Source organism: Halovulum marinum, assembly GCF_009697225.1.
Lineage (GTDB): Bacteria > Pseudomonadota > Alphaproteobacteria > Rhodobacterales > Rhodobacteraceae > Halovulum > Halovulum marinum.
In genome coordinates, this window is the sequence record NZ_WIND01000004.1 from 79,065 (window position 1) to 261,434 (window position 182,370).

At 70.6% G+C, this 182,370-nt stretch carries 177 protein-coding genes, 1 tRNA gene and 2 pseudogenes; 96 read left to right on the forward strand and 84 right to left on the reverse strand.

Annotated elements, in window-relative coordinates; all coding sequences use genetic code 11:
• The coding region (locus GE300_RS22905) for an ABC transporter ATP-binding protein (RefSeq protein WP_233416862.1) at window positions 1-862 on the forward strand (862 nt) is incomplete at its 5' end.
• A 163-nt stretch (window positions 863-1,025) separates the two neighbouring features.
• Here the strand turns inward: GE300_RS22905 and GE300_RS07600 are convergent.
• Window positions 1,026-1,940: a LysR family transcriptional regulator gene (locus GE300_RS07600; protein ID WP_154445953.1), complete on the reverse strand. Its 915-nt coding sequence runs from the start codon at window positions 1,938-1,940 to the stop codon at window positions 1,026-1,028.
• A 160-nt stretch (window positions 1,941-2,100) separates the two neighbouring features.
• Here GE300_RS07600 and GE300_RS07605 point away from each other — a divergent pair, with 160 nt between their 5' ends.
• The gene (locus tag GE300_RS07605) at window positions 2,101-2,757 is read left to right on the forward strand and encodes an isocitrate/isopropylmalate family dehydrogenase (RefSeq protein WP_154445954.1); all 657 of its coding nucleotides are present in this window, start codon (window positions 2,101-2,103) and stop codon (window positions 2,755-2,757) included.
• Between the two features lie 45 nt (window positions 2,758-2,802).
• Here the strand turns inward: GE300_RS07605 and GE300_RS07610 are convergent, their stop codons facing one another.
• Window positions 2,803-4,386 (reverse strand): gamma-glutamyltransferase family protein, encoded by a 1,584-nt coding sequence (locus GE300_RS07610; RefSeq protein WP_154445955.1) that lies wholly within the window; start codon window positions 4,384-4,386, stop codon window positions 2,803-2,805.
• 263 nt (window positions 4,387-4,649) lie between these two features.
• Between GE300_RS07610 and GE300_RS07615 the strand changes: the two genes are divergently transcribed.
• On the forward strand, window positions 4,650-5,000 hold the full coding sequence (locus tag GE300_RS07615; RefSeq protein ID WP_233416863.1) for a DUF2794 domain-containing protein: 351 nt from the start codon (window positions 4,650-4,652) through the stop codon (window positions 4,998-5,000).
• A 54-nt stretch (window positions 5,001-5,054) separates the two neighbouring features.
• Here GE300_RS07615 and GE300_RS07620 read toward each other — a convergent pair whose 3' ends face one another.
• Together GE300_RS07620 and GE300_RS07625 are read right to left on the reverse strand one after the other, a co-directional pair.
• On the reverse strand, window positions 5,055-5,909 hold the full coding sequence (locus GE300_RS07620; RefSeq protein ID WP_325063149.1) for a C40 family peptidase: 855 nt from the start codon (window positions 5,907-5,909) through the stop codon (window positions 5,055-5,057).
• Window positions 5,906-7,306 carry a leucyl aminopeptidase family protein gene (locus GE300_RS07625; RefSeq protein WP_154445957.1) on the reverse strand — a complete coding sequence of 467 codons (1,401 nt, stop codon included), beginning with the start codon at window positions 7,304-7,306 and terminating at the stop codon, window positions 5,906-5,908. The genes GE300_RS07620 and GE300_RS07625 overlap by 4 nt, the downstream gene beginning before the upstream one ends.
• 58 nt (window positions 7,307-7,364) lie before the next feature.
• Between GE300_RS07625 and GE300_RS07630 the strand changes: the two are divergent.
• Window positions 7,365-7,481: pseudogene (locus tag GE300_RS07630) on the forward strand (SDR family NAD(P)-dependent oxidoreductase); the annotation flags it as partial.
• A gap of 107 nt (window positions 7,482-7,588) precedes the next feature.
• Here the strand turns inward: GE300_RS07630 and GE300_RS07635 are convergent.
• Together GE300_RS07635 and GE300_RS07640 are read right to left on the reverse strand one after the other, a co-directional pair.
• Entirely contained in the window at window positions 7,589-8,455 is an 867-nt protein-coding gene (locus GE300_RS07635; protein ID WP_325063150.1) for an isochorismatase family protein, read from the reverse strand.
• A gap of 52 nt (window positions 8,456-8,507) precedes the next feature.
• Complete coding sequence (locus tag GE300_RS07640; protein ID WP_154445958.1) at window positions 8,508-8,891, reverse strand: hypothetical protein; 384 nt, start codon at window positions 8,889-8,891, stop codon at window positions 8,508-8,510.
• Between the two features lie 165 nt (window positions 8,892-9,056).
• Between GE300_RS07640 and GE300_RS07645 the strand changes: the two genes are divergently transcribed.
• Window positions 9,057-9,710 (forward strand): carbonic anhydrase, encoded by a 654-nt coding sequence (locus GE300_RS07645; RefSeq protein ID WP_154445959.1) that lies wholly within the window; start codon window positions 9,057-9,059, stop codon window positions 9,708-9,710.
• A gap of 22 nt (window positions 9,711-9,732) precedes the next feature.
• Here GE300_RS07645 and GE300_RS07650 read toward each other — a convergent pair whose 3' ends face one another.
• The gene (locus GE300_RS07650; RefSeq protein WP_233416864.1) at window positions 9,733-10,932 is read right to left on the reverse strand and encodes a cytochrome P450; all 1,200 of its coding nucleotides are present in this window, start codon (window positions 10,930-10,932) and stop codon (window positions 9,733-9,735) included.
• Window positions 10,933-11,036: 104 nt separating this feature from the next.
• Complete coding sequence (locus GE300_RS23685) at window positions 11,037-12,092, reverse strand: FAD-dependent oxidoreductase (protein ID WP_154445961.1); 1,056 nt, start codon at window positions 12,090-12,092, stop codon at window positions 11,037-11,039.
• Between the two features lie 78 nt (window positions 12,093-12,170).
• On the opposite strand from GE300_RS23685, the gene GE300_RS07660 reads away from it, so the two are divergent.
• Window positions 12,171-14,684: a cation:proton antiporter domain-containing protein gene (locus tag GE300_RS07660; RefSeq protein ID WP_154446130.1), complete on the forward strand. Its 2,514-nt coding sequence runs from the start codon at window positions 12,171-12,173 to the stop codon at window positions 14,682-14,684.
• Between the two features lie 236 nt (window positions 14,685-14,920).
• Here the strand turns inward: GE300_RS07660 and GE300_RS07665 are convergent, their stop codons facing one another.
• Window positions 14,921-15,943 carry an aspartate-semialdehyde dehydrogenase gene (locus GE300_RS07665; RefSeq protein WP_325063151.1) on the reverse strand — a complete coding sequence of 341 codons (1,023 nt, stop codon included), beginning with the start codon at window positions 15,941-15,943 and terminating at the stop codon, window positions 14,921-14,923.
• 163 nt (window positions 15,944-16,106) lie between these two features.
• Here GE300_RS07665 and GE300_RS07670 point away from each other — a divergent pair, with 163 nt between their 5' ends.
• From GE300_RS07670 to GE300_RS07685, 3 genes are all read left to right on the forward strand, one after another.
• Window positions 16,107-16,463, forward strand: a complete 357-nt coding sequence (locus GE300_RS07670) for a hypothetical protein (RefSeq protein WP_154445962.1) — start codon at window positions 16,107-16,109, stop codon at window positions 16,461-16,463.
• A gap of 339 nt (window positions 16,464-16,802) precedes the next feature.
• Window positions 16,803-17,372 (forward strand): hemerythrin domain-containing protein, encoded by a 570-nt coding sequence (locus GE300_RS07680; protein ID WP_154445963.1) that lies wholly within the window; start codon window positions 16,803-16,805, stop codon window positions 17,370-17,372.
• 151 nt (window positions 17,373-17,523) lie between these two features.
• Window positions 17,524-18,759 carry a cytochrome-c peroxidase gene (locus GE300_RS07685; RefSeq protein ID WP_233416887.1) on the forward strand — a complete coding sequence of 412 codons (1,236 nt, stop codon included), beginning with the start codon at window positions 17,524-17,526 and terminating at the stop codon, window positions 18,757-18,759.
• On the opposite strand, the gene GE300_RS07690 is transcribed toward GE300_RS07685, so the two are convergent.
• On the reverse strand, window positions 18,756-20,024 hold the full coding sequence (locus GE300_RS07690; protein ID WP_233416865.1) for an ROK family transcriptional regulator: 1,269 nt from the start codon (window positions 20,022-20,024) through the stop codon (window positions 18,756-18,758). The genes GE300_RS07685 and GE300_RS07690 overlap by 4 nt on opposite strands.
• A gap of 189 nt (window positions 20,025-20,213) precedes the next feature.
• Between GE300_RS07690 and xylF the strand changes: the two genes are divergently transcribed.
• The 4 genes from xylF (at window position 20,214) to xylB (ending at window position 24,819) form a co-directional block, all read left to right on the forward strand.
• A complete protein-coding gene (xylF, locus tag GE300_RS07695) occupies window positions 20,214-21,239 on the forward strand; it encodes a D-xylose ABC transporter substrate-binding protein (RefSeq protein WP_154445966.1) in 1,026 nt (341 codons plus the stop codon).
• Window positions 21,240-21,320: 81 nt separating this feature from the next.
• Entirely contained in the window at window positions 21,321-22,622 is a 1,302-nt protein-coding gene (locus GE300_RS07700; protein WP_154445967.1) for a sugar ABC transporter permease, read from the forward strand.
• The gene (locus tag GE300_RS07705) at window positions 22,619-23,380 is read left to right on the forward strand and encodes an ATP-binding cassette domain-containing protein (protein ID WP_154445968.1); all 762 of its coding nucleotides are present in this window, start codon (window positions 22,619-22,621) and stop codon (window positions 23,378-23,380) included. Before GE300_RS07700 ends, GE300_RS07705 begins: the two co-directional genes overlap by 4 nt.
• Window positions 23,380-24,819 (forward strand): xylulokinase, encoded by a 1,440-nt coding sequence (xylB, locus tag GE300_RS07710; RefSeq protein WP_154445969.1) that lies wholly within the window; start codon window positions 23,380-23,382, stop codon window positions 24,817-24,819. Before GE300_RS07705 ends, xylB begins: the two co-directional genes overlap by 1 nt.
• Before the next feature lie 7 nt (window positions 24,820-24,826).
• Here the strand turns inward: xylB and gndA are convergent, their stop codons facing one another.
• Window positions 24,827-26,221 (reverse strand): NADP-dependent phosphogluconate dehydrogenase, encoded by a 1,395-nt coding sequence (gndA, locus tag GE300_RS07715; protein WP_154445970.1) that lies wholly within the window; start codon window positions 26,219-26,221, stop codon window positions 24,827-24,829.
• A gap of 26 nt (window positions 26,222-26,247) precedes the next feature.
• Entirely contained in the window at window positions 26,248-27,279 is a 1,032-nt protein-coding gene (locus tag GE300_RS07720) for an L-idonate 5-dehydrogenase (protein WP_154445971.1), read from the reverse strand.
• Window positions 27,280-27,387: 108 nt separating this feature from the next.
• Here GE300_RS07720 and GE300_RS07725 point away from each other — a divergent pair, with 108 nt between their 5' ends.
• The 3 genes from GE300_RS07725 (at window position 27,388) to yghU (ending at window position 30,520) form a co-directional block, all read left to right on the forward strand.
• Window positions 27,388-28,353, forward strand: a complete 966-nt coding sequence (locus tag GE300_RS07725; RefSeq protein WP_154445972.1) for a ribonuclease T2 family protein — start codon at window positions 27,388-27,390, stop codon at window positions 28,351-28,353.
• The gene (locus tag GE300_RS07730; protein WP_154445973.1) at window positions 28,350-29,471 is read left to right on the forward strand and encodes a THUMP domain-containing class I SAM-dependent RNA methyltransferase; all 1,122 of its coding nucleotides are present in this window, start codon (window positions 28,350-28,352) and stop codon (window positions 29,469-29,471) included. The genes GE300_RS07725 and GE300_RS07730 overlap by 4 nt, the downstream gene beginning before the upstream one ends.
• A gap of 185 nt (window positions 29,472-29,656) precedes the next feature.
• Complete coding sequence (yghU, locus tag GE300_RS07735; RefSeq protein ID WP_154445974.1) at window positions 29,657-30,520, forward strand: glutathione-dependent disulfide-bond oxidoreductase; 864 nt, start codon at window positions 29,657-29,659, stop codon at window positions 30,518-30,520.
• A gap of 67 nt (window positions 30,521-30,587) precedes the next feature.
• Here the strand turns inward: yghU and GE300_RS07740 are convergent, their stop codons facing one another.
• The 4 genes from GE300_RS07740 to GE300_RS07755 form a co-directional block, all read right to left on the reverse strand.
• Window positions 30,588-32,330, reverse strand: coding sequence for a SulP family inorganic anion transporter (locus GE300_RS07740; protein WP_154445975.1), 1,743 nt, complete (start codon window positions 32,328-32,330; stop codon window positions 30,588-30,590).
• Window positions 32,327-32,692, reverse strand: a complete 366-nt coding sequence (locus GE300_RS07745) for a cyclic nucleotide-binding domain-containing protein (protein WP_154445976.1) — start codon at window positions 32,690-32,692, stop codon at window positions 32,327-32,329. Before GE300_RS07745 ends, GE300_RS07740 begins: the two co-directional genes overlap by 4 nt.
• 108 nt (window positions 32,693-32,800) lie before the next feature.
• Complete coding sequence (locus tag GE300_RS07750) at window positions 32,801-33,703, reverse strand: 5-dehydro-4-deoxyglucarate dehydratase (protein WP_325063158.1); 903 nt, start codon at window positions 33,701-33,703, stop codon at window positions 32,801-32,803.
• Window positions 33,704-33,750: 47 nt separating this feature from the next.
• Entirely contained in the window at window positions 33,751-34,545 is a 795-nt protein-coding gene (locus GE300_RS07755) for an NAD-dependent epimerase/dehydratase family protein (RefSeq protein WP_154445978.1), read from the reverse strand.
• A 343-nt stretch (window positions 34,546-34,888) separates the two neighbouring features.
• On the opposite strand from GE300_RS07755, the gene GE300_RS07760 reads away from it, so the two are divergent.
• The 4 genes from GE300_RS07760 (at window position 34,889) to GE300_RS07775 (ending at window position 38,419) form a co-directional block, all read left to right on the forward strand.
• On the forward strand, window positions 34,889-35,164 hold the full coding sequence (locus tag GE300_RS07760) for a hypothetical protein (RefSeq protein WP_154445979.1): 276 nt from the start codon (window positions 34,889-34,891) through the stop codon (window positions 35,162-35,164).
• Between the two features lie 13 nt (window positions 35,165-35,177).
• Complete coding sequence (gene garD / locus GE300_RS07765; RefSeq protein ID WP_233416866.1) at window positions 35,178-36,707, forward strand: galactarate dehydratase; 1,530 nt, start codon at window positions 35,178-35,180, stop codon at window positions 36,705-36,707.
• A 94-nt stretch (window positions 36,708-36,801) separates the two neighbouring features.
• Complete coding sequence (locus tag GE300_RS07770) at window positions 36,802-37,536, forward strand: FadR/GntR family transcriptional regulator (protein WP_154445980.1); 735 nt, start codon at window positions 36,802-36,804, stop codon at window positions 37,534-37,536.
• A gap of 142 nt (window positions 37,537-37,678) precedes the next feature.
• Entirely contained in the window at window positions 37,679-38,419 is a 741-nt protein-coding gene (locus tag GE300_RS07775; RefSeq protein WP_154445981.1) for a GntR family transcriptional regulator, read from the forward strand.
• Between the two features lie 22 nt (window positions 38,420-38,441).
• On the opposite strand, the gene GE300_RS07780 is transcribed toward GE300_RS07775, so the two are convergent.
• Entirely contained in the window at window positions 38,442-38,918 is a 477-nt protein-coding gene (locus GE300_RS07780; RefSeq protein WP_154445982.1) for a DUF411 domain-containing protein, read from the reverse strand.
• A gap of 491 nt (window positions 38,919-39,409) precedes the next feature.
• On the opposite strand from GE300_RS07780, the gene GE300_RS07785 reads away from it, so the two are divergent.
• From GE300_RS07785 to GE300_RS07830, 10 genes are all read left to right on the forward strand, one after another.
• On the forward strand, window positions 39,410-40,870 hold the full coding sequence (locus tag GE300_RS07785) for an aminotransferase class V-fold PLP-dependent enzyme (protein WP_154445983.1): 1,461 nt from the start codon (window positions 39,410-39,412) through the stop codon (window positions 40,868-40,870).
• Entirely contained in the window at window positions 40,867-42,207 is a 1,341-nt protein-coding gene (locus tag GE300_RS07790; protein ID WP_154445984.1) for an MFS transporter, read from the forward strand. Before GE300_RS07785 ends, GE300_RS07790 begins: the two co-directional genes overlap by 4 nt.
• 19 nt (window positions 42,208-42,226) lie before the next feature.
• On the forward strand, window positions 42,227-43,708 hold the full coding sequence (locus GE300_RS07795) for an NAD(P)-binding domain-containing protein (RefSeq protein WP_154445985.1): 1,482 nt from the start codon (window positions 42,227-42,229) through the stop codon (window positions 43,706-43,708).
• Window positions 43,705-44,193 carry a hypothetical protein gene (locus tag GE300_RS07800; protein ID WP_325063152.1) on the forward strand — a complete coding sequence of 163 codons (489 nt, stop codon included), beginning with the start codon at window positions 43,705-43,707 and terminating at the stop codon, window positions 44,191-44,193. The genes GE300_RS07795 and GE300_RS07800 overlap by 4 nt, the downstream gene beginning before the upstream one ends.
• A complete protein-coding gene (locus GE300_RS07805) occupies window positions 44,193-44,780 on the forward strand; it encodes a peroxidase-related enzyme (RefSeq protein WP_154445987.1) in 588 nt (195 codons plus the stop codon). Before GE300_RS07800 ends, GE300_RS07805 begins: the two co-directional genes overlap by 1 nt.
• On the forward strand, window positions 44,777-45,895 hold the full coding sequence (locus GE300_RS07810; RefSeq protein WP_154445988.1) for an NAD/NADP octopine/nopaline dehydrogenase family protein: 1,119 nt from the start codon (window positions 44,777-44,779) through the stop codon (window positions 45,893-45,895). The genes GE300_RS07805 and GE300_RS07810 overlap by 4 nt, the downstream gene beginning before the upstream one ends.
• Before the next feature lie 70 nt (window positions 45,896-45,965).
• Window positions 45,966-47,072 carry an ABC transporter substrate-binding protein gene (locus GE300_RS07815; protein ID WP_154445989.1) on the forward strand — a complete coding sequence of 369 codons (1,107 nt, stop codon included), beginning with the start codon at window positions 45,966-45,968 and terminating at the stop codon, window positions 47,070-47,072.
• A gap of 91 nt (window positions 47,073-47,163) precedes the next feature.
• Window positions 47,164-48,162, forward strand: coding sequence for an ABC transporter permease (locus GE300_RS07820; protein ID WP_154445990.1), 999 nt, complete (start codon window positions 47,164-47,166; stop codon window positions 48,160-48,162).
• The gene (locus tag GE300_RS07825) at window positions 48,159-48,944 is read left to right on the forward strand and encodes an ABC transporter permease (protein WP_154445991.1); all 786 of its coding nucleotides are present in this window, start codon (window positions 48,159-48,161) and stop codon (window positions 48,942-48,944) included. Before GE300_RS07820 ends, GE300_RS07825 begins: the two co-directional genes overlap by 4 nt.
• Before the next feature lies 1 nt (window position 48,945).
• A complete protein-coding gene (locus tag GE300_RS07830) occupies window positions 48,946-50,040 on the forward strand; it encodes an ABC transporter ATP-binding protein (RefSeq protein WP_154445992.1) in 1,095 nt (364 codons plus the stop codon).
• An 18-nt stretch (window positions 50,041-50,058) separates the two neighbouring features.
• Here the strand turns inward: GE300_RS07830 and ligD are convergent, their stop codons facing one another.
• The 4 genes from ligD to ychF form a co-directional block, all read right to left on the reverse strand.
• On the reverse strand, window positions 50,059-52,428 hold the full coding sequence (ligD, locus tag GE300_RS07835; protein ID WP_154445993.1) for a DNA ligase D: 2,370 nt from the start codon (window positions 52,426-52,428) through the stop codon (window positions 50,059-50,061).
• A 3-nt stretch (window positions 52,429-52,431) separates the two neighbouring features.
• Complete coding sequence (gene ku / locus GE300_RS07840) at window positions 52,432-53,307, reverse strand: non-homologous end joining protein Ku (protein ID WP_154445994.1); 876 nt, start codon at window positions 53,305-53,307, stop codon at window positions 52,432-52,434.
• Between the two features lie 45 nt (window positions 53,308-53,352).
• Entirely contained in the window at window positions 53,353-54,855 is a 1,503-nt protein-coding gene (locus tag GE300_RS07845; protein ID WP_154445995.1) for a calcium-binding protein, read from the reverse strand.
• 155 nt (window positions 54,856-55,010) lie between these two features.
• Entirely contained in the window at window positions 55,011-56,108 is a 1,098-nt protein-coding gene (gene ychF / locus GE300_RS07850; RefSeq protein ID WP_154445996.1) for a redox-regulated ATPase YchF, read from the reverse strand.
• Window positions 56,109-56,252: 144 nt separating this feature from the next.
• Here ychF and trpA point away from each other — a divergent pair, with 144 nt between their 5' ends.
• Both trpA and GE300_RS07860 read left to right on the forward strand, forming a co-directional pair.
• A complete protein-coding gene (gene trpA, locus GE300_RS07855; RefSeq protein ID WP_154445997.1) occupies window positions 56,253-57,044 on the forward strand; it encodes a tryptophan synthase subunit alpha in 792 nt (263 codons plus the stop codon).
• Between the two features lie 134 nt (window positions 57,045-57,178).
• Window positions 57,179-57,742 (forward strand): flavodoxin domain-containing protein, encoded by a 564-nt coding sequence (locus tag GE300_RS07860; protein ID WP_154445998.1) that lies wholly within the window; start codon window positions 57,179-57,181, stop codon window positions 57,740-57,742.
• 324 nt (window positions 57,743-58,066) lie between these two features.
• Here GE300_RS07860 and GE300_RS07865 read toward each other — a convergent pair whose 3' ends face one another.
• A complete protein-coding gene (locus GE300_RS07865) occupies window positions 58,067-59,269 on the reverse strand; it encodes an alpha-hydroxy acid oxidase (protein ID WP_154445999.1) in 1,203 nt (400 codons plus the stop codon).
• Window positions 59,270-59,476: 207 nt separating this feature from the next.
• Here GE300_RS07865 and GE300_RS07870 point away from each other — a divergent pair, with 207 nt between their 5' ends.
• The 4 genes from GE300_RS07870 (at window position 59,477) to arfB (ending at window position 62,403) form a co-directional block, all read left to right on the forward strand.
• Window positions 59,477-60,115, forward strand: a complete 639-nt coding sequence (locus GE300_RS07870; RefSeq protein ID WP_154446000.1) for a 50S ribosomal protein L25/general stress protein Ctc — start codon at window positions 59,477-59,479, stop codon at window positions 60,113-60,115.
• A 156-nt stretch (window positions 60,116-60,271) separates the two neighbouring features.
• Window positions 60,272-61,006 carry an aminoacyl-tRNA hydrolase gene (gene pth / locus GE300_RS07875; protein ID WP_154446001.1) on the forward strand — a complete coding sequence of 245 codons (735 nt, stop codon included), beginning with the start codon at window positions 60,272-60,274 and terminating at the stop codon, window positions 61,004-61,006.
• 78 nt (window positions 61,007-61,084) lie between these two features.
• Window positions 61,085-61,711, forward strand: coding sequence for a queuosine precursor transporter (locus GE300_RS07880; RefSeq protein ID WP_154446002.1), 627 nt, complete (start codon window positions 61,085-61,087; stop codon window positions 61,709-61,711).
• A gap of 272 nt (window positions 61,712-61,983) precedes the next feature.
• Window positions 61,984-62,403 (forward strand): alternative ribosome rescue aminoacyl-tRNA hydrolase ArfB, encoded by a 420-nt coding sequence (arfB, locus tag GE300_RS07885; RefSeq protein ID WP_154446003.1) that lies wholly within the window; start codon window positions 61,984-61,986, stop codon window positions 62,401-62,403.
• 49 nt (window positions 62,404-62,452) lie between these two features.
• On the opposite strand, the gene GE300_RS07890 is transcribed toward arfB, so the two are convergent.
• A complete protein-coding gene (locus GE300_RS07890) occupies window positions 62,453-63,016 on the reverse strand; it encodes an EF-hand domain-containing protein (RefSeq protein ID WP_154446004.1) in 564 nt (187 codons plus the stop codon).
• 146 nt (window positions 63,017-63,162) lie between these two features.
• On the opposite strand from GE300_RS07890, the gene GE300_RS07895 reads away from it, so the two are divergent.
• The 6 genes from GE300_RS07895 to GE300_RS07920 all read left to right on the forward strand — a co-directional run bounded on the left by GE300_RS07895 (window position 63,163) and on the right by GE300_RS07920 (window position 67,831).
• On the forward strand, window positions 63,163-64,275 hold the full coding sequence (locus tag GE300_RS07895; RefSeq protein WP_154446005.1) for an S-(hydroxymethyl)glutathione dehydrogenase/class III alcohol dehydrogenase: 1,113 nt from the start codon (window positions 63,163-63,165) through the stop codon (window positions 64,273-64,275).
• On the forward strand, window positions 64,272-64,562 hold the full coding sequence (locus tag GE300_RS07900; RefSeq protein WP_154446006.1) for a hypothetical protein: 291 nt from the start codon (window positions 64,272-64,274) through the stop codon (window positions 64,560-64,562). Before GE300_RS07895 ends, GE300_RS07900 begins: the two co-directional genes overlap by 4 nt.
• A 326-nt stretch (window positions 64,563-64,888) precedes the next feature.
• The gene (locus GE300_RS07905) at window positions 64,889-65,608 is read left to right on the forward strand and encodes an NYN domain-containing protein (protein ID WP_154446007.1); all 720 of its coding nucleotides are present in this window, start codon (window positions 64,889-64,891) and stop codon (window positions 65,606-65,608) included.
• A 6-nt stretch (window positions 65,609-65,614) separates the two neighbouring features.
• Window positions 65,615-66,535, forward strand: a complete 921-nt coding sequence (locus GE300_RS07910) for an AEC family transporter (RefSeq protein ID WP_154446008.1) — start codon at window positions 65,615-65,617, stop codon at window positions 66,533-66,535.
• A gap of 13 nt (window positions 66,536-66,548) precedes the next feature.
• Entirely contained in the window at window positions 66,549-67,379 is an 831-nt protein-coding gene (gene fghA / locus GE300_RS07915; protein WP_154446009.1) for an S-formylglutathione hydrolase, read from the forward strand.
• The gene (locus tag GE300_RS07920) at window positions 67,376-67,831 is read left to right on the forward strand and encodes a YaiI/YqxD family protein (RefSeq protein WP_325063153.1); all 456 of its coding nucleotides are present in this window, start codon (window positions 67,376-67,378) and stop codon (window positions 67,829-67,831) included. Before fghA ends, GE300_RS07920 begins: the two co-directional genes overlap by 4 nt.
• On the opposite strand, the gene GE300_RS07925 is transcribed toward GE300_RS07920, so the two are convergent.
• Entirely contained in the window at window positions 67,813-68,253 is a 441-nt protein-coding gene (locus tag GE300_RS07925) for an NUDIX domain-containing protein (RefSeq protein WP_154446010.1), read from the reverse strand. The two genes, GE300_RS07920 and GE300_RS07925, sit on opposite strands and share 19 nt — an antisense overlap.
• A 111-nt stretch (window positions 68,254-68,364) precedes the next feature.
• Here GE300_RS07925 and hslO point away from each other — a divergent pair, with 111 nt between their 5' ends.
• The 4 genes from hslO to GE300_RS07945 all read left to right on the forward strand — a co-directional run bounded on the left by hslO (window position 68,365) and on the right by GE300_RS07945 (window position 71,735).
• Window positions 68,365-69,351 (forward strand): Hsp33 family molecular chaperone HslO, encoded by a 987-nt coding sequence (hslO, locus tag GE300_RS07930; protein WP_154446011.1) that lies wholly within the window; start codon window positions 68,365-68,367, stop codon window positions 69,349-69,351.
• 70 nt (window positions 69,352-69,421) lie between these two features.
• Window positions 69,422-70,009, forward strand: coding sequence for a CoA pyrophosphatase (locus GE300_RS07935; protein WP_154446132.1), 588 nt, complete (start codon window positions 69,422-69,424; stop codon window positions 70,007-70,009).
• Complete coding sequence (locus GE300_RS07940; protein ID WP_407647698.1) at window positions 70,006-71,184, forward strand: CCA tRNA nucleotidyltransferase; 1,179 nt, start codon at window positions 70,006-70,008, stop codon at window positions 71,182-71,184. The genes GE300_RS07935 and GE300_RS07940 overlap by 4 nt, the downstream gene beginning before the upstream one ends.
• A 170-nt stretch (window positions 71,185-71,354) precedes the next feature.
• A complete protein-coding gene (locus GE300_RS07945) occupies window positions 71,355-71,735 on the forward strand; it encodes a SnoaL-like domain-containing protein (protein WP_154446012.1) in 381 nt (126 codons plus the stop codon).
• A gap of 343 nt (window positions 71,736-72,078) precedes the next feature.
• On the opposite strand, the gene hemF is transcribed toward GE300_RS07945, so the two are convergent.
• Entirely contained in the window at window positions 72,079-72,978 is a 900-nt protein-coding gene (gene hemF, locus GE300_RS07950; RefSeq protein WP_154446013.1) for an oxygen-dependent coproporphyrinogen oxidase, read from the reverse strand.
• 263 nt (window positions 72,979-73,241) lie between these two features.
• Between hemF and GE300_RS07955 the strand changes: the two genes are divergently transcribed.
• The 3 genes from GE300_RS07955 to GE300_RS07965 all read left to right on the forward strand — a co-directional run bounded on the left by GE300_RS07955 (window position 73,242) and on the right by GE300_RS07965 (window position 77,830).
• Window positions 73,242-75,080: an ABC transporter ATP-binding protein gene (locus tag GE300_RS07955; protein WP_154446014.1), complete on the forward strand. Its 1,839-nt coding sequence runs from the start codon at window positions 73,242-73,244 to the stop codon at window positions 75,078-75,080.
• Between the two features lie 168 nt (window positions 75,081-75,248).
• Window positions 75,249-77,090 carry an ABC transporter ATP-binding protein gene (locus GE300_RS07960; RefSeq protein ID WP_154446015.1) on the forward strand — a complete coding sequence of 614 codons (1,842 nt, stop codon included), beginning with the start codon at window positions 75,249-75,251 and terminating at the stop codon, window positions 77,088-77,090.
• Entirely contained in the window at window positions 77,087-77,830 is a 744-nt protein-coding gene (locus GE300_RS07965; protein WP_154446016.1) for a TlyA family RNA methyltransferase, read from the forward strand. The genes GE300_RS07960 and GE300_RS07965 overlap by 4 nt, the downstream gene beginning before the upstream one ends.
• On the opposite strand, the gene GE300_RS07970 is transcribed toward GE300_RS07965, so the two are convergent.
• The 11 genes from GE300_RS07970 to trpS form a co-directional block, all read right to left on the reverse strand.
• Entirely contained in the window at window positions 77,827-78,618 is a 792-nt protein-coding gene (locus GE300_RS07970; protein WP_154446017.1) for a purine-nucleoside phosphorylase, read from the reverse strand. The genes GE300_RS07965 and GE300_RS07970 overlap by 4 nt on opposite strands.
• Window positions 78,619-79,647, reverse strand: a complete 1,029-nt coding sequence (locus GE300_RS07975) for an ABC transporter permease (protein ID WP_154446018.1) — start codon at window positions 79,645-79,647, stop codon at window positions 78,619-78,621.
• Complete coding sequence (locus tag GE300_RS07980; RefSeq protein ID WP_154446019.1) at window positions 79,647-80,747, reverse strand: ABC transporter permease; 1,101 nt, start codon at window positions 80,745-80,747, stop codon at window positions 79,647-79,649. Before GE300_RS07980 ends, GE300_RS07975 begins: the two co-directional genes overlap by 1 nt.
• Window positions 80,744-82,327: an ABC transporter ATP-binding protein gene (locus GE300_RS07985; RefSeq protein ID WP_154446020.1), complete on the reverse strand. Its 1,584-nt coding sequence runs from the start codon at window positions 82,325-82,327 to the stop codon at window positions 80,744-80,746. Before GE300_RS07985 ends, GE300_RS07980 begins: the two co-directional genes overlap by 4 nt.
• 5 nt (window positions 82,328-82,332) lie before the next feature.
• Window positions 82,333-83,334 (reverse strand): BMP family lipoprotein, encoded by a 1,002-nt coding sequence (locus tag GE300_RS07990; RefSeq protein ID WP_154446021.1) that lies wholly within the window; start codon window positions 83,332-83,334, stop codon window positions 82,333-82,335.
• Between the two features lie 144 nt (window positions 83,335-83,478).
• On the reverse strand, window positions 83,479-83,916 hold the full coding sequence (locus tag GE300_RS07995) for a GNAT family N-acetyltransferase (RefSeq protein ID WP_154446022.1): 438 nt from the start codon (window positions 83,914-83,916) through the stop codon (window positions 83,479-83,481).
• Window positions 83,906-84,550, reverse strand: a complete 645-nt coding sequence (tsaB, locus tag GE300_RS08000; protein ID WP_154446023.1) for a tRNA (adenosine(37)-N6)-threonylcarbamoyltransferase complex dimerization subunit type 1 TsaB — start codon at window positions 84,548-84,550, stop codon at window positions 83,906-83,908. The genes GE300_RS07995 and tsaB overlap by 11 nt, the downstream gene beginning before the upstream one ends.
• Before the next feature lie 7 nt (window positions 84,551-84,557).
• On the reverse strand, window positions 84,558-85,118 hold the full coding sequence (locus tag GE300_RS08005) for a NifU family protein (RefSeq protein WP_154446024.1): 561 nt from the start codon (window positions 85,116-85,118) through the stop codon (window positions 84,558-84,560).
• A 95-nt stretch (window positions 85,119-85,213) separates the two neighbouring features.
• Window positions 85,214-85,672, reverse strand: a complete 459-nt coding sequence (locus GE300_RS08010) for a universal stress protein (RefSeq protein WP_154446025.1) — start codon at window positions 85,670-85,672, stop codon at window positions 85,214-85,216.
• 57 nt (window positions 85,673-85,729) lie between these two features.
• On the reverse strand, window positions 85,730-86,830 hold the full coding sequence (locus GE300_RS08015) for a hypothetical protein (protein WP_154446026.1): 1,101 nt from the start codon (window positions 86,828-86,830) through the stop codon (window positions 85,730-85,732).
• A gap of 4 nt (window positions 86,831-86,834) precedes the next feature.
• Window positions 86,835-87,887, reverse strand: coding sequence for a tryptophan--tRNA ligase (gene trpS / locus GE300_RS08020; RefSeq protein WP_154446027.1), 1,053 nt, complete (start codon window positions 87,885-87,887; stop codon window positions 86,835-86,837).
• Between the two features lie 90 nt (window positions 87,888-87,977).
• Here trpS and GE300_RS08025 point away from each other — a divergent pair, with 90 nt between their 5' ends.
• On the forward strand, window positions 87,978-88,667 hold the full coding sequence (locus tag GE300_RS08025) for a rhomboid family intramembrane serine protease (RefSeq protein ID WP_154446028.1): 690 nt from the start codon (window positions 87,978-87,980) through the stop codon (window positions 88,665-88,667).
• Between the two features lie 28 nt (window positions 88,668-88,695).
• On the opposite strand, the gene murJ is transcribed toward GE300_RS08025, so the two are convergent.
• The 3 genes from murJ to GE300_RS08040 are packed head-to-tail and all read right to left on the reverse strand — an operon-like array spanning window position 88,696 to window position 94,176.
• Window positions 88,696-90,222: a murein biosynthesis integral membrane protein MurJ gene (murJ, locus tag GE300_RS08030; protein ID WP_154446134.1), complete on the reverse strand. Its 1,527-nt coding sequence runs from the start codon at window positions 90,220-90,222 to the stop codon at window positions 88,696-88,698.
• A gap of 14 nt (window positions 90,223-90,236) precedes the next feature.
• Window positions 90,237-93,101, reverse strand: coding sequence for a [protein-PII] uridylyltransferase (locus GE300_RS08035; protein ID WP_154446029.1), 2,865 nt, complete (start codon window positions 93,099-93,101; stop codon window positions 90,237-90,239).
• Window positions 93,001-94,176 carry a penicillin-binding protein activator gene (locus GE300_RS08040; RefSeq protein WP_233416867.1) on the reverse strand — a complete coding sequence of 392 codons (1,176 nt, stop codon included), beginning with the start codon at window positions 94,174-94,176 and terminating at the stop codon, window positions 93,001-93,003. The genes GE300_RS08035 and GE300_RS08040 overlap by 101 nt, the downstream gene beginning before the upstream one ends.
• A gap of 105 nt (window positions 94,177-94,281) precedes the next feature.
• On the opposite strand from GE300_RS08040, the gene rsmI reads away from it, so the two are divergent.
• From rsmI to GE300_RS08060, 4 genes are all read left to right on the forward strand, one after another.
• Window positions 94,282-95,127: a 16S rRNA (cytidine(1402)-2'-O)-methyltransferase gene (gene rsmI / locus GE300_RS08045; protein ID WP_233416868.1), complete on the forward strand. Its 846-nt coding sequence runs from the start codon at window positions 94,282-94,284 to the stop codon at window positions 95,125-95,127.
• Window positions 95,124-95,480: a YraN family protein gene (locus tag GE300_RS08050; protein ID WP_154446032.1), complete on the forward strand. Its 357-nt coding sequence runs from the start codon at window positions 95,124-95,126 to the stop codon at window positions 95,478-95,480. The genes rsmI and GE300_RS08050 overlap by 4 nt, the downstream gene beginning before the upstream one ends.
• A 76-nt stretch (window positions 95,481-95,556) precedes the next feature.
• The gene (gene gshB, locus GE300_RS08055; RefSeq protein ID WP_154446033.1) at window positions 95,557-96,498 is read left to right on the forward strand and encodes a glutathione synthase; all 942 of its coding nucleotides are present in this window, start codon (window positions 95,557-95,559) and stop codon (window positions 96,496-96,498) included.
• Entirely contained in the window at window positions 96,498-97,403 is a 906-nt protein-coding gene (locus GE300_RS08060; protein WP_154446034.1) for an alpha/beta hydrolase, read from the forward strand. Before gshB ends, GE300_RS08060 begins: the two co-directional genes overlap by 1 nt.
• Here the strand turns inward: GE300_RS08060 and GE300_RS08065 are convergent.
• From GE300_RS08065 to ccrA, 7 genes are all read right to left on the reverse strand, one after another.
• On the reverse strand, window positions 97,393-98,172 hold the full coding sequence (locus GE300_RS08065; RefSeq protein WP_154446035.1) for a DUF1194 domain-containing protein: 780 nt from the start codon (window positions 98,170-98,172) through the stop codon (window positions 97,393-97,395). The genes GE300_RS08060 and GE300_RS08065 overlap by 11 nt on opposite strands.
• 110 nt (window positions 98,173-98,282) lie before the next feature.
• Window positions 98,283-98,780: a DUF992 domain-containing protein gene (locus GE300_RS08070; protein WP_233416869.1), complete on the reverse strand. Its 498-nt coding sequence runs from the start codon at window positions 98,778-98,780 to the stop codon at window positions 98,283-98,285.
• Between the two features lie 89 nt (window positions 98,781-98,869).
• Window positions 98,870-100,393 (reverse strand): ATP-dependent DNA helicase, encoded by a 1,524-nt coding sequence (locus GE300_RS08075; protein WP_154446037.1) that lies wholly within the window; start codon window positions 100,391-100,393, stop codon window positions 98,870-98,872.
• A gap of 48 nt (window positions 100,394-100,441) precedes the next feature.
• Complete coding sequence (locus GE300_RS08080; protein ID WP_154446038.1) at window positions 100,442-101,080, reverse strand: acyl-homoserine-lactone synthase; 639 nt, start codon at window positions 101,078-101,080, stop codon at window positions 100,442-100,444.
• A gap of 91 nt (window positions 101,081-101,171) precedes the next feature.
• On the reverse strand, window positions 101,172-101,882 hold the full coding sequence (locus GE300_RS08085) for a helix-turn-helix transcriptional regulator (protein WP_233416870.1): 711 nt from the start codon (window positions 101,880-101,882) through the stop codon (window positions 101,172-101,174).
• A complete protein-coding gene (locus tag GE300_RS22920) occupies window positions 101,830-102,027 on the reverse strand; it encodes a hypothetical protein (protein ID WP_233416871.1) in 198 nt (65 codons plus the stop codon). Before GE300_RS22920 ends, GE300_RS08085 begins: the two co-directional genes overlap by 53 nt.
• A 200-nt stretch (window positions 102,028-102,227) precedes the next feature.
• Window positions 102,228-103,511: a crotonyl-CoA carboxylase/reductase gene (ccrA, locus tag GE300_RS08090; RefSeq protein WP_154446040.1), complete on the reverse strand. Its 1,284-nt coding sequence runs from the start codon at window positions 103,509-103,511 to the stop codon at window positions 102,228-102,230.
• A 138-nt stretch (window positions 103,512-103,649) separates the two neighbouring features.
• Here ccrA and GE300_RS08095 point away from each other — a divergent pair, with 138 nt between their 5' ends.
• Complete coding sequence (locus GE300_RS08095; RefSeq protein WP_154446041.1) at window positions 103,650-105,638, forward strand: protein meaA; 1,989 nt, start codon at window positions 103,650-103,652, stop codon at window positions 105,636-105,638.
• A gap of 83 nt (window positions 105,639-105,721) precedes the next feature.
• Window positions 105,722-106,420, forward strand: a complete 699-nt coding sequence (locus tag GE300_RS08100) for a sulfotransferase family 2 domain-containing protein (RefSeq protein WP_154446042.1) — start codon at window positions 105,722-105,724, stop codon at window positions 106,418-106,420.
• Here GE300_RS08100 and GE300_RS08105 read toward each other — a convergent pair.
• The 12 genes from GE300_RS08105 to GE300_RS08160 all read right to left on the reverse strand — a co-directional run bounded on the left by GE300_RS08105 (window position 106,405) and on the right by GE300_RS08160 (window position 115,085).
• Window positions 106,405-107,136, reverse strand: a complete 732-nt coding sequence (locus GE300_RS08105; protein ID WP_154446043.1) for a sulfotransferase family protein — start codon at window positions 107,134-107,136, stop codon at window positions 106,405-106,407. The two genes, GE300_RS08100 and GE300_RS08105, sit on opposite strands and share 16 nt — an antisense overlap.
• Window positions 107,137-107,160: 24 nt before the next feature.
• Window positions 107,161-107,940, reverse strand: coding sequence for a succinate dehydrogenase iron-sulfur subunit (locus GE300_RS08110; protein WP_154446044.1), 780 nt, complete (start codon window positions 107,938-107,940; stop codon window positions 107,161-107,163).
• 34 nt (window positions 107,941-107,974) lie between these two features.
• Entirely contained in the window at window positions 107,975-108,877 is a 903-nt protein-coding gene (locus GE300_RS08115; RefSeq protein ID WP_154446045.1) for a hypothetical protein, read from the reverse strand.
• 13 nt (window positions 108,878-108,890) lie between these two features.
• Complete coding sequence (locus GE300_RS08120; RefSeq protein WP_154446046.1) at window positions 108,891-109,292, reverse strand: hypothetical protein; 402 nt, start codon at window positions 109,290-109,292, stop codon at window positions 108,891-108,893.
• A 32-nt stretch (window positions 109,293-109,324) separates the two neighbouring features.
• Window positions 109,325-109,615 carry a hypothetical protein gene (locus GE300_RS08125; RefSeq protein WP_154446047.1) on the reverse strand — a complete coding sequence of 97 codons (291 nt, stop codon included), beginning with the start codon at window positions 109,613-109,615 and terminating at the stop codon, window positions 109,325-109,327.
• 75 nt (window positions 109,616-109,690) lie between these two features.
• Entirely contained in the window at window positions 109,691-111,499 is a 1,809-nt protein-coding gene (gene sdhA, locus GE300_RS08130; RefSeq protein ID WP_154446048.1) for a succinate dehydrogenase flavoprotein subunit, read from the reverse strand.
• 21 nt (window positions 111,500-111,520) lie between these two features.
• Window positions 111,521-111,892, reverse strand: coding sequence for a succinate dehydrogenase, hydrophobic membrane anchor protein (locus tag GE300_RS08135; protein ID WP_154446049.1), 372 nt, complete (start codon window positions 111,890-111,892; stop codon window positions 111,521-111,523).
• A 13-nt stretch (window positions 111,893-111,905) separates the two neighbouring features.
• Entirely contained in the window at window positions 111,906-112,289 is a 384-nt protein-coding gene (sdhC, locus tag GE300_RS08140) for a succinate dehydrogenase, cytochrome b556 subunit (RefSeq protein WP_154446050.1), read from the reverse strand.
• Between the two features lie 109 nt (window positions 112,290-112,398).
• Window positions 112,399-113,433, reverse strand: coding sequence for a MaoC family dehydratase (locus tag GE300_RS08145; RefSeq protein ID WP_154446051.1), 1,035 nt, complete (start codon window positions 113,431-113,433; stop codon window positions 112,399-112,401).
• Window positions 113,434-113,437: 4 nt separating this feature from the next.
• Window positions 113,438-113,641 carry a DUF1737 domain-containing protein gene (locus tag GE300_RS08150; RefSeq protein ID WP_154446052.1) on the reverse strand — a complete coding sequence of 68 codons (204 nt, stop codon included), beginning with the start codon at window positions 113,639-113,641 and terminating at the stop codon, window positions 113,438-113,440.
• Window positions 113,641-114,204 carry an NnrU family protein gene (locus GE300_RS08155; RefSeq protein ID WP_154446053.1) on the reverse strand — a complete coding sequence of 188 codons (564 nt, stop codon included), beginning with the start codon at window positions 114,202-114,204 and terminating at the stop codon, window positions 113,641-113,643. Before GE300_RS08155 ends, GE300_RS08150 begins: the two co-directional genes overlap by 1 nt.
• Before the next feature lie 23 nt (window positions 114,205-114,227).
• On the reverse strand, window positions 114,228-115,085 hold the full coding sequence (locus GE300_RS08160; RefSeq protein WP_267905427.1) for an HpcH/HpaI aldolase/citrate lyase family protein: 858 nt from the start codon (window positions 115,083-115,085) through the stop codon (window positions 114,228-114,230).
• Between the two features lie 284 nt (window positions 115,086-115,369).
• Between GE300_RS08160 and GE300_RS08165 the strand changes: the two genes are divergently transcribed.
• Window positions 115,370-115,678, forward strand: a complete 309-nt coding sequence (locus GE300_RS08165; protein ID WP_154446054.1) for a hypothetical protein — start codon at window positions 115,370-115,372, stop codon at window positions 115,676-115,678.
• 3 nt (window positions 115,679-115,681) lie between these two features.
• On the opposite strand, the gene GE300_RS08170 is transcribed toward GE300_RS08165, so the two are convergent.
• The gene (locus tag GE300_RS08170; protein ID WP_154446055.1) at window positions 115,682-116,434 is read right to left on the reverse strand and encodes a sulfite exporter TauE/SafE family protein; all 753 of its coding nucleotides are present in this window, start codon (window positions 116,432-116,434) and stop codon (window positions 115,682-115,684) included.
• Window positions 116,435-116,557: 123 nt separating this feature from the next.
• Between GE300_RS08170 and mdh the strand changes: the two genes are divergently transcribed.
• The 8 genes from mdh (at window position 116,558) to GE300_RS08210 (ending at window position 125,851) form a co-directional block, all read left to right on the forward strand.
• Entirely contained in the window at window positions 116,558-117,520 is a 963-nt protein-coding gene (gene mdh / locus GE300_RS08175) for a malate dehydrogenase (protein ID WP_154446056.1), read from the forward strand.
• 303 nt (window positions 117,521-117,823) lie between these two features.
• Window positions 117,824-119,017 carry an ADP-forming succinate--CoA ligase subunit beta gene (sucC, locus tag GE300_RS08180; protein WP_154446057.1) on the forward strand — a complete coding sequence of 398 codons (1,194 nt, stop codon included), beginning with the start codon at window positions 117,824-117,826 and terminating at the stop codon, window positions 119,015-119,017.
• A 157-nt stretch (window positions 119,018-119,174) separates the two neighbouring features.
• A complete protein-coding gene (locus GE300_RS08185; RefSeq protein ID WP_154446058.1) occupies window positions 119,175-119,366 on the forward strand; it encodes a hypothetical protein in 192 nt (63 codons plus the stop codon).
• Between the two features lies 1 nt (window position 119,367).
• A complete protein-coding gene (gene sucD / locus GE300_RS08190) occupies window positions 119,368-120,249 on the forward strand; it encodes a succinate--CoA ligase subunit alpha (RefSeq protein WP_154446059.1) in 882 nt (293 codons plus the stop codon).
• 396 nt (window positions 120,250-120,645) lie between these two features.
• Window positions 120,646-123,603, forward strand: coding sequence for a 2-oxoglutarate dehydrogenase E1 component (locus GE300_RS08195; RefSeq protein WP_154446060.1), 2,958 nt, complete (start codon window positions 120,646-120,648; stop codon window positions 123,601-123,603).
• A 1-nt stretch (window position 123,604) separates the two neighbouring features.
• On the forward strand, window positions 123,605-125,179 hold the full coding sequence (gene odhB, locus GE300_RS08200) for a 2-oxoglutarate dehydrogenase complex dihydrolipoyllysine-residue succinyltransferase (protein ID WP_154446061.1): 1,575 nt from the start codon (window positions 123,605-123,607) through the stop codon (window positions 125,177-125,179).
• 28 nt (window positions 125,180-125,207) lie between these two features.
• Window positions 125,208-125,459 (forward strand): hypothetical protein, encoded by a 252-nt coding sequence (locus tag GE300_RS08205; RefSeq protein ID WP_154446062.1) that lies wholly within the window; start codon window positions 125,208-125,210, stop codon window positions 125,457-125,459.
• On the forward strand, window positions 125,456-125,851 hold the full coding sequence (locus GE300_RS08210; RefSeq protein WP_154446063.1) for an MAPEG family protein: 396 nt from the start codon (window positions 125,456-125,458) through the stop codon (window positions 125,849-125,851). The genes GE300_RS08205 and GE300_RS08210 overlap by 4 nt, the downstream gene beginning before the upstream one ends.
• An 11-nt stretch (window positions 125,852-125,862) precedes the next feature.
• Here the strand turns inward: GE300_RS08210 and GE300_RS08215 are convergent, their stop codons facing one another.
• Window positions 125,863-126,045 carry a hypothetical protein gene (locus GE300_RS08215; RefSeq protein WP_154446064.1) on the reverse strand — a complete coding sequence of 61 codons (183 nt, stop codon included), beginning with the start codon at window positions 126,043-126,045 and terminating at the stop codon, window positions 125,863-125,865.
• 143 nt (window positions 126,046-126,188) lie between these two features.
• Here GE300_RS08215 and lpdA point away from each other — a divergent pair, with 143 nt between their 5' ends.
• On the forward strand, window positions 126,189-127,577 hold the full coding sequence (gene lpdA / locus GE300_RS08220) for a dihydrolipoyl dehydrogenase (RefSeq protein WP_154446065.1): 1,389 nt from the start codon (window positions 126,189-126,191) through the stop codon (window positions 127,575-127,577).
• A gap of 44 nt (window positions 127,578-127,621) precedes the next feature.
• Here the strand turns inward: lpdA and GE300_RS08225 are convergent, their stop codons facing one another.
• Entirely contained in the window at window positions 127,622-128,290 is a 669-nt protein-coding gene (locus GE300_RS08225) for a GntR family transcriptional regulator (RefSeq protein WP_154446066.1), read from the reverse strand.
• A 93-nt stretch (window positions 128,291-128,383) separates the two neighbouring features.
• Here GE300_RS08225 and GE300_RS08230 point away from each other — a divergent pair, with 93 nt between their 5' ends.
• Window positions 128,384-128,953, forward strand: coding sequence for an SH3 domain-containing protein (locus GE300_RS08230; RefSeq protein ID WP_233416872.1), 570 nt, complete (start codon window positions 128,384-128,386; stop codon window positions 128,951-128,953).
• 30 nt (window positions 128,954-128,983) lie between these two features.
• On the opposite strand, the gene GE300_RS08235 is transcribed toward GE300_RS08230, so the two are convergent.
• Both GE300_RS08235 and GE300_RS08240 read right to left on the reverse strand, forming a co-directional pair.
• Window positions 128,984-129,703, reverse strand: a complete 720-nt coding sequence (locus tag GE300_RS08235; RefSeq protein ID WP_325063155.1) for a M48 family metallopeptidase — start codon at window positions 129,701-129,703, stop codon at window positions 128,984-128,986.
• Entirely contained in the window at window positions 129,700-131,001 is a 1,302-nt protein-coding gene (locus GE300_RS08240) for a polyhydroxyalkanoate depolymerase (protein WP_154446068.1), read from the reverse strand. The genes GE300_RS08235 and GE300_RS08240 overlap by 4 nt, the downstream gene beginning before the upstream one ends.
• Window positions 131,002-131,173: 172 nt before the next feature.
• Here GE300_RS08240 and GE300_RS08245 point away from each other — a divergent pair, with 172 nt between their 5' ends.
• The 7 genes and pseudogenes from GE300_RS08245 to GE300_RS08275 all read left to right on the forward strand — a co-directional run bounded on the left by GE300_RS08245 (window position 131,174) and on the right by GE300_RS08275 (window position 137,308).
• The gene (locus GE300_RS08245; protein WP_154446069.1) at window positions 131,174-131,512 is read left to right on the forward strand and encodes a TIGR02300 family protein; all 339 of its coding nucleotides are present in this window, start codon (window positions 131,174-131,176) and stop codon (window positions 131,510-131,512) included.
• Between the two features lie 95 nt (window positions 131,513-131,607).
• Window positions 131,608-131,683, forward strand: a tRNA-Ala gene (locus GE300_RS08250).
• Window positions 131,684-131,792: 109 nt separating this feature from the next.
• A pseudogene (locus GE300_RS08255) lies at window positions 131,793-132,053 on the forward strand (integrase core domain-containing protein); the annotation flags it as partial.
• 1,181 nt (window positions 132,054-133,234) lie between these two features.
• Window positions 133,235-134,323 (forward strand): DUF475 domain-containing protein, encoded by a 1,089-nt coding sequence (locus tag GE300_RS08260; RefSeq protein WP_154446071.1) that lies wholly within the window; start codon window positions 133,235-133,237, stop codon window positions 134,321-134,323.
• Between the two features lie 104 nt (window positions 134,324-134,427).
• Entirely contained in the window at window positions 134,428-135,648 is a 1,221-nt protein-coding gene (locus GE300_RS08265) for an NAD-dependent epimerase/dehydratase family protein (protein ID WP_154446072.1), read from the forward strand.
• The gene (locus tag GE300_RS08270; RefSeq protein WP_154446073.1) at window positions 135,648-136,493 is read left to right on the forward strand and encodes a glycosyltransferase; all 846 of its coding nucleotides are present in this window, start codon (window positions 135,648-135,650) and stop codon (window positions 136,491-136,493) included. The genes GE300_RS08265 and GE300_RS08270 overlap by 1 nt, the downstream gene beginning before the upstream one ends.
• The gene (locus tag GE300_RS08275; protein WP_154446074.1) at window positions 136,478-137,308 is read left to right on the forward strand and encodes an NAD-dependent epimerase/dehydratase family protein; all 831 of its coding nucleotides are present in this window, start codon (window positions 136,478-136,480) and stop codon (window positions 137,306-137,308) included. The genes GE300_RS08270 and GE300_RS08275 overlap by 16 nt, the downstream gene beginning before the upstream one ends.
• On the opposite strand, the gene ccoS is transcribed toward GE300_RS08275, so the two are convergent.
• The 4 genes from ccoS to ccoG are packed head-to-tail and all read right to left on the reverse strand — an operon-like array spanning window position 137,305 to window position 141,524.
• Window positions 137,305-137,451 carry a cbb3-type cytochrome oxidase assembly protein CcoS gene (gene ccoS / locus GE300_RS08280; protein WP_154446075.1) on the reverse strand — a complete coding sequence of 49 codons (147 nt, stop codon included), beginning with the start codon at window positions 137,449-137,451 and terminating at the stop codon, window positions 137,305-137,307. The two genes, GE300_RS08275 and ccoS, sit on opposite strands and share 4 nt — an antisense overlap.
• Window position 137,452: 1 nt before the next feature.
• A complete protein-coding gene (locus GE300_RS08285) occupies window positions 137,453-139,630 on the reverse strand; it encodes a heavy metal translocating P-type ATPase (RefSeq protein ID WP_154446076.1) in 2,178 nt (725 codons plus the stop codon).
• Complete coding sequence (locus GE300_RS08290; protein ID WP_154446077.1) at window positions 139,627-140,097, reverse strand: FixH family protein; 471 nt, start codon at window positions 140,095-140,097, stop codon at window positions 139,627-139,629. The genes GE300_RS08285 and GE300_RS08290 overlap by 4 nt, the downstream gene beginning before the upstream one ends.
• Window positions 140,097-141,524 carry a cytochrome c oxidase accessory protein CcoG gene (gene ccoG, locus GE300_RS08295; protein ID WP_325063156.1) on the reverse strand — a complete coding sequence of 476 codons (1,428 nt, stop codon included), beginning with the start codon at window positions 141,522-141,524 and terminating at the stop codon, window positions 140,097-140,099. Before ccoG ends, GE300_RS08290 begins: the two co-directional genes overlap by 1 nt.
• Before the next feature lie 186 nt (window positions 141,525-141,710).
• On the opposite strand from ccoG, the gene GE300_RS08300 reads away from it, so the two are divergent.
• Complete coding sequence (locus GE300_RS08300) at window positions 141,711-142,391, forward strand: DUF2270 domain-containing protein (RefSeq protein WP_154446079.1); 681 nt, start codon at window positions 141,711-141,713, stop codon at window positions 142,389-142,391.
• 140 nt (window positions 142,392-142,531) lie between these two features.
• Here the strand turns inward: GE300_RS08300 and GE300_RS08305 are convergent, their stop codons facing one another.
• Window positions 142,532-143,023: an asparaginase domain-containing protein gene (locus GE300_RS08305; protein ID WP_154446080.1), complete on the reverse strand. Its 492-nt coding sequence runs from the start codon at window positions 143,021-143,023 to the stop codon at window positions 142,532-142,534.
• A gap of 166 nt (window positions 143,024-143,189) precedes the next feature.
• Between GE300_RS08305 and GE300_RS08310 the strand changes: the two genes are divergently transcribed.
• Window positions 143,190-144,677, forward strand: a complete 1,488-nt coding sequence (locus GE300_RS08310) for an alanine/glycine:cation symporter family protein (protein WP_154446081.1) — start codon at window positions 143,190-143,192, stop codon at window positions 144,675-144,677.
• A 26-nt stretch (window positions 144,678-144,703) separates the two neighbouring features.
• Here the strand turns inward: GE300_RS08310 and ccoP are convergent, their stop codons facing one another.
• From ccoP to fnrL, 6 genes are all read right to left on the reverse strand, one after another.
• Complete coding sequence (ccoP, locus tag GE300_RS08315) at window positions 144,704-145,576, reverse strand: cytochrome-c oxidase, cbb3-type subunit III (protein WP_154446082.1); 873 nt, start codon at window positions 145,574-145,576, stop codon at window positions 144,704-144,706.
• Window positions 145,577-145,578: 2 nt separating this feature from the next.
• A complete protein-coding gene (locus GE300_RS08320; protein ID WP_154446083.1) occupies window positions 145,579-145,764 on the reverse strand; it encodes a cbb3-type cytochrome c oxidase subunit 3 in 186 nt (61 codons plus the stop codon).
• 10 nt (window positions 145,765-145,774) lie between these two features.
• Entirely contained in the window at window positions 145,775-146,500 is a 726-nt protein-coding gene (ccoO, locus tag GE300_RS08325) for a cytochrome-c oxidase, cbb3-type subunit II (RefSeq protein WP_154446084.1), read from the reverse strand.
• Window positions 146,501-146,520: 20 nt separating this feature from the next.
• Window positions 146,521-148,128, reverse strand: a complete 1,608-nt coding sequence (gene ccoN / locus GE300_RS08330; RefSeq protein WP_154446085.1) for a cytochrome-c oxidase, cbb3-type subunit I — start codon at window positions 148,126-148,128, stop codon at window positions 146,521-146,523.
• Between the two features lie 391 nt (window positions 148,129-148,519).
• A complete protein-coding gene (locus GE300_RS08335) occupies window positions 148,520-149,551 on the reverse strand; it encodes a M42 family metallopeptidase (RefSeq protein ID WP_233416890.1) in 1,032 nt (343 codons plus the stop codon).
• 79 nt (window positions 149,552-149,630) lie between these two features.
• A complete protein-coding gene (gene fnrL / locus GE300_RS08340) occupies window positions 149,631-150,374 on the reverse strand; it encodes a transcriptional regulator FnrL (protein WP_154446087.1) in 744 nt (247 codons plus the stop codon).
• A gap of 69 nt (window positions 150,375-150,443) precedes the next feature.
• On the opposite strand from fnrL, the gene hemN reads away from it, so the two are divergent.
• From hemN to GE300_RS08360, 4 genes are all read left to right on the forward strand, one after another.
• Complete coding sequence (gene hemN, locus GE300_RS08345) at window positions 150,444-151,799, forward strand: oxygen-independent coproporphyrinogen III oxidase (protein ID WP_154446088.1); 1,356 nt, start codon at window positions 150,444-150,446, stop codon at window positions 151,797-151,799.
• 267 nt (window positions 151,800-152,066) lie between these two features.
• Entirely contained in the window at window positions 152,067-153,260 is a 1,194-nt protein-coding gene (locus GE300_RS08350; protein ID WP_154446089.1) for a glycine C-acetyltransferase, read from the forward strand.
• Between the two features lie 11 nt (window positions 153,261-153,271).
• Entirely contained in the window at window positions 153,272-154,297 is a 1,026-nt protein-coding gene (tdh, locus tag GE300_RS08355; protein WP_154446137.1) for an L-threonine 3-dehydrogenase, read from the forward strand.
• A gap of 155 nt (window positions 154,298-154,452) precedes the next feature.
• Window positions 154,453-155,799, forward strand: a complete 1,347-nt coding sequence (locus GE300_RS08360; RefSeq protein ID WP_154446090.1) for an aspartate aminotransferase family protein — start codon at window positions 154,453-154,455, stop codon at window positions 155,797-155,799.
• A 95-nt stretch (window positions 155,800-155,894) separates the two neighbouring features.
• On the opposite strand, the gene GE300_RS08365 is transcribed toward GE300_RS08360, so the two are convergent.
• The 3 genes from GE300_RS08365 to GE300_RS08375 all read right to left on the reverse strand — a co-directional run bounded on the left by GE300_RS08365 (window position 155,895) and on the right by GE300_RS08375 (window position 158,890).
• Window positions 155,895-157,163 carry a DEAD/DEAH box helicase gene (locus tag GE300_RS08365; RefSeq protein ID WP_233416874.1) on the reverse strand — a complete coding sequence of 423 codons (1,269 nt, stop codon included), beginning with the start codon at window positions 157,161-157,163 and terminating at the stop codon, window positions 155,895-155,897.
• Between the two features lie 381 nt (window positions 157,164-157,544).
• The gene (gene rimK, locus GE300_RS08370) at window positions 157,545-158,450 is read right to left on the reverse strand and encodes a 30S ribosomal protein S6--L-glutamate ligase (protein ID WP_154446092.1); all 906 of its coding nucleotides are present in this window, start codon (window positions 158,448-158,450) and stop codon (window positions 157,545-157,547) included.
• Complete coding sequence (locus GE300_RS08375; protein WP_233416875.1) at window positions 158,447-158,890, reverse strand: ATP-dependent zinc protease family protein; 444 nt, start codon at window positions 158,888-158,890, stop codon at window positions 158,447-158,449. The genes rimK and GE300_RS08375 overlap by 4 nt, the downstream gene beginning before the upstream one ends.
• Window positions 158,891-158,960: 70 nt before the next feature.
• Between GE300_RS08375 and GE300_RS08380 the strand changes: the two genes are divergently transcribed.
• Window positions 158,961-159,395, forward strand: a complete 435-nt coding sequence (locus GE300_RS08380) for a DUF1801 domain-containing protein (RefSeq protein WP_154446094.1) — start codon at window positions 158,961-158,963, stop codon at window positions 159,393-159,395.
• Here GE300_RS08380 and GE300_RS08385 read toward each other — a convergent pair.
• Window positions 159,392-160,138 (reverse strand): methyltransferase family protein, encoded by a 747-nt coding sequence (locus tag GE300_RS08385; protein WP_154446095.1) that lies wholly within the window; start codon window positions 160,136-160,138, stop codon window positions 159,392-159,394. The genes GE300_RS08380 and GE300_RS08385 overlap by 4 nt on opposite strands.
• Before the next feature lie 192 nt (window positions 160,139-160,330).
• Here GE300_RS08385 and GE300_RS08390 point away from each other — a divergent pair, with 192 nt between their 5' ends.
• The 6 genes from GE300_RS08390 to GE300_RS08415 all read left to right on the forward strand — a co-directional run bounded on the left by GE300_RS08390 (window position 160,331) and on the right by GE300_RS08415 (window position 167,740).
• Window positions 160,331-160,939, forward strand: coding sequence for a glutathione S-transferase family protein (locus GE300_RS08390; RefSeq protein WP_154446096.1), 609 nt, complete (start codon window positions 160,331-160,333; stop codon window positions 160,937-160,939).
• 165 nt (window positions 160,940-161,104) lie between these two features.
• Window positions 161,105-161,668, forward strand: coding sequence for a ribosome maturation factor RimP (gene rimP, locus GE300_RS08395; protein ID WP_154446097.1), 564 nt, complete (start codon window positions 161,105-161,107; stop codon window positions 161,666-161,668).
• A complete protein-coding gene (gene nusA, locus GE300_RS08400) occupies window positions 161,665-163,359 on the forward strand; it encodes a transcription termination factor NusA (RefSeq protein WP_154446098.1) in 1,695 nt (564 codons plus the stop codon). Before rimP ends, nusA begins: the two co-directional genes overlap by 4 nt.
• A 25-nt stretch (window positions 163,360-163,384) precedes the next feature.
• Window positions 163,385-163,984: an RNA-binding protein gene (locus GE300_RS08405; RefSeq protein WP_154446099.1), complete on the forward strand. Its 600-nt coding sequence runs from the start codon at window positions 163,385-163,387 to the stop codon at window positions 163,982-163,984.
• Window positions 163,985-164,054: 70 nt separating this feature from the next.
• Window positions 164,055-166,580: a translation initiation factor IF-2 gene (gene infB / locus GE300_RS08410; RefSeq protein WP_154446100.1), complete on the forward strand. Its 2,526-nt coding sequence runs from the start codon at window positions 164,055-164,057 to the stop codon at window positions 166,578-166,580.
• 53 nt (window positions 166,581-166,633) lie between these two features.
• On the forward strand, window positions 166,634-167,740 hold the full coding sequence (locus GE300_RS08415) for an ATP-binding protein (RefSeq protein ID WP_154446101.1): 1,107 nt from the start codon (window positions 166,634-166,636) through the stop codon (window positions 167,738-167,740).
• Window positions 167,741-167,855: 115 nt separating this feature from the next.
• Here the strand turns inward: GE300_RS08415 and GE300_RS08420 are convergent, their stop codons facing one another.
• A complete protein-coding gene (locus GE300_RS08420) occupies window positions 167,856-168,422 on the reverse strand; it encodes a carboxymuconolactone decarboxylase family protein (protein ID WP_154446102.1) in 567 nt (188 codons plus the stop codon).
• Between the two features lie 223 nt (window positions 168,423-168,645).
• On the opposite strand from GE300_RS08420, the gene hslV reads away from it, so the two are divergent.
• A complete protein-coding gene (gene hslV, locus GE300_RS08425) occupies window positions 168,646-169,203 on the forward strand; it encodes an ATP-dependent protease subunit HslV (RefSeq protein WP_154446103.1) in 558 nt (185 codons plus the stop codon).
• On the opposite strand, the gene GE300_RS08430 is transcribed toward hslV, so the two are convergent.
• Window positions 169,193-169,582: a DM13 domain-containing protein gene (locus GE300_RS08430; protein WP_233416876.1), complete on the reverse strand. Its 390-nt coding sequence runs from the start codon at window positions 169,580-169,582 to the stop codon at window positions 169,193-169,195. The two genes, hslV and GE300_RS08430, sit on opposite strands and share 11 nt — an antisense overlap.
• A gap of 170 nt (window positions 169,583-169,752) precedes the next feature.
• On the opposite strand from GE300_RS08430, the gene hslU reads away from it, so the two are divergent.
• The 3 genes from hslU to GE300_RS08445 all read left to right on the forward strand — a co-directional run bounded on the left by hslU (window position 169,753) and on the right by GE300_RS08445 (window position 173,916).
• Window positions 169,753-171,054 (forward strand): ATP-dependent protease ATPase subunit HslU, encoded by a 1,302-nt coding sequence (gene hslU, locus GE300_RS08435; RefSeq protein WP_154446105.1) that lies wholly within the window; start codon window positions 169,753-169,755, stop codon window positions 171,052-171,054.
• A 110-nt stretch (window positions 171,055-171,164) separates the two neighbouring features.
• A complete protein-coding gene (locus tag GE300_RS08440) occupies window positions 171,165-172,634 on the forward strand; it encodes a DUF2125 domain-containing protein (protein WP_154446106.1) in 1,470 nt (489 codons plus the stop codon).
• A gap of 43 nt (window positions 172,635-172,677) precedes the next feature.
• Window positions 172,678-173,916, forward strand: a complete 1,239-nt coding sequence (locus GE300_RS08445) for an MFS transporter (protein WP_154446107.1) — start codon at window positions 172,678-172,680, stop codon at window positions 173,914-173,916.
• 90 nt (window positions 173,917-174,006) lie between these two features.
• On the opposite strand, the gene GE300_RS08450 is transcribed toward GE300_RS08445, so the two are convergent.
• Both GE300_RS08450 and GE300_RS08455 read right to left on the reverse strand, forming a co-directional pair.
• On the reverse strand, window positions 174,007-174,729 hold the full coding sequence (locus GE300_RS08450) for a winged helix-turn-helix domain-containing protein (protein ID WP_154446108.1): 723 nt from the start codon (window positions 174,727-174,729) through the stop codon (window positions 174,007-174,009).
• The gene (locus GE300_RS08455) at window positions 174,701-174,997 is read right to left on the reverse strand and encodes a hypothetical protein (protein ID WP_154446109.1); all 297 of its coding nucleotides are present in this window, start codon (window positions 174,995-174,997) and stop codon (window positions 174,701-174,703) included. The genes GE300_RS08450 and GE300_RS08455 overlap by 29 nt, the downstream gene beginning before the upstream one ends.
• A gap of 175 nt (window positions 174,998-175,172) precedes the next feature.
• On the opposite strand from GE300_RS08455, the gene GE300_RS08460 reads away from it, so the two are divergent.
• The 3 genes from GE300_RS08460 (at window position 175,173) to GE300_RS08470 (ending at window position 177,790) form a co-directional block, all read left to right on the forward strand.
• Window positions 175,173-175,697, forward strand: a complete 525-nt coding sequence (locus tag GE300_RS08460) for a hypothetical protein (RefSeq protein WP_154446110.1) — start codon at window positions 175,173-175,175, stop codon at window positions 175,695-175,697.
• Between the two features lie 66 nt (window positions 175,698-175,763).
• Window positions 175,764-176,462 (forward strand): hypothetical protein, encoded by a 699-nt coding sequence (locus GE300_RS08465; protein WP_154446111.1) that lies wholly within the window; start codon window positions 175,764-175,766, stop codon window positions 176,460-176,462.
• Between the two features lie 104 nt (window positions 176,463-176,566).
• Window positions 176,567-177,790, forward strand: a complete 1,224-nt coding sequence (locus tag GE300_RS08470) for a PQQ-dependent sugar dehydrogenase (protein ID WP_154446112.1) — start codon at window positions 176,567-176,569, stop codon at window positions 177,788-177,790.
• A 24-nt stretch (window positions 177,791-177,814) separates the two neighbouring features.
• Here the strand turns inward: GE300_RS08470 and GE300_RS08475 are convergent, their stop codons facing one another.
• Window positions 177,815-178,801, reverse strand: coding sequence for a serine hydrolase domain-containing protein (locus tag GE300_RS08475; RefSeq protein WP_154446113.1), 987 nt, complete (start codon window positions 178,799-178,801; stop codon window positions 177,815-177,817).
• A 227-nt stretch (window positions 178,802-179,028) separates the two neighbouring features.
• Here GE300_RS08475 and rpsO point away from each other — a divergent pair, with 227 nt between their 5' ends.
• Both rpsO and pnp read left to right on the forward strand, forming a co-directional pair.
• Complete coding sequence (gene rpsO, locus GE300_RS08480) at window positions 179,029-179,298, forward strand: 30S ribosomal protein S15 (RefSeq protein WP_154446114.1); 270 nt, start codon at window positions 179,029-179,031, stop codon at window positions 179,296-179,298.
• A gap of 192 nt (window positions 179,299-179,490) precedes the next feature.
• Window positions 179,491-181,617: a polyribonucleotide nucleotidyltransferase gene (pnp, locus tag GE300_RS08485; RefSeq protein ID WP_154446115.1), complete on the forward strand. Its 2,127-nt coding sequence runs from the start codon at window positions 179,491-179,493 to the stop codon at window positions 181,615-181,617.
• Window positions 181,618-181,736: 119 nt separating this feature from the next.
• Here pnp and GE300_RS08490 read toward each other — a convergent pair whose 3' ends face one another.
• Window positions 181,737-182,261: a TetR/AcrR family transcriptional regulator gene (locus tag GE300_RS08490; RefSeq protein WP_154446116.1), complete on the reverse strand. Its 525-nt coding sequence runs from the start codon at window positions 182,259-182,261 to the stop codon at window positions 181,737-181,739.
• Window positions 182,262-182,370: the final 109 nt, after the last annotated feature.

Genomic DNA, 182,370 nt, shown 5'->3' on the forward strand with positions numbered 1-182,370 from the left:
GAACGTCTCGGGCCAGCTCAACGCCGCGCTCGCCAGCCTCGAGCGGCTGTACCAGCTGTTCGACGCCCGCCCGCGGGTGCCGCCGCGCCCGGCGGCGGCACCCGCGGCGGCGCCGGTGCCCGCGGGCGACATCGCGTTCCGCGACGTGCGGCTGTCCTACGACGGCCAGCCGGTGCTGCGCGGCCTCGACTTCACCGCGCGGCGCGGCCGGACCACGGCGCTGGTCGGCGCCAGCGGCGCCGGCAAGAGCACGGTGTTCAACCTGCTGACCCGGCTGATCGAGCCCGACGCCGGCAGCATCACCATCGGCGGCGCGGACATCGCGGCGCTCGACCTCGCGGCGCTGCGCGGGCATTTCGCGCTGGTGGCGCAGGACGCGGCGCTGTTCGACGAGACCATCCGCCAGAACATCGCGCTGGGCCGGCTGGACGCGACCGACGCGCAGATCGAGGCCGCCGCCGACCGCGCCACCGTGGCCGAGTTCGCCGACCGCCTGCCGCAGGGGCTCGACAGCCCGGCCGGCCCGCGCGGCGCCAACCTGTCGGGCGGGCAGCGCCAGCGCGTGGCGATCGCGCGGGCGATGCTGCGCGACGCGCCGGTGCTGCTGCTCGACGAGCCGACCTCGGCGCTCGACGCCCGCGCCGAAGCGAAGATCCAGCAGGCGCTGGAACGGCTGGCCGAGGGCCGGACGACGCTGGTGATCGCGCACCGGCTGGCGACGATCCGCGGCGCCGACCACATCGTGGTGCTCGACCAGGGCCGCGTCGCCGAGCAGGGCCGCCATGACGAATTGCTGGACCGCGGCGGGCTCTACACCCAGCTGCACCGGCTGCAGATCGGCACCGCCGCCGCCAGCGGCTGACCGCCGACCGCTGCAAGCGCCCGGACCCGCGCGCCAGCGCGGGCCGGGCCCGACCGCGCGAAGCGATCCGACAGGATCGCGCCCGCCCGGGCGGGCGCACCCCCGGCACCGGATCCTCGCGGACCGCGACACCAGCGCGTCGATCACCTTGCCCCCCGAGCCGTCAGGCGCTCCGCTCCAGCGCCGGCAGGTGCGCCTCCAGCACCGCCAGGAACGCGTCGCGCATCGGGTCGCGCGCGCCCCGCGCCCAGGCGGCGGCCAGCGCCAGCGTCACGCGCGGCGCGCCGCCGCGGACCGACAGCGGCACGAATCGCACCCCCGGCACGCCCGGCCGCGCGGTCCAGCGCGGCACGATCGCCAGCCCGGTGCCGGTCGCCACCAGCCCGACGATGGTGTGCTTCTCCTCGGCCACCTGGGCGATGCGCGCGGTCAGCCCGGCGTCGAGGAGCAGCCGGATCGTCAGATCGTGCGAATGCGGCCGCGAGCGCCGGTCGGGCACGATCAGCGGCGCGTCGGCCAGTTCGGCGACATCGAGCGCGGGCCGGTCCGCCAGCGGGTGCCGCTCGGGCAGCGCCACCACCGCGGTCTCGCAGAACAGCGTGCGGAAGCTCAACCGCGGGTCGCGCACCTCCGGCGGCCGGCAGATGGCGATGTCCAGGCTGCCGCTCAGCAGCTTCGGCAGCAGGTGGATGGTCTTGCGCTCGACCAGCCGGATCTCCAGTCCGGGATGCGCGGCGCGCACCAGCTGCAGCAGCTGCGGCATCAGCCCGGCGGCGTCGCTGTCGATCGCGCCGACCCTCAGCGCCGCGGGCTCCGGCCGGCGCAGGCCGCGCCCCCGGCGCTCGAACCGCTCGGCCTGCGCGATCAGCGCCCGCGCGTCCGCCAGAAGCGTCGCGCCCGCCTCGGTCAGCGCCACGCTGCGCGTCGTGCGCAGGAACAGCCGGGTCTGCAGCCGCTCCTCCAGCAGCCGGATCTGCCGGCCCAGCGACGCCGGCAGCATGTCCGGCGCCTGCGCCGCGCGGCCGAAGTGCAGCCGGTCCGCCACCGCCACGAAACACCTGATCTGGTCGATGTCCATGCGCCGCCTCCGGCGGCCCGGCCCCGCGCCGGATTGGACGATTTCTTTATATAATCCTGCGCCGGGTGAGATACCCCCGATCACGGCGCTAGCGTGCCGCACGACCGCCGGCCCCCGGCATCACATCAGGCCCGGCATCACATCAGGACGGACCCCAGCCATGAACCGCTACCGCATCGCCGCCATCCCCGCCGACGGCATCGGCCCCGAGGTGATCGCCGCCGGGCTCCAGGCGCTCGCGGCGCTGGAAAGGCGCGACGGCGGCTTCGCGCTCGAGGCGACCGAATTCGACTGGGGCTCGGACCGCTACCGGCGCACCGGCGCGCTGATGCCCGAGGACGGGCCGCAGCAGCTGAAGGCGTTCGACGCGATCTTCTTCGGCGCGGTCGGCGCGCCCGACGTGCCCGACCACCTGACGCTGTGGGGGCTGCGGCTGCCGATCTGCCAGGGCCTGGACCAGTACGCCAACGTGCACGCCGACATCCTGTCGGACCTGGCCGGCGCGCTCGCCGGCAGCCTCGGCGTCGCGCCGACCGGCAACATCGACCCCGAGCGGCGCTTCCCGTCGATGTTCGAGCCGATCCACGGCTCGGCCTTCGACATCACCGGCAAGGGCATCGCCAATCCGGTGGCGACGTTCTGGACCGCGGCGCAGATGCTCGACCACCTCGGCGAGCCGCAGGCCGCCGCGCGGCTGATGCGGGCAGTCGAGGCGATCTGCGCCGCCGGCATCGCCACTCCCGACATCGGCGGCACCGCCACCACCGGCGAGGTCACCGAGGCGGTGTGCGACGCGATCCGCGGCGCCAACGTCTGACGTTGCGGGAACGGCGCGGGCGCGGACCCTCCCGCGCCGCCGTGGCTAAAGCCCCAGCGCGCAGCCGTCCTTGCGCGGGTCCGAGGCGCCGATCAGCACCCCGCGCGCATGGTCGATGCGGATTGCCTGCGCGCCGCCGATCGGCGCCCGCGGCACCACCACCCGGTGCCCCTTGTCGGCCAGCAACGGGTGCAGCGCGGCGGCATGGCCCGCCTCCAGCCGCAGCTCGCCCGCCTCGGGAAACGCGCGCGGCGCGTCGATCGCCTGCTGCGGGTCCATACCGAAATCCAGCATGTTCGACAGGAACCTCACATGCCCGGCGGCCTGGTACTGGCCGCCCATCACCCCGAACGGCATGGTGACGCGGCCGTCCTCGACCAGCATCGCCGGGATGATCGTGTGCAGCGGCCGCTTGCCCGGCCCGGCCTCGTTCGGGTGCCCCGGCTCCAGGCAGAACCCCGAGCCGCGGTTCTGGAACAGGATGCCGGTGTCCGGGTCGACGATCCCCGAGCCGAAGCTGTTGAAGATCGAGTAGATCAGCGACACCGCCATGCCGTCGCCGTCGACCACGCACAGATAGACCGTGTCGCGGTGCGCCGCGCCGGCCGCCGCCGCCGGGTCGGGCAGCGCCCGGTCCGGGTCGATCAGCGCCGCCAGCCGCTCGGCCAGCGCCGGATCGGTCAGCCGCGCCACCGCCTCGTCCGCGGTCGCCGGATCGGCCACGAACCGGTTGCGCGCGTCATAGGCCAGCTTCGCCGCCTCGGCCTCGAGGTGCACCCTCGCCGCGCCGAACGGGTCCAGCCGGCCGATGTCGTGCCGCTCCAGGATCGCCGCCAGCAGCAGCGCGGTGACGCCCTGCCCGTTCGGCGGCAGCTCGACCAGCTCGGCGCCGCGGTAGCGGCCGCGGATCGGCGCGACGTAGTCGCAGGCCTGCGCGGCGAAATCCGCCTCGGCGTGATCGCCGCCGGCGGCGCGCAGCGCGGCCACCATGCCGGCGGCGGCCGCGCCCTCGTAGAACGCCGCCCGGCCCTCGGCCGCGATCCGGCGCAGCAGCGCCGCCTGCCGCGGCGCGCGGAAGATGTCGCCAACCGCAGGCGGCCGTCCGCCGATCAGGTACTGCGCCCGCGCCGCGCCCTGCAGCCGGTCCTCTGCCAGCCGCCAGTCCAGCGCCACCCGCGGCGCCACCGGCACGCCGCGCTCGGCATGGTCGATCGCCGGCGCCAGCACCCGCTCCAGCCCCAGCACGCCATAGTCCTCGGACAGCCGCACGAAACCGTCGACCGCGCCGGGCACGGTCACCGCGCGGGCGTCGGTCGGCGGGATCGCGGCCAGCCCCTCGGCGCGCAGCCGCGCGGCATCGAGCCCCGCCGGCGCCCGCCCCGAGGCGTTCAGCCCGACGATCTCCTCGCGGCCGGCGGGCTTGACCAGGGCGAACAGATCGCCGCCCAGCCCGGTGGACTGCGGCTCGCAGATGTTCAGCAGCACTGCGGCGCCGATGGCGGCGTCGACCGCGTTGCCGCCCGCCGCCAGCAGGCGCACCGCCTCCTGCGTCGCCAGCGGGTGCGAGGTCGCGGCCATGCCGCCCACGGCGTAGACGGGGGAACGGTCCGGGTGGTGAAAGTCGCGCATGTCTCGAATGTCCGGCTGGCTGTGCTTCGCCCACCACCTAGCGCATCGGCGCGGGCGTGTCAGCGGGCGAACGGCAACCGGCGCCGCCAGGACATGGGGGGCCAAACCCGACGGCGCCGGAGGAAGCTCGCTGGAGCAACGAGAGGACTATGCGCAGGCCACTGCGGCAAGCGGTGGGAGAAACTGTGGTCCGAAAAAGGCCTTTCTGGCGCATCCGCCTAGAAAGGCTTGCCAAAATGGCGGGGTTCGGGAATGCTTCGGGCATGGTCCACCCCACCGGCGCCTCCGTCACCCGCCTGAACGCCGCGCCGCGGCAGGTCAGCTTCCACCGAAGCGAGCTGTCGGTGATCCTGCAGCTCTACGGCCGCATGGTCGCGCTGGGCGAATGGCGCGACTACGGCATCTCGATGCTGCGCGACGTGGCGGTGTTCGCGATCTTCCGCCGCGCCGCCGAGCACCCGCTCTACCGGATCGAGAAGCGCCCGGCGCTGGCCGGCCGCCAGGGGCAGTACGCGGTGATCGGCATGGATGGCCGGATCCTCAAGCGCGGCCACGACCTGCGCACCGTGCTGCGGGTGCTGGAAAAGAAACTCATCCGCGCCGTCGAGGACTGACGCCGCAGCCTCCGGCGGGGCTATTTGCAGCAAAGTGGAAGCCGGGGCGTGCCCCTAGGCCAGCCGCCGCGCGGCGGTGACCGGGCCGGTGTCGGTCGCGGCGATCCGCGCCAGCGCCGGCCGCAGCGGCTCGATCGCCACCGCCATGTGGTGCGCGTTGGCGTGCAGCAGCGTGTCCGGCGCCGCCACGATGGCGACGTGGCCGCGCCAGAACAGCAGGTCGCCGCGCCGGCAGGCGCCGTCCGCCGGTGCGCCCAGCGCCTGCTGCTGGTCCGAATCCCGCGGCGCCGCGACGCCGGTGGCGGCCAGCGCCAGCTGCACCAGCGCCGAGCAGTCCAGCCCGGCCTGGCTGCGCCCGCCCCAAAGATACGGCACCCCGACCAGCCGCTCGGCGACAGCGACGAAATCGCCGGGTGCGGCGCGGCCCAGCAGCGGCCGCGGGCACCAGCGGCCGCAGCCCAGCCGGGCATAGCCGTCGCGCTCTTCGGCCACGCGCACCCGCGCCAGCCAGGGCAGCGCGCCGCAGGGCACCTGCTTCAGCCCCGGTGCGGCATAAAGCTGGGTGCCGCGGCCGGTCACCAGGAACTCGGGGGCAGGGTCATCGTCCGGGCCGGCCTCGTCCGGGGCCAGCCCGGCGCCGGCGACGTAGCCGACATAGCCGTCGGCGGCGTTCTGCACCCAGGCCATGCCGCTGCCGGGGTCGGCCGCGTACAGGTCGACCGCCTCGCCGTGCAGCAGCTGCGTGGTCAGCGCGCCGGACCCGTCCGGGCCGGCGAACATGTCCAGCAGCGGCGCCGCCACCCGCATCCGCGTCGGCGCGGCATAGCGGTCGGCCGCGATCCGGCCGCGCAGGTGCGCCGCCGCCAGGTCGGGCCGCGCCGGGGTGATGCGCGGATCGAACCCGGTCACCGCGCGGCCCCGCCGCCGTGGCGCGCCGCCAGCACCTCCAGCAGCGCCCGCGCGCCCTGGCAGGCGCCGCCCCGCGGCCGCGCCGGCTTGGCCGCCGGGGTCCAGCCGTAGACGTCGAAATGCGCGTAGGCCCCGGCGCCGTCGACGAAACGGCGCAGGAACAGAGCGGCGGTGATCGAGCCGGCAAAGCCGCCCCTGGGGGCGTTGTCCAGATCGGCGATCTCGGGCTCGATCATCTCCTCGTAGGGGTCGAAGAACGGCATCCGCCACAGCGGATCGGCGCGCGTGGCGGCGGCGGCGGCCAGCTCCGCCGCCAGCGCCTCGTCGTCGGTGTAGAGCGGCGGCACGTCCGGGCCCAGCGCCACCCGCGCGGCGCCGGTCAGCGTGGCCATCGACACCAGCAGCGCCGGCGCCTCCTCGGCCGCCAGCGCCAGCGCGTCGGCCAGCACCAGCCGCCCCTCGGCGTCGGTGTTGTTGATCTCGACGGTCAACCCGTTGCGCGCGGTCAGCACGTCGCCGGGCCGGAACGCCCCGGCCGAGATGCTGTTCTCGACCGCCGGGATCAGCACCCGCAGCCGCAGCCGCAGCTTCAGCCGCATGATCATCTGCGCCAGCCCCAGCACCGTGGCGGCACCGCCCATGTCCTTCTTCATCAGCCCCATCGAGGCGCCCGGCTTGATGTTCAGCCCGCCGGTGTCGAAGCACACGCCCTTGCCGACCAGCGTCACCGCCGGCGCGTCCGCCGCGCCCCAGGCGATGTCGATCAGCCGCGGCGCCTTGTCCGAGGCGCGGCCGACGGCGTGGATCATCGGGAAGTTCCGCTCCAGCAGCGCGTCGCCGCGGATCACCGAGACCGCGGCGCCCTCGGCCTCGGCCAGCGCCCGGGCCGCCGCCTCCAGCTCGTCCGGGCCCATGTCGTTGGCCGGGGTGTTGATCAGATCGCAGGCCAGCGCGACGCCGGCGGCCTCCTGCTCCAGCCGGGCGGCGTCGACGCCGGCGGGGGCGACCAGCGCCGCCTCCTGCGCGGGCCTGTCGGCGTAGCGGTCGAAGCGGTAGGCCGACAGCAGCCAGGCCAGCGCCAGCCGGGTGCGGTCGGGTCCGTCCGGCGCATCGTCCAGCGCATAGGTGCCGGCGGGCAGCGCGCCGGCCAGGTTGCCCAGCGGGAACTGCTGGCGCGCGCGCTCGGCCGCGGTGCCCCAGCCAGCCAGCACCATCTCCAGCCCGCCCCCGGGCGAGAACAGCAGCCGCACCTCGCCCAGCTTGCCGGCGAACGGCTGCACCTGCAGCTGGGCGCGGGCCGGCGCCGGCAGCGCGGCGGCGAACGCCTCGGCCGTCTCGGCCGGCAGCACGTGGATCGGGGTGGCGTCGGGGGTGGGCGCGGCGAACCGTGCGGTCATCGGGCGAAACTCCTTCGGATCTGCGCCCGACCCTAGTGATTCCGCCGGATTTGCCAAGCAGGGCGGGCGGATCATCAACAACGGCTCGATCTCGGCGCATGTGCCGCGCCCCGGCTCGGAGCCCTACACCGCCAGCAAGCACGCGATCAGCGGCCTGACCAAGACGTTGTGGCTGACGCGAACGGCTGATTGACCGTTCCAATACGAATGATCGCGCCGTCGCTGCGGCGCGATCATGTACTCGACGGACTACCGCGAGCCCAACAAGACTGTCGCCAAACGTCAGAAAAGCGTTTGAACCTCCGTTGATCTGATCAGGTTGGCGTATTTCTGCTCCATGTCGAAAAGGTTCGCTTCATGTGGACCTCGGGCCCGGTCGCCCACGCAATCCGAAATGACCGTCGGGCGGAAATTGCTGCTGATGGCATCCACGACCGTGGCTCTGACACATCCGCTTGTCGTCGCGCCGACCACGGCGACCGCGTCGACAGACTTCCCGCGCAAGACCGATCCAAGATTCGTGTCGAAGAATGCGGACGGCTGGGTCTTGCAGAGCACGTACTCGCCCCGCCTGGGCCGCAAGATATCGATGACATGGCTGACCGGATTGCTGTCCGTCAGTTCACGCAGACGGGGGGCTTTCTCACACCAGGCACCCGCGTCGTACCCGTCCTCGGCGTAGACGATGCGGGTGAAGACGATCGGGAGACCCTGGCTCCTGAATGCCGCCAGAACTCCCACGCTGGCCTTTGCCGCATCAAGGCAATTGCCGCCGCCGAAAATCTCCGGGTCGATGAAGCCGTTCACGAAATCGACCACGATCAACGCCGTCCGTTTGCCCCTTTCGAGAGCACCGCCGAGTCCTTGTTTTCTGTAAATGTCCGCCTGGGCCATGGGACGTGTCCGGTGAGGTGTCGCCTGGACAATAGCACGTTCCAGCCTGGGAGGGCAGTTCGGTCCGCATGACTGATTGTCATTGCCGACTATGGGGAGTTCAATTTCGGTGCACGATACCTGTCCTCGAACCAGTCCGCCGAACGACGCCCCCTGGCGCGGCCCGCCCGCGGTGCCGCCGGGGGTCGTCACCGGCTTCTTCGGCGGGCGCTTGCGCTCGCGCAGCCAGATGTAGAGGCCGGCGCCGACGATCACCGCGGTGCCGGCGATGGTGTCGGCTGCCAGCGCCGCCGCCGCGGCGCGATCGTCAGGGATCGGCGGCCAGCGCCGCGCCCAGCAGATCGTCCATCATCGCATCGCCGCAGCGCGACAGCCGCTGCGCGGTGGCGGCGCGCGCCACGGCGCAGCCGCGCCGGTGGCTGTCGGCGGCGGCGCGCGCGGCGGCCGCCAGCTCGACCGCGCCGATGCCGTCGGCCATCGCGGCAACGCCGCGCGCCAGCCGCGCCGCCGCGGTGGCATCGCCGGTCGCGGCGGCGCGGTCGAAGCGGATCAGCCGGTCGGTGATCTCGAAGGCGGCATCGGCCAGCACCTGCCGGCAGCGGTCGGCGCCCATGCTGGCGCGCAGGCGGTTCAGCACCCGCGGGTCCAGCCGACCGGTCTCCGCCGTCGGCAATGCCAGTACCTGGGCCATGCGCGCCTCCTTCGCTCGTCGTGGTGCGGCCGAACATGCGGACAAAAACTGAACAAGCGGTATAGGCGCGGTGACGGGGCGCAGTGAAAGGCCGCAGTGAAAGGCCGCAGTGAAAGGCCGCGGTGACGGCTTGCCTCGACGCGCGGCGCATGCAATTTATCCCGCATGACCTTACCCGCACGTCCCCTGCCGAAGTACCTGGTCCAGCGCTACAAGGGCTGGAAGGCCACCGACTACGCCGACAGCGCCGCCTGGTACCAGCGGCTGGCGACCGAGGGCCAGCGCCCGCGGGCGATGGTGATCTCGTGCTGCGACAGCCGGGTGCACGTAACCTCGATCTTCGGCGCCGAGATGGGCGAGTTCTTCATCCACCGCAACATCGCCAACCTGGTGCCGCCGTACAGCCCCGACGGCAACCTGCACGGCACCTCGGCGGCGATCGAATACGCGGTCGGCGCGCTGCAGGTATCGAACCTGCTGGTGCTGGGGCACTCGCAGTGCGGCGGCGTGCAGGGCTGCCTCGACATGTGCGAGGGCAACGCGCCGGAGCTGGAAAGCGACTCCAGCTTCGTCGGCCGCTGGATGGACCTGCTGCGCGGCGGCTACGAGAAGGTCAAGGGCCAGGGCGACCGGCAGAGCCAGCTGCGCGCGCTGGAGCGGCAGGCGGTGCTGACCAGCCTGACCAACCTGATGACCTTTCCGCAGGTCGCCGACCGAGTCGCCGAGGGCACGCTGGCGCTGCACGGGCTGTGGCACGACATCGGCAACGGCGCGCTGGAATGGTACGACCCCGAGGCCGGCGCCTTCCACGGCGTCTGACCCGCGCCGGCAGCACCGGACCTCAGACCCGGATCGTAAGCCCGTCGATCTCGCGGATCGCGCCGGTGCCCCAGATCGTCGCCGGCGGGCCGGCCAGTTCCGCGTGCGGCAGATGCCGCGCCAGCACCGACAGCGTCTCTTCCATCTCGATCCGCGCCAGCGCCTCGCCCAGGCAGCGGTGCGCCCCGGCGCCGAACGCCAGGTGCAGCTTCGGGTGGTCGTCGCGGCGGATGTCGAACCGGTCCGGCTCGGCGTAGACCGCCGGATCGCGCAGCGCCGTGACCAGCGTCGGCGCGATGATCGTGCCCGCGGGCACCGGATAGCCGTCCATCTCGAAGTCGCGCTCGGCCACCTGCGCGATCGAGCCGGTCACCGGATCATAGCGCAGACCTTCGCGCACCGCGCCGGGCACCAGCGCGGCCGGCGCGGCACACAGCGCCTGCCATTGCCCGGGGCGCTCCAGCAGGCGGCTCAGCAGCGCCGTCAGCGCCAGGCGTGTGGTATCGCTGCCGCCGACGATCAGCGTGACGATCTGCATCCGGGCCTCGGCCGGATCCAACCCGGTGGCGGCGGCCCGATCCAGGTACTCGGAAAGGAAATCGCCGCCCGCGCAATTACGGCGCGCCTGCAGCAGCGCCTCCACATACTCCGTCAGCGCACCCATGTCGCGCATCGCGCGCATCATCACCTGCGGCGAGCGCACGGTCATGCCCCGCACCGCGGAATAGACCATCTGGCCGAACCGCGCGAAATCCGCCTCCGGCACGCAGGCGATGCGCGCTATCATCCGCGCCGGCAACTCCGCCGCCACGCGGTTCAGGAAATCGACTTCGCCTTGCCCGGCCAACGGCAGGACCAGAGCCTCGGCCATGGCACGCATCTCGGGGCGCAGCGCGTCCATCAGCTTGTAGGCGAAGCTGCGCGCCAGCGGCGTGCGCCGGGCGCGATGCCGCGCGCCATGCGAGAACAGCAGGGAATACTTGAAGAAGTCATACAGCGGCCCCGAGGTGACGCCCTGCATCTCCATCGTCTCGACGCCGGCCTGGCGGACCTCGCCGCCGGTCAGCAGGCGCATGGCATTGGCGTGCGAGAAGGTGAATACCACGCCGTAGCGGTCGCGCACCAGCGGCGCCGGCTGCGCGCGCAGGAAGCCCAGATCGTCCCTGCCGTCGCTTCGCCGCCGCGCCATCGGCGGGATCTCCCGCCGGGGCTGCATCGCCATGTCCATCGCCGTCCCCCGCGCCGCTGCCTGCGGCGCAGGCTAGCAGCGCGCCCGCCCGGCGGCCAAGGGACAATCTGCCGCCGCCGGCGCGACCGCGCCGGCGGTCAGCTCGCCAGGATGCGCCCGGCGATCCGCCGGCCCAGCGCCGGCACAAGGTCCGCCAGCGCCAGCACCGCCAGCGCCGCGCGCCGGCGCGGCCCGTCGGTCAGCAGCGTGCGGCGGCCGAACTCGCTCAGCCGGATCGTCGCCCGCCCGGCGGCATGGCGCGCGGCGGAATAGCCCTCCAGCCGCCCCTCGTCCAGCCGCGCCGCCCAGTCGGCGGCGTCGGCGATCCCGAGGTTCATCCCGCGCCCGCCCACCGGCGAGTGCACATGCGCCGCATCGCCCGCCAGCTGCACCGCGCCGCGGCCGTACTCCGGCACCTGCCGCACCATGATCCGGAACGCCCCGGCCCGGCGCAGCCGCGCCACGGTCATCGGCACCGGCAGCATCGGCAAGGCCTCGGGGCCGGTGGCGATCACCCGGTAGCGCCCCGCCGCCAGCGGCACCACGATGCAGGCGTCGCCGCCGGGCAGCAGGTAGATCGCGAAATCCTCGGGCAGCGGCCAGTCCGGGCTGTCGACGTCGGCGATCGACCAGTCGCCGTCCAGAGTCAGCCCGTCGAACGGCAGCCCCAGCGCCGCACGCACGGTGGAATGCGCGCCGTCCGCGCCCAGCACCCGCGCCACGCGGCCCTGGCGGCCGCCGATCACCACCCGCACGCCGTCCGCGTCCTGCTCCAGCGCCTCCAGCGCGCGGCCGAACTCGACCCGGCCGCCGCGGCGCTCGAAGGCGGCCAGCAGATGCGCCTCGGTGCGGTCCTGCGGCAGCGCCAGCAGCCGCCGCCCGTCGCCGGGCCGCAGCGGCAGCGTGGCCACCGGCCGCGCGCCGCGGTGGAACACCGCCCGCCGCAGCGCCACCGCCTCGGCCCGGATCGCCGCCGCGGCGCCGCCGGCCTCGAGGATCTCCATGCTCGCCGGCAGCAGGCCGACGGCGCGCGACAGCGGCGACAGCGCGTCGCGCCGCTCGATCACCCGCGGCAGCACGCCGCGCCGCGCCAGTTCCACCGCCGCGGTCAGCCCGGTCGGCCCCGCGCCCACGATCAGCACCTCGTCCGGCATCGCGTCTCCTTTCCCGGTAGCCCGCCCGCGGCGCTTTCGACGATGGCGCGCCCCGGAGCCATGAGTATAACCGCGACCATGGACATCGTCGTCATCACCGCCTTGATCGCCAGCCTGTTCCTGGTCATCGGCATGGCCGAGCCGCTTGCCGGCCGGCTGCGGCTGCCCTACAGCGTGATCCTGGCGCTGCTCGGCATCGCCATCGGCCTGAGCGCGTCGTTCTTCCTGCGCACCGAACTGACCGACGCGCTTAATCCGGTGGCCGAGGCGATCCTGAACCTGCCGATCCGCGCCAACGTGTTCCTCTACGTGTTCCTGCCGACGCTGCTGTTCCAGGTGACGCTGGGCATGGACCTGCGGCGGATGCTGGACGACTGGGTGCCGATCCTGGTGCTGGCGGTGGTGGCGGTGGCGATGGCGACGCTGGCGATCGGCTACGCGCTGTACTGGGCCAGCCCGCTGCCGCTGATGGCCTGCCTGCTGATCGGCTCGATCGTCTCGACCACGGATCCGTCGGCGGTGGTGGGGATCTTCCGCTCGATCGCCGCGCCGCGCCGGCTGGCGCGCATCGTCGAGGGCGAAAGCCTGCTCAACGACGCCGCGGCGATCGCGCTGTTCGGCCTGTTCATGGGCTTCGTGATGGCCGGCGTGCCCGACCCCGACATCGGCACCGCGCTGGCCCGGTTCCCGCGGCTGATCCTCGGCGGCGCCGCGGTCGGCTGGCTGGCGGCGCGGCTGGCGGTCGGGGCGATGGCGCCGATGCGCCGCCACCCGCTGGCGCAGATCTCGGTCTCGGTGGCGCTGCCCTACCTCGCCTACATCGGCGCCGAGCAACTGGTCGGCGCCTCGGGGGTGATCGCGGTGGTGGCAGCCGGGATGACGCTGAACCTGATGGGCCCGGGCCGGCTCGAGCCCGCCGCCTGGACCGGCCTGCGCGAGGTCTGGGACCTGCTGGCGCACTGGGCCGGGGCGCTGATCTTCCTGCTCGCCGCGCTGCTGATCCCGCGGCTGCTCGGGCAGGTGCGGCCGACCGACCTGGCGCTGATCGCGGTGGCGACGGCGGCGGCGCTGGCGGCGCGCGCGGCGATCCTGTTCGGCCTGCTGCCGCTGCTGTCGGCGGTGCGGCTGTCGCCGCCGGTGGAACGCCCCTACCGCACTGCGATCCTGTGGGGCGGGCTGCGCGGCGCGGTGACGCTGGCGCTGGCGCTGGCGGTGACCGAGAGCGTGCTGGTGCCCGACACGGTGAAACGGCTGACCGGCATCGTCGCCACCGGCTTCACCCTGTTCACCCTGCTGGCGCAGGGCACCACGCTGCGCTGGGTGACCGGCCGGCTCGGGCTCGACCGGCTGTCGCCGATCGACGCGGCGCTGTCGAACCAGGTGGTCGCCGTGGCGCTGCAGCAGGTGCGCGAGGACGTCGCCGCCGCGACCGAAAGCTACGAGCTCCCGCGCGAGACCGTCCGCGCCGAGGCCAAGCGCTTCGCCGAACGGCTCGACATCGCCGTCGCCGAGGCCGAGGCCAGCGCAGAGATCCTCGCCCGCGACCGCGTCACCCTGGGGCTGATCGCGCTGGCCGGGGCGGAACGCGACATGATCCTCGACCGGTTCCGCGAGCGGGTGATCTCGCCGCGGCTGGCCGACGCCATCCTCGCCGACGCCGACCGGCTGATCGAGGCGGCGCGCAACGGCGGGCGCACCGGCTACATGCGCGCCGCGCGCAGCGATCCGTTCGCCGGCCGCGGCATCCGCCTGGCCTGGGCGCTGCGCAACCGGCTGCGCTATTCCCGGCCGCTGGCGCGGCTGACCGCCGACCGGTTCGAGATCCTGCTCGCCCAGCGGCTGATCCTGCGCGACCTGCACGGCTTCATCGACCGCCGCATCCGCCGGATCCACGGCCGCCGCGTCGCCGACGTGCTGCACGAGCTGCTGGACCGCCGGCAGGAGGCGGTGGCGCAGTGGCTCGACGGGCTGCACCTGCAGTACCCGGGCTACGCCGACCAGCTCGAACGCCGGTTCATCCGCCGCACCGCGCTGCGCCTCGAGGAACGCGAATACGACACCATGCGCGCCGACGGGCTGATCGGCGCCGAGCTGCACCTGACGCTGCTGCAGGGCGTGGCGATGCGGCGGGCGCTGACCGAACGCCCGATCGGCCTCGACATCGCGGTGCGCAAGCCCGACCTTGTGCGCCAGGTGCCGCTGTTCGCCGGCATGGAGGCGGCGGCACTGGCCCGGCTGCAGCGCGCGCTGGTCACCCGCCGGGTGCGCGCCGGCGAGGTGATCATGCGCCGCGACGATCCGGCCAGCAGCGTGTTCTTCATCGCCTCGGGCGCGGTCGAGCTGCGCGTCGCCGGCCAGACCTGGCGGCTGGGCCGGGGCGAGATGTTCGGCCAGATCGCCATGCTGCAGCAGAAGCCGCGCCGCGCCGAGGCGCAGGCGATCGCGCCGTGCACGCTGCTGGTGCTGTCCGAGGCGCGCTTCCGCCGGCTGCTCGCCCGCAACGCCCGGGTCCGCGATGCGGTGCGCGCCAGCGCCGAGGCCCGCGGCCTCGACCCGGACGAGATCCTCGGCGCCGCCGACCCCGCCGCCTGAGCCCGCCGCGGCGCCCACGGGACGGCGGGCGGGGCGTCGCTCCGCAGGAGCGCGCGCCGACCCGTCCGTCCAGCAGCCCTGTCCAGCCGGCCCCGAAACCGCAGCGGCGGCCCCTGCCGGAGCCGCCGCCACCCGCCGGTTTGCGGCGTTAACAGTCTGTCAGTAACTGCTTTCCCTGCAAATTCAGATGCTTGAGGGGGTTTTCACGGTGAATTCCCCTTGCACGGTGCAAGCCGTCAGCCCTTCTGCAGCACCCGGCGGCCCAGCAGCTCGGCGATCTGCACCGCGTTCAGCGCCGCGCCCTTGCGCAGGTTGTCGCTGACGCACCAGAAGTTCAGGCCGTTGTCGATGGTGCCGTCCTGCCGGATCCGGCTGATGTAGGTGGCGAAATCGCCGACGCACTCGACCGGGGTGACGTAGCCGCCGTCCTCGCGCTTGTCGATGACCATGATCCCCGGCGCCTCGCGCAGGATCTCGCGGGCCTCCTCCTCGTCGAGGAAGTCCTCGGTCTCGATGTTGATCGACTCGGCATGGCCGACGAACACCGGCACCCGCACGCAGGTCGCGGTGACCTTGATCGACGCATCGACGATCTTCTTGGTCTCGGCGACCATCTTCCACTCTTCCTTGGTCGAGCCGTCTTCCATGAACACGTCGATGTGCGGGATCACGTTGAAGGCGATCTGCTTGGGATAGACCTTCGGCGCGACCTCCTGCCCGGGCACGAAGATGCCCTTGGTCTGGTTCCACAGCTCGTCCATCGCCTCCTTGCCCGAGCCGGACACCGACTGGTAGGTCGACACCACCACCCGCTTGATCCGGGCGCGGTCGTGCAGCGGCTTCAGCGCCACCACCATCTGCGCGGTCGAGCAGTTCGGATTGGCGATGATGTTCTTCCTGGCATAGCCCTCGATCGCGTCCGGGTTCACCTCCGGCACGATCAGCGGCACGTCCGGGTCGTAGCGGTACAGCGACGAGTTGTCGATCACCACGCAACCGGCCCTGGCGGCGACCGGCGCGTATTTCTTCGTCGCGTCCGAGCCGATCGCGAACAGCGCCATGTCCCAGCCGGCGAAGTCGAAGGTGTCCAGATCCTCGGTGGTCAGGGTCTTGTCGCCGAAGCTGCACTCGGTGCCCAGCGAACGACGGCTGGCCAGGGCCACGATCGCGTCCACGGGGAACTGGCGCTCGGCCAGGATGTTCAGCATTTCGCGGCCCACGTTGCCCGTGGCGCCGACGACGGCGATGCGATAGCCCACTTTGGTCTCCTGTAGGTGGGGATGAGTGCGGCGCTACCTAGCCTTTCCGTGCCGGGATGAAAAGGGGGCGGGCCGCGGATCACGATCCGGTCAGGGCGCTGGCGCACGCCGCGCCGCGCGCTAGGCTGGCCCGGACCGACCGGACGCACCACAGGAGGCACCGATGTTCCGACCCGCGCTCGCCATCCTCGCCTTCGCCGCGCTGCCGGCGCTGGCCGGCCCGGCCGAGATCACCGGGGTGCGCGCCGGCAAGGCCGCCGACGGCTGGCGCTTCGACGTCACCGTGCGCCACGCCGACACCGGCTGGGACCACTACGCCGACGGCTGGCGGGTGCTCGGCCCGGACGGCGCCGAACTGGGCTATCGCGAGCTGCTGCACCCGCACGAACAAGAGCAGCCGTTCACCCGCAGCCTGTCGGGCGTCGCCATCCCCGAGGGCGTGACCGAGGTGATCCTGCGCGCCGAGGACAACGTGCACGGCCCCGGCCCGGACTTTCCCTACACCCTGCCCGCCGACTGAGCCGCACCGCGCGGCTGGCGCGGTGCGCGCCCTGACCGGACGATGCCGCGCGCGAACCGTCGGCACAGGCCCAACCGGCAAGAACAGATCGCCGTGTCATGCTGGAATCGCCGGCGCGGTGCCGTCCGCCGGCTGTATCGCCGCGTTCGACGATGGCCACTCCGCCGACGCGGGGCCTGACCCGGGGCGCCGGACCCGACGCGGCCGTGGTGCCGGTGATCGCCGACGTTCGCGGTGCCGATCGCCTTGGCGTTCCCGGGCATGGTGCTCTACTACATCGTCGTGGCGCCGGATCGGATCTTCGCCGGCCGGGCGGGGCGCGCGGAAAGCTGAGGCTGCATGGACGATCTGAGACTGGACCGGCGCGGCGGTCTGCCGCCGCATCTGCGCGTGCTGGCCGCGCGCTACCCGCGCGGCATGTGGACCGGGCATCCGAACTTCTCGGGGCTGACCAGCTTCTGGCTCGACCGGCACCTGATGTTCCGCGGGCTGCAGGCGCGGCTGGAGCGGGAGGCGGCGTCGTTCCTGGACGGCGATAACGACGGCCGGGCCTTCGGCCGCGCGGTGCAGCGGCTGGGCGGGACGTTCGTCAGCCAGTTGCACGGGCATCACCAGATCGAGGATCTGCACTACTTCCCGATGCTGGCGGCGAAGGAGCCGCGCCTGCAGGCCGCCTTCGACCTGCTGGACGCGGATCACCATGCCATCGACCCGATGCTGCACGCGCTGGCCGGCGACGCCGACGCGCTGCTGGCCGCCCTGGCCGCGGGTCAGCCTGCGGGGCTGGCGGCGGGCGCGTTCCACGACCGGCTGCGCGGCTTCGCCCGGCTGCTGGACCGGCACCTGGCCGACGAGGAAGAGATCGTCGTGCCGGTGATCCTGGAACATGGCGACCGCGGCCTTGGCTGAGGCTTCCGCACCGGCGCGGGCGCGGCTAGTCTGCGCCGCGAAGGAGATGCCGATGCGATTTCTGCTCCTGGTTCTGGGGTTGTGGTTGGGGTTGGGGCTGGGCCTGGCCGGCCCGGCGCCGGCCGGCCCGCCCGGGCCGGTTACCGACGGGATGTACGTCGCCACGCCCGAGCCCGAGGTGGCGCTGGGGCGGCTGCTGTTCTGGGACCCGGTCCTGTCGGGCAACCGCAACATCAGCTGCGGCACCTGCCACAATCCGCGCTTCGGCACCGGCGACGGCGTCTCTCTGGGGCTGGGCGAGGGCGGCGTCGGGCTGGGGCCGGAGCGCAGGCCGGACCCGCGGAACCTGCCCGAGCAGCGCATCCCCCGCAACGCGCCGGCGCTGTTCAACCTGGGCGCGCGGGAGTTCACGGTGCTGTTCCACGACGGCCGCATCGAGGCCGACCCGGCGCGCGCCAGCGGCCTGCGCACACCGCTGGAGGACGACATGACGCTGGGCTTTTCCGGGGTGCTGTCGGCGCAGACCATGTTCCCGGTGCTCAGCGGCGACGAGATGGCCGGGCACTACAGCGAGAACGAGGTCAGCCGCGCGGTGCGGCTGGGCCGGATCACCGGCGAGGGCGGCGCCTGGGACCTGATCTCGGACCGGGTCGCGGCGATCCCGGACTATGCCGCGCGCTTCGCGCAGGTCTATCCCGACATCGCCGCCGGGCGGGACATCGCCTTCACCGACATCTCGAACGCGATCGCCGCCTTCGTCGCCTTCGAATGGCGCTCGGACGGCAGCGCGTTCGACGCGCACCTGCGCGGCACCGCGCCGCTGCAGGGCGCGGCGGCCGCGGGCATGGACCTGTTCTACGGCAAGGCCGGCTGCAGCGACTGCCATTCCGGCCCGTTCCTGACCGACCACGACTTCCACGCCATGGGCGCGCCGCAGCTGGGGCCGGGCAAGGCGGCGCGGTTCGAGGATCACGCCCGCGACCTCGGCCGGATGCGGGTCACCGGCGATCCGGCCGACGCCTATGCCTTCCGCACGCCGTCGCTGCGCAACGTTGCCGCGACCGGCCCGTGGGGGCACGGCGGCGGGCATGCCGACCTGCGCGCCTTCGTGGTCGACCACCTGGATCCGGTTCCGGCGCTGGAACGCTGGAACCGGCAGGCGGCGGTGCTGCCGCCGCTGGACGGGGCGCGGGACTGGCGGGTGATGGACGACGCCGCCGAGCGCGCGGCGATTGCCGCGGCGGCGGCGCGCCCGGCGGTGGCACTAAGCGGGGAAGAGATCGATGCGCTGATCGCGTTTCTCGACAGCCTGACCGACCGCGCCGCGCTGGACGGGCGGCTGGGCATCCCGGAAACGGTGCCCAGCGGCCTGCCGGTCGACCGCTAGGCCGCCTCGCCCGACAGCAGCGCGTCGGTCAGGTGCGACAGCGCCAGCGTCGCCGCGCCCCGCGCCCAGACCCAGTCGCCCCAGGCATGGACCTCGACCCGTATCGGGCGGTGCGCATTGTTGATGATCATCGCCTTCATCCGCCCCAGCGTGTCGCCGGCATAAAGATAGTCATAGCGCATCCGGTCGCCGGACAGGATGATCAGCGACGGGTCGAACAGCGTCATCACGTTCGCCAGCCCCAGCGACAGATAGCGCCCGGCGCGGCGGAAGATGGTGCGCGCCGCCTCGTTGCCGGCCTTGGCCTGGTCGTAGAGGCTTTCCATCAGCATGTGCGTCGAGCCCAGCTCCGAGCCGTGCAGCCCCAGCGCGGTGGTCGCCTCGCGGACGATCGCGTAGTCGGCGACATAGGCCTCCAGGCAGCCGCGCTGGCCGCAGCGGCACAGCGCGCCGTCCAGCTGCACCTTGGTGTGGCCCAGCTCCATCCCGAAGCCGTTCGCGCCGCGGTACAGCCGCTCGCCGATCACCAGCCCCATGCCGACGCCGTGTTCGATGGTGACCACGGCGAAATCCTGCTGCGCGCGCCCCGCGCCGTACCACAGCTCGGCCAGGGTCAGCACGTTGACGTCGTTGTCGATCTGCACCGGGCAGCCGAAGCGCTGCGCGGCCATGTCGCGCAGCGGCATGTCGCGGTCGGGCAGCAGCGGCGACCAGACCCAGGTGCCGGCGTCGTGATCGACGATGCCGGGCAGGCCGATTCCCACCGCGGCGACGCTGCCGGGCGCCACGCCCGCCTCGGCGGCGACGGCGGAGAACAGCGCCTGCGCCGCGTCCAGCATCGCCGACAGGCTACGCGCCGAGGGATCGGTGGTCAGCCGCGCCTCGCTGAGCGGGGTGCCGGCGAAGTCGGCCAGCACCGCGGTATGCACCGATTCGGCCAGCTTGATGCCGACGACATGGCCGCGGCCGGGCCGCACGCTCAGCGCCACCGGCGGCCGCCCGCGGGACGGCGCGGCGCTGGCCAGCGGCCCCTCCTGCACGAAACCCTCGCGGATCAGCTCCGAAGACAGCGTGGTGACCGAGCCGGCGCTGATGCCCAGCGCTTTGGCGACCTCGACCCGCGGGATCTGGCCGGCGGAGCGGATGCACTCGAACACCTGCTGGCGCAGCGGCGCCGACGAGGCCGACCGGATCGGGCCGCAACCGGCGGTCGGATCGACGATCTCGGGCTTGCGCGTCTGCAGGTGCTTTAATTCGGCGCTCAAATTAAAATTCCGCTCATTCGGCAGGCTTTTCACCAGTTCGCCGGCATCCTCGGCCATTCTACCGCTTCAGCCAAGGGATTTCCCGCCGCTCCGCGATATTTTATTTTGACGACTGAAGTTAATCGGCTATGAGTCGCGCTGCGGATCAACCGCCGCCTCGCACACGAGGCACCATTGGGAGGAACAGAAATGCGCACCACCTTCATCGCCGCGGCCCTTGCCACGGCCGCCTTCACCAGCTCCGCCCTGGCCCAGGACCTGACCGTCGGCGTCAGCTGGTCGAACTTCCAGGAGGAACGCTGGAAGACCGACGAGGCCGCGATCAAGTCGGCCCTGGAGGCCGCCGGCGCCACCTATGTCAGCACCGACGCGCAGTCGTCCTCGTCCAAGCAGCTGTCGGACGTGGAAAGCCTGATCGCGCAGGGCGCCGACGCGCTGATCGTCCTGGCGCAGGACGCCGACGCGATTCGCCCGGCGGTGCAGGCCGCCGCCGACGAGGGCATTCCGGTCGTCGGCTATGACCGGCTGATCGACGACGAGCGCGCCTTCTACCTGACCTTCGACAACGTCGAGGTCGGACGGATGCAGGCCCGCGCCGTGCTCGAGGCCGCGCCCGAGGGCAACTATGTCATGATCAAGGGCTCGCCCACCGATCCGAACGCCGACTTCCTGCGCGGCGGCCAGCAGGAGGTGCTGCAGGAGGCGATCGACAGCGGCGCCATCACCATCGTCGGCGAGGCCTACACCGACGGCTGGCTGCCCGCCAACGCGCAGCGCAACATGGAGCAGATCCTGACCGCGCAGGACAACGACGTCGACGCGGTCGTCGCCTCGAACGACGGCACCGCCGGCGGCGTCGTCGCCGCGCTGACCGCGCAGGGCATGGAGGGCATCCCGGTGTCCGGCCAGGACGGCGACCACGCAGCGCTGAACCGCGTCGCCAGGGGCACGCAGACGGTCAGCGTCTGGAAGGACGCGCGCGAGCTGGGCAAGGCCGCGGGCGAGATCGCCGTGGCGATGGCGAACGGCACCGAGATGTCCGACATCGAGGGCGCCGAGCAGTGGACCTCTCCCGGCGGCACCACGCTGTGGGCGAAGTTCCTCAAGCCGGTGCCGGTGACGGCCGAGAACCTCGACGTGGTCGTGGACGCGGGCTGGATCGAGAAGGACGCGCTGTGCCAGGGCGTCGAGAACGGCCCCTCGCCCTGCAACTGACGCCGGGCGGCTGAGCCACCGACCCTGTGACCGGCGGCCGTCCCGCGCGGGCGGCCGCCCCGAACCCTTCGGGACATCGTCATGAGCGACACGCAAATTGCCGACGCGCCGGCGCCCCGGCGCCGCAACATCTTCGAAACGCTGGAACTGGACACCCGCCTGCTGGGCATGATCGGCGCCTTCGTGGTGCTGGCGGTGGGCTTCCACCTGATCACCGACGGCCGCTTCCTGACGCCGCGCAACATCTTCAACCTGACGATCCAGACGGTCAGCGTCGCGATCATGGCCACCGGCATGGTGTTCGTCATCGTCACCCGGCACATCGACCTTTCGGTCGGCTCGCTGCTGGCGACCGCCTCGGCGGTGATGGCGATGACGCAGACGCTGGTGCTGCCCGAATGGCTGGGCCTGGGGCTGGGCCACCCGGCGACCGCCTGGATCGCCATCGCCGTCGGCCTTGCGACCGGCGTCGCGATCGGCGCCTTCCACGGCTGGCTGGTCGGCTATCTGGCGATCCCCGCCTTCATCGTGACGCTGGGCGGGCTGCTGGTCTGGCGCAACGTCGCCTGGTATCTGACCAGCGGCCAGACCATCGGCCCGCTGGACGAGACCTTCCGCAAGTTCGGCGGCATCAACGGCACCCTGGGCACCACCGGCAGCTGGATCGTCGGCCTGGTCGGCTGCGCCGCCGCCGTCTGGCTGCTGTTCTCGGCGCGGCGCAACAAGGTCGCGCACGACTTCCCGGTCAAGCCGATGTGGGCCGAGATCACCCTTGCCGGCATCGTCTCGGCGGTGATCCTGGGCTTCATCTGGATCCTGAACTCGTACCAGGTGCCCGCCGCCCGGCTGCGCCGCAACTTCGAGGCCCGCGGCGAGACCCTGCCGGAAGGCTATACCGAGGCGTACGGGCTGCCCTATTCGGTGCTGCTGCTGATCGTGATCGCGATCGTGATGACCGTGGTCGCCAGGCGCACCCGTCTGGGCCGCTACATCTTCGCCACCGGCGGCAACCCCGACGCGGCCGAGCTGTCGGGGATCAACACCCGGCTGCTGACGGTCAAGATCTTCGCCATCATGGGCGCGCTCTGCGCGCTGTCGGCGGTGGTCGCCTCGGCCCGACTGACCAATCACTCGAACGACATCGGCATTCTGGACGAGCTGCGCGTGATCGCCGCCGCGGTGATCGGCGGCACCGCGCTGGCGGGCGGCATCGGCACGATCTACGGCGCCATCCTGGGCGCGCTGATCATGCAGTCGCTGCAGTCGGGCATGGCCATGGTCGGGGTCGATGCGCCGCTGCAGAACATCGTCGTCGGCGCGGTGCTGGTCCTCGCCGTCCTGGTGGACATCATCTATCGCAAGCGCACCGGAGCACGCTCATGACCCCGGATCAGACCACCCCGCTTGTCGAGATGCGCGACATCTCGATCGCCTTCGGCGGCGTGCGCGCCGTCGACCACGTGTCGATCGACCTCTACCCCGGCGAGGTCGTCGGCCTGCTGGGCCACAACGGCGCCGGCAAGTCGACGCTGATCAAGATCCTGTCCGGCGCCTACCGCGCGGATTCGGGCGAGATCCTGATCGAGGGCAAAAAGGTGACGATCAACAGCCCGCGCGACGCGCGCCACCACAACATCGAGACGATCTACCAGACGCTGGCGCTGGCCGACAATCTCGACGCGCCCTCGAACCTGTTCCTGGGACGCGAGATCGTCACCCCGCTGGGCCTGGTGAACGACGCCAAGATGGAGGCCGAGACGCGCAGGATCATGGCGCGGCTCAACCCCAACTTCCGCAAGATCAAGGAGCCGGTCAGCGCCCTGTCGGGCGGCCAGCGGCAATCGGTCGCAATCGCCCGCGCGGTGTACTTCAACGCCCGCATCCTGATCATGGACGAGCCCACCGCGGCGCTGGGCGTGCACGAGACAAAGATGGTCGCAGACCTGATCCAGGAGCTGAAAAGGCAGGGGCTGGGCATCTTCCTGATCAGCCACGACACCCGCGAGATGATGGAGCTGTGCGACCGCGTCTCGGTGATGAAGAACGGCCGGCTGATCGGCACCGAGCGCGTCGAGGACGTGACAGAGGACGACATCCTGAGCATGATCATCATGGGCAAGAAACCGGAAAGGGCCGCGTGATGTATATCGGGATCGATCTTGGGACCTCGGGGGTCAAGGTGCTGCTGATCGGTCCCGACCAGGCCCCGCTGGCCGAGGCCAGCGCGCCGCTGACCGTCGCGCGCCCGCATCCCGGCTGGTCGGAGCAGTCCCCGGCGGACTGGGTCGCCGCCGCCTCGCAGGCGCTGGACAAGGTGGCCGCCGCCCATTCGTTGAAGGACGTGCGCGGCATCGGCCTGTCGGGGCAGATGCACGGGGCAACGCTGGTCGATGCCTCGGGCGACGTGCTGCGGCCGTGCATCCTGTGGAACGACACGCGCAGCCATGTCGAGGCGGCCGAAATGGACGCCGACGCGGACTGGCGCCGGGTCTCGGGCAACATCGTCTTTCCGGGCTTCACCGCGCCCAAGCTGGAATGGGTCAGGCGCAACGAGCCCGGGATCTTCGCGCGCACCGCCAAGGTGCTGCTGCCCAAGGATTACCTGCGGCTGTGGCTGACCGGCGAGGCGGCGGGCGAGATGTCCGACGCCGCCGGCACCAGCTGGCTGGACACCGGCGCGCGGGACTGGTCCGACGCGCTGCTGGCGAAATCCGGGCTGTCGCGCGATCACATGCCCCGGCTGGTCGAAGGCTCCGAGGTTTCCGGTGCGCTGCGCCCGGCCCTGGCCGAGCGCTGGGGCATGACCGGCGAGGTCGTGATCGCCGGCGGCGGCGGCGACAACGCCGCTTCGGCCATCGGCGTGGGCGTGGTGCATGCCGGGCAGGCGTTCGTCAGCCTCGGCACCTCGGGGGTGCTGTTCGCCGCCTCGGACGCCTACAGCCCCGATCCGGCGACCGCCGTGCATACCTTCTGCCATGCGGTGCCGGGCACCTGGCACCAGATGGGCGTGATCCTTGCCGCGACCGACGCGCTGGAATGGTATGCGAAGATTACCGGCGCGACGGCCGCCGAGCTGACCGGCAATCTGGGCGAGTTGCAGGCCCCCGGCCGGACGCTGTTCCTGCCCTATCTCGGCGGCGAACGGACGCCGCATAACGACGCGCAGGTGCGCGGCGCGATGATCGGGCTGGAGCACGCCGCCGACCGGCAGGCGCTGACCCGCGCGGTGCTGGAGGGCGTGACCTTCGCGCTGAGCGACTGCCACAAGGCGCTGGCCGCCACCGGCACCCGGATCGACCGGCTGATCGCCGTCGGCGGCGGCAGCCGCTCGGACTACTGGCTGACGGCGATCGCGACGGCGATGGGCGTGCCGGTCGAGGTGCCTGCGGCCGGCGATTTCGGCGCCGCCTTCGGCGCGGCGCGGCTGGGCCTGATGGCGGCGACCGGGGCGGGGGCGGACATCGCCACCCCGCCGCAAATCGCCCGCACCATCGAGCCGGTGCAGGCGCTTGCCCCGGCCTTCGCCGAGGCGCACGAACGCTACCGCGCGGCCTACACCGCGCTCAGGCACCTGTCGTAAGGCGCGCTTACCCGGCCCAGGGGCCGTGGTGCGCGCCTGTCGCGTCCAGCCGCTGGAAACCGTGCAGCCCGAAGAAGTCGCGCTGCCCCTGGATCATGTTCGCGGTGCCCCGCGCGGTGCGCATGGTGTCGAAATAGGCCAGCGCCGCGCCCAGCGCCGGCGCCGGATTTCCCGTCAGCGCGGCGGTCGAGACCACCTTGCGCAGCGCGCCGTGGCTGTCCTTCAGCCGCTGCGCGAAGAACGGCGCGAACATCAGGTTCTCGTCCGGGGTCTCGGTCAGCGCAGTGGCCATGTCGTCCAGCATCGCCGAGCGGATGATGCAGCCGGCGCGCCAGACCCGCGCGATGCCGGGCAGCGGCAGGTCCCAGCCGAACTGCCCGGAGGCCGCCGCCAGCAGGCCGAAGCCCTGCGCATAGCAGGCGATCTTGCCCGCCAGCAGCGCCTGCTCCAGATCGTCGACGATGTCGCCGTCCACCTTCTGCGGCGCGGCGCCGAAGATCGCCTCGCCCGTCTTGCGTTCCTCCAGCCGCGAGGACAGGTTGCGCGCGGCGACGGCGGCCTCGATCGCGGTGGCGGGCGCGGCCAGGTGCAGCGCCTCGATCGCGGTCCAGCGGCCGGTGCCCTTCTGGCCGGCGCTGTCCAGGATCACGTCCAGCAGCGGCTTGCCCGACTTCGCGTCGGTGGTGGCCGCGACCTTGCCGGAAATCTCGATCAGGTAGGACGCCAGCGGCCCCGCGTTCCAGCGCCGGAACACCCCGGCGATCGCGCCGGCGTCCATGCCCAGGCCGTCGCGCATGATGCCGTAGACCTCGGCGATCATCTGCATGTCGGCGTATTCGATGCCGTTGTGCACGGTCTTGACGAAATGACCCGCGCCATCCTCGCCCATCCAGGTGGCGCAGGGCGTGTCGCCGAACCTGGCGGCGATCGCGGTCAGGATGTGCGCGACCCGGTCCCAGCCGGATTTCGCGCCGCCGCCCATGATCGAGGGCCCGTGCCGCGCGCCCTCCTCGCCGCCCGAGACGCCGATGCCCAGGAACGGCACGCCCTGCGCCTTGGCCTCGGCGGCGCGGCGGCGGGTGTCGTGGAAATTGGCGTTGCCGGCGTCGATCAGCAGGTCGTCGTCATCCAGCAGCGGGCGCAGTTGCGCGATCATCGCGTCGACAGCCTCGCCCGCCGGCACCATCAGGATGATCGCGCGGGGCCTGTCGATGGCGGCGACGAACTCTTCCAGCGTCCCGGTGCCCGTCAGCTTGGGCGCCAGGTCGCCCGCACCCGCCACGAACTCCTCCGTGACCGAGGTGGTGCGGTTGTAGACGGCGATGTCGAACCCCTTGTCGGCAATGTTCGACGCCAGCGCGGCCCCCATGGTGCCCAGCCCTACCAGTCCGATCTCGGCCATGTCTTTCCTCTTGAAGTTGTCGCCGGTCAGGCGAAATCGATCTGTACCTTCATCGCCCGCGCCCGGTCCGAGGCCAGCGCGAACGCCTCGCCCGCCCGGTCCAGCGGCAGGGTATGCGAAATCAGCGGCGCGGTGTCGAGCAGCCCGGCGCGCATCATCGAAACGGCGGTGGCGAATTCCGCGTGAAAGCGGAACGAGCCCTTCAGCGTCAGCTCCTTCGCGGTGATCTGCTGCATCGGCAGCGCCATGTCGCCGCCCATGCCAAGCTGCACGACCACGCCGCGGGGCCGCACAGCCGCGATTCCGGAGGCCAGAGCGGGCGCGGCGCCGGAGCATTCGAACAGCAGGTCGAAATCGCCCTTGTCGGCGGTGAACGGCTCCAGCGCATCTGGCTGGGACCCGGTGTTCAGGGCAAGGTCCGCCCCGGCCTTGCGGCCGTAGTCCAGCGCGTTGTCCGACAGGTCGGTCACGACGATCTGCCGCGCCCCGGCGCGGCGCGCGACCAGGATCATCAGCGCCCCGATCGGCCCGCAGCCGGTGACCAGCACCCGCTTGCCCAGCATGTCGCCCGCCTGCTTCGCGGCGTGCAGGCAGACCGACAGCGGCTCGGCGGTGGCGGCCTGCCCCGCCGTCAGCCCGCCGGCATGCACGCATTGCCCGGCGTCCGCGATCAGATGCTGGCGGAACGCGCCCTGGACGTGCGGGAACGGCATCGCCGAGCCGTAGAAGCGCATGTTCAGGCAGTGGTTCGGCAGCCCCTCGGCGCAGAACCTGCACGACCCGCAGGGCCGCGAGGGCGAGACCGCGACCAGATCGCCCGGCACCAGCCCGTCGACGCCCGCGCCCAGCGCGGCGACGTGGCCGGCGACCTCGTGACCCAGGATCATCGGCTGCTTCAGCCGCACGGTCCCGAACCCGCCGTGGTTGTAGTAGTGCAGGTCCGAGCCGCAGATGCCGCCCGTGGCCAGCCGGATCGCGACCTCGCCCGGGCCCGGCGCGGGCGCGTCCCGGTCCTCGATCCTCAGGTCCCCGGCGGCGTGGATGACGATGGCGCGCATGAACTCTCCTGCGAAGTGCGCGCGATCCTAGGGCGGCGCGGGCGGACAGGCAATGGCGCGCGCCGCCCTGCTGCGCTATGGCTGACGCGAACCGCCAAGGACCCGCCGATGCGCCTGCTCGCCCTGCTGATCGCCCTGCTGCCGCTGCCCGCCGCCGCCTTCGAGGCGCTGGACGGCCGGCTGACCGCCGTCGACGCCTGCGCGGCGTATCTGTCGAAGAACAAGGGCACCAACCCCGGCGACGTGCGGCTGGAGCCGGGGCGGGACTATGCCCTGCTGGGGCTGAACGCCAGGGGCGGCGACCACTATCAGGTGCTGGTGCCCGGCGCGCCGGTGTCCGAGAGGCGCTGGGTGCCCGTCGACTGCGGCAGCCGCGCGGCCGCCGCCGCACCGGCCGTGCCGCAGGCGCCGGACGAGGCGCGCGCGCATGTCCTGGCGCTGTCCTGGCAGCCGACGTTCTGCGAATACCGCAGCCGCGTGCCGGAATGCGAACGGCTGAACGCGGGCCGGCTGCCCGACGCCTCGGCCCGGCTGTCGGTGCACGGGCTGTGGCCCGAGGGAACATATTGCGGCGTCGCGCCCCGCGACCGGGCCACGGACGAGGCCGGCCGCTGGCGCGACCTGCCGCGGCTGGCGCTTACCCGCGGCACCGCCGAACGGCTGGTGCGCGCCATGCCGGGCGCGGAAAGCCAGCTGCACCGGCACCAGTGGATCAAGCATGGCACCTGCCACCGCGGCGCCGGCGGGGCCGAGGAATATTTCACCGACACGCTGCTGCTGTGGGACCAGCTGCAGGCGTCGCAGGTGGCGGCGTTCCTGCACGGCCGCTCGGGCGAATACATTGAGACGGGCGCGCTGCGCGCCGCCTTCGACAGCGCCTTCGGGCGCGGCGCGGGCGACCGGGTGCAGGTGGATTGCGACCGCGACGGCGGCCGCACGCTGATCGCCGAGGTCAAGCTGTACACCCGCGGGCGCATCGACGCCGGCGCGGATCTGGGCGATCTGCTGCGCGCGGCGCGCCCGGTCCGCCGCGGCTGCGGCGGCGGCATTCTGGACCGTGCCGGGCTGCAATGAGCGATCGGTTCGAGATCTTCCTGGCGGTCCCGCCGGGGCTGGAGGACGCCGCGCGCGACGAGGCCGCTGCCGCCGGCTTTCCGGACCCGCAAACCGTGCCGGGCGGCGTGACCTTCCTGGGCGGCTGGCCCGACGTCTGGCGCGCCAACCTGGAGCTGCGCGGGCCGGGCCGGGTGCTGGCCCGCTTTGCCGAGTTCATGGCCTTCCACCCGGCGCAGCTGGACAAGCGGGCGCGCAAGCTGGCCTGGCATCAGGTGCTGCGCCCGGACGTGCCGGTGCGGGTCGAGGTCACGACCCGGAAGTCCAGGATCTACCACGCCGGCGCGGCGCAAAGCCGGATCGAGACGGCGATCAGCGATAGCCTGGGCACAATCATCGCCGCCGACGCGCCGGTGACCGTGCGCGCACGGATCGACGACAACCGGGTGACGCTGAGCGTCGACACCTCGGGCGAGCCGCTGCACAAGCGCGGCCACAAGCAGGCGGTGGTGAAGGCGCCGATGCGCGAGACGCTGGCCGCGCTGTTCCTGCGCCAGTGCGGCCATGACGGCACCGCGCCGGTGCTGGACCCGATGTGCGGCTCGGGCACGTTCGTGATCGAGGCCGCCGAGATCGCGCTGGGACTGCACCCCGGCCGCGACCGCGACTTCGCCTTCCAGCAGCTTGCAAGCTTCGACCCGGATGCCTGGGCGGCGATGCGGAAGCAGGCCCCCCCGCGCCAGACCGAGCTGCGCTTTCACGGCTCGGACCGGGACGACGGCGCGATCCGCGCGGCCACGCAGAACGCCGCGCGGGCGGGCGTCGCCGATGTCACCGACTTCCAGCGCCGCGCGCTGGGCGATCTGGTGCGCCCCGAGGGTCCGCCGGGGCTGGTGATCGTCAACCCGCCCTACGGCGCGCGGATCGGCAACCGCAAGCAGCTGTTCGGTCTTTACGGCGCGCTGGGGCAGGTGCTGATGGCGCGTTTCTCGGGCTGGCGCGTCGGCATCGTCACCAGCGACGGCGGACTGGCGAAGGCGACCGGGCTGCCGCTGCTGCCGCCGGGGGCGCCGGTCGCGCATGGCGGGCTGACGGTATCGCTGCACCGCACCGGGCCGCTGCCGCGGCCCGGCGGATGACCCGATCGTGAAGTCGTTTGATCGGCCGTGCCCGCGGGCCGGTTGAAACACGCCGGAACGCCACCATCTGACCGGGTGATCGGGGGCGCGCATCTTGCAGCGCCCTTTTTCGCCCGCCGACCGCCGACCGCCGACCGCCGACCGCCGACCGCCGACGAAAGATGACCGAGGGAAGTGAGGTCCCGATGACCGATTCGACCGAGTACACGCCGCCGGATATCTGGACCTGGGACGCCGCCAATGGCGGCGAGTTCGCCAGCACCAACCGTCCCGTGGCCGGATCGACGCACGACCGCGAACTGCCGGTCGGGGTACACCCGCTGCAGCTGTACTCGCAGGGCACGCCGAACGGGCAGAAGGTCACGATCATGCTCGAAGAGCTGCTGGCCCTCGGCCACGCCGGCGCCGAGTACGACGCCTGGCTGATCCGGATCGGCAAGGGCGAGCAGTTCGGCAGCGGCTTCGTCGACATCAACCCGAACTCGAAGATCCCGGCGCTGGTCGACCGCAGCGGCGACGCGCCGCTGCGGGTGTTCGAATCGGGCGCGATCCTGCTCTACCTCGCCGAGAAGTTCGGCGCGCTGCTGCCGCAGGAGCCTGCCGCGCGCACCGAGGCGCTGAACTGGCTGTTCTGGCTGCAGGGATCGGCCCCGTACCTGGGCGGCGGCTTCGGGCATTTCTATGTCTACGCGCCCGAGCGGCTCGAATACCCGATCAACCGCTTCGCGATGGAGGCGAAGCGCCAGCTGGACGTGCTGGACCGCAATCTCGCCGAACGCCGGTTCCTGGCCGGCGACGACTACAGCATCGCCGACATCGCCACCTTCCCCTGGTACGGCAATCTGGTGCGCGGGCAGCTCTACGGCGCCGCCGAGTTCCTGTCGGTGCACGAGTACCAGCATGTGCAGCGCTGGGCCGCCGAAATCGCGGGCCGCCCGGCGGTGCAGCGCGGCCGCAAGGTCAACACGTTCTCCGGCGACCCGTCCGGGCAGGTGCCCGAGCGGCACAGCGCGGCGGACATAGACGCCAAGATGCGGAAAGCCGCCTGACCGCCGGTCCAGGCACCGTCGCCCGGCCCGGCGCCCCTTACAGTCGCCCGGTGCGGCGGCCGTCCGATCAGCCCCCGCCGGCGGCCGCCCCGTCGCGCGCCGCCCCCGGCGCGGTCGCCAGCGCCGCCCAGGCATCGTATTGCGACAGGAAAACCCGCCCGTTCAGGCCGTCCAGGAAGTGCGTCGCCCGCAGCCGGTCCATCACCGGCCCCTTCACCTCAGACAGGTGCAGGCCGATGCCCTGCTCGGTCAGGCGCGCGTTGATTGCTTCGAGGCTTTCCAGCGCCGAGTAATCGATCTCGTTGATCGCCGAGCACATCAGCACGACGTTGCGGATCTCGGGGTGATCTGCCACGCGCCGCACCAGCAGATCCTCGAGGAACCGGGCGTTGACGAAGTACAGGCTCTCGTCCACCCGCAGGGTCACCAGGGCCGGGTCGGTTTCGACCTTGTGCCGGTTGATGTTCCGGAAATGCTGGCTGCCCGGGACCAGCCCGACCTCGGCCACATGCGGCTTCGAGGTCTTCAGCAGGTGCAGGACGATCGAAGCCAGCACGCCCGCGGACACTCCGATCTCCACCCCAAACGCCAGCGTCAGTGCGATCGTCGACGCGACGGCGGTGAAATCGGCCCGGGAATAGCGCCAGGTCTTGCTCAGGATCGACAGATCGACCAGGCCGAGAACGGCGACGATGATCGTGGCCGCCAGCGTGGCGTTGGGCAGATAGTAGACCAGCGGCGTCAGCGCGACGGCGGCGACCGCCAGCCCGAGGGCGGTGAACGCGCCCGCCGCCGGCGTTTCGGCGCCCGCGTCGAAGTTCACCACCGAACGCGCGAAGCCGCCGGTGACCGGGTAGCCGCCGCTGAAGGCCGCGCCGATGTTCGCCGCGCCCAGGCCGATCAGCTCCTGGTCCGGGTCGATCCGCTGGCGGCGCCTGGCGGCCAGCGTCTGCGCGACCGAGATCGATTCGACGAAGCCGATGATCGAGATCAGCAGCGCCGGCAGCAGCAGCTGCCGCACCAGTTCCGGCGCAAAGCCGGGCAGGGTGAAGGGCGGCAGGCTCTGCGGCACCGGGCCGACGATCCGGACGCCCTGCCCGTCCAGCCCGAACGCCCAGACCGCGGCGGTGCTGGCGGCGACGGCGGCGACCGGCCCGGCCTTGGCGATCACGTCCGCCAGCCGCGGCGGCAGGCCGGCCCGCCGCAGCGTCGGCTTGAGATGCGCACGCACCCAGAACAGGAATCCGGTCGCCAGCACGCCGATCGCCAGCGTGATCGGGTTGAACTGTCCCAAATTTGCCAGCAGCGCGCCGGCCAGCTCGATCAGCGTGTGCCCCTCGGCCGATATGCCCAGGATATGCTTGAGCTGGCTGGCGGCGATCAGGATCCCCGAGGCCGAGATGAAGCCCGCGATCACCGGATGGCTGAGAAAGTTCGCCAGGAACCCCAGCCGGAGCAGGCCCATCGCCAGCAGCATCGCGCCCGACAGGCCCGCCAGCGTCAGCGCCGCGACCGCGTAGCCGGCGGTACCCTGCTGCGCCACCTGGCCGATCGCGGCGGCGGTCATCAGCGAGACCACCGCCACCGGCCCGACCGCAAGCACCCGGCTGGTGCCGAACACCGCGTAAAGCAGGATCGGCACGATCGAGGCATAGATCCCCGCCTCGGGCGGCAGTCCGGCCAGCAGCGCGTATGCCAGCGACTGCGGGATCAGCATGATCGTGACGATCACCGCCGCCAGCAGGTCGCGCGACAGCGCCGCGCGGGTATAGTCGCGGCCCCATTCCAGAATCGGCAGATAGCGGGTCATGCGTCCGCCAGACTGTCGCAGGTCGCGCGCGGGATCGCCACGGCGCGCACGTCGGTCTCGGCCACGCCGTTGGCCGAGCAGTCCTCGAACGCCAGCATGCAGGCGGTGGTCCGCACGCAGCTTTCGCCGGCGCGCACGCGATAGCGGAACACGGCGGGCCCGGTGTCGGACCGCTGCTGCACGCGCACCGTGCCGTCGAGCAGCAGCAGCAGGTTGTCGGCGGACCGGCCCGGCGCGAACACCTTGCTGCCGCCGGGCACCTCGACGATCCGGCTGCCCGCCACCAGACCGGCGCGCAGCGCGGGCGGCAACTGGCCGAGGCCCCGGAAACGTTCGATCCGGTTCTCGGTGGTCGTGGTCATCGCGCCGCCCCTCTTTGATCCGGGGGGATCATAGATCGCCGGCGGGGTGCGGCAAATGGTGCGGCATGGGGCGCGGCCGCACCGGGGGGCGCGGCGCGCCGGCACGGGTCAGGCGCGGCCGTCGATCAGCTCGGCCATCATCGCGCGCTCTTCTTCGGTCAGGTCCGTCAGCGGCGGGCGCACCGGGCCGGTGTCGAAGCCGCGCAGCGCGACGCCGGCCTTGATCGCCGAAACGGCGTAGCCGGTCTTGCGGTCGCGGATCCGGGCGAAGGGATAGTAGAACTCGGTCAGCATCCGCGCGCAGGTGGCGTCGTCGCCGGCGCTGAAGGCGGCGTGGAACCTCAGCGCGGTTTCCGGCACGAAGTTGAACACCGCCGAGGAATAGGTGTCCACGCCGGCGCCGCGGAACGCCTGGGCGAACAGCTCGTGCGTCGGCATGCCGCCGATATAGGCCAGCCGGTCGCCGTTCTGGATCGTGATCCGGCGCACGGTGTCGATGTCGCCGGTGCCGTCCTTGAAGCCGATCAGGTTCGGACAATCGTCGGCCAGCCGCGCCAGCGTCTCGGCCGAGACCACCGACTGGCCGCGGTTGTAGACGATCACCCCCATTTTCGTCGCCGCGCAGACCGCACGGATGTGGTTGGCGATGCCGTCCTGCGGCGCGCCGATCAGATAGTGCGGCAACAGCAGGATGCCGTCGCCGCCGGCGGCCTCGATGCCCTCGGCCATCTCGCAGGCCAGACGGGTGCCGTAGCCGCAGCCGGCGATGACCGGCTTGCCCTTCTGCGCCGCCTTGGCGGTGCGGACCACCGCGACCACCTCGGCCGGGGTCAGCGAGAACAGCTCGCCGGTGCCGCCGGCGACGATCAGCCCGGCCACGGGGTGCGGCGCCAGCCATTCCAGATGCGCTGAGAAGGCGTGCGGATTGAACGCGTCCTGCCCGTCGAACGGAGTGACGGGGAAGGACAGCAGACCCGAGCGGACGATGTCCCGCAGGTCGAGAGGATCGATCATGAAGGTGCCTTTCTGATGATGCCTGGGACGGGCCGCGCGCGGCCTCAGTCCTCGTGGATGCCGTCGGCGGTGAAGCTGCCACCCTGGAACACGGCGTCGGGGTCGTCGGCGGCGGGCCGGCCGCCCTGCGCCTCGACCCCCTCGCGGAAGGTTTCGGCGTTGTCCTGCGGCACCCAGCCCAGATAGGAGGCGTGGGCGTTGTCCCACCAGCCGGCGCTGTTGGCCGAGGCGCCGTAGATCACCGGGCAGCCCAGCCGCGGCACCATGAACACCCGCTCGATCAGGCGCACGAAATCGGCGTAGCTGAGCCAGGAGGATAGCATCCGCACGTTCTTCGGCTCGGGGAAGGACGAGCCGATGCGCACGATCGCCGTCTCCTGCCCGAACTTGTCATGGTACATGCTGGCCAGCGCCTCGCCGAACACCTTCGAGACGCCGTACAGCCCGTCGGGCCGGGTCGGCGCCCGCGCGTCGATGCGCTCGGTCTGCCTGTAGAAGCCGATGGCGTGGTTCGAGCTGGCGAAGACGATCCGCGGCTGACCGTGCTTGCGCGCCGCCTCGTACAGGTTGTACAGGCCGTCGATGTTGGCCGGGCGGATCATCGACCAGGGTTTCTCGACCGAGACGCCGCCGAAATGCACGATCCCGTCGCAGCCCTCGACCAGCGCGTCGACGGCGGCGGCGTCGCTCAGATCGCAACGCACCAGTTCCTCGTTCGACCCTGCCGCACCCATGTCGGCGATGTCCGACAGCCGCAGCGTGTCGGCCATGTGCGCAAGGCGCGTGCGCATCGCCGTGCCCAGCCCGCCCGCGGCGCCGGTGATCAGAAGTCGCTTCATGCCGTTGTCCTTTCCCTCGCAGTCGTCTCGTCCCGGTGCCGGCCCGGTCCGGCAGGACGGCCGGCGCCGCCTGCCGCATCCGCGGCATGTCCAGGCGCCCCGTTTTCCGGGGCCGGATGGGTCCGCGGCCGCCCGGCGCGCCGGGCAGGGTCGCGGTCAGCCCCGCCGGCGTCACATCGCGCGCGCCGCCGGCGTCGACGGTCCCAGGACGTTCGGCCTCTCGCACAGCGGGGCCGGCACGTCATCCTTCATTTCGATCGCGGCGGCGCCCGGCCGGGCACGCCCGCTTGTCATACTTATTTCCGCAATCCTCCTATTGTCTGTTTGACAGATTGGCAAGCCGGTGGCAGCACTGTCGAACAATGCGGCGACGCTTTTTTCGAAAGGGGCGCATGACATGATATCGCTCCGGCGCACTTTGCGCCCGGTCACCGTTCCGGTGGTGACGCCGGGCGAAGTCATCATACAAATTTATCGCCAACGACCTGGTACTGCCGCTGCCGACATGCACCCTGCCGGCCAGAATGCCGTTCACCTGCCGCCGGCTGCGACGCCCGCGACGACGGCCGAAGCGCGCAGGCACCGGCCCGACCGGTGCTGCGCGCGGCCGAAATCCTGAGAGGATCCCGGACATGACGGTTCAGCACCCCCCCGACGCCCCGCGCGTCATCCGCATGCACCCCGCCGACAACGTGGCGATCGTCGCCAACGACTTCGGGCTCGAGGCCGGCACCCGGATCCCCTCGGGCCCGCGGCTGCGCGAGCGTGTGCCGCAGGGTCACAAGGTGGCGCTGCAGGATCTGGCGCAGGGCGATCCGGTGCGCCGCTACGACGTGGTGATCGGCCACGCCGCCGAGGACCTGCCGGCCGGCAGCTGGGTGAACGAGCGGCGGCTGCACCTGCCGCAGGCACCGGGGCTGGACGCGCTTCCGGTCTGCACCCGCAACGCCCCCGCCGGGCCGCCGGTCGAGGGCCGCACCTTCGACGGCTACCGCAACGCCGACGGCAGCGTCGGCACCCGCAACCTGCTGGCGGTGACGACGACGGTGCAATGCGTCTCGGGCGTGGTCGAGCACGCGGTGCGGCGGATCCGCGACGAGCTGCTGCCGCGCTTTCCCAATGTCGACGGCGTGGTGGCGCTGGAACACATCTTCGGCTGCGGCGTGGCGATCGAGGCGGTGGACGCGGCGATCCCGATCCGCACGCTGGCCAACATCGCGCGCAACCCGAACTTCGGCGGCCGCGCGCTGATCGTCAGCCTCGGCTGCGAAAAGCTGCAGCCCGAGCGGCTGAACCTGCCCGATGCCGGCCTCGTCACCCTGCAGGACCCGGCGCACATCGGCTTCGAGGCGATGATCACCGCGATCATGGCCGAGGCCGAGACCCATCTGGCGGCGCTGGACCGGCGCCGGCGCACGCCCTGCCCTGTCTCGGACCTGGTGCTGGGCGTGCAGTGCGGCGGCAGCGACGCGTTCTCGGGCGTCACCGCCAACCCGGCGCTGGGCCATGCCAGCGATCTGATCGTGCGCGCCGGCGGCACGGTGATGTTCTCGGAGGTCACCGAGGTGCGCGACGGCATCGCCCAGCTGACCGCGCGCGCCGCCACCCCCGAGGTGGCGCAGGCGCTGATCGACCAGATGGCGTGGTACGACGCCTACCTGGCCCGCGGCGCGGTCGACCGCTCGGCCAACACCACCCCCGGCAACAAGGCCGGCGGGCTGTCGAACATCGTCGAAAAGGCGATGGGCTCGATCGTCAAGTCCGGCCGCTCGCCGATCTCGGGCGTGCTCGCGCCGGGCGAGCGGGCGGCGGGCAAGGGGCTGCTCTATGCCGCGACGCCGGCCAGCGACTTCGTCTGCGGAACGCTGCAGCTGGCGGCGGGAGCGACGATCCACGCCTTCACCACCGGACGCGGCACGCCCTACAGCCTCGAGGCGATGCCGGTGATCAAGATCGCCACCCGCACCGAGCTGGCGCGCCGTTGGCACGACCTGATGGACATCGACGCCGGCCCGATTGCCAGCGGCGCGCGCAGCATCGAGCAGATGGGCGAGGAGATGTTCGAGCACATCCTCGCCGTCGCCAGCGGCGCCCCGACCTGGGCCGAGCGGCACCGCATCGGCAACGCGCTGGCGCTGTTCAACCCGGCCCCGGTGACGTGACCCGCGCGCGCGCCGCGACCCCGGGCGCGCGTCTCCCGGCAGCACGGGAGCCGGATCGGCCCGGCACGCCCATGGCGTCTGACCGGGCGGGACCATGACCGGAACCGCATCCAGATCCGGGGGCAGGACGCTGGTGGCGTCGACCACCGAGGCGCTGCGCCGGCAGATCGACAGCGGCCGCTACCGCCCCGGCGACCGGCTGCCCAGCGAGGCACGGCTGACCGCGGAGTTCAACGTCAGCCGCACCGTGGTCCGCGAGGCGATCGCGACGCTGCGCGCCGACCGCCTGGTCGAGCCGCGGCAGGGCGCCGGCGTCTTCGTGCTGCCGCCGCCGGAACCGGTCGCGCTGCCGTTCCGGACCGTCGATCCGGCGCGGGTGTCGTCGATGATCGAGATGCTGGAGCTGCGCACCGCCGTCGAGTGCGAGGCCGCCGCGCTGGCGGCGCAGCGCCGCTCGCCCTCGCAGGAGGTGGCGATCCTCGAGGCGCTGCAGGCGGTGCGCGCCCGCGCCGCCGCCGGCCAGCCCACCGCCGAGGCGGATTTCGAGCTGCACCTGGCGATCGCGGACGCCACCAACAACCCGCGCTTCCGCGAGTTCCTGACCCTGATCGGCCCCGGCATGATCCCGCGCCGGGCGCTGGACGCCAGCTCGCCCGGGCCCGATCCGGCGGCATACCAGCGCGTGCTGGACGAGGAACACGAACGGATCGTCGCCGCCATCCTCGAAGGCGCGGAAGAGGCCGCGCGCCTGGCCATGCGCGATCATCTGCGCGGCAGTCAGGCACGGTACCGAAGGCTGCTGCGCCAGACCGCGCCGCCGGGCCCCTAGGCGCGGATCGGCCACCGGGCACGCCGCACCGGGCCCCATGGTGCCGCCGTTGCCGCCGTTGCCCCGCGCGGCCAAATGATCTAGGCGACCGGACGACAGCACCCGGCGCACCGGCGCCGGCCCCGCATTCCGCAGGTCAGCAATGGCATCGCCGCCGAAACCACCGCTGGACGACATCGCGCAGGCGCTTGGCGCCCGCGGCCCGGCCGTGGCCGGTGGCCCGGCCGCCAGCCGCATCTACGCCGACCTGCGGCAGCGCATCATCGATCTGGAACTGAAGCCCGACACCACCATCGCGCGGCAGGAGCTGGCGCGCGGCTACGGCGCCAGCCAGACGCCGGTGCGCGAGGCGCTGCAGCTGCTGGAGCAGGACGGGCTGGTGCGGGTCCACCCGCAGTCGCGCACCGTGGTCGCGCGGATCAGCGCGCACCAGCTGCACGAGACGCATTTCCTGCGCGTCGCGCTGGAGACCGAGGTGGTGCGGCAACTGGCCGGCGCGCGCGACACGGCCGCCAGCGACCGCGCCCGCAGCCTGGTGCGGATGCAGCAGACGCTGCTCGGCGATCCGGCGCAAATGGGGCTGTTCCTCGATCTCGACCGCGCCTTCCACGCCGGGCTGTTCGAGGCCGTCGGCATGCAGGGCCTGCACGCGCTGATGCTGCGCCGGCAGGGCCACCTGGCCCGCTGCCAGCGGCTGGAACTGCCGCGCGCCGGCAAGATGGTCGAGATCGTCACCGCCCACGCCGCCATCGTCGAGGCCATCGCCGCCGGCGATCCGGACGCCGCCGCGCGCGCGATGCGCGCGCATGTCACCGGCACGATCAACCGCGTCGCCGCGCTGCAGGCCGAGTTCCCGGATTATTTCGAACCCGCGCCGGCCTAGACCCGCCCGCCTGCCGCCACGGCTAGGCGGCGTCGTAGCGCGTGAACACTTCGCTCTCGCCGCCCGCGCGGACCAGCAGCACGTCGAACGCCTCGCGCTGGTCCTCGGGGCCCATCCCGGGCGAGCCGTAGGGCATTCCGGGCACCGCCAGGCCGACCGCCTCGGGGCGCTCCGAAAGCAGCCGCCGGATGTCGGCCACCGGCACATGGCCCTCGATGACATAGCCCTCGACCTTGCCGGTGTGGCACGATGCCAGCTCGGCCGGAATGCCGTTCTCCAGCTTGTAGCGCGCCAGCTGCGCGCCGACCGCCGCCTCGGTCGTCACGTCGAAACCCTCGGCCTCGAGGATCTCGATCCAGCCCGCGCAGCAGCCGCAGTTCGGGTCCTTCATGACATGGATCGCAGGCACCGCCGCGCGGCCGGGGCGGGGCAGGACAAGCGCCAGCGCCAGGGCCCCGGCAGAGGTCAGGACGGCGCGGCGGGTCAGGATGTTCGGCATTCTCGGCACTCCATGGTTCGGCGACTTCCGGCGCCGCGGCGATCCGCGGGCGGGCCTCAGGCCGGCTCACCGGACCGGCGGCACGGGTGAAGCCGGCGCGCGCGCGGTCTCGCGGCCCCGGACGCAGCAATATGGGCGGGTCGCGCGACAAGTCACGTCGTTTCCGCGCTCCCCGGGCCGTGGCGGGAAACCGCACAGCTGCCGACCGAACGTCGTGCTGCGCCCTCAAGCCGGCGGACGGTCAGGCGCGGATCCGCGCCGGCCGCGGCGAACCGAAGTCCGCCGCCGCTGCGGGAACTGTCGACCGAAGTGTCGTCATGGGTCGCAGGATAGCTATCTTTCGACAAGATCGGGATCATGATCCGGTTCTTGATCGTTAGGGCGTTCAAATCCTCGCCTTCAGGCCGGATGAACGCAAACTTCGGGGATGATTTCTCTCTCCGGCGCGGCGACGATTGCCGCAGAAAGCCAGCTCAGCACCCGGAGGATCCATGTCCCTGTTCGCCGAATTCACCCGCGATCTTGCCAGCCGCGATCCGGTCGCGGCGCTGCGCGACGGGCTGATCGGCGAAGACGCGGTCGTGGACGGCCCGTTCGGCGCCCGGCCGCTGGTCTACGCCGACCATGTCGCCTCGGGGCGGGCGCTGGCCCAGGTCGAGGATTTCATCCGCGACCGCGTGCTGCCCTACTACGCCAACAGCCACACCGAGGCATCCCATTGCGGCGCGTTTTGCACCCGCCTGCGCGAGGAGGGCCGCGCCCGAATCGCCCGACTGGTCGGCGCGGACGAGGGTCGCAGCGTGGTGTTCGCGGGCGCCGGCGCGACCCACGGGCTGAACCGGATCGCGGGCCTGCTGGACATCCCCGGGGTCCGCGCGGCGGGCGGCCGCGCCGTGGTGCTGGTCGGCCCGTACGAGCACCATTCCAACCTGCTGCCCTGGCGCGAAAGCGGCGCCGAGGTGGTCGAGATCCCCGAGGCCGCGGCCGGCGGGCCGGACCTGGACGCGCTGCGGGCGGAACTGCGCGCCGCGCAGGGCGCCGCGCTGATCGTCGGCGCGTTCTCGGCGGCGTCGAACGTCACCGGCATCCTGACCGACACCGACGCGGTCACCCGCCTGCTGAAGGCGCACGGCGCGCTGGCGGTCTGGGACTACGCCTGCGGCGCGCCCTACATCGCCATGGACATGGGCGGCGCGCCGGACTGCCGGAAGGACGCGATCGTGTTCTCGGCGCACAAGTTCGCCGGCGGGCCCGGCGCCTCGGGCGTGGCGGTGATCCGCGACGCGATCGCCCGCCGCGCCACGCCGACCCTGCCCGGCGGCGGCACCGTCAGCTTCGTCTCGCCCTGGGCGCACGTCTATTCCGGCGACCTGGCCCACCGCGAGGAGGGCGGCACCCCGAATGTCGTCGGCGACATCCGCGCCGCGCTGGTGATGCTGGCCAAGGCGGCCATCGGCCAGGACCGGCTGGACGCGCGGCTGCGGGCGCTGCGCGCGCGGGCGCTGTCGGTCTGGTCGCGCAACCCGGCGATCGAGCTGCTGGGCAATCCCGCCGCGCCCGCCCTGCCGGTGTTCTCGTTCCGTGTCCGCGACCGGCGCGGCGGCCATGTCCACCACCAGTTCTTCACCCGGCTGCTGTCCGACCTGCACGGCATCCAGGCGCGCGGCGGCTGCGCCTGCGCCGGCAGCTATGCGCACCGGCTGCTGGGGCTGGACCGGGCGGCGTCGGACCGGATGCTGGCGGCCATAGCCGCCGGGCGCGAGACCGAGAAGCCGGGCTGGGTGCGGCTGAACCTGTCGCCGCTGATGACCGACGCGAAGGCGGATTTCGTCATTTCGCGGGTGGACGATCTTGCGCGCGATGCCGCAGACTACCGCCCGCATTACACAGTCGACGAACGCACCGCGCGCTTCACGCCGCGCACCGCCAGACCGGAGACGATCGCAAGATGAGCTCGCCTTTCCGCCACGCCGGATTCCGTACCTTCTACGCCGCGCAGATCCTGTCGCTGGTCGGCATCGGGCTGATGACCGTGTCGCTGTCGCTGAGCGCGTTCTCGTTCGGCGGCGTCGCCGCGGGCGGCTGGATCTTCGGCGGCCTGCTGGCGATCAAGATGGTGGCCTATGTGCTGATCGCGCCGGTGGCCGAGACGCTGCTGGCGCCGCTGCCGCGGCGCGCGACGCTGGTCGGCATCGACCTGATCCGGCTGGCGATGGTCGGCGCGATGGGGCTGGCCGGCGCACCGTGGCAGATCGCGCTGCTGGTGTTCCTGTTCTTCGCCGCCTCGTCGGGGTTCACGCCGCTGTTCCAGGCCACCCTGCCCGAGATGCTGCCCGAGGAGGAAACCTATACCCGCGCGCTGGGCCTGTCGCGGCTGGCCTACACGCTCGAGGCGATCCTCAGCCCCGCCATCGCCGCGCTGGCGCTGACGCTGGTGCCGGCGAACGCGCTGTTCTTTCTTGCGGCGCTGGCGTTCCTGGGCTCGATGCTGGCGCTGGCCGTGACCGCGCTGCCGGCCGCCGCGCCGGCGATCAAGGCGCCGTTCCTGCGCCGGGTCTCGAAGGGGATGACGATCTACTTCCGCACGCCCCGGTTGCGCGGGCTGTTCCTGCTGAACCTCGCGCTGTCGCTGGCGATGGCCTGGGTGATCGTCAACACCGTGGTCTATGCCGGCAAGCACCTGGGCGCGCCCGAGCGCTACTACACCCTGCTGATGGGCTGCTACGGCGTCGGCGCGGCGGCGGCGGCGCTGATCGTGCCCCGGCTGCTCGACCGCGCCACCGCGCGCGGGGTGATGGCGGGCGGCGCCTTCCTGTTCGCGGCGCTGGGGCTGCTGGTGCTGGCGCCGCTGCCGCTGCCGGCGCTGATGCTGCTCTGGGCGGGCTTCGGCGCCGCCTCGTCGATGGTGCTGACGCCCGGCGGGCTGGTGCTGGTGCGCTCGGCGGCGTCGGCGGACCGCCCGGCGATCTTCGCGGCGCAGTTCTCGCTGTCGCACGCCGGCTGGCTGCTGGCCTATCCGCTGGCGGGCTGGCTGGGATCCGTGACAAGCCCGGGGGCGGCGATGGCGGTGCTCAGCCTGGCCTGTGCCGCGGTGGCGCTGGCCGGGCTCCGGGCCTGGCCCGCCGACGATCCGGCGGAACGGGCGCACAGCCACCCGGACCTGCCGCCGGAGCATCCGCACCTGCGCGCGCACCCGGCCGACGGCGGCAGACGCCGGCATGTGCATGCCTTCGTGATCGACGATCTGCACCGGGTCTGGCCGGGCCGCGCCGCGGCGCAGGACGCATGAGAAAGGACCACCGCCGGACATGACGAACAGCAGCTCTTCCCCGACCGACGGCCAGGGCCTCGCGGCGCTGACGGCCCGCCTGCACGAGGATCTCGGCTTCCTGTGCTATCCCGGCAAGGCGTGGGTGCCGCCGCGCGCGGTGGACGGCCGGCAGGTCGAGGACGTGGTGATCATCGGCGGCGGCATGTGCGGCCTGGTGGCGTGGCTGGCGCTGCGCACCGGCGGGCTGCACCGGGTGCGGATGCTGGACCGCGCCCCCGCCGGGCTGGAAGGGCCGTGGCTGAACTATGCCCGGATGGAGACGCTGCGCTCGCCCAAGCAGCTGACCGGCCCCGCCTTCGGCCTCGGTGCGCTGACCTTCCAGGCGTGGTACCGCGCCCAGTTCGGCGCGAAGTCGTGGGAACTGCTGCACCGGATCCCGCGCCCGATGTGGATGGACTACCTGCGCTGGTACCGCGACGCGCTGGCGGTGCCGATCGAGAACGGCGTCTCGGTCGACCGGGTGGAACCGCAGGGCGACCTGCTGCGGCTGACGGTCTCGGGCGCGGCAGAGGGCACGATCCTGACCCGCAAGCTGGTGATGGCGACGGGGCGCGACGGCACCGGGCGGCCGAACATCCCCGGCTTCATGCAGGGCCTGCCCCGGCACCTGTGGGCGCACAGCTCGGACGATATCGACTTTGCCGCGCTGAAGGGCCGCAAGGTCGCGGTGATCGGCGTCGGCGCCTCTGCCGTGGACAACGCCGCCGAGGCGCTGGAGCATGGCGCGGCCGAGGTGCGCCACCTGATCCGCCGCCCGGAAATGCCGACGATCAACAAGATGATGGGCATCGGCAGCTTCGGCTTCACCAGCGGCTACGCGGGCCTTCCCGACGAATGGCGCTGGCGCTTCATGCACTACAGCTTCGCCACCCAGACCCCGCCGCCGCACGGCTCGACCCTGCGGGTCAGCCGGCACCCGAACGCGCGTTTCCACTTCGGCAAGGCCACCACCCGCGTGACCGAGGAAGGCAGCGGCGTGCGCATCCACTTCGCCGACGGCACCAGTTACCTTGCGGATTTCCTGATCCTCGGCACCGGCTTCGTCACCGACCCCAAGCAGCGCGTCGAATTCGGCGCGGCGGCCGAGATGATCCAGCTGTGGCAGGACGTCTACACGCCCCCCGCGGACGAGGCCGACGCCGATCTGGGCCGGTTCCCCTACCTCAACCCCGACTTCACCTTCCGCGAGAAGGTGCCGGGCCAGGCCCCGTGGCTGGGCAATGTCTACTGCTTCAACTACGGCGCGACGGCGAGCCTCGGCAAGGTCAGCGGCGACATTCCCGGTGTTTCGGACGGGGCGGCGTGGCTGGCGCGCGAGATCGCGGCCAGGCTCTATGCCGAGGACGTCGAACAGCACTGGCAGGGGATGCAGGATTATGCGACCCCCGAACTGACCGGCGAAGAATGGACGCCGACGGAGCTGCCGTCGGAAGACGACAAGAAAGGCAAGGTGGCGTGAGCGACATCTGGACGACAACCGCCGTCGCCGCGGGCGGCGCGACCGAAGGCGGCCCCGCCTCGGGCGCGGTAGGCCTGCGGGCGAAGGTGATGGAAATGACCCGGACCGCCGAGGACGCGGTGCTGGCCCCGGCCGATCCCGGCGCCTGGCCGCACGACCTGCGCGCCGCGCTGGCCGTCCGCATCGCCCGGCTGAACGCCGCCGGGGACGTCGCCGTCCGCTATGCCGCCCGGATGCAGGGCGACGAATTCGCCGCCCTCGCGGACCCGGCCGAAACCGGCGCGGCGCTTGGCCTGTCACATGTCGTCACCTTCATGGACAAGGTCGCCGCCAGGCCGCGCGACATCGCGGCCGGGGATATCTCGGCCCTGCAAGCGGCGGGCGTGGCCGACGCCGACATCGTGCGCCTGTGCGAGCTGAACGCCTTCCTCGCCTACCAGCTTCGGCTGATCGCCGGGCTGAAACTGATGACGGGAGCGGCGTGATGGCCAAGATCGTGCACAAGTTCACCCGCGACGTGCCGCACTGGCAACCGCGCGTGACCCCGGTGAACCTGGAGGAGGCGACCGAGGCGCAGCTCGAGGCGCTTCAGGTCACGCCGTCGAACACGAAGGTTTCCGATTACGTCCTGACGCTGGCCCATGACGTCGAGTCGCTGAAGGTGCGCTCGCCGCTGTTCAACGCGATCATGTACGACAAGGGCGGGCTGGGCCGCGCCGGGCGCGAGATCGGCGCGCTGGCCGCCTCGATGGTCAACCGCTGCGTCTATTGCGCCGCCGTCCACGCCGCCCGCCACGCGCAGCTGGAAAAAAGCACCGAGCTGACCGACAAGCTGTTCGAAAAGGGCGCGGACGCCGACCTGGACCCGCGCGACCGGGCGATCTTCGACTTCGCCCGCAAGCTGTCCGACTGCCCCTCGCAGGCCGATGCGGACGACATGCAGGCGCTGCGCGACGCCGGGCTGGACGAGGACGAGATCCTCGACCTGATCCTGTCGGCTTCGCTGTTCGGCTGGGCCAACCGGCTGATGCACGTCCTCGGCGATCCCGTCAGAACCGAGGTGGACGCATGAGCACCGATCCGATCCGCGTCGGCATCGCCGGCGCAGGCTCCATCGCCATGGCCAGCGCCGTGCTGGTCGAGCGCAACGGCCACCGCGCAACGCTCTGGTCGCCCTCGGGCAAGGGCACCACCGAGCTTGGCGGCGAGGGCGCGCTGGAGGCCACCGGCGCGGTCGAAGGCCGCTTCTCTCCGGCCGTCGCGGGCAGCGCGCAGGCGCTGGCCGAGGGTGCGGACGTGATCCTGATCGCCCTGCCGGGCTATGGCCACAAGACGGTGATGGAGGCGCTTGCCCCGCACCTGCGCGAGGGCCAGCAGGTGATCGTCTCGTCCCACTGCTCGTTCGGCGCCCTCTACCTGGGCAGGCTGCTGGCGGAGCGCGGCCTGACCCTGCCGATCACCGCCTGGGGCACCACCGCCGCCACCGGTCGGCGCCAGTCGGGCACCCACGTCAAGGTCAACACCGTGCGCGCCCGCATCGACATGTGCACCGTGCCGGTGGAGCGGCAGGACCAGGCGCTGGCCACCTGCACCGCACTGTTCGGCGAGGTGTTCGTGCCCCGCGACGGGTTGCTGGCGATCACGCTGTCGAACCTCAATCCGCAGAACCACATGGGCATCGCCCTGGGCAACATGACCCGGATGGAGCGCGGCGAGGACTGGAGCCAGGGCCAGAACGTCACCCCCAACGTCGGCCGCCTGCTGGAACGGCTCGACGAGGAACGGCTGGCGATCGCAAAGGCGCTGGGGCTGGAGGTCAAGACCATCTTCGAGCACTTCCACCAGTCGTTCCACGTCCCCGTCGGCTCGATCGCGGACATGAACCGGCAGATGCACGCCGAGGGCAACGGCGGCACCGGCCCCGCCACCGCCGACAGCCGCTATGTGACCGAGGACGTGCCCTACGGGCTGTGCCAGACCGTCGTGCTGGGCGAGCTCGCGGGCCGTCCGGCGGTGCTGCACCAGGCCGGGGTCGAGATCTTCTCGGCGATGTACGGGCGCGACTTCGCCGCCGAAAACGCGCTTCTCGAAGCGCTGCGCCTGCGCGAGTATGCGCTCGGGGACCTTGCGCTGGCGGCGCGCACCGGGCAGCTTCCGCGGCGCGCGCCGCACCAGGCCTCCGCATGACCGGGCAGCAGAGGGCCGTCAGAGCCCGCGACCAACACAGAAGACCGCATACCAACAAGGAGAAAAACGTATGACCAAGCTGATCATCGACCGCCGCCGCTTCATCGGCACCGCGGCCGCCACCGCCGGCGCGCTTGCCTCGCCGGCCTACATTGGCCGCGCCCGCGCGCAGGGCGGCGAGGTCAACGTCTGGACCTATGCCGACTTCGTGCCCGAGTCGTTCAAGGAGCAGTTCGAGGCCGACACCGGCATCAAGGTGAACATCCGCCTGGTCGATGACCAGGGCAAGCAGTTCAACCTGCTGGCCGCCGAGCAGCCGAACCCGACCGCCGACATCGTCACCGTCGCCGGCCACCGCTTCCTGCAGTTCATCGACAGCGAACTGCTGGCGCCGCTGGACACCGGCCGGCTGTCGAACTGGGGCACGATCAACCCGGTCTATTCGGAAAGCGACTGGTCGACCATCAACGGCAACAAGTGGGGCGCGCCGATCCTGTCCGGCATGGAAGTGCTGGCCTACAACTCCGAGATGGTGCCGGACGAGGACACCAGAAGCTGGGAGCCGTTCTTCTCGGACAAATACGCCAAGCAGACCGCCTATGTCATCCAGGACATGCTGTCGATCGTCATGCTGATGCAGGGCAACGACGGCAACATGGTCGAGTACATGGGCGATCCCGACCGCGCCGCCGAGGTGGTGGCCCAGGCCCGCGACTTCCTGATCGAGAAGAAGCCGCTGGTGCGCAAGTACTACGACGGCGGCGCCGAGGTGCAGCAGATGTTCGTCAACCAGGACATCACCATGGCCTGCGCCTGGAACGGCCCGATCGCGGCGCTGATGGCCGACGGCTTCCCGGTGTCGATGACGATCCCGAAAGAAGGCAGCTACGGCTTCGTCTACACCTACAACGTGGCCAACAACGCGCCCAACGCCGACAACGCCTACACCTTCCTCGACGCGATCCTGGCCTCGCCCGAGATCGGCGCGGCGATGACCTCGGCCTCGGGCTTCATCTCGACCTTCAAGGGCGCCGAGCAGCATCTGACCGAGGCCGAGAAGGCCGCGACCTCGTTCACCGACGAGGAACTGGCCGGCATGCGCTTCTTCCGCGCCGAGGCGAACGATCTGAAGTACAGCCTGGTCGATCCGGCGGTCGAGGCGATCAAGGCCGCCTGATCCCGCCTTTCGGCACGTCACCCGGCGGCCCGGCGCGACATCGGGCCGCCGCCCCCGGCGCGGATACCGCAGTCCGGCAGAGGACGAATACATGATTGACCACGCCGCACAGGCGAAGACGGGATCGGATGTCGCCGCCGCCGACGATCCGCAGGGCAGACCGACCTTCTGGGGCCGCGTCACCGGCAACCGCGCCTACCGGGCGCTGGTCGCGGTCCTCTTCGCCAGCCCGCGCCGGCAGTTCCTGATCCTGGCGGCGTTCCCGCTGGTCTGGGTGGTGACGCAGCACCTGGGCCCGATGCTGCAGATGCTGAACGTCAGCCTGCTCGAATCCTATCCGCTGTCGGCGGGCGAGGAGGCGTCGCTGACCTTCGAGCACTACCGCAAGTTCACCGCCGACGGCGGGCTGTTCCTGAAGCCCTTCTTCCGCACGCTGACCTTTGGCGTGGTGCTGACCTTCGCGACGCTGCTGATCACCTATCCGGTGGCCTACTTCCTGGCGCGGCATGTGAAGCGCGAGAACCAGCTGTCGCTGCTGCTGCTGCTGCTGATCCCGTTCTGGACCGGCGAGATCGTGCGCACCTATGCGATCATGATCCTGCTGGGCAACAACGGCGCGGTGAACCTGGCGCTGCAGTGGCTGGGGCTGGTCGAACGGCCGATCCCGTTCATGTACACCGGCTTTTCCGTCAGCGTCGGCCTGATCTACCTGACCGCGCTCTACATGCTGCTGCCGCTGTACTCGGCGCTGGAGAAGCTGCCGCGCAGCTATTCCGAGGCCGCCGCCGACCTGGGCGCGGGCACCTGGACGCGCTTCCGCCGCATCACCCTGCCGCTGACGCTGGAAGGCATCGGTTCGGGCTGCACGCTCGTGTTCCTGATCTCGATCGGCTACTACGGCACGCCGGTACTGCTGGGCGGGCCGAACACCACCGTATTCGCCGAGACCATCGCCGGCTTCTTCCACACCGCCGGCGACGAGTGGCCGACCGGCGCCGCGTTCGCGGTGATCATGTTCTTCACCGCGCTGGCGATGGCGGGGATCTTCACCCGGCTGATCGCGATGCTGCGCAAGGGGGACAGCAGATGACCCGCAACTCCCGCGTGTTCCTGTCGATCGTGTTCTGGGCCTTCGTGGTCTACCTGTTCGTGCCGCTGGCGCTGATGATCCTGATGGGCTTCAAGGACTCGAAGTTCATCGGCTTTCCGATCCAGTCGTGGACGCTGGACTGGTACCTGGGCGTGTTCGAGGACACCGACGTCATCGGCACCTTCTTCTACTCGCTGGCCATCGCCGTCGCCTCGACCGCGATCTCGGTGGTGATGGGCACCTGGCTGGCGGTGCTGCTGACCGGGCGCCGGTTCCTGGGCCGCGGCGCGGTCTACGCGCTGATGATCCTGCCGGCGCTGGTGCCGGGGATCATCTCGGCGATCGCGTTCCGGATCTACGCCCGCCAGCTGGGGATCGAGCCGGGCATGGGCGCGATCATCTGGGCGCACGCGGTGCACAACGTGCCGTTCGTGACGCTGGTGGTGATGGCGCGGCTGTCGACGCAGCCGAAAAGCTATGCCGAGGCGGCGCGCGATCTGGGCGCCGACCCGCTGGTGACCTTCGTGCGCGTCACCCTGCCGTATCTGAAACCCGCGATCATCGGCGCCTCGGTGTTCTGCCTGCTGCTGTCCTTCGACGACTTCGTGCGGTCGTTCTTCCTGGGCAGCTACCAGCCGACGCTGCCGGTGCTGATCTTCTCCAAGCTGCGCTCGGGCATGTCGCCGGAAATCAACGCGATCTCGACCATCGCGCTGGTGCTGACGGCGGTGCTGGGCATCTGGGCCGAACGGTCCAGCCGGCGGATGAACAAGGAAAACTGACATGGCCGACCCCCGCGATCCCATCGTCCGCCTCGACGGCATCTCGAAGCGCTTCGGCAAGACCACCGCGCTGCACGAGCTGCACCTGAGCATCGCGCCGGGCGAGTTCGTGACCTTCCTCGGCCCGTCGGGCTGCGGCAAGTCCACCACCCTGCGCCTGCTGGGCGGGTTCGAGAAGACCGACAGCGGCCGCATCCTGCTGGAAGGGAAGGACGTGACCGCGCTGCCGCCGAACAAGCGCAACGTGAACATGGTGTTCCAGGACTACGCCATCTTCCCGCACATGACGGTGGCGCAGAACATGGCCTTCGGGCTGGAGCTGAAGGGCCTCGACCGCGCCGCGATCGACCGCCGCCTGAACGAGATCATGTCGTTCCTGGAACTGGAGCCCTTCGCCGGCCGCTACGCCTCGCAGCTGTCGGGCGGCCAGCGGCAGCGCGTGGCGCTGGCCCGCGCGCTGGCCCCGGACCCGGCGCTGCTGCTGCTGGACGAGCCGCTGGGCGCGCTCGACGCCAAGCTGCGCGGCCAGGTCCAGATCGAGCTGAAGGCGATCCAGCGCCAGACCCACAAGACCTTCTTCTTCGTCACCCACGACCAGGACGAGGCGCTGACCATGTCCGACCGGATCGTGGTGATGAACGCCGGCCGGGTGGAGCAGGACGGCACCCCCGAAGAGCTGTACTTCCGCCCCGCCACCCGCTTCGTCGCCGAGTTCATCGGCGAGACCAACCTGATCGACGGCACCGTGCGCGGCATCGACCGCGACCGCTCCGAGGTGGTGATGGACTGGCGCGGGATCGAGCTGCGCGGCCAGGCGCCCGCCGGCGTGCCCGCCGCCGGCCAGGACGTCACCGCCTCGCTGCGGCTGGAGCGGCTCAGCTTCCACGAGGGCCGGCCGGACACGCCCAACGCGGTGCGCGGCCGGATCGTCAACCGCACCTTCCTGGGCAGCCGGATGGCGGTGGACCTGCAGGTCGAGGACGTCTCGGGCGCGCGGCTGCGCGCGTTCACCGACCACGACACCACCTCCCGTGTCGGCGACGCGCCGGTGTGGATCGGCTGGGACAGCGCCAGCCTGGCGGTGCTGACCTCGTGACCGGACGGCGCGCCGCGCTCAGCGGCGGATCGCCCGCTCCAGCCGCTCGACGACCTGCGTGCCGACCGACTGCGCGCCCAGCGCCTGCAGCGGGCAGTGCCGCGACAGCCGCGCGCGCGCCGCGCCCATGTCGAAGCCGTTCGCGGACGTCAGCTTCGCCAGCTCGTCCCAGCTGACCGGCACCGCGACCGGCGCGCCGGGGCGCGCGCGCACCGACCACGGCGCGATCGCGGTGGCACCGCGCTCGTTGCGCAGCCAGTCGATGAAGATCCGCCCCTTGCGCCGCGCCTTCGACATCGTCGCCACGAACCGGTCCGGCTGCGCGTCGGCGAAGTGCTGCGCCACGGTGTGCGAGAATCCCTTGATCGTGTCCCAGCCGCTGGTGCGGCGCAAATGGGCGATCACATGCACCCCCTTGCCGCCGGTCACCATCGGCGCGGTCTCGACCCCGATCCCGGCCAGAAAGTCGCGCAGCTCCGCCGCCGCGTCGCGCACCGCGGCGAACTGAAGCCCCTCGTCCGGGTCCAGGTCGAACACCAGCCGGTCGGGCCGGTCCAGCCGGTCGGCGCGCGCGCCCCACAGGTGGAACTCGATCGCGCCCACCTGCGCCGCCGCGACCAGCGCCCCGGGGCTGTCCAGCATCATGTATTCCGCCGTCTTGCCCGAGCGTTCCTCGATCCCGACCCGACCGATCGCCTCGGGAAAGCCCTTGCCGGCGTGCTTCTGGAAGAAGCATTCGCCGTCGATCCCCTCGGGGCAGCGCAGCAGCGACACCGGGCGGGCGGCGGCGGTCTGCAGCAGCCGCTCGGCGGCGGCGTCGTAGTACCGCGCCAGGTCGCCCTTGGTGCACCCGGCCTCGGGGAACACGGTCCGCTCCGCGCTGGAGATCTTCACCCCGCGCAGCGTCAGCTCTGCCGCGGTTTCCATCCGCACCTCCTTCGCCGGCTTGTCCTGCCGCAGCCCGCGGAAGGTGCCGTGCCGCACCGCGCCGCCATCGGTCAGTTCCGCGAAATCGATCTCGGCGACCAGCTCCGGCGTCACCCACTGCGCGCCGCGCGCCACCGACCGCGGCACCGCGTCGTCGAACGGGCTGGTCTTGCGCCGCCGCACCCGCGCCGCGACCCGCTCCAGGTCGGCATCCGAGAACCCGGCCCCGACCCGGCCGCGATACACCAGCCGGTCGCCCTCCCACGCGCCGATCAGCACCGAGGCGAACGGCCGCCCCTGCGCCTGCGAGGGCGTCAGCCCGCCGATCACGAACTCCTGCCGCCGCGTCGCCTTGATCTTCAGCCACGCGCCGCTGCGCCGCCCGGTGTAGGGCGCGTCCAGCCGCTTCGAGACGATGCCCTCGCCGCCGGCTTTCGCGATCGCCGCGAACACCGAGGGCCCGCGCCCGACCACATGCTCGCTGAGAAACACCGCGCCGGCCTTCGGCTGCCCCGCCAGCAGCGCCGCCAGCGCCGGCTTGCGCTCGGACAGCGGGCGCTTGACCAGCGGCTTGCCGTCCAGCTCCAGCAGGTCGAACGCGGCGAAGCGCACCTTGCGCCCGGCCTCCAGATCCTGCTGCAACGCCGAAAAGGTCGATCCCTCGCCGCCGCGCGCCGAGACCACCTCGCCGTCGATCAGCGCGTTGCGGCAATCCAGCCGCGCGAACGCCTCGGGCAGCCCGGCGAAGCGGTCGGTCCAGTCCTTGCCCGAACGGGTGTACAGCCGCACCCCGTCGCGGCCCAGCGCCGCCAGGCAGCGATAGCCGTCGAACTTGGTCTCGTGCAGCCAGTCATCTCCGCCGGGCGCGGCGTCGACCAGCCTGGCCAGCTGCAGCGGGCGGAACGCCGGCGTCTTCAGATCGAAGCCGGCGGGCGGGGCGCCGCGCTCGTCGGCGGCGTCGAGCGCGCCGGTGGCCTCGGCGTCGCGTTCCTTGATCAGCAGCCAGTTCTCGCGCGACTCGCCGTTCTTCGGCCGCATCCGCACCAGCGTCCAGCCGCCGGTCAGCCGGTCGCCCTTCAGCGCGAACTTCAGCTTGCCCTCCGCCAGCCCGGCGTCGACGTCGCCTTCGGGCACCCACTGCCCCTCGTCCCACAGCTCCACCCGGCCGGCGCCGTAATGGCCGGCGGGGATCTCGCCCTCGAAGGTGCGGTAGTCCAGCGGGTGGTCCTCGGTGCGCACCGCCAGCCGCTTGTCGGCCGGGTCGGTGGACGGACCCCTGGTCACGGCCCAGCTGAGCAGCGCGCCGTCCCATTCCAGCCGCAGGTCGAAATGCAGCCGCCGGGCGTGGTGCTTCTGGATCGAATAGCCCAGGCCGCGCCTGCGGCCCCGGCCCGCGCGGCCCTTCGGCTCGGGCGTAGCGCGGAAGTCGCGGCGGCGGTTGTACTCCTCCAGCCGCGACATCGGCTAGGCCGACTTCTTGCGGGTCGCGGTCTTGCGGCCGGTGGACTTGGCGCGCGACGCGGTCTTGCCGCCCCGGCCCTTGCCGCCGCCGGCGCTGTCCAGGCTCTGCTTCAGCGCCGCCATCAGGTCGACGACGTTGCCGCCGTCCTCGGGCAGATCCTTGTCCTCGGCGGTGACGCGCTTCGCGCCTTTCGACCTGGTCTTGCGGGTCACCAGCTCGCGCAGCGCCACGGCGTAGTTGTCCTTGAAGGCGCTGGCGTCGAACGGCGCGCTGCGCTTCTCGATCAGCTGCTCGGCGACCTCCAGCAGCTCGTCCTCGGGCGGATCGTCGGCAATGTCGCGGAACAGCGGATCGGCCTCGGCGATCTCGTCGGCATAGTGCAGCGTCTCCAGCAGCAGGCCGTCGCCGCAGGGCCGGATCGCGGCCAGATGCTCGCGCCCGCGCAGGGTGACCTGGCACAGGCCGGTCTTCTCGGTCCGGCGCAGCGCGTCGCGCACCACCCGGTAGGCGTCCTGCGCCAGATCGTCGGCGGGCACCAGGTAGTAGGGCTTGTCGTAGTACAGCGGCGGGATCTCGCAGGCGCCGACGAACTGGACGACCTCCATCGTCTTCTTCGTCTCCAGCCGGATCGCGTCGACCTCCTCCGGGTCCAGCAGGACGTAATCGTCCTTGCCAAGCTCGTAGCCCTTGACGATGTCGCCGGTATCGACCGGGCCGACGCCGGGCACCACCTTCTGGTATTTCACCGGCTTGCCGCTGGGTTCGTGGATCTGCCGGAACGAGATGCGCGCACCGCTGTTGGTCGCGGTGTAAAGTTCCACCGCGATCGAGACCAGCGACAGCCGCAACTGCCCCTTCCAGACGGGACGTTTCGCCATGGCACCTCCAAGCAGGAAAACGCGGCCGGCGGCGCGCCGGTTCCCTCAGCCGAAGATGAACATGTCGTCCTTCCACGCCGACAGGTCCCACGGCTCGCCGTCGGGGCTGGCCAGTCGGATGATGTCGGCACCGACCTTGATCACCGCGCCGTTGATCCGCGCCCCCAGGTAGACCGAGGACGGGTGGTTCACATGGTCGAAATCGGTCAGGTCGATGCGGTCGATTCCGGGCTGGAAATCGGTGATCCAGTCGGTGCGCCCGTCGGGCAGGAACTCGAACACGTCGGCGCCGGCGCCGCCGGTCAGCACGTCGCGGCCGCGCCCGTCGATCAGCCGGTCGTCGCCGCCCTTGCCCAGCAGCGTGTCGGACCGGCCCATGCCCCAGATCACGTCGTCGCCGGCGGTGCCGACGATGTGGTCGGGCACGGCGTCGCCGCGCAGATCCTGCCCCGAACGCGACAGGTCCACGATCAGCTCGGTCACGCCGTCCTCCAGCGTCGAGCCGACGTAGACGTACGCGGTCCCGTCCACCACCTGCACCTCCAGCGAGGACACGTCCGCCAGCGTGGTGAAGAACTCGTCGCGCACCGATTCCAGGTGCACCAGCTTGCCGCGGTAGGTCAGCTCGAACAGGCTGACGCCGTCGTCCGATCCCGCGGCGACGACGAAGGTGCGGTCGAGGGTCTGGAACACCTCGATGTCGCGCACTCCCTCGAAGCGGGTGTCCAGCGTGTCCTCCTCGTCGTCGACCATGTTCAGTCGCGCGCCCTGCGACACCCGCAGCACGGTGATCGAATCGGACTCCGCCGCCGCCACCAGCAGGAAGGCCCGCGGCCCGATCTGCACCGTCTCCAGATCGCTGGCCGAGGCGAAATGCCCGGCGTTCTGCGGCACCGCGCGATCCCCCAGCAGCAGCTTGCCGTTGTCGCGCACGTCGAAGCTGTGCACCCCCGGATCGCCGGCCGAGGCGGCGAACAGCATCTGCCGGCCATGCAGTACGCCGGCGTGCAGGTCGGTGACGTCCCCCAGCCGCCGCCAGGCGGTGTCGTTCACGGTCTGGATGTGGGTGACCACGTCGTAGCGGTCGATGCGGAACACCTCGAACCCCGGCGCGCCGAACCGGGTGCTGTAGATGTAGCTGCGATCGCCCGAGGCGAACGCGGTTCCGGCCAGCCCGCGCGCGTACAGCGCCGGATCGCCGCCCAGCTGCTGTTCCAGCGTCAGCCCGCCGCCGGCGTCCAGCCCGAACAGCGCGTAGTTGTCGTCGTACCGGCCCAGCGTCAGCACGTCGGCGCCGTCCGGGCGCGGCACCAGCACCAGATCGCTCAGCGCGTCGGTGCCGGTGGCGTCGCTGCGCTCGACCCGCGCCGCGACCTGCGGCAGGCTGCCCGCCTCGATCCGGAACGAGGTCACGCTGCCCTGAAGTTCCGAGCCGGCAATCAGGTAATCGCCGCCGGGTCCGGAGACGAACTCAAGATCCGAAACCCCGTAGATCGGCGCAAGACTGTCGGCGACAATCACGAAGCCGAATTCGATTACAGTTCCCATGACACCCCTGCAAGTATTCGCGGAGATAACCCGCCTTGCATGGCTCATGGTTTCAGGGCCGGATAAACAGCCGGCTAAGCGAACATGACCGGCAACTTAATTATGAATGCGAGTCAACGTAAACGGGCGTTAGGTTAACGCGAGCATACTGCCCGTCAGGTGTTGAACAGGAAGTGCATCACGTCGCCGTCCCGGACCACATAGGACTTGCCCTCGGCGCGCAGCTTGCCGGCCTCGCGGGCCCCGGCCTCGCCGCCGCAGGCGACGTAGTCGGCATAGGCGACGGTCTCGGCGCGGATGAAGCCGCGCTCGAAATCGCCGTGGATCACGCCCGCCGCCTGCGGCGCGGTGGCGCCCTGCGGGATCGTCCAGGCGCGCGCCTCCTTCGGGCCGGCGGTAAAATAGGTGGCCAGGCCCAGCAGCGCGTAGCCGGCCTCGATCAGCCGGTCGAGCCCGGCGCGCTCCAGCCCCATCTCGTCCAGGAACTCGCGCCGCTCCTCGTCCTCGAGCTGGGCGATCTCCTCCTCGATCGCGGCCGAGATCACCACCGAGCCGGCGCCCTGTTCCCGGGCCATCTTCGCGACCGCGGCGGACCTGTCGTTGCCGGTGGCGGCGCGCGCCTCCTCGACGTTGCAGACGTACAGCACCGGCTTCGCGCTCAGCAGCTGCAGCATGCTCCAGGCCTTGCGCTCCTCGTCCGAGACCTCGACCGCGCGCGCCGGCTGGCCGCCCTCGATCGCCGCCCTGGCGCGCTCCAGCAGGGCCTGCGCCTGCACGGCCTCCTTGTCGCCGCCCTTGACCTTCCGCACCAGCCCGGCCAGCCGCTTCTCGATGCTCTCCAGATCGGCCAGCATCAGCTCGGTCTCGATCACCCCGGCGTCGGCGATCGGGTCGACCCGGCCGTCGACATGGGTGACGTCGTCGTCCTCGAAACAGCGCAGCACATGGGCGATGGCGTCGCACTCGCGGATGTTGGCCAGGAACTGGTTGCCCAGCCCCTCGCCCTTGCTGGCGCCCTTCACCAGCCCGGCGATGTCGACGAACGTCATCCGCGCCGGGATCACCTGCCGCGACTTCGCGATCTCGGCCAGCCTGTCCAGCCGCGGGTCGGGCACCGCCACCTCGCCGACGTTCGGCTCGATGGTGCAGAACGGAAAGTTCGCCGCCTGCGCCGCGGCGGTCCGCGTCAGCGCGTTGAACAGGGTCGACTTGCCGACGTTCGGCAGGCCCACGATGCCCATCTTGAAACCCATGCTGCGTCTCCCGGAAACTGCCGCGCCTACCTAAGGGCCCCGCCGGGCGAGGGCAAGGGCGCGCACCGCCCGTGCGGCTGCGCCCGCTTGATTTTCCGCGCGCCATGCCGCAAACCGCCAAGGTTGCAACCACGGGGGCCGGGCATGAGCAGGATCGCGGCACGTTTCGCCAAGCTGAAACAGGACGGGCGCAAGGCCTTCGTCGCCTATGTCATGGCGGGCGATCCGGACTACGACACCTCGCTGGAAGTGGTGCGCGGCCTGCCCGCCGCCGGCGTCGACGTGATCGAGCTGGGCCTGCCCTTCACCGACCCGATGGCCGACGGCCCGGCGATCCAGCTGGCCGCGGGCCGCGCGCTGGAGGCGGGGATGACCCTGCGCAGGACGCTGGATCTGGTCCGGGCCTTCCGCCAGCAGGACGACAGCACCCCGATCGTGCTGATGGGCTACTACAACCCGATCTATTCCATGGGCGTCGAGACCTTCCTGGCGGAAGCGAAAGGGGCCGGGATCGACGGGCTGATCATCGTCGACCTGCCCCCCGAGGAGGACGACGAGCTGTGCCTGCCCGCGGCAAGGGCCGGGCTGAACTTCATCCGCCTGGCGACGCCGACCACCGACGACAGGCGCCTGCCCAGGGTGCTGCAGAACAGCTCGGGCTTCGTCTACTACGTCTCGATCACCGGCATCACCGGCGCGGCGGCGGCGAACGCCGCCCGCGTCGGCCCCGAGGTCGCGCGGATCAAGGCCGCCACCGACCTGCCGGTCTGCGTCGGCTTCGGCATCCGCAGCCCCGAGGCGGCGCAGCAGCTGGCCGGCGTCGCCGACGGCGCGGTGGTCGGCTCGGCGATCGTGCAGGAACTGGCGGCGGGCAAGTCGCCGGCGCAGGTGCTCGATTTCGTCCGCGCGCTGGCCGAGGGCGCGCACCGGGGCTGAGGCCCCGCCCGGCATCCGGCCCGGTCCGGGGCCGGCAACTTGATCCCGGTCAATGTCATCCGTGCGCCGGTCGGCGATGATCGGCGCCGGGCCCGGACACGGGCCCGCCGGCTCGACAGCAGGGGGAGCGCCTGATGAAGATCCTGATCTACTACGCCACCGTCGAGGGCCAGACCGGAAAGATCGCCCGCTTCGCCGCAGCCAGCGTCGCGCGCGCGGGGCACCGGCCGGTGCTGGCCGCCGCCGCCGCCGACCGCGCGATTCCGCTGGGCGGCATCGACGCCGCGATCCTCGCCGCGCCGGTCCACGAGCGCCGCCACCCGCCGGAATTCGAGACCCGGCTGCGCGCGCAGGCCCGCGGGCTGATCCGGATCCCGACGCTGATGCTGTCGGTCAGCCTCAGCGCCGCGTTCCCGGAGGGCCTGGAGGCCGCCGAGGACTACCTGCTCGAGATGAAGATGCGCACCGGCCTCGCCCCCGACCGCGAGGCGCTGGTGGCGGGCGCGGTGCGGGCCAGCAGCTATGACTACTACCAGTCGAAGGTGGTGAACCACGTCGTGCTGCGTGACCGCGATCCGGTGCCGGCGGGGGCCGACCGCGAGTTCACCGACTGGCCGGCGCTGGCCGCGACGGTCGCGGCGTTCTGCGACGGGCTGCAGGCGGGCGTGCCGGTGCCGGGGATAACGGACGCGTCCTGAACGCGCGCCGGACCCGTGGCCGCAGCATCACCGGCGGGGGATCGACGCCGACGAAGCGCCCGTGCGGCGCAGCATCAGCCGGCCGCCGATCCGGCCCGGCAGGCGCTTCGGGCGCCCGAACATGCGCATCATGAGGGTTTCGCGAACACCCACGGCGTCCCTTCCTCACAGCCGAAGCGACGGGAAAAGCCGCCAGCGATTACCACCGCCGCCGGTCCGGCCCGCGGCCGCTCGGCGGGGCGGCGCGCCGCGTCAACACCTTATTAACAAGGAGTTCTTCAGCGATTACGATGCCTTGAGGGGGTTTCCACGGTGAAATCCCGCCTACTCGGCCGCCAGCTTGCCCTGCGGCTGCCACTGGTACGGCCCCAGCGGCGCCGGGATCTGGTGCGGGAACACCAGGTTCGAAAGGTCCAGGTCGTGCACGTCGTTGCGTCCGCACAGCGCCAGCGTCAGCTCCAGCTCCTTGCGGATCAGCTCCAGCGCGGCGGTCACCCCCGGCTTGCCCATCGCCCCCAGCCCGTAAAGGAAGGCGCGGCCGATATAGGTGCCCCGCGCGCCCATGGCGAGCGCCTTCAGCACGTCCTGCCCCGAGCGGATGCCGCCGTCGAAATGCACCTCGCAGCGCTCGCCCACGGCGTCGGCGACCTGCGGCAGCACCGTCAGCGAGGACATCGCCCCGTCCAGCTGCCGCCCGCCGTGGTTCGACACGATGATCGCGTCGGCGCCCTTGTCGGCGGCGATGCGGGCGTCCTCGGGGTCGAGGATGCCCTTGATGATCAGGGTGCCGCCCCAGTGGTCGCGGATCCAGTCGATGTCGTCCCAGGTCAGCGTCGGGTCGAACTGGGCGGCGGTCCACTCGGCCAGCGTGCCCATGTCCTCCACCCCGCTGGCGTGGCCGACGATGTTGCCGAAGTTCCAGCGCTTCGTCTGCGCCATGCCCAGGCACCAGCGCGGCTTGGTCGCCATGTTCAGGATGTTCGCCAGCGTCAGCCTCGGCGGCGCGCCCAGCCCGTTCTTCAGGTCCTTGTGCCGCTGCCCGATCACCTGCAGGTCCAGGGTCAGCACCAGCGCCGAGCAGCCCGCCGCCTTGGCGCGGTCCAGCAGGCCGGCGGCGAAGTCGCGGTCGCGCATCACGTAAAGCTGGAACCAGAACGGGCTGGACGTCGCCGCGGCGACGTCCTCGATCGAGCAGATCGACATCGTCGACAGGGTGAACGGCACGCCGCACTCCTCGGCGGCCTGCGCCGCCAGGATCTCGCCGTCGGGGTGCTGCATGCCGGTCAGCCCGGTCGGCGCGAGGGCCACCGGCATCGCCGCCGGCTGCCCGGCCATGGTGGTCGCCAGGTCGCGCCGCTCCATGTTCACCGCGACGCGCTGGCGCAGGCGGATCCTGCTGAAGTCCGCGCTGTTCTCGCGGTAGGTCTGCTCGGTCCACGAGCCGCTGTCGGCGTAGTCGTAGAACACCCGCGGCACGCGCCGCTCGGCCATCCGCCGCAGATCCTCGATGCATGTGATGACGGGCATGGACCCCGCTCCTTCTTCTAGTCGTCCCGGTTCGCGAAGCGGGCACATCCTGCGCGCGGGGGCCGGGGAAGGCAAGCGCCGGGGGCGGCCGGTGATGCCGCCGCGAATCCGCCTTGCAATTCGGCCGCGATGGCGTAAAAGGCAGCCTTCGCGCGGGTGTTCCACCCTTGGAGGGCCCCGCGCGGTCATTTTACTGGAGGTAAGACCATGGCCGAGAACACCGTTCTCACCGCCACGGCGCGCGCGGGGACAGGCAAGGGGGCCGCCCGCACGGCACGTCGTGAGGGCCTCGTGCCCGGAGTCATCTACGGTGGCGGCGCCGATCCGCAGCCGATCAACGTCAAGTACAACGAGCTGTACAAGCGCCTGAAGGCCGGCAAGTTCCTGTCGACCCTGCTGACGGTCAGCGTCGACGGCAAGGAAGAGAAGGTCATCTGCCGCAACGTGCAGCGCGACATCGTCCGCGACCTGCCGACCCACGTGGATTTCCTGCGGCTGAGCGCGCGCTCGCGGATCAACCTGCTGATCCCGGTCGAGTTCACCGGCGAGGACGAGTGCCCGGGCCTGCGCAAGGGCGGCGTGCTGACCATCGTGCGCAACGAGGTCGAACTGAAGGTGACCGCCGGGAACATCCCCGAGAAGGTGACCGCCGACCTGACCGGGCTGAAGATCGGCGACACGCTGACCATCTCGGCCATCGACCTGCCGCAAGGCACCCGTCCGATGATCACCGACCGCGACTTCATGATCGCCAACATCTCGGCCCCGTCCGGTCTGGCCGCGGCCGACGAGGACGAGGGCGAGGTTGCCGAAGGCGAAGCGGAAGAAGCACCCGCCGAGGGCTGAGACCGGCCCCTTCGGCCTGGACCAAGGCGTCGCCCCCGGGCGGCGCCTTTTCATTTGCGCGCCGCCAAACCGCCCACGCCGCGCGCCGCCCGGCCTTGCGCCCCGGCCCGGTTGGGCTATACCCCCCGGACGACGCACTGCCTCGGGGCCTGATTCATGCTGATCTTCGCCGGGCTCGGCAATCCCGGGCCGAAATACGCCGGTACCCGCCACAACATCGGCTGGATGGCGGTCGAGGCGATCGCCGGCGCGCACGGATTCCAGCCCTGGAAGTCCAGGTTCCAGGGCCGGGTCGCCGAGGGGCGGCTGGGCACCGACAAGGTGCTGCTGATCAAGCCCGAAACCTTCATGAACCTGTCCGGCCAGGCGGTGGGCGAGGCGATGCGGTTCTACAAGCTGGAGCCGGCCGACGTGATCGTGTTCCACGACGAGCTGGACCTGGCCCCCGGCAAGGTGCGGGTGAAGACCGGCGGCGGGCACGCCGGGCACAACGGGCTGCGCTCGCTGCACCAGCACATCGGGCCGGAGTATACCCGCGTGCGGCTGGGGATCGGTCATCCGGGCGACAGGAACCTGGTCTCGAACTATGTGCTGAGCGACTTTGCCAAGGCCGACCGCGACTGGCTGGACGACCTGCTGCGCGGCGTGGCCGACGGCGCGCCCGCGCTGGCCGCGGGCGACGGCGGGCGATTCATGAACGCCGTCGCGCTGCGCATGGGCAAGGACCGCAACGCCGCCGCCAAGCCGCAACCGCAACCCGATCCGAAACCCGCGCCGCGCCCGGCATCGCCGCCCGAGCCGCAGCCCGAGCCGCAGCCCGAGCCACAGCCCGAGCCACAGCCCGACACCCGCTCGGCGCTGGAGCGGCTGGCCGACCGGTTCCGCCGCTGACGCTTGCGGGGCGCGGCGGATTGCGCTAATCGCCGCCGCTGAAGTCTCCGCAACCTTCTAAAAAACGGAACGAACCGCATGAACAAGGGCCTACTGGCAGGCGTCGCGGCGATGGCCGCGATCGTCGTGCTGTCGAACATCCTGGTGCAGATCCTGCTCGGCGACTGGCTGACCTGGGGCGCCTTCACCTATCCGTTCGCCTTCCTGGTCACCGACCTGATGAACCGTCTCTATGGTGCGGCCGCCGCCCGCAAGGTGGTGTTCGCCGGCTTCGCCGTCGGCGTGCTGTGCTCGCTGGTCGGCAGCCAGATCCCTGGCGAATTCGGGCCGCTGGTCAGCTTCCGCGTCGCCATCGCCTCGGGCACCGCCTTCCTGGCGGCGCAGCTGCTGGACGTTGGCATCTTCAGCGCGCTGCGCGGCGGCGCCTGGTGGCGCGCGCCGCTGGTCTCGTCGATCCTGGGCGGGGCGGTGGACACGGCGCTGTTCTTCGCGCTGGCGTTCTCGGCCCGCTACGCCGCGATCAGCCCGGCCGAGGACGTGTCCTGGGCCAACGAGGTGCTGCCGCTGCTGGGCCTCGGCCCCGCCGCGCCGCTGTGGATGTCGCTGGCCGTGGCCGACTACTTCGTCAAGCTGGGCGTGGCGCTGGTCGCGCTTGCCCCGTTCCGTGCGCTGGTGCTGCGGCTGCGTCCGGCCGAGACCGCCTGACGCGTGAAAATGGTTTGACATTCGTCGGTGCTGTGCCACGCTGACGGCAACCGCAGCAACTGGAAGGAGGTGATCCAATGTCGATTGAGATTTTGGAGAATGGTGTCGGGTTCAAGCGGGAGTGGTCGTCCTGACGGACAGCTCCGGCAGTTCTGGCCGCACCGCTTAGGGTACGACCGCCAGACCCTGCCTCCGAAACTCAAGCTCTTGGACAGGCCGCGCAATGGGCGCGGCCTGTTTCTTTCTGCCGCCCCCGCGATATGTTCACCGCCATGCTGCACATCACCGACCAGATCGAGATCCAGGACTGGGAACTGACCGAGCAGTTCGTCCGCGCCTCGGGGCCGGGCGGGCAGAACGTCAACAAGGTCTCGACCGCGGTCGAGCTGCGCTTCGAGGCCGAGCGTTCGCCCAGCCTGCCGCAGCACGCCAAGGCGCGGCTGCGCCGGCTGGCCGGCAGCCGCTGGACCAAGGACGGCGCGGTGCTGATCCAGGTCGACACCCACCGCAGCCAGGCCCGCAACCGCGAGGAGGCCCGCGACCGGCTGGCCGAGCTGGTGCGCAAGGCGCTGACCCGGCCCAAACGGCGGATCCCGACCCGGCCCACCCTGGCCTCGAAGCGCCGGCGGCTGGAGGCCAAGACCAAGCGCGGCGCGGTCAAGGAACTGCGCGGCAAGGTGGATCCGGACTGAGAAAAAGGGGCCGCGCACGGCCCCTTCCGGTGTCAGGTGCGGCCGCGGCTCACTCCGCCGGTGCCTCTGCCGGGGCGTCGCCGCCGCGGTCCATCGGGCCGCGGTTCATCATTCCGCCGTTCATCATCCCGCGGCGCTGCATGTCGTCGGCGTTCAGCACGCCGTCGCCGTTGCGGTCGCGGCGGGCGACGATGCCGGCGAATTCCTCGCCGAACTCCTCGGCGGTGACGCTGCCGTCGCCGTCGTCGTCATGGGCCTGGAACCGGTCCACCATGCGCTCGCGCATCGCGTCCAGCCACAGCGCCTCGTACTCCTGCAGGGTCAGCGCGCCGTCGCCATCGGCGTCGAACTCGGCCAGCTGGGCGGCGCGGGCGGCGTCGATCTCCTGCTGGGTGATGTTGCCGTCGGCGTCGGTGTCGAATTGCTCGGCGAAACGGGCCATCATCATCGCGCCGCGGGCGCCGCGATCGCCGCGCATGCCGTGACCGCCGTCTTGACGGGCGTGGGCCATGCGCGCGTCGCCGCCGCGGGGACCGTCGGCCAGCGCAAGGCCAGCGGTGGCGATGACCAGGGCCGAGGCGCCGATGGCCAGGATGCTGCGATAGGTCTTCATGTCGTCGTTCTCCAGGGTTCGGGCGGCAGGCCTTCCCGCCGCTTGCACCCGGTTCTACGGCGCGGCACGAATGTTCCGTCGCTTGCCAATCGAGGCCCTTCACGGCAGGGTGCCCGCGACAGCCGCGCCGTCAAGGGAGAGCCGCCATGAGAACCCGCGCCGCCATCGCCACCAAGGCCGTAGCCCCGCTGGAGATTGCCGAGGTCGAACTGGACGGCCCCCGCGCCGGCGAGGTGCTGGTCGAGATCCGGGCCACCGGCATCTGCCACACCGACGAGTTCACCCGCTCGGGCGCGGATCCCGAAGGCATCTTCCCGGCGATCCTGGGCCACGAGGGCGCCGGCGTGGTGGTCGAGGTCGGCGCGGGCGTCACCGGCCTGAGGCCGGGCGACCATGTGATCCCGCTCTATACCCCCGAATGCCGGGAGTGCGAGTACTGCCTGAACCCCAAGACGAACCTGTGCCAGAAGATCCGCTCGACCCAGGGCCAGGGGCTGATGCCCGACGGCACCTCGCGGTTCCGCACGCTCGATGGCGAGCCGATCTTCCACTACATGGGCTGCTCGACGTTCGCCAACCACACCGTGGTGCCCGAGATCGCGCTGGCGAAGGTGCGGCAGGACGCGCCGTTCGACAAGATCTGCTACATCGGCTGCGGCGTGACCACCGGCATCGGCGCGGTGATCAACACCGCCAAGGTCGAGATCGGCAGCCGCGCAATCGTCTTCGGCCTGGGCGGGATCGGGCTGAACGTGATCCAGGGCCTGCGGCTGGCGGGCGCCGACCAGATCGTCGGCGTCGATCTGAACCCGGACAAGAAACCGATGGCGGAACGCTTCGGCATGACCGATTTCGTCAACCCGGCAGAGGTCGAGGGCGACCTGGTGCCCTTTCTGGTGGACCTGACCAGGGGCGGCGCCGACTACACCTTCGACGCCACCGGCAACGTCGACGTCATGCGCACCGCGCTGGAATCGGCACACAAGGGCTGGGGCGAAAGCATCATCATCGGCGTCGCGCCCGCGGGCGCCGAGATCTCGACCCGGCCGTTCCAACTGGTCACCGGCCGGGTCTGGCGCGGCACCGCCTTCGGCGGCGCGCGCGGGCGCACGGATGTGCCGAAGATCGTGGACTGGTACATGCAGGGCAAGATCGAGATCGACCCGATGATCACCCACACGCTGAGCCTGGACGAGATCAACAAGGGCTTCGACCTGATGCATGCGGGCGAGTCGATCCGATCGGTCGTGGTCTATTGAGCGATCCCGCCGAGATTCTTGTGATATTCCCGGAACCGGACCGATCCACGATCCACAGGATCGGGAACTTCGGCGAAGATGTCTGGACCACGCACAGGGAAAACAGGCGGGCCGATGTCTATCTGGGTGAGGTCGACACAGCGACCGACCGGATCCGCTTGGAAGTCCGGCGCGGCGAGGTCACGCGCGAGCGCAAGCACTTGGCCAAGATCATCGAACGGCACCTGAGGACGGGCGAATGTCTCGTTTCTGATCGCGAGGCGCGGGGCTTACACCGCTGCGATTGAACCTGGCGCCGGATGCCTCCGGCGGGGATATTTGAAGACATTGGAAGGCTCTTAAGCCCCGGTTAACCGAAGCATGGCGAAATGAGCCCACGGTACAGGCAGGGATGCCGATGACCGTGACGTTGGAAGGCGCCCCGCGGCCGAAAGGTGGCGGGGCGTCGCCCTTTCAAGATGCAGCTTCCAATGTCCCCAAGTATCCCCGCCGGAGGCATCCGGCGTCGGCCAGGGGCGATGGCGGCGGGGCAGGTTCATGCCGCTCGGGCCTCGCGTCCTGGAAGGTGCTGCGTTAAGAGGTTGGGATGACACGCAACCCGGGATTTTGCCCCATGGCCGATGACACCCCCCTCCTCGCCGTCCTGATCGACGCCGACAACACGTCGTACAAGGCCGCAACAGCGATCTTCGAGGAGATCGCGACGCTGGGCGAGGCCAGCGTGCGCCGGATCTACGGCGACTTCTCGTCCTCGTCGATGCGCGGCTGGTCCAGCGAGCAGGCGGCGCTGGGCATCGTGCCGCACCACCAGCCGGCCAACACCGTGGGCAAGAACGCCAGCGACATCGCGCTGGTGATCGACGCGATGGACCTGCTGCACACCGGGCGCTTCGACGGCTTCGTGCTGGTCAGTTCGGACAGCGACTTCACCCGGCTGGCGCAGCGCGTCCGCGAGCAGGGCAAGGACGTCTACGGCATCGGCCAGAAGAAGACCCCCGAGGCGTTCCGCATGGCCTGCAAGCGCTTCATCTTCATCGAGAACCTCGGCGCGCAGGACGAGACGCCGGCGGCGACCGCCAAGGGCGAGACCATCTCGCGCGGGCTGCAACTGCTGCGCAACGCCTTCGCCGACGTCGAGGACGACGAGGGCTGGGCGAACCTGGGGATGATCGGGCAGCAGCTGTCCAAGCGCTATCCGGACTTCGATCCGCGCACCTATGGCTATCGCAAGCTGATCGACCTGATCCGGGCGGCCAACGACTACGAGATCCGCTCGGAAGGGAATGCGCATTACGTCAAGCTGAAGCCGCGCCGCCGCAAAACCGGCAGCTGAGCGCGGATGCTGGAAATCTTCCTGAGGACGCTGCCGTTCTTTCTGGTGGTCGGCTGCGGCTATGGCGCGGCGCGGGCGCGGATGTTCGGCCCGGCGGAAGTGGCGGCACTGACGAAGTTCGTCTTCTACTTCGCGCTGTCGGCGATGCTGTTCAACTTCGCCTCGAAACTGCCGTTCGAGCAGATCTTCAACCCCGCGCTGGGGCTGGCCTACTTCCTGCCGACGCTGGCGCTGTACCTCGTGGTCACCGCCGCCGCGCTGCGCCGGGGCATCGGTTTCGCCGAGGCGGCGGTGGAGGCGCAGTGCGGGGTGATCGGCAACGTCGGCTTTCTGGCGCTGCCGATGCTGACGATGCTGCTGGGCAGCCACGCCGCCGGGCCGATCCTGATGATCCTGAGCATCGATCTGATCTTCTTCGGCTCGCTGATCGTGGTGATCCTGGTCGCCGCGCGCGGCGGCGCCGGGCTGGCGCTGGCGGGCCGGGTGCTGACCGGGCTGCTGCAGAACCCGATGGTGATGTCGATGGCCGCCGGCCTGCTGTGGTCGGCGCTGGCGCTGCCGATGCCGCGCCCGGCGGCGGATTTCCTGGACCTGCTGGGCGGCGCCGCCACGCCGGGCGCACTGTTCGCGATCGGCGCCTCGCTGGCCGGCAAGTCCGCCGAGCGGCTGGGCGTCGCGCTGTGGCTGAGCACCGCGAAGCTGATCCTGCACCCGGCCGCGGTCGGGGCGATGGCCTGGTACGTCTTCGACCTGCCGATGCAGATCGTCGGCGTGATGATCGCTGCCGCGGCCATGCCCACCGCCGGGAACGTCTATATCATCGCTCAGCACTACGGCGTGGCGCCGATGCGCGCCTCGTCCACCATTCTGGTGTCCACGACGATCAGCGTGCTGACCCTGTCCGCGGTGATCGCGCTGCTGAACTGAAGGAGAACCGTGCATGGAAACCCTGTCCGAGATCCGCTGCTTCGAGGGTGTGCAGGGCGTCTACCGCCACGACAGCGACGTCTGCGGCTGCCCGATGACCTTCGCCGTGTACCTGCCGCCGCAGGCGGCGGCGGGCCCGGTGCCGGTGCTGTGGTACCTGTCGGGCCTGACCTGCACCCACGAGAACGCGATGACCAAGGCCGGGGCGCAAGGCTGGGCGGCCGAGCACGGCATGGCTGTTGTCTTCCCCGACACCTCGCCGCGCGGCGCCGGGATCGCGGATGACGAGGCCTTCGACCTGGGCCAGGGCGCAGGGTTCTACGTCGATGCGACCGAGGCGCCGTGGGCGCCGCATTTCAGCATGTACAGCTACATCACCGGGGAGTTGCCGACGGTCCTGTTCCGCAATTTCGATCTGGAGGAGGGCGCGCAGGCGATCTGCGGGCACTCGATGGGCGGGCACGGCGCGCTGACGATAGCCTTGCGCGAGCCGGAGCGGTTCCGCTCGGTCTCGGCCTTCGCGCCGATCGCCCATCCGGCGGCCTCGGACTGGGGGCGCAAGCAGTTCGCGGCCTATCTGGGCACGGACGAGGGCACGTGGGCGGCGCATGACGCGACCCTGCTGATGCGCGAGACCGGTCTGGACCTGCCGCTGCTGATCGACCAGGGCACCGACGACCAGTTCCTGGACCTGCTGCAACCCGAGGCGCTGGCTGCCGCCATCGCCGAGCGCCGGCAGCCGGCGATCCTGCGGATGCAGAAGGGGTACGATCACAGCTATTTCTTCATGGCGTCGTTCATGGCCGATCACATGGCGTTCCACGCCGAGGCGCTGTTCGCGTGACCGTCTATGTCGATGCCGACGCCTGCCCGGTGAAGGCCGAGGTGCAGCGCGTCGCGGCCCGCCACAAGGTGCCGGTAAAGCTGGTGTGCAACGGTGGCCTGCGCCCGGTGGACGACCCGCTGGTCGCGGTGGTGGTGGTTCCCGACGGCCCGGACGAGGCCGACAAGTGGATCGCGGCGCACGCCGGTCCGGGCGACGTCTGCGTCACCGCCGACCTGCCGCTGGCGGCGCGCTGCATCGAGGGCGGCGCGAAGGTGCTCACCCATGACGGCGAGTTGCTGACCGACCGGAACATCGGTCCCCGGCTGGCGACGCGGGACCTGATGGCGGACCTGCGCGCCTCGGACCCGTTCCTGCAGGGCGGCGGCCGGGCCTTCTCCAGGGCCGACCGATCGCGCTTTCTGGACCGGCTGGAGACGCTGCTGCGCGCGGCTCAGAGCAGCCGGAAGTGACGCGCGACATGCCAGGCGTCGCCGTCGCTGCCCAGCGCCCGCACGGCGCGCCCGGGCGGCATCCACAGCGCGCGGTGGCCGACCTCGTGCGGCGGGCCGAGGCGCAGGCCGGGCGCACACAGGTAGATGTGGCAGATCTTGCGCGCCCACAGCCGGTATTCCGGCATCCAGGTGAACCGCTGGTAGACGCCCAGCCGGCGGCGCACGCGGATCGTCCAGCCGGTCTCCTCCCGCGCCTCGCGGAGCAGCGCCTGCACCGGCGTCTCGCCCGGATCGATGCCGCCGCCCGGCAGCTGGATCTCGACCCGGGGCCGGGTCTGCCCGGTCAGCAGCAGACCGCCCGGGCCGGGGATGACGCCGTAGGCGCCGGGCCGGTCGGTATAGCGGATGCCGGGTCTGGGGGGCGTGCCGAAACGTCTCATCGGCGCCATGCTGTGCCGCGGGACGGTCTGTATGGCAAGGGTTGGCAAGCCGCGGACGCGTGACTATCTGGGTGACTTCCTGGCGATCTTGCGCCAGTAAGGAGCTTAGCCATGACCCTTGCAAAAGCCATCGCGTGGGACGACACCGTCCTGCCGTTCCAACTTGACCGGGCGGACATCCGCGGCCGGGTGGCCCGGCTCGACCGGTCGTTGCAGACGATCCTGGACCAGCACGACTACCCGGTGCAGGTCGAGGCGCTGGTGGCCGAGGCCGCGCTGCTGACCGCGATGATCGGGCAGACCATCAAGCTGCGCTGGAAGCTGTCGCTGCAGATCCGCGGCGACGGGCCGATCCGGCTGATCGCCACCGACTATTTCGGTCCGAAGAAGGAAGGCCAGCCCGGCCGGGTCCGCGCCTACGCCGGCTACGACGCGGAGCGTCTGGCCGGTCATCGCGGCACGCCGTTCGAGGCGATGGGCAAGGGCATGTTCGCGATCCTGATCGACCAGGGCGAGGGCATGGTGCCCTACCAGGGCATCACGCCGTTGACCGGCGATTCGCTGGCGGCCTGCGCCGAGACCTATTTCGCCCAGTCCGAGCAGCTGCCGACCCGCTTCGCACTGGCGATGGCGCAGGCCGCGGTGCCCGGCGGCGACAAGGCCGAGTGGCGCGGCGGCGGCGTGATGGTGCAGCACATGCCCAAGGCTTCGCCCTCGGTGGCGTCCGAAGGCTCGGGCGAGGGCGGCCTGCTGACCCGGGACGATCTGCTGGACGGCGACGACGCCGAGGACTGGAACCGGGTGAACACGCTGCTCGACACCGTCGAGACGACCGAGCTGATCGGCCCGCACGTCACCCCGGACACGCTGCTGGTGCGGCTGTTCCACGAAGAGCAGCCGCGCGTGTTCGAGGTGCAGCCGGTGCATTTCGGCTGCACCTGCGGCCCCGAGAAGGTGGTGCAGTCGCTGTCGATCTATTCGGCCAGGGACATCGCCCACATGACCACCGACGACGGCAAGGTCACCGCCGACTGCCAGTTCTGCGGCGCGCATTACGAGTTTGCGCCCGAGGCGCTGGGCTTCGAGGCCAAGCATTGACGTGCCCGGCGCTCCGGCCATAGACACCACCCGCTCCGGCGCGGCCCCGGCCGCGCCGGGCGACGACCGTCTGGCCCGGCTGCTGCGCGGGCCGTGGCGGGGCGACAGCTCGGATTTCGATCTGGCGCCCGATATCCGCACCGCCCTTCCCCCCGGCCGCAAGCTCAAGCCCGCCGCGGTGCTGATCGCGCTGGTCGAGCGCGACGACGGCCCCCATGTACTGCTGACCCGCCGCTCGCGGCGGCTGAAGGCGCATCCGGGGCAGATCGCCTTTCCGGGCGGGCGGGTGGATGCCGGCGACGCCTCGAGCTGGCATGCCGCCCTGCGCGAGGCGCAGGAGGAGATCGGCCTCGAGCCGGCGCTGGTCGCGCCGCTCGGGGCGATGCCGCGGCACGAGACCGTCACCGGCTTCGACGTCGAGCCGCACGTCGGCCGGGTGGCGCCGGGTTTCTCGGTCCGCGCCGCCGAGGCCGAGGTTGCCGAGGTGTTCGAGGTGCCGCTGGCGTTCCTGCTCGATCCGGTCAATTACCAGGTGCACGAGCGCGACTGGAACGGTCGCAGGCGACGCTACTACGCGGTGCCCTGGGGTCCGTACTATATCTGGGGCGCGACCGCGCGGATCCTGAAGGCGCTGTCGGACCGGGTGCAGGCGGGGTGACCCGGCTCGACGCAGACTGGGTGCGCGCCCGCGGCACCGCCGACGTCATGCGGATGCTGGCGGACGGCGGCCACCAGGCCTATTTCGTCGGCGGTTGCGTGCGCAACGCGCTGCTGGACCTGCCGGTCGCCGACATCGACATCGCCACCGATGCCCGCCCGCAGCGGGTGCTGGATCTGGCGCGGGCCGCCGGCATCAAGGCGGTGCCCACCGGCGTCGAGCACGGCACCGTCACCCTGGTGACCGACGCGCCGCACGAGGTGACGACCTTCCGCCGCGATGTCGAGACCGACGGTCGCCGCGCGGTGGTCGCCTTTTCCGACGACATGGCCGAGGACGCCGCGCGGCGCGACTTCACCATGAACGCCCTCTACGCGGACGCCGCCGGCGCGGTGCACGACCCGCTCGGCGGCCTGCCGGACCTGCGCGCCCGGCGCGTGCGCTTCATCGGCGATGCCGCCGAGCGCATCGCCGAGGACGGGCTGCGGGTGCTGCGCTTCTTCCGCTTCAGCGCGATCTACGGCGATCCGGCGCAGGGGCTGGATGCCGACGGGCTGACCGCCGTCGCCGCCGCGGACACGGCGCTGGACCCGGTCAGCCGCGAGCGGATCGGCAGCGAGGTCGTGAAGTTGCTGGACGCCGCGGACCCGGCCCCCGCGGTCGCCGTGATGCAGCGGACCGGTGTTCTGGAGCGCGCCCTGCCCGGCGCGCACGCGGACACGCTGCCGGTGCTGGTGCATCTGGAACGGCGGGCCGGGCTGGCGCCGCGCTGGCAGCGGCGCCTGGCGGCGCTGGGCGACGGCGACCGGGCCGCGGCGCTGCGCCTGTCCCGCGCCGACGCCCGCCACCTCGAGCAGGTGCGGACCTGCCTCGGCGATGCCCTGCCCGACCATGCCGCCGCCGAACGGTTCGGCGCCGGGGTGGCCGAGGACGCGGCGCTGATCCGCGCCGCCGCGCTGGGCGCGCCGCTGGCGCCGGACTGGCGCGCGGGCATCGACGCCGGCGCGGCGGCGCGGTTTCCGCTGAAGGCGGCCGACCTGATGGACCGCTACGGTCCGGGGCCGGCGCTTGGCGCGGCGCTGAACCGGCTGCACGCCACCTGGGTGGACAGCCGGTTCACCCTGGACAAGGCCGCGCTGCTGGACCGCGACGCGCAGGACGCGCGGCGGCCCTAGGCCTCCCACCGCCAATCCGCGCGCCCGCGGCTGTCGCCGGCTTCCACCATACGAAGCGGATGTTTCAGGCCGTGAGACATGAGGAGGCATCTCCATCCCGCCATCGGCATTGCCCGAATCATGGCTTGCGGATAGCGTGAACATATAGTGAACATCTTTGGGGGGATCCGATGCCGAGCGATACGCTGAAATCCGTGGCCAGCCAGCTGGTCGAGAACTGCCGCACCGGCAACGAGGAGAAGGGGCTGAAGGAGCTTTACGCCGAAGACGCGGTTTCGGTCGAGGCGGCCGATGTCGACGGCTCGGGACGACAGGTCAGCGGCCTCGACGGGATCCGCGGCAAGCACGCCTGGTGGGACGAGCATTTCGAGGTGCATTCCAGCAACGTCGACGGCCCCTATCTGCACGGCGACGACCAGTTCTCGGTGGTGTTCGAGGTCGACGCGACCGACAAGGCCCGCGGCGCACGCTTCCAGATGAAGGAGGTGGCGGTCTACACGCTGAACGCCGCCGGCAAGATCGCGCGCGAGGCGTTCTTCATGCGGACGTGACGGCTCAGGGGTCGGGGTCGAGCCTGCGCGGCCCCGTGCCCTCGGCGCCACGCCCGACCGCCGGGCAAGCCCGCCGACGCTCAGGCTCGCAGTACGGCGACGGGTGGGCACAGGTCTTGACCTCAAGTGAACTTGAGGGAGCAGGTTGGCCGTCATCCGAGTCGATGCAAGGCGCGATGCCATGACCGACCTGACCCGAACCCGCCCCGGCTGGCCCGCCGCGCCCGGCGAACGCGGCTCCGGATCGCGAAGCTGGACCCGCACCTGCGCCGCGACATGGGGCGCCCGATGTCGAGCCCGAAAGCCCCTGCCATCGGTTCCACACCCTGTGGCGAGCGCCGGCTCAGGGCCACTTGGCGACCGGCGGCAGGCTCATCAGCACCGCCTCGGGGTTGTGGCCGGTGTGCAGGCCGAACTGGGTGCCGCGGTCGTAGACCAGGTTGAACTCGGCGTAGCGGCCGCGCTTGACCAGCTGCCACTCGCGGTCGGCCTCGGTCCAGGGTTCCTTCAGGTGCCGCTCGGTGACGGGCAGGAACGCCTTCAGGAACGCGGCGCCGACGTCGCGGGTGAAAGCGAAGTCGGCCTCCCAGTCGCCGGTGCAATGATCGTCGTAGAAGATGCCGCCGACGCCGCGCGGCTCGTTCCAGTGCCTGATCATGAAGTACTCGTCGGCCCACGCCTTGTAGCGCGGGTAGTACCCGGGATCGTGTCGGTCGCAGGCGGCCTTCAGCGCGGCGTGGAAATGGGCGGTGTCGTCGGCGTCCTCGACCATCGGGTTGAGGTCTGCGCCGCCGCCGAACCACCACGCACCCGGCGTCCAGAACATCCGCGTGTTCATGTGGACGGCGGGGGTCTTGGGGCTGCGCATGTGCGCGACAAGGCTGATGCCGCTGGCCCAGAACCGCGGGTCCGCCTCGAGCCCGGGGATCTCCTTGCGCGCGGTCAGGCTGCGCTGCGCCTGCTCGCCCAGGTTGCCGTAGACGGTCGAGATGTTGACGCCGACCTTCTCGAACACCCGGCCGTCGCGCAGCACCGACATCACCCCGCCGCCGGCGTCGGCCTCGCCGGCGCTGGCGCGGCGGGTTTCCTTGCGGGTGAAGCTGCCGGGCGGCAGGTGCTTGTGCGGACCCCAGTCCTGCGCGTCCTCCAGCGCCTCGAAGGCGGTGCAGATGCGGTCGCGCAACTCGGTGAACCAGGCCGAGGCGCGGGTCTTGCGGTCGTCGAAGATCTCGGTTCCGGTCATGTGCGCGCCCCTTCTCGCCCGATCGCGCGGAACTCAAGTCCGCCGGCCGCCGGGTGTCAACCGGATTGCGGGCTGACAGGATGCCGCATTTGGTGTATTTGCAGTGCGACTCAAGACGGAGGGTCCTTGATGGAATTTCACCGGATTCGCAAAGGCAGCTGACCAGCCGCTCCGGTGGGGGCGCGTTCGCCGCCCTTTTTTCCTCAAGTCCCGCATTGTCCAGACAGCATTGAAGCCGTCTCTCCGCCCGTCAGGAGTCCGTCATGTTCCGCCGCTTTGAAAACCTTGTCGACCCGTTCCAGCCGTTTCCGGCGCGGACCCCGCCCGCGACGCTGTGGGCCTATCTGAAATCGCAGTACGGACCGTTCCGCAAATGGCTGGCGGCGATGGCCGTCACCGGCGTGGTGGTCGCGCTGATCGAGGCCGGGCTGATCTTCTATTCCGGCCGGGTGATCGATCTGATGTCCGTCACCCCCGCGGCCGAGTTCTGGTCGGCGCACGGCGTCGAGCTGCTGCTGGCCGCCGCCTTCATCCTGCTGCTGCGCCCGCTGGCGATCACGCTCAACCACCTGCTGCTGGACCAGACGCTGGCGTCGAACATGCAGGACCAGGTGCGCTGGCGCGCGCACAAGCACCTGCTGGGGCAGTCGTCGGGTTTCTTCCAGAACGACTTTGCCGGACGGCTGACCAACCGGGTCATGCAGATGGGCCCGGCGGTCGAGGATTCGACCTACATGGCGTTCGAGGGCGTCTGGTACTCGGCCACCTATGTGCTGGGCGCGCTGATCGTGCTGGGCGAGACCGACATCCGGCTGGCGATCCCGCTGGTGATCTGGCTGGCGCTCTATATCCTCTACACCCGCTCGGTCGCGCTGCGCGTCGCCTCGGCGTCGGAGAAGACCTCGGACGCGCGCTCGATGGTCACCGGCCGGGTGGTCGACGCCTACGCCAACATCGAGAGCGTCAAGCTGTTCGCCGGCGAGAACCGCGAGGAACGCTACGTGCTGTCGGCGATGCGCCGGCACCGGCTGCGGTTCCAGCGCTTCCTGCGGCTGATGACCGAGCTGTCGCTGAGCCTGACGGTGCTGAACGGGCTGCTGATCATCGGCGTGCTGGGCCCGGCGCTGTGGCTGTGGACCGCCGGCACCGTCACCGTGGGCGAGGTCGCCGCGGCCTCGGCGCTGACCATCCGGCTGAACGGCATGAGCGGCTGGATCAGCTGGGTCACGATCCGGCTGTTCGAGCATTCCGGCGTGATCCGCGAGGGGCTGCGCTCGATCGCCCATGCGCACACGGTCACCGACCGGCCCGCCGCCCCGGCGCTGCGCGTCACCGACGGCCGGATCCGGTTCCGCGGCGTCGTCCACCATTACGGCCGGGGCCACGGCGGGCTGGACGGCATCGACCTGACCTTCGAGCCGGGCCAGCGCGTGGGCCTGGTCGGCCGCTCGGGCGCGGGCAAGTCGAGCCTGGTGAACCTGCTGCTGCGCTTCGGCGACCCCGAGCAGGGCGAGATCCTGATCGACGGCCAGCGCATCCGCGACGTGACCCAGGACAGCCTGCGCCGGCAGATCGGCATGGTGACGCAGGACAGCTCGCTGCTGCACCGCTCGGTGCGGGCGAACATCCTCTACGGCAATCCCGGCGCCACCGAGGCGCAGATGCTTGCCGCCGCCCGCCGGGCCGAGGCCGACGCCTTCATTCGCGAACTGGCGGATTCCGGCGGGCGCACCGGCTACGACGCCCATGTCGGCGAGCGCGGCGTGAAGCTTTCCGGTGGCCAGCGGCAGCGGATCGCGATCGCCCGGGTGATCCTGAAGGACGCGCCGATCCTGGTGCTGGACGAGGCGACCTCGGCGCTGGATTCCGAGGTCGAGGCGGCGATCCAGGACACGCTCTACGGGGTGATGGAGGGCAAGACGGTGATCGCCATCGCACACCGGCTGTCGACCATCGCCCGCATGGACCGGATCGTGGTGCTTGATCAGGGCCGCGTGGTCGAGGACGGCGCCCACGACGCGCTGCTGGCGCAGGGCGGGCTTTACGCGGGCCTGTGGGCGCGGCAGTCCGGCGGCTTTCTCGGCACCGAGGCCGCCGAATAGGGCTTGCCGCGGCGCACGCCGCAGGGCGGATGCGGGCGGCGGTGGACGCCGCCGCCGCCACGCTAGATACTGGCGGTGCGCCGTTGTGGCGCATGCGCTCGCCAGCCAATGGGCCCACCGGGCCGAAGCACGCATCGCCGCGCCCCGCGGGGGCAGGAAAGTCATCGCATGTTCGAATTTTCAAAGCTCGTCGCCCCGTTCCAAGCCGCCAAGGGGCCGCCCCCCGGCGACAGCCTGCGCGCCTTCGTCGCCTGGGCGCTGCACGGCGCCTGGCGCTGGATCGGGCTGACCGCGCTGCTGGGCGGACTGTCGGGACTGACCGAGATCGCCTCGGCGTTCCTGATCGGCTGGGTGATCGACGACGCGCTGGCGCACCAGGGCGGCGACTATCTGGCCGCGCAATGGCCGCTGCTGCTGGCCATCGCGGCGTTCTACCTGCTGCTGCGCCCGGCGATCCTGGGGGTGAACGCGGCGATGTCGTCGCTGGCGATCGCGCCCAATGCCACGGCGCTGGTGCTGTCGCGGCTGCACGCACATGTGCTGGGCCAGCACATCCAGTATTTCGACGACGATTTTGCCGGGCGGCTGGCGCAGAAGGCGATGCAGACCTCGCGCGCGCTGGTCGATGCCGCGGTCGAGATCTGCAACACGGTGGTTTTCGCCGGCGCCACGCTGATCGGCGCGACGTTCCTGATCGGCGGCATGGACGCGCGGCTGGCGCTGGCGCTGCTGGCCTGGCTGGCGGCCTATGGCGCGCTGATCATCTATTTCCTGCCGCGGATCCGCAAGCGCGCAAAGGCGCGTGCCGGGGCGCGAGCGGCGGTGACCGGACAGCTGGTCGACACGCTGACCAACATGAAGACCGTCAAGCTGTTCGCCCACACCGCGCGCGAGGAGGACGCCGCCCGGCTTTCGATCGGGCGCTACCGCGGCGCGGCGCTGGATTTCGGCCGTCTGTCGACCCGGTTCCGGGTGTCGCTGAACGTCATCGCCGGCGCGCTGCCGGTGCTGATGATCGGCGGCGCGCTGATGCTGTGGCAGGCCGGCGCGGCGACGGCGGGCGAGATCGCCACCGCCGGCATCATCTCGTCGCGGATCGGGCAGATGACCGGCTGGGTCAGCTTCACCGCGATGGGCATCTTCTCGCACATCGGCGAGGTCGAGGACGGGATGAAGACACTGACGCCGCCGCCGGAGGTCACCGACCGGCCCGGCGCGCCCGCGATCGGGCGCGTCGCGGGCGAGATCGTGTTCGACGACGTGCGCTTCCACTACGGCCGCGGGCGCGAGAGCGGCGGGCTGAACGGGCTCGGCTTTCGCGTCGCACCGGGCGAGAAGGTGGCGCTGGTCGGCGCCTCGGGCGCGGGCAAGTCCACCGCGCTGGCGCTGCTGCTGCGGCTGTACGACCGCGAGGCCGGGCGGATCGCCGTCGACGGGCGTGACGTGGCCGAGGTTCGGCAGGAAAGCCTGCGGGCGCAGATCTCGATGGTCACGCAGGAAACCGCGATGTTCAACCGCTCGGCGCGCGAGAACATCCTCTATGGCCGGCCCGACGCCACCGAGGACGAAATCCACGACGCCGCCCGCCGGGCCGAGGCGCACGATTTCATCCAGTCCCTGCGCGACGTCCACGGGCGACAGGGCTACGACGCGCATCTGGGCGAGCGCGGCGTCAAGCTGTCCGGCGGGCAGCGGCAGCGCATCGCGCTGGCCCGCGCGATCCTCAAGGACGCGCCGGTGCTGCTGCTGGACGAGGCGACCTCGGCGCTGGACAGCGAGGTCGAGGCCGAGATCCAGTCGGCGCTGTGGGAGGTGATGCAGGACAAGACCGTGATCGCCATCGCGCACCGGTTGTCGACCATCGCGCGGATGGACCGCATTCTGGTGATCGACGACGGCCGCGTGGTCGAGCAAGGCACCCATTCCGAGCTGCTCAAGCGCGGCGGGCTTTACGCGCGGTTCTGGGACCGGCAGTCCGGAGGCTTCCTGAACCTGGAGGCCGCCGAATGAGCGCGGCGTTCGACCCGCCGATCCGTCTGGACCAGGCGCTGGTGGCGCTGGGGCTGGCCGACAGCCGCGCCCGCGCCGCCGAGATGATCCGCGCCGGGGCGGTGAGCGTGGACGGGCAGACGGTGCTGCGCGCCGCGGTCAAGGTCGGGCGGCAGGCGGTCGCCGTGACCGGCGAGACCAACCCCTGGGTCTCGCGCGCGGCGCTGAAGCTGGTGCATGCGCTGGACCGGTTCATGCTGTCGCCGCAGGGCGCGCGGGCGGTGGACGTGGGCGCCTCGACCGGGGGCTTCACCGAGGTGCTGATCGCGCGCGGCGCGGTGCATGTGACGGCGATCGACGTCGGCCGGGGGCAGCTGCATCCGAAGCTGCGCGATCACCCGAAGATCGACCTGCGCGAGGGGGTGAACGCCCGCGACATGGACCCGGCGTTGCTCGGCCATCCCGACTGGGTGGTCAGCGACGTGTCGTTCATCTCGGCCACCAAGGCGCTTGGCCCGGCGCTGGACGCCGCGCGGCAGGGCGCGACGCTGGTGACGCTGGTCAAGCCGCAGTTCGAGCTGACCCCGCAGGACATCGGCAAGGGCGGCATCGTCAAGGACGCGGCGCTGCGCCGCAAGGCGCTGGCCGACGTCTCCGCCTGGGTCGAGGCGCAGGGATGGGAGCTGCTGGGCAGCACGGAAAGCCCGGTGCCCGGCAGCGACGGCAACCTCGAGTGGCTGCTCGCCGCGACCAGGCGCTAGATCCGCTTGAGGTAGGCGCGCAGCACCTGCTCCAGCTTGGCGGCGCCGACCGGGGCCATCTTCTTGGTGTGCTCGTGGCTCAGCACTTCGGTCGACATGCCGGCGGCCATGTTGGTGATGTTGCTGATCGCCGCCACGCGCAGACCCAGGAATCGGGCGATGATGACCTCGGGAACCGTCGACATGCCGACGGCGTCGCTGCCGAGCACGCGCAGGGCGCGGATCTCGGCCGGGGTCTCGAAGCTGGGGCCGGAGTACCAGGCATAGACGCCGGTGTGCAGGGTGACGCCCGCCAGCCGTGCGGCCTCGGCAAGGGCAATGCGCATCTGCCGGTCATAGGCATCGCTCATGTTGACGAACCGGGCGTCGGTTTCCTCGCCGATCAGCGGGTTCAGCCCCGAGAAGTTGATGTGATCCGACAGCATCATCAGCTCGCCCGGCCCCATGCCGTCGCGCAGGCTGCCCGCGGCGTTGGTGGCGATCAGCTGTTCGGCGCCAAGCGCCTTCAGCACCTCCAGCGGCAGCCGCATCGCGGTGGAATCGCCCTGTTCGTAGTAGTGCGCGCGGCCGCCGAACACCGCGACGCGGACCCCGTCCAGATCGCCGATCACCAGCCTGGGCGCGTGCCCGGAAACGCCGGCGTGCGGGAACCCGGGCAGATCGGCATAGTCGATCGCCACGCCGTCCACGCTGTCGGCCAGCCCGCCGAGGCCCGAGCCCAGGATCAAGCCCAGACGCACCGGCGCGCTGCCCGCCTTGGCGGTGATCGTATCCAGCAGGTCCCGCATCTAACGTTCCTTCACATAGGGCACGCCGCCGGCCTTGGGCGGGATCGCCTTGCCGATGAAGCCCGCCAGGATCACCACGGTCAGGATGTAGGGCAGCGCCTGCATGAACTGGACCGGGATCACGAACAGGCCGATGTCGACGTTCTGGTATTTCGAGCCGATCGCCTCGAGCAGGCCGAACAGCAGGCACGCGCCCAGCGCCGGATACGGCCGCCACTTGGCGAAGATCAGCGCCGCCAGCGCAATGAAGCCGCGGCCCGCGGTCATGTCCTTCACGAACCCGGCGGCCGAGGTGCCCATCGACAGATACGCCCCCGCGATGCCGCAGAGGATGCCCGCGATCAGCACCGCCGAGTACCGCATCCGCACGACCGAGACGCCTGCGGTATCGACCGCTCCGGGGTTCTCGCCCACCGCGCGCAGGCGCAGCCCGAAGCGGGTGTTGAACAGCACCCAGGCGGTCAGCGGCACCGCCAGAAGGGCGACATAGACCAGGATAACCTGCCCCGAGATCACGTCGCGGTACAGCGGCCCGAGGATCGGAATGCCGCCCAGCGTCTCGGCCAGCGGCAGATCCAGCCCGGAAAACCGGGCGTTGCCGGACAGCTGCGGCGTCTGCCCGCCCATCGAGAACAGCGACTCGCCGATCAGCACCGTGGCCCCGGCGGCGAGGAAGTTGATCGCCACCCCCGAGATCAGCTGGTTGCCCCTGAGCGTGATCGAGGCGAAGCCGTGCAGCAGCGCCATCAGGATCGAGGCGAAGATGCCCGCCAGCACCCCCAGGATCGCCGCGGTCCAGCCCAGCCCGAGCCCGGAAAGCTGCCCCGGAAACGGATCGGCGACATAGGGCGCGGCGGCCCAGGCGGCGACCGCGGCGGCGGCGAAGGCGGCGGCCAGCATCTTGCCCTCGAGGCCGATGTCGAAGATCCCCGAGCGTTCCGAGAACAGCCCGGCGAGGCAGGCCAGCAGCAGCGGCGTCGCGTTGCGCAGGGTGCTGTCGAACAGCTGGAACAGCTCGGCCAGGTCCATCAGCGGGCCTCCTTGCGCAGGCGCAGGAACAGGAACAGCCGCTCCATCGGGAAGCGGACCATGTTCTCGAGGCTGCCGGTGAACAGGATCACCAGCGCCTGGATGGTCAGGATCATCTGGCTGGGAATCGCCGGGATCTCGAACGCCAGCTCCGCCCCGCCCTGGTAGAGCACGCCGAACAGCAGCGCCGCCAGGATCACCCCGACCGGGTGCGAGCGGCCCATCAGCGCCACCGCGATGCCGACGAAGCCGGCGCCCTGCACGCTGTCGAGATTCAGCCGCTGCAATTCGCCCAGCACGACGTTGATCGCCATCATCCCCGCCAGCGCGCCCGAGATCAGCATGGTGATCATGATGATCCGGAACGGCGCCATGCCGGCGTAGACCGCCGCCGGCTCGGAAAAGCCGAAGGCGCGCAGCTCGTAGCCGAAGCGGGTGCGCCAGATCAGCAGCCAGACCAGCAAGCAGGCCAGCAGCGCCAGGAACAGGCTGATGTTGGCGGGGGTGCGGGTCAGCTCCAGCCCGATCCACTCCGCCATCTGGTCCAGCCGGGGGATATGCGCGCCGCCGGCGAAGCGGCGGCTTTCCGGCGCCATCGAGCCGGGTACTTTCAGATAGGTGTTCAGCACATAGATCAGCAGCGCGGCGGCGATATAGTTGAACATGATCGTGGTAATCACGATGTGGCTGCCGCGCTTGGCGTTCAGATAGGCCGGCACCGCCGCCCAGGCGGCGCCGAACAGCCCCGCGCCCAGCACCGCCAGCGGCAGCACCAGCAGCCAGTGCGTCTGGTCCAGCGTCAGCGCCACGATGGCGACGCCGATGCCGGCGACGCCGGCCTGCCCCTCGCCGCCGATGTTGAAGATCGAGGCGTGAAAGGCGACCGCGACGCACAGCCCGGTGAAGATGAAGCTGGTGGTGTAGAACAGCGTGTAGCCGATGCCGTAGTCCGACCCCAGCGACCCCTGGATCATGATCCGCATCGCATGCAGCGGGTCCTCGCCGATGAACATCACCACCAGGCCGGCGACCAGGAATGCCAGAAACACGTTGATCGCGGGGATCAGGAACAGGTCGACCCAGCGCGGCATGGACTTCATGCGGCGCCCTCCTTCGGGTCGATGCCCGCCATCAGCAGCCCCAGCTCGTTCTGATCGGTCTCGGAGGGCAACCGCTCGCCGCTGATCCTGCCGTCGAACATCACCACGATCCGGTCCGACAGGCCCAGGATCTCGTCCAGTTCGACCGAGACCAGCAGCACCGCCTTGCCCTGGTCGCGAAGGTGCACGATCTCGTTGTGGATGAACTCGATGGCGCCGATGTCGACGCCGCGGGTGGGCTGGCCGACCAGCAGCACGTCCGGATCGCTCTCGACCTCGCGGGCGATGACGATCTTCTGCTGATTGCCGCCCGAGAAGTTCGCCGCCGCCAGATCGCAACTGGGCGGGCGGATGTCGTATTTCTCGATCTTCTCGCGGGCGTCGTCGCGCATGGCGCGCCGGTCCATCAGCAGGCGGCTTTTCTGGTATTGCGGCCGGTCGTGATAGCCGAAGCAGGAGTTTTCCCACTCGGAGAACGACATGATCAGGCCCAGCCGGTGCCGGTCCTCGGGCACGTGCGCGATGCCCTGTTCGCGGCGCTCGCCGGCGTCGGCATGCGCGGTCAGGTCCAGCGCCTGCCCGTTCAGCGTCACGCTGCCGCCCGAGGCGGCGGTGATCCCGCCCAGCACCTCCAGCAGCGCCGACTGGCCGTTGCCGGCCACGCCGGCGACGCCCAGGATCTCGCCCGCGCGCAGGTCCAGGTCGATGCCCTTCAGCCGTTCGATCCCGTCGCGGTCGGTCACGCGCAGGCCGCGGATCTGCATCAGCGTCTGGCCGACCTGCGCCGGCTTCTTGTCGACGCGCAGCAGCACCTGGCGGCCGACCATCAGCTCGGCCAGTTCGGCCGGGCTGGTGTCGGCGGTCTTGACGGTGGCGGTCATCTCGCCGCGCCGCATCACGCTGACGGTGTCGGTGATCGCCATGATCTCGCGCAGCTTGTGGGTGATCAGGATGATCGTCTTGCCCTCGCGGCGCAGCCCTTCGAGGATGCGGAACAGGTGGTCGGCCTCGGCCGGGGTCAGCACGCCGGTCGGCTCGTCCAGGATCAGGATGTCGGCGTGGCGATAGAGCGCCTTGAGGATCTCGACCCGCTGCTGGAAGCCGACGGCGAGATCGTGGATCACCGCGTCGGGATCGACCTCGAGCTCGTACTCATGGGCCAGCTCGGTCAGCAGCTTGCGCGCCTTGGCCAGCGAGGGTTTCAGAAGCGCGCCGTCCTCGGCGCCGAGCACGACGTTCTCCAGCACGGTGAAGTTCTGCACCAGCATGAAGTGCTGGTGCACCATGCCGATGCCGGCCCTGATCGCATCGTCGGAATTGTGGATCTGCGTGGGCACGCCGCCGATGCGGATCTCGCCCTTGTCGGCCCGGTAGAAGCCGTAGAGGATGGACATCAGCGTCGACTTGCCGGCGCCGTTCTCGCCCACGATCCCGTGGATCGTGCCGCGCGCCACCTGCATCGAGATGTCCTTGTTGGCCTGCACCGGCCCGAACGCCTTGGAGATGCCGATCAACTCGATCGCCGGAGCGGATGGGGCAGCCGTTTCCGGCTGCCCCGCGGTCTTTTCAGCGACGCTCATCGTCCTCAGGACACCGGGCAGCTGTCGTCGGTCGTGTAGTCGTGGACCTCGATCTCGCCCGAGATGATCTTGGCCTTGGCATCCTCGACCGCGGTCTTCATCTCGTCGGTCAGCAGGTCCTCGTTGTTCTCGTCGACGGCATAGCCGACGCCGTTCTCGGCCAGACCCAGCACCTGCACCCCGGCCGAGAAGTTGCCGTCCTGCGCGTCCTTGAACGCGTCGTAGACCGCAACGTCGACCCGCTTGAGCATCGAGGTCAGCACCTCGCCCGGGTGCAGGTAGTTCTGGTTCGAATCGACGCCGATGCCCAGCGCGCCGTTGTCCGCCGCCGCCTGCAGCACGCCGCGGCCGGTGCCGCCGGCCGCGTGGTAGACGACGTCGGCGCCCTGGTCGATCTGGTTCCTCGCCAGCTCGCCGCCCTTCACCGGGTCGTTCCAGGCCGCGCCGGTGGTGCCGGTCATGTTCTGGATCACGGTGGCGTCCGGGTTCACCGCCTTCACGCCCTGCACATAGCCGCAGGCGAACTTTCGGATCAGGCCGATGTCCATGCCGCCGACGAAGCCGACGGTGCCGGATTCGGACGCCATCGCCGCCAGCATGCCCACCAGGTACGAACCCTCGTGCTCCTTGAACACGACCGAGCGCACGTTCGGCAGGTCGATCACCGCGTCGATGATCGTGAAGTCGGTGTCGGGGAATTCGGCGGCCACTGCTTCCATCGCGCTGGCCTGGGCGAAGCCCGCCACCACGATCGGGTTGTTGCCCTGCTGGGCGAAACGGCGCAGCGCCTGCTCGCGCTGGGCGTCGGACTGGATCTCGAACTCGCGGTAGTCGACGCCGAACTCTTCCTTGAACCGTTCCGCGCCCTCGAAGGAGGCCTGGTTGAACGACCGGTCGAACTTGCCACCCAGGTCGAAGATCACCGCAGGCTTGAAGTCCTGGGCGAAGGCGGCGGTCGTCGCGGCGAATGCGACCGCGGCGCCAAGAAGCGCGGTTACGATTTTCATCAGGGTACCTCCACGGTTGGCCATTGCCACCGGTTGCGCCCGCACGCTGTTCCCGCATGCTGCCGGACCGCACCGGCGGTCGGAAATCTTGCGACAGTAAGGCTTAGAGGTATCGGACGGTCAATGACTTTTCCGGCGGCGACGTTACGGCAGCCTGGCGCGGCGCGGCACCGGTTTTCCCAGCACCAGGGCGTGGATCCGGTGCGCGCCGCGGTCGGAGTAGTAGTCCTTGCGATGCCCCCGCGCGGTGAAGCCGGCCGCAGCGTAAAGCGCGCGCGCCGGCGCGTTGGTCTCGGCCACCTCGAGGTACAGTTCCTCGACGCCGCGGCGCGCGAGGACGGCGTCCAGCCGGTCCAGCAGGCGCCGCGCCAGCCCGCGGCGGCGGGCGGACGGCGCGGTGCACAGGGTCAGCACCTCGGCCTCGGGGCCGGCGATGCGCGCCAGCAGGAAGGCGTCCGCGCCCGCGGTCAGCAGCAGCACGCCGGGATCGGCCAGCAGGCCGGCGAATTCCTCGGCGGTCCACGGCCGCGGCGGTCCGGAAAAGGCGCTCGCGTGCAGCGCTGCCAGCGCCTCAGGCGTCATCGAGGATGGGCGGCGGCGGCTCGGACGGAAGCGCCGCGTCGGCGGCCCGCAGATACAGTGGCGCCGGCGCCTCGCCGCCCTCGATCAGATGCGCCGCGAAGGCGAAGGCTTCGGGATCGGGGGTGCTGGTCTCGGGGCCGGCGGTCAGCTCCAGATCCGCGGCGATCCGGGCCGCGTGGTGCCCCAGCACCACGGTCCCCGGCGGCAGCGGCAGCGCGCGCAACTCGTGCGGATCGGCGATCCGCGGGCTGAGATCCGCCTCGCCGTAGCCGCGCAGGTAGTACCGGCCGCGCCGCGCGTCGAGGCTGACCAGAACCGGGCCGATGCAGTCCAGCGCAAGCGCGTCGAAGGTGCTGACGCCGATGGCGCGGATGTCCAGCGCCAGCGCCAGCCCGCGCGCGGCGGCGACGGCGATGCGGATTCCGGTGAAATTGCCCGGCCCCACGCCGACGGCGATGGCATCCAGGTCGCGCCAGCCGACCCCTGCCAGTTCCAGCGCGGTCTGCGCCATCGGCACCAGCCGCTCGGCCTGGCCCCGGTCCATGCGCTCGGTGAGCGAGGTGAGAACCTCGCGCCATTCGGTCACGGCCACCGAACAATGGGGGCCTGCCGTGTCGAGCGCGAGGATCTTCATGGCCGGATCAGGCGGCGACCGGTCGGACTTCGGTCACTTCCGGAATGTAGTGCCGCAGCAGGTTCTCGATCCCCATCTTCAGCGTCATGGTCGAGGACGGGCAGCCGGCGCAGGCGCCCTGCATGTGCAGGTAGACGATGCCGCGCTCGAAGCCGTGGAAGGTGATGTCGCCACCGTCCTGGGCCACGGCGGGCCGCACGCGGGTATCCAGCAGTTCCTTGATCTGGCTGACGATCTCGGCGTCCGGGCCGTCGTGCTCGGCATGGCCGACGGCGCCTTCCTGACCCTGGATCACCGGCAGTCCGGACTGGTAGTGCTCCATGATCGCGCCCAGGATCGCCGGCTTGATGTGCGACCAGTCGACGGTCTCGGCCTTGGTCACGGTGACGAAATCCGGGCCGAAGAACACCCCGGTCACCCCGTCCACGCCGAAGATGCGGTTGGCCAGGGGCGAGCTTGCGGCGGCGTCGGCCGACGGGAAGTCCGCGGTTCCGGTGGGCAGCACGGCTTCCCCCGGCAGGAATTTCAGCGTCGCCGGGTTCGGCGTCGATTCGGTCTGGATGAACATCGTCCGGTCTCCACTGTCTCAGGGGCTCAATCTGGGCCTCCCGACTATTTAAGTCAAGCATACTGGAATGCTTCTAAACTGCGGGCGTCCGGATGTCACGATACCGCGATGATTTCCTCCTTGCTCATCGTTCCCGGCACCACCGTCACCGGCACTGGCATCTCGCTGACGCGGCGGCCGGCCAGCTCGGTCACCAGCGGGCCCGGGCCGTCGCCCTTGGTGCCGGCGCCCAGCACCAGGACGCCGATCTCGGGGTTCTCCTTGATGTGCTCGATGATCTCGCGGGCCTTCTCGCCCTCGCGGATCGCCAGCGTGGGGGTGATGCCCTCGACCTTCTCCATGCGGTCGCGGAACACCTCGAAGTGGGCTTCGATCTTCTCGCGGGCCTCGGCGCGCATCACCTCTCCGACGCCGATCCAGTGCTGGAACTCCTCGGGGGCGATGATCCCCAGAAGTTCCACGCCGCCACCGGTCTTGGCCGCCCGGATGGCGGCGAAGCGCATGGCGTTCAGGCACTCGGGCGTGTCGTCGAGCACCACCAGGAATTTGCGCAAGGGGCCACCTCCGGTATTGATCTGCGGATCATTCCCGATCCGTGCAGCCGCTGCAAGTCATCCGCGGGCGGCGCGCCGCAGGTACGGGCGCAGCAGCCGCCGCAGCCAGCCCAGCCCCAGCCCCAGCGCCGACAGCGCCGCCGAGACCGCAAGACCCGCCGCCAGAAGCACCAGGTCCCGCACCTCGTCCGACCAGCGCAGCACCGCCCGGGTCAGGCGGCTCTTGCCCGCCAGCTCGAGCGTGGCGACGACCCGATGCGGCCGCGCCTCGGCCGCCCGCGCCAGGCGGCGCGCGTCGGCGGCGGTCTCGACGCTCGACACCAGGTGCAGCGCCGCGACGGTGCCGACGCTGGCCCGGATTGCCCCCAGATCGCCGGTGAGCGCCCCCAGCCGCCGCGCTGGCGCGGCGCGGAGCGCACCTTTCAGCACCTCGACGAGTCGGTCCGCATCGCGGTACGACAGCGCGCCGATCACCCGCCAGTCGACCAGCCGGGCGGCATCGGCGCGGACCATCGCCAGCAGCGGCGCCGAAAGCGCGCCGACCTGCTTCGCCGTCTTCGCCAGCCCCGCGCCCAGCTTGACGGCGGCCGAGCTGCCGCCGCTGACCACCACCAGCGCGGCCGCCCCCAGACCCGCGGTGGACAGCGCCAGGTCGATCTGGTCGACCTCCTCGCCGCGCGCGTAGTTGCCGGCCTCGCGCACGAGGTCCCGCAGGTCGCCGGCGACGGTCAGATCGACGGCGAGCCGGCAGAGCATGGCCTGCGACAGCGGACAGGCGGCGGCATCGGCGGCGCAGCGCACGCAGGTCCGGGCGCTGGCCCACCGGCCGCGGTCGGCGCGGTCGGCCTGCGCCACGGCGGCGCGGATCTCGGAGGGGAGCGCGATGCCCTCGTCGCGCGCGGCGGTCATCATCGCGTCGATCGCGACCCAGTTGCGGGGCGCCTCGGCCAGCCGCGCCTGCAGGCGGGCGGTCAGCGCCTCGGGCGTCGCGCTGCGCGCCCACAGCCGGTCCAGCTGCGCCCCGGCGCCATCGAGGCCGCGCTCGACCAGTGCGGTGCCGGCCGGCAGCGTCAGCACCCGGTGCACCGCGGCGCCCGACGCGGCCAGCGACGCGACGAACAGCAGCGCCAGGATCAGCCGTGCTGCCTGTCGCCGCATGGGCTCACCGGCTCCGGATGAAGCCGATGATGTCGTAGGTGCGCGCGACGATCGGCTCGGCGATCTCGGCGGCGCGCTGCGCGCCGCGGCCAAGGATCCGGTCCAGCTCGGCCTTGTCCTGCAGCAATTCGTCCATCTTCGCGCTGATCGGCGACAGCTTCGCCACCGCCAGATCGGCCAGCGCCGGCTTGAAGGCGCCGAACTGCGCGCCTGCGTACTCCGAGATCACCGCCTCGGCCGAGGTCTCGGCCAGCGCGGCGTAGATGTTGACCAGGTTGCGCGCCTCGGGCCGGTCGTCGAGGCCCTTCAGGCTGTCGGGCAGCGGCTCGGGGTCGGTCCTGGCCTTGCGGAACTTCCTGGCGATGGTGTCGGCGTCGTCGGTCAGGTTGATCCGGCTCATGTCAGACGGATCGGACTTGGACATCTTCCTGGTGCCGTCGCGCAGGCTCATGATCCGCGTCGCCGCGCCCTCGATCATCGGCTCGGGCAGCGGGAAGAAACCCTCCACGCCGTAGTCGTTGTTGAACTTCGCCGCAGTGTCGCGGGCGAATTCCAGGTGCTGCTTCTGGTCCTCGCCCACAGGCACGTGGGTGGCGTGATAGGTCAGGATGTCGGCCGCCATCAGCGCCGGGTAGGTGTACAGCCCGACGCTGGCGTTCTCGGTGTTCTTGCCGGCCTTGTCCTTGAACTGCGTCATCCGGTTCGCCCAGCCGATGCGGGCGACGCAGTTGAACACCCAGGCCAGCTGCGCGTGCGCCGGCACCTGGCTCTGGTTGAACAGGATCGACCGGTCCGGGTCCAGGCCGCAAGCGATGTAGGCGGCGGCCACCGCGCGCGTCGCCTCGGCCAGTTCCGCCCGCCCCGGCCAGCCGGCGGTGATCGCGTGCTGGTCGACCATGCAGTAGATCGTCTCGCAATCGTCGCGCTGGAAATCGACGAAGCGCTTCACCGCGCCCAGGTAGTTGCCCAGGGTCAGCTTGCCGGTGGGCTGGACGCCGGAGAACACCCGCCGCTTGTGGGTTGGCGTGGACGCCGCGTCCGAGGTGGCCTCGCGCATGGAAATCGTTCCGGGATTGTGATTAAACCGCCGCGCTTATCGCCGCCCGCCCCATCCACGTCAACCGGCCCGCGTCAACAGGAGCGCCCGATGTACGATCCGAACCACAACGCCTCGCCGGTGAACCCGATCCCGCCGGTGGTGCTGGGCCTGGTGGCCCTGATCGCGCTTTTCGAGATCGCCTTTCAGCTGGGCGAACGCGGCCTGGCCGGCGGCGCCGCCGCGATCCAGTGGCGGGTGCAGGCGCTGCAGACCTTCGGGTTCTACCCGTCGGTCTGGGACCAGCTGGTCACCGCCGGCCGCCTGCCGGTCGACGGCGCCTGGCGCTTCGTCACCTATCCGCTGGTCCACGCCAGCTTCGTGCACACGCTGTTCGCCTGCGTGCTGCTGCTGGCGCTGGGGAACTTCACCGCGCGCGTGTTCCGCCCGGTGGCGCTGGTGCTGGTGCTGGCGGCCTGCCTGATCGCCGGGGCGATCGCATTCGCGGTGACCAACGATACCGGCGCGCCGCTTTACGGCGCCTATCCGGCGGCCTACGGGCTGATCGGCATGTACACCTGGTGCCTGTGGACGATGGCCGACCGGATGGGCCGCAACCCCTATGCCGCGTTCCAGCTGATTGGCGTGCTGGTCGGCATCCAGCTGCTGTTCGTGGTGCTGGAAGGCGCGTGGTACAGCTTCTTCGCCGAGATCGCGGGCTTCGTCACCGGCTTCGTGCTGGCCGCCCCGGCCGCGCCCGGCGGGATCGCGCGGCTACGGCAGAAGCTGCGCGGGCGCTGAGGGCCGATCCGGCCGGCCGGGCGGCGGCTCAGCCGCGCCGCATCATGTCGCGCATGTCGCGGGCCGTGAACGCGCCGGTGCCGTGCACCACGCCGGCATAGACCACCGCCCCGGCCAGCACCATCCCGGCCAGCGCCAGGTAGCGCAGGCCGCCCGCGTCCAGCGCCGGGGCCAGGGCCCACGCCATCGCCCCGACCGCCAGCGCCATCGCGCCCGAGGCCGCCAGCATCCCCAGCGCCGAGCGGCGCAGCCGGGCGTCCGGCTCGATCCCGCCATCGATGCGCCGCGCGCCGCGCAACAGCAACGCGAACATCACCCAGCCCGCCGTGGTGGTCGCCACCGGCGCCGCCAGATAGCCGATCACCGGGGCCAGCCCGACCGCCAGCGCCGCGTTCACCGCCATCGCGACCAGCGCAAAGCGGAACGGCGTCCGGGTGTCCTCGCGGGCGAAGTACACCGGCTGCACCACCTTCTGCAGCACGAAGGCGGGCAGGCCGAGGCCGTAGATCGCCAGCGCCGCGGCGGTGGCGGCACTGTCCTGCGGCCCGAAGGCGCCGCGCTCGAACAGCACCGAGACCAGCGGGCCGGGGATCACCACCAGCGCCGCCGCCGCGGGCAGCGTCAGCGCCAGGGTGAACTCGGTCGCGCGGTTGATCGTGGCGATGCTGCCGGCGCGGTCGTCCGCGGCCAGCCGGCGCGACAGGTCCGGCAGCAGCACCACGCCGATGGCGATGCCGACCACGCCAAGCGGCAGCTGGTACAGCCGGTCGGCATAGCTGAGCCACGCCACCGCACCCTCGGTGTACGAGGCGACCTGGCGCCCGACCAGCAGGTTGACCTGGACCACGCCGCCCGCCAGCGCGGCGGGGGCGGCGATCAGCGCCAGCCGCCGCAACTCGGGCGTCATCCGCGGCCGGCGCGGCAGCAGGGTGATGCCGGCGCGCCGCGCGGCCTGCCAGACCAGCGCCAATTGCGCCACGCCGGCCAGTGGAACGCCCCACACCAGCGCCTGCAGCACGTCGCCGCCCAGCAGCGCCGCACCGCCCATCGCCGCGATCAGCACGATGTTCAGCAGCACCGGCGCGGCGGCGGCGGCCCAGAACCGCCCCATCGCGTTGAGCACGCCGCTGGCCAGCGCCGCCAGCGAGATGAACAGGATGTACGGGAACACGATCCGGCCCATGCCGACGGCAAGGTCGAGCCGCTCGTCCGCGGCGAACCCCGAGGCCATCGCCAGCACGAACGCGGGCATGAACAGCTGCGCCAGCAGAACCAGCGCCAGCACCGCCGCGCCCAGCCCGGTCAGCGCGTCGCGGGCGAAGGCCTCGGCGTCGTCGCGGCGCTCGATCCGTTTCGAGAACATCGGCACGAACGCCACGTTGAACGCGCCCTCGGCGAAGAAGCGGCGGAACATGTTGGGCAGGGCGAAGGCCACGAGAAACGCATCCGCCGCCGGGCCCGCGCCGAGAAACAGCGCGATCAGGATGTCGCGGCCGAAGCCGAGCACGCGGCTCAGCAGGGTCCAGGCGCCGACGGTCATGAACGCGCGGGCCATGCGCCGCGTGCCGCTCACGCCTCGGCCCTCTCGGTCCCTTCGCGGATCGCGTTGCGCAGCGCCGCGGCGATCTGGCCCTGCTTGCTTTTGCTGGTGACCTTCAGCCCGAAGGCGTCCTTGACGTAGAACGTGTCCACCGCCTGCTCGCCGTAGGTGGCGATGATCGCCGACGAGATCCGCATGTGCGTCGCCGTCAGGCTGCGCGTCAGATCGTACAGCAGCCCCGGCCGGTCGCGGGTGTCGACGGTGATCATGGTGTAGATCTCGGAGCCGTCGTTGTCGAAGGTGATCTCGGTCGGGACCACGAACGCCTGCTCGCGCTTCTTCACCCGGTCGCGCTCGGCGAAGGCGTCGCGGGCGACGACCTCGCCCGAGAGCGTGCGCTGGATCATCCGGCGCAGGCGCGGCAGGCGCGATTCCTCGAACGGGTGGCCGTCCTTGTCCTGGATCCAGAACACGCAGGTCGCGACCCCGTCCGAGGTGGTGTAGGTGCGCGCGTCGCGGACGTCGGCCCCGCACAGCGCCACCGCGCCGGCGATGCGGGCGAACACGCCGGGATGGTCGGGCATGGCAAAGCAGGCGCGGCTGGCATCGCGGGCCGGATCCTGGTCGATGCGCACCACCGGCTTGTCGGCGCTGACCTCGCGCACCAGCTGCGCCAGCACCACGTGCTCGGCGGTGCCCAGCCCCAGCCAGAACGAATCGTAGTGCCGCTGCTGCTCGGCAGCGATGTCCTCGGCGGACCAGTCGGGCACCGCGGCGGCGAACGCCTGCTTCGCCTCATCGACGCGCTGCGGGCGGCTCTGGCTGTCGGTGTCGCCGGTCAGGTATTCCATCGCCTGCCGGTATAGATCGCGCAGCAGCATGGCCTTCCAGTTGTTCCACACCCCCGGCCCCACGCCCCAGATGTCGCACACCGTCAGCACGGTCAGCAGCCGCAGCCGCGCCGGGCTGGCGACGATGTTGGCGAAATCGCGCACCGTGCGCGCGTCGGCCAGGTCGCGCTTCTGCGCGAAGTCCGACATCACCAGGTGGTTGCGGACCAGCCAGGCGACGGTTTCGGTCTCGTCCTCGGCCAGGCCCAGGCGCGGGCACAGCTGCAGCGCGATCTCGGCGCCGACCTCGGAGTGCGGGCGCGCGCGGCCCTTGCCGATGTCGTGCAGCAGCAGCGCGACATAGAGGATCCGCCGGCTGACGCCCTGTTTCAGGATCGAGCTGGCGATCGGCAGCTCCTCCTGCAGGGCGCCGCGCTCGATGTCGTGCAGCCGGGCGATGCACTGGATGGTGTGCTCGTCCACCGTGTAGTGGTGGTACATGTTGTACTGCATCATCGCGACGATGCGGCCGAAATCGGGGATGAAGGCGCCCAGCACGCCCATCTCGTTCATCCGGCGCAGCGCCCGCTCGGGATCCTCGCGGTCCAGCAGCAGCTGCATGAACAGCTCGTTGGCCTCGGGATCGTTGCGCAGCCCGTCGTCGATCAGGTGAATGTTGGCGGCCACCAGCCGCATCGTGTTGGGATGGATCAGGTAACCGGTGCGCATCGCGGTGCGGAACAGCCGCAGGATGTTCACCGGATCGGCGAGAAACGCCTCGGTGTCGCCGATGTCCAGCCGCCCGTTGAGCAGCGCATAGCCTTCGGGGGCGTTGTCGGTGTTCAGGCTGAACCGGTGCAGCAGGCTGCGGCCGACGCGGGGCCGGCGCTTGACATGCTCGGCCTCGAGCGCGGTCAGGAAGATCCGGGTCAGCTCTCCCACCTGCCGGGCGTAGGTGAAATAGGTCTGCATGAACCGCTCGACGGCGCGCTGACCTTCGGTGTCCATGAACCCCAGCCGCTTGGCGACGTCGACCTGGTGATCGAAGGTCATCGTCTCCATCGGCCGGCCGGCGACCAGGTGCAGCTGGCAGCGCGCGGCCCACAGGAAGTTCTCGGCCTCGCGGAAGGTCTTCATCTCGGCCTCGGTGAACTGGCCGCTGCGCACCATTTCCTCGGGGGTCTCGGCGCGGTTCAGATACTTGGCGATCCAGAACAGCGTCTGCAGGTCGCGCAGCCCGCCCTTGCTCTCCTTGACGTTCGGCTCGACCAGGTAGCGCGAGCCGCCGTTGCGCCGGTGGCGCTCCTCGCGCTCCTCCAGCTTGGCCTCGACGAACTCGGGGCCGGTCTTGGCGAACAGGTCCTTCCACAGCCGGCGGCGCAGCTCCCTGGACATCTTTTCGGCGCCGGCCAGGTATCGGTACTCCAGCAGCGCGGTGCGGATCGTCAGGTCCTTCATCCCCAGGCGGATGCATTCGTCCACGGTACGCACCGCCTGCCCGACCTTCAGCTTCAGGTCCCACAGGATGTAGAGCATGCATTCGATCGCGCTCTCGCACCAGGCGGTGCGCTTCCACGGGATCAGGAACAGCAGGTCGACGTCCGAGAACGGCGCCATCTCGCCGCGGCCGTAGCCGCCGACCGCAACGATGCAGACATGCTCGCCCGTGGTCGGCACCGGGTTGGGCATCTCGATCTGGGTCACATAGTGCCACGCGACGCGGATCAGCACGTCGGTCAGCCCGGCGTAGGACTGGATCGCGCGGCGCGCGGCATAGGGATAGTCGCGCAGCTCGGCGGTGATGCGCTCGCGGCCTTCACGGTTCGCCGTGGTCAGCAGGCCCACCAGTTCGGCGCGCTGTGCGGACCTGTCGCCGGCGGGGTCCATCGCCTCGACGCGCGCCATCAGCGCGTCGGCGTCGATCACGATGGCCGGATCGAACCCAGGGGCGCGAAGGGCGGTATCAGGACCCACTTGCGGCAAAGCTTCTGGGCGCCGGCGAGATCTGCTGCGCGACACCGTCCACGACCTCGTAGACCGCCAGCGCGCGCTCGTTCCGGCCATTGGGCAGGAAGCGGAAGATGCCCATCACCCCGGCGAACCCCGAGGGCTGGGCCAGCCGCGCCGGCGCGAACGCGTCCGAACGGCCCTCGGCGCGGGCCTCCGCCACCAGCGCGCCGATCGCGGCGATGCCGTCGTAGGCCAGCCCCGACAGCGGATGCGGCGGCTGGCCGAAGCGCTGTTCGTAGCGGCTTTCGAACTGCGCCGACAGCGCCTGGTCCGGCGCGGCGAACCAGCCGCCGGCAAGACCGGGCTGGGCCATCGCCTGCGCGCTGGTGTCCCAGCGTTGCAGTCCGACGAAGCGGGCCGCGGCCGGCCGCACGCCCAGGCCGCGCAGGGTTTCGGCGACGAAGCTCAGCCCGCCGGTGGGGCCGTCGGTCAGCACCACCGCGTTCGCCGCCGAGGCGCGCAGCCGCTGCGCAATGGCGGGGGTGGCGTCGGTGATGCCCTGGACCGACAGCGGATAGCTGGCCTCGGCCACCAGCCGCGCGCCGGCGGCCTGCGCGGCCTGCGCGACCGCATTCCGCGCCAGCTGCCCCTCGGGCCCCTGCGGATACACGACGGCAAGATCCAGCAGCCCGTTCGCGGCGGCGTGGCCGACCACCCGCCGTGCGGTGCTTTCGAAGGTGTTGCCCAGGATGTAGACGTTGCCGCCGGCGACGTCCGGCGTGTTCGACAGGCTGAGCACGGTCAGCCCCTGCGCCGCGGCCAGAGGCGCGACCTGCGCGGTCGCCGCCGAGAACAGCGGGCCCAGCACGACATCGGCGCCTTCCTCGAGCGCGGTTCGGGCGGCGTTCTCGGCCGCCGCGGCCTCGCCCGCGGTGGCGTAGACCGACAGCTCCAGGTCCACGTTCTGCAGATCCGCGCGCGCCATCTGCGCGGCGTTGACCAGGCTCTGGCCCAGCGCCTCGCGCTGGCTGTCGGTCGAGCCCAGCGGCACCAGCAGCGCGACGCGCACCGGCTGCTCCGGGTCGACGGCCCCGCCGCCGGCGCCGGGCCCGGCCACCGGCGCGGCGCAGCCGGCCAGCGCCAGCGCACCCAGGACCAGGGTCGAGCGAAGGAAACCGGCGAAAGACATGACACCTCGTGCATGGCGGGGCGCTTGTGGACACCCCGGATTTCGGCGCACACTAGTCCGCGGCCCCGACCAAGTAAACGGAACAATCCCCAGCATGGCCCGACCATGGCGCTGAGCCCCGGACTCTACCTTGTCGCCACGCCGATCGGCACCGCCGACGACATCACCCTGCGCGCGCTGGCGATCCTGCGCCAGGCCGATCTGCTGGCCGCCGAGGACACCCGCAACGCGCGCAAGCTGATGGAGATCCACGGCGTGCCGCTGAACGGCCGCCGGGTGCTGCCGTATCACGACCACAACGGCGCGCAGGCGCGGCCCCGACTGCTGAAGGCGATCGCCGAGGGGCGGTCGGTGGCCTATGTGTCCGACGCCGGCACGCCGCTGATCGCCGATCCCGGCTACCGGCTGGCGCAGGAGGCGATCGCGCAGGATCTGCCGGTGACCGCCGCGCCCGGCGCCTCGGCGGTGCTGGCGGCGCTGTCGGTCGCCGGTCTGCCGACCGACCGGTTCCTGTTCGCGGGCTTCCTGCCACCGAAGTCCGCCGCCCGCCGCACCGAGCTGACCGCGCTGGCGCAGGTGCCGGCGACGCTGGTGTTCTACGAGTCGCCCCGCCGGCTGGCCGCCTGTCTGGCGGACATGGCCGGGGTGCTGGGCGGCAGCCGCGACGCCGCCGTCTGCCGCGAGCTGACCAAGCGCTTCGAGCAGGTGCGGCGCGGCACGCTGGCCGGGCTGGCCCCGGCCTATGCCGACGAGGGTCCGCCCAAGGGCGAGGTGGTGATCGTCGTCGGCCCGCCGGTGCAGACACCGGCCTCGGAGGCGGACCTGGACAGCGCGCTCGCCGCGGCGATGCGGGACAACTCGCTGAAGGACGCGGCCAGCATCGTGGCCGAGGCCACCGGCCTGCCGCGCAAGCAGGTCTATGCCCGCGCGCTGGAACTGCGCGGCGCATGAGGGGCAGCGGCCGCTATCACTCCGGCCTCGCCGCCGAGGACGCCGCCGCGCGGCTGTACCAGGCCGAGGGCGGGCAGGAGCTGGCCCGGCGCGTGCGCACCCCGGCAGGCGAGATCGACCTGATCGTGCGGCTGGGCGAGGACATCGTCTTCGTCGAGGTCAAGGCCCGGCGCAGCCATGGCGCGGCGGCGGCGGCGGTGTCGGCGCGGCAGCAGGAACGGATCGTGACCGCGGCGCAGATCTGGCTGGACCGGGCCGGGCACAGCTCGTTGACGCCGTGCCGGTTCGACGTGGTGACGGTCGATGCCGTGGGCGAGGCGCGGCGGATCGAGAACGCCTTCGGCACGATGTAGCCGCGCGCGGGTTGCCATCCGGGCGCGGATGCACAATCTGTGACCGACACCGCCATTTCCGGAACGGACCCAGCCCATGCCCCTGAACGTCGCCATCCAGATGGACCCGATCCAGTCCGTCGACATCAACGCCGACAGCAGTTTCCGCATCCTCGAGGAAGCGCAGGCGCGGGGCCACAGCCTGTTCTACTACACCCCCGACAAGCTGATCTTCGACGGCGGCAAGGTGAAGGCGCGCGGCTGGCCGCTGCAGGTCCGGCGCGAGAAGGGCAACCATTTCTCGCTGGGCGATCCGGCCACGGTGGACCTGGCGGATTACGACGTGGTCTGGCTGCGGCAGGACCCGCCGTTCGACATGAGCTACATCACCACCACGCACCTGCTGGACATGGTCCGCGACACGACGCTGGTGGTGAACGACCCGTTCTGGGTGCGCAACTACCCCGAGAAGCTGCTGGTGCTGCAGTTCCCCGAGCTGACGCCGCCCACGATGATCGCCCGCGACCTGGGGGCGCTGCGCGACTTCAAGCACCGGCACGGCGACATCATCCTCAAGCCGCTCTACGGCAACGGCGGCGCGGGGGTGTTCCGGCTGGAGCATGGCGATCGCAACCTGAACTCGCTGCACGAGCTGTTCGCGGGCATCAACCGCGAGCCGCTGATCGCGCAGCAGTTCCTGCCGGACGTGTCGGGCGGCGACAAGCGCGTGATCCTGGTCGACGGCGAACCGGTGGGCGCGATCAACCGCGTCCCGGCCGAGGGCGAGACCCGCTCGAACATGCATGTCGGCGGCCGCGCCGAGAAGGCCGAGCTGACCGCGCGCGACCGCGACATCTGCGCCGCCATCGGCCCGCTGCTGCGCGAGAAGGGGCAGATCTTCGTCGGCATCGACGTGATCGGCCGCTACCTGACCGAGATCAACGTCACCTCGCCCACCGGCCTGCAGGAACTGGAGCGATTCGACGGCACCAACGTCACCGCCAGGATCTGGGAGGCGATCGAGGCCCGGCGCGGCTGATGCCGTCGCGCCGGCTGCTTCTGGCGCGGTGGCTGTCGCGCACCTTCCAGCGTCCGATGCTGGCGCGCGCGCAAGACCACCTGTGGCAGCGCGCGCGGGTGGAAATCGGCGGCCGGGTGTTCCTGCGCGGCCGCGCGCCGCTGGTCTTCCGCAGCGACCGGCTGGGCGGCGTGCCGGTGCGGCGGCGGCGCGGCGCGCGCCAGGGCACGCTGTTCTACATCCACGGCGGCGCGTTCATGTTCTTCAGCGCCCGCTCGCACCAGGGCATCGCCGCGCGCCTCGCGATGCCGCTGGGGCTGGAGCCGGTGCTGCCGGACTATCGCCGCGCCCCGGAGCACCCGTTCCCGGCCGCGATTGACGACGTGACCGCGGCCTACCGGGCGCTGGTCGCGGAGCCGGACGCGCGGCCGATCGTGGTCGCCGGCGAAAGCGCCGGCGGCGGGCTGGCCCTGTCGCTGCTGCACCGGATCCTGGCGCAGGACCTGCCCCGGCCCGCCGCGGTGCTGGCGTTTTCGCCCTGGGCCGACCTGACGCTCGCCGGCGCCAGCCTGACGGCCAACGCCGAGACCGACGCCATGCTGCCGGCCCGGCGCCTGCCGGACGTGGCGGCCGCCTACCTCGCCGGGGCCGATCCGGCGCAGCCGGACGCCTCGCCGGTGTTCGGCCGCTTCCGGGGCGCGCCGCCGGTGCTGATCCAGGCCGCCCGCGACGAGATCCTGTTCAGCGACGCCGAGACCCTTTCCCGCCGCCTGGCCGAGCAGCAGGTCGCGGTGCGGCTGGACGCGTTCCCGCAGGGGCTGCACGCGTTCCAGCTGGTCCACGGCTGGGTGCCCGAGGCGACCGCGGCGGTGGATGCCGCCGTCGCCTTCGCCGGCGCCGCGCTGGGCCGGCGGGTCAGGGGGTGAACAGCGGCTGACGCCGCATCTTCTCGCCGATCAGGCAGTCCGTCGCCGACGAGCGGCGCAGCCGCGGCGGCGGCGGCCTGCCCGAGATCTCCAGCACCAGCTTCTGGCGGATCGACACCACCAGCCGGTCGATCTCGTAGATCGGGATCACGAAGGCGCGGTCGCCGGTGATCACGCAATTCTCGTAGTAGATGTCCAGGTCCGGGATGGAATAGGCGCCCGAGGGCTCCTTGATCATGAACGGCAGGCCGTTGACCTCGATGCCCAGCGCCGCGACCTCGTCGCGGACCTCGAGCACCGGGCGGCCGCGGTTGTTGGGCCCGTCGCCAGAGACGTCGATCACCTTGCGCGCGCCGTCATAGCCGTTGGTCTCGATCCAGCGCGCGGCCTGCGCCATCGCGCTTGAGATCGACGTGCCGCGCTGCGCCAGCAGCGGCTGGCGCCGCAGCCCGGCGGCCAGCGCGGCGGCATCCTCGGGCGAGGTGATCAGCGTCCAGTCGACCAGCACCCGGTGCCGGCCCTCGCCGCCCCACTCGAAATACATGATCGCCGACCGGCCCAGCCGCCCCATGTTCAGCGCCGAGGTGACCGCCGGATGCTCCAGCGCCTGAGCATAGCCCTCGCGCTGCAGCCGCAACTCGTCGTAATCCATCGACCGTGAGGTATCGACCGCAAGCACCAGTTCCAGATCCACCGGCAGCGGCGGGTCCTGCGCCGCCACGGCACCGGCGCAGGCGAGCAGGGTGACAAGGGCGATCCGTCGGATCATCGCGACCTCCGCCGCGATCATAGCACAGCGCCGCCGCTGACAAAGCCGCACAGGAAAAAGGCGCGCCCCCTCGGGAGCGCGCCAGGTTCAGGCAGGTGAGCGCAGGCGGGTCAACTCACCGTGCCCTTGAACTCGAGCGACATCTGTTCGACGCCGGCGGCAATCCCCAGACCCTCGCGGCCCGAGACGCTGACCGGCTGCAGGGTGATGCTGTCGTCCAGACCGCCGATCTGCACGCGCGCCCCGGCCCCCAGGCCAAACGCGGCGTCGGCGCTGGCGCCGACGTATTCGCCGGTGATCAGGCCTTGATCGAACCGGCCGGTGGCCGACAGCACCGCCCATTTCAGGGTCTCGGCCTTCTCGATGCTCAGATCGACGCCCAGCTTGGCGATGTTCATCGTGTAGATCTCGTCCGGCTTGGAATCGTCGGACGTGTCGAACACGCATTCGTAATTGGCATCCGAAATGACGACCAGATTGGTGCTGCTGGTCAGATTGCAGGTCAGCATGCCGGCCTCGAGGCTGCCGCCGCCGGTGGACTGCTGCGCCATGGCGGCGGGAAACGCGAGCGTGGCCGCGGCTGCGAGTGCGAGAATCGGGGTCTTCATCTGCTTTGCCTCCAGTCTTTGATGCGGCAATCGCCGCTTGACTGGGGGACAACACGCTGCCCCGGCCACCGGTTCCATCGGCGGCGGGATCACGCCGAGGCGGTCAGCTCCAGCGGTGCCGGCGCGATGTCCTTCAGATCATCGGTGCCGAGCGAGGCCTGCGGCCGGCCCAGGCGGTAGCGCGTCACCCAGTGCAGCCGGGTCTCGGCGCGGGTGATGGCGACATAGGCCAGCCGTTTCCACAGCGGCACGCCCGCCTCGGTGCGGCCGGCGCGCGATGCGGCATAGAGATCGGGCGCGAACACCTGCACCTCGGGCCACTGCGAGCCCTGCGCCTTGTGGATGGTGCAGGCCGCGCCGTGCAGGAACGCCGCGCCCATGTTGGCGGCGGTGGGGATGAACGGCTCTTCCTCGCCCGGCTTCTCGATCTTGATGATGGTGGCGGCATTGACCTGCGGCTCCTGCGCGCCAACCACGTGCAGCCGGGCGAAGCCGGGCTTGCGGCCCGGCCCCATGTAGATCACCTGCGCCCCCTTGATCAGGCCGCGCGCCTCGAGGTCCAGCCGCTTGCGGCGGTGCTTGAGCGGCAGCTCGATGCCGTCGCAGATCAGCGGCTCGCCCGGCAGCAGCGCGTCCTCGGGGGCGTCGAACGCCGCGCGGAACGCCGCGATCAGGCGGATCCGGGTGGCGTTGCGCCAGACCAGCACCGGTGCGCGGGACATCGCCTGCGCATCGACCCGCGGCGCGACCACGACGCGGTCGTCCTGCGCCGCGGCCTGCTCGATCATCCGCTCGAACGCCGGAAAATCCAGCGCCGGGTCGGACAGCGCGTGCGCCAGGTCCAGGATCGGGTTGTCGGCGGCCTGCCGGTGGATGCGGTGCAGTTCCAGCAGTCGGCCCTCGGGCAGCGCGTCGAAGCACATCGCGCCGGACTGGCCGACCGGCGCCAGCTGGGCCGGGTCGCCGAACAGGATCAGGGTCGAGAAGATCTCCTGCAGATCCTCGAACTGGCGGTCGTCCAGCATCGACGCCTCGTCGATGAAGCCGATGTCCAGCGGATCGTCGCGCCGCTTCCAGCCGGTGATGAAGTCCGAGCCGCGCAGCCCCGCGGCGGCCAGCGCGCCGGGGATCGACTTCTGCTGCTCGTAGAACGCCTTGGCGCGGTTCAGCGCGACATCGGTCAGGCCCTCGACCTCGGGCCGCTCGCCGCCCTCGGCCAGCCAGATGGCGATCTTCTCGTATTCCGGGTCGTAGACCGGGGTGTAGAGGATGCGGTGGATCGTGGTCGCCGCCACGCCCCGCTGCCGCAGCACCGAGGCCGCCTTGTTGGTCGGCGCCAGGATCGCCAGCGTGCGCCGGTCGCGGCGGCGCCGCCCCTCCCAGTCGCCCGAGACGGTCTCGACCCCGGCATCGTTCAGCGCGTCGACCAGCCGGGCCAGCAGCATGGTCTTGCCCGAGCCGGCCTTGCCCAGCACCGCCAGCGTGCTCTGCCGGTCCTCGGGGCGCGGGGCGAGGCGATCGTCAGCCAGATCGACCCCGGCCCCTTGCAGCGCCTCGGCCACGGCATCCCAGGCTTCGGCCTGATCGTCGGAAAGGGTCGGCTGGGTGTCCATTCCCCGTGTTCTAGCCTGCCCCCCGGAAGGCGTACAGCCGCAAAGGCCCTACGCCGCCACTGCCGGGCCGCGGACGGGGAAGGCGGCGTCGAACCAGGGCGCGGCGATGTGCGGGTCTAGCCCGGCGCGTTCGGCGATGGCGTCGCGGATGTCGGCGCCGAACGGCCACAGGCCCAGGCAGATCCGCCGCCGCGGCCGGCCCTCGGCGCCGATGAACGACGGCTCCCAGCGGATCGAGCGGTAGATGCGGGTCATGCGCTCGTCGTAGACGCCCAGCGCGCGGGTCAGGCCGAACCGCAGCCCCAGTTCCTGCCCGCCCAGCATCAGCGTGCCGGCCCAGTTGCGGGCGTCGGTGCCGGCGTCGGGGCTGAGGCAGAAGCGCGTGCATTCCCAGATGAACGGCGCCCGGATCGGGATGCCGTGGTTCAGGTGCCTGAAGTGCTCGTTGACCATCGTGCGCCCGACGCTGGGCATCACCCGCATCGAGGCGGCGTGCCCGCCGTCGGGCCGCTGCAGGATGATGTAGAGCGGGTTCATCGCGTCGTACTGGTCGCGCTCGCCGCCGTCGGCGTCGCGGGCCAGGTCCCAGCCCAGCCGGTCGATGAACTGCGCGGCGCGGGCGCGGAACATGCCCCGGGCAAGCTCGGGGTGCGATTTCAGCTGGCTGGCATAGAGGTAACGGATCATGGCGCGGCTCCCTGACGTGTGGAGCCTCTGGCCTAGCGCCGCGGGGGTTAACCCTTTCTCGCCGTGCGCTGTTACATTTCCCCGGCAACGCCTAGGGCAGCAGCAGCCCCCGCGTCATCGCCAGTGCCACCGCGTGGGTCGTGTTCTGCGCGCCCAGCTTCAGCCGCGCGGTATCGAGGTAGGCGCGCAGCGTGTGTTCCGAGATCCCCAGCTTGTCCGCCGCGGCCGAGCGCGAGTGGCCCACCGCCAGGAAGGTCAGCACGTCGCGTTCGCGCGGGGACAGGTCGGCGACCCCGGCCAGCTGGTCGGCGCCCATGATCCGCGCCGCCTGCTGGTGAATGTAGTTTCCGGCCAGCACCAGGTTCGGCATGTGCTGGCGGCCGAACCGCTCCCACGACGCCTCGTTGTCGTAGGAGGTGACCGAGAACATCGCCATCTGCCCGCCGACCCCGCGGATCGGGACCGATATGCCCTGCTTGCCGACGCCTTCGCTGACCGCCTCGCCCAGCAGCCGCCGCGCGCTCCGGGCGGTCCAGTCCAGCGATTGCCAGTCCAGCGGCGAGGTGGTGCGCAGCGCCGCCAGCACCACCGGATCGACATTGAAGTAGCGTTCGGACTTGTAGCGGTCGACCCAGTCCGGATCGTACGTCATCGCGCCGTATTCGCGCCCGGTGGCGCCGACCAGGTGGTAGATGGCGTGCTCCACCCCCAGCTCGTCGCGCAGGCCCTCGACCAGGGCCTGGATCTGGTCAAGAGTAGTCGTGCTCTCGAGCCGTTCTAGAAAACTCTGTACCCAGATCATCCGCGACATCCGCCTCATGCAGGCAAGCGGACGCGGCTCTGATCTCCCGAGCGGCAATAACCAACGCGTCGTCGAGCTGCTCGCAGAGATCGAACATCGCGTTCTTCTCGGCGACGCCGCGCAGGTCCGACAGCAGGTCCAACATCCATTCTTGCGACATCGCTACTCTCTGTAGAAGTGGTTAACGGAGTGTTAACACAACCGTAGCACGAGTAAACCATCTTAAGGAATACGCGTAATTGGCCCCCCCCGAAACAGCGGGGGCGGCATCCGCAAGCGGCTGAAAATGCTGGATCCGGCCCGCGGCGGGCGGACGGGCCGGGTGATTCGCCGTCACCCGGGGCGTTACCCCGCGGCCGCGCGCGCGTCCGCGATCGTGCGCAGTCCGGTGCGCGGCGCATTCACCAGCACCGCCATGTTGCCCGGCTTGTGGGCGTTGGCGCGCATCTTCATGTGCGCCGCGGGAATCGCATCCCAAGGAAACACCTCCGACATGCACGGATCAAGCCGTCTTTCGATCATCAGCTGGTTCGCGGCGGCGGCCTGCCTGAGATTGGCGAAATGGCTGCCCTGGATGCGCTTCTGGTGCATCCAGACATAGCGCGCGTCCATCGTCAGGTTGTAGCCGGTGGTCCCGGCGCAGATCACGACCATGCCGCCCTTCTTCACCACGAAGGTCGACACCGGGAAGGTCGCCTCGCCCGGGTGCTCGAACACCAGATCGACGTTCACGCCCTTGCCGGTGATGTCCCAGATCGCCTTGCCGAACTTGCGGACCTCGCCGAACCAGGTCTTGTAGGCATCGGTGTTCACCGTGGGCAGCTGCCCCCAGCAGTCGAAGTCGCGCCGGTTGATCACCCCCTTGGCGCCCAGACCCAGCACGAACGCGCGCTTGTCCTCGTCCGAGATCACGCCGATGGCGTTGGCGCCCGCGGTGTTGATCAGCTGGATCGCATACGAGCCCAGCCCCCCCGAGGCGCCCCAGACCAGCACGTTCTGGCCCGGCCGCAGCTCGTGCGGGGCGTGCCCGAACAGCATCCGGTAGGCGGTGGCCAGGGTCAGCGTGTAGCAGGCGGCCTCCTCCCAGGTCAGGTGCTTCGGGCGCGGCATCAGCTGCTGGGACTGGACGCAGGTGTACTGGGCGAAGCTGCCGTCGGGCGTCTCGTAGCCCCAGATCCGCTGGCTGGGCGAATACATCGGATCGCCGCCGTTGCAGTGCTCGTCGTCGCCGTCATCCTGGTTGCAGTGGATCACCACCTCGTCGCCGACCTTCCAGCGGCGCACCTTGTCGCCCACCGCCCAGACGATGCCCGACGCGTCTGAACCGGCGATGTGGTACGGCGCCTTGTGCACGTCGAAGACGCTGATCGGCTGGCCCAGCGCGGCCCAGACGCCGTTGTAGTTCACGCCCGCGGCCATCACCAGGACGACGACCTCGTTGCTGTCCGGCGCAGGCGTGTCCACGACCTCGAGCTGCATCGCCTTGTCCGGCTCGCCCTGCCGTTCGGGGCGAATCGTCCACGCGTACATCTTCGGCGGCAGCTGGCCCTGCGGCGGGATCTCTCCCAGCTCGTACAGCTCCCTGGCGGCCTGGTCGCCGGCGGCGGGTCGGTTGTTGGCATCCAGCATGGCGATTCTCCGGATTGGAATATAATTACGCATATAGCGCGCAGTTTGATAATTAATTGCGTAATATTATTTCCCGGCCCTTGCAAGAATCTTTTCGCAATGCAACATTCCTGCCGTGGCGCAACCGGAGCCGGACGCATGAGCGGACATCGCGACGACCCTTGGATCTTTCGCACCTATGCCGGGCACTCGACCGCGCGGGACTCGAACGCGCTTTACCGCTCGAACCTCGGACGCGGGCAGACCGGGCTGTCGGTGGCGTTCGACCTGCCGACGCAGACCGGCTATGACAGCGACCACCCGCTGGCGCGCGGCGAGGTCGGCAAGGTCGGCGTGCCGGTCGGCCATCTGGGCGACATGCGCGCGCTGTTCGACCAGATCCCGCTGGAGCGGATGAACACCTCGATGACGATCAACGCGACGGCGCCCTGGCTGCTGGCGCTCTATGTCGCGCTGGCCGAGGAGCGCGGCATCGATCCGGCCAGCCTGACCGGCACGGTGCAGAACGACATCGTCAAGGAATACCTGTCGCGCGGAACCTACATCTTCCCGCCGGCGCCCTCGCTGCGGCTGATCGGCGACGTGGCCGAATATTGCTATCGCCATGTGCCGCGCTGGAACCCGATGAACGTCTGCTCCTACCACCTGCAGGAGGCCGGCGCGACGCCCGAGCAGGAGCTGGCCTATGCGCTGGCCACCGCCATCGCGGTGCTGGACCAGGTGCAGGACCAGGTTCCGGCGGGCGATTTCCCGCGCGTGGTGGGCCGGATCTCGTTCTTCGTGAATGCCGGCATCCGCTTCGTCACCGAACTGTGCAAGATGCGCGCCTTCACCGAGCTGTGGGACGAGATCTGCCAGCGGCGCTACGGCGTCGCGGAGCCGAAATACCGCCGCTTCCGCTATGGCGTGCAGGTGAACAGCCTGGGCCTGACCGAGCAGCAGCCCGAGAACAACGTGCCCCGCATCCTGATCGAGATGCTGGCCGTCACCCTGTCGAAGAACGCCCGCGCCCGCGCCGTGCAGCTGCCCGCCTGGAACGAGGCGCTGGGCCTGCCCCGGCCCTGGGACCAGCAGTGGTCGCTGCGCATGCAGCAGATCCTGGCCTACGAGACCGACCTGCTGGAATACGGCGACCTGTTCGACGGCAACCCGGCCGTCGCGGCGAAGGTCGAGACGCTGAAGCAGGCCGCGCGCGAGGAACTGCGCGCCATCGACCGGATGGGCGGCGCGGTCGCCGCCATTTCGTACATGAAGACGCAGCTGGTGGCCTCGAACGCCGCGCGGCTGGCGCGCATCGAACGCGGCGAGACCACCGTCGTCGGCGTCAACCGGTTCGCGGACGGCGAACCCGGCCCGCTGACCGCCGGCGGCAACGGCATCCTGGTCGTCGATCCGGCGGTCGAGGCCGCGCAGGTGGCGGCGCTGAACGACTGGCGCCAGGCCCGCGACGACGCCGCCGTGCAGGCGGCGCTCCGGGCGCTGTCGGCCACCGCGAAGCGGGGCGAGAACATCATGCCGGCGTCGATCGCGGCGGCGAAGGCGGGCGTCACCACCGGCGAATGGGGCGCGGCGATGCGCGCCGCCTTCGGCGAGTACCGCGCGCCCACCGGCGTGGCCGCCGCGCCCTCGAACGCGACCGAGGGGCTGGACGACACCCGCGCCGCGGTGGCGTCGGCCGCCGGCCCGGTCGGCGGGCAGATCCGCCTGCTGATCGGCAAGCCGGGGCTCGACGGGCATTCCAACGGCGCCGAGCAGATCGCGGTGCGCGCCCGCGACTGCGGCATCAAGGTGTTCTACGACGGCATCCGCCTGACCCCCGAGGCGATCGCCGAGGCCGCGCTGGAACACGCCGTACACGTCGTCGGGCTGTCGGTGCTCTCGGGCTCGCACCTGCCGCTGGTCGAGGAGGTGCTGGAGCGGCTCTCGGTCGCCGGACGGCGGGACCTGCCGGTGATCCTGGGCGGGATCATCCCGCCCGCCGACATGCCGCGCCTGCACGCGCTGGGCGTCAGCCGCATCTACACGCCCAAGGATTTCGACCTGAACCGCATCGTGCTGGACATCGCCGCGCTGGCGTGCGCCGGCGCGGGCACCGGTGCGGCGGCAGGGGCTCTTGCAATCGGGTGAAACTTTCGGGAAACCGCTGTAGACGCGGGACGCCGGGCGCCGGCATTCTGCGCGCAGCAGCGGGAAGACGGGGATTCACCACCATGATGATCATGACCGAGCTGAAGCTCGCGTTCATCCACATCTACAAGACGGGCGGAACCTCTCTGACCCACATCCTGGCGCCGCACACCGACCCCGCGTTCCGCGAGGGCCAGACGCGCGAGCGCGGCGACGGCTTTCAGGGCACCTGGCATTTCCGCGGCGTGCAGCACGCGAAGTTCAACTCCGCCGCCGGCGGCTTCCCGCCCCGGCTTCGGGACAAGGTCGACAACTGGCGCTTCCTGGCCGTGGTCCGCGACCCCTACAGCTGGAGCCATTCGGTCTACAAGGAGTTCTTCGGCCAGGACCGGGGCGGCGTGCGCGGCTCCAGCTTCCTGTTCGGCAAGGTCAAGCCCGAGCGCACGCTCGAGGACTTCTACGAGTTCGTGCGCGACTTCATGCCCGGCTACTCGCACGAGATCGGCCTGGGCACCCAGACCAGCTTCGTGCGCGGCATCCCGCGCGAGCAGCTGCACCTGATCCGGTTCGAGAACTACGAGGCGGACGTCCGCCGCGTGCTGCCCGAACTTGGTATCGAGGTCGACGACCTGCCGCACGACCTGAACCGCGGCCAGAAGAAGCGGCGCGAGGCCGAGGCGCTGCTGCGCAGTCCCGAACACGTCGCCTTCGTCAACGAGGTCTACGCCGAGGATTTCCGCAGCTTCGGCTACGAGATGGTCGACCCTCAGCGCGCCGGATAGCCCAGCACGTCGCGGTGGAACCATTCCAGCGCGGCGACCCGGGCACGCAGATCCGGCGATACCCGGCTCCAGCAGATCGCGCCCGACCGGTCCGAGGCGTTCAGCCGCTCGGGCGCGTCCAGCTCGGCCAGCGCGGCGTCGGGAAATCTCAGATGGCGGCGCAGCGGGCCGTCGACCAGCACGGCAAGATCGGCGTTCAGCGTCTCCTGGCGCAGCACCGCGCGCGGCAGCCCGCCGCGCCGGTAGGCGCCGGCGATCGCGCGCGCGCTGCGGAACCGCGGCAGCCGCGAGCGCGCCCGCGGCAGCGTCAGCCGCAGAAAGCGCAGCCCCATGATCCCCAGATGCGGCGAGTGCAGCCCCGCCATCGACGGCGGCAGCACCGTCAGGCGGCCGTCCCCGCAGAGCACGTCCAGCCAGTGCTCGAAACCGGCCTGCGTGCCGTCATAGCTGCCGGTCAGCGGCGCGCCGATCCGGTCCAGGTGGTTGCGGAACACGCCCTTGCCCTCGCACCCGAAGGTGTACAGCGACAGGTACTGGTCGAACGGATCGCGCGCCGAGGCGAAATAGTACTTCCGCCAGCGGTGCGCGTACTTCGGCGGCCGGTGCTTGGCGTCGCCGACCGGCGCGGCCCCGGCGTGCCGCGCCAGGAAGGCGCGAACGAAGGTCGAGCCGGTCTTTTCGACGTCGAGATAGCAGAAACGGCGGTATTCGAGCATCTCATCCGCCCGCGCGGGCGCCGCTCAGAGCCGGCGCTCCACCAGCTTCTTCTTGATCTCGGCGATCGACTTCGCCGGGTTCAGGCCCTTCGGGCAGGTCTTGGTGCAGTTCATGATCGTGTGGCAGCGGTACAGCTTGAACGGATCCTCGAGCTGGTCCAGCCGCTCGCCCGTCGCCTCGTCGCGGCTGTCCACGATCCAGCGGTGCGCGTGCAGCAGCGCGGCCGGGCCCAGGTAGCGGTCGCCGTTCCACCAGTAGCTGGGGCACGCGGTCGAGCACGAGGCGCACATGATGCACTCGTACAGCCCGTCCAGCTTGCGGCGGTCCTCGATCGACTGCCGCCATTCCTTCTCGGGGGTGTTCGACTTCGTTTCCAGCCACGGCATGATGCTGGCGTGCTGGGCGTAGAAATGGGTCAGGTCCGGCACCAGGTCCTTGATCACCGGCATGTGCGGCAGCGGATAGATCTTCACCTCGCCCTTCACCTCGTCGATGCCGTAGGTGCAGGCGATGGTGTTGATCCCGTCGATGTTCATCGCGCACGAGCCGCAGATCCCCTCGCGGCACGAGCGGCGGAAGGTCAGCGTCGGGTCGATCTCGTTCTTGATCTTGATCAGCGCGTCCAGGATCATCGGCCCGCACTGGTCGAGGTCGATGAAATAGGTGTCGACACGCGGGTTCGCCGCCGTGTCCGGGTCGTAGCGGTAGATCTTGAACGCCTTGATGTTTCTCGCCCCCTCGGGCTTCGGCCAGGTCTTGCCGACGGTGATGCGGGAGTTCTTGGGAAGCGTCAGTTCGACCATCGTCCGATCCTCGTGTCTTCGTGTCCGTTGCGTCTCACAGCCGTTCCGACGCCATCACGTCGGCATCGACCGGAAACAGGGCGGCCATCGCCGCCATGAATGCCTCGTTTTGCGCCGCCTGCGCAAGGTGTGCGCGATAGCCGGGGTCTGGCATCAGTTCCATCCAGCGCGACAGGACCCCCAGGCCGTCGGCGTTCCTCAGGTCCTGGAACGACGAGCCGCCGCCGTAGTTGCTGACCCGGCCCAGCCGGTTGTCGCGCACCGGCAGACCGAGGGTCTGCAGCAGCGCGGCGCGGTGCGCGGCGGACGCGAACCAGCGATCGTAGCAGACCGGGGTGATCCCCGGCAGCGCGTCCCGGTGCAGCGCCACCAGCATCCCCTGGTACCGCGCCAGCTGCGTGGCGACGATGCCGTCCGCGGCCTCGGGCGCGCCGCGCGCCTCGGCCCGGCGCCGCTGCAGCACCAGCAGCGACGCCAGCCAGTTCAGCGGGCTGCGGTAGACCAGCACCTGAAAGTCGATCCGGCCATCGTCGAGCTGCCGCGACAGCCGGCCATCACCCTCCGGCTCCATCGACGGCACCCAGCGCTCGTAGGACATCAGCAGGAACGGCCCGTCCTCGCCGGTCAGCCGGGCGAGCGCCGGGCCGCAGTCGCCCTGCGCGCGCATCTTCTGCCGCACCCGGCCGCCATTCACCTCGGCCTCGCCGTGATGCGCCATCGGATCGCGGAACGGCGCGCAGTTGTTCAGGAACACATGGTCGCGGTGCGGCAGGTTGCGCAGGATCCACTTGATCACCGCGTGGTTGCCGGACCGCGGCAGCCCGTGCACCCGCCCGACGCCGGCGGGCGGCACCGGCAGGACCAGCGCCACCGGCGGCCGCGCCGGTCCGGACCGCTCGCGGGCGGACCCGTCGATTCGCGAACCGGTTGCGCCCACGACCCGGCCCGCCCTACAGCGCCACGAACTCGCGCAGCGTGCCACCGCCGCGGATGTAGATCAGCGCGTCGCGCCTGGCCGCGTCGGTCAGGCTGTCCCAGATCGCCTGCTCTTCGCGGGTGAACGTCACCGTGCCCATGTCGGACAGCGCGTCCGCCGGCGCGACCGACGCCATGCACTGGTTGAACCGCTCCGAGACGTCGATGTCGCGCAGTTGCGCGTTGATCACGGTGATCTCGACGAACCGCCCCGCCGAGTCCCGCTCCAGCCGCCGGTCGGCGGGCAGGGTCGCGCTGACGCGCTCGTGGCAGACGCGTTCCTGCTGCGACTGGAAGGCGATCTGCTGCTGCTGCGGCGTCTCGCAGGCGGCCACGACCCCGAGAGACAGCAACAAGGGCAGTGCGAGCGGTTTCATCGGGCGACTCCTCGGGCTGCCGGGCGCGCGGCTCAGATGGCGACGAACTGCTTCAGCGTGCCGCCGGCGGCGATGTAGTCCGCCGCCTGCCGCTTCGCGGCCGGGGTCAGGCTGTTCCAGATCACCCGCTCCTCGCCGCTCAGCCCCGCGGGCATCGCGACCCCACCCTGGGCGGTGGCGGTGGCGCTGGCGGTGGCGGTGGCCGAAGCCGAGGCGGCCGCCGGGTCCGGGCCGCCGTCTCCGGCGGTCTCGGGCAGGGGTTCGCACGCGGCCAGCGTCATCGTGGCGATCGCGCCGGCGGCGACACGGCTGATGGAATGCATCGTCGGTCTTCCTTTCGCGTTGTCCGGTGCGCCGGGGCGCCCGGTATGGCAGATCGGCGCCGGGCGCCCGCCCGGTCAGTACACGCGGGCCTTGGGGGCGATCTTCTGCGGATCGATGCCCCCTGCCTCGGGCTGCGTCAGCGGGTCGAGATGCACCGCGCGGTAGCTCAGCGTCACCGCGTTGTCCTCGCCGACGGTGGCCAGCGTGTGCTTGCGCCAGGTTTCGTCGTCGCGTTCAGGATAGTCCTCGTGCGCATGAGCGCCACGGCTTTCCTTGCGCGCCTCGGCCGAGACCACGGTGGTCAGCGCATTCGGCATCAGGTTCGCCAGCTCCAGCGTCTCCATCAGGTCGGTGTTCCAGATCAGCGACCGGTCGTAGACCTTCAGGTCCGCCATGCCCTGCGCCACCCCGGCCATCCGCTCGACGCCCGATTTCAGCGTCTCGCTGGTGCGGAACACGGCGGCCTCCTCCTGCATGGTCTTCTGCATGGTCAGGCGCAGCTCGGCGGTGGGGGTGGCGCCATCGGCGTGGCGCAGCCGGTCGAACCGGTCCATCGCCTTCTCGACCGAGGCCGTGTTCAGCGGCCGGTTGGCGGCCTCGGGGTCCACCACCTCGCCGGCGCGGATCGCCGCGGCGCGGCCGAACACCACCAGGTCGATCAGCGAGTTCGAGCCCAGCCGGTTGGCGCCGTGCACGCTGGCGCAGCCGGCCTCGCCCACCGCCATCAGGCCGGGCAGCACCCGGTCCTCGTCCTCGGGCGTCGGCGCCAGCACCTCGCCCCAGTAGTTCGTCGGGATGCCGCCCATGTTGTAGTGCACGGTCGGCAGCACCGGGATCGGCTCCCGGGTCACGTCGACGCCGGCGAAGATCCTGGCGCTTTCCGAGATCCCCGGCAGACGTTCGGCCAGCGCCTCTTTCGGCAGGTGATCGAGGTGCAGGTGGATGTGGTCCTTCTGATCGCCGACGCCGCGGCCCTCGCGGATCTCCATGGTCATGCAGCGCGAAACCACGTCGCGCGACGCCAGGTCCTTGTAGGTCGGCGCGTAGCGTTCCATGAACCGCTCGCCTTCCGAGTTGGTCAGATAGCCGCCCTCGCCGCGGGCGCCCTCGGTGATCAGGCAGCCGGCGCCGTAGATGCCGGTGGGGTGGAACTGCACGAACTCCATGTCCTGCAGCGGCAGGCCCTGACGCGCGACCATGCCGCCGCCGTCGCCGGTGCAGGTGTGGGCGCTGGTGGCGCTGAAATAGGCGCGGCCGTAGCCGCCGGTGGCCAGCACCACCATCTTGGCGTTGAAGCGGTGGATGGTGCCGTCGTCCAGCTTCCACGCGATCACGCCCTGGCACGAGCCGTCCTCGGCCATGATCAGGTCGGTGGCGAAGTACTCGATGAAGAACTCGGCGTTGTGCTTCAGCGACTGACCGTAGAGCGTGTGCAGGATCGCGTGGCCGGTGCGGTCGGCGGCGGCGCAGGTGCGCTGCACCGGCGGGCCCTCGCCGAACTCGGTGGTGTGACCGCCGAACGGGCGCTGATAGATCTGGCCCGTCTCGGTGCGGCTGAACGGCACGCCGTAGTGCTCCAGCTCGTAGACCGCCTTCGGCGCCTCGCGCGCCAGGTATTCCATCGCGTCGGTGTCGCCCAGCCAGTCCGAGCCCTTCACCGTGTCGTACATGTGCCACTGCCAGTTGTCCGGGCCCATGTTGCCCAGGCTGGCGGCGATGCCGCCCTGCGCCGCGACGGTGTGCGAGCGGGTCGGGAACACCTTGGTGACGCAGGCGGTGCGCAGCCCCTGCTCGGCCATGCCGAGGGTCGCGCGCAGGCCCGAGCCGCCGGCGCCCACGACCACGACATCATAGGTGTGGTCGACGTATTCGTATGCGGACATGCCGGGTCGCTCCTTCGGATTCTACAGGGCCAGGCGGGCGACGGCGAACAGCGCCACCGCGGCCGCGGCATAGGACAGGCAGGTCATGGCGATGATCCAGGTCTTGCGGGCGAAGCCGCCGACATAGTCCTCGATCATCACCTTCACGCCGTTCTTGAAGTGCATGAAGCCGACGGCCAGGAACAGCGCCGCGACGATCGCCGGATAGGGCCGGCCGTAGTAGGCGACGACCTCGGCATGGGGCGCGCCCAGGATCGAACCGAAGCTGAGGATGAACAGCGGCGTCAGGATCGCCAGCGCGACCGAGCTGATCGTCATGTTCCAGTGGTCCTCGGTCGCGCCCCCGGCAGAGCCCAGGCCCTCGGCGCGCTTGCGGGCGGTCAGGAATGCCATGATCGGATCCCCCTCAGACGATGATGATGGTGAGCAGGGTCAGCACGACCGCGCCGATGACGGCGGCCTTGCCCAGGGTCTCGGCGGTCTCGATCTCGAGCCCGCGTCCGGTGTCCCAGTAGAGATGCCGCAGCCCGGCCAGGAAGTGGTACCAGACGCCCAGCAGCGACAGGAACATCACCAGGTCGCCGAACCACGAGGTCAGCACGAAGTCGGCCGCGGCGAACGCGCTTTCCGAGGTCGCGGCGGCGATGAACCACCAGACGATCAGCAGGCCGGTGATCAGCAGCGCGTTGCCGGTGATCCGCGTCAGGATCGAGGTCATCGAGGTCCATTGCGGGCGATAGACCGTCAGGTGCGGGGACAGCGGGCGGTTGCCGCGGTTGACGTCGGCCATGTGCGATCCTTGTTCCTCAGTGCCGTCGCCGCCGGGCAGGCGCCCGGCGCGACGGCGGTTCAACTTCCGGCGCGGGCACGGATTCCGGCCCGCGCCTGCACGATCTCGCTCATGTCGGTACCAGAGCCCACAGGTCGAGGTCCAGCAGCACATGGTCGCGGTAGCGCCCGTCCTCGCCGCGCAGATCGCCCGGCGCGGCCGGTCCGCGCGTCGCCACCAGGCGCAGGCGCAGCGCGCCCACGTCCGCGCGCCGGGTCTCGGCCTTGTCCAGCACCTCGGACCAGGCGTGGACGGTTTCGCCCGCGAAACAGGGATTGGCGTGGGCGCCGGCGTTGATCGCCGCGACGATCTGCGCGTTGGCCAGCCCGTTGAACGACAGCGCCCGCGCCAGGCTGATGACGTGGCCGCCATAGACCAGCCGGCGGCCGTCGTCGCGCGCGCCGGTGTCGAAATGCACCCTGGCGGTGTTCTGCCACAGCCGCGTGGCGATCATGTGCTCGGCATCCTCGACGGTGACGCCGTCGACATGGTCGATCAGCTCGCCGACGTCGTAGTCGCCCCAGCGGTGCGGCGCGCCCGCCAGAACGTCGCTGTAGGCGCCGAACGACAGCCGCTCGGGCACCACCAGGCCCGGGGCGGGCACCGCCTCGGCCAGGGTCGGCACGCGGGTTTCGGGGGCGGGCGCCAGCGGGTCGCGTTTGCGCACCATCACCCAGCGGCAGTATTCCAGCACCGTGCGCCCGTCGTCGGCATGGCCGCTGGTGCGGACCCAGACGATCCCGGTCTTGCCGCTGGAGTTCTGCTTCAGCCCGATCACCTCCGAGCGCGCGCTCAGCGTCTCTCCCGGGTAGACCGGCGACAGGAACCGGCCCTCGGCATAGCCCAGGTTCGCCACCGCGTTCAGCGAGATGTCGGGCACGGTCTTGCCGAACACGGCGTGGAACACCGCCAGATCCTCGACCGGGCTGCGCGGCAGGCCGCAGGCGCGGGCGAAGCTGTCGGCGCAGTAAAGCGCGAAGCGCGTCGGGTAGAGCCCGGTGTAAAGCGCCCGGTCGCCGTCGGTCAGCGTGCGGGGCGTGGCGTGATCGAACACCTGGCCCAGCCGATAATCCTCGAAGAAGTGGCCGGCGTTCGTCTTGCTCATGCGCTCAGAGATCCCCCAGGCGCCTGTCGGGATCGTAGTCGCCCGGGACGACCTTGATCACCGCCTGAGCGCAGCGCATCACCCCCGCCTTGGGATCGAAGGCGTATTGCGGACTGCCATACAGTTCCCACCCCTGCGCCATCGCCTTGGTGACCTTGTGACAGAAGGCCGACGTGTCTTCGCCGGTCAGCAGACGGTAGGCGCGCATCACGGGGCTCCGAACGGCGAGGGGCCGATCCAGCCGTGGATCAGGCCGATGACGACGAACACGGCGACCGAGATCAGCAGCAGCCGCACGTCGCCCTTCGCCGGCCCCGGCGCGGGGCGGACCCAGCCCGGCTCGGCGGCGTTGATCACCGGGATCTCGACCAGCGCCCAGGCCAGCAGCCCGCCGAACAGGATCAGCGAGGACAGATCGCCGTTCACCAGCAGGTGCGCGACGGCCCAGACGATGAACCCGGTCAGCATCGGGTGCCGCAGCCAGCTGCGCATCCGCCCCTTGGACGCGCCCATGCCGAACAGCACGACCGAGACGAACATCAGCAGGTTGTTGACGTGGCGCAGCCACAGCGGCGTCTCGTAGACCGGGACGAAATCACTGGTGCGGTAGCCGATCACCATCAGCACGACCGACAGCAGCAGCATCAGCGCGATCACGCCCTTGGACGCATCGCCCAGCCGCTCGGCGATCAGGGCGCGGGGACCGGGCAGCATCCGCTTGAACAGGTGCGCCGCCCACCACAGGGCCACGCCCAGGACCAGAACTGCCATCGCCGTCTCCTTCGTCCGCGGTCTCAGCCCATATCCGCGATCGCCTGCGCCTTGGCAAGGGTCTGGCGGGCGGTTTCGACGTGCAGGTTCTCGACGATCCGGCCGTTCAGCACCGCGACGCCCTCGCCGCGGGCGTGGGCGGCGTCGTGCGCCGCGACCTGCGCGCGGGCCAGCGCGATCTCGGCCTCGGTCGGGGCGAAGACGTCGTTGGCGATGGCGATCTGCGCCGGGTGGATCAGCGACTTGCCGTCGAAGCCCAGATCGCGGCCCTGCTCGCATTCGGCGCGCAGGCCGGCGTCGTCCCTGAACGCGTTGTAGACGCCGTCGATGCACAGGATCCCGGCGGCGCGAGCGGCCAGCAGCGCCTGGCTCAGCGCGCCGAGCAACGGCAGCCGGTCGGTGCGGCCGCGGCAGTGCAGGTCCTTGGCAAGGTCGTTGGTGCCCAGCACGAACCCCGCCATGCGCGGCGCGCGGGCGATCTCGGCGGCGTTCAGCACGCCCAGCGGCGTCTCGATCATCGCCCACAGGGTGGTGGGATGGTTCGGGTCCGCCGCCGACAGGGTGTCGGCGATCACCGCCACGTCCCGCGCGCGAGCGACCTTTGGCAGCAGGATCGCGTGCGGCCGCACCGACAGCGCCGCCTCAAGATCCTCGGCCCCCCAGCGGGTATCGAGGCCGTTGATCCGGATCATAAGCCGGCGCGCGCCGTAGCCGCCCTCGCCCACCGCCCCGGCGACCAGATCGCGCGCGGCGTCCTTGGCGTCGGGCGAGACCGCGTCCTCGAGGTCCAGGATCAGCGCATCCGCCGGCAGGCCCCGGGCCTTCTCGAGCGCGCGGGCGTTGGAGCCGGGCATGTAGAGGACGGATCTGTATGGATGCAAGCTCGAAGCCTCCGTTCTTCCCTGCGGGATATTTCGCGCCCCAATCTTCTACATCGACATGTTGCGGCGCAACATAATACGCCAGCGCACCTGGCAATGCAATCGGATTCGCAGCCTAACACCTTGGCATCACGAAATGTTTTGCCTTGGTCTGGGGCGTTGCGCGTATCCGCGCGCAGCGCACGGTTGGTTAACGCAATATTGCTCCTTTGCGGCGAGGCTGGTTCGGCAACACCAGCGCCGCCGGTTCCCTGGCGGCCCGACTGACAGAAAGGGGGATCAGGATGATCCACAGACTGCTTGGCGCCCTTCTGTGCGCCGCGACCGCCCCAGCCGCCGCCCAGACTGCCGCGCCGCAGGCCTGCGGCGAGCGTGCGGCGGTGATCGAGCGGCTCCGCTCCGGCTACGGCGAGGAACGCACCGGCGCCGGGCTCAGCAGCAGCCGCGGCATCGTCGAGGTCTATGCCTCGCAGCGCACCGGCAGCTGGACGATCCTGCTGACGCTGCCCGACGGCCGGTCCTGCCTGGTGGCCGCGGGCGAAAGCTGGCAGTCGGGCCCACCGCCGGGCACGGTCGCCGGCGAGCCGGTCTGAGCCTCAGGCCAGGCCGACCCAGATCAGCCGCGCGCCGGCGACGGTCAGCAGGACATACAGCGTCACGAAAAAGGCGCGCTCCGGCACGAACCGGTGCGCCCACACGCCCAGCAAGGTGCCCAGGACCGCCACCGGCGCCAGCAGGCCGACCGCCAGCGCGGTGCTTTGCCCGAACAGGCCCAAGGCGATGTAGCAGAAGAACTTCAGCGCGTTCACCACCGCGAACACGATCACCGTGGTCGCCTGGAAGGCACTCTTGTCCAGGCCCCGGCCCAGCAGGAAGACCGAGGCCGGCGGCCCGCCGGCATGACTGATGAAGCTGGTCAACCCGGTGACGCCGCCCCAGAACACCCCTGATACGGGCCCGCTGCGGCGCTGCGAAAGATGCGCCGGCAGACGCGATTTCAACAGTTGCCAGGCGACGAAGCCGACCGCGATCAGGCCGATCAGCACCCGCAGCAGATCGTCCGAGATCATCGTGAACAGCGCCGCGCCCGCCGCGATCCCGGCCAGGCCGCCCAGGATCAGCAGCCGCGCGCTGTCCCGGTCCCAGCGCCCCCACCAGGCGCGCAGCGCGGTGGCGTCCATGATCATCAGCAACGGCAGCATCAGCACCACCGCCTGGGCCGGCTCCAGCACCAGCGCCAGCAGCGGCGTCGCGGCGAATCCCGCGCCCGAGCCGAACCCGCCCTTCGAGATCCCCGACAGGATCACGGCCGGCACCGTGGCCAGAAAAAACGTCAGCGTCAGATCCATGAAATTCCCCGCAGGCGGACGGCCCGGTTCGGCCGTCGCGGTCGCGACGGCGATGCCGCTTGCGATACCGGGGTTTTGCCGATACGCCAAGGCCCCGACGCAACCTGTACCGGAGAGATCACCATGGCACGAGCCAAAATCGCGCTTATCGGGGCGGGCCAGATCGGGGGAACCCTGGCTCACCTCGCCGCGATGAAGGAGCTTGGCGACGTTGTCCTGTTCGACATCGCCGAGGGCACGCCGCAGGGCAAGGCGCTGGACATCGCCGAAAGCTCGCCGGTTGACGGCTATGACGCCAGCCTCAAGGGCACCAACGACTACGCCGACATCGCCGGCGCGGACGTGTGCATCGTCACCGCCGGCGTGCCGCGCAAGCCGGGCATGAGCCGCGACGACCTGCTGGGCATCAACCTGAAGGTTATGAAATCCGTCGGCGAGGGCATCGCCACGCACGCCCCGGATGCCTTCGTGATCTGCATCACCAACCCGCTCGACGCGATGGTCTGGGCGCTGCAGAAGTTCTCGGGCCTGCCCGCGAACAAGGTCTGCGGCATGGCCGGGATCCTCGACAGCGCCCGGTTCCGCTATTTCCTGGCCGAGGAATTCGCCGTCTCGGTCAAGGACGTGTCGGCGTTCGTGCTGGGCGGCCACGGCGACACCATGGTGCCGCTGACCCGCTATTCCACCGTCGCCGGCATTCCGCTGCCGGACCTGGTCGAGATGGGCTGGTCGAGCCAGGAGAAGATCGACGCCATCGTGCAGCGCACCCGCGACGGCGGCGCCGAGATCGTCAAGCTGCTGGGCACCGGCTCGGCGTTCTACGCCCCGGCCGCCGCGGCCATCGAGATGGCCGAAGCCTATCTGAAGGACCAGAAGCGCGTCCTGCCCTGCGCCGCCGAGGTGAACGGCGCCTACGGCCTGAAGGGCCTCTACGTCGGCGTGCCGACGGTGATCGGCGCGGGCGGCATCGAGAAGGTGGTCGAGATCAAGCTGGACCGCGACGAGAAGGCGATGCTCGACAAGTCGATCGACGCGGTGAAGGGCCTGGTCGCGGCCTGCAAGGAAATCGACGACACGCTGGCGTGACGGCGCCCGGCGGCGCGGCCCGTTCCGGCCGCGCCGCGCGCCCTGGCGCACCCGGCCGTCCGCGGCCCCCGATTCTCCTGCTCCCTCCGCCACGGAATGCCTTTCCGGCCGAAGACGCATAACGTTTCATTAATTTGTGATCACACCGAATTTTTATGTGATCACATTCTCGGAAATTGGCGCGCGAACCCCCGCCAACGGCCCGAATTTGCTTTGCAGGCTGGTCCCCCTATGCCTAAGGGAGGTGTCAACGATCCCGGGGGGAGCAGCCGCCGGGTCGAAGATCGAGAGGACCGGCTACCCATGAACATCCACGAGTACCAGGCCAAGCAGCTTCTTCGCGAATACGGCGCCCCGGTGTCCGAAGGCGTTCCGGTGACGCGCGCCGAGGAAGCCAAGACCGCCGCAAGCCAGCTCGACGGGCCGCTCTGGGTGGTCAAGGCGCAGATCCACGCCGGCGGCCGCGGCAAGGGCAGCTTCAAGGAGGCCCAGGCCGGCGAGAAGGGCGGCGTGCGCCTGGCCAGGTCGGTCGAGGAGGCCGCCGAAGAGGCGCAGAAGATGCTGGGCCGCACCCTGGTCACGCACCAGACCGGCCCCGCCGGCAAGCAGGTCAACCGCATCTACATCGAGGACGGCTCGGACATCGAGCGCGAACTGTACCTGGCGCTGCTGGTCGACCGCGGCTCGTCGCGGGTGTCCTTCGTCTGCTCGACCGAGGGCGGCATGGACATCGAGCAGGTCGCCGCCAACACGCCCGACAAGATCCTCAGCTTCTCGGTCGATCCGGCCAGCGGCATCTCGGGCTTCCACGGCCGCCGCGTCGCCTTCGCCCTGGGCCTGCAGGGCCAGCAGGTCAAGCAGTGCGTGGCGCTGGTCAACACGCTCTACAGGATGTTCATCGAGCGCGACATGGAGATGCTCGAGATCAACCCGCTGATCGTCACCACCGACGGCACCCTCAAGTGCCTCGACGCCAAGATGGGGTTCGATTCGAACGCGCTCTACCGCCAGCCCGCCATCCTGGCGCTGCGCGACGAGACCGAGGAAGACCCGAAGGAACTGGCCGCCTCGAAGTTCGACCTGAACTACATCGCCCTCGACGGCGAGATCGGCTGCATGGTCAACGGCGCCGGCCTGGCGATGGCCACCATGGACATCATCAAGCTCTACGGCGCCGAGCCGGCGAACTTCCTGGACGTCGGCGGCGGCGCCACCAAGGACAAGGTGACCGAGGCGTTCAAGATCATCACCTCGGACAGCAACGTGAAGGGCATCCTGGTCAACATCTTCGGCGGCATCATGCGCTGCGACGTGATCGCCGAAGGCGTGGTCGCCGCGGTCAGGGAAGTCGGCCTGCAGGTGCCGCTGGTGGTCCGCCTGGAAGGCACCAACGTCGAGAAGGGCAAGGAGATCATCAACGGCTCCGGCCTCGACGTGATCGCCGCCGACGACCTGTCGGACGCGGCCGAGAAGATCGTCAAGGCGGTGAAGGGGTAGCTGATTGCTTCGGAATGCTACAGTTGCAGGTCTGGCCACAGCATTTGGCTGCATACTGCCTACGAGCCTAATCGCGAAATGTGCTTCCGAAGAGGCCGTTGCCGCGGGCCCGATGATTGTTTGCACCGAGAACGAAGCGAAACGGATCGAACCTCTAATGGACAATATGCACGATGCAGGATGGCTTATTGCCCGAGGTCGATGCCTTAGTGCAACCGAGCAGTTGGCTCAAAAGATAAGTGAATGCCGGAAAGTATCGATCGAAGTCGCACGGGAAGAAGCCATTGCTTATGCAGCAAGTGTGACAATGGAGAAGATCTACCTCTACCGCTTGGCAAGGACAAACTGAAATGGCCGTACTCGTCGATGAAAATACCCGCGTGATCTGCCAGGGCCTGACCGGCTCGCAGGGCACGTTCCACTCCGAACAGGCGATCGCCTACGGCACCAGGATGGTCGGCGGCGTGACGCCCGGAAAGGGCGGCAGCACCCACATCGGCCTGCCGGTGTTCGACACCGTGGCCGAGGCCCGCGCCGCGACGACGGCCGACGCCACCGCCATCTACGTGCCGCCCAGCTTCGCCGCCGACGCGATCCTCGAGGCCATCGACGCCGAGATGGAGCTGATCGTCTGCATCACCGAGGGCATCCCGGTGCTGGACATGATGAAGGTCAAGCGCGCGCTGGAAGGTTCGAACTCGACCCTGATCGGCCCGAACTGCCCCGGCGTCATCACCCCGGACGCCTGCAAGATCGGCATCATGCCGGGCCACATCCACCGCCGCGGCAGCGTCGGCGTGGTCAGCCGCTCGGGCACCCTGACCTACGAGGCGGTGGCGCAGACCACCGCCGCCGGGCTGGGCCAGTCGACCTGCATCGGCATCGGCGGCGACCCGATCAAGGGCATGGAGCACATCGACGCGCTGGAGCTGCTGCTGGCCGATGACGAGACCCAGTCGATCATCATGATCGGCGAGATCGGCGGCGCCGCCGAGGAAGAGGCCGCGCAGTTCATCAGGGACGAGGCCAAGCGCGGCCGCGCCAAGCCGATCGCCGGGTTCATCGCCGGCCGCACCGCGCCTCCGGGGCGCCGCATGGGTCACGCCGGCGCCATCGTCGCCGGCGGCAAGGGCGGCGCCGAGGACAAGATCGAGGCGATGAAATCCGCCGGCTTCGTGGTCGCGGACAGCCCCGCGGGGCTGGGCGACGCGGTGCTGAAGGCCATCGGCTAGTCACATCAGGGAGGGGCCTGCGCCATGACGCTGGTCTCGGACACGCGCCGGTTCGCCGGTCTCGACACGATCAACGCCGCACCCGCGCCGCCGAAGCGCGGCCGCGGGCGCCGGTCGAACGTCCCGGACTGCTGCCGCACCGGCAGGGCCGCGCGCGCCGGACCGTTCCGGCGGACCCCGCCCGACGTTCCGGCAGCGCGGAACACCGGCCGGCACCCTGTGCCGCCGGCGGCGTGCTGCGCCTGTTCCCCAGACAGTGCGCGTGCCAAGGTAGGCGATGCCTGCCGGCGCGAGCCTTCGCGCACCGGCGATCGCTTCGAGGAAAGGGAGCCCGTCCATGCCACGGCCTGACACCCGCACCGGCGACAGCGGCGCCACGATACCAGGAGCCCCGAAATGACCGACCAATCCCCGAACGAGGCGTTCCGTTCCTCGTCCTTCCTGCAGGGACACAACGCCGCCTATGTCGACCAGCTTTACGCCCGCTACGCGCAGGACCCGCACGCCGTCGACGAGAGCTGGCGCCAGTTCTTCGCCGCCCTGGCCGACGACGAGGGCGATGTCCGCCGCGAGGCCCGCGGCCCGTCCTGGGCGCGGACCGACTGGCCGCCCGCGCCGAACGACGAGCTGACCGCCGCGCTGGACGGGCAGTGGGCCGAGGACCCGGTCGCGCACGCAAGCCGGAAGATCGGCGCCAGGGCCGCCGAGACCGGCGTCGAGGTCAGCGAGCAGCAGATCAAGCGCGCCGTGGTCGACAGCCTGCGGGCGCTGATGCTGATCCGCGCCTACCGCATCCGCGGCCACCTGGCGGCGGACCTGGACCCGCTGAACCTGACCGAGCCGACCGAGCACCCCGAACTGGACCCGAAGACCTACGGGTTCTCGGACGCGGACATAGACCGGCCGATCTTCATCGACATGGTGCTGGGGCTGGAGATGGCGACGCTGCGCCAGATCCTCGAGATCCTCAAGCGCACCTACTGCGGCACCTTCGCGCTGCAGTACATGCACATCTCGGACCCCGAGCAGGCCGCCTGGCTGAAGGAACGCATCGAGGGCTACGGCAAGGAGATCGCCTTCACCCGCGAGGGCCGCAAGGCGATCCTGAACAAGCTGGTCGAGGCCGAGGGCTTCGAGAAGTTCCTGCACGTCAAGTACACCGGCACCAAGCGCTTCGGCCTGGACGGCGGCGAGGCGCTGATCCCGGCGATGGAGCAGATCATCAAGCGCGGCGGCAGCCTGGGCGTGAAGGAGATCATCGTCGGCATGCCGCACCGGGGCCGGCTGAGCGTGCTGGCGAACGTGATGGGCAAGCCTTACAAGGCGATCTTCAACGAGTTCCAGGGCGGCAGCTTCAAGCCGGAGGAAGTCGAAGGCTCGGGCGACGTCAAGTACCACCTCGGCGCGTCCTCGGACCGGGAATTCGACGGCAACGTCGTGCACCTGTCGCTGACCGCGAACCCCAGCCACCTCGAGGCGGTGAACCCGGTGGTGATCGGCAAGGCCCGCGCCAAGCAGGCGCAGCTGAACGACAGCGACCGCACCCAGGTCCTGCCGGTGCTGCTGCACGGCGACGCGGCCTTCGCCGGACAGGGCGTGGTGGCGGAGTGCTTCGGTCTGTCGGGGCTGAAGGGCCACCGGACGGGCGGCACGATCCACATCGTGGTGAACAACCAGATCGGCTTCACCACCGCGCCGCACAACTCGCGCTCCAGCCCGTACCCGACCGACATCGCGCTGATGGTCGAGGCGCCGATCTTCCACGTCAACGGCGACGACCCCGAGGCCTGCGTGCATGCCGCCAAGGTCGCCACCGAGTACCGGCAGAAGTTCGGCAAGGACGTCGTCATCGACATGTTCTGCTACCGCCGCTTCGGCCACAACGAGGGTGACGAGCCGATGTTCACCCAGCCGCTGATGTACAAGGCGATCAAGACCCACAAGACCACGCTGCAGCTGTACACCGAGCGGCTGATCCGCGACGGGCTGATCCCCGAGGGCGAGATCGACGACATGAAGGCCGCCTTCCAGGCGCATCTGAACGAGGAATTCGAGACCGGCAAGGAATACAAGCCGAACAAGGCCGACTGGCTGGACGGCCGCTGGTCGCACCTCGACAAGCAGGGCGAGAAGTACCAGCGCGGCAAGACTGCGGTGAAGCTGTCCCGCCTGAAGGAGGTCGGCGCCGCGCTGACCCGCCTGCCCGAGGGGTTCAAGCCGCACCGCACCGTCGAGCGGATGCTGAAATCCAAGCAGGAGATGATCGACAACGGCACCGGCATCGACTGGGCCACGGCCGAGGCGCTGGCCTTCGGCACCCTGCTGGCCGAGGGCTATCCGGTGCGGCTGTCGGGCCAGGATTCCACCCGCGGCACGTTCAGCCAGCGGCACTCGGGCATCATCGACCAGGAAACCGAGGAGCGCTACCTGCCGCTCAACCACATCAAGTCGGGGCAGGCCGCCTACGAGGCGGTCGACTCGATGCTGTCGGAATACGCCGTGCTGGGCTTCGAGTACGGCTATTCGCTGGCCGAGCCGAACGCCCTGACCCTTTGGGAGGCGCAGTTCGGCGACTTCGTCAACGGCGCGCAGATCATGATCGACCAGTTCATCTCGTCGGGCGAGAAGAAGTGGCTGCGCATGTCCGGCCTGGTGATGCTGCTCCCGCACGGCTACGAGGGCCAGGGCCCGGAGCACAGCTCCGCCCGGCTGGAGCGGTTCCTGCAGCTTTGCGCCGAGGACAACTGGATCGTCGCCAACTGCACCACCCCGGCGAACTACTTCCACATCCTGCGCCGGCAGCTGCACCGCAGCTTCCGCAAGCCGCTGGTGCTGATGACGCCGAAATCGCTGCTGCGGCACAAGAAGGCGGTCTCGACGCTCGAGGAGATGTCCACCGGCTCCAGCTTCCACCGCTGCCTGTGGGACGATGCCCAGCAGGGCAATTCGGACACGGTGCTGGCGCCGGACGACAAGATCCGCCGGGTCGTGATCTGCTCGGGCAAGGTGTACTACGACCTGCTGGAGGCGCGCGACGAGCAGGGGCTGGAGGACGTGTACCTGCTGCGGCTGGAACAGTTCTACCCGTTCCCGGCGCAGAGCCTGGTGGGCGAGCTGAAGCGCTTTCCCGAGGCCGAGGTGGTCTGGTGCCAGGAAGAGCCCAAGAACCAGGGCGCCTGGACCTTCGTCGAGCCCAACGTCGAATGGGTGCTGGGCCGCATCGGCTCGAAATGGAAACGCCCCGCCTACGCGGGCCGCGCCGCCGCGGCCTCGCCGGCGACGGGGCTGGCCAAACAGCACAAGGCACAGCAGGACGCGTTGGTGAACGACGCCCTGACAGGCAAGAAGGACTGAACTGATGGCTGAGATTCGCGTGCCCACCCTGGGCGAAAGCGTGACCGAGGCGACCGTCGCCACCTGGTTCAAGAAACCGGGCGACGCCGTCGCGGTCGACGAGATGCTGTGCGAGCTGGAAACCGACAAGGTGACCGTCGAGGTGCCGTCGTCGGTCTCCGGCACCCTGGAGGAGATCGTCGCCAACGAAGGCGACACCGTCGGCGTCGACGCGCTGCTGGCCACGGTCGCCGAAGGCGCCTCGAACGGCGAGGCGAAGCCGGCGCCGAAGGCCGACGACGCCAGTGCGGCCGCCCCCGAAGCCGAAACCGAAGCCGAGCCCGAGGCCGCACCGGCCGCGGACGAGGACAGCGGCACCAGCGTCGACGTGATGGTGCCCGCGCTGGGCGAAAGCGTGACCGAGGCGACCGTCGCCACCTGGTTCAAGAAGGTCGGCGACGCGGTCGAGGCCGACGAGATGCTGTGCGAGCTGGAGACCGACAAGGTCTCGGTCGAGGTGCCCGCCCCCGCGGCCGGCTATCTGGCCGAGATCGTCGCCCAGGACGGCGCCACGGTCGAGGCCGGCGGCAAGCTGGCGGTGATCTCGGCCGGCGCGGCCCCGGGCGAAAGCGCGCCGAAGTCCTCGCAGCCCGCCGCCGCAAGCCAGCAGGCCAGGGCCAGTGGCAAGGACATCGAGCACGCCCCCTCGGCGCGCAAGATCCTCGAGGAAAAGGGGCTCGACCCGTCGCAGGTCCAGGGCACCGGCAAGGACGGCCGGGTGATGAAGGAGGACGCGCTGCGCGCCCAGCCCGGCCAGAAGGCCGAGGCCCCGGCGTCCGCGCCGCCCGCGCCGCAGCCGGCGCAGGTGCCGCGCGGCCCGGTCTCGGCCGACGACGCCGCGCGCGAGGAGCGGGTGCGCATGACCCGCCTGCGCCAGACCATCGCCCGCCGCCTGAAGGACGCGCAGAACACCGCCGCCATGCTGACCACCTACAACGAGGTCGACATGACCGGGGTGATGGAGCTGCGCAACGAGTACAAGGACCTGTTCCAGAAGAAGCACGGCGTGAAGCTGGGGTTCATGTCGTTCTTCACCAAGGCCTGCTGCCACGCGCTGAAGGAGGTTCCCGAGGTCAACGCCGAGATCGACGGCACCGACGTCGTCTACAAGAACTACGTCCACATGGGCATCGCCGTGGGCACGCCCTCGGGGCTGGTGGTGCCGGTGGTCCGCGATGCCGACCGGATGGGCTTTGCCGACATCGAGAAGCGCATCAACGAGCTTGGCGCCAAGGCCCGCGACGGCAAGCTGTCGATGGCCGAGATGCAGGGCGGCAGCTTCACCATCTCGAACGGCGGCGTCTACGGCTCGCTGATGTCCTCGCCGATCCTGAACCCGCCGCAGTCCGGCATCCTGGGCATGCACAAGATCCAGGACCGCCCGATGGTCGTGGGCGGCCAGATCGTCATCCGGCCGATGATGTACCTGGCGCTCAGCTACGACCACCGGGTCGTCGACGGCAAGGGCGCCGTGACCTTCCTGGTGCGGGTGAAGGAGGCGCTGGAAGATCCCCGCCGCCTGCTGATGGACCTGTAGGCGCCCGTGGTGGTGAACGGAGCTGGCCGTGGATAAACCTGCGCTGTCCGGACGCGCGACCCGTCTTCCAGAGGGCATGATGGTGGAGACCGCGAAGCTGCACGGCTCCACCGGCCTTGCCGTCACGGTGCGGAACGGTTCGGTCCTTTATGCGGTTGCGGTCGATGATGAACTCGATGTCTCGATCATTGATCGTCCGCACTGCGCGGAGGAGTGGCGCGCCCGTGCAGACGATCCGCACGCGCCACCGGCACAGAAACCGCCACAGACACGCAGATGACCACCGAACTGACCGTCCTGACCCTCGCCGCGCTTTGGCAGGTGGTGCAATACGCGCTGATGTCCGTTCCCGCGAACCTGGAACTGGGCACGGCCCGCACCTTCGGGCCGCGGGACGACGACCTTGCCGGGCTTCTGTCTCCGACCACGGCGCGGCTGCACCGTGCGTTGGGCAATCACTTCGAGGGGCTGATCCTGTTCACCATCGCGGTGCTGGTGATCGCGCTGAGCGACGGCAGCACGCCGCTGACCCGCATCTGCGCCTGGGTCTATCTTGCGGCGCGGATCGCCTATGTGCCGGCCTATGCCTTCGGCCTGTCGCCGTGGCGGTCGCTGGTCTGGCTCGCCGGGTTCGGCGCCACGGTCCTGATGTTGCTGGCGTCGCTGTTTTGAGCGTCCGGCCCTCAGTCCATATCCCCGGCCAGCGCGTAGACCGGATCGGCTGCGGTCGCTGCCGGCGCAACGGCATCCTGCGGCGCCTCGATGAACGCGACCGCTTCGTGCAGGTGGAGGACGAACTTGCCGCCCACCACGATCAGGCAGAGCGTCAGCAGCTTTGTCGCGGTGTCCCGGTTCACGAAGGTCATGTGATGTGCTCCCTTGCCGTCGGCCCCTCTATGTCCGCAAACGGTGCCCGCTTGATGTAGACAAGATGGCAATTCCGCGGTGAGTTGCCTGGAATTCTGACGACGGAACGCAATTCCGGCCTGCGCCGGTGAAAGGAGACAGGATGGCAAGCTACGACGTGATCGTGATCGGCGCGGGGCCCGGCGGCTATGTCTGCGCAATCCGCTGCGCGCAGCTGGGGCTCAAGACCGCCTGCGTCGAGTCGCGCGACACGCTGGGCGGCACCTGCCTGAACGTGGGCTGCATCCCGTCCAAGGCGATGCTGCACGCCAGCCACCAGTACCACGACGCCCACACCCATTTCGACGAGATGGGCCTGGTCGGCGCCAAGCCCTCGGTCGATATGCCGAAGCTGCTGGCCTACAAGCAGTCCACCGTCGATTCGAACACCAAGGGCATCGAATTCCTGTTCAAGAAGAACAAGGTGGACTGGCTGCAGGGCCACGGCACCATCGAGGCCAGGGGCAAGGTCAAGGTCGGCGACGAGGTGCACGAGGCGAAGCACATCGTCATCGCCACCGGCTCCGAGCCGGCGGCGCTGCAGGGCGTCGAGGTCGACGAGGAGCGCGTGGTCACGTCGACCGGCGCGCTGGAGCTGAAATCGGTGCCCGACAAGATGGTGGTGATCGGCGCCGGCGTGATCGGGCTCGAGCTGGGCTCGGTCTATGCGCGCCTGGGCGCGCAGGTCACGGTGTTCGAGTTCCTCGACCACGTCACGCCGGGCATGGACGGCGAGGTGCAGAAGACCTTCCAGCGGATGCTGAAGAAGCAGGGGCTGGAGTTCGTGATGGGCGCCGCAGTGCAGTCGGTCGAGAAGCTCAAGAGCAAGCTCAAGGTCACCTACCAGAGCCGGAAGGCCGAGACCGAGACGACGGTCGATGCCGACGTGGTGCTGGTCGCGACCGGCCGCAAGCCCTACACCGAGGGGCTCGGGCTGGAGAACGCCGGCGTTTCGCTGACCGACCGCGGCCAGGTCAAGGTGGACGCGCACCTGTCCACCGGGGTCGAGGGCATCTGGGCGATCGGCGACGTCGTCACCGGCCCGATGCTGGCGCACAAGGCCGAGGACGAGGGCATGGCCGTGGCCGAGCGCATCGCCGGCCAGGCCGGGCATGTGAACTACGGCGTCATCCCCAGCGTGATCTACACCTTCCCCGAGGTCGCCGCGGTCGGCCAGACCGAAGAGCAGCTGAAGGACGAGGGCCGCGCCTACAAGGTCGGCAAGTTCCCGTTCATGGGCAACGCGCGCGCCAAGTCCTTCTTCGCCGGCGACGGGTTCGTGAAGATCCTTGCCGACAAGCAGACCGACCGGGTGCTGGGCGCGCACATCATCGGCCCCTACGCCGGCGATCTGATCCACGAGATCTGCGTCGGCATGGAGTTCGGCGCCGCCGCCGAGGACATCGCCCGCACCTGCCACGCGCACCCGACCTTCTCGGAGGCGGTGCGCGAGGCGGCGCTGGCCTGCGGCGACGGCGCGATCCACGCCTGACCCGCGGCACAGGGGGCGTGCGCGCCGCGCCCCCGGCCGCCGCCTCAGCTCAGCAGCATCCGCAGGCCGCCGGTGACGTCGGCCCGCACCGCCACCCGCAGCCCCGGCTCATCGCCGGCGCGCAGCGCCGCGATGATCTTGCCGTGGCTCTCGGTCACGACGTCGCGCCGCTTCTCGGAGTACAGCGCCCGCATCGACGGGCCCAGCTGCAGCCAGACCGACTCGGCCAGCGCCAGCATCGCCGGGGCCTGCGCGCGCAGGTACAGCACCCGGTGGAATTCCAGGTTCAGCCGCACATAGTTGACCGCATCGCCCGAGGCCAGCACGTCGTGGATCTGCCGGTTCAGATCCTCCATCCGGTCGATCATCGCCGCGTGCGCCCGCGGCAGCGCGCGCGAGGACAGTTCCGGCTCCAGCAGGGCGCGCAACGCGGCCAGTTCCTCGATCCGCTCGTTCGACAACACCGGCGTCGTGATCCGCCCGGTGCTCGACAGCGTCAGAGCGCCTTCCGCGGCCAGCCGCCGGATCGCCTCGCGCGCCGGGGTCATGCTGACGCCGAACTCGGCGGCGACGCCGCGCAGCGTCATCGCCTCGCCGGGCAGCACTTCTCCGTGAAGCACGCGCGAGCGCAACCTGCGGTAAATCAGGTCGTGATTGGTGGAACCTTTATCCCGTTGACCACGTTCTGACTGAAACGGCCCTGAAGTGTGCATATTCGTAACGCTAGTCACCCTAGGGATGCCGTACAAGAATCGATGAGGATCGGGCCGCTATCTGGTACTGTCAATACGGGGTGGGGAAAGACAATGGCGGACTTTTATTCCGACATCATCAACTGGACGACGGCAAGCGTCGTCGGCGGTGCCGTGCTGCTTGCCGGTGCCGAATTCGATGCGCCGGGAGCGTCGGACGAACCGGTTCTGCTGGCGGCCGCTGCCGACAGCGCGGCCGAGAGCATCATGCGCGAGACGATGGCGCAGGAGCGCGCGCTGAGCGTGACTGCCACGCCCGCATTCGCCGAGGTCCCGGCCGAGACCGCCGACGCCGCGCCGCGCGCGTCCCGGTTGCCGCAGATCAAGCCGGCCAAGCTCGAGAAGGTGGTGTTCACCAATGTCGGCGATTCCTCGGGCATGTCCCCGATCCAGCCCGAACCTCAGGACCTGCTGGAGAAGGGCCGCGTGACCGCCCAGGCGGTGAACCTGCGCGCCGGGCCCGGCACCCGCTTCGCGGTCGTCGGCCGCGGCAACAGCGGCCAGGAACTGCTCGTCACCGGCGAGACCGATGGCGTCTGGGTGCAGATCCTGACGCCCGATGGCGACGAAGGCTGGGTCCACGGCCGCTATTTCCGCACCCCCGAGCAACTGGCGGCGAACTGAACCGCCCGCGCGCGCGGCCTCGGAGCGGCCTCAGAACCGATAGCGATGCAGCTGCGCGCCATGCGTGCGCAGCCAGTCGCGCGGGCCGGCGTACTGCGGCATCAGCCCCTCCAGCACCCGCCAGTAGGCCGGGGAATGGTTCATCTCGGCCAGATGCGCCACCTCGTGCGCCGCGACATAATCCAGCACCTCCGACGGGGCCAGCACCAGCCGCCAGGACAGCATGATGTTGCCCTGCGCGGTACACGATCCCCAGCGCGAGCGGGTATCGCGCAGCGTCAGCCCGGCATAGCGGCGCCCCAGCGCCGCGCTGTGGCGGTCCAGCGCCTCCAGCGCCCGCGCCCGGGCCTGCTCCTTCAGCCACGCCTGCAGGGCGCCGCGGAAGCGCGCCTCCGCGCCCGGAACGAACAGTTCGTCGCCGCGCCGCACCACGCGCCGCCCCTGCCCCGCGCGCAGCACGAGGCGCTCGTCGCCGACGTCCAGCGGCAGGCCCGGGGCCGGCATCTGCGCTTGCGGCAGCACCGCCAGCCGCTTGGCGATCCAGTCCCGGTGGGCGTCGAGAAAGCCGCGCACGTCCGCACCGGTGGCGTGGCGCGGGGCGGTCAGGGTCAGCGCGCCGTCGTTGGCGGACAGACGCAACGTCAGCCGCCGCGCACGGGCATGCTGGCGCACCGCGACCCGCACCGGCGGGTCGTCCAGCCGCAGCTCGGCCGGCGGCGGGTCGGCGCGGGCGCGCAGCCGCGCGATCACGCGGCGGGGAACCGCGCGACCTTGTCGTCGCGCGCGCTCTCGTCGGCCGCGCTCTCGTCGGCGTAGTTCGCGCGGATGAAGTCGCGGATGCGGGGCTGGATCTCGCCGCGCCAGCGCGATCCGTTGAACACGCCGTAATGGCCGACCCTGGCCTGCACATGGTGCGCGCGCAGCGTCTCGGGCAACCCGGTCAGCAGGCGATGCGCCGCCTCGGTCTGGCCCAGTCCGGTGATGTCGTCGCGCTCGCCCTCGACGGTGAGCACGGCGATGTCGGTGATCACGCCCGGATCGATGCGCTGGCCGCGGTGCTCGTAGCGGCCGGTGGCCAGCTGGCGCTTCTGGAACACCCGCTCGATCGTCTGCAGGTAGAACTCGGCGGCCAGGTCCATCACCGCCATGTATTCGTCATAGAACCGCCGGTGCGCGGCGGCGCCGTCGCCGTCGCCCTTCACCAGGTTGTTGAAGTGCTGCACATGCGCGTCGGTATGCCGGTCCAGGTTCATCGCCATGAAGCCGGTCAGCTGCAGGAAGCCGGGGTACACCCGCCGCAGGAAGCCCTTGTTCGGCCACGGCACCTGGGTGACGACATTGCGCTCGAACCAGCCCAGCGGATGCTGCGTCGCCAGCTCGTTCGGTTTCTTCGGGTTGCAGGCGGTGTCGATCGGCGAGCCCATCAGCGTCAGCGACGACGGCCGCGCCGGATCCTCGTCCATCGCCATCAGGGTGGCGGCGACCAGCGCCGGCACCCCGGGCTGGCAGACGCCCATCACCGCCGGGCGGGTGCCGTCCTCGCCCAGGAACTGGCAGAACTCGATCAGGTACTCGGTGAAATCCTCGAGATCGAACCGCCCCTCGCTGACCGGCACGTCGCGCGCGTCGGTCCAGTCGGTGACGTAGACCTCGTGCTCGGCGACCATCGACTGCACGGTGCCGCGCAGCAGCGTCGCGTAGTGCCCGGACATCGGCGCGATGATCAGCACCCTGGGATCGTTGCGCCGCGCGACATGCGCCCCCTCGCGGCGGAACCGCAGCAGGTTGCAGAACGGCATCTCGTAGACGACCTCGGGCTCGACCTCGGTCTCGATGCCGTCGATCGTCACCGGCCTCAGATCCCATTCCGGCTTGCCGTAGCGGCGGGTGGCCGAGATGAACATCTCGCACATCGCGGCGGTGGTCCGGGCCGGCTGGCTGTCAGCCATCGGGTTCAGCGGGCTGATCAACATGTCGCGGGTCATGCGCGCGGCGTTGCGCATCGGCGAGATCGCGGCATGGGTCATCTCGTAGGCGTGATAGAGCATACCTGACCTCACATGCTTTGCTTATAGTACATCTTGCAAAACTAGGGTCGGTTTTGCACTGCATCAAGCCATTTCGCACATGCGTGAATAATCTGTCGGCTTCCGTGTTTGACAAGCCGCGCATGCTGTGGCAGAGGGCGTGCCTTGCCTGACACAGATGCGAGAAGTCCTGATGCCGAAGGATGAATGGGGCGTAAAACGGGTCTGCCCGTCCTGCGCGACTCGATTCTACGACCTGCAGCGCGATCCGCTGACCTGCCCGAGTTGTGGCGCGGTGTTCTCCCTGGAGAGCCTGCTGTCCAAGAAGGGTGGTGCCACGATCCGTCCCGAGAAGAAGGCGCCCGAGCCGGTCGCGGCCAGCAGCGAAACCGAGTCGGACGACGCGGTGGTGCTGGACGACAACGACGATTCGGATGTCGATATCGACAGCGATCTGCTGGACGATGACGACGACGATTCCGTCGATCTGGAGGACATCGCCGACGTTTCGAAGGACGACGACGAAAACTGAAGGCGGGCGGGGGCGATCGGCGCCGGGCGCATTTTTGGCTTGCACCCGGCACACGCCGCACCTATGACACGCCCACCCGAACACTGGGTGATTCAGGGGCCATAGCTCAGTTGGGAGAGCGCTTGCATGGCATGCAAGAGGTCAGGGGTTCGACTCCCCTTGGCTCCACCAAATCTCTAAATCAGGAAGAAGTTCAGCAACTTGCTGATTTTAAATGGTGTTCTCCAAAGGTTGTCACGCTGAGGTGTTACAGTGGAGCGCCTCAAGAAGATGCCAGGTCATGCGCGATGAGCTTTTGAACGAGACCATGTTCCGCGACATGGCCCATGCCCGTTCCGCAATCCGCGCCTGGGCCGCCGACTACAACGAGCAAAGGCCCCATTCCGCCCTCGGTTGCCAGACCCCAAAGGCGTTCGCCGAGCACCTGCTAACCGCAACCGACAGCCGCGCTGCGTCACATGAAAACTCCGCGCATCTGTCGGTTGCTCCACCAGCGCCAATCGGCGTATCAACCCAAAGGGCTCCAGTTCCCGCTGGATGAAAGTTCAGTGGCAGGTCACCCGCGATGGCCGCGCCGGTTCCTGCCGTACCTAAAGAACCCACTGCCCCAGTTACCGCCGCAACAAAGGCCGAACCTGCGAGCGCCTTAGTCGCCGCACCAAGTGCCACTGATGCTTTCCGGTCGGACACCTGCAGTATCCGTGCGGCGATTGAAGTCAGGAGTGAGGAAGTGGATTTCAGATCAGCGTCGGACCTGTCGAGCGCTTCAGTACTCAAGGCGGGTGATTTCATTAAGGATGCGTACTCTCATTTTGGCAGGATCGGTGGGCGGAAAGACAGTGTCAACTACGAGGCTTGGTCAGAACCGAACGGGCCAGCCGATCTAGCTCCCTTCCGACCAGGGCACACTACTGAGTGTCAGTGGCACCAGGGGGCGGTGAGAGTGCCGAAAGTGTTACAGAGGATTGTCACACCCAAAGCGGTGCAGTATTGACAAGCAGTTGAAAACAAACAGGATCAACAACAGATCAGCGTCTCCCCTTGGCTCCACCAATCACCCGCGACTTCCTGCCATAGCTGGTCAATCCTTGCCGGTCGCGAGTCCGGGCTAGGATTCAATCCGACATCGGTCCGGGATCCTCCGGAAGCTGCATGATCTCCAGGTTTCCCGGCAATCCCTCGCGAGGATCGGCCATCCAAGGCTGCGCAGGCCCATCCTGGCATCCGGTCAGCGCAACGCATCCTCATTCCGGATAGCATGGCGCCGGAGCCTGGTTCGCGCGCCAGGTCGCGACAGCCCGGACGCGGTTTGGCTTGCTCTCGGTGCTGTCTACCTCGCGCCCGACCGATGCCGCATCGCCTGCACCCCGGCCTTGCGGGGGCTGGCGTTCGGCCCCGATATGACCCGGCATGTGCCGCCCCGATCCTGTTCGGACCTATCGCCGCAGCCGCGGTCGGCGGCTTTCTTGCCATGACGGTATGCGCCGCCGCTGGTGCCGCCTCCGCCGCCGCGACGCCGCCGGGCCCGCCGTGCCGTTGCGCCGGGGCAATTCGCCCGCCCCGCCCGGCGATCGGGTTGTTGATTTCCGCCGCGCAGGCATTACATCGGCAGCAGCAGAAGCGCGCTTCTGTGCGGTGACCGGGCCCCTCTGGCGGAAGTGGCGGCGCTTTCGTGATGTCGGAACCGCGTTCTTGTCCAGCCGCCTGGAACGACTTTCGAACATGCAGGATACGGCCACCCCGACCGCGGGTTCCGACGGCGCGAGCGCGTCGTCGGCATCGCTTCTCCGCTATTTCCGCTGGGCGATCATCGTCACCGTGCTGGGCCTGGGCTTGGGCGCCCTGCTCGGCTGGCAGACCACCGGCACGCTGGGCGGCACGCTCACCATTTTCTTCATCTGCTCGGTGCTCGCCGTGCTCGAGATCTCGCTGAGCTTCGACAACGCCATCGTCAACGCCAACAAGCTGAAGGACATGACGCCCGCCTGGCAGCGCCGGTTCCTGACCTGGGGGATCCTGATCGCGGTGTTCGGCATGCGCATCGTGTTCCCGCTGCTGATCGTCGTGATCGCCGCCAACATCGGCCCGTGGCAGGCCGTGGTGCTGGCCGCCGCCGAGCCCGGCGAATACGCCCGCATCATGGAGGAGGCGCATCTGCCGATCGCGGCCTTCGGCGGCAGCTTCCTGATGATGGTCGGCCTGTCGTTCTTCTTCGACCACGAGAAGGACGTGCACTGGGTGCGCTGGATCGAGAACCACATCGCCCGCTCGGCCTCGATCCGCGGTATCGAGGTGCTGCTGGTGCTGCTGCTGATCCTCGGCTTCTCGCGGCTGCAGCACGACGGCAACCAGCAGGTGTTCTTCACGGCCGCGGTCTGGGGGCTGGTGACGTTCCTGACGGTCGAGGTGCTGGGCGGGCTGCTGGACAGCAGCCGCCAGGCGCTGCACGCCGGCGCCCGCGGCGGGCTGGGCGCGTTCCTGTACCTCGAGGTGCTCGACGCCAGCTTCTCGTTCGACGGGGTGATCGGCGCCTTCGCGCTCAGCCAGAACCTGTTCGTCATCGCCATCGGCCTCGGCATCGGCGCAATGTATGTGCGCTCGATGACGATCATGCTGGTCGAGAAGGGCACGCTGACCCAGTACCGCTTTCTGGAACACGGGGCGTTCTACGCGATCCTCGCGCTGTCGGTGATCATGTTCGCCCAGTCGCTGGTCAAGATCCCCGAGGTGATCACCGGGCTCGGCGGCGCCGGGCTGATCGGCGTGGCGCTTTGGTCCTCGGTCCGCTGGAACCGGGCGAACGGGCACTAGATGAATAGGCAGGCGGCCGCGTCGGCTTCGGCGATTCGCGGCTGCACTTCCACGCGGCGACGTGGTAAGGCCGGCCGGGACGGAAACAGTCTATGGGGAACGTCATGAAGATCGCGGTTCTGGGGGGGGACGGCTTCGTCGGCTGGCCCACGACGCTGCACCTGTCGGACCAGGGGCACGAGGTGCATATCCTCGACAACCTGTCCCGGCGCTGGATCGACACCGAACTGGGCGTGCAGTCGCTGACGCCGATGGACTCGATCCAGGAGCGCACCCGCATCTGGCACCAGCAGACCGGGCGCAAGATCCACTTCCACCTGATCGACATCGCCCGCGATTACGAGATCCTCAAGGGCTGGCTGGCCGAGCACAGGCCCGACGCCGTGATCCACTTCGCCGAGCAGCGCGCCGCGCCGTATTCGATGAAGTCCGACCGGCACAAGACCTACACCGTCAACAACAACGTCTCGGCGACGCACAACCTGCTGGCCGCGCTGGTGGAAACCGGCATCGACGCGCATCTGGTGCATCTGGGCACGATGGGCGTCTACGGCTATTCCAGCGTCGGCGCGGCGATCCCCGAGGGCTATCTGCCGGTCGATGTGGAAACCCTGTCCGGCGACAAGGCGGAACAGGAGATCCTGTATCCGACGCGGCCCGGATCGGTCTATCATATGACCAAGAGCCTCGATCAGATCCTGTTCCAGTTCTACGCCCAGAACGACGGGCTGCGGATCACCGACCTGCACCAGGGCATCGTCTGGGGCACGCACACCGAACAGACCCGGGGGCACGAGCAGTTGATCAACCGGTTCGACTATGACGGCGACTACGGCACCGTGCTGAACCGCTTCCTGATCCAGGCGGCGATCGGCTATCCGCTGACCGTGCACGGCACCGGCGGGCAGACCCGCGCCTTCATCCACATCCAGGACAGCGTGCGCTGCATCGAGCTGGCACTGGGCGACGCGCCGGCGGCCGGCGAGCGGGTGAAGATCTTCAACCAGATGACCGAGACGCACCGCGTCCGCGACCTGGCCGAGATGGTGGCGCGGCTGGCCGGGGCCGAGGTCGCCTATCTGCCGAACCCGCGCAAGGAAGCGCCCGAGAACGACCTGGTGGTGCGCAACGACCAGTTCCTGGCGCTGGGCCTGAACCCGACCCGGCTCGAGGAGGGTCTGCTGGACGAGATCATCGAGGTCTCGCGCAAGTACGCCCACCGCGTCGACCGCAGCCGCATCCCCGCGGTGTCCGCCTGGACCCGCGAGCTGGGCGCCAAGGTCGAGCGCGACCCGGAAGGCAAGAAGCTCAAGTCGGTCAGCTGATGGCCGCGTCACAGGCGTCGCGCCCGGCGGGCGCGGCGCAGGCCTATGTCACCCTCGTCACCAATGCCGACTACGCCGCCGGGGCGCTGGCCCTGGTGCGGTCGCTGCGGCTGACGGGAACGCAAGCCGATATCGTCGTGCTGCACACCGGCGGCGCGCCTGCCGATTCGCTTGCGCCGCTGGAGGCGTTGGGCGCGCGGCTGGTGCTGGCCGGGCTGCTGCCGACCTCGGACGCGTTCAACGCCCGCCACGCCCGCACCGCGCTGCACGGCGCCGCGCCCTTCACCAGGGGCCGCAAGCCCGAGTTCCACACCCCGCTCGACAACTTCGCCAAGCTGCGGCTGTGGCAGATGACCGAATATCGCTCGTGCGTGTTCATCGACGCCGACGCGCTGGTGCTGCGGACCATCGACAAGCTGTTCGACTACCCCGAGTTCTGCGCCGCGCCGAACGTCTACGAGGGGCTGGGCGACTTTCACCGGATGAACTCCGGCGTGTTCACCGCGCGGCCTTCCGAGGCCACGTTCGATGCGATGCTTGCGCGGCTCGACGCGCCCGACGCGTTCTGGCGGCGCACCGACCAGACCTTCCTGCAGGCGTTCTTCCCCGACTGGCACGGGCTGCCGGTGTTCTACAACACATTGCAATATGTCTGGTTCACCATGCCCGAACTCTGGGACTGGGCCTCGGTCCGGGTGCTGCACTTCCAGTACGAAAAGCCGTGGGAGGCGGACCATCCCAAGGCCGACAGGCTGCGCCCGCTGATCGACCTGTGGCAGGCGTTCCACGACGGCGCGCCGATCCCGGACCTGGGCAGCCTGCCGACCCCATGCGCACCGTCGTAACCGGCGGCACCGGCCGCGTCGGCTGGTTCGTCGCGCAGCACTGCCGGGCGCTTGGCTGGGACGTGACCACCACCGGCCGCGACTTACCGCTTGCGCCGGACACCGACTTCGCCCCCCTGCTCGCGGGGGTCGACCTGCTGGTTCACTGCGCCTTCGCCCATGTCCCGGGACGCTACCGCGGCGGCGAGGGCGACGATCCGGCCGGCTTCCGCCGCGCCAACCTCGACGGCACCGCGGCGCTGTTCCACGCCGCCCGTGCCGCCGGCGTGGCCCGCGTGATCTTCCTGTCCAGCCGCGCCGTCTATGGCCCCCACGCCCCCGGCACTCGGCTGACCGAGGACATGCCCTGCCACCCCGACACCCTCTACGGCGAGGTCAAGCTGGCCGCCGAGCGCGCGCTGGCCCGGCTTTCGGCCCCCGGCTTCACCGGCGTGTCGCTGCGGGCGACCGGGGTCTACGGCCCCACGCCCGCCGGGATCGCGCACAAATGGGCCGGCCTGTTCCGCGACTTCCGCGAGGGCCGCCCGATCGCGCCGCGCGCCGGGACCGAGGTGCACGGGCAGGACCTTGCCCGCGCCGTGGCGCTGGTCGCGCGGCAGCCCTCGCCCGCCCCGGTCTACAACGTCTCGGACCTGCTTCTGGACCGGCGCGACCTGCTGCGCCTGACCGGCCTGCAAGGGGCCCTGCCCGAGCCGGCGGATGCCGCGCAGGTCAACCAGATGGACACCGGCCGCCTGCGGGCGCTGGGCTGGCGGCCCGGCGGGTTGCCGCTGCTGCAAGAGACACTTTCCAGGCTTCTGCAGACCGGCGACTAATCCGGCTCCTGATCCTCCAGTATCCGCGCGGCGCTCCCCTCGGGATCGTCGAACTGCCCGGAGCGCAGGGCGAAGACGAAGGCCGCAAGCCCGGCTCCGCCCAGCACCAGCGAGATCGGGATCAGCACCAGCAGAACGTTCATGTCATCCCCCCTGGTTCATCCCGCGACGCACCCGCAGCGCGTTCAGCGACACGCAGATCGACGAGCCCGACATCGCCAGCGCGGCGGCCAGCGGGGTCGCGTAGCCCGCCACCGCCAGCGGGATCGCCACCGCGTTGTAGGCTGCGGCCAGGGCGAAATTCTCCAGCATCCGCGACCGGGCGCTGCCCGCCAGCCGGATCACCCGCGGCACCACCGACAGGTCCGGCGTCAGCAGCACGATGTCCGCCGCGTTGCGCGCCACGTCCATGCCCGAGGCCGGCGAGATCGACACGTCCGCCGCCGCCAGCGCCGCGGTGTCGTTCATCCCGTCGCCGAGCATCAGCACCCGCGCCCCCGCGGCCCTGAGCGAGGACACCCGGTCGGCCTTGTCCTCGGGCGTCAGCCCGGCCTCGGCCGCGTCGATGCCGAAGCGCGCCGCCAGGCGCGCGACCGGCACGGGCGCATCGCCCGACAGCAGCATCACCCGCTTGCCGCGCAGCCCCTCGAGCATGTCCGCAAGACCCGGGCGCGGGCGGTCGGCAAAGCGGAAGCCGACCGGCGGCGCGTTCCCGACGCGCAGCCAGGTGGCGGTGGTCTCCGCGTCCCCGGTCTCGACCCACTGGGCCCGGCCCAGACGCACGGCCTGCCCGTCGAGCCGCCCCTCGACACCCTGGCCGGGCACCTCCCGCACCGCCTCGATCCGCGGCAGATCCAGCGCCGCCGCATCCGCCGCGGCGGCCAGCGCCCGCGCCAGCGGATGCGCGCTGCCCGCGCCCAGCGCCCCGGCGACCGCCAGCGCGCCCGCCGGCACCGCTTCGGGGTCAGCCAGCACCGGCGCGCCCTCGGTCAGCGTACCCGTCTTGTCCAGAACCACGGTATCCACGCCCGCCAGCCGCTCCAGCGCGGTGCCGTCCTTCAGCAGCACGCCGCTGCGGAACAGCGCACCGCTGGCGGCGACCATGACCGAGGGCACGGCAAGACCCAGCGCGCAGGGGCAGGTGATGATCAGGACCGCGACGGCGATGTTGATCGACAGCCGCGCGTCGCCGCTCGCCCAGTACCAGCCCAGTCCCGAGACCAGCGCCAGCAGATGCACCACCGGCGCGTAGACGCGCGCGGCGCGGTCGGCCAGCGAGACGTACCTGTTCCGCGCGCCCTCGGCCTCGCGCACCAGATCGGCGATCCGGCGCAGCGTGGAGTCGGCCCCTGCGGCGGTGACGCGCACCTCCAGCCGGCCGGTCAGGTTGACCTCGCCGGCATGCACGGCCTGCCCGGCGGCGGCGGCCACCGGGGCGGTTTCGCCGGTCAGCAGGCTGCGGTCGAGTTCGGTCGCGCCGGACCGGATGATGCCGTCGGTGGGCACCCGCATGCCGGGGCGCACCAGAACCACATCGCCCACCGCCAGTTCGGCCACCGGCACGGTGCACGCCCCGCCCTTGCCCAGAAGCTCGGCGCGCGGCACCTCGAGCGCGGCCAGTTCGGCAGCGGCCGAGCGCGCCGCGGCGCGGCTGCGGTGGTCCAGCACCCGGCCCAGCAGCAGGAAGAAGGTCAGCGACATCGCGGCGTCGAAATAGGCATGCGCGCCGCCCAGCGCGGTTTCGTACAGCGACACCGCCAGGCTCAGCAGGATCGCCAGCGAGATCGGCGTGTCCATCACCAGCCGGCCGACGCGCAGCGCCGCCCAGGCGTTGACGAAGAACGGCTGCGCCGCGAACAGCGCGGCCGGCAGCGCGATCAGCGCCGAGACCCAGTGCAGGAAGTCGCGGGTCACGCCCTCGGCCCCGGCCCAGACGGCGACCGACAGCAGCATCACGTTCATCGCCCCGAAGCCGGCGACGCCGAGGCGCAGCAGCAGGGCGCGCCCCGCCGGGTCCGCCGCGCGGCCCAGCGTGGCGGCGTCCAGCACCCGGCCGGGATGGCCCAGCGCCTGCAGCCGGGCCAGCACGGCGGCCTCGACCTGCGCGCCGGGGCGGGCGGTGATGGCCAGCCGCCTGAGCGTCAGGTTCACCCGTGCGGCGACGACACCCTCGAGCCCCGCCAGCCCGTGCTCGACCGTCGCGATGCAGCCGGCGCAATGCACCGACGGCACCGCGATCTGCAGTGTCGCGCCAGACGCCGCGGCGGCGGGGCGCGGCGCGGGCGCGGCCGCCGCGGCGGCTGGGCAGGCAGCGACGCTCATTGCGGCACCCGCAGGTCCAGCCGCTGGCGGAACCCGGTGCCGTCGGCGGCGGTGGCCGCGATCCGGACCTGCCACGGCCCGGGCTCCAGCCGCGCCGGCGCGACCAGCCCGCCGGCGCCCGGCGCGAAGGCCAGCGCCCGGTCCTGCGCCATGTGCGTCGCCCGGCCGACGCTGGCGGTGATCGCGGCGGGCAGCACCCGGGCGCCGTCGCGGTCGAGCACGACCAGCGTCACCCGTCCCGGCCGATAGGAGACCCGCGCGGTCCAGCCCAACGCCCGCTGCGCCGCACGCTCGCGGTCGAAGCCCTGGCTGGCGACGTAGCTGTTGCGGACCTCGAGCCCCGGAAAGCTGCCCAGCGCGGCCCAGACCAGCGCCATGTTGGCCCCGATCACCACCGCGAAGCCGGCGGCGGTGATGCCGAGGACGGTGCGGCCGGTCAGCGGGCGGCCGGTCGGTTGCTGCGCCATCACTGGTCCTTTCCGGTGAACACGGTATCGGCATGCGCGCGGGCGTCGCCGCCCTGCGCGGTGATCCACAGCCGCACGCCGGTGCGGCCGGCGGCGGCGGCGGCGCTGCCGGGCGCGGCGGTCAGGTACAGGCGCTGCCGGAAGGTCTCGTCCGCCGGCACGATCACCGCCGGGTTCCGCGTGCCTTCCAGCGACAATTGCAGATCGCGCGCGCCTTCCAGCGTGAACACGAAGCTCCGCGCGGCCCCGTCCTGGTTGCGCAGCCGCACCTCGTAGGCGTTGCGGATCGCGCCATCGGCCAGCGTGACGTAGACCGGGCTGCGCACAGGCGAGACCGCCAGCGACACGTCCGAGCGGATGAACAGCGCCACCAGCAGCGCCAGCCCGACCCCGGCCCAGAGCGCGGTGCAGAGGATCGTGCGCGGCCGCAGCGCGTGGCGCCAGGCGGGCCGCGGCGCGCCGCCCGCGCGCTCGCGCGGCTCGTCCGACAGCGCCAGGTAGTCGATCAGCCCGCGCGGCTTGCCGATCCTGGACATCACGTCGTCGCAGGCGTCGATGCACAGCGCGCAGGTGATGCACTCCAGCTGCTGGCCGTCGCGGATGTCGATGCCCATCGGGCAGACGTTGACGCAGGCCATGCAGTCGATGCAGTCGCCCAGCCCGGCCGCCGCGGCGGCCTTGCGGTGCTTGCCGCGCGGCTCGCCGCGCCAGCCGCGGTAGCCGACGGTCAGCGTGTCCTCGTCCATCATCGCGGCCTGGATCCGCGGCCACGGGCACATGTAGATGCACACCTGTTCGCGCAGGAAGCCGCCGAACACGAAGGTGGTCGCGGTCAGCAGCAGCACCGAGGCGTAGGCGACGAACGGCGCCTGGCCGGCGGCCAGCGCCCGCGCCAGCGTCGGCGCGTCGGCGAAGTAGAAAACCCAGGCGCCGCCGGTGGCGGCCGCGATCAGCAGCCACAGCGCCCACTTGGCAGCGCGCAGCCGGGCCTTGCGGGCGCTCCACTTCGCGTTCCACAGGCGCAGGCGGGCGTTGCGGTCGCCCTCGACCCGGCGCTCGACCAGGATGAAAAGGTCGGTCCAGACGGTCTGCGGGCAGGAATAGCCGCACCAGACCCGGCCCAGCGCCGAGGTGAACAGGAACAGCCCCAGCCCGGCCATGATCAGCAGCCCGGCGACGAAGTAGAACTCGTGCGGCCAGATCTCGATCCAGAAGAAGAAGAACCGGCGGTGCGCCAGGTCGACCAGCACCGCCTGGTCGGGCAGGTTCGGGCCGCGGTCCCAGCGGATCCACGGCGTCAGGTAGTAGATCCCCAGCGTGACCGCCATGATCCACCACTTCAGGGTGCGGAACCGGCCGCCGACGCGGCGCGGGAACACCGGCGCCTGCGCCTCGTAGAGCTTCGGGGGCGAGTCTGCGGCGCTCACGGGGGCGCGCTCCTTCGGTGGGGCTGGGATCCGGGTCACGTCGCCGGTGTGCCAGCCGCCCGGTGCCGCGGCCTTGACCTGGATCAACCGCCGCCGCACCGGCGCTTTGACCGGGGCGGCCGGGGCGTGTCAGACTGTCGCGACCCGCGTCGCCGCACGCGCGCGGGGGCAGGACCGGAGGACGCCATGAACGAAGCCGCGCCGCGAAAGAAACCGCGCGAGTTCACCGCGGCCGAGATCGGCGCGCTGGCGCATCTGTACCGCGGCGAGGTCTACCGCTCGACCCTGTGGCGGCAGCGGCTGGACACCACCACGAACTGGTCCGTGGTCACCCTGGGCATCGCGCTGTCGATCGCCTTCGCCTCGCCCGACGCCTCGCCGCTGCCGCTGATCCTGGTCGGCATCCTGATCCTGTTCTTCCTGCTGCTCGAGGCGCGCCGCTACCGCTATTTCAACGTCTGGCGCGCCCGCTGCCGCTGGATGGAGACGCATTTCTACGCGCCGATGCTGGAGACCGGCGATCTGCACACCGAGGAGAACTGGCAGAAGACGCTGGCCGACGACTATCTGGTGCCGCAGTACCATGTCGGCCTGCTGACCGCGGTCGGGCGGCGGATCCGGCGCAACTACATGTGGATCCTGCTGATCCAGACCGTGGCCTACATCGGCAAGCTGGTGGTGCACCCCGAGCCGGTCGCCAGCTTCGCCGAGTTCATCGATCGCGCCGGGATCGGACCGTTGCCCGGCGCGCTGGTGCTGGGTGCGGGGCTGATCTACATCCTGGTCTGGGGCAGCGTCGGGGTCTGGAGCGGGCGCCGCGACCGGGCCAAGTTCAAGTTCCGGCAGAGCATGAGCTCGATGGGCTGAACGCCGCCCGCGGCGGCGTGAAAACCGCGGATTTCACCGTGAAAACCCCCGTGACCACCTGAAATCGTTCAGGAACAGAATCCGAAAACTTCGTCAACGCCGTTCCGCCGGCCCCGGGCCGGCGCGCGGCGGCCGCCGGATCAGGCGTCGAAGCGGCCCTGCTCGACGTTCTTGTTCAGCCGCTCGGCGGGGAACACGCGGCCGTTCATCGCGCCCCAGACGCCGGGCGCCAGCAGCTGCGCGGCGATCACGGCGGCGCCGAGGTTGAACTCGCCGTCCGAGGCGCTGAGCGAGAACGGCCGCATCGCCCCGGTCAGCACCACGGTCTTGTCGCCGACCCGGCCCGACAGGAAGCGGGCGGTGTCGCCCATGGTGCCGGTGCCGTGGGTCACGACCACCGCCGGCTCGGGCGCGGCGGCGACGGCGGCGGCGATCGCCCGGCGGTCGGCGTGGTCGAAGTACAGGCTGTCCTTGAGCATCAGCAGTTGCACCACCGGGAAGTGGCAGCGGCCGACGCGCAGCATCTCGGGGATGTGGGTGGCGCCGTCGGGCGAGAACGCCAGCGCCTCGGTCCCTGGGTCGTGCACCTTGTCGATGGTGCCGCCGGTCACCACGATCCTGAGGCTTTTCATTCTGCGCGCTCCCGTTCGCTGCGTTCGCACCACAGGGACTTACACCTTTGCCACGGCCGCCGCAAAGCCCAAGTCAACCGGCAAATATGTTTGAAAATCCGCGCGACGACCCGTATCGTTCCGGCATCTATTTACGCGCCCCGCGCACAATTCTGGAGAGATGCACATGGTTTTACTTGAAAGCTTCTTCGGACTTATCGGCGATCTGACATGGGGCTGGTCGCTGATCCCGCTGCTGGTCGTGTTCGGCGTCTTCATCACCGCGCTGACGGGGTTCGTGCAGTTCCGTTTCTTCAAGCGCATGTTCCGGGTGCTGTCGTCGAAGAACCAGTCGGGCGATCCGAACGCGATCTCGGCGCGCGAGGCGCTGCTGATCTCGGTCGGCGGGCGCGTCGGCGGCGGCAACATCGCCGGGGTCGCGGTGGCGATCACCCTGGGCGGGCCGGGCGCGGTGTTCTGGATGTGGGCGATCGCGCTGGTCGGCATGGCGACCAGCCTGGTCGAATGCTCGCTGGCGCAGCTGTTCAAGCGGCGCGAGGCGAACGGCGACTTCCGCGGCGGGCCGGCGCGCTCGATCCTGTTCGGGCTGGGCCAGGACTACCGCTGGCTGGCGATCGTCTACGCGGTGTGCCTGATCGCCGCCTTCGGCCTGGGGTTCAACGCCTTCCAGGGCAACACCGTCGCCGGCGCGGTCGAGGACAGCATGGGCATCAGCCGGGTGGTCACCGGCGCGCTGCTGGCGGTGGTCGCCGGGTTCATCGTCTTCGGCGGCATCCACCGCATCGCCAAGACGGCGGACGTGGTGGTGCCGGTGATGGCGGTCGGCTACATCCTGATGGCGCTGGTGATCATCGTGATGAACATCGGCGCGGTGCCGGGGGTGATCGCCTCGATCGTCAGCAACGCCTTCGGCCTGGAGGAGGCGGTCGGCGGCGGCATGGGCGCGGCGCTGGCGCAGGGGCTGCGGCGCGGGCTGTTCTCGAACGAGGCCGGGCTGGGCTCGGCGCCCAACGTCGCCGCCACGGCGGACGTGCGGCACCCGATCAGCCAGGGCATCACGCAGAGCTTCTCGGTGTTCATCGACACCATCTTCATCTGCTCGTGCACCGCGTTCATCATCCTGCTGGGCGACGTCTATGTGCCCGGCGCCGAGGATATCGACGGCATCGCGCTGACCCAGCAGTCGCTGGTCTCGCATCTGGGCGGGTGGTCCCAGTACCTGCTGTCGGTCATGATCCTGCTGTTCGCGTTCAGCTCGATCATCTACAACTACTACCTGGGCGAGAACGCGCTGACCACGATCACCGAGCACCCGATGGCGCTGAACGTGCTGCGGGTGGTGATCATCGCGATCGTGTTCCTGGGCGCGACCGCGCCCGGGGCGACGGCGGTGTTCTTCTTCTCGGATCCGCTGATGGGCGTTCTGGCGCTGGTCAACCTGGTGGTGATCATGATGCTGCTGCCGACCTGCCTGCGGATCCTGCGCGACTTCCGCGCGCAGCTGGCCGCGGGGGTCGAGCGCCCGGTGCTGAACCCGGACGACTTCCCGGACCTGGACCTGGACCGCACCGCCTGGACCGGAAAGGTGCCGGACCCGGCGTCGGCCGGCGCCGTGCCCGGCGGGCGCGCGGCGGCGGACAGCCGCCCGGCCTGACCGGGCCGGCCGCCGCCGGCGGCGGTCTATTCGCCGCCGCCGAGCTGGTGGACATAGGCCGCGACCTGGCGGATCTGCGCCTCGGTCAGCCGGCCCGGCCCGGCCCAGGCCGGCATCACGCCGTTGCGCCCGGCACGGACCGTGCGCAGCAGCGTCGCCCGGTCGCCGCCGTAGAGCCAGATCGCGTCGGTCAGGTCGGGCGCGCCAAGACTGCGGTCGCCGGTGCCGAGTGCGCCGTGGCAGGCGGCGCAGTCGGCGGCGAAGGTCTGCGCCCCGGCGGCGGCAAGCGCGGCGTCGTGCGGCTGCCCCGACAGCGCCCGCACATGCTCGACCGCGCCGGCGATCTGCGCGTCCGACAGGTCGCCCCCGAACGCGGGCATCTGGCTGAAGCGGGTGTCCGGATCGTCCTGCCAGCGGATGCCGTGGGCGACGCTGTCGCGGATCGCGGCGATGTCGCCGCCCCAAAGCCAGGCGTTGTCGGCCAGGCTGGGATAGCCGTCCGCCGCCGCACCGCCGCCGCCGGCGCCGTGGCACTGCGCGCACCAGGTGGCGAACACCGCCCGGCCGCCGGACACGGCGTAGCGGTACAGCTCGTCGTCGTCGCGCAGCGCGCCCGGCTCGGCCGCCTCCAGCGCCCAGTCCAGATCGGCGTTGCGGGCCTGCACCGCGGCGATGTCCTGCGCCACCTCGGCGCGGCTGTCGTAGCCCAGCACGCCCTGCGTCGCGCCGTCGACCAGCGGGATCGCCGGGTACAGCACCATGATGATCACCGACCAGGCGATGGTGCCGTAGAAGGTCCACAGCCACCAGCGCGGCATCGGCGTGTCGTATTCGCGGATGCCGTCCCACTCGTGCCCGGTGGTGGCCATCTCGTCGGTCCGGTCGAGCTTGCGGGCCATGTTCAACGCTCCTTCGTCGGGTCGTCCGCGGGCAGGCGGTCGTGGCGCAGCGGCACCTGCGCCGCGTCGCGGTGCAGCGCCGCCGCGCCGGGGCGCAGGGTCCACAGGATCACGCCCAGGAAGACCAGCGTCAGCGCCAGCAGGCCCCAGCTGTCGGCCAGTTCGCGCAGAAAGGAGTAGCGGTCCATCGGTGCCTCCTTACCGGGCGGCGTCGGGCTCGAAGGTCGAGAAGTCGACCATCGTGCCCAGCACCTGCAGATAGGCGATCAGCGCGTCCATCTCGGTCAGCGCCGGATTGCCGTCGAAATTGCGCACCTGCGCGCCGGGATAGCGTTCGATCAGTCCGTCCGGATCGCCGTCGGGATCGGCCTGCGCGGTGAAGTCGCGGCGCGCCGCGTCGATCATCGCGTCGGTGTAGGGCACGCCGACCGCGCGGTGCGTGCGCATCAGCCCGGCGACGTTCTCGGCCCCGATCCGGGTGTCGGCGAGGTGCGCGTAGGACGGCATGACGCTTTCGGGCACCAGCGCCTGCGGGTCCAGCAGGTGATCGACGTGCCAGGCGTCGGAATAGCGGCCGCCGACGCGGGCCAGGTCGGGCCCGGTGCGCTTCGAGCCCCACTGGAACGGGTGGTCGTACATCGATTCCGCCGCAAGGCTGTAGTGGCCGTAGCGCTCGACCTCGTCGCGCATCGGGCGGATCATCTGGCTGTGGCAGACGTAGCAGCCCTCGCGGATGTAGATGTCGCGGCCGGTCAGTTCCAGCGGCGCGTAGGGGCGCACGCCCTCGACCTTCTCGATGGTGTTCTCGAGATAGAACAGCGGCGCGATCTCGACGATGCCGCCAATGCTGACCGCGGCAAAGCTGAGCGCCAGCAGCAGCGTCGCGTTCTTCTCGATGGTCTTGTGTCTGTCCAGCAGTGCCATCCGCGCTCTCCTCACTCGGCTCACTCGGCGGCGGCGGCGGGGGCGGGGCGGGCGAGCGCCTCGTCCTGGCCGACGCCCCTGGCCGTCATCCACAGGTTCCAGACCATCAGCAGCGCCCCGGCCAGGTACAGCACCCCGCCCAGGCCGCGGACGATGTACATCGGCAGCTTGGCGGCGACGGTGTCGGCGAAGCTGTTGACCAGGAATCCCTGGGCGTCGACCTCGCGCCACATCAGCCCCTCCATGATGCCGGTGACCCACATCGACGCGGCGTAGAGGACGATGCCGATGGTCGCGAGCCAGAAGTGCCACGACACCAGGCTCAGCGAGTACAGCCGCTCGCGGTTCCACAGTTTCGGCACCAGGAAGTAGAGCGCGCCGAAGGTGATCATGCCGTTCCAGCCCAGCGCGCCGGAATGCACGTGGCCGATGGTCCAGTCGGTGTAATGGCTGAGGCTGTTGACGGCGCGGATCGACATCATCGGCCCCTCGAAGGTGGCCATGCCGTAGAATCCGACCGAGACCACCATCATCCGCAGCACCGGGTCGGTGCGCAGCTTGTCCCAGGCCCCCGACAGCGTCATCAGCCCGTTGATCATGCCGCCCCAGGACGGCATCCACAGCATGATCGAGAACACCATGCCCAGCGTCTGCGCCCAGTCGGGCAGCGCGGTGTAGTGCAGGTGGTGCGGCCCGGCCCAGATGTAGAGGAAGATCAGCGACCAGAAGTGGATGATCGACAGCTTGTAGCTGTAGACCGGGCGCTCGGCCTGTTTCGGGATGAAGTAGTACATCATCCCCAGGAAGCCCGCGGTCAGGAAGAAGCCGACCGCGTTGTGCCCGTACCACCACTGCGTCAGCGCGTCCTGCACGCCGGCGAACAGCTGCACGGATTTCGAGCCGAAGATCGACACCGGCAGGCTGAGGTTGTTGACGACGTGCAGCATCGCCACGGTGAGGATGAAGGCCAGGTAGAACCAGTTGGCGACGTAGATGTGCGGCTCCTTGCGGCGCAGGATCGTGCCCATGAACACCGCGAGATAGGCGAGCCAGACGACGGTCAGCCAGATGTCGACGTACCATTCCGGCTCGGCGTATTCCTTGGACTGGGTCGCGCCCAGCACATAGCCGGTCGCCGCCAGCACGATGAACAGCTGGTAGCCCCAGAACACGAACCACGCCAGGTTGCCGCCCCACAGCCGCGCCGCGCAGGTGCGTTGCACGACGTAGAACGAGGTCGCGATCAGCGCGTTGCCCCCGAAGGCGAAGATCACCGCCGAGGTGTGCAGCGGCCTGAGCCGCCCGAAGGTCGTCCACGGCAGGTCGAGGTTCAGGATCGGGAACGCCAGCTGAAAGGCGATGTAGGTGCCGGCGAGGAAGCCGACCACGCCCCAGAAGGTGGTGGCGATCACCCCGGCGCGGACCACGTCGTCCGTGTAGCCGACGGCCACGGCCGACGCCGGTTTCGGCTCGCCCGCGCCGCGCAGCACCCACAGGAACAGCCCGGCCGATATCAGCATGATCAGCACCGCGTGCACCTGGTAGGCCAGGTCCCGCGCGAAGTTGGCGGCGATCGCCGCCGCCACCATGATCGCCCCCAGCACGATCAGTTTCAGTATGTCGGTCATCCATGTCCCTCGGCTGGCCTGCGCCCGCACCACGGGCCGCACCTGTCACGGCGGCGGGTATGCCCGGCGCGCGGGGGTGCGGCCTTGATGTGGATCAAGCGGTGCGGAATGTCGCGTCGCGGGCAGCGGCGTGCGTCGGGCGCCGGCTCGGCAGCGCGGTCCTGCCGGCGAAACGGTGGCCGACCGCGCCGCTTGTGCCCGGGCCCGGCGCACGATCGCGAAGGGGGCTGCGGCGGCGGGCCGCACGCGGCGAACGGCGCGCGGCCGGCGGCGCGGCCTCACCGGGGATCCCGGCAGGGGATGATCGAGGTGAGCGCGCCGATGCCGCCCGGCGCCGGGATGCGGCGCGAGCACCCGGCGCGTTGGCCGGCTGACGCCCCGCCGGCGACGCTCAGTGCGCCTTCAGGAACGCGGTCAGGATGTCGCGCGCGGCCGCAAGGTCGGTCTTGTGGATCATCTCGGTCACGGTGTGGATGTAGCGGGTGCCGACGACGATGCCGACCGCGCGCGCGCCGGCGGCGGCCTGCTGCGCCGCGGCGCCGTCCTGGCCGCCGGCGCGCAGCATGGTGCGCTGGAACGGGATCCTGCGCTTCACCGCCAGGTCCTCGAACTCCTGCACCAGCGCCTTGTCGGCGATGAAGCTGCTGTCGCGCACATGCAGGCCGAAGCCCTGGCCCTGCACCGTGGTGCGGTCCTGCTCGGGCACGCCCGGGGTGTCGCAGGCCAGCGTGGTGTCGACGCCGATGCCGATGTCGGGCTTGATCCGGTAGGCGGCGGTGCGCGCGCCGCGCAGGCCGACTTCTTCCTGGGAGGTGAAGGCGACATGCACCTCGGCCTTCGGGCGGGTCTTCTTCAGGCCGCGGACCGACTCGATCCCCAGCCAGCAGGCGATGCGGTTGTCCAGCGCCTTGGACACGACCTTGTCGCCCATTTCCAGGAACGGCTCGTCCATCACCACCATGTCGCCGACCCTGACGCGGTCCTTCGCGGCCTCGCCCAGGCCGAGGTCGACGAAGAACTCGGTCACCTCGGGCACCTTCTTGCGGTCCTCGGGGCTGGCGATGTGGATCGGCCGGCCGCCGGGGTTCATCACCCCCTTCAGATCGCCGCCTTCGGTGCACACCAGCACCCGGCGCGAGAACAGGTTGCGCGGATCGAAGCCGCCGACCGGCTGCAGGTAGACGAAGCCCTTGTCGGTGACGTGGCTGACCAGAAAGCCGATCTCGTCCATGTGGCACAGCAGCATGATCCGCTCGGGCGCGTCGCCCTTGCCGTCGCGGCGGCACAGCAGCGAGCCCATCGGGTCGGTCGTCACCTCGTCGAACAGGCCCTCGACCTCGGCCCGGATCAGTTCGCGCACGCGGTCCTCGTGGCCGGGCACGCCCGGCGTCTCGCACAGCGCGCGCAGCAGGTCGAGGTTCAGGTCGGCAGTCATGGCAGGCTCCGCTTTTCTTGCAAATCGCGGCGGAGCATGGGCGGTCGTACCGGCGGGTGCAAGGGCCTCAGGTCAGCTGGGTGCCGTCGGCGTCGTCGCCCGCCTCGGCGGCGAGGTTGTCGTAGTCGGGCACCGTCACGTGCCGGCTGCCGGTCAGCACGATGACGCCGTCCCTGCGCAGCGCGGTCAGCTGCCGGCTGACGGTCTCGATCGTCAGCCCGAGGTAGTCGGCCATCGCCTCGCGGGTGATCTGCAGGTCGAACGCGATCTCGCCGCCGGGGATCTGCTGCGACAGGCTGGCCTCGCGCCGGGCCAGGATCGCCAGCAGGCTGGAGATCTTCTCGCGCGCGGTCTTGCGGCCCAGCAGCAGCATCCATTCGCGGGCGGCGTCAAGCTCGTCCAGGGTCATCTCCAGCAGGCGCTGGCCGACGGCGGGGGTTTCGCGCAGCAGCGCCTCGAACGGCCGGCGCTCGAACCGGCACAGCGTCACGCTGGTCGCGGCGGTGACGTCGAACGCGGCATGGGCGCGGCCGGGCCGGCCGAGGAAGTCCGACGGCAGCAGCAGGCCGACCATCTGCCGGCGGCCGTCCTCCATCGTCTGGCTCATCGCGGCGACGCCGGTGACCACCGAGGCGACGAAGTTGAAATCGTCCCCGGCCCAGACGATCGGCTCGCCCGGCGTGTAGGTGCGGTAGGATTTCATCCCTTCGAGCACCTGCAGCTCGTCGCCCTCGCAGTGGGCGCAGACCGCGCGGTGACGTATCGGGCAATCCTCGCAGGATGCCTTCCGGGCAAGGTCGGGGGCGAGCATGATCGGTTTCGGACTCCGCCGTTGATCCAGATCAACGCCTGGATACTTCGCGGATGTCTTGTTACCACAATGAGCAGAACCCGACAACTCGCCGGCACCGGGCTGTTCGAAGCGACGGTGCCGCGCTACACCAGCTACCCGACCGCGCCGCACTTCGGCGCGACGGATCCGCACCGCACCGAGCGCTGGCTGGGCGCGCTGCCCGCGGGCGCGCGGCTGTCGCTGTACCTGCACATCCCGTTCTGCGAACGGTTGTGCTGGTTCTGCGCCTGCCGCACCCAGGGGGTGCGCCGCCCGGAGCCGGTGGCGGCCTATGTCGACAGCCTGAAGGCCGAGATCGAAATGCTGGCGGCGCGGGTGCCGCCGGATTCGCGGGTGGTTCGCGTGCATTGGGGCGGCGGCACGCCGACGATCCTGACGCCGGTGCAGATCGGCGATCTGGCGGCGCATCTGGCCGCCGCGTTCCGTCTGGATCCGGGGCGGGAGTTCGCGGTCGAGATCGACCCGACCGTCACCGGCCCGGACCGGATCGCCGCGCTGGCCCGCGCCGGGATGACCCGCGCCAGCATCGGCATCCAGGATTTCGACCCGCGGATCCAGGCGGCGATCGGCCGCCGGCAGAGCGTCGGGCAGACCGCCGAGACGGTGCGGCATTTGCGCGCGCACGGCATCGCCAGCCTGAACGCCGACATCGTCTACGGCCTGCCGCACCAGACCGTGCCGGGGATCGCCGAATCGACCGCCCGGGTGCTGGGGCTGGCGCCGGACCGGGTGGCGCTGTTCGGCTATGCCCACGTCCCCTGGGCGGCGCGGCGGCAGCGGATGATCGACGCCAACGCCCTGCCCGGCGCGCCGGCGCGGCTGGCGCTGATGGAAGCCGCCGAGGCGATGTTCCTCGGCGCCGGCTACCGCGCGCTGGGCATCGACCACTACGCCCTGCCCGGCGACGGGCTGGCGGCCGCCGCCGCGGCCGGGCGGATGCGGCGGAACTTCCAGGGCTACACCGACGACGGCGCCGACGCGCTGATCGGGCTGGGGGCGTCGGCGATCTCGCTCTATCCGGGCGGCTATGCGCAGAACGCGCCGGCGACCGCCGCCTATGCCGGGCGCATCCGCGCCGGCCGGCTGGCCACCGCGCGCGGCCACGCGCTGCGTCTCGAGGACCGGCTGCGCGGCGCGCTGATCGAGCGCCTGCTGTGCGATCTGGAGGTCGACCTGCCGGCGCTGGCGGCCGCGTTCGGCAGCGTCGCGGCGCTGCTTGAGCCCGAGGTCGCCCGCGCGCTGGAACGGTTCCGGCCATGGCTGACGCGGCGCGACGGCCGGCTGCGGCTGACGCCCGCCGGCAAGCCGCTGGCGCGGCTGGTGGCGGCGCATTTCGACGCCTACCTGCGGCGGGGCACCGCGCGCCATTCGGGCGCGATCTAGGGTGACGCGCCATTCGGGCGCGATCTGAGGTGACGCGCCATTCGGGCGCGATCTGAGGTGACGCGCCATTCGGGCGCGATCTGAGGTGACGCGCCATTCGGGGGCGATCTGAAGCGCGCGCCATTCGGGCGCGGCCCGAAGCGCGCGGCTTGGGCGCGGCGACCGCGCCCGGACGGCTTCGGGCGGCACCACGGTGTCGGCGTGAGGGGTTGGACTCTCGCCGCGAACCGGTTCAGATGGCGCGATCCCGAACCGCCGGAGCGCCAGATGACCGCAGACCCGCTGATCCAGGACCTGACCGCCCGCCTGGCCGAGCTTGACCAGGCCGGGCTGACCCGCCGCGAGCGCCCGCTCGCCAGCCCGCAGGACGGCCGCGTGCGGCTGGCCGACGGCAGCAGGCTGATCAACCTGTGCGCCAACAACTACCTGGGGCTGGCGGACGCGCCGGCGCTGATCGCCGCCGCCCGCGACGCGCTGGACGCGCACGGCTACGGCATGGCCTCGGTGCGGTTCATCTGCGGCACCCAGGACATCCACCAGCAGCTGGAATCGCGGCTGGCGGGGTGGCTGGGGACCGAGGACGCGATCCTGTATTCCAGCTGTTTCGACGCCAACACCGGCCTGTTCGAGACGATCCTGGGCGAGCAGGACGCGATCATCTCGGACGCGCTGAACCATGCCTCGATCATCGACGGCATCCGCCTGTGCAAGGCCAAGCGGCTGCGCTATGCCAACAACGACATGGCGGCGCTGGAGGAGCAGCTGCAGGCGGCGCAGGACGCGCGTTATCGGCTGATCGCGACCGATGGCGTGTTCTCGATGGACGGGGTGATCGCCAACCTGCCGGGGATCTGCGATCTGGCCGAAAAATACGGCGCCTGGGTGATGGTCGACGACAGCCACGCGGTCGGCTTCATGGGCCGGGGCGGGCGCGGCACCCCCGAGCATTTCGGCGTGCAGGACCGGGTGCGGATCCTGACCGGCACGCTGGGCAAGGCGCTGGGCGGCGCCTCGGGCGGCTATGTCGCCGGGCCCAGGCCGCTGGTCGAATGGCTGCGGCAGCGCTCGCGCCCGTACCTGTTCTCGAACGCGCTGGCGCCGGTGATCACCGCCACCTCGCTGACCGCGCTGGACCTGATCGAGGACGGTCACGACCTGCGCGACCGGCTGGCGCGCAACACCGCGCATTTCCGCAAGGGGCTGGACGCGCTGGGGTTCGAGCTGCTGCCCGGCGAGCACGCGATCATCCCGGTGATGCTGCGCGACCCGAAGCTGGCGCAGGGCATGGCGGCGCGGCTGCAGGAACTGGGCGTCTACGTCACCGCGTTCTCGTTCCCGGTGGTGCCGCGGGCGCAGGACCGGATCCGCACGCAGATGTCCGCCGCACACGAGATCGCGGATCTGGACGCCGCGCTCGCCGCGTTCGAGCTGGCCGGGCGCGAGCTGGGAGTGCTGAAATGACCGCCAACACCATGCGCGCGCTGGTCAAGGCCAGGCCCGAGAAGGGGCTGTGGATGCAGGACGTCCCGGTGCCCGAGCCCGGCCCCGGCGAGGTACTGATCAAGGTGCGCAAGTCGGCGATCTGCGGCACCGACGTGCACATCTGGGAATGGGACGAATGGGCCGCCGCCACGGTGCCGGTGCCGCTGGTCACCGGACACGAGTTCATGGGCGAGATCGTCGATGCGGGCGCCGCCGCGCGCAAGTACACCCGCGGCCGGCGCGTCTCGGGCGAGGGCCACATCGTCTGCGGCATCTGCCGCAACTGCCGCGCCGGCCGCGGCCACCTGTGCCGCAACACGCAGGGCGTCGGCGTCACCCGGCCCGGCAGCTTCGCCGAGTACATCTGCCTGCCCGAATCGAACGTGGTGCCGATTCCCGACGACGTGCCCGACGACATCGCGGCGATCTTCGACCCGCTGGGCAACGCGGTGCACACCGCGCTGTCGTTCGACCTGGTGGGCGAGGACGTGCTGGTCACCGGCGCCGGCCCGATCGGCATCATGGGCGCGCTGGTGGCGCAGCGCGCGGGCGCGCGCAAGGTGGTGATCACCGACATCAACCCGGCGCGGCTGCAGCTGGCCCGCGGCATGGGGCTGGAGCACGCGATCGACACCTCGGCGATCACCCTGCGCGAGGTGATGGCCGACATCGGCATGACCGAGGGTTTCGACGTCGGCCTCGAGATGTCGGGCGCCGCGCCGGCGCTGCGGCAGATGATCGAGACGATGAACAACGGCGGCAAGGTGGCGCTGCTGGGCATCGCGCCGGCGGGCTTCGCCATCGACTGGCACCCGGTGATCTTCAAGATGCTGACGATCAAGGGCATCTACGGCCGCGAGATGTACGAGACCTGGTACAAGATGATCGCGCTGGTGCAAGGCGGGCTCGACCTGGCGCCGCTGATCACCCACCGCCTGCCGATCGACCGGTTCCGCGAGGGGTTCGACGCGATGCGCGACGGCAGCGCCGGCAAGGTGGTGCTCGACTGGGGCTGAGGCGCGCGGCTCGCGACCTGCGCCCGGACCCGCGCGCCCGCGCGGGCCGGGCCCGGCCGGGGCAAACGGATCGCCAGATCCGGCGTCCCCGGGCGGGCGCCCCCCCTTTGCCGACAAGGGCGCAGCCGCTAGGCTGGCGGCAAAGGAGTCGCGCCATGTCCCACGTCTTCCCCCGCCACTGCCACGCCGATCTGCCCACCGCCGTCGCCGGCGCGGGCTGCTACCTGATCGACCGGGACGGCAGGCGCTATTTCGACGGTTCGGGCGGCGCGGCGGTGTCCTGCCTCGGGCACGGCGATCCGGCGATCACCGAGGCGATCAAGGACCAGCTCGACAAGCTGGCGTTCGCCCACACCGGCTTCTTCACCTCGGAACCGGCCGAGGCGCTGGCCGACCTGCTGATCGCGCATGCCCCGCTGGGCATCGACCGGGTCTACTTCACCTCCGGCGGCTCCGAGGCGACCGAGGCGGCGATCAAGCTCGCCCGCCAGTATTTCGTCGAGCGGGGCCAGCCCCAGCGCCGGCACCTGATCGCCCGCCGGCAAAGCTACCACGGCAACACGCTGGGCGCGCTGGCCGCCGGCGGCAACGAATGGCGCCGCGCCCAGTTCGGCCCGCTGCTGATCGAGGTCAGCCACATCGCCCCCTGCTACGAATACCGCGAGCGCCGCGAGGGCGAGAGCCCCGAGGCCTACGGCCTGCGCGCCGCGCAGGAGCTGGAGGACGAGATCCTGCGCCTCGGCCCCGACACGGTGATGGCCTTCATCGCCGAGCCGGTGGTCGGCGCCACCGCCGGCGCGGTGCCCGCGGTGGCGGGCTATTTCCGGCGCATCCGCGAGATCTGCGACCGCCACGGCGTGCTGCTGATCCTCGACGAGGTGATGTGCGGCATGGGCCGCACCGGGCACCTGTTCGCCTGCGAGCACGACGGCATTTCGCCGGACATCCTGTGCATCGCCAAGGGCCTCGGCGCCGGTTACCAGCCGATCGGCGCGATGCTGTGTTCCGGGCAGATCTACGACACGATCGCCGGCGGCAGCGGCTTCTTCCAGCACGGCCACACCTACATCGGCCACCCGGTCGCCACCGCCGCCGGGCTGGCGGTGGTCGGCGCGATCCTCGAGCGCGAGCTGATCCCGCGGGTGCAGCGGCTGGGCGCGCAGCTCGACGCGGCGCTGCACGGGCGCTTCGCGCAGCACCCGCACGTCGGCGACATCCGCGGCCGCGGCCTGTTCCGCGGCATCGAGCTGGTCGCCGACCGCGAGACCAGGGCGCCGCTGGACCCGGCGCTGAAGACCGCGGCGAAGCTGAAGGCGGCGGCGTTCGAGGCCGGGCTGATCTGCTATCCGATGGCCGGCACCATCGACGGGCGGCGCGGCGACCACATCCTGCTGGCGCCGCCGTTCGTGATGGACGACAGCCAGATCAGCGAGATCACCGACCGGCTGGCGACGGCGATGGAGGCGGTGCTGGGACCGCAGGCCGCCCGCGCCCCGGCCTGACCGGCGGCCGCGCCCTTCGAAACCACCCGTCAAACGGCAGGGGCCGCGCGCAAGTTTCCCGGCGCGCGGCCCCTGATGTCTTCGTCGCCGGGCGGTCAGGCCGCCTGGCGCGCGCCCCGGCCCTGGCCGCCGCCGCCGCTGCGCCGCCGGCGCCGCTGCTGCTGCTGGCCGCCGCGGCCGCCGCCGCCGCCGGGCTTGCCGCCCTTGGCCGCCTGCGCCGCCTTCCAGGGGGTGCCGCCGGCCACGCGCAGCGGCTCGGGCAGAATCTTCTGGATCGCCGCCAGCTCGCCGGCCTCGTCCTCGGCGCAGAAGGCGATGGCGCGGCCCTCGGCCCCGGCGCGGGCGGTGCGGCCGATGCGGTGGACGTAGTTCTCGGGCACGTTCGGCAGGTCGTAGTTGTAGACATGCGCCACGCCCGGGATGTCGATGCCGCGTGCGGCGACGTCGGTCGCCACCAGCACCTTCACCTGTGCGCCCTTGAACCCGGCAATCGCCCGGTCGCGCTGACCTTGCGTCTTGTTGCCGTGGATCGAGGCGGCGGCGAAGCCCTCGGCGACCAGCTTCTTCATCAGCCGCTCGGCGCCGTGCTTGGTGCGCGCGAACACGATCGAGCGCTCGGCCTTGTGCGCGCCCAGCATGTCGATCAGCAGCGGCACCTTGTCGGCCTTGGGCACGAAGTGCACCGACTGCTCGATGCGGTCGGCGACCTTGCCCGGAGGCGCCACCTCGACCCGCACCGGGTCGGTCAGGAAGGCGCGCGACAGCTCCTCCATCTGCGCCGGCATGGTGGCCGAGAACAGCATCGTCTGCCGCGCGCGCGGCAGCAGCGGGGCGATCCGGCGCAGCGCGTGGATGAAGCCCATGTCCAGCATCTGGTCGGCCTCGTCCAGCACCAGGCGGCTGGTCAGGTCCAGCCGGACTGCCTTGCGGTCCAGCAGGTCGATCAGCCGGCCGGGGGTGGCGACAAGCACGTCGACGCCCTTGTGCAGCGCCCGCACCTGGTTGTTGATCGAGGCGCCGCCGGTGACCAGCTCGATGCGCAGATGGCTGCCGCGGGTCAGCGCGCGCAGGTGTTCGACGATCTGCCGGGCCAGCTCGCGCGTCGGCGCAAGGATCAGGCCGGAGGCGGTTTTCGGGTCGGGCCGCGCGCCCGAGCCGGACAGCCCGTGGATCAGCGGCAGGCCGAAGGCGGCGGTCTTGCCGGTGCCGGTCTGCGCCAGCCCCAGCACGTCGCGGCCCTTCAGCGCGTGCGGGATCGCCTGCGCCTGGATCGGCGTCGGGTCGTTGATGCCCTGATCCGCCAGACGGGCGACAAGGCGGGGCGACAGCCCCAGGGATTCGAAGTCCCGGATTTCAGAGTCCATGCGGACCTTTCCATTGCGCGGGCGGCAGCAGCCGCCCGTTGGTCGTGAAAGCCCACCGGGCCGCCTGGAACAGGCAGCCTGCGGACCGGCACGGGGAATGCACGTTGAACTCGCGCCCGGGCCGGATTGCCCGCGCGCCGTCGCGGCGCTGCTGCCCATGCGTGATGTGGGAAACGGTTCTGGGTTGCCCCGGCGCGCGGCCCGAAGGCGCGGCCGCATGCTGCTCACGCGGCAGAAGGCGGTGTGCCCCATATCGTCGCCCCGGCGGCGCAAGTCAAGCGCCGCGCGCGCTTTTCCGCCAAAGCCGGCCAGGCCGTCGCGCCGCGGCCACCCTTGCCGCGGGGGCGCGGCGGGTCGGCCTTGCCGCGGGGGCGCGGCGGGTCAGCCCTTGCCGCGGGTCCGGGTGCTGTGCGGCTTGGCCACGGTCTCGAGGTGGGCGATGATCCGGTCGGCGACGTCGATGCCGGTGGCGTTCTCCAGCCCCTCCAGCCCGGGCGAGGAGTTCACCTCCATCACCGCCGGGCCATCGGCGGCGCGCAGCATGTCGACGCCGCACACGTTCAGCCCCATCGCCTTGGCCGCCGCCACTGCCGTCGCGCGCTCCTTCGGGGTGATCCGCACCACCGACGCCTCGCCGCCCTGGTGCAGGTTCGAGCGGAAGTCGCCGTCGGCGCCCTTGCGCTTCATCGCCGCGACCACCTTCTCGCCGATCACCAGGCAGCGGATGTCCTCGCCGTTGGCCTCCTTGACGAAGCTCTGCACGATGAACTGGGCGTTGAGGGACGAAAACGCCTGGATGATGCTTTCGGCGGCCTTCTGGGTCTCGCCCAGCACCACGCCCTTGCCCTGCGTGCCCTCGAGCAGCTTGATGATCGCCGGCGCGCCGCCCATCAGCTGCAGCACATAGGCCGGATCCGAGGTGCGGTGCGCGAACACCGTCGCCGGCATGCCGACGTGCTTGCGCGACAGCAGCTGCATCGAGCGCAGCTTGTCGCGCGAGCGGCTGATCGCCACGCTTTCGTTCAGCGCGTAGACGCCCATCATCTCGAACTGGCGCAGCACCGCGGTGCCGAAGAAGGTCACGCTGGCGCCGATCCGCGGGATCACCGCATCGAAGCCCTCCAGCTTCTCGCCGCGGTAGTGCAGCGCCGGCCGCGCCGAGGCGATGTCGATGTAGCAGCGCATGTGGTTGATGACGCGGATCTCGTGGCCGCGCGCCTGCGCCGCCTCGATCAGCCGGCGGTGCGAGTACAGTTCCGCGTTGCGGCACATCAGCGCGATCTTCATGTGTGCACCCAGCCGCCCTGGAGGTGCCGTCCGAGAATGTGCGAGCGCGAGGGATCCACCAGGATCCGTCCCGAGAGCGCCTCGCGCCCCACCAGCATGCGATAGGCCATCTGTTCCCTGTCTGTCAGCGTCACTTCGACCGACCAACTGTGCCGGCCCATGGTCATGTCCAGTTCCACCACCGGCCGCTCCTCGACCATGCCGTTGGAACTGCGGATCGAGCGGACCGCCTTGACGCGGAAGCGCTGCTCGGCCTCGCCCTTGCGGCCGAGCAGGTGGAACAGCGCCCAGTCGGCGCCGTCGGCATGTTCCATCCGCAGATCGTAGGCGTGCAGCGCCGAGGTCCGCGCCCCGGTGTCCATCTTGGCGCGGATGAAGCCCCGCCCGGTCTGCGGCAGCTGCACCCATTCGCGCCAGCCCACGATCATCCTGTCGTCCATCGAATCCGCCCTTGGCCCTTCCGCCGCGGTGGTACACCCTGACGCCTGGTGTGGAAAGGCGCGGTGACACATGAGCGACATGAAGACGGTCGAGACCGACGCCGATCCGCACGCGTTCCTGGCGGCGGTGGCGCACCCCGGCCGGCGCGCCGACGCGCAGGCCGTGGCCGCGATGATGCAGCGCGTCACCGGCTGGCCGCCGCGGATGTGGGGCGAGAGCATCGTCGGCTTCGGCGCCTACGACTACCGGCGCCGCGACGGCTCGGCGCACCGGTTCTTCCGGGTCGGGCTCGCGCCGCGCAAGGCGGCGCTGACCATATACCTGATGCCCGGCGTGGCCCGCCATGCCGCGCTGCTGGCGAAGCTGGGGCCGCACCGGCACAGCGTCAGCTGCCTGTACCTGGGGCGGCTGCGGGGCATCGACATGGAGGTGCTGGAGACGCTGGTCCGCCGCTCGGTCGCGGACATGGCGGCGCTGTACCCGCAGCCGGAGGGCGACGCCTAGCGGCCGGCGACGTTCAGCACCCGGGTGCGCTTTTTCAGCTGGTCCAGCACCAGGCAGCCGGCGATCGCCAGCGCGGCGAGGATCCACTCTGCCGGATCGTCGCCCAGCGCCTCGCCCTCGACCAAGTCCTGGCCCAGGTGGATCGCGGTCGCGAACAGCGCCGCCGCCAGCCAGCCGGGATACTCGCGCCGCATCAGCGTGCGCAGGCTGAACCGGTGCGCCGGCCGGCGCCATCCGGTCAGGCGCGGCAGGAACGCCGGCACGCGCGCCGCCCACTCGGTGTAGCGGGCGCCGAATTCTGCCTCGAGAAAGCGTTCCTCGGCCAGGATGATGCGCTCGTAGTACAGCGCCAGCGCCAGCGCCATCACCGCCGTCAGCACCAGGTCCTGGCTGAGCAGCGCGAGGCCGACGTAGATCATGCAGTTGCCCAGGTAGAGCGGGTTGCGGGTCAGCGTGTAGACCCCGGTGGTGGTCAGGCTTTCGGCAATCTGGCCGCGGGTGTTGCGCCCCGAGGTGCCGCGCGGCGCGAACGCCACCGCCGCGGCGCGCAGCGCGATCCCGGCCAGAACGCACAGGGCGGCGAGCGTGGCGACGGCGTCGCCGGCGAAGTCGCCCCAGGCCAGCTCGATCGGCTCGCCGCGCGACACCGCAAGCGCCAGCCACGGCAGGAACACCAGCGGCAGAAGCCCGCGCCAGCGGAACAGGAAGTCGCCCTGGCTCTCCATCCTCTCGCGCGTCAGCATCGTCCGTTCCCTCGCCCGTTTCCTCGGTTGCAGCGGCGCCCGGCGCCGGTTTGCGGCATCTAGCGCCGAATTCCGGTCCGCGGCAACCCCCGGCGCCGGCCGCGGCGCCGGCGCCACCGCTGCTGACACAAGGCTGTCAGCAGGGGGCTGCTACGGTAGGATCGGCGAACGGACGCCCGGAGGAGTCATTCGATGCTGACGCTGTTTCATGCCTGCCATTCCCGCTCGACCCGGATCGTGCAGTTGATCGACGAGCTGGGCGCGCGCGACCGGGTCGAGATCCGGCCGGTGACGATCCCGCGCCGCGACGGCAGCGGCGCGCCGGACGCCGCCAACCCGCACCCCGAACACAAGGTGCCGCTGCTGCTGCACGACGGCGTGCCGATCCGCGAATCGAACGCGATCATGCAGTACCTGTGCGAGCTGTTCCCCGAGGCCGGGCTGGCGCCGATGCCGGGGCAGCCGGGGCGCGGCCCCTTCCTGTCGTGGATGGCCTGGTACGGCAACGTGATGGAGCCGGTCTATGTCCACAGCTTCGCCGGGCTGGAGCACCCGCTGCTGCAGACCACCTTCCGCGGCCTGCCCGAGGTCGAGGCCCGGCTGGCCGAGGCGCTGCGGGACCGGCCCTACCTGCTGGGCGAGCGGTTCTCGGCCGCCGATCTGCTGATCGGCTCGACCTTCGCCTGGATGCCCGAGGCGACGCCGGACGTGGCGCAGGTGAAGGACTGGGCGGCGCGCTGCACCGGGCGCGGTGCGGCGCGGCGGGCGGCAGAGTACGACGCGCGGCTGGCGGCGGGCTGAGTCACAAATCGCTTGCATCCCGGAAGCCGAGCGCTTATCTACCGCTCAACAGCGGCAAGACTGGGGTCCAAACCCAGGCTTCCACCGGATAGCACATTGCGGGCCGCTGGCCCGTTTTTTGTTTGCGGACCCCGCCGCGGGGCCCGAACCTTCCGGAAGGTGCCGATGACCGACCTGATCGCCAAAGCGCAGATGGACCGTCGCCTGGCCGAGATCGTGACCCCCACGATCGAGGGCCTGGGCTACGAGCTGGTGCGTCTGCGGTACATGGGCGGCAAGAGACCGCTCCTGCAGATCATGGCCGACACGCCCGAAGGCAACATCGAGGTGGACGACTGCGCCAGGATCAGCCGGGCGGTGTCCGCCGTGCTGGACGTGGAAGACCCGATCGAGGGCGAATACAGCCTCGAGGTGTCAAGCCCCGGGATCGACCGGCCGCTGACCCGGCTGAAGGATTTCGACACCTGGGACGGCCACGAGGTGAAACTGCAGACCGCCGAGCTGATCGACGGGCGCAAGAACTTCAAGGGCGTGCTGCGCGGGGTCGAGAACGGCGAGGTGCTGGTCGAGATCCCCGAGGGCACCATCGGCCTGCCCTTCGACTGGCTGACCGAGGCCAAGCTGGTGCTGACCGACGCGCTGATCGCGGCGGATCTGAAAGGACGCAAGGACGCCGGGTTCGATCCGGCCGCCTTCGATGAGATAGAGCAAGAAGAGGACGCGACATGAGTGTGACTTCCGCCAACAGGCTGGAGCTGTTGCAGATCGCGGACGCCGTGGCGCGCGAGAAGATGATCGACCCGGCGCTGGTGATCGAGGCGATGGAAGAGAGCTATGCCAAGGCGGCGCGCTCTCGCTACGGGGCGGAGTACGACATCCGCGCGCATATCGACCCGAAGACCGGCGAGCTGACCATGCACCGCGTCCGCACCGTCGTCGACGAGGTCGAGAACGGCTTTACCGAGCTGACCCCCGCGGACGCGCGCGAGTTCCTGGACGATCCCAAGGTCGGCGACGAGATCCGCGACGAGTTGCCGCCGCCCGAGATGGGCCGGATCGCCGCGCAGTCGGCCAAGCAGGTGATCATGCAGAAGGTCCGCGAGGCCGAGCGCGAGCGCCAGTACGAGGAATTCAAGGACCGCGTCGGCGAGATCATCAACGGCCTGGTCAAGCGCGTCGAGTACGGCAACGTCATCGTCGACGTCGGCCGCGGCGAGGCGATCGTGCGCCGCGACCAGCTGATCAACCGCGAGACCTATCGCCCGGGCGACCGGATCCGCGCCTACATCCGCGACGTGCGGCTGGAGACCCGCGGCCCGCAGATCTTCCTGTCCCGCACCGCGCCCGAGTTCATGGCCGAGCTGTTCAAGATGGAAGTGCCCGAGATCTACGACGGCATCATCGACATCAAGGCCGTGGCCCGCGATCCGGGCAGCCGCGCGAAGATCGGCGTGATCAGCTATGACAACTCGATCGACCCGGTCGGCGCCTGCGTCGGCATGCGGGGGTCCCGCGTGCAGGCGGTGGTGAACGAGCTGCAGGGCGAGAAGATCGACATCATTCCCTGGAACGAGGACCAGCCGACCTTCCTGGTCAACGCGCTGCAGCCCGCCGAGGTGACCAAGGTGGTGTTCGACGAGGACGCCGAGCGCATCGAGGTGGTGGTGCCCGACGACCAGCTGAGCCTGGCGATCGGCCGCCGCGGTCAGAACGTGCGCCTGGCCAGCCAGCTGACCGGCTTCGACATCGACATCATGACCGAGGCCGAGGAAAGCGAGCGGCGCCAGCGCGAGTTCGCCGAGCGCACGCAGAACTTCATGGACACCATGAACGTCGACGAGATGGTGGCGCAGCTGCTGGTCTCGGAAGGATTCGAGACGCTCGAGGAGGTCGCCTTCGTCGACGTCGACGAGCTGACCTCGATCGACGGCTTCGACGAGAGCACCGCCGAGGAGCTGCAGGCCCGCGCCCGCGAGAGCCTGGAGGAGATCAACCAGAAGGCCATCGAGCACGCCCGCGAGCTGGGGGTCCAGCAGGACCTGTTTGACTATGAGGGGCTGACACCCCAGATGATCGAGAAGCTCGCCGAGGACGGCATTCTCAATCTCGAGGAATTCGCGCGCTGCGCCGACTGGGAACTGGCCGGCGGCTATACCACCGTGGACGGCAAGCGGGTCAAGGACGACGGCCTGCTGGAGCAGTTCGACATGAGCCTGGAAGAGGCGCAGCACCTGATCATGGGGGCGCGGCTGTCGCTGGGCTGGATCACCGAGGAGGAGCTCGCCGCCCAGATGGGCGGCGACGACGCCGAGGGCGCGGCCGACGGCGAGGGCGACGGCGAGGATGCCGATGGTACGGCCGATGCGGTCGACGAAACCGGTGGCGACGCCGGCGCCGCCCAGCAGGAGGAGACCGCCTGAGCCGATGACGTCCGGGTTTCCCCCGATGTCGCGTGGCGGTCGCAGGAAGACCGGACCCGAACCCGAACGCCGGTGCATCGCCACCGGCGCGAAGGGCGGGAAGGCCGGGCTGATCCGGTTCGTGGTCGGCCCCGACGGCCGGGTCGTTCCGGACCTGGCGGAAAAGCTGCCGGGCCGGGGCATGTGGGTCTCGGCCGATGCGGCGGCAATCGACAAGGCCGCGCGCAAGGGGCTGTTCTCGCGCGCGGCGAAGCGCGCGGTGCAGGCCGACCCGGATCTGGCCGGGCAGGTCGGCGCGCTGCTGGCGACGCGGGTGGTCGAGCTGCTGTCGCTGGCGCGCAAGGCGGGCCAGGCACTGGCCGGCCTGGAAAAGGTGAAGGCGGCGCTGGAGCAGGGCGAGGCAACCTGCCTGCTGCAGGCGGCCGACGGATCGGCGCGGGAGCGCATGAGATTGCGCCCGCCCGAAGGCGAGAATACCCATTTTACCGCGCTTACAGCGGCGGAATTGGGTTTGGCTTTCGGTCGGGATCGTGTGATACATGCGGCGCTGGTTTCAGGTGGACTCGGCGACCGCGTACGATATGAGTCGGCGCGACTGTCCGGGATGGGACGAAATCAGGACTGACGCGCGCCAGCGGGCGCCGCTCGGTCGGCACGGCGGGGAACGGGTTCCCGCGGAAAGGTAAGTACTGCGCATGAGCGATACGAAAGACAGAACCGACAAGGGCAAGACACTCGGTGTTCGCGGCGGCGGGACCGAGACGAGCCACGTGAAGCAGAGCTTCTCGCATGGCCGGTCCAAGTCGGTGACGGTGGAGCGCAAGCGCAAGCGTGTCGTCGTGCCCAAGAACGCCCCCGGTGGCGGCCGCGGCGGTGCGGGCGGCAATGCCGCCGGGCGCCAGCTGTCCGACACCGAGCGCGAGCGCCGGCTGAAGGCGCTGCAGGCAGCCAGGGCCGACGAGGCCCAGCGCGCCGAGCGCCTGGCCACCGAGGAGAAGGCGCGCGAGGATGAAATGGCGCGGCTGCGCGCCGAGAAGGAACAGGCCGAGCGCGAGGAGCGCGAGCGCGAGATCGCCCGCCAGCGCAAGGAGGACGAGGAGCGCGAGCGCGCTGAGCGCGAGAAGGCCGCCCTCGACACCGACAAGGCCAAGCCGGCCCGCGCCGCCGCGAAGAAGGAAGAGTCGATCGACCCGGCCGCCGCGCAGGCCGCCGCCGCGCGCGCCGAATCCGGCAAGGGTCCGGCCAAGGCGACCAAGACCGACCGCCCGCAGGAAGACCGCCGTCCGCAGCAGACGCCCAAGGGCAACAAGGGCGCCGGCGCCGACCGCCGCCGCTCGGGCAAGCTGACGATCACCCAGGCGACCGGCGAGTCCGGCCGTCAGCGCTCGGTCGCCGCGATGCGCCGCCGGCAGGAGCGCGAGAAGCGCAAGATGCAGGGCTCGAACGAGCCGCGCGAGAAGGTCGTGCGCGAGGTCCGGATCCCCGAGGCGATCGTGGTCAGCGAACTGGCCAACCGCATGGCGGAACGCACCGCCGCGGTGGTCAAGGCGCTGATGACCAGCGGCATCATGGCGACGCAGAACCAGACTATCGACGCCGAGACCGCCGAGCTGATCGTCGAGGAGTTCGGCCACAAGTCGGTGCGCGTCTCGGACGCCGACGTCGAGCAGGCGATCGCAACTTCGGATGACAATCCGCAGGATCTGCAGCCGCGCGCCCCGGTGATCACCATCATGGGCCACGTCGATCACGGCAAGACCAGCCTGCTGGACGCGATCCGCAAGACCAACGTGGTGCAGGGCGAGGCCGGCGGCATCACCCAGCACATCGGCGCCTATCAGATCACCACCGACGGCGGCGCGCTGCTGACCTTCCTGGACACGCCGGGCCACGCCGCGTTCACCTCGATGCGCGCCCGCGGTGCGCAGGTGACCGACATCGTGGTGCTGGTGGTGGCCGCCGACGACAGCGTGATGCCGCAGACCATCGAGGCGATCAACCACGCCAAGGCGGCCGGCGTGCCGATGATCGTGGCGATCAACAAGATCGACAAGCCCGGCGCCGACCCGAACAAGGTCCGCACCGAGTTGCTGCAGCACGAGGTCGTCGTCGAGAAGATGTCGGGCGAGGTGCTGGACGTCGAGGTGTCGGCGATCAGCGGCCAGGGGCTGGACCAGCTGCTGGAGAACATCGCCCTGCAGGCTGAACTGCTGGACCTGACCGCGAACCCCGACCGCCCTGCCGAAGGCGCGGTGATCGAGGCGCAGCTGGACATCGGCCGCGGCCCCGTGGCCACCGTGCTGGTGCAGCGCGGCACCCTGCGCCGCGGCGACATCTTCGTCGTCGGCGAGCAGTGGGGCAAGGTCCGCGCGCTGATCAACGACCAGGGCGAGCGCGTCGACGAGGCCGGCCCGTCGGTCCCGGTCGAGGTGCTGGGCCTGAACGGCACGCCCGAGGCCGGTGACGTGCTGAACGTGGTCGCCGACGAGGGCCGCGCCCGCGAGATCGCCGAGTACCGCGCCCAGGCCGCCAAGGACAAGCGCGCCGCCGCCGGTGCCGCGACCACGCTGGACCAGCTGCTGGCGCAGAAGAAGGCCGACGAGAACGTGTCCGAACTGCCGATCCTGGTGAAGGCGGACGTTCAGGGCTCGGCCGAGGCGATCGTGCAGGCGATGGAGAAGGTCGGCAACGACGAGGTGCGCGTGCGCGTGCTGCACTCGGGCGTCGGCGCCATCACCGAAAGCGACGTGACCCTGGCCGAGGCCAGCCGCGCGCCGATCATCGGCTTCAACGTCCGCGCCAACGCGCCGGCGCGCGAAAGCGCCAACCAGAAGGGTGTCGAGATCCGCTACTACTCGATCATCTACGATCTGGTGGACGACATCAAAGCCGCCGCCAGCGGCCTGCTGTCGGCCGAGATCCGCGAGCGCTTCATCGGCTATGCCGAGATCAAGCAGGTGTTCAAGGTGTCGGGCGTCGGCAAGGTCGCCGGCTGCGTCGTCACCGAAGGCGTCGCCCGCCGCGAGGCCGGCGTCCGCCTGCTGCGCGACAACGTGGTGATCCACCAGGGCAAGCTGAAGACGCTGAAGCGCTTCAAGGACGAGGTCAAGGAAGTCCAGGGCGGCCAGGAATGCGGCATGGCCTTCGAGAACTACGAGGACATCCGCGATGGCGACGTGATCGAGATCTTCGAGACCGAGGAAATCGAACGCACGCTCTGACATGGCAGAATATGGCTTGAACCATATTATTGGTTCAAGCCATACTGCGCCATATGATCGACCCCTGGCACTATCCCCGTACCGGACACACCAAGGCGGTGATGGACCGGCTCGACACCGGGCTGACCCATGCCATCGTCATGTTCGGTCCGCGCCGCACCGGCAAGACCGAGTTCCTGCGGCAGGATCTGGCGCCCGCCGCCGCCGCCGCGGGCTGGTTCGTCGTCTATGCCAGTTTGTATGATGTGAAGGCGCCGCTGGCCGTGCTGATCCACGAGATCCAGCGCGCGCTGGCGGACCGCAAGGGCTATGTCCAGCGGCTGCTGGGCGGGCTTTCCGGCACGGGCGCGCTGAAGTTCAGCGTGCCGGTGCCGGGCACCGGCGGCGTCGAGATCTCGCTGGGCGGCGAGACCCCGGCCGAGGAGCAGGGCGCGGCGCTGGACTACCTGTTCGACCAGCTGGCGCAGAAGAAGCGCCGCACGCTGCTGCTGCTCGACGAGTTCCAGGAGATCGGCACCGCCGACACCGACGCCGCGCTGGTCAAGACGCTGCGCACCAAGCTGGACGAACTGCGGCCCAAGATCTGCACGGTGATGACCGGCTCCAGCCAGGAGAAGCTGCGCGCGGTGCTGGACGAGCGCACCGCGCCGTTCTACCGCTTCGCGACCGAGGTGCCGTTGCCGCCGCTGGACGACGGCTTCGTCGACCACATGCTGGCGCGCTTCAGGGAAGTCACCGGCCGCAAGCTGAAGACCGGCGAGGCGATGCGGGTGTTCGAGACCTACGAGCGCAATCCGCAGCTGTTCCGGGTCTGGCTCGACCGGCGCGTGGATTATCCCGATCTCGACGCCGACGACGCGGCGCTGCGCGCCCGCGCCGAACTGGCGCGCTCGGAAGGCTTTCTGAAGATCTGGGCCGACATGACGCCCGAGCTGCGGGTGGTGACGCGGATGCTGGCCGAGCGCCAGCCGGCGATCACCGGGCAGCCGGGGTCCGAGCGTTCGGCGGCGCTGGGCCAGCCGATGACCCCGTCGCAGATCCAGACGCGGCTGAACACGCTGACCCGCAACGGCATCGCCGACAAGCTGGCGCGCGAGCGGGTGCTGACCGACCCGGCCTTTGCCGAATGGGTGCGCGCGCGGCCCGCCGAGGAATTCTGACAGCGCGAGCCGGAAATATGGTATTCACCATATTGATCCATATCCGCGCCGTCTGCGATGCCGGCGGCCGGCGCGTACACCGGCCGCCGCTTTGCCCGGGCCTGATCGGGGAAGCTCAGGCGGCCCTGCGGCCGGAGCCCCGGGCAAATTCCCGCAACGCATCGTCCAGCGGCGTGCCGAAGATGGCGTTGACGTAGTTCGACATCAGCTTCTGCGCGACGATGGCGACCACGTCCATCACCGCGCGATTGTCGTAGCCGGCGTCGAGAAACGCCTGCATGTCGCCCGGCGACAGCTGCCCGCGCTTGTGCAACACCGCCAGGGTGAAGCAGCGCAGCGCGTCGAGCCGCGGCTCGTTCAGCGGCTCCTCGTCGCGCAGCGCCTCGGTCACCGCGTCGTCGATGCCCTCGGCCCTGGCGATCGCGGTGTGCGCCGGTACGCAGTAGTGGCAGCCATGCGCGACGTTGACGGTCTGCCAGACCACGGTGCGCTCGGTCGCGGTAAAGCCGGTGGCCTCGACCGCCAGCCGGTGCAGCGTCTGGTAGCCCTCCAGCAGCGCCGGGCTTTCGGCCATCAGCGCGTGCAGGTTGGGAACCCGGCCCGCGGCTTTGTGCGCCGCCTCGAGCAGCGGTTTCGACCGTTCGGGCGCGGTGGCGACGGTATGCAGTTGTGCGTCGGTCATGCTCGCTCCTTCCTTGGCAATGGCCTTGGCGATGGCCTTGGCAATGGCCTTGGCAATGGCGGTCGCGCGGTAACACGCCGCGTTGCGCCTTGACCTGTGCGCTGCGGCCCGACGCTGCAAGCGGGGCGCAAGATGACGTGAGAGGCCGTGACCGGCCGCCGCCGCCGGGTGGTATCCGCAGCCGCGGCGGCCTATATGGCGCGGGGAGCGAGCGGAGGGCGAGATGAGCGACACGGATTTTCCCGGCTGGCACGGCACCACCATCGTCGCGGTGCGCAAGGGCGGCACGGTGGTCGTCGCCGGCGATGGCCAGGTGAGCCTGGGCCAGACCGTCATCAAGGGCACCGCCCGCAAGGTGCGGCGGCTGGCGCCGGGCGGCTACGAGGTGGTGGCGGGCTTCGCCGGCTCGACCGCCGACGCCTTCGCCCTGCTGGAGCGGCTGGAGGCGAAGCTGGAGGCCACCCCCGGCCAGCTGCAGCGCGCGGCGGTCGAACTGGCCAAGGACTGGCGCACCGACAAGTACCTGCAGAAGCTGGAGGCGATGCTGATCGTCACCGACGGCAAGGAATTGCTGGTGGTCACCGGCGCCGGCGACGTGCTGGAGCCAGAACACGACGTCGCCGCGATCGGCTCGGGCGGGAACTTCGCCCTGGCGGCGGCGCGGGCGCTGGCCGACACCGACATGGACGCCGAGACCATCGCCCGGCGCGCGCTGGGCATCGCCGCCGAGATCTGCGTCTACACCAACGGCAACATGACCGTCGAAAAGATCAGCGGCTGAGCCTGGCCGAACCCAGCGGGACGTCGAATTGTTCGCACCAGATCCAGATCTCGTCATAGGCGGCCGGGTCGATCGACTCCGGCAGCCGGTAGCTTTGCGCGCCGCTGTCGGATTTCAGCGGCCCGAGGATGGTCGACGGATCGTAGCCGCCCCGGCCCAGCGCCACCTTCGGGTCGGGCGCGCCGTCGAAGCGGAAATCCTCGGCCAGGCTGACCCAGGTGGCGCCGTCCTGCACCACCAGCCCGCCGGTGCCGCTGGTAACGTGGCCGCTGGCGCCGGTGAAGCGCCCCGAGGCCAGGGTCTGCGCCCGCAGCGCGCCGCTGAACAGCGGCAGCGGGACGGCGATCAGGCCGGTGACGAAGATGCGACGGGTGGGCATGCGGATGACTCCTTGCCGGGTACGGATGCCGGCAGCCTGCCCCGTCACTCCGCCCCGGTCCATCCGGCCTCACGCACAGTTGCCGGCGCGCGAGACCCGCGTGAGCGCGCGCCCACGGCCCCCCGACACACCCGCGCCGCGTCGCGCGCCCCGACAACGGAGCATACCCGATGACCGACCTGACCCCGCGCGAGATCGTCTCCGAGCTCGACCGCTTCATCATCGGCCAGAAGGAGGCCAAGCGCGCCGTCGCCGTCGCGCTGCGCAGCCGCTGGCGCCGCCGCCAGCTGGGCGCGGACATCCGCGACGAGGTGTTCCCGAAGAACATCCTGATGATCGGCCCCACCGGCGTCGGCAAGACCGAGATCAGCCGCCGCCTGGCCCGGCTGGCCCGCGCGCCGTTCCTGAAGGTCGAGGCGACCAAGTTCACCGAGGTCGGTTACGTCGGCCGCGACGTCGAGCAGATCGTCCGCGACCTGGTCGACAGCGCCATCGTCATGGTCCGCGAGCACAAGCGCGACGAGGTCAAGGCCCGCGCCCACGACGCCGCCGAGATCCGGGTGATCGAGGCGCTGGCCGGCAAGGACGCCCGCGAGCAGACCCGCGAGATGTTCCGCAAGAAGCTGCGCGACGGGCTGCTGGACGACCACGAGATCGAGGTCGAGATCGCCGACAGCGCCAGCCCGTTCCCGGTGATGGAGATCCCCGGACAGCCCGGCATGGGCGCGATGAACCTGGGCGATCTGTTCGGCAAGGCCTTCCAGGGCCGCACCAAGAAGCAGAAGATGCGCGTTGCCGACAGCTACGATTTGCTGATCGCCGAGGAGGCCGACAAGCTGCTGGACGACGCCGAGGTCACCCGCGAGGCGATCCGCGCGGTCGAGGAGGACGGCATCGTGTTCCTGGACGAGATCGACAAGGTCGCCACCCGCCAGGACGCCCGCGGCGGCGAGGTCAGCCGCGAGGGGGTGCAGCGCGACCTGCTGCCGCTGATCGAGGGCACCACGGTCTCGACCAAGCACGGCCCGGTGCGCACCGACCACATCCTGTTCATCGCCTCGGGCGCGTTCCACATCGCCAAGCCGTCGGACCTGCTACCCGAGCTGCAGGGCCGGCTGCCGATCCGGGTCGAGCTGCGCGCGCTGACCGAGGAGGATTTCGTGCGCATCCTGACCGAGACCGACAACGCGCTGACCCGGCAGTACACCGAGCTGATGCGGACCGAGGATGTCTCGGTCGCCTTCACCGAGGACGGCATCGCCGCGCTGGCGCGGATCGCCGCCGAGGTCAACGCCTCGGTCGAGAACATCGGCGCGCGGCGGCTGTACACGGTGCTCGAGCGGGTGTTCGAGGAGCTCAGCTTCAGCGCGCCGGACCGCGGCGGCGAGACCGTCACCATCGACGGCCCGTTCGTCGAGGCGCAGCTGGGCGAGCTGGCGAAATCGGTGGACCTGAGCCGCTATGTCCTGTGAACCGGAACAATACCGCGGAATGTGACCGTCTGCCCCCGTTCCCGCCGTAGGGAAGTCGCAAATCCCGTGCTAGGGTCCGCGCGGAAAATGACCAGATCGGAAAGCACACCATGAAACAGCTTCTTCTCTCTTCCGCCGCGGCTCTTGCATTGACGGGGGCGGCCTGGGCGCAGGATGCCGACGCCGTCCAGAGCGCGGTGGACGACGGGATCCAGCAGCTGAACGACGGCGGCGGCAATCTGACCTTCGAGTCGCGCGAGGTCGGGCCGGACAACAGCCTGACGCTGCGCGGCGTGCGCATCGCGCCCGAGGACGGCGACGTGATCATCACCACCGATTTCGTCACCGTCACGCCGTCGACGCAGACGCCGGGCGACGTGGCCATCACCGTCGCGCCGGTGGTGACCTTTGCCGGCACCGGCGGCGGCGAGGTGCCGCCGGTCGAGATCCGGGTGGCGAGCGAGAATTTCGTGCTGACCACCAACTGGGTGCTGGGCGCGGCGGGCAAGCCGTCGCTGAGCTTCACCGCCGACAGCCTGTCGGTCACCGGCGGCTCCGAGGATCACCCGGCGCTGAAGGCGCTGTCGGCGACGCCGCGCAATGTCGCGTTCTCGATGGCCTTCGACGAGGCCAGCCGCGACGCCTCGGGGGCGTTCTCGATGGACGCGCTGGCGCTGGACTACGCCTTCGTCGACCCCGACAGCGGCGCCAGCATGAGCGGCGAGATGCAGGGCGAGGCGCTGGTCGTCGATTTCGCCGGCACCGGCCTGCCCGCGGGCGAGCAGGACATGGACCGGTTCCTGGCCGAGGACGGCTTCCGGCTGACGATGCAGAGCGGCCCGGCGACGCAGCGTTTCACCTCGGGCGATCCGAACATGCCGATCACCCTGGACAGCGACGCGCAGGCGGCCTCGGCCGAGATCTCGATCGCCGACGGGCAGTTCCTGTACCGCACCACCTCGGGCACGGTGAACTACGTCGTCACCCCGGACCCGTCGGCGCTGCCGCTGCCGCCGTTCGAGGCGTCGATCGGGCAGCTGGACATGGAGTTGCGCGCCCCGGTCGCGCCCAGCGACGAGGTCCGCGACGTCAAGCTGGCGCTGAACCTGCAGGAGCTGGCGCTGGGCGAGTCGGTCTGGGGCCTGTTCGATCCGCAGTCGACGATCCCGCGCGATCCGGCCACGCTGGAGCTGGACCTGACCGCGGCGCTGCAGCTGGACCGGCCGCTGAGCGAGATGCCCGAGACCGACAATCCGATGGCGCTGGGCCGGGTCGAGACCGTCGATCTGAACCGGCTGCTGCTGTCGGCCGCCGGCGCCCTGGTCGAGGCCAGCGGCGCGGTGACGCTGGACAATTCGGGGCCGATGCCGCTGCCGAACGGCGCCGTCGATGTCGCGATCAGCGGCGTGCAGGGCCTGAGCCAGAGCCTGGTCGAGCTGGGCCTGGTCGACCAGATGCAGGTCGGCATGATGATGGGCATGATCATGGCCTTCACCAAGCCCGCGGGCGACGACGCCTTCACCTCGACGATCGAGTTCCGCGACGGCGCGATCCTGGCCAACGGTCAGCCGATCCAGTGACGGCGCTTTACACCCGCCCGGTTTTCGGATCGGGATGGCGCCCATGCGGGCGCTCGGTGATTTCCTCAGGACCAACGCCCCCTGGCTGACCGCCGGGGGGCTTCTGACGTTCGGCTCGGCATTCGGCCAGACCTATTTCATCGCGGTGTTCGCCGGCGAGATCCGCGCCGAGTTCGACCTCAGCCACGGCGAATGGGGCAGCATCTATGCATTGGGCACGCTGGCCTCGGCGGCGCTGATGCTGCTGGTCGGCGGCGTGGTCGACGGCTATCGCACCCGCAGCCTGGCGGTGCTGAACCTGGTGCTGTTCGCCGCGGTCTGCGCGGCGATGGCGCTGAACCCGGCCGCCGGGCTGCTGGTGGTTATCGTGTTCGGCCTGCGGTTCTGCGGCCAGGGGATGATGAGCCATCTGGCGATCGTCTCGGTCGGGCGCTGGTTCGCGGCGCAGCGCGGGCGCGCGATCTCGATCGTGTCGATGGGCTTCTCGCTGGCCGAGGCGGTGATGCCGGTAAGCTTCGTGCTGCTGACCGGCTGGCTGGGCTGGCGCGGCGCCTGGGGCGTGGCGGCGCTGGTGCTGCTGGCCTATGTGCCGGTGGTCCTGCTGCTGCTGCGGCGCGAGCGCAGCCCGCGCGGCGCGGCGCAGGGCGACGGCGGCACCGGCATGCTGGGCCGGCACTGGACCCGGCGCGGCGCGCTGCGGCACTGGCTGTTCTGGGTCAGCCTGCCCGGTCTGCTGGCGCAGCCGATCTTCGGCACCGCCTTCTTCTTCCAGCAGGTGCATCTGGTCGAGCGGAAGGGCTGGACGCTGGAGGCGTTCACCGGGCTGTTCCCGCTCTATACCGGCGCCGGGCTGGCGGCGCTGCTGGCCACCGGCGCCGCCATCGACCGCTGGGGCGCGGGCCGGGTGATGCCGTTCTACCTGCTGCCGCTGGCGGCCGCGTTCACCCTGATCAGCGTCGCCGAAAGCCTGGCGCTGGCGGCGCTGGGGATGGTGCTGATGGGGCTGATGCACGGCATGGGCGCGGCGGCGAGCGGCGCGTTCTGGCCGGAGTACTACGGCACCCGGCACCTGGGCGCGATCCGCAGCGTCGCCACCGCGACAATGGTGTTCGCCACCGCGCTGGGGCCGCTGGTCACCGGCTGGCTGATCGACCTGGGTGTCGACTATGACCGGCAGCTGCAGGGCATGGCGCTGATCGTGCTGGCCGCGGCGGCGCTGCTTGCCGCCGGCTTGCGCCGCGCCCGGCCGCTGCTGGCCGCCGCCCAGCCGCTGCCGCTGTAGCCGCGCCACGGCGTCCACTTTCCCGAGATATCCCCGCCGGAAGCGTCCGCCGCCGGCCGCTGCGCGCCCAGGTGCCGCCGGGGCCGCCGCTCAGACCAGCCGGATCACGTCCTTGTCGATCGACAGCCAGTAGCCCTTGCGGGCGACGTTGCGCACCAGCAGTTCGGACACGATCTGGTTGCCCAGCGCGTCGCGCAGCCGCTTGATCCGCACCGCGCCGGCGGCCTCCTCGCAGTCGGCGGGATCGCGGCCCGAGACCATCGCCTCGATCGCCGCGCCGGGCAGCACCTCGTCGTCCATCCGCGCCTCGCACAGCACGGCGAGGGTCTCGATCGCCGCCTCGGTCAGCTTGAACTCCATGCTGTTGAGATAGACCAGCCGCGCCTCGCGGCTGAGGATCAGGCTGTTGATCTGGATCCCGGCGCGCTCGATCTCGGTCATGCGCCGGTTCAGCGCCAGGATGGTCAGCAGGAACACCAGCGCCACCAGCAGCAGCGCGGCGGCGAACACCAGCAGCACGAACAGCATGAAGCGGTAGCTTTCCAGCGTGTCCGAGAACGCGGTGCCCGAGGCGGCGAGGATCTCCAGCAGCTTGATCTCGGCGGTCGAGGTCAGGTCGGCGTTCTCGACGAAGATCCGCTCGACCCGCGCGTCGAAGGCGTTGCCGTCGGGCAGGTTGGCGACCAGCACCACCGCCACGGTCAGCAGGATCGCCACCACCGCGGCGATGCCGCCCCAGACCACGCGCCCGGCCCCGGCGGTCAGCGCCGCGACCGGTCCGGTTTCAGTATCTGAGGAAGTACTCTCCTGCATCCTCTTCCCTTTTCTCCAGCCCCGCCTCGTCGAAGGTCGACACCACGGTCAGCAGCGTCCATCCGTCCCGGCCCAGGCGGCGGGTCAGGATCCGTTCGGCCGCCCCGGGGTCGTCGCAGGCGCGCGGCGGCAGCCGGACAACACCGTAGTGCAGGCGCAGCGGCTTGTCCTTCTTGGCCTTGTAGTCGGCGAAGCAGCCGTCCGCGGCCAGCGCCGAGGGCGCCAGCATAACGGTCAGGAGAATCAGGGGGATGAGAAGTCGGTGCATGATCCGCCGATGCTGCCCGCGGCGGCCCGCGTCATTCAATAACAGCCGCCCCGCGCGGGCGCGTCATCGGATGACGGCGGGGCGAAATTGCCTGACCGGCGGCCCCGTGCCGAGGCTGGGCATGGGCGGTCGCCGCGGCGGCCGCACCGTGTACAGGAACCGAAAGGAGTACCCCATGCGCAAGTTCGTCATCACCGGCCTCGCCTCGGCCGCGCTGATCCTGGCCGGCACCACCAGCGCCTCGGCCGAAATGGACAACCGCCGTCTCGGAGCGGCGATCGCCGGGCTGGCCGGGCTGGCGGTGCTGGGCGCGATCATCTACGACCGGCAGAAGGACAAGCGCGAGGCGCCCGCGCCGGCGGTCAAGCCGCACGACTATCGCCCCGCACCGTACGCGCACCGCCCGCAGGCGCGTTCCAATGATCGCTGCGTCACGCGCCGGATCGTCGACGGGCGCTGGGTCGACCAACGCAGCTGGCCGTGCCGGCCCGCGTACCGGCCGGCGCCGCAGCGGCCGCCGGCGTACCGGCATCCGCCCCGGACGCAAAAGCCCCAAGGCTACAGGCCCAAGGCGCACAACCACCGCCGCAACAAGGCGCGCCCCGACGTGCCGGTGACCAGGCAGTGCCTGCGCAAGCGCTGGACGCAGCGCGGCTGGGTCACCTACACCGGCCGCGAATGTCTGCGCAAGCACCGCTAGCGCGGATGGCCAGCGCCGCCGCGTCGGCGTAGGCTGGCGGGACCGCAACAGGATCCGGAACCCGCCATGACCCGCCGCGCCCCGTGCGCCAACGCCGCCCCGCGCCCGTCCCGCACGGCCGCGGGGATGGCATTGCGGCTGCTTCTGGCACTGGCGGTGGTCGTCGCGCTGAACCTGACGCTGGGCGCTTGGCTGCGCGGCATCGAGCAGCAGCTGCGCCCCGAGACGCTGGAGTCGCTGCGCCGCGGGATCTGGGTGACCTGCCTGCTGTACGCGCTGCTGCTGGCGGTGCCGTTCGTGCCGGGGGTCGAGATCGGCCTGGCGATGCTGGGCATGTTCGGCGCCGCCGTCGCCCCGCACGTCTATCTGGCGACGGTGGGCGGCATGACCCTGGCCTTCGCCGCCGGGCGGCTGATCCCGCTGCCGGCGCTGGCGCGGCTGGCCGGACGGCTGCGGATGACCCGCGCCGAGGCGCGGCTGCAGGCGCTGGCGGCGCTGCCGCCGGACGCGCTGACCCGGGTGCTGATCGCCGAGGCGCCGGGGCGTCTGGCGCCGCTGCTGCTGCGGCGGCGCCACATCGCGCTGGCGCTGCTGGTCAACCTGCCGGGCAACGGCCTGATCGGCGGCGGCGGCGGCATCGGGCTGGTCGCGGGGCTGAGCCGGGTCTACTCGGTCGCCGGCTTCGTGCTGACGATCGTGATCGCGGTGGCGCCGGTGCCGCTGGCGGTGTGGCTGTTCGGCACCCGGGTGCTGCCCGGCTTCTAGCCCGCCGGGCGCGGATCACGGGCGTTTGAAGAAACTTCCGGGCCGCCGCGCTAGGTTTCCGCACAACGACACCCGCACCATTCCCGCGACCGGAGGAAACGACCATGCCCGCCATCACCCGTGCCGCGCTGCTGCTGAGCGTCTCGTTGCTGACTGCCGGCGCCGCCTGCGCCCAGACCGGCGCGCCGGTCCGGCAGGGCGCGAAGAACGCGCCGCACTTCGAGCCCGCGTTCCAGAACCAGACCCGCGCGCCGGCCCGCGACAGCGGCATCGCCCTGGCCGTCGAGACGCTGGCCGAGGGGCTGGCGAATCCCTGGGGCATCGCCGCGCTGCCGGACGGCGGCTATCTGGTGACCGAGCGCGCCGGGCGGCTGCGGGTGCTGGGCGCGGACGGCAGCCTGTCCGAACCGGTCCGGGGCCTGCCCGAGATCGCGGTCCGCGACCAGGGCGGGCTGCTGGACGTGGCGCTGGGGCCGGCGTTCGACAGCGACCGGCGGATCTACTGGACCTACGCCAAGCCCAAGGACGGCGGCTACGTCACCGCCGCCGCGCGCGGCGTGCTGTCCGAGGACCGCTCGGAGCTGACGCAGGTCGAGGACATCTTCGTGCAGGAGCCGGTCTCGCCGGTCGCCATGCACTTCGGCGCGCGCATCCTCTTCGACGGCGAGGGCCGCGCCTTCGTCACCACCGGAGAGCACTCGGCGCGCAGCGAGCGCGGCAAGGCGCAGGACCTGGGCACGACCTTCGGCAAGGTGATCCGCATCAACCCCGACGGCTCGGTGCCGCAGGACAACCCCTACACCGGCGAGGCGGACGCCATCGACACGATCTGGTCGCTGGGCCACCGCAACATCCAGGGCGCAGACATCCATCCCGAAAGCGGCGCGCTGTGGACCGTCGAGCACGGGCCCCGCGGCGGCGACGAGCTGAACATCGCGCGGGCGGGCGAGAACTACGGCTGGCCGGTGGTCAGCTACGGCATCAACTACAACGGCAGCCCGGTCGGCAGCGGCGAGCCCCGCGCCGAGGGCATGGTCGAGCCGCGGTACTACTGGGATCCGGTGATCGCGCCGGGCGGCATGGTGTTCTACGACGGCGACATGTTCGCCGACTGGCAGGGCGATCTGCTGATCTCGTCGCTCAATCCCGGCGCGCTGGTGCGGCTGCGCCTCGACGGCGACACGGTGACCGGCGAGGAGCGGCTGCTGACCGACCAGGGCCGGATCCGCGATCTGGAGATCGCCGCCGACGGCGCGATCCTGGCGCTGGTCGACGCCGCCAACGGCAAGGTGCTGCGGCTGACGCCCGAGGCGGCCACGACCGAGTGAGGGCGCGCCCGGTCAGGTCTCCGGTCAGGTCTGGCGCACGATGTCGGCGGCAAGCTCGTCCAGCAGTTGCCGGTAGCCGGTCTGCTGCGACGGCATCAGCGGGTTCGAGGTGATCGCGATGCTGAGGTCCTTGGACGGCAGCACATAGATCATCTGCCCGCCGTAGCCCCAGCCGAAATGCGTCGGCACCCCGGCCAGCGGCCGCAGGAACCAGCCGTAGCCGTAGAACGCGCCGGTCATCGGCGAGCGGGTGCGCGGCGTCCAGGCGGCGTCGATCCAGCGCTCGGACACCACCCGTTCGCCGTCGACCGTGCGCCCGCCGCGGCGGTACAGCTCGCCGAAGGCCAGCAGCGAGCGGGTGGTCATCGACATCTGGTTGCCGCCGAAATAGATCCCCTGCGGATCGCGGTCCCAGCCGAGGATGCGGAACCCCTCGACCGGCCCGAGCCAGTCCAGCGCCAGATCCAGCATGCTGCGGCCGCTGACCCGGGTCAGCACCGCCGAGACCAGGTGCGTCGAGGCGGTGGAGTACAGCATCTCGGCCCCCGGCTCGGCCACGAACGGCGCGGCCAGCGCCGCGCGCACCCAGTTGCGGCTGGACACCCACGGGCCGTAGTTCCCGCCCGACATCGGCGCCAGCCCGGCACGCATCGACAGCAGGTGCCCCAGGGTGATGCGGTTGATCCGCGGGTCCGGGTCCGGCGGCAGCGCGTCCGCGAGGATCGGCGCGATCGGCTGCTCGACCCCGCTGAGCAGGCCGCGGTCGATGGCGATGCCGGCGAGCGTGGCGATGATCGACTTCGAGGCCGACTTGATGTTGGTGCGGCTGTCCGCGCTGAAGCCGTTGAAGCCGCGGTCGGCCACCAGCCGGCCGCGGTGCGCGACCAGCACCGCGCGCAACTGCCGCGTTCCCGCGGCATGATCCAGCACCGGGGCGATGGCGGCTTGCAGGGGGCTGGCGGCCAGCGCGGCGGCGCCGGTCAGGAAGGTGCGGCGGTTCAGTCTGCTCATGACCCCGGGAACCAAGTACGAGATTTCGGCGGGAGTTTGCTCGGACCGCCGGCGCGCGGTCAAGGCTCGGCCTGCATTTCTCTTTCCTTTTCCGCCGATTCGCGTCATAAGCCCCGAATTGCGCGCGTGGGGCGTTTCCCGCGCGCGTTGCCTATTCCGGACGGACCCTGCTGGACGACATCCCGGCTGCGGCCCCCGGAGGGCGCGACAAGCTGAAGGAGCATACGATGTCGATCACGCCAGAGCTGAAGGATCAGCTCATCAAGGACTACGCCACCAAGGACGGCGACACCGGTTCGGCCGACGTTCAGATCGCGATCCTGACGACGCGCATCACGAACCTGACCGAGCATTTCAAGACCCACAAGAAGGACAACCACTCGCGGCGTGGCCTTCTGAAGCTGGTCGCCCAGCGGCGCAAGCTGCTGGACTACGTCCGGCGCAAGGACGAAGAGCGCTACAAGTCGCTCATCTCCAAGCTGGGCATCCGCCGCTGAGCCTTTCCGGACGGCGCCCCCTCGGGGCGCCGTTCGCACACTGGGGCGGTCGTGCCGCGCGCCCCGAGAACCTCGCGGCACATGTCCGAACGGGCCGCCCGCCCCGCCCCCGGCGGGCCCGGCCCAGGATGAGATGAAACGGGGGGTGGCGGCCCGCCGCCAGGGGGCGGGGGCCGCGAGAGGATGACGAACATGTTCAACATCACCAGAAAATCCATCGAGTGGGGGCACGACACGCTCACCCTCGAGACCGGCAAGATCGCCCGTCAGGCCGACGGCGCCGTGGTCGCCACCTATGGCGAGACCAGCGTCCTGGCCGCGGTGGTCTTCGAGAAGCAGCCGAAGGAAGGTTTCGACTTCTTCCCGCTGACCGTGCACTACCAGGAAAAATACTACGCGGCCGGCAAGATCCCCGGCGGCTTCTTCAAGCGCGAGGCGCGTCCCACCGAGAAGGAGACGCTGACCAGCCGCCTGATCGACCGCCCGATCCGCCCGCTGTTCGCCCAGGGCTTCAAGCACGAGACGCAGGTGATCTGCACCGTGCTGAGCCACGATCTGGAAAACGACCCCGACGTGGTGGCGATGATCGCCGCCTCGGCGGCGCTGACCATTTCCGGCGTGCCGTTCCGCGGCCCGATCGGCTGCGCCCGCGTCGGCTTCGTCGACGGCGACTACATCCTGAACCCGGCCGTCGAGGACATGGACAAGCTGCGCTCGAACCCCGAGCAGCGGCTGGACCTGATCGTCGCCGGCACCCGCGACGCGGTGATGATGGTCGAGTCCGAGGCCTACGAGCTGTCCGAGGCCGAGATGCTGGGCGCGGTGAAGTTCGGCCATGACCAGATGCAGCCGGTGATCCGGATGATCACCGAGTTCGCCGGCGAGGCCGCCAAGGAGCCGTTCGACTACCAGCCGCCCGAGTACGGCGCGCTGTTCGACAAGGTGAAGGGCCTGGGCGAGGACGCCATGCGCGCCGCGTTCGCGATTACCGACAAGCAGGAGCGTCAAACCGCCATCTCGGCCGCCCGCGAGACGATCCGCAGCGGTCTGTCCGAGGACGAGCTGGCGGACAAGAACCTCGGCCCGGCGATCAAGAAGCTGGAGAGCAAGGTGCTGCGCGGCGACGTCATCGCCACCGGCCGCCGCATCGACGGCCGCGACCTGACCACCGTGCGGCCCATCGTCGCCGAGGTCGGCCTGCTGCCGCGCACCCACGGCTCGGCGCTGTTCACCCGCGGCGAGACCCAGGGCCTGGTGGTGACCACGCTGGGCACCGGCGACGACGAGCAGATCATCGACGCGCTGCACGGCGAGTCGCGCTCCAACTTCCTGCTGCACTACAACTTCCCGCCGTATTCGGTCGGTGAAGCGGGCCGGATGATGGGCCCGGGCCGGCGCGAGATCGGCCACGGCAAGCTGGCCTGGCGCGCGCTGCAGGCGGTGCTGCCGGCGGCGACCGACTTCCCCTACACCATCCGGCTGGTTTCCGAGATCACCGAGTCGAACGGCTCGTCCTCGATGGCCTCGGTCTGCGGCGGGTCGCTGTCGATGATGGATGCGGGCGTGCCGCTGAAGGCGCCGGTCGCCGGTGTCGCCATGGGCCTGATCCTGGAGGACGACGGCCAGTTCGCGGTGCTGACCGACATCCTGGGCGACGAGGACCACCTGGGCGACATGGACTTCAAGGTCGCGGGCACCGAGTCGGGCATCACCAGCCTGCAGATGGACATCAAGGTCGCCGGCATCACCCCGGCGATCATGGAGCAGGCGCTGGCCCAGGCCAAGGACGGCCGGATGCACATCCTGTCCGAGATGGGCAAGGCGCTGAGTGAGGGCCGGACCGAGTTCTCGGCCCACGCCCCGCGCATCGAGACGATGAACATTCCGACCGACAAGATCCGCGAGGTGATCGGCTCGGGCGGCAAGGTGATCCGCGAGATCGTGGAAACCTCGGGCGCCAAGGTCGACATCAACGACGACGGCGTGATTAAGATCGCCTCGCCCAACGCCGATGCGATCGAACGTGCCCGGGCGATGATCCACTCGATCGTCGCCGAGCCCGAGGTCGGCCAGATCTACACCGGCAAGGTGGTCAAGATCATGGACTTCGGCGCCTTCGTGAACTTCTTCGGCAAGCGCGACGGGCTGGTGCATGTCAGCCAGATGGCTGCCGGCCGCATCGGCCACCCGAAGGACCTGATCAAGGAAGGCCAGGAGGTGAAGGTCAAGCTGATGGGCTTCGACGACCGCGGCAAGGTCCGCCTGTCGATGAAGGCCGTCGACCAGACCACCGGCGAGGAGATCAAGGAAGAGGCGTGATCGCCGCTTCCTGACGGATCGAGGCGGGCGTCCCACCGGGCGCCCGTTTTCGTATCCGCGCGCCCGATCCGCGTGGACCGGGAGCAAACAGCCGCCGCAAGGTCGCGCCTGTCGGCCCGTCAGGCGGCGTTCCGGTCCGCCGCCAGCAGCGCCGCCATGCGGCGGGCGGCGGTCAGCGCGGCGTCGCCCATCGTGACCCAGCCCTGCGTCAGCCCTTCGAGGATCAGCGTCAGCTCCGGCTCCCGGCCCTCAAGGCCGCAGGCGGCGGCGACGGCGCGGGCCATCTGCGTCTTGTGCCGCGACAGCATCTCGCGCAGGGCCGGATCGTCGGGGGCGGCGGCGACGGCGGCGTGGAACAGGCAGCCCCGGGGCGCCTCGGTCCGCATCCAGTCGGCGACCCGCTCCAGCACCGCCTCCAGCGTGCCGCTGTCCGGCAGATCCTCGGTCAGCCGCGCCATGTAGCGGGCGTGGCGATGCTCCAGCGCGATCCGCACCATCTGTCCGCGCGACGGCGCGTGACGATAGAGCGTGCGCAGCGACACGTCGCAGGCCGCGCGCAGATCGTCGACGCTGGCCCGGGCAAAGCCGTGGCGGGCGAAGGCGCGCTCCAGCCCGGCGGCGATACGGGTTTCGATCGGTTCCATGCTTGACCAGGTAGAGATGCCGTAATGGGCGGGTCGCTCCCGGACCCGGCGTTGTGCTGCGGTGTCGGCCATGAGCCGGCTATCGTCCTGTCACGGCCGACCGTCCCGG

Bases quoted from the DNA above. Each gene is read 5' to 3' on its own strand.
- GE300_RS07600 (WP_154445953.1), bottom strand. From the start codon at position 1,940: ATGGACATCGACCAGATCAGGTGTTTCGTGGCGGTGGCGGACCGGCTG.
- GE300_RS07605 (WP_154445954.1), top strand. From the start codon at position 2,101: ATGAACCGCTACCGCATCGCCGCCATCCCCGCCGACGGCATCGGCCCC.
- GE300_RS07610 (WP_154445955.1), bottom strand. From the start codon at position 4,386: ATGCGCGACTTTCACCACCCGGACCGTTCCCCCGTCTACGCCGTGGGC.
- GE300_RS07615 (WP_233416863.1), top strand. From the start codon at position 4,650: ATGGTCCACCCCACCGGCGCCTCCGTCACCCGCCTGAACGCCGCGCCG.
- GE300_RS07625 (WP_154445957.1), bottom strand. From the start codon at position 7,306: ATGACCGCACGGTTCGCCGCGCCCACCCCCGACGCCACCCCGATCCAC.
- GE300_RS07640 (WP_154445958.1), bottom strand. From the start codon at position 8,891: ATGGCCCAGGTACTGGCATTGCCGACGGCGGAGACCGGTCGGCTGGAC.
- GE300_RS07645 (WP_154445959.1), top strand. From the start codon at position 9,057: ATGACCTTACCCGCACGTCCCCTGCCGAAGTACCTGGTCCAGCGCTAC.
- GE300_RS07650 (WP_233416864.1), bottom strand. From the start codon at position 10,932: ATGGCGATGCAGCCCCGGCGGGAGATCCCGCCGATGGCGCGGCGGCGA.
- GE300_RS23685 (WP_154445961.1), bottom strand. From the start codon at position 12,092: ATGCCGGACGAGGTGCTGATCGTGGGCGCGGGGCCGACCGGGCTGACC.
- GE300_RS07660 (WP_154446130.1), top strand. From the start codon at position 12,171: ATGGACATCGTCGTCATCACCGCCTTGATCGCCAGCCTGTTCCTGGTC.
- GE300_RS07670 (WP_154445962.1), top strand. From the start codon at position 16,107: ATGTTCCGACCCGCGCTCGCCATCCTCGCCTTCGCCGCGCTGCCGGCG.
- GE300_RS07680 (WP_154445963.1), top strand. From the start codon at position 16,803: ATGGACGATCTGAGACTGGACCGGCGCGGCGGTCTGCCGCCGCATCTG.
- GE300_RS07685 (WP_233416887.1), top strand. From the start codon at position 17,524: ATGTACGTCGCCACGCCCGAGCCCGAGGTGGCGCTGGGGCGGCTGCTG.
- xylF (WP_154445966.1), top strand. From the start codon at position 20,214: ATGCGCACCACCTTCATCGCCGCGGCCCTTGCCACGGCCGCCTTCACC.
- GE300_RS07700 (WP_154445967.1), top strand. From the start codon at position 21,321: ATGAGCGACACGCAAATTGCCGACGCGCCGGCGCCCCGGCGCCGCAAC.
- GE300_RS07705 (WP_154445968.1), top strand. From the start codon at position 22,619: ATGACCCCGGATCAGACCACCCCGCTTGTCGAGATGCGCGACATCTCG.
- xylB (WP_154445969.1), top strand. From the start codon at position 23,380: ATGTATATCGGGATCGATCTTGGGACCTCGGGGGTCAAGGTGCTGCTG.
- gndA (WP_154445970.1), bottom strand. From the start codon at position 26,221: ATGGCCGAGATCGGACTGGTAGGGCTGGGCACCATGGGGGCCGCGCTG.
- GE300_RS07720 (WP_154445971.1), bottom strand. From the start codon at position 27,279: ATGCGCGCCATCGTCATCCACGCCGCCGGGGACCTGAGGATCGAGGAC.
- GE300_RS07725 (WP_154445972.1), top strand. From the start codon at position 27,388: ATGCGCCTGCTCGCCCTGCTGATCGCCCTGCTGCCGCTGCCCGCCGCC.
- GE300_RS07730 (WP_154445973.1), top strand. From the start codon at position 28,350: ATGAGCGATCGGTTCGAGATCTTCCTGGCGGTCCCGCCGGGGCTGGAG.
- yghU (WP_154445974.1), top strand. From the start codon at position 29,657: ATGACCGATTCGACCGAGTACACGCCGCCGGATATCTGGACCTGGGAC.
- GE300_RS07740 (WP_154445975.1), bottom strand. From the start codon at position 32,330: ATGACCCGCTATCTGCCGATTCTGGAATGGGGCCGCGACTATACCCGC.
- GE300_RS07745 (WP_154445976.1), bottom strand. From the start codon at position 32,692: ATGACCACGACCACCGAGAACCGGATCGAACGTTTCCGGGGCCTCGGC.
- GE300_RS07755 (WP_154445978.1), bottom strand. From the start codon at position 34,545: ATGAAGCGACTTCTGATCACCGGCGCCGCGGGCGGGCTGGGCACGGCG.
- garD (WP_233416866.1), top strand. From the start codon at position 35,178: ATGACGGTTCAGCACCCCCCCGACGCCCCGCGCGTCATCCGCATGCAC.
- GE300_RS07770 (WP_154445980.1), top strand. From the start codon at position 36,802: ATGACCGGAACCGCATCCAGATCCGGGGGCAGGACGCTGGTGGCGTCG.
- GE300_RS07775 (WP_154445981.1), top strand. From the start codon at position 37,679: ATGGCATCGCCGCCGAAACCACCGCTGGACGACATCGCGCAGGCGCTT.
- GE300_RS07780 (WP_154445982.1), bottom strand. From the start codon at position 38,918: ATGCCGAACATCCTGACCCGCCGCGCCGTCCTGACCTCTGCCGGGGCC.
- GE300_RS07785 (WP_154445983.1), top strand. From the start codon at position 39,410: ATGTCCCTGTTCGCCGAATTCACCCGCGATCTTGCCAGCCGCGATCCG.
- GE300_RS07790 (WP_154445984.1), top strand. From the start codon at position 40,867: ATGAGCTCGCCTTTCCGCCACGCCGGATTCCGTACCTTCTACGCCGCG.
- GE300_RS07795 (WP_154445985.1), top strand. From the start codon at position 42,227: ATGACGAACAGCAGCTCTTCCCCGACCGACGGCCAGGGCCTCGCGGCG.
- GE300_RS07805 (WP_154445987.1), top strand. From the start codon at position 44,193: ATGGCCAAGATCGTGCACAAGTTCACCCGCGACGTGCCGCACTGGCAA.
- GE300_RS07810 (WP_154445988.1), top strand. From the start codon at position 44,777: ATGAGCACCGATCCGATCCGCGTCGGCATCGCCGGCGCAGGCTCCATC.
- GE300_RS07815 (WP_154445989.1), top strand. From the start codon at position 45,966: ATGACCAAGCTGATCATCGACCGCCGCCGCTTCATCGGCACCGCGGCC.
- GE300_RS07820 (WP_154445990.1), top strand. From the start codon at position 47,164: ATGATTGACCACGCCGCACAGGCGAAGACGGGATCGGATGTCGCCGCC.
- GE300_RS07825 (WP_154445991.1), top strand. From the start codon at position 48,159: ATGACCCGCAACTCCCGCGTGTTCCTGTCGATCGTGTTCTGGGCCTTC.
- GE300_RS07830 (WP_154445992.1), top strand. From the start codon at position 48,946: ATGGCCGACCCCCGCGATCCCATCGTCCGCCTCGACGGCATCTCGAAG.
- ligD (WP_154445993.1), bottom strand. From the start codon at position 52,428: ATGTCGCGGCTGGAGGAGTACAACCGCCGCCGCGACTTCCGCGCTACG.
- ku (WP_154445994.1), bottom strand. From the start codon at position 53,307: ATGGCGAAACGTCCCGTCTGGAAGGGGCAGTTGCGGCTGTCGCTGGTC.
- GE300_RS07845 (WP_154445995.1), bottom strand. From the start codon at position 54,855: ATGGGAACTGTAATCGAATTCGGCTTCGTGATTGTCGCCGACAGTCTT.
- ychF (WP_154445996.1), bottom strand. From the start codon at position 56,108: ATGGGTTTCAAGATGGGCATCGTGGGCCTGCCGAACGTCGGCAAGTCG.
- trpA (WP_154445997.1), top strand. From the start codon at position 56,253: ATGAGCAGGATCGCGGCACGTTTCGCCAAGCTGAAACAGGACGGGCGC.
- GE300_RS07860 (WP_154445998.1), top strand. From the start codon at position 57,179: ATGAAGATCCTGATCTACTACGCCACCGTCGAGGGCCAGACCGGAAAG.
- GE300_RS07865 (WP_154445999.1), bottom strand. From the start codon at position 59,269: ATGCCCGTCATCACATGCATCGAGGATCTGCGGCGGATGGCCGAGCGG.
- GE300_RS07870 (WP_154446000.1), top strand. From the start codon at position 59,477: ATGGCCGAGAACACCGTTCTCACCGCCACGGCGCGCGCGGGGACAGGC.
- pth (WP_154446001.1), top strand. From the start codon at position 60,272: ATGCTGATCTTCGCCGGGCTCGGCAATCCCGGGCCGAAATACGCCGGT.
- GE300_RS07880 (WP_154446002.1), top strand. From the start codon at position 61,085: ATGAACAAGGGCCTACTGGCAGGCGTCGCGGCGATGGCCGCGATCGTC.
- arfB (WP_154446003.1), top strand. From the start codon at position 61,984: ATGCTGCACATCACCGACCAGATCGAGATCCAGGACTGGGAACTGACC.
- GE300_RS07890 (WP_154446004.1), bottom strand. From the start codon at position 63,016: ATGAAGACCTATCGCAGCATCCTGGCCATCGGCGCCTCGGCCCTGGTC.
- GE300_RS07895 (WP_154446005.1), top strand. From the start codon at position 63,163: ATGAGAACCCGCGCCGCCATCGCCACCAAGGCCGTAGCCCCGCTGGAG.
- GE300_RS07905 (WP_154446007.1), top strand. From the start codon at position 64,889: ATGGCCGATGACACCCCCCTCCTCGCCGTCCTGATCGACGCCGACAAC.
- GE300_RS07910 (WP_154446008.1), top strand. From the start codon at position 65,615: ATGCTGGAAATCTTCCTGAGGACGCTGCCGTTCTTTCTGGTGGTCGGC.
- fghA (WP_154446009.1), top strand. From the start codon at position 66,549: ATGGAAACCCTGTCCGAGATCCGCTGCTTCGAGGGTGTGCAGGGCGTC.
- GE300_RS07925 (WP_154446010.1), bottom strand. From the start codon at position 68,253: ATGAGACGTTTCGGCACGCCCCCCAGACCCGGCATCCGCTATACCGAC.
- hslO (WP_154446011.1), top strand. From the start codon at position 68,365: ATGACCCTTGCAAAAGCCATCGCGTGGGACGACACCGTCCTGCCGTTC.
- GE300_RS07945 (WP_154446012.1), top strand. From the start codon at position 71,355: ATGCCGAGCGATACGCTGAAATCCGTGGCCAGCCAGCTGGTCGAGAAC.
- hemF (WP_154446013.1), bottom strand. From the start codon at position 72,978: ATGACCGGAACCGAGATCTTCGACGACCGCAAGACCCGCGCCTCGGCC.
- GE300_RS07955 (WP_154446014.1), top strand. From the start codon at position 73,242: ATGTTCCGCCGCTTTGAAAACCTTGTCGACCCGTTCCAGCCGTTTCCG.
- GE300_RS07960 (WP_154446015.1), top strand. From the start codon at position 75,249: ATGTTCGAATTTTCAAAGCTCGTCGCCCCGTTCCAAGCCGCCAAGGGG.
- GE300_RS07965 (WP_154446016.1), top strand. From the start codon at position 77,087: ATGAGCGCGGCGTTCGACCCGCCGATCCGTCTGGACCAGGCGCTGGTG.
- GE300_RS07970 (WP_154446017.1), bottom strand. From the start codon at position 78,618: ATGCGGGACCTGCTGGATACGATCACCGCCAAGGCGGGCAGCGCGCCG.
- GE300_RS07975 (WP_154446018.1), bottom strand. From the start codon at position 79,647: ATGGACCTGGCCGAGCTGTTCCAGCTGTTCGACAGCACCCTGCGCAAC.
- GE300_RS07980 (WP_154446019.1), bottom strand. From the start codon at position 80,747: ATGAAGTCCATGCCGCGCTGGGTCGACCTGTTCCTGATCCCCGCGATC.
- GE300_RS07985 (WP_154446020.1), bottom strand. From the start codon at position 82,327: ATGAGCGTCGCTGAAAAGACCGCGGGGCAGCCGGAAACGGCTGCCCCA.
- GE300_RS07990 (WP_154446021.1), bottom strand. From the start codon at position 83,334: ATGAAAATCGTAACCGCGCTTCTTGGCGCCGCGGTCGCATTCGCCGCG.
- GE300_RS07995 (WP_154446022.1), bottom strand. From the start codon at position 83,916: ATGACGCCTGAGGCGCTGGCAGCGCTGCACGCGAGCGCCTTTTCCGGA.
- tsaB (WP_154446023.1), bottom strand. From the start codon at position 84,550: ATGAAGATCCTCGCGCTCGACACGGCAGGCCCCCATTGTTCGGTGGCC.
- GE300_RS08005 (WP_154446024.1), bottom strand. From the start codon at position 85,118: ATGTTCATCCAGACCGAATCGACGCCGAACCCGGCGACGCTGAAATTC.
- GE300_RS08015 (WP_154446026.1), bottom strand. From the start codon at position 86,830: ATGCGGCGACAGGCAGCACGGCTGATCCTGGCGCTGCTGTTCGTCGCG.
- trpS (WP_154446027.1), bottom strand. From the start codon at position 87,887: ATGCGCGAGGCCACCTCGGACGCGGCGTCCACGCCAACCCACAAGCGG.
- GE300_RS08025 (WP_154446028.1), top strand. From the start codon at position 87,978: ATGTACGATCCGAACCACAACGCCTCGCCGGTGAACCCGATCCCGCCG.
- murJ (WP_154446134.1), bottom strand. From the start codon at position 90,222: ATGGCCCGCGCGTTCATGACCGTCGGCGCCTGGACCCTGCTGAGCCGC.
- GE300_RS08035 (WP_154446029.1), bottom strand. From the start codon at position 93,101: ATGGCCGGAACGAGCGCGCGCTGGCGGTCTACGAGGTCGTGGACGGTG.
- GE300_RS08040 (WP_233416867.1), bottom strand. From the start codon at position 94,176: ATGTCTTTCGCCGGTTTCCTTCGCTCGACCCTGGTCCTGGGTGCGCTG.
- rsmI (WP_233416868.1), top strand. From the start codon at position 94,282: ATGGCGCTGAGCCCCGGACTCTACCTTGTCGCCACGCCGATCGGCACC.
- GE300_RS08050 (WP_154446032.1), top strand. From the start codon at position 95,124: ATGAGGGGCAGCGGCCGCTATCACTCCGGCCTCGCCGCCGAGGACGCC.
- gshB (WP_154446033.1), top strand. From the start codon at position 95,557: ATGCCCCTGAACGTCGCCATCCAGATGGACCCGATCCAGTCCGTCGAC.
- GE300_RS08060 (WP_154446034.1), top strand. From the start codon at position 96,498: ATGCCGTCGCGCCGGCTGCTTCTGGCGCGGTGGCTGTCGCGCACCTTC.
- GE300_RS08065 (WP_154446035.1), bottom strand. From the start codon at position 98,172: ATGATCCGACGGATCGCCCTTGTCACCCTGCTCGCCTGCGCCGGTGCC.
- GE300_RS08070 (WP_233416869.1), bottom strand. From the start codon at position 98,780: ATGAAGACCCCGATTCTCGCACTCGCAGCCGCGGCCACGCTCGCGTTT.
- GE300_RS08075 (WP_154446037.1), bottom strand. From the start codon at position 100,393: ATGGACACCCAGCCGACCCTTTCCGACGATCAGGCCGAAGCCTGGGAT.
- GE300_RS08080 (WP_154446038.1), bottom strand. From the start codon at position 101,080: ATGATCCGTTACCTCTATGCCAGCCAGCTGAAATCGCACCCCGAGCTT.
- GE300_RS08085 (WP_233416870.1), bottom strand. From the start codon at position 101,882: ATGATCTGGGTACAGAGTTTTCTAGAACGGCTCGAGAGCACGACTACT.
- GE300_RS22920 (WP_233416871.1), bottom strand. From the start codon at position 102,027: ATGTTGGACCTGCTGTCGGACCTGCGCGGCGTCGCCGAGAAGAACGCG.
- ccrA (WP_154446040.1), bottom strand. From the start codon at position 103,511: ATGCTGGATGCCAACAACCGACCCGCCGCCGGCGACCAGGCCGCCAGG.
- GE300_RS08095 (WP_154446041.1), top strand. From the start codon at position 103,650: ATGAGCGGACATCGCGACGACCCTTGGATCTTTCGCACCTATGCCGGG.
- GE300_RS08100 (WP_154446042.1), top strand. From the start codon at position 105,722: ATGATGATCATGACCGAGCTGAAGCTCGCGTTCATCCACATCTACAAG.
- GE300_RS08105 (WP_154446043.1), bottom strand. From the start codon at position 107,136: ATGCTCGAATACCGCCGTTTCTGCTATCTCGACGTCGAAAAGACCGGC.
- GE300_RS08110 (WP_154446044.1), bottom strand. From the start codon at position 107,940: ATGGTCGAACTGACGCTTCCCAAGAACTCCCGCATCACCGTCGGCAAG.
- GE300_RS08120 (WP_154446046.1), bottom strand. From the start codon at position 109,292: ATGAAACCGCTCGCACTGCCCTTGTTGCTGTCTCTCGGGGTCGTGGCC.
- GE300_RS08125 (WP_154446047.1), bottom strand. From the start codon at position 109,615: ATGCATTCCATCAGCCGTGTCGCCGCCGGCGCGATCGCCACGATGACG.
- sdhA (WP_154446048.1), bottom strand. From the start codon at position 111,499: ATGTCCGCATACGAATACGTCGACCACACCTATGATGTCGTGGTCGTG.
- GE300_RS08135 (WP_154446049.1), bottom strand. From the start codon at position 111,892: ATGGCATTCCTGACCGCCCGCAAGCGCGCCGAGGGCCTGGGCTCTGCC.
- sdhC (WP_154446050.1), bottom strand. From the start codon at position 112,289: ATGGCCGACGTCAACCGCGGCAACCGCCCGCTGTCCCCGCACCTGACG.
- GE300_RS08145 (WP_154446051.1), bottom strand. From the start codon at position 113,433: ATGAGCAAGACGAACGCCGGCCACTTCTTCGAGGATTATCGGCTGGGC.
- GE300_RS08150 (WP_154446052.1), bottom strand. From the start codon at position 113,641: ATGCGCGCCTACCGTCTGCTGACCGGCGAAGACACGTCGGCCTTCTGT.
- GE300_RS08155 (WP_154446053.1), bottom strand. From the start codon at position 114,204: ATGGCAGTTCTGGTCCTGGGCGTGGCCCTGTGGTGGGCGGCGCACCTG.
- GE300_RS08165 (WP_154446054.1), top strand. From the start codon at position 115,370: ATGATCCACAGACTGCTTGGCGCCCTTCTGTGCGCCGCGACCGCCCCA.
- GE300_RS08170 (WP_154446055.1), bottom strand. From the start codon at position 116,434: ATGGATCTGACGCTGACGTTTTTTCTGGCCACGGTGCCGGCCGTGATC.
- mdh (WP_154446056.1), top strand. From the start codon at position 116,558: ATGGCACGAGCCAAAATCGCGCTTATCGGGGCGGGCCAGATCGGGGGA.
- sucC (WP_154446057.1), top strand. From the start codon at position 117,824: ATGAACATCCACGAGTACCAGGCCAAGCAGCTTCTTCGCGAATACGGC.
- GE300_RS08185 (WP_154446058.1), top strand. From the start codon at position 119,175: ATGGACAATATGCACGATGCAGGATGGCTTATTGCCCGAGGTCGATGC.
- sucD (WP_154446059.1), top strand. From the start codon at position 119,368: ATGGCCGTACTCGTCGATGAAAATACCCGCGTGATCTGCCAGGGCCTG.
- GE300_RS08195 (WP_154446060.1), top strand. From the start codon at position 120,646: ATGACCGACCAATCCCCGAACGAGGCGTTCCGTTCCTCGTCCTTCCTG.
- GE300_RS08210 (WP_154446063.1), top strand. From the start codon at position 125,456: ATGACCACCGAACTGACCGTCCTGACCCTCGCCGCGCTTTGGCAGGTG.
- GE300_RS08215 (WP_154446064.1), bottom strand. From the start codon at position 126,045: ATGACCTTCGTGAACCGGGACACCGCGACAAAGCTGCTGACGCTCTGC.
- lpdA (WP_154446065.1), top strand. From the start codon at position 126,189: ATGGCAAGCTACGACGTGATCGTGATCGGCGCGGGGCCCGGCGGCTAT.
- GE300_RS08225 (WP_154446066.1), bottom strand. From the start codon at position 128,290: ATGCACACTTCAGGGCCGTTTCAGTCAGAACGTGGTCAACGGGATAAA.
- GE300_RS08230 (WP_233416872.1), top strand. From the start codon at position 128,384: ATGGCGGACTTTTATTCCGACATCATCAACTGGACGACGGCAAGCGTC.
- GE300_RS08240 (WP_154446068.1), bottom strand. From the start codon at position 131,001: ATGCTCTATCACGCCTACGAGATGACCCATGCCGCGATCTCGCCGATG.
- GE300_RS08245 (WP_154446069.1), top strand. From the start codon at position 131,174: ATGCCGAAGGATGAATGGGGCGTAAAACGGGTCTGCCCGTCCTGCGCG.
- GE300_RS08260 (WP_154446071.1), top strand. From the start codon at position 133,235: ATGCAGGATACGGCCACCCCGACCGCGGGTTCCGACGGCGCGAGCGCG.
- GE300_RS08265 (WP_154446072.1), top strand. From the start codon at position 134,428: ATGAAGATCGCGGTTCTGGGGGGGGACGGCTTCGTCGGCTGGCCCACG.
- GE300_RS08270 (WP_154446073.1), top strand. From the start codon at position 135,648: ATGGCCGCGTCACAGGCGTCGCGCCCGGCGGGCGCGGCGCAGGCCTAT.
- GE300_RS08275 (WP_154446074.1), top strand. From the start codon at position 136,478: ATGCGCACCGTCGTAACCGGCGGCACCGGCCGCGTCGGCTGGTTCGTC.
- ccoS (WP_154446075.1), bottom strand. From the start codon at position 137,451: ATGAACGTTCTGCTGGTGCTGATCCCGATCTCGCTGGTGCTGGGCGGA.
- GE300_RS08285 (WP_154446076.1), bottom strand. From the start codon at position 139,630: ATGAGCGTCGCTGCCTGCCCAGCCGCCGCGGCGGCCGCGCCCGCGCCG.
- GE300_RS08290 (WP_154446077.1), bottom strand. From the start codon at position 140,097: ATGGCGCAGCAACCGACCGGCCGCCCGCTGACCGGCCGCACCGTCCTC.
- GE300_RS08300 (WP_154446079.1), top strand. From the start codon at position 141,711: ATGAACGAAGCCGCGCCGCGAAAGAAACCGCGCGAGTTCACCGCGGCC.
- GE300_RS08305 (WP_154446080.1), bottom strand. From the start codon at position 143,023: ATGAAAAGCCTCAGGATCGTGGTGACCGGCGGCACCATCGACAAGGTG.
- GE300_RS08310 (WP_154446081.1), top strand. From the start codon at position 143,190: ATGGTTTTACTTGAAAGCTTCTTCGGACTTATCGGCGATCTGACATGG.
- ccoP (WP_154446082.1), bottom strand. From the start codon at position 145,576: ATGGCCCGCAAGCTCGACCGGACCGACGAGATGGCCACCACCGGGCAC.
- GE300_RS08320 (WP_154446083.1), bottom strand. From the start codon at position 145,764: ATGGACCGCTACTCCTTTCTGCGCGAACTGGCCGACAGCTGGGGCCTG.
- ccoO (WP_154446084.1), bottom strand. From the start codon at position 146,500: ATGGCACTGCTGGACAGACACAAGACCATCGAGAAGAACGCGACGCTG.
- ccoN (WP_154446085.1), bottom strand. From the start codon at position 148,128: ATGACCGACATACTGAAACTGATCGTGCTGGGGGCGATCATGGTGGCG.
- fnrL (WP_154446087.1), bottom strand. From the start codon at position 150,374: ATGCTCGCCCCCGACCTTGCCCGGAAGGCATCCTGCGAGGATTGCCCG.
- hemN (WP_154446088.1), top strand. From the start codon at position 150,444: ATGAGCAGAACCCGACAACTCGCCGGCACCGGGCTGTTCGAAGCGACG.
- GE300_RS08350 (WP_154446089.1), top strand. From the start codon at position 152,067: ATGACCGCAGACCCGCTGATCCAGGACCTGACCGCCCGCCTGGCCGAG.
- tdh (WP_154446137.1), top strand. From the start codon at position 153,272: ATGCGCGCGCTGGTCAAGGCCAGGCCCGAGAAGGGGCTGTGGATGCAG.
- GE300_RS08360 (WP_154446090.1), top strand. From the start codon at position 154,453: ATGTCCCACGTCTTCCCCCGCCACTGCCACGCCGATCTGCCCACCGCC.
- GE300_RS08365 (WP_233416874.1), bottom strand. From the start codon at position 157,163: ATGGACTCTGAAATCCGGGACTTCGAATCCCTGGGGCTGTCGCCCCGC.
- rimK (WP_154446092.1), bottom strand. From the start codon at position 158,450: ATGAAGATCGCGCTGATGTGCCGCAACGCGGAACTGTACTCGCACCGC.
- GE300_RS08375 (WP_233416875.1), bottom strand. From the start codon at position 158,890: ATGGACGACAGGATGATCGTGGGCTGGCGCGAATGGGTGCAGCTGCCG.
- GE300_RS08380 (WP_154446094.1), top strand. From the start codon at position 158,961: ATGAGCGACATGAAGACGGTCGAGACCGACGCCGATCCGCACGCGTTC.
- GE300_RS08385 (WP_154446095.1), bottom strand. From the start codon at position 160,138: ATGCTGACGCGCGAGAGGATGGAGAGCCAGGGCGACTTCCTGTTCCGC.
- GE300_RS08390 (WP_154446096.1), top strand. From the start codon at position 160,331: ATGCTGACGCTGTTTCATGCCTGCCATTCCCGCTCGACCCGGATCGTG.
- rimP (WP_154446097.1), top strand. From the start codon at position 161,105: ATGACCGACCTGATCGCCAAAGCGCAGATGGACCGTCGCCTGGCCGAG.
- nusA (WP_154446098.1), top strand. From the start codon at position 161,665: ATGAGTGTGACTTCCGCCAACAGGCTGGAGCTGTTGCAGATCGCGGAC.
- GE300_RS08405 (WP_154446099.1), top strand. From the start codon at position 163,385: ATGTCGCGTGGCGGTCGCAGGAAGACCGGACCCGAACCCGAACGCCGG.
- infB (WP_154446100.1), top strand. From the start codon at position 164,055: ATGAGCGATACGAAAGACAGAACCGACAAGGGCAAGACACTCGGTGTT.
- GE300_RS08415 (WP_154446101.1), top strand. From the start codon at position 166,634: ATGATCGACCCCTGGCACTATCCCCGTACCGGACACACCAAGGCGGTG.
- GE300_RS08420 (WP_154446102.1), bottom strand. From the start codon at position 168,422: ATGACCGACGCACAACTGCATACCGTCGCCACCGCGCCCGAACGGTCG.
- hslV (WP_154446103.1), top strand. From the start codon at position 168,646: ATGAGCGACACGGATTTTCCCGGCTGGCACGGCACCACCATCGTCGCG.
- GE300_RS08430 (WP_233416876.1), bottom strand. From the start codon at position 169,582: ATGCCCACCCGTCGCATCTTCGTCACCGGCCTGATCGCCGTCCCGCTG.
- hslU (WP_154446105.1), top strand. From the start codon at position 169,753: ATGACCGACCTGACCCCGCGCGAGATCGTCTCCGAGCTCGACCGCTTC.
- GE300_RS08440 (WP_154446106.1), top strand. From the start codon at position 171,165: ATGAAACAGCTTCTTCTCTCTTCCGCCGCGGCTCTTGCATTGACGGGG.
- GE300_RS08445 (WP_154446107.1), top strand. From the start codon at position 172,678: ATGCGGGCGCTCGGTGATTTCCTCAGGACCAACGCCCCCTGGCTGACC.
- GE300_RS08450 (WP_154446108.1), bottom strand. From the start codon at position 174,729: ATGCAGGAGAGTACTTCCTCAGATACTGAAACCGGACCGGTCGCGGCG.
- GE300_RS08455 (WP_154446109.1), bottom strand. From the start codon at position 174,997: ATGCACCGACTTCTCATCCCCCTGATTCTCCTGACCGTTATGCTGGCG.
- GE300_RS08460 (WP_154446110.1), top strand. From the start codon at position 175,173: ATGCGCAAGTTCGTCATCACCGGCCTCGCCTCGGCCGCGCTGATCCTG.
- GE300_RS08465 (WP_154446111.1), top strand. From the start codon at position 175,764: ATGACCCGCCGCGCCCCGTGCGCCAACGCCGCCCCGCGCCCGTCCCGC.
- GE300_RS08470 (WP_154446112.1), top strand. From the start codon at position 176,567: ATGCCCGCCATCACCCGTGCCGCGCTGCTGCTGAGCGTCTCGTTGCTG.
- GE300_RS08475 (WP_154446113.1), bottom strand. From the start codon at position 178,801: ATGAGCAGACTGAACCGCCGCACCTTCCTGACCGGCGCCGCCGCGCTG.
- rpsO (WP_154446114.1), top strand. From the start codon at position 179,029: ATGTCGATCACGCCAGAGCTGAAGGATCAGCTCATCAAGGACTACGCC.
- pnp (WP_154446115.1), top strand. From the start codon at position 179,491: ATGTTCAACATCACCAGAAAATCCATCGAGTGGGGGCACGACACGCTC.
- GE300_RS08490 (WP_154446116.1), bottom strand. From the start codon at position 182,261: ATGGAACCGATCGAAACCCGTATCGCCGCCGGGCTGGAGCGCGCCTTC.